Origin of the sequence: Aquimarina sp. Aq107, from assembly GCF_943733665.1 — a bacterium.
In the GTDB taxonomy this organism is placed as follows: domain Bacteria; phylum Bacteroidota; class Bacteroidia; order Flavobacteriales; family Flavobacteriaceae; genus Aquimarina.
The window spans coordinates 4,036,612-4,267,297 of sequence record NZ_OX030782.1; the positions used below are offsets into that span (position 1 = coordinate 4,036,612).

The following is a 230,686-nucleotide window of genomic DNA, read 5'->3' on the forward strand; positions in this document are numbered from 1 at the left end:
CATTTGGAGGGCATTTGGCTATTGAAATAGCGGATCAATTAAAAAATTTAAAAGCATTAGTAATATTTGGTACACCTCCACTTAAAAAACCAGTCAATTTTGGTGAAGCATTTATTCCTATTGAAGCTTTACAAACTTTTTTTAAAGAAAATCCTTCAGAGAAAGAAATAATTAAAGCTTCAAAAATTGCCGTATTCAATCCAAAACACAGTGAAAGAATAATTGTTGATTTTAAAAGATCGAATCCAGATGTTCGCAGAAGTCTAGCTTTGGATCTAGAAGAAGGTAATTGGGCTAATCAATATAAAATTTTCAAAACCTTATCTATTCCAAAATTTATTGTGAAAGGCAAACAAGACCCAACTGTCAATTCGAAATACTTGGATTCAATTTGTGCTACCGACCAAAACTGCACAATTTTCGAATTTGACCAATGTGGTCATTATCCAAGCTTAGAAAAACCAAATGAATTTATTGATACCATAAAATTTATCTCCGAAAAAGTTCTTTTATGAAAACTCTTACAGAATTAGAAACAATAAATTATAATCAACAATTTATTTACAAACTAAGAAATCTATATTTAAGAGATAAAGTACTATTTCATCAAGTTAAAGAATTTACACCCTTTACTTACAGCATAAATGAAAGAGAAACTCTGAATATGATTCATTTCGATGATGATGATTTAGGAGAGACACCAGAGATGAAAAGATTACTAAAAGAAGGTGTAAATGTTCTACCAGAAATAAGTTCTAAGGATTTGTTGGATATTGCAAAGAAAAAGGTTCTAATATTTAATAAAGTTAATGATCAAGATGATATTTGTAATTATATTCAACTAATTAATTTCAATGGAAAAGCCAAATATCTATATTCCGACAAGATCATTCTAGATAAAAATCTTTTTTTAAACACTGCCCTAACTTTTGACAAAATGGGCGCTATTGGGAGAGAACTACTATCTATTTTCCCGGAAATAGAAGTTACTAATTCTTATTGGAAGCGTTTTCAAAGATTAACAAAACAAGAAAAGAATATATTAAAACTTCTTGCTAAAGGTAACTCAATAAAGGAAATCGGAGATTTAGTTTTTATATCACCTAATACCGCTCATGTCCACAAACGTAATATTTACAATAAATTAGGAATACATAAGATTACAGAATTGGTTAAGTTTTCAATAATTTTGGAAATAATTGAACAATAGCTAATATACTTTTTCAAATTCTTCACTATTAAAAATACCATTTTTGTGGTATTTACTCATATACATTTGTACAATATCTTCGTAAGAGTCGGAATGTTAATTCAATCACAAATTAACACTCTGAATAACCTAATTTTAATTCAAACAGTTATGAGAAAAATTTTGTTTATAATTTATTTAGCACCCATATTTCTATTTTGTCAAACTCCTTTATTAAATGATGGTTGTTCAGATGTTTTAAGATTATCTTCTAGGGATGTCACTATTGAATCTACAAGAGCCACTACTGCAAAGTATATTTATGATAATTATTGTAGTGGTAAATCTGCAAAAGGAACAATAAATATAAAAGCAGTTGATGAAGATCTTTTTGAAAGTTTTAGTTTTGGTTTTGGGAGCAAAAAAGAAAAATTAGAACATATTTGTAAGACTTACCAAAGTAATTATAAAGCTTCTTATGAAAGGAATATAAATAAAAGTCATGTCGTGCGTGATGCTATATCTGCCTGGGAAAAGTGTAAAGAGTTGTCAAATCAGGGGATCAATATAAGACCATCTTTATTGAAATCTTCATTCACTGTGGATGTCAGAAGAATTGGAGATGATATTGAAATTAATGGTGTGTATTATGATACTAAAGCTTGTGAGTGTAAAGCTCAAATAAAAAATACTTTTGGGCAATTAAAAACAACTTTAGTTAATTCTGACACCAAACATAAAATCAAAGATGGAAATACCTGGAGTGTTATCTGTACACGTAAAAAGATGAAAGAAGGAGATATGCAATTTTATCCTGAATTTGATTTTAAAATGCCAACTTCAAAAGGATCCTTTAATATCACACTTCCTAAAAATGTTAAACCTACCCATAGTTGGATAACAGAAGTTATTAGTGAAATTGAAGATTTAAAAGTAAGTATTCGGAGTACTCATGACACTCTGCAAAAACAAATTTCACGTGTTGATAATAGATTTGGTAAGATTAAATGGGTTAAAAAATGTACGGATGCAAATGGTGATTGTAATGGAGCTAGAGTTAGTGGTATAACTGCTCCTAAAGGATATAACTTCGCATTTTATACACAGGACACTTATAGAGGAGGAAAATGCGGTAAGGGTTCAAAATGTAAAGTCTTCTATAAAATAGAATTATAATTTATAATTTCCACTCATTATAGTTAAATTATCAAAGTTGATTTGTTATCATTTTTAGAAATCTTATAAACTAAAGGCTTTTTATCAAAATCGGCCTTTTTTGAATATTTCTTTCCTTGGTCACTATTACGAGACGATGTATTATACAAAATAACATTACTATAATTTAAAGAATGGATCATGGACAACAAAGAAAATGTTTTTACGCTCATGGGCGCTAGTATTACCTGACAATCCTTACTTTCTAAATTATTTAATATTGAATCTAAGATCGTTACCGTTTGATTAAAATTAAAAAAATCAAATTCCATAATTTGGTTTTTCCCTAAATTGGATAAAAGAATCTTATTCTGTTGCTTGCATTCTAGATAATATTTTTTGTTATGGTTATTGATAAAAACATAAATATCTTCATAATTAAACTCAAGTTCTTCTATTATTCCTATTGCAGAAAGTCTTTCGTAACCCAAACTAATCAATAATTTTCTTTTTTTATATCGATCTAGTATTTTATCTTCTGTAAGTAGAATTTGCTTATTCGTAATTGCTGGTGAATTAATATCTATATAACTCTCAAATAAAGAATTAGTGTATGAAAAATACACATTTGAATATTGATTATCACTATTAGCTAACAACTTTAAAATTCTTGCATATAATGACTTCATCATTACCGAATAATCAACAACAATAACTCCCTTTAGATCTTTAAGAATATACTCAAGATCATCAGTTTTATAAAAATTGAATCCATAATCTTCTAATTTAAAGTATTCAGAGTTTTCATTATTTTCGACTAATGTAAAACAGTATTTTTTTCCAATTTTTATATCCTTTTCGTTCAATATAGTTGCTAAATGACTCGCTCTTTGTTCATAGCCGATCGATACAATCAAATGATCAATTAATTCTAACGATTTTATATCTTCAATAGTCTTTTGTTGAACATCAAATATCATCAAACAAAGTTTTTGTATTATTAATCAAATTCACACCATCTTGCTTTATGATATTTTCAAAAGAAGTAGGATAATATTTTCTAATAGGAATTTTATATTCTATATGTAATAAATAATTAAGTCTCAAGTCTTTTAATAAAACGGTATTAGATTCTCGAAGATCATTTTCCCCAATAATTAATAAAGCCCCATTATTAACTAGTTTCTTTAAAGAATCTTCATAGCCCATCATCATTCTTTTATTATTAGGAATTTTAATCCAATTACAAAAAGAAGATGTCTTCCAATCAGATTTTATATTTAAATCATTCTGAAAAAATTCTCCAATCAATTTTATAATATTAAATGGTAAGAGTTTTTTGTTATATCTATCATTCGCTACAGGAATAGCCTTTATTCTTTGAATATAAAGTTCCTTAATTTTCACTAATGAAGAGGCTTGTTTACTTATAGGAACTTTCTTCGGCTCTCCATTCCTATCATATTCAATTTCCTTAGAAATATATTCCATCAACTTTTTAAGATATCTTGGGTTTCCATCTATTATTTTAATTATGGTATCCTTTCCGTGATATTGAATAGGAATTTTTTGTGGTCTATATTCAATCCTATTGTTAACAAACTTTGTTACTATTATTCTGTTAAAAATCACTTCTTTAATTTTTCTTACAATCGTAGAAGATCGTGACCTGTTTCGATCTTTTAATTTTTCTATTGAAATTCCTTTTTTTTCTAAAAAAACTTTAAAATTAGGTTCCCTTTCTGTTGTTTTCAAAAAAATATAATTCAATAATTGTTCATCGGTAAATTTGTTTAGAAGAATACCTCCGAAAATATTATCTACTGACTCTGTCTTTTTTACATATTCGAAAACGTTAGTGTAAGAAAAAACACCAAGTATTTTTTTTAAATCAAGTTTTTCATTTTTTAATTCAAATAAGGTTTGTTCAGCTAATTTTTCTGAAAACTTATAATAATCCTTTTGATTGTTTTTGGTACTATCGTTTGATTCATTAGGCCATAAGTATATCTTGTTATAATCATGAATTTGGAAAGGAGGATCAATGAAAGAAGACATTCCCATATTATGAAGAGGTGCTAATGTAAGTTTTAAAATTATATTAGTTGCTCCTCCTCTTAAATTTTTCACCATCTCTTCAGTAAAACGGGAATTGTAAATTTCTAATTCATCAAAACACAATGCATATTTCTGCTCATTACTAAATTCAAACAATTCGTTTATCGCCTTAGTTAATGGATCAATATGGGTCAAAATTTCTCCTCTATAATTTTTAGCTTTGGAATATTTTGATAGTGACAATCTCTGTCTTGCCTCACGTTTTGCAGTAGACAATCCAGTTAGCAAAGTGCTTATTTTATAGCAATATTCTATCTCCAACCCAACTACTTTATTGAGTAATGTCGAAATTTCTCTAATTTTATCTTTATCAAAGTTTTTCTTATCAATAAAAAAAGAAACGAAGTCAAGGATAGATTCAACTATATTCAAATAATATATTTCATATATGATATTCTCTTTATCATTTGAAGCTAAACTAGATTCATCAAAACGTTCTTGTAATTCATCCTGTAAAATTCTCGACATTGGAATGTAAATTCCAATAAACGATACTTTACTTTTAATATCTTTTTCTTTTTTAGTGTTTGGTTCCCAATGATCTAGAGCCTGCGGTGTAAGCATTTTAAGCATAGTAGTTTTTCCACTTCCACGTGGCCCTATTACTATTGTATTATTTAAACTCACTAGTTCCTTAAAAGATGGATGAAGAACAAACTTCTCTCCTATTTCAGAATGCTTTAGGGGTCTTGCATTTAATTCATGTTCGATCATTTATTTAAGTATTAAAGATTCTAATTCCCCTCTATCTGTGTACAATACTTTTATAACATCACCTTTCTTTTGAAGGTTTTCAAATACCAAATTTCTATTTTTTTTAGATACATATTGCAGAAAAGGGAGGTCGGTTACAATATCAGACCAGTTCATATAATGTTCATCTTGTTCCTTAAGAAAATTGATAATTTTACTTTCAAGACTTTGAGAGTCAAGAGTACATCCAAAACCTTCTAACAATTTATTTGAATAGTTCCATCCGTCAGATGGGTTATATTCATATGTCTTAACAAACCCCTGGTTTTCACAAAACTCCATTTTTTTACAATCAAATTCAACTATATGAAAAGTATTCTGATCGTTCCTTGCTAATGAAGTTTTAAAACAGGAGAAACTACCCGACGCTAATAAACTTAAATTCTTGGGGTAAATCTCCCGCTGTTCAAACCTGAAATTATGTTTATGCCCATATATAATAAGATCTATACCTCTTATGTTTTGTAATAACTTTTCACTATCCTCTAGAAAATCATTATCATTTCCCCAAGCCTGATGAATTATTGGGTTATGATGAATTAATAGTATTTTTTTTTCGTTATTAGAATCGTTAATCGCTTTTTGAATTTCGTTAATCTTATCCGTTTTTATTTTACCTCTACTAGCATCAATTTCATTCCAATGATCAAAACAAGAGTTCAAAACAATAAAGAAGATATCCAAATCTGAATCTTCATAGACAAAGAAACTATTTTCTAATAATTGATTTCTAGAGGAATCATCGTTCGGGTTACTTGGATATAAAGGAAAACAGGTATCAAATTTTTTAATATAATCAAATGAATCCTTTTCAGCGTCTCTTGATGCCACATCATGGTTACCTATTGTCCCAATTAACAACTTTGATTTAACTTCGTGATGTATAAGCTTTAACTGATCCCAAGCGCTTTTTAAACCTTTATCATCAATTTGATGAGCATAATCACCAGGTGATAATAAATAATCTAATTCAAGGCTATTCTCTCGAATCAATTTTTTAAGCGCAGAAAATGGATTTTTTTCAATAGGGTCATCAGGCATCGAAGGAAAATAGTAACCTCCTTGCTGTTGTTTATTATCTTTTTCGTGACTATGTATATCACTTATAACACCTATTTTGATCATTTAGAAATTTTTAATTATTATTTCTTTTTTGATCGAATTCGTATTTACAAAAGATAAATCATTATTACGATTGAGGATAATTTGGTCTCCCAAATACTCTAATTGTTTAGCAAATAAATTATCGTTTCCCACAAACAGAATAAATTTACCCCCTAACTTTGTGATTTTTTCAATTTTTTGGATTAAATATTTTTTCTCAATTAAAGTAAACTCTTCCGAGTTGTATCGTTTGAACTTAGTATCGGATCCCAAGTACGGCGGATCAAAACAGAAGAAATCATTTTTTTGAACATTTGATGTGTCAATATTTTTAAAACAATTCACGCTTAAATCGATTCTATTTTGCAAAACTTTGGAACACCTTAATAGGTTTTCATTATCAATTAATTTTTTATAAATCCGGTTCCCGTATGGTACATTAAATTCTCCTTTTTTATTAACTCTATAAATACCACCAAAACAAGTTCTATTCAAATAAATATATTTTGAAGCGGTTTGTAATTCAGATAAACTCCTTGTAGATCTAATTTCATAAAACTCTTCTTTTGTATTTCTAAATTTAGATAGTTCAAAAATTAATTCTTCAACATTAAACTTTATTTGTTTAAAGACTGTTATAAGGTCTGCATTTATATCACTTAAATATGAAGTCCCATTTATATTGTTGTTTTGTTTTAAAAAGAAAAAAATAGAACCTGAACCTAGAAACGGTTCATAGTAATTATTAACTTTATTAGGAAGTAAATTAGAATGATCCTTTATAAACCATCTTTTTCCACCAACATATCTTAAAAAAGGTTTTACTTCGAAAGTAGATTTTTTCACTATAATTTCACTCATTCAAATGATTTACTAACTAATTATTAATTTGTAAATCGAAACTTACGAAAAAAAAAAAGAGTTTATCACAAATAGAAGTAATATTCCCCTTTTTTAATAGCATTAACTTCTTTTTCTACAACCTTTTTCAAACAATTTATATATTATAAAAATAGAAAAGAATATACGCTCGAAAGTAAAAAATAAGAAGACCATTAGACATCACTCAAAAAAAGGAAAATTAAACCAATAAATAATAAATACCTTATTAATGATTAAAAAGCTTTCTCTATAAAATCAAAAAACGATTATCCACTCTCTAAAAATACAGATAACATAATGCAAAATGTTGAAACTATGTTGAAACCAGCAGTAAAATAAACGGTTTCCAAAAAAGACAAAAAATGATCAAAAACAAAGAAACCCTTTGAAAATCAAAGGGTTTGCTTATGTACTCGGGACGGGACTTGAACCCGTACGTCCTAATGGACATTGGATTTTAAGTCCAACGTGTCTACCAATTCCACCACCCGAGCGTGGTATATTTCCTCAGAGCGAAAGACGAGATTTGAACTCGCGACCCTCACCTTGGCAAGGTGATGCTCTACCCCTGAGCTACTTTCGCAGTAATTTTATGAACTTTGCAATTCGTTATTGCGGATGCAAATTTAAAACATTTCTAGTAATACCAAAGTCTTTTCGCAAAAAAGTATAAAAAACTTTATACTTGAGAAGCTTTCTTCCTGGTTAACATACGTTTAATCTCATTTAATTTCATCAAAGCTTCTACAGGAGTAAGCGTATCTATATCAATATTTACAATTTCATCCTTAATTTCTTCTAATAAAGGATCATCTAAATTAAAAAAACTTAATTGTAACTCATCCTCTTCTTGGATCCCTTTTATCTTATCCGTGAGCTCTTCGCTACTATGCGATTTTTCTAACTTCTTAAGCATCTTATTTGCTCTATGTAGCACTTGTTGAGGCATTCCTGCCATTTTAGCAACATGGATTCCAAAACTATGCTCACTGCCTCCAGGAACTAGTTTACGAAGAAACAATACATTATCTTTTAATTCTTTTACTGCTACATTGTAATTTTTAATCCTCTTAAAGGTTTCACACATTTCATTAAGCTCATGATAATGCGTAGCAAATAAGGTTTTAGGTCTCGCTGGATGTTCGTGAAGAAATTCGCTAATCGCCCAAGCAATAGAAATTCCATCATAGGTACTTGTACCACGACCTATTTCATCAAGCAATACCAAACTTCTATCGGATATATTATTTAGAATATTTGCGGTCTCGTTCATCTCTACCATAAACGTGGATTCTCCCATAGAGATATTATCGCTTGCTCCTACTCTAGTAAAGATTTTATCAACCGCTCCTATTTTAGCTTCGTCCGCAGGAACAAAACTTCCCATCTGAGCTAATAAAACAATTAAGGCTGTTTGTCTCAATATTGCAGACTTACCACTCATATTAGGTCCCGTAATCATAATCATTTGCTGATCATCTCTATTTAGAGAAACATCATTTGCTATATACTGCTCTCCTGGCGGTAATTGTTTTTCTATTACTGGATGACGCCCATTTTTAATCTCTAACGTATAAGAATCATCTATCAATGGACGTGTATATTTGTTTTCTTCAGCTAATTGAGCATAAGAACATAAACAATCCAATTGTCCGATCAAACTAGCATTTAATTGCACCGGCTTGATATACTCATTCATCCAAATAATTAAATCACTAAACAACTGTTGTTCTAGCGTTAGAATTTTTTCTTCGGCTCCAAGAATTTTAGCTTCGTATTCTTTTAACTCTTCTGTGATATATCGTTCTGCATTAACCAGTGTTTGCTTCCGTATCCAAGTTTCAGGAACTTTATCTTTATGGGTGTTACGTACTTCGATATAATACCCAAAAACATTATTGGAAGCTATTTTTAAAGAAGTAATCCCCGTTGCTTCTGTTTCGCGTTCCAACATTTTATCTAGATAATCCTTCCCAGAAAATGCAATCGAACGCAATTCGTCTAATTCATCCAAGTATCCATCGGCTATTGAATTACCTTTAAGAATATTTACAGGAGCTTCTTCGTTTAGCGTTTCCTTTATTTTGTTACGCAACAATTCGCAATCATGCAAGGTATCTCCGATTACTTTCAAAGCATCATTATCGCTATTAATCGCCTGTGCTTTTATCGGAACAATAGCTTCTAAAGAATTCTTAAGCTGAATAACTTCTCTAGGATTCACTTTTCCTGTAGCAACTTTAGAAATTAAACGCTCTATATCTCCGATTTGCTTAATCTGATGTTGAATCTTTTGATGCAGTACTCCATTATCCAAAAAGTATTGAACTACTTCATGCCGTTTTTGAATACTAACTACATTTTTTAGAGGCAAGGCCAACCAACGTTTTAAGGTACGTCCTCCCATCGGGGAGATAGTTTTATCAATAACATCTATTAATGTTACGGCATTTACAGCATTTGGATTATACAACTCTAGATTTCGGATTGTAAAACGATCCATCCATATATACTCATCCTCTGCAATTCTTTGTATAGCAGTAATGTGCTGCAATTTATGATGCTGTGTTTCTCCCAAATAATGAAGAATCACTCCAGCTGCTATAACACCTTCTTGCAAATGATCTACACCAAAACCTTTTAGAGATGTCGTCTCGAAATGGGTATTTAGTGTTTCGTTAGCATAGTCTGTTTTAAAAACCCAATCTTCTAGAAAAAAAGTATGAAAATCATTTCCAAAATCATTCTGAAAGCTTTGTTTTTTAGGCTTAGGAATTAACACTTCACTTGGACTAAAATTACGTAATAATTTATCCATCTGTGCCGCATCTCCCTGAGCTGTTAAAAACTCTCCAGTAGAAACATCTAAAAATGCAACCCCTAATTCTTTTTTACCATAATGCAACGCACACAAAAAATTATTGGTTTTACTCTGTAATACCTCATCATTTAATGCAACTCCAGGAGTTACCAATTCAGTCACTCCTCTTTTTACAATGGTTTTGGTCTGCTTTGGATCCTCTAATTGGTCACAGATTGCTACTCGTTCTCCGGCCTTTACTAATTTAGGTAAATAAGTGTTTAAAGAATGATGTGGAAATCCAGCCAACGCAGTTTCGTGTTCACTTCCATTGCCTCGCTTGGTCTGCACAATATTAAGAATCGCTGCTGCCTTAATGGCATCTTCTCCAAAAGTCTCATAAAAATCACCTACTCTAAACAGTAATAATGCATCTGGATATTTAGCCTTAATAGCATTATATTGCTTCATTAGAGGCGTCACTTTCTTTTCTTTTTTTGCTTTTTTTGGTGCCAAGAGGATCTGATTTTCTACAGTGGCTAAAGTAGGTATTCTTCATTTTTTTCTGAAACCTAACCAACAGGAGTTATTCATTTTTATTCACAATTTATTTAAAGGCAGTTGGCAGTATTAAGTTAGCGACAAGTACCGAGTAAAATGTTTTCCTAGCGTAGGCTTGGATCCATTATATTAACCAAGCGATTTCTATATTTTGGATTCTGACCTTCGTCAGAATAACAATAAATAATACTTTTGCTGTAATGAAAGAAAATAGAAAATTAAAAAATAGCGAACTAGATCGTAAAACAATAGCTGAATTTAAGGAAGCCGAAAAAACTCCTTTGATAATTATTCTTGATAATATAAGAAGTCTTAATAATATTGGATCTGTCTTTAGAACAGCAGACGCTTTTTTGGTCAAAAAAATATATCTCTGTGGTATTACTGCTACTCCTCCTCATAAGGATATTCAGAAAACGGCCCTTGGAGCAACAGAAACTGTAGATTGGGAACACACAGAAGACACTATGGATTTAGTTGCTAAATTACAATCAGAAAACATTAAAATTCTATCCATAGAGCAAGCAGAAAATGCTACTATGCTACATAATTTTATACCTGAACCTAATCAAACCTATGCTGTAATTTTTGGAAATGAAGTAAAAGGTGTTCAACAAAAAGTAGTTTCGGCTAGTAATGCTGTTATAGAAATACCGCAGTACGGTAGTAAACACTCATTGAACATTTCGGTTAGTACTGGAGTAGTAATCTGGGATTTGTTTTGTAAGTTTAATGCTCACTAACTCAATTATTATTTTCCTAATGAAACATATCTCTATACTACTGGTCATCTGTTTAACTTTAATAAGTTGTAACCAAAAGAAAGAAGCTCCTAAAAAAGAAAAATCCATGACAGAGGATCAACTAATCGCCAAAGCAAAAGAAATCCACAGTAATGTTATTACCTTAGATACTCACTGTGATATTAATGTAAAGAATTTTACCGATTCTATTAATTATACGCAAGATTTAAACTCGCAGATTACATTACCTAAAATGAAAAAAGGTGGTTTAGATGTAGCTTGGTTTATTGTATACACAGGTCAAGATTCATTAAATGCAGAAGGTTTTAAAAAAGCCCATGAAATCGCCATGTCTAAGTTTGATGCAATACATCGATTGGTTGATACACTAGCTCCTGATCAAATAGCGTTAGCAAGAAATTCTGATGATGTACGCAATATTCATAAGTCTGGTAAAAAAGTGGCCATGATAGGTATTGAAAACGGATATCCTGTCGGAACCGATATCAGCAACGTAAAAAAGTTTTATGATCTTGGTGCTAGATATATGTCTTTATCTCATAATGGTCATAGTCAACTTTGTGATTCTAATACAGGAGAAGCGGATGATATTTGGCTACATAATGGACTTAGCGACCTTGGAAAAGAAGTCGTTGCAGAAATGAATAAATGGGGAATTATGATCGATGTTTCTCATCCATCAAAAGAATCCATGCGCCAGATGATTGAACTTTCTAAAGCTCCAATTATAGCTTCTCACTCATCAGCTAGAGCATTATGTGATCATAGTAGAAATTTAGATGACGAACAACTACAATGGCTAAAAGAAAATGGCGGTGTTGTTCAGACAGTTGCATTTACATCATATCTAAATACTGAAAAGTTCGAAAAAAGAGTAGTAAAAGAAGTAGAAATCGGAAAGCAAATTGCGGATTCTATGGGAGTCACTTGGTTAGAACGCGATGAAGTAATGAAGCTTAGTTCTGAAGAAAAAGAAACCTATTACGACTTTTTAGGAAAAATGGCTGCGATACGAAGAGCTAAAGTTAAAACCATGAATGACCTACCTCCTGCTGTTGATGTTGTAGATTTTGTAAATCACATAGACTATATGGTTGATAAAATTGGCATCGAACACGTAGGAATAAGTTCTGATTTTGATGGTGGTGGTGGAATCGAAGGTTGGAGTGATGCTTCAGAAACTTTTAATGTAACACTAGAACTGGTAAAACGTGGATATACTGAAGCGCAAATAGAAAAACTTTGGAGTGGTAATTTGCTTCGCGTTTTGGACGAAGTTCAAAGAATAGCTACTGATCTTCAGAAAGGATAAATCTAACTTAGTAATTGGTTTAGAACCCAAATGTAATCTGTTCTATTCGAAATAAAATCTCTTTCGGATATATCGATAATTTTAACATTAAGGTGTGACTGTGCTTTTATATATCGCAAATATCCTTTATTGATTTTATCAAGATATTCGGCAGGGATTTTTTGTTCATAATCACGTCCTCTTTTTTTAATATTTTCTAGCAAACGTTCTGTGTTTTGATATAAATACAAATACAATCCGGGTTTAGGCAAATCTCTATACATAATGTCGAAAACCTTTTTGTACAACTTATACTCATCTTCTTGAAGTGTTACCTGAGCAAAAATTAAGGATTTAAAAACATCGTAATCGCTTACTACGAAATCTTTAAAAAGATCAAACTGACCAATATCATCCTGTAATCGTTGATATCGATCTGCTAAAAATGACATTTCTAACGGAAAAGCATATCGTTCCATATCCTCATAGAATTTTGGCAAAAAGGGATTGTCTGCAAATCGCTCTAACACAAGTTTTGCATTAAACTCTTCTGAAATCAAATGAGCTAAACTTGTTTTTCCGGCACCGATATTTCCCTCAATCGTTAGATACTGAACTGTTGATAATGAATATTTATCTTTTGGATTTGATATAACCTCTTTGAGCTTAGTAACCTTAGATATATCTTTAGTACTATCTAACAATTGACTTACTGTTTGTTTTAATACTGGATGTAGCTGTTCTGCTGCAATTTCTTCTAAAGGTTTTAGTACAAATATTCGATCTTGCATTGATGGATGCGGAACAGTAAGCTTTTGGGTCCTAATAACACCTTCAGAAGAAAAAACAACATCTAAATCTATTGTTCTGGCTTCATAACCTTCCTTATCCGTCCTATTTCTTCCTAAAGAATTTTCAATATCTAACAGCTTATCTAAAACTTCTGTTGTAGTATAAAAAGTTTTTATTAATACACAAGCATTATAGAAATCATCGCTACTAAAACCCCAAGCAGGAGTTTGATAAACCCCAGAAATCTTTACAACATCACCGATATTAGCATAAATAGCTTCTACCGCTTTTTGGAGGTATTCCAATCGATTTTCGATATTACTACCTAACGAGATATGTATGTGATTGGGTATTTTCAATTTCGGTTTTTTATATTCTGAATAGAACTCCGTATTTTTAAGAGCAAATTAAGGAAAACAAAACCACTTCACCTTATTTTTGTGCGAAGTATTATGAACTAATTACATTTTGAATAACACACCTCTGAATCTAAAAGATAAAATAACAGCATACAGAATTTATTTAATTCTTGGGGCTTTATTTATTTCTTCATTAGTTGCCTCTAATCTAATATTTCAGAAGTTTTTTTTCTGGGATTTCTTCGGGATATATACTTTCGAAATTTCTGTTGGAATTTTACCTTATCCCATAACTTTTTTGATAACTGACATCATTAGCGAAGTATATGGAAAACGAAAAGCTAACCAAATAGTTACCGCTGGTATTTTTGCATCTTTCTTTTCGTTATTAATTATTTATGTTTCTAAAGAAGTTCCGGCGACCAGTTGGTCCCCAATAAATGATGAAACCTTTACAAAAGTTTTCGGTGCTACTGCAGTTGCTGTTTTTGCATCGATGATGGCCTATCTATTTGCTCAATATATAGATATTCAAGTGTTTCACTTTTGGAAAAAAGTAACCAAAGGAAAGCATCTTTGGATCAGAAATAATTTCTCTACATTTTCTTCACAGTTCATAGATACTTTTACTGTATTGCTTTTACTATGTACTACAGGAATTATTGACTGGGAGCGTTTTGGAGTACTTCTACTAAATGGTTTTTTATTTAAAGTACTAGTTGCAGCTCTCGACACTCCGATACTTTATTTAAGTGTGTATGTACTAAGAAAAAGGTTTAAACTAAAACAAGGAGAAGAACTATCGTTAGAAATTTAAAAAAATCTAACAAATAGTTAACTCAAAAATGGCAACATTGTACCTTTGTAAATCGTTACTTTACACAAAAAGCAATCATAATGGTTAAAAAAGCCCTCAAAATCTTCGGTATTCTTATAGTTATTCTTGTAATAGCAGTTATTTCTATTCCTTTACTTTTTGGAGGAACCATTAAAGATAAAATACGATACTTAGCAAACGAACATGTAAATGCAAAAGTCGATTTTGCAGATGTAGACATTAGCTTACTTAGAAGTTTTCCGAAGGCATCTGTAATCATTGATGAGCTTTCTATTATTAATTTTGCTCCTTTTGAAGGAGATACGCTAGCATATGCAAAAAAAATATCTCTGGACATGTCCATAAATGAACTATTTAAAGACGCAGAAGAAGCTATTGGTGTTCAAAAATTCATAATCGACGAAGCGAATATTGCCGTAAAAACTGACTCTTTAGGAAATTCGAATTTCGATATTGCAAAAGAATCAAAAGAAACAAAAACTACCGACAGCGAAGAAGGAGGTTCATTTACTTTCGAATTAGATCATTATGAAATAAATAACAGTAAGCTATTATATAAAGATGATGTAGGAAAAATTACCTTACTAATGACTAATGTAAATCACAGTGGAGATGGATCTCTATCTGGAGAAAACATTTTATTAGACACAGCATCTAGCTCTGAGGTTTCTTTTAGTTTAGACGACACGAAATACCTGAACAAAAATGTACTAAAACTTGATGCAGAATTAGAATTAGATTTAGAAAATCAACGATACGCTTTTAAAGAAAATAAAGCACTGGTAAATCAACTCCCTTTAGAATTTGAAGGATTCGTACAACTATTTGACAAGTACACCGACGTTGATCTTAGTTTTAAAACACCTACTTCCGATTTCAAGAATTTTCTTGCAGTTATACCAGAAGTTTACGCCAAAAATTTAGATGGTGTAGAAACTACTGGAGATTTCTCGGTTAATGGTGTTATTAAGGGAAAAGCAGATGATGTTTATATCCCAAAGATGAATATCCAAATTGCTTCTCACAATGCTTCTTTTAAATATCCAGATCTTCCAAAGAGTGTTCAAAACATTAATATCGATACTCAAATAAAAAATGATACTGGTTTAGCAGACGATATCTATGTTAATATCGAAAATCTTACATTTAAAATTGACCAAGACACCTTTGCTGCAAAAGGAAGTCTAAGAAATGTTACTACAAATATGATTGTAGATATGGCAGTAAACGGGACTCTAAATCTTGCTAATTTAGATAAAGCATATCCTTTAGAATTAGAACAACAACTTAATGGAATACTTAAAGCAAATGTAAATACGAAATTTGATATGCTATCTTTAGAAAAAGAACAATATCAAAACGTAAAAAGCGCTGGAACCATAAGTTTGGATAAATTCACATATGCATCCCCAGAATTACCGAATGAGATAAACATAGAAAAAGCCAATGTTAATTTTAAGCCAGAGACCATTACCCTAGATAAAATGGAAGTTACCACAGGAAAATCAGATCTTGCTGCTCAGGGAACGATAAACAACTTAATGGGGTTTCTATTTTCTAAACAAGATCTTAAGGGAACCTTTGATGTTACTTCTGAAGTTTTTGCAGTAAATGATTTTATGGTCGCTGGAGATGAAACAGCTGAAGAACAAACGGAAGAAGAAACAACAGATGACCCTCTAAAAATCCCTTCTTTTATTGATGCAACATTAAATTTTGATGCAAAAAAAGTAATTTATGATAATCTAGAGTTACGTAATACTAAGGGGAGCGTAAAAATAAATGATGAAACAGCATATTTACAGAATGTAACATCTAACCTTTTTGATGGTGGATTAGCATTTAATGGAGAAGTTTCTACTAAATCTGCAACTCCAAATTTTGGAATGAATCTAGATCTAAGTAAAATAAATATTGCAAAATCATTTTCAAGCCTAGAGCTACTACAAGGTTTAGCACCAATTGCAAAAGCCCTAACAGGAGCATTAACAACGCAGATCAATATAAATGGTAGCCTAAACAATGATCTTACTCCAGTTCTTAATTCTGTAAAAGGAAATGCACTAGCCGAAATATTAGATGCCAAAGTAAATACCGCACAAACACCATTACTATCTAATTTAGATAATAAATTAAGCTTTTTAGACCTTGACAAATTAAACCTAAAAGACATTAAGACATCTCTTAGTTTTGATGATGGAAAAATCAATGTAAAACCATTCGATTTTGATATTGAAGGCATCAAAATAACTGCAGGAGGAAGTCACGGTTTTGATATGAATATGGACTACAATGTATCATTAGATGTACCTGCAAAATACTTAGGAAGTGAAGTTGGTGGATTAATTTCTAACCTAAGTGATCAAGAATCTAAGGACATGAAAGTTGCATTACCTATTGGAATATCTGGGAATTTTTCAAATCCAAAAATCAATCTTAATACTGGATCAGCAGTTAAGCAACTTACACAACAGATTATCGACAAACAAAAAGAAAAAGCTACCGGAAAAATTGTTGATGAAGGAACAAAGGTACTTACTGATTTATTAGGTGGTTCGAAAAAAGATAAAGACTCAACGAAAACAACTACAGATAAACCAGAAGATAAATTAAAAGATGCTGCCAAAGATATTTTAGGAGGTTTTCTAGGCAAGAAAAAGAAAAAAGACACGACAGGAACTAAAAACTAAGCTTGTTTTAGCCTATTATATATAGAAGATTCTTGTCATTTTTTTAATTATAATGTACTAATACTCCATTTTGCGTAAAAATTACTATTGGAATTAACCATCATTAGTAATAAATTTTTTTTGTGTTTATTTCTTAGTACATTAGTACTGGGAAAACTACAAAAAAAGCACGGGATTTTAATTGGATATATCAATTTTTATAAACCTTTTAAAATCAAAATATTAAAACTTCGCAAACGATATCTCGTATATTAAAAAGTTATTTCATTAAAGAAATAATGGTTGTCGCACAATAAATTTATTAAAATTGGATTAACTATTTAGTAAAGTTAGATCCAATACCTCTAATTCTTATAATTATAATTTTACTCGAAAAATAAACCCCGCAAAAAATTATGAAACTAGCTATTTTCCCCCTTGCATTTCTTATATTTTTCCCTTTGTTTTTATCATCTCAAAACTCAATGAATGATAACCCCATGAGATGGACAAAAGGGTGGACCAACTTTGATCCTAATCATGAAGCGTATCCAGAACCTGATAGCGACATTCCCAATATAATTAACAAAGACACCTATTTATCAAATGATTTAGTATACCTCTTGTCTGGAAATACGTATGTAACCAACGGAGCTACTTTAACTATTCAAGAAGGTACAATTATTAGATGTGACAATGAAACCTCTACTAGTTTAGTAATTACCAAGGGATCGCAACTAATAGCAACCGGACTGAAAGGGCAACCAATCGTTTTTACATCTAACAAATCTCCTAAAGCTAGAAAAAGCGGAGATTGGGGAGGAATAGTAATTGCTGGATCTGGAACTATAAACTCTCCATCAGAATCAGGAATTATTGAAGGAGATTTTCTTCCTCATTATTCATTGTATGGAGGAAATGATGATCAAGAAATGACTGCAATTATGACCTATGTAAGAATTGAGTATGCAGGAAAAAAAATCAACCAATCAAAAGAGTTAAACGGATTATCTCTTTATGGTTTAGGAAAAAAATCTATTCTAAATAACATTATGATTAGTCATTCTGCAGATGATTCTTTTGAGTTTTTCGGAGGTACATTTAATATAAATAATCTAATTTCTTATAAAGCCAAAGATGACGATTATGACTTCACCTTAGGGTACAGAGGAGAGTTATATAATATTGTTGCTATTAGACACCCTTACATCTCTGATGTTAGCGGATCTTATGCAATTGAGATAGATGGATATGATAAAAAATTAGGGATGACCTCTAAAAAGCTTTCTTATGTAAAAATTTCTCAAGCTACTTTAATCAACCTATCTGACAACATTAATTATCAACATACTACTGCAGCAATTTCTTCAAAAAACTTAGCGCAACTAAATTTTCTAGATTCAAAAATATCAGGATTTGCTAATGTGGTAAAATTTGACAATTCTTATAGGTCTTTTACTGAATTAGCTAATTCATTTTCTTTAGAAAACAGTATCTTTAACGTACACGATGCAAATGTTTTAACCAATTTAGAACCAAAATCAGAAGCACAGAAATTATTAAAATACAACATGTTTACAACACAGTTTAGAAATGTTTCTGATCTATTTGAGAAACCTTTGGACAATAAAAACCCAGAATTTACATTAAAACAATCACGCGATAGTTACACAGTAATGCAGTAAAGTAAAATTTACGCTATAATTATTTAACAACCTAATGATGAAATCGATTACTAAAATATTTTTTTTCCTTTTTATAGTTACTACCAGTTTTGCTCAAACTAAAAATAATATTCTTTTTGACCAGAGCACAATGATTAACAAGTTTCACACCATTGATGAACTAGAAAACCTAAAAAAGGGACAACTTGTTAAATTATATATAGAAAGAGCAAATGAAATCATTACCGTACTTCCTTATATAGCATTAACTAATGAAGCTAATGTGAGTCTTTCGGATATTGGAATAAAAGAAAACTCGGATAATCAAAAACTTCTAAAAAAACATCACGAGACTACCACAGATGCTTTTGGAAGCACTAGTAACTTAATAACAGAGTTCGTACCCTATGCGGATACAGAAAAAATAATATGGTCCATTTTATATTATGAAGAAATGATAAAAAAAATTCGGATCGGAGTCAACGGAAATTTCTAAAATAATATTAAAAACAGCCTGATGGCTGTTTTTTTATATCAAAAAACTTCCAATCTATATCAATCTCAATTAAAACACCTTGTACTATAACTTAGAAAGAGTATAGTCAAGAATCCTTTCCACTTGCCAATTCTTACAAAAAAATGTTAATAAATCATTTTTTCTGTAATCTTTATTGCGTCTTATCGAACTAAATGGTGTTACTAGTTAACAAACCTTGATAGAAAAACTGATCAACTACAAAGGATCTAATGAAGGTATAACTTAAAAAAAGAAGTTATGAAGACAAGAGCAATATTAAGTTTATTTTTAATTATTACAATATCAGTTTCGGGTTTATCTCAAAATGATTTCAACCCAAATAACATGAAATGGATGAAAGATTGGACCAATTTTTCACCAAATAACACCAATTATCCGGATTACGAAGAGCAATTACCAAACATTATCACTAAAGACACTTTTTTAAGTAGTGATATTGTCTACTTTATTTCTGGTGATGTATACGTTGTAAACAATGCAATTTTAACTATAGAAGAAGGAACACTGATAAAAGCAGACACTGAAAAATCAACAAACCTGATTGTATCTAAAGGAGCTAAACTTATTGCCAATGGAACTAAGGCGTCACCCATCGTATTTACTTCCAACAAATCCAGAAACTCAAGAAAAAGTGGAGATTGGGGTGGAATAACTATTATTGGATCCGGTAAAGCCAATACTGTAGAAGGAGAAGGAAGTATCAAAGGTAAATTCAATCCTTTATACACCATATTTGGAGGAAACAAAGTGGAAGAAGAAACTACAATATTAAAGTTTGTAAGAATCGAATATGCAGGTAAATCTACAAATGGATTATCCTTGTATGCCCTGGGAAACAAGTCTGTAGTAGAAAACGTAATGATTAGTTATTCTGCTGATGATTCTTTCGAATGGCACGGAGGAGCCTCTACCTCTAGAAATCTAATCTCATATAAATCAAATGATGATGATTTTGATTTTACACAAGGATATCGAGGAGAGCTTATCAATATTTTAGCAGTTAAACACCCATATATCACAAGTAATAATGGATCATATGCAATTGAAGTAGATGGCTATAATAAAAACCTAGGTTTCGATAACTCTAAAATACTATCAAGTATTGATATTACTGGTGCCACATTAATTAGTTTAGCAGATGAACGTAATTATAGTCATACTAGAGCTGCAATTTCAATAAACAACTTAGGCGAGCTTTATCTTAATAGCTCCAACATATCTGGATTTTCTGATGTAGTAAAACTAGATAAAACATTTTCTACCCTTAGAATGATAGAAACGGCTTTTAAACTAGATAATAGCTTTTTTAATGTACACAAGGAAGGTGTAGTTACACATAACAATATCAAAGATGACACATTTAACCTTTTGAAATACAATCGATTTACTAAAACATTTCAGCAACCAGAAGAAATATTTAGTGATCCATTAGATAAATCAAACCCAGATTTTTCATTAAAAAATTCACTAAATAACTACATGGTAGTCCAATAAATAACGCAACCACAAAAAAAGAACCATGAAAAAAACAACTATACTATTACTATTAGTACTTACAATAGGTACTTTAAGTGCACAAACTAAAAAGAAGGGAGTCCTCTATAATGATGATAAACTAATTAATAGATTTCATACTATAGATGAACTACAAGATCTTAATAAAGGAGCCTTAATTGAATTATACTTGGAACGAACAAGAGAGATTTTTATAGTACTACCATACTTATCGTTATCGAATCAACCAGGAACTAGTCTAAGTGATATTGGTATTAAAGAAGACTCTGACAATATTAAAGTCGTAGAAAAAAATAATGAAATAGCGGATAGAGCTTTCGTTTATACTACAAACACTGTAAAAGAATTAGTCCCCTACTCAGATACGGATAACATTATATGGGCAATCTTATATTTTGAAGAAATGATTAAAAAGATGAGATTAGGCAAGGATGGAAATATATAAATTATTGCTCAGCCAAAAAGGGGATTAATCATCGACAAAAGGTTCAAAAATCACGTTTATAATTCACTGAATTAAACGTGATTTTACTTTTTTAATAATGAAACATTTACATAAAGGAGAAAAATTAATCAAATTTCAAAAAAATATAAAAAACATAAATACTTAAAAATCAATATTTTAAATAAAAACAGATTTTTAAAAAAAACTAAAAAACTCTTTAATATTATTATTGTTTATCTTTTTTGTTAAATTATTAAACAATATATAAAATACTGAAAATCAATACCCTAAAACCTCAATAAGTAGGAATAATACTCTTAAAGTTTTCATAATTAAATGTAAAATGACGACGAACGTACATATTTTACGGTAAACACGTAACCATGTATCCCAAAAGTATATTAACTTAGTGACCCTAAAGTAGAAGAGAGAATTTTCTTCTAAATTTTAACCCCAAAATTAAACTTTTATGAAACTAAGATGCGCCTTAATTACGTCTATTCTTTTATGCATTACTATTTTAAACTCTAACGCACAAGATTTCAATACTAATGACAGCAAATGGACTAAAGGTTGGACCAATTTCACTCCAAACAGCACAAACTATCCTGAAGCAGAAGAAAAACTTCCAAACATTATAGCAGAAGACACTTATCTAAGTAATGATACAGTGTATCTATTATCTGGTAACGTATATGTAATAGGAAATGCAATATTAACCATACAAGAAGGAACCGTAATAAGAGGAGATCATGAAAATCCTGCCAATCTAATTATTAGTAAAGGTTCTAAACTTATTGCGGTTGGTACAGAAGCCTACCCAATTGTTTTTACCTCTAACAAAGCTCCTAAATCAAGAGCAAGTGGAGATTGGGGTGGTATCATAATAGCTGGCTCTGGAAACGTAAATTCAGTTTCTGGAAATGGTATTATAAAAGGAGACTTTAACCCTCAATATGCCGTATATGGAGGAAATAATCCAGATGAACAAACTACAGTACTAAGATATGTTAGAATAGAATTCCCGGGTAGCAAAGCAAAGGGAACTGATCAATTAAACGGTTTATCTTTATTTGGAGTTGGTGCCGCTTCTATCATAGATCATATAATGGTTAGCTATTCGGGCCAGGATTCATTTAATTGGACTGGAGGTAATAACAACATAAGAAACATGATTTCTTATAAAGCAGAAGACGATGATTATCAGATTTCTGAAGGTTTTAAAGGAGATCTTGATCAACTTATGGCAGTTCGTCATCCATACATTAACAGCCCAAAGGGATCTTTTGCTATAGAGATTGACGGATATGATAAAAATCAAGGATTCTTAAAGCCAAATGCAATTACTGATGTAACTATTACTAATTCGACTTTTGTTAATTTATCAGATAATTCGAATTATATGCATACGGCGTCTGCAATTTCTGCAACAAATTCTGCTTTAGTGTATTTACACAATTCTAAAATTTCAGGATTTTCTAATGTTGTAAAATTCGATGAATCATATACTTCTCTAGCTGTACTAGAAAGAGCTTTCAAGATGGACAACAGCTTTTTCAATATTCATGGAGAAGGTGTAGAAGTAAGCTACAAACCAAATGCTGGAGTTTTAAATATTTTGAAATACAATAGATTTACTAAAGACTTTGTTAGTGTTGATAAATTGTTTGAAGACCCTACGAGTAAATCAGCACCAAAGTTTCATCTTAAAAAGGCAATGAATAATTATATGGTAATGCAATAGATGCTGACCATACCCTATTAAAAATAACATTTTTTTGTCCCAGGTTCCCCAAATCCTGTAAACGAATTTAATCCGGCAATACAAATTATGCTTAAATCAAAACTATTAGTAGGTTTCATCTTTTTCTTGTCCATCCATTATATCAATGGCCAGCAAAAAGATGAAGCCGTTTTTTTCAATCAAAGAGACCAAATAACTAAATTTCACACTATACGTGATTTAGAAGATCTAAAAAAAGGGCAATTAATTCAACTTTATCAAGATCGTATAAAAGAAATCATTACTGTTCTTCCGTTCCTATCCCTTACCAATGAGCCTGGTGTTAGACTTAGTGATTTGGGAATTAAAGAAGATTCGGGACACATAAAATCTCTTAAAAAGAGCGTAGAAACAAATAAAGAAGCAATAGATGTGACTCAGAATTCTATTGAAGAACTTGTACCTTATGCGGATACAGAAAAAATCATACTAACAATTTTATATTTCGAAGAAATCATAAAGAAAATGAGAATCGGAGTTACTAAGAATTTTTAATTGATATTTAAATAAAAAATAAAGAGAAAGACAGTATTAATACTGTCTTTTTTCTTTTGCAATAGATAAAATATCTTATATTGTTGTAAGGGTATTTTAGAATTCACTACTAAGAAAACATGATTACATTTTATCTGTTTTTAGGAATATTAACTTCAGTCGCTGGTGCGCTTCCGCTTGGAGCTGTAAATATTGCTGTAATTAATACTACTATTAAAGAAGATACAAAAAAAGCTTTTCGAATAGCCTTAGCTGCTGGTGTTGGCGAAGTGTTACTAGCTCTTTTCGCATTGCATTGTAGTATGGAATTGACAGATTTTTTTGAAAACAATCAATGGATCCAGATAGTAATTATTTCTATATTCTTGATTATCGGAGTTTATTTTTTAGCAAGAACTAACAAAACAGAAAGTGCTAAAGAAATTAAAAAAAATAAGTTTGGAAAGTCTAAATTCTTAACCGGGTTTTCCTTAGCCTTTTTAAACCCTCCTGTTATCATATATTGGATAGTAGCAATATCATTAACAAATAAACATTTATTTGAGCTTACACTTTACACACCATTAATTGCTTTATTTCTATTCTTTTCTGGTATATACTTAGGTAAAATTGGAACACTTTATTTATATAGTAAATGGGGTAATAAAATGGCAAGTAAATCTAACAACTCCAAGACTAAATTATTTAAAATTATTGGGATAGCTCTAATAGTAATTTCAGTTGTTCAGGGATTAAAATTCTTCATCGTCTAAAGACACAATTAACATATACTTTTTTAAAACTGTTTTATACCTATTTTAATATTCAAAAACAGTCTACATTTGCATTCGATTTTGATAAAAAGACGCAATGAAGGAAGACCACCTAAATCCAAAATTAATATTGTCCAAGGATGATATGACACAATATGGTTATACAATAATAGATCATATAGTAGAACATTTTGACAATCAAGACTCTAAAAAACCAGTAGCAATAGCTACTCGCGAAGAAATGGATAATCTACTAACAGAAGATATTCCTACCGATCCTACCGATGCCAATAAAGTTCTTGATTTTGTAATGAAAGAGATTATACCGCAAAGCACGATTGTATCCCATCCAAAATCATTTTCTTTCGTCCCGGGACCAAGTAATTACATAAGTGCAATGGCAGACACAATAGCCACGGGTTTCAATATTTTTTCAGGTGGTTGGGCGGCTTCTCCGGCAGCAGCAGAATTAGAAATTCTTACCATGAATTGGTTATTAGAAATTTTTGGGTTTGGTACTAAAAAAGGAGGTGGTATTTTTACTAGTGGTGGATCTATGGCTAATCTAACAGCTCTAGTAACCGCAAGAAGAATTAAATGTGGAGATGACTTTTCTAAATCAGTAATCTATTTATCTGATCAAGCACACTCTTCGAATATTAAAGCGATCAAAGTAATTGGCTTCAAAAAAAGTCAAATAAGGATTATACCGACAGATCTCGAGTTTAAAATGTCTTTAAACAAATTAAAAAATGCGATTGCCAAAGATCGTCTACAAGGATTAGAACCTTTTTGCATGATAGCCTCTGCTGGGACCACTAATACAGGAACAGTAGATCCATTAGACGAAATTGCAAAAATCTGTACTAATGAAAAACTATGGTTTCATATAGATGGAGCCTATGGAGGAGCGGCGATATTAGCTGATAACGGGAAAGAATTACTAAAAGGTATTGAAAAAGCAGATTCGTTAACAGTAGATCCTCATAAATGGTTTTTCCAGCCATATGAAATGGGATGTTTACTTGTAAAAGACCACAATTGGTTAAGTGGAACATTTAGCGAAAAACCTGAATACTTACGAGATGTTGAAGGAAATGAATCTGAAATCAATTTTTATGACCACGGGATTCAATTAACTCGCCGTTTTCGCGCATTAAAATTCTACATGTCTTTAAAAACCTTTGGTTTAAATTCTTTCAAAAAAGCGATACAATACAATATAGAATTAACAGAACAAACTGAAAATATTCTCAGAAAAAGCTCTAAATGGGAAGTAATTTCTCCGGCTACGTTAGCCGTTATTAATTTCAGATATCATCCAATTGACAAAAATTTATCTGAAAAGGAAATTGATATCATCAATCAGAAAATCTCTGAAAAAATAATGAACTCCAGAGAAGCATTATTAGTTACAACAGTCCTTCTAGGGCAAGTAGTATTAAGAATGTGTTTAATAAATCCGAGAACTACAATTACGCATATAACTGAGACTATAGAACAATGTGAATTATATGGCGATGCTTTACTTTCCTTAGAGCAGGCTAATTAAAGCATGGTTAACTGTACCACATACCCTTCATTATTTCTAACATTAAAAACGGTATCGTCTTCAAAAATTAGATATTGACCTTTGATACCTTTCAGAATTCCCGAGTATTCAGGTGTTTTCTCTAGATTTAAACTTTTTAATTTATTAGGATAATCCAATACAGGAAAATCAAGTTCAGTTTCTTTATTATTATCTATAAAATATTCCTTAGCCTCTTCGGGTATGAATTCTTTTAACTTATCGCGGTATTCTTTTAAATCCTTATCTTCAATCTCATTCTTAAGCATTTTACGCCAGTTCGTTTTATCTGCTACATGATCCTTAAGTGCTACTTCGGTAATTCCGGCTAAATATCTATTAGGAACCTCCACAATCTCTATTGCTTCGTGTGCTCCCTGATCTATCCATCTTGTCGGCACTTGAGATTTTCTTGTAACTCCTACTTTTATATTACTCGAATTAGCTAAATACACAATATGAGGTTGAAGTTGAGCTTTTTTCTCAAAATCTAAATCTCTATCTTCTATACCTAAATGTGCCGTACTCAATTCTGGGCGCATCACCCAATCTCCAACCTGAGGTTGATTATAAAAATCGTCATAACAGTATCCTTGTCTATAAATTTTTTTGTTTTTTCCACAAGCCAAACATTTATACCCTATAAATTTTATGCTTAAGGATTTATTCAACAACTGATTTACATGAATAAAGTCCGAATCAAACACTAAATAATACTGAATTGGACTCCCTATCTCTGTCTGCATTTTAGTAAGTACTCCCTGATATTGCATAAAAAGTTTAGTTATAAGTTAAATCTTATAAAAAGAATGTTATTATTTTTATTATTTTAGTTTCCGATGAAAGTCAATCACACAATCATATTAATGCTAATTTCAGCTCAAAGATACATCAAAAAATGCCAATCCCTTTAGTCAATTCTATAGCTAGCTGGTTCTTAAAAAAGCGTTTTCACCAGATGGAGCTCTTCCTTAAGTACCCCAATGAAGTACAGCTAGAATTATTACATGTTCTACTGGAAACAGCCAGAAATACTGAGTTTGGCAAAACCTATGATTTTTCTTCTATCCATAATTACGAAACCTTTAAAGAACGTGTTCCTATTAGATCTTATGAAGATTATGAAGAAATGATCGAACGGAGCAGATTAGGAGAACACAATATATATTGGCCTACCCCAATTAAATGGTTTGCTAAATCTAGTGGAACTACAAATGCAAAAAGCAAATTTATTCCTGTTAGCCAAGAATCTCTAGAAGATTGTCATTATGCCGCAGGGAAAGATCTATTATGCATGTATCTTAATAACAACGAAAATTCTAAGCTATTTACAGGAAAAAGTCTTCGGTTAGGCGGAAGCAAAGAATTATATAAAGAAAACGGCACCTCTTTTGGTGATCTGTCAGCTATAATCATTGATAATATGCCCTTTTGGGCAGAATATAGCTCAACTCCAAGCAATGAAGTTTCTTTAATGAGTGATTGGGAAACGAAGATGACGGCGATCGTTAATGAGACTATTCAAGAAAATGTTACAAGTCTAGCTGGAGTTCCATCTTGGATGCTAGTTTTATTAAATCAAGCACTAGAGACCACTGGACAAGAGCATTTATTCGAAATATGGAATAACATAGAAGTATACTTCCATGGAGGAGTTAGTTTTGAACCATATATTGATCAATACAAAAAAATATTACCAGGAGATTCCTTTAAGTATTATGAAATCTACAACGCATCAGAAGGTTTTTTTGCAATTCAAGATCAAAACGAATCTTCCGAGCTTTTATTAATGCTCGATTATGGAATCTTTTATGAATTTATACCTATGAATACCTATGGCACAAATAATGAAAAAGTAATTTCTTTAAGTGACGTAGAAATTGGCATCAATTATGCCGTTATAATTACCACTAATGCAGGTCTATGGAGATACAAAATTGGAGATACCGTACGTTTTACTTCTATAAATCCTTATAGAATTAAGGTCTCCGGAAGAACTAAACACCATATTAATGTGTTTGGAGAAGAATTGATTATAGAAAACGCAGAAGAAGCTTTAAGAAAGACTACAAAAGATACTGATTGTGAAATTGTGGATTATACAGTAGCTCCTATTTTTATGGAAGGTAAAGAAAAAGGAGCTCATGAATGGATGATTGAATTTAAAAAACAGCCTAAAGATCTTACGCTGTTTACCAAAATCTTAGATCAAAACCTTCAGAATATCAATAGTGATTATGAAGCTAAAAGATATAACAACACTACTTTAAATATATTAAGGGTTAACAAAGCAAGACCTCAATTATTTTATGATTGGCTTAAGAAAAATAACAAATTAGGAGGTCAGCATAAAATCCCAAGGCTTTCTAATTCTAGAAAATATCTTGATGAGTTATTACAATTAAACAAGGTAAATTCTTATTCGATTTAAGGATGTTATAAATTGTAATTTAGCGAAGTAAATTTCCCAGAATCTATTTTTTAAAATACGGTTTTACCACAAAAACAATACGTAATAAATTCTGTTTTTTGTTAAAAAACAAGTATTTCATCGGCAAAAAAAAACGATTTGTCTAAAAAATAAAAAATATCTTTCGTACCCTTTATTTTCATATTAAATTTGTTTTCAGTTAGTTACAAAACAAACGTCCCAAATATGAAAAAGTTTTTACTCAGTATTGTTTTTATTTCGTTCTCTATCGCTGCAAGTGCACAGGAAATCAACACAGAAAAAAACATTGAAGAGAATACCACTTCTAAAGAGTTACCTTTGATAAGTAATCATATATCTTTATCGACAATCAATACTACAGCAAAAACTACAAAACTAGATAATGTATGTTACGGAGAGACTTCTAAAGTTGCATTTTATGAAGTTTTAATATCTAAAAATGGTTTTGATATAAACCTTAAAGATAGCACTGATCTTGTTATAAAAAACACTGAGGAAATTATTTCAAAAAAAATAGAAGAGACTTTATATTCTGAAGAAGAAGAATAGTAACCAACCATATATTGTAAAGCACAATAAAAAACTCCTTAGATGTTAAATCTAAGGAGTTTTTTATTTCTATTAGTAAAGAACCTACTTTATGAAACTGCTTTCAGTTTATTGATAGTAGATTTATTCAGTTTTTTCTCTGCATAATCTTTAGTTACCCTTAATTCAGTTTCTTCACTTTCTGGCAACTCGTACATTGCATCTGTAAGAATCGCTTCGCACAATGAGCGCAATCCTCTAGCTCCTAACTTATACTCTACAGCTCTTTCTACAATATAATCTAAAGCTCCAGGTGTAATCGTAAATTCGATATTATCCATTTCGAACAGCTTTTTATACTGCTTTATGATAGCATTCTTAGGCTCTGTTAAAATTGCTCTTAATGTATGATTATCCAATGGATTCATATGAGATAATACTGGAAGACGTCCTATAATCTCAGGAATCAATCCAAAATCTTTTAAATCCTTAGGGATTATATATTGTAATAGATTATCCTTCTCTATAGTATCCTCCGACTTAGATGCACTAAAGCCCATTGCCTGCATATTCAATCGCTTCTGTATAGCATTCTCGATACCATCAAAAGCTCCACCAGCAATAAAAAGGATATTCTCTGTATTTACTTCAATAAACTTTTGATCTGGATGCTTTCGTCCTCCTTTTGGCGGAACATTAACTACAGTTCCTTCTAACAGCTTCAATAAAGCTTGCTGAACTCCTTCTCCAGAAACATCTCTTGTTATACTAGGATTGTCACTCTTACGCGCAATTTTATCGATCTCGTCAATAAAAACTATACCGCGCTGCGCTTTTTCTAAATTATAATCAGCAGCTTGCAATAAACGTGTAAGAATACTTTCTACATCTTCACCAACATATCCTGCCTCAGTAAGAACAGTAGCATCAACTATTGCTAATGGTACGTTTAGCATTTTAGCGATAGTTTTAGCTATCAAAGTTTTACCAGTACCTGTTTGACCTACCATAATGATATTACTTTTCTGAATTTCAATATCATCATCAGTATTTGGCTGTAATAAACGTTTATAATGATTATACACAGCAACAGACATCACTTTCTTAGTGAATTCTTGACCGATTACATATTCATCCAAAAACTTTTTAATAGCCATAGGCTTACGAAGCATTAATTCAGAGCTCAGTTCTCCTGTCTCTTCATCTCTAGCCTCTTCAACAACAATTCCGTGAGCTTGAACAATACAACGATCACAAATGTGAGCGTCCAAACCTGCAATCAATAAATTGGTCTCTGGCTTTTTTCTTCCACAAAACGAGCATTCTAAATCTTCTTTCGGCATAATTATCTATTTCAAAAACTTGTTTGTTATTCAAATTTATAACAAACATTACTAGGGGCGCAAAATATAAACTTTGCTTTTATTTTAATTATATATTATTCTCTTGTAAGTATTTCATCAATCATACCATACTCAAGAGCTTTATCAGCTTTCATCCAATAGTCTCTATCACTATCTTCATAAACTTTGTCATATGTCTGACCTGAATGTTTTGCTATAATTTGATATAGTTCTTCTTTTAATGTCAATATCTCTCTAGCAGTTATTTCGATATCACTCGCCTGTCCTTGGGCTCCTCCAAGCGGCTGATGAATCATTACTCTACTGTGAGGCAATCCAGAACGTTTTCCTTTTTCTCCAGCACATAATAATACAGCTCCCATAGACGCTGCCATTCCTGTACAAATAGTAGCTACATCAGGTTTAATAAATTGCATTGTATCATAAATTCCTAAACCAGCATAAACACTCCCACCAGGAGAATTTATATATATCTGTATATCTTTAGAAGAATCAACACTTTCTAAAAACAAAAGCTGTGCTTGTATAATATTCGCTACCTGATCGTTAATACCAGTACCCAAAAAGATAATACGATCCATCATTAATCGAGAGAATACATCAAAAATAGCTACATTCATTTGACGTTCTTCTATAATATTAGGAGTCATACCTACTGGATACATACTACTTATAATTTGATCATAGTAATTACTATTGATACCGTGATGTTGCGTAGCGTATTTTTCGAATTCTTTTCCGTAATTCATATGTTCTTTTTCTGAAATTTTGTTTTTATAAAAAAGGCGTTAACCAAAACTTGGTTTAACGCCCTAAATATAAGTATAAATTCCTTATTAGTATGTGTTGATTATTTGTAAACTTCTTTTACAAAATCATCAAAACTTACTTCTTTTTCTTTCAATTTAACATTCTCTTTATAGTATCCAAGTAATTTCTGGCTCATAAGTTGCTCAGAAATCCTTTTTACCTCATCCTGATTAGATAAAATTCTTGCCGCTATATCTTCTAACTCCTTATCTTCTGGAGACATTTGACCAAACTGAGCCATTTGTCCTTTTATTAAGTTTTTAGCGAATTCTTTTAACTCTTCAAAAGTAACCTGAAGATTATTATCATTGATTAGTTTTCCTTCGATTAACTGAAAGCGTAATCCTTTCTCGCTTTTCTCATACTCATCTTTCGCCTCATCCTCTGTCAAAGGTTGCTCTCCAGTAGCTTGAATCCACTTTTGTAAGAACTCAGCAGGTAAATCAAATTTAGTGTTTTCAAGTACACTTTCTGTAACATCATTCAGTAACTGCTGATCAGACTGCTGAACAAACTGTCGATCCGCATCTTCTTTGATCTTTTCCTTAAGTTCAGTAACAGTTTTTACTGTATCCTTACCATAAATTTTATCAAATAAATCTTGATCTAATTCAGCTAATTCTTGATTATTAATTTCAGAAATAGTAAAAGTTACCTCAACTTCTAATCCTTTAGCATCATCTTGACTAACTTTTAACGCATTTATCAAATCTTGATCATCAGAAAACAGGCCTTTTGTTTTTAGCGTAAGTACATCACCAACTTTAGAACCAATAAACTTATCTAAGTTTCTTTTTCCTTTGATTTTATCTAATGAAATAGTGGTTTGATTGTTAATTTCTTTCTCTTCATTAACAAAAGTACCAGCAATTAAATCATCCTTCTCTGCAGCATCCTTTGGTACTAATTTACCATATTGCTTTTGAATTGTTTTGATTTGATTATCGATCATTTCGTCACTAGCTACAATCTTATAATGTGTTATAGCCTTCTTACCATTAAGTTTTACCTCAAATTTTGGCGCCAAACCTAATTCAAACTCAAAAGAATAATCATCAGAATCCCAATCAAAGTTTTCTTGTTCTTTAGGTAAAGGATTTCCTAAAACATCCAATTTTTCCTCTGTTAGATACTTATTTAGAGCATCTTGTAACAATTTATTTACCTCATCTACTAAAACTGCTCTCCCATATTGCTTTTTTACCAATCCCATAGGAACATGGCCTTTTCTAAAACCAGGAATATTGGCATTTTTGCGATAATCTTTAAGAATGTTATCTACCTTATCGCTATAATCTGCTTTTGCAATATCTACTGTAACTACAGCATTTAAATCGTCTAATTGCTCTTTTGAAATATTCATTATCTCTACTTTTTTGTACTAAAAATCGGGTTGCAAAAGTAATACTTTTTTACAACTCAACAAAGTTTTAACTTCCTGAAAAACAGTTAGCTTTTATCTTTCTTTAAAATAGAGTACAATATAGATTGAAACACGGATAACAAAACACTAAATATTAATGCCCATAACCAACCGTTAACTCCAAAACCAGACACAAAGTGATCCGCCATAAGTATGATCGCAGCATTAATTACTAATAGGAATAGCCCTAAGGTGACGATCGTAACAGGAAGTGTCAAAATTACTAACAATGGTTTCACAACCGCATTTAAAACAGCTAAGAGCACAGCTACAATCAATGCGCTGAAATAGCTATCTACACTAACTCCAGGTAAAATCTCTGCCAACACCAATACAGCAATTGCACTGAGAATCATTTTTAATAAGAATTTCATCATATACAGGTTTAGATTGATTCTCAAATTACTAAAAACAATACAATAAAAAAACCTGCTATTAAAATAATAGCAGGCTCATATATTTTATATAATACCTTAAAGAAGGTTAGTTCACCTCATTACTAAGTGTAACAGTTCCGTAATCTCCAGGATTAACAGAAGGCAAAGTAGCTCCATAAGTTTCTTCGATTTCTTCTAACACTGCATTCGTTAAAATCGCATGTGCTCTTGGTGTAGGATGTACTCCATCTAAAGAGAATCCACCACCAGTTACAAAAGTTGAAGTTACAACTCCAGAATCAAAAGGAATACCGCTACCCGCAGCCTGACTTAAGATTGACTTTACATCTACAAAAGCTAAACCATTAGCAGCCGCTAATGCTCTTATAGTAGTATTAAAAGAATCCTGAGCACTAGTTACAGCAGCTTGTTCTGCTTCTGTCAATACATCAGCATCTCCTAAAGGAACAGAAACCCCAGTAATTAAAGTACCATCTCCCGTAAGATCAACACCTATATTACCTGCTGATGTTAATGGAATTAAATCCGAAGAAGTAGCCTGTCTTAATTGACCCAAAAGTCCCGCTGTTTGAGCATCTAAATTAAAAGGAGCTCCCTGTATTATTGTTGAGATATCTGTTAATGATTCATCTACTATAGTTACAAAGTTCTGACCAGCCACAAAATTAATTTGTCTACTTCCAGCTTCTTCTGCACTTATTAGACCAAGTCCGGCTAACCCAGGAAGTATTTGAGTATTATAAGCAGCAAATTGAGAATTTAAAAATGCGGCAGTTTGTGCATCTAAAGGTACTGCATTAGTTGGTACAGTTGTAAAAAATGGAAGTGATGTTACACTTGGCAAATTAAGAACTACACCTTTTGCTCCATTTGCAGTAAGAGCATCTAATAAATTACTATAAACAGAAGCAAAAACATTACTATTAGTAATATCACTTCCTCCATAAGTAGTAGGATCTATATTTCCAGTAACATTGTGATCTTCTCCCACACCTCCAGAAGTAGCATAACTTAAGATGTCATTATTACCTATCCATAAACTAAAGAATGTTGGGCTTTGTGCAACTGCATCTGCAATAACTGTAGCGTCTGCAGAAGAAGCAAATCTAGCAAAATAAGGGTTTGCTAAACCTGCAGCAACACCTGCAACATTTCCATATCCAGGAGCAGCTAAATGAAAACTTTTAGCTCCTGGAACTCCCATATTATTAAAAGAAGCACCTAGGTTATTTGATATTTCAGTTGTCGGCATTGCACCTGTATAAGGTGTAGGGCCTGGATTACCATCTGCATCAAAAGCTAATACCAATCTATTTCCTAAAATCTGAGTCCCTCCTAATAAGGCTCCACCAGCATTATCCGCCATTAAAGGCTGAGTAAAGTCTCCTCCACCTGCTAAAGCAAATTGTTGAGATAATATGTTTGGGTATGAATTCTCTTGCCCCGTTATATACAAAGCATTATCTGCAAAACCAGCAGTTAGCGAATTTCCTAAAGCTACATAATTAGAAAAATCAGCTTCTCCACTAGTATACACACCAGCATCATCAATTGGATTGTCAAACTCTGGCTCACAAGCTACTAAACCTAATGCCAGAATTGCTAAATATTTTATATTGTTTTTCATCTTCATTTTATAATTTATAAGTTAAACCAAGTCCTGGCGCAAATGCGCTTGATTTATATGTTCCTCCAAATGGAACATTCTGCCCATTTTCTTCATAAAAATCATAGGATGCATCAACCTCTTCAAACCTTAGATAAAAGAAAGAAGCGTCAATTGCTAACTTAGGAGTAATTGCAAAACTTACACCTCCTGAAAAACCTTGAGAATCGTTACGAGGTGTTTCTGGTGCAAAAAATCCAGATTGAACAGGAGATTCATCAATATAGTATCCTGCACGAAGTGAAATCTTAGAAGTTGCATCATATTGTAATCCAAAACGATATACCGATGAGTTCTTATAATTACGTGGATTAATAGAAGTTGCTCCATTACCAAACTGTAAATCTAAAGATTCGTATACATCCCAGAACTGTCTGTTATAATCAAAAGCAAACAACCACTTATCATGGAACTGATAAGAAAGTCCTACTGTCAATTCAGCAGGCAATGGCAATTCTGCATTAAAAGTAGTAGTTCCATTTGCAGGAACACCAGGAGCAGTAGTAACAGGGAAATTAGAGAAAGTCGCCTCTCCTCCTTCTGCTTCAAGAATAATTTCACTACGATAACTAAATCCTAATCTAAAATTTTCTGTTGGGTTAAACATGGCACTTACACTCCAACCCCAATTATTAACTCCAGAATCATCTATAGTAATATTAGCACGATTTCCATCAATATCCGTAGTCGTTCTATTAGCATTTCTATTAAAATTCACAGAACCTGTAACAAAAATAGGTCCTCCCCCAATACTAAACTGGTCAGATAATTTAATAGAAACTACAGGTTGAATATAAATTGCAGCTAATTCAATATTATTTACTAAATGGGAACCAGCCCAATCTGTTGGCCAAGTTACCTCACTACCATAAGGAGTGTACACCCCAAGTCCTAGTGCCAACCAATCATTCACCTTATAAGATCCATATAAGTTAAGTGGAGTCCCAACAGAACTATCAGTTTCTGAAGAAATCCCAAGATCTGAATTTTGATAAATAACATCGGTAAAAATACCGCTCGCACCAGCACTTATATTCAGCTTATTTTCTAAATATACAAGACCAGCTGGATTAAAGAATACTAACTCCGCACTATTTACCACGGCAACACCTGTGTGCCCCATAGCCATAGCTCTCTGTCCTTGCACACTAACTCTATATCCACCGGCATATGTGACTAAAGTCACTAAGGCGAATAGAACTAATAATAGTAGTTTTTTCATAATAAATTAAAATTGTTTTTGTTTTTATAAGAATAAAGCACCAAATTTAGTAGAAAATACCAATTATCCAACTAAATCATTAAAATATTATGCATACATAACATTTTTTGTTCAATTTTTGAGAAATTCCAACAAAGTCATTAAAAATTCCGAAGGGTTCTCGGCGTGCAACCAATGTCCAGCGTTAGAAATTTCCCCTATTTTTGACTTAGGAAACTGTTTCTTTATAAGATCTATATCTTCATCTATTATATAATTAGATTTTTGTCCTCTCAGAAAAAGAGTATCACCAGCGTACAAATATTCTTCCGATAACGCAACTCCTATTTCAGAAGAATTACGAATCAAACTATTTAAATTCATGCGCAAACCAAGTTGCCCTTTTTCTTTCCAAAACAGATTTTTCATTAAAAACATACGAACACCAGCATCTCTGACATAAGGTTCTAATGCTTTGTCGACATCTCCTCTACTTTTTAAAACTTCAAAATCCAAAGAATCCAATCCATCTAAGATATCCTGATGATGTAACGGATAATACTTCGGGCCTATATCTGCTATTATCAATTTACCAACAATATCAGGATATTTCGCAGCAAAAAGCATTGCCGTTTTACCACCCATAGAATGACCAAGCAACACTATATCTTTAAGCCCATGATCTTTACAATACTCCAACAAATCTAAAGCAAGAATTTCATAATTAAATTCATCACTATGAGGACTACGACCATGATTTCTTTGATCGATTAAATGCATTTGATAACCTTGTTCTGATATCTTCTTAGCGAGCGTCTTCCAATTATCACCCATACCAAGAAATCCGTGTAATACCAAAAACGGAGTACCTTCTCCAAAAACGTTTGCATGTAACTTCATTGTTTATTTATTTGAGTTTATGTAGATACATATTGACCACATTTTCTAATCCAAGATATAGCGATTCACTTATTAAAGCATGTCCTATAGAAACCTCAAGTAAACCTGGAACATTTTCTTTAAAAAACTTGATGTTATCCAGCGAAAGATCGTGACCTGCATTCACACCTATATCAAGATCCATTGCAATCTTAGCACACTCAGCATATGAACGAACAATACTTTCATCTCCTTTTTCATACCCTGATGCAAAATCTTCAGTATATAATTCTATTCTATCCGCTCCAGTTTCTTTTGCACCTTCAACCATATTCTTTATTGGATCCACAAAAATCGAAGTTCGAATACCATTTCTTTTAAATTCTGATATAACTTCAGACAAAAAGCTCTTGTTTTTTATAGTATCCCAGCCTGCATTACTAGTTATAGCATCTATTGAATCTGGTACTAATGTTACTTGCGTAGGCATAATATCAGTAACCAATTCTATAAATTTTGGAATTGGATTCCCTTCAATATTATACTCTGTATGTACAATTGATTTTAAATCATAAGCATCCTGATATCTAATATGTCTTTCATCGGGCCTAGGATGTATCGTAATACCTTCTGCTCCAAAATCCTGAACATCAGCAGCAACTTTGAGTAAATCTGGAGTATTACCTCCTCTAGAATTACGTAAAGTTGCAATTTTATTGATATTAACACTTAACTTTGTCATAGTTTTTGATATAACTTTAATAAATAACAAAAATACGAAGTTGAGAGTGCCTCAGTTACATATTTTTGATTAATTTGCATAAAAAGCCCCGGGAATATGAAGACAAGTTTATACATAGTAAATGAAATAGCACCACTCGCCACTTCTGCTAAAGTTGTGGATGCACAATTATTATTTAATGAGCTCACCTATACTCACTTTCCTGTTTTAAATGACAAAACGTATGTAGGTTGTATTTCTGAAGCAGATGTTAGGTGTTTCGAAACTGAAAAAAAACTAGAATCATATGTATATGCCTTAGAAGGTTTTTTTGTCAGAAATGATGCTAATTGGCTTGACATATTAGAATCATTTGCTCAAAACCATTCCAACATCATGCCTGTTCTTGATGACGCAAACAATTATCAAGGGTATTTTGAATTAAGAGATATCATGAATCTCTTTAATGAAACACCATTTCTTAGTGAACCTGGCAATATTCTGATTGTAGAAAAAGGTGTTTTGGATTATTCTTTTAGTGAGGTTTCTCAAATTGTAGAATCTAACAACGCTAAATTACTTGGGCTTTTCATTTCTAATATGGAAAATGATGTAATTCAGATTACCTTAAAAATAAATGACAGTGACATCAATAATATTGTACAAACCTTTAGAAGATATAGCTACAATATTGTTTCTAAACACCACGAAGATTCTTTTCTAAATAACCTTAAAGAAAGATCTCAATATTTAGAAAAATACCTTAATATATAAATTAAAACATTGAGTAATAACTTAAACAAACTAAATTATAATGAAGATAGGTATTTACGGCCAGTTCTATCATGAAAAATCCGGGATATATATCCAACAATTACTCGAAGCTCTGGACAAAAATAATATCGAAGTAGTAATTGAAAAGAACTTTCTTGAGTTAATCGATCTTCATGATGATATTGACAAAAGTTACTCCCATTTTAGCACATTCGAAGAATTAGATCATTCTTATGATCTTTTCTTTAGTATTGGAGGAGACGGAACAATATTAAGGACTATTACTTATGTGAGGGATTTAGGAATCCCAATTGCGGGTATTAACACGGGAAGGTTAGGTTTTTTAGCAACTATCCAAAAAGAAGAGATAAAAGACACTATCGATTTAATCCTAGACAAAAAATATTACATATCACCTAGAACGATTGTAACTATAGACACCGTTCCTCCTTCTAATAAATTCGGCGTATTAAATTTTGCTATGAATGAAATTGCGGTCAGTAGAAGAAATACAACTTCTATGATCACTGTACACACAAGTCTTAATGATGAATTTTTAAATTCATATTGGGCTGACGGTTTAATTGTATCATCGCCTACAGGTTCTACAGGATATTCGCTTAGCTGCGGTGGTCCAGTCATGATGCCAGATGCAGAAAGTATGGTACTTACACCTATAGCTCCTCATAATCTTAATGCTCGGCCGTTAGTTATTCCTGATGACAAAGAAGTTAAACTACAGGTTTCTGGAAGAGAAGACACATATCTCGTATCGTTAGACTCAAGAATACATACCTTACCAAATGAAACCACTGTTGTTATCAAAAAAGCTCCTTTTAAGATTAATATGGTAGTTTTAGAAGGTGATAGTTTCCTAAAAACATTGAGAAAAAAAATGCTTTGGGGTGAAGATAAACGTAATTAAACAATAAAATCTACTAAAAAGTGTTTTTTAATTCATACTATTTTACTCAAATTCTTGTGTAGTAAAGTTAATTGTTATATTTGCAAACTTTTGAAAATCTATGAGATACTTAGCATCCTTTGTATTAATTTTGTTTTTTGGACAAACTATCAACTCCCAAACCTATGAGGTTGGACTAATGCTTGGTGGTTCTAACTATATTGGTGATGTAGGATCTTCCTATTATATTGCACCAAACTCGCTTGCTATTGGAGCAATTGGAAAATGGAATAGAAGTAAAAGACATGCCTTTAGGGCATCCTTTTTATACGCTAATCTAAAATCAAATGACGCTAACGGTGATGATAGAAGAGTCCAAAGAGGTTTCAGTTTTAACAATTCTGTAAAAGAATTTTCTTTAGGATTGGAGTTTAATTTCTGGGATTGGTATCTATATGATTCTCAACCACAGTTTACTCCATACCTATATACAGGTTTAACTGGTTTCAATTATAGTGCAAAAGCAGTTGATCCTATCAATGGAAATCAGATTAGCTCCTACAGCGAAAGATGGAGCGCATCAATTCCTATGGTAGTTGGAATTAAAAAAACAATTGGAAGGCACTGGGTACTTGGTGCAGAAATCGGAGCAAGATATACATTCACTGACAACTTGGATGGTAGTGATCCAGACAGTGCATTTGGGACAGGATTTGGTAATTTGGATAATAATGATTGGTATGTATTTACCGGAATAACATTATCCTACACATGGGGAAGAATACCATGTTATTGTGCATTTTAAAATAATGATTAATAAAGAACAACTTAACTCTAACATTCCAGAACACGTAGCCATCATTATGGATGGTAACGGAAGATGGGCTAAAAAGAAAGGACTTTTTAGAGCAGTAGGTCACGAAAACGGAACAAAAGCGGTTAGAGAAGCAGTAGAAGGGGCTGCAGAAATTGGTATTAAATATCTTACACTATATGCGTTTTCTACTGAAAATTGGAACAGACCAAAGTTAGAAGTAGAGACTTTAATGAAGCTTTTAGTAAGTTCTTTAAAAAAAGAAATCAAAACGCTACAAAAAAATAACATCCGCTTAAATGCAATTGGAAATCTCCAAGCGCTACCACAAAAAGCAAGAAAAGAATTACTGGAAGTTATTGAAAAGACTAAGGATAACAAGCATATGACACTTTCATTAGCACTTAGTTATGGCAGTAGAGAAGAGCTAATAAAAACTATTCAAGATATAAGTATTAAAGTTAAAAATAATGTACTTTCGCCACATCTTATAAATGAAGCAGTCATTAATGAGCATTTGTATACCAAAACACTACCAGATGTAGATTTATTAATACGTACTAGTGGAGAACAACGTATTAGTAATTTCTTATTATGGCAAATTGCGTATGCAGAATTATATTTTACTGAAATATTATGGCCTGATTTTAAAAGAACAGATTTGTTTGAGGCCATTTTAAATTATCAACAAAGAGAGAGAAGATTTGGAAAAACTAGTGAGCAGCTTAGTTAAAAAGATGACAAAAAAATTACCTTTTACGTATTTAGCATTCATTGTAATCTTATTAAATACGGTATCAATTTCAGCACAAAATTTACCTGGAACTTCAGGAAAAGAGTATATCATTGGTGATATAAAAGTTACAGGTATATCTACTTACAGTGAGAACACTATTATTACCTTCACAGGTCTTAAGAATGGTGAGCGAATTGCATTACCTGGAGACAAAATCAGTGCGGTAATAAAAAAATTATGGGATCTTGAATTATTCAGTGATATTAATTTTTACATCACGAAAGTTGAAGGAGAAAAAGCATTTCTTGAGATCAATATTCAAGAGGTTCCGGAATTAAATCAAGCAAGAATTGAAGGTGTTAGAAAACGTAAAGCTGAGGATTTAGTAAAAGACAATAGTCTTAATCCAGGAGCTAAAGTAACAGAAAACCTAATTACTACCACTCGAAATTTTATTACTAATAAATATCGTAAAGATGGTTTCCTTAATACTAAGGTTATTATTAACACTACTCCCGTAAAAGACACTATGCCTACCAATAAAGTTAATATGTTGGTTCGCATAGATAAAGGCGATAGAGTAAAAGTTGATAAAATTAGAGTTGAAGGGAACGAGCAATTCTCTGATGGTAAGGTGAGAGCAGCGATGAAAAACACCAAACAGAAAAAATTCTGGAGATTCTGGAAACGCTCTAAGTATATCAAAAACGACTATCAAGATGATAAAGAAAGTATCATTAGCAAGTATAAAGAAAAAGGATATAGAGATGCACGAATTACTTCTGACTCATTAATCGTAGAGGACGACAATAGCGTTTCTTTAAACCTTGCCATAGAAGAAGGAAACAAATATTATTTTGGAAACATTAATTTCCTTGGTAATAGCGTCTATACAGATAACCAGTTAGCAAGACAATTGGTAATTAAAAAAGGTGATGTTTATAATGGCGTTTTACTAGAGAAACAAATTGCAGATAACACGAAACCAGATGCAAATGACCTTACCAATCTATACCAAAACAATGGATACTTATTTTCTAACATTGATGCGGTAGAGACAAATGTAAAAAATGATACTATAGATTTTGAAATACGAATTCGAGAAGGAAAATTAGTTCACTTTGATCATATTACGGTTACTGGAAATGACAAAACAAATGACCATGTTGTTTATAGAATTTTAAGAACAAAACCTGGTCAGATTTATAGTAAAGATTTAGTTGTTAGAACAGTTAGAGAAATTGGACAATTAGGATTTTTCGATCCAGAACAATTAGAACCTCAATTTCAAAATGCAGACCCTCAAGCAGGAACTATAGATATTAATTATCCAGTTGTTGAAAAAGGAGCTAGTCAAATTGAACTACAAGGTGGTTTTGGTGGTGGAGGTTTTGTTGGAACCCTGGGATTAGCATTCAGTAACTTCTCTATAAGAAATATTTTTAACAAAGAAGCTTACAGCCCACTTCCTATGGGAGATGGACAAACACTACGCATACGAGCACAAGCTAGTCAGTTTTTTCAAACATATAGCTTATCTTTTGTAGAACCTTGGTTAGGAGGAAAAAGACCATTTCAGCTTTCTACTTCTTTTTCTCATACGATTCAATTCTTATTTAACAATAGAACTCGTGATGTAGATAGAGATAGTAAGTTTTTGATTACTGGAGGATCCATTGGTATTGCAAAAAGATTAAACTGGCCTGATAATTATTTTACCTTATCTCAAGCAGTAAGTATACAGCATTATAATCTAAAAAACTATAACACAAGATTATTTACCTTTGGTGACGGTTCGTCTAATAATCTTGCCTACACTATAGGAATTAACAGAAATAATACTGCTGTAAACCCTATTTTTCCAACATCTGGATCAGAGTTTAATCTAATTGCAAAACTGTCATTACCATATTCCATATGGGATGGAACCGACTATAGCGAATTAGCTGATGAAAGAAGCGACTTACTTGCTGAGCAAGAAGATCTTGTAGTTAACGACCCTACAAATACTAGAATTGGCGAGATTAGTACGGAAATTGGAGAAATAGATCAAGAACGTTTTGACTGGTTAGAATACTATAAAATTAAGTTTGATGCTACTTGGTACACAACCTTAACTAAATTAGGTAAACAGCCTTTAGTATTAAGAACAAGAGCTGAATATGGTTTTCTTGGAGCATATAATAATAATCGAGGAAATATTCCTTTTGAAAGATTCTTTTTAGGTGGAGATGGTTTAGGCGCAACAGCACTTGACGGAAGAGAGGTTGTAGCCTTAAGAGGATACCCAAATCAATCACTTATTCCACTAAGTAGAGCAAATGATCCAGATTTTGTTGAAGATGGGGCAACAATTTATAATAAATATTCGTTAGAACTTCGTTATCCAATAACTCTAAAACCATCAGCATCCATATATATGCTGGCGTTTTTAGAAGGAGGAGCTTCATATGATAGCTTTAGAGGATTCAATCCATTTCAATTAAATCGTTCTGCTGGAGCAGGTTTACGTATCTTTATGCCAGCCTTTGGATTGCTGGGTATTGATTTTGGGTACGGTTTTGACCCAATTCCAGGTACGACAGGAAATAATGGATGGGAGACTCACTTTATCATTGGACAACAATTTTAATTTTGGCACGATTATTTCTATAAACAAAACAGGATCATGAAAACAAAAGTTCTTTTAGTATTAGCAGCTATCCTTTGGTTATCTTTCTCCAATACAGCTGAAGCTCAAAAAGGTATTAGAGTCGGATATATCGATATGGATTATATTTTAGAAAATGTACCTGAATATAATGAAGCCTCTGCAGATTTAGAGACAAAAGTTCAGAAATGGAAAGTAGAAATTGAAGCTGAATTAAAAGAAGTTGAAGAAATGAGAAAAGACCTCAATAATGAGCGTGTTCTTCTCACTAAAGAATTAATTGAAGAAAGAGAAGAAGATATTTTCTTTAGAGAAAAAGAGATCCTAGAATATCAACAAAAGCGATTTGGTCCTAATGGTGACTTGTTTATTCAGAAGAAACGATTAGTCCAGCCAGTGCAAGATCAAGTTTTTGTTGCGGTTCAAGAAGTAGCAAAAAATAAAAAATACGATTTTATATTTGACAAATCGGCAGACTTAGTAATGCTTTATTCTGCTGATAGACACGATATAAGTGATCAAATATTATTAAGAATCAATAGAGCTTCTAAAAGAAAGCAAGTAAATAGCAAAAAAGAGAAGAAGGCATTAGAACGAGCTGAGAAAAGAAATTCTGAACAAGAAAAAGAAGTAACAGATAGAGAAAAGACAACTTCTAAAAAGCAAGCTGAAAGAGAACAGCTATTAGCCGAAAGAAAAGCTGCAAGAGATTCTATCAGAGCAGCAAAGAAAAAAGAATTTGAAGCTAGAAGAGCAAAACTGTTAGAAGCGCAAAAAAGAAAAAAAGATTCTATAACAGCATTAAAAGAAAAATTGAAAAATGACTCTCAATCTGACGATGATGACAATAAAGATGGAGAAACTAACGATAATTAGAGAAATTAATTTTTAAATTTATAACACACTTAATATTATTAAAATGAAAAAGTTTAGAACCCTATTAGTAGCTTGTGCATTAATCCTTGGAGCATCAAGTTTCGTAAATGCACAATCCAAAGTAGCTCATATTGCATCACAAGAGCTTGTGGAAGCAATGCCTGCTTTTAAAGCTGCCAAGAGTGAAATTGAAAAACTAAACAAAACATACGAAGCTGAAATCAGAAATATGGTTTTGGAATTACAGAATACAATGAAAAAGTACCAGGCTGAAGCTCCTTCTAAGACAGAAGAAGAAAACGCTAAAAGAGCACAAGAAGTTCAGGCTACTGAAAAAAGTATCGGTGATTACAGACAAAATGCTTTACAAGATCTTCAGAAAAAAGAAATTGAATTGTTAAAGCCTATATATGAAAATGCTCGTGTATCTATTCAGAAAGTAGCAAGAGCCCAAGGATTTCAGTATGTATTAGATTCTACAACAGGAACAGGAGTTATCCTAGCTGACGGTAAAGATCTAATGGCAGATGTGAAAAAAGATTTAGGTATCTAAAAAATTACTTTTAGAATATAAAATAAAGAAAAACAGTGAGTCTAAATACTCACTGTTTTTTTTATTTTTGGGAAGCACATCATTACAAAAATGAAAAAACAAGCAATCGGTATTTTTGATTCAGGAATTGGAGGAACATCTATCTGGAAAGAAATTGCAATTGCGCTTCCGAATGAAGACACAATTTATTTAGCTGATAGTAAATTTGCTCCTTACGGAAAACGTAGTCAAGAAGAAATAATATCACTAAGTATTAAAAACACAAAAAAACTCTTAGAGTTAAATTGTAAAATAATTGTTGTAGCCTGTAACACTGCGACAACAAATGCTATAAAAACTCTTAGAAGTCAATTCGATGTCCCATTTATTGGCATAGAACCGGCAATAAAACCTGCTGCTCTTAAAACAAAAACCAAAAAAATAGGCATCTTAGCCACTAAAGGCACCTTATCTAGCGAACTCTTTGCTACTACATCAGATTTATACACTAATAACACAGAAGTAATAGAAGTAATCGGAACAGGCTTAGTAGAACTCATTGAAGCTGGCAAAATCTATGGCGAAGAAATGTTTACCCTATTATCCTCATACATCCGACCTCTTGTAGAAAAAAACATAGACTACCTTGTATTAGGCTGTAGTCATTATCCCTATCTAATTCCGGTTTTAAAAAAGATTCTTCCTAAAAACATCATAATTATCGATTCTGGTGAGGCCGTAGCAAGACAAACTAAAGTTATTTTATCAAATAATGATTTATTAAACGAAAACGCTTCAGAAGGATCACATATATTTTTTACTAATGGAAGGCTTTCGGTTCTACAGAATATCCTTAAAAAAACTAATATTACTACAGACGCTAATCAATTAGAGTTTTAAAAGTATCTTAACTAAAGATCTTCTTTTTAATAATTTTAGTTAAAAAAAGCGCATTTTGTTGATTTTTAACACTTCATATATTCATTGAGATTATTTTTTTGTTTAATTCGATAATCTATTAGTTGTTAAACACTTACAACCAACAAGATACTAATAAACCTTTTTACCCCTATAGTAATTATGAAGAAGAGCATTATAGCGCTTTTTGGATTATTATTTTGCGCAAATACCATTATTGCTCAAAATGATGTCAAAATTGATGGAAGGCTGAAACCACACTTAGATAAATTCTTTGAATATTGTAAAGAATACAACATTCAATATCATGACAAACTGTTTAAACTTAAAAATATTGATATAGTTGACACTCTTACTGTCTCATCCAAAGGGTCTACGCTAGGCATGTTAACCAGAGATAAAAGTAACAACGTAGAAAATATAATAATTAACTGGATTACAATGTTAGATCCAGAAATATTGAAAGTAGTTGCATTTCATGAATTTGCACATTATTTTCTGGAGTATCAAAAACATATTTGTGATGACTGCAATCAAATTATGGCTGTAGTAAATACTAGTTATTTCGACATAATAAAAGATTGGGATAATCAAGTAAAAACATTATTCTTAGATTCTCCTGCTTATAAAACAAGAAAAACGGTAGCGTATATTGAACCTTACAACACCCAAAATGCTCCACCAGCCAATTGAGTCAATATTATTTAAAATAATCGAGTAAAGTGCCCTTTTTAGAAGAAGATACCATAAGTTCTTTTCCTGATGATAATTGAACACTACCACCTTTACCTTTTTTATATTTTACAATAGTATTTACATTAACCAAATAACTCTTATGGATTCTAACAAAACCATGTTCCTTTAAAGAATCCTCGAAGTACTTCAATGTTTTACTGACTAACTTTTGTCCTTGATTGAGAAATATCTTTGTATAATTATCATCGGCCTGACAATATAAAATTTCGGAAACTTTTAACACCTCAAAGCCATCTTGTTGTGGTATCGTAATCTTGCCATCAACTGTAGGAGATATTTTTGGAGTTAATACTTTATCTTGTAACTCCTTCTCACGTTCTTTTATATGACCAACATGATCTACGGCCTTTATTAGGTTATCAATTGCTATAGGTTTCAATAAATAATAAGTAGCTTGTGCATTTAAAGCATCTACAGCATAATGATCATAGGCAGTTACAAAAACAGTTTCGAATGTTCTATCTGGTACTTGCTCCAATAAATCAAAAGCATTTCCATAAGGCATTTCTACATCAAGAAATAACAAATCCGGATTATTAGATTCCAAAAGTTTCAATGTTTCTTGAACACTGGCTGCCTCTCCCAAAACCGTCACAGATGGGCAATATTTATTCAAATAATTTTTAAGAATCGCTCGGCTATTTGCCTCATCATCCACTACAATTGCTGTTAAATTCACAGTTTAAATTTATTTATAAGTTATTATATTTTTTAAGATCAATTATCCTTGTTAATCAACAATTTAACTTTAGTTCCTGCTCCATCCTCCTCTTGAGCTAAATCGGATATAAAAACATCAACTTTATCTTTATACATAGTATTGAGTATCTGAATTCTTTTTTTGATATTACTCATCCCTTGTGATTTCTGCTTCTTTTGGTTTAGTGTTTTTAATGACATTGACTTTTCTCTTCCAATTCCATTGTCTGCTATTATTATTTCGATAGTATCATTATCCTTCTTTTTAAAATCTATAGACAACAACCCTTTTTCTGATTTATATCGTAATCCATGCCAAACAGCATTTTCCACATATGGCTGTAATAACATTGGAGGTATCATATATTGTTTAATATCTATTTCTGGATCAACATCTATCCTATATTCAAACTTATCCTGAAACCTAAAATGTTCTAATTGCACATATAACTCCAGTAATTCTATTTCTTTTTCCAAGGGAATAAAATCTTCCTCACTATTTTCTAAAACAGCTCTCATTAACAATGAAAAATCAGTAAGATATCTATTTGCTGCTCTTTCATCGCTGGTTGCTATAAAAGTGTTAACAGAATTTAAAGCATTAAAAATAAAATGAGGATTCATCTGAGAACGCAAAGATTTAAGCGCTAATAAATTATTAGCATACCGTTGTTGTTTTATGTTTCGGTACATTAAATAAGCAGCAAAAAACAATAAAACAGATAAACCAATCAATGAGTAGATAATTACTTTTTGTTGTTCAGCTAATTCTTGAGATTTAAATGCTAATTGATACCTACTCTCATTAAGCTCTCTATCCTTTTCTAAAGTTGCTATACGATTAGCTTTTTGAACAAGTTCACGATTAAATCTTGTCGCTTGCGATATTTCTTGTTCTTTTTGAATATATAATTTATCTATGATAACTTCATATTCTTCAAAAGCTTCAGAAGCTTTTCCTAATTCTCCCTTTTCTCTATAAACCTCACCTAATTTCCTTGTAGCATCTTTCTGAACAACAAGATCATTTTCTGAAGCAGCTTTCTTAATACTTTCTTCTAAATAAGGTATCGCTTCATCATATTCTGATTGAGCAGCAAATGCATTTGCTATTTTATAATTCTGAACCTGTGAAGTAATTGCTCTGTCCTCTGTAGCATTAGATTCGAGTGTAACACTATCTTTTTTGATTGGACTAAACGCTTCTTTCTCTTCTATATCCTGAATATCCTCTAGAGCTTCTTTACGCAACTGTATCTCTTTATCAAAGCTATTATTCTTATTATAAAAATCAGCGGCTTTTGCCCGTTGTATGGCTGAAGATTTTTTACTTCTTTTACTTGCGAGCTGCACAGAATTTCCAAGATACTCTTCAGCATCATCAAGATTTCCTTGAATCTGAAGCATTTCTGCAAGTTTAGAATTTAATTCAATAACGTTGTCTTCGGCATTGTTTTTTTGAGCAAACGACAGTGCTATATTGTAATTACTAATTGCATTTTCGTTATCTCCATTACCTTTATAACTATCTCCTAATCCTCTATAAATTTGTATCCGTTGTGTCGCGTTTAATCTTGATTTCTTTAACTGATTAAAAGTTCGCAGAGAAGCATCATAATCTTTAATCTGTAATTGAGCGTTTCCTAACTTAATTTTTACATCGGCGTTATACTTATTACTTAAACTAGTTATATAGTTAGTTTCCGCTAAATCAGGTTGTTTCCAGTATGCATAAATATCGCCTAAAGTCTCAAAAAGTTCAGCCTTTTTCTCATCTCCAAAAGTATCACCATCTTCTATGGTTTCTAAAGCTTTTGTTACATAATCAATACTAGTAGTTGCATCTTTCTTCATAGAACTTCTTGCAGCAGCAAGATGTAATCCATATTCTGCGGATAATTTCTTTTGCTTTCTATCACTTCCTCTACTTAATGATTCTGGATCTTCCTGAACTTTTACATCAATTCTTTCTCTACTTTGAATAGTATGATAAACCGTGTTAAAATTATCGTGGCTAATAATAATCTGATCTCCTATTTTAGCTTGTATTTTAAAATCTCCTAAATTATCCGTGCGGTATGTCTTACCACCTATAACTCTAATTTCTACATTTTTTAAAGGGCGTAGACTTTCATCTTCCTTTACAGTACCTCTTATTGTGACAGTATTATTACTGGCATTCTCAAGTGTTCTTGCATTATCCTGAGCGTACTCAACATTTGGCAAAAACCACATTATCAGTAAAATAAAATAAAATTTATTCATCATATAATTAAATAGTCAAGGTAAACTTAATCCAATTATATGGGATATTAAAATCCGAATTTGACGAGAATTCCTATTTTCATTCATTTCTATATAAAAAAAAGATACTTCCCTAACTCAATAGCGTTTTTCACTCATCCATAATAGTTTCTTGCTCATTAATGATTTTTATCTAAAAAAGATCATCATAGTTTTAGCCTAAATTAAAAAAAGTAACAATTATGAAAACAATATATGTATGGAGTCTATTATGCTTATTAATCGTTCCTATCTCCTGTAATGCTAAAAACAATAATGATTCTAACCTAGCATTAAAGACCGAAAAATCATATGAAATTTACACTACCAAAACAGATCCAGATACAAGAAACATTCAGGTTGCTCTGTTATTAGACACTAGCAACAGTATGGATGGTTTAATTGATCAAGCAAAAGCTCAATTATGGGAAATCGTAAATGAGTTATCCTATGCAAAATGTGGTCATTATAATATAAAACTTCAAATTGCTTTATACGAGTATGGTAACGATCGTTTACCTTCTCAAGAAGGTTATATTAGACAGGTACTACCTTTCTCGGATGATCTAGATGAAATATCTAAAGAACTTTTTTCTTTAACGACGAATGGAGGAAATGAATATTGTGGTAAAGTAATTAACACATCAATAAATCAACTCGATTGGAAAAAGAATAATGATCACCTTAAATTAATTTTTATAGCGGGTAATGAACCATTTACTCAAGGTCCAATAAATTATAAGGATGCTGCCACTGATGCAAAAGAGAAAGACATTACTATTAACACTATATTTTGTGGTAATTATAAGCAAGGCATCCAAACTAAATGGAAAGATGGGGCCAACCTTACTAATGGAGAATATAGCGCTATTGATCATAATAGAGAAACTATACATATAGCTACTCCTTATGACGATATTATCTTACAACTAAATAGAAAACTAAACAATACATATATCTACTACGGTAACGAAGGTTCTAAAAAAATCGGTTTACAAGCGGAACAAGATCGTAATGCGAGATCATATAGTGCAGCTAATGCTGTTAGTAGAACTATTAGTAAAAGTTCTGGATTCTACAAAAACAAAAGCTGGGATCTTGTGGATGCAGCCGAAGACAAAGATTTTGAATTAGAAGAAATTGAAAAGGAAGAACTACCACAAGAACTTAAAGATAAATCCAAAACAGAATTAAAACAATATGTAGCTCAAAAAAGTAATGAACGAAAAGAAATACAGAAGAAAATACAAGAGCTAAATAAGAAGCGTTTGGTGTATATCAAAAATAATAGCAAAAAAGATGATGCCAATTTAGAAGCCGCATTAATCAAAGCGATTAAAACTCAAGGAGAAAGAAAATCTTTTAGTTGGAAAAAATAAAACATATGAAAACAATAAAAAAAAGTCTAGTCATTTTACTAATCCCAATAACTATGATCTCTCAAAAAAACAATGAATTACAACACTCAAAAGTTGATTATAATTCATTTATAGAAATTACAGAAGAAGTTATGGAACATAGACAATCGAGATTAATACCATTAGATACGTTCCTTAATTTTGCCACCGAACCAAATACCATTCTATTAGACACTAGATCTGAAGCAGCTTTTAACAAAAAACATCTAAAAGGAGCAGTTCATTTAAATTTTTCAGATTTTACTAAAGAAAAGTTAGCGAAACTAATCCCTAACAAAGAAACCAGAATCTTAATCTATTGTAATAATAATATCGATGGGGATACCATAAATTTCCCTTCAAAAAGTATTCCTTTAGCGCTAAACATTCCTACTTATATTAACCTCTATGGATATGGTTATAAAAACGTTTATGAATTATCATCTTTGGTCCCAATAAAAGACAAACGACTCAAGTTTACCGGAACGACGGTTAAATAAAAAACAAAAAAGCAAGCTTAGAAAAGCTTGCTTTTTTGTTTTTTATCAATGTAAATATTCCTAATTGTTAACTGCAGGACAATGACAATTCCATCTTTCTTTTCGTTTACCAAAGTCATATCCCAATGTCAATTGATGAAAACCTCCATTACTTAAAACAACAGAATTAGCCTGATAACTATAGGTATACCCCACCATCCAATTTTTATAATTAATCCCCATAAAAGGCGTAACATATTGAAGTTTTTGACTTTCAATTTCTGCACCTGTTTGAGAAAATTCTGCTCCATCAAAACTTCTTCTATACGACAATCCTCCCCACAATGTGGCTAATTCCCCAAATCTTCTATATACTTTTAAATTTCCATCTATCGTACTTTCTTTAGTTTGATCCGTTGATTGATATAAAATTGATGGTTCTAAGCTCCAAGGACCATTTGATAATCCAAACACATATCCTACCGAAAAGATATACCTTCTCTGGTTATTCGATTCTAGGATAGTATTATTAGCATTGTCAAAGATTTCTCTGGTAGAAGGTAAAATATTCTTAACCGTAAAATGCGCATACCAATCAAGATAATGGTAGGACATTCCTACATCTAAATTAAAATATCCACTTTTTTGTTCTCTTCCAATAATTACAGGATCAGGATCTAATGGATCATCTAGCCCTCTTTCGTCTACATTAGACTGTATAAAAGCTCCACTAATCCCAAAAGACAACATATTAAGATCAGTTCGATCTCTCGAAAACAATAAATGATACGCAAAAGTCGTAAATACCCCTGTTTGTGAGAAACGTCCATTCTCATCTCTGTATACAATAGCTCCTAGACCGACTTTATCACCAGTTCTAAAATTAACGTTAGCCGATTGCGTACTAGGCGCATTATCTACATCAAACCACTGTTTTCTAGCAGTAAGTCTTATTTTATTCGCATTAGAAGCTCCTGCCATAGATGGATGAACCAAATATAGATTGTCAGAAAGATAATCTGCATAAACTGGAATTCCTTCCTGAGAAAAAATAAGTTGTGAGGTCAGTATAGCAAACAACAAATAATATTTCTTCAAATTCATTAGAGGCTTTAGGTTTAAAAAAAAGGAAAAACTAGGTTAATTATTTCAATATAAACTATTTAATCCTGCTTATATTGTGGGGCTTTAATATTTCTTTTCCCAAATTAAAATATTATTTCTTGCCAGCTTCAAATATATAAATTTTTACAAGAACATATCTTTAAAGCCCAGTATTAAAACATTCTTAATCTTATAAACCCTACTCCATATGGAATTACTTTTTAGTAAATTTGCCAAAAATTAGATTATGGAAAAGATTTTTGAAATAAAAATAGAACCAACTTCTAATGCAAGTATTATAAAGTTTGAGGCTAATTACTTTTTAACGCAACATACTAGCTATGAATTTGAAAATATAGATCACGCCAAAAATTCTCCCTTGGCGCAGCAGTTATTTTACCTTCCTTTTGTAAAAAGAGTATTTATTGCTCAAAATTTTATTGCGATAGATAAATTTGATATTGTAGAATGGGGTGATGTACAAGACGAAGTTGCAGAACAAATAAAAACATATTTAAATAGCGGGCAACCTATTATAAACGAAACTTCTGCTACTAAAAAAGTGCCTATTACTATTTATGCAGAAAGTACACCTAACCCTGCTGTACTTAAATTTGTAGCAAATAAAAAATTAGTTACAACTGGGCATGAATTTAAAAGTATTGATGATACTAAAGAAGCTCCTATTGCAGAAAAATTATTTCATTTCCCTTTCGTAAAAGAAGTATATATCGATGAGAACTATATCTCAATTAATAAGTACGATATGGCAGACTGGAATGATATTACTTTAGAGATAAGAGAATTCTTGAGAGAATATCTAGAAGAAGGTAAAGAAGTTTTATCTGAAAATGCTACTGCATCAAAAAGTCAAGTAGAGAAACAGGCCGAGGCCGATTTTGAAAAACTAGATGACACCTCTAAAGATATTGTAAATATTATAGAAGAATATATTAAACCCGCTGTTGCTAGTGATGGAGGTAACATTATGTTCGATTCTTATGATCCAGAAAGTAAAGGTGTAAAAGTAATTTTACAAGGAGCTTGTAGCGGATGTCCATCGTCTACTTTTACATTAAAAAATGGTATAGAAAATATGCTAAAAGAAATGCTAAAAGACAAAGTAGCATTTGTAGAAGCTATAAATGGGTAGTTTATCGAATAATCTTTAATGATATCGAAAAAACCATAAAAATAATAGCGGTAAATATTAAAAAAAGAACAAAGTATCTTGTATATTAGAGACTCTTTTATAAAATATTAACCAAAAAATTATTAAAATGGCAATTGTTAAAGTAATAGAAGTAATAGCATCATCAGAAAAAGGTTGGGAAGATGCAGCTAGAAATGGTGTCAAAGAAGCTAGTAAAACAGTTAAAAACATCAAATCTGCTTGGGTATCTGATCAAAAAATGATTATTGATGACAATCAAATTAAAGAGTATCGAGTAATTTTAAAGATTTCTTTCGAAATAAAATAATTAATTACTTTCTATATTATAAAAAGCATCTCATAATTTATGAGATGCTTTTTATATACCTTCTTAAAAAGTTATGAATCTATTTTATTCATTCAATTATCAAAAATTTAATTTTTTTCAAAAAAACATATTATTAATTCAATCCTATTTTTATAGTCTCCCGCAATGTTTGTTTCAATAAGTAAATCAAGCTTTTAGCTTTTTATCTGAAGTATTTTCTTACAAATTAATATCGTTTTCGTTCATTTTTTACTGTTTTACCACAGAAAAACGATGCTAATTTTTTAATAAAATTCAATATTTCTAATTGATATGAGGTTAAAAATGTTATTCTATTGAAGAATCAATAAAAATTATGTATTAAAACTTATATTTTTGCATTTAAACTCCCTTTTCATTAAATTTAATTCACCTAAATCAATATACCGTGAGAAAAATATTACAATTTTTATTTCTAATAATGTCCCCGGTTTTATTTGCACAATTACCGCAATCTTTATTAAAACCGGCGAAGAGAGTTACTACTTTTGATGAGTATGATGGTTCTATATTTAAGAGCCTTAAATACAAAGATGCAAGCGTCATAGATGAAAAGTCTGGAACATTTGACACTAAGCTCCGTTACAACGCATATAATGATGCTTTAGAACATAAAAAAGGTTCTGAATTATTTGAGCTCGTAAAAAATCCTACAGCTCATGCTAGGATAGATGGAGATTATTATTACTACTGCAACTTTAAGACACAGCGTGGTCTAAAAAGACCTGGATATTATGTTCTTGTTGAGCTAAATGAACAATACAGAATATATAAAAAGTATAATGTAAAAATCACCAAACCTGACAAAAGAGGTTCAGCTAGTGGTACAGCTACCCCAGGAAAGGTTCAGATAAAAACCAAGTACTATCTAGAAGAACGTGGTGTTATCATGGAACTTCCAATGAATAAAAAGAAGGTTTTAGCTGCTCTTGGCGATAAAGAAGAAGAGTTAAAAACCTATATGAAAAAGGAAAAGATAAAGGTTAGAAAGGAAGAAGATTTAATTCGCCTTGTTTCCAGATATAATGCACTAAAAAATATGGATGGTAATCCTTCGAGAAGCCTTCTAAGCACTAGAAGTCGAAGAAATTAAAAACACCTTAGAAAAAATAAAACTTTAATGATTTAGAGTAAATAATAAAAAGCTATCTGTTTAGATGGCTTTTTTGTTTATTATATCTTATCACAATAATTAAAGACTTTCTAACCTGCGACAAAGTCTTTTAAGTAATAAGGCTCAAAATAACTAACATCTTCAAAATCCTCTTCTAAAAACTTAGTATATCCTAAGATTCCCATCTCTACTGCAGATGGTAATTTGTCTGTTATAAACTTAGCATTCTTATGACTACAAATCTCTTCGAACTTGGCAACACCATTACCTATGAAATATACTTGTTTATTTTCTAAATACATACTAAAAGAGTCCTCCGAAAGTACTTCTGCTTCAATAGTTCGCACTTGTTTATAATCACTTGAAAAAACTGCGGAATACACTTCCATTCTCCTTGCATCCAGCATAGGAATAATAAAACATTCTGTTGATTTTACTTGTAATGCAAGCCCTTTTAATGTACTAACAGATATTAGAGGAATATTTAAGCCAAAACATAAGCCTTTAGCTGCGGAAACACCAATCCTAAGGCCAGTGTAAGAACCAGGTCCTTTACTTACTGCAATTGCATCAAGTTTATCCAAAGCTATCCCAGCTTCCTTTATGACAATTGTTATAAACTGATGTAAACGCTCCGCGTGAGAATATTTAGTGTCGTAATCTTCTTTAAAAGCAATCACTTTACCATCTTTAGACAAAGCGACAGAACAATTAGTTGTAGAAGTTTCTAAACAAAGAATATAAGACATCTTTAAAAAAATTTACGCAAAGATACCTTTAATTATATTATTCTTTAGTCGTCTCTTTCTTATCGCTTTTAGAAGATACTTTATCACCTGTTTTTAGTGTTTTAGTCACAACATTATAAGGACCTATAATTACCTCTTCTCCAACTTCTAAACCTTCTGTGATTTCTATATTACTATCGTCTTGAATTCCCGTTTTTATCACTCTTAATTTAGCAGCTCCTCCATCTTTCACAAACACACATTCGAACTTCTCATCAGATTCTTTCAACTTTTCTTTTGTGTAAGATCTCTTTACATTACTAGAAGTATCACTTTTTATAACTATAGCACTAATAGGAATACCTATAACCTTTTCTCTTTTATTAGTAATAACATCTACTGTTGCAGTCATACCTGGCCTAAAAGGAGAATAGCTCTCTGGCTTATCTTTTATTAAGTCTTTATATGATTCTTCAAGAATACGAACCTTTACTTTAAAATTAGTCACCTGATCTGCACTCAATGTGCTTTCTGCAGAGTTTGCTATTTCTGTAACTAACCCTTTAAATTGCTTTTTAAGATATGCATCAACTTCAACTATAGTAGAATCACCTAAGGATATTTTTACAATATCATTTTCATTAACATCTACTTCAACCTCCATATTATTTAAATTAGCAACTCTTACTATTTCTGTTCCTGCCATTTGTTGTGTTCCTACCACTCGCTCCCCTAATTCTACGGATAGTTTAGAAACGGTTCCGCTCATAGGAGCATAAATAGTTGTTCTACTAAGGTTATCTTTTGCTTCATTTACAGTAGCTTGAGAACTCTTTACACTATAAAAAGCTGACTGCTTTGCTGCTTCTGCCACCTCATATGCAGAAACAGAACTATCCCATTCTGCTTTAGAAATAACTCCTTTATTAAACAGCTCTTTGTTACGATCATAACTTAGCTTTGCTTCTTTAAGACTTGCTTCTGCCTGTCGTAAACCAGCTCTCGTATTTTCTAAAGCTGCCTGAGACCTATTCAATCCTGACTGTATAATATCTGGATTAATTCTTACTAACAGATCTCCTTTATTTACTTGTTGCCCTTCTTTAATTGGTAAATCAATTATTTCACCCGACACCTCAGAGGATAACTTAACCTCCACTTCAGGTTGAATTTTTCCTGTTGCAGAAACAGTTTCAATAATATCAAGTTTTTCAATTGTCGATATTTCAACTTCTTTCAAGTTTCCGTCTTTACCAAACAATCCTGCCTTTTTACCAAAGACCAGTCCTATAACCAAAACGACAACAATTATTAATATGATTAGTAAAGTTTTTCTACTCATGGCTTACTTTAAAAAATTAATTCTATTGGATGAAATTACGATCTTTTGGGTAACAGCCCAAATAGACCATTATTTATTTACAATTTAATATCTGCTATTTTTATCCCAAAATAAAGCTCTAACACTTTAATTTTGAATATATAATCAAACTTTGCCTGCACCTCATTACTTTGTGCATTTTCTAATCTAAACTTTGATTGACTAAAATCAAAGGCATTAGTTCTTCCTACATCGTATCTATCTTTAGCATATTCATATGCTCTTTCCTGAGCTTTTACTGCAACTAGAGAAGCTTCGTACGCTTCTGCGGATCCCTTGGCATCTAAATATGCCTGATACACATTGCTATCAAGATCTAATTCTGCTTGCTCTAATTGAAACGCTGTCTGTTTTACATTAACCTTACTCCTTTTTACATTTACTCTTGACGAAAATCTATTTAAAATAGGAACGCTTAATTGTAAACCATAAGAAAAACCATCATTTTCATACAATTGTTTCACAAGACTTCTATCAAAAAAATCGTTATCAGCCCATCTTGTATTATATCCAAAAAATGCACTTAAGGTTGGGTAATATGCTCCTCTTGCAATCTGTAAATCCTTTTCAGCAATTAATTTATTTTGTTCAGCTATTTGAACTTCATATCTAGCTCCTCTAGCACTAGATCTGATTTCTTCAATTGATTTATTTAGAATAGATGCTGAAGGAATTAGATATTCTTGTTCTGCGATATCAAACTTCTCATAATCCTTAATTAACAATGTTTGCGCTAGTCCAACGCGAGCAATTAATACTGCATTTTCTGCCTGTACAATACGCGTTAATTCATCTGCCGAAGTAGCTTCTATTTCTAATAGATCTCCTTGTGGCAACACACCTGCATCTACTAAATCTTTGGTACGTTTAAGTTGTTCTAAAGTAATATCATGTTGTTTCTCTATTACTTTTAAAGATTCTTTATTTAATAAAACTTGCAAATAACTATTAGCAACAAACAATGCAATATCATCTTTTGATTTACCTAAATTATACTGACTTAATAACTTATTCATGTTAGCTCTTTGTAACTGTCTAAAATTACGTAAACCATCAAACAAAGTAAGCCCTAAATTAGCACCACCTGTTAAGGATGTAAATGTATTACTCTCGAAAGTATTGGTTACTGGGTTAATATTGGCTCCTGTGTTTGAAGAAAGGCTAGCCGAGGTATTAACTGTAGGCACAAAATTTCCTATTGCCGCTAATTTATCTATCTCAGCAGTTTCGATATTAAGTGCAGATTGCTTAATTGTAATATTATTTTCTAAAGCATATTCTACGCACTCCCTTAAAGTCCACTTTTTTTCTTGTGCTTGCGTAGCGATCATCCCAAGAAGGATACAGCAAATAATTGAAATTTTAACTTTCATCCGTTTTTCTTTATTTTAAGAGGTCAGAATGGAGGCTCACCAAAAACAATAAAGTTTTTTAGTTTACTTCACAATACCTATTTGTATACTATTGATTGTTATTGTTACACTTTTTGTTAAAAAAAATTAATTCCCAAACTCTGGCTTCTTAATTTGATTCCAAACTTTGATCTTATCTTCTTTGGTAATTCCACTTTTTACTTCAACATTAATCCCGTCACTAACACCTAACTCTACATCTCTATTTTCAAATTTTTGCTCTCCTATAGCAACTTCTACAAAAGGTTTTTGGGTTTTAGGATTATATTGGATAAGTGATTCCTTTAAAGCCATCACGCTATCGACTTTTGCTAAAATTATGGATGCATTAGCACTTAATCCAGCTCTTATAAAAGTTGTGTCTTTTTTATTTAAAGTTCCTTTTATTTCAAATTGAATTGCTCCATTTTCTTCTTTCCCTTTTGGTGCAATATAATCTAAAACCGCATCAAATTTTTTATTCTCTATGGCTCCTACCGTTATTTCTAAAGGTAAATTTTCTTTTATTTTTCCTACTTCACTTTCGTCAACATTACCCTCAAAAATCATCTGACCTACATCAGCAACCGCGGCAATTGTAGTTCCATCATTAAAGTTATTAGACTCTATAACCTGATTTCCTTCTTTTACAGGAACCTCTAGAATCATACCTGTAACAGTCGAACGAATTAAGGTATTTGCCGCACTTCCCAGACCTCTGGTAGTACCAGTTCTTACAATCTGATAATTCTGTTGAGCAGCTTCATAGTTCTGTTTTGATTGTTTGTATGTAACATCTGCGCCATCAAATTCATTCGCCGATATTACTCCTTTATCAAATAGTTCCTTCTGACGATTAAAAACTTTTTCTTGATTGTCTAAGTCTATTTTTGCAGTTTGTACTGCATTTTTAGCACTCTGTAAAGAAGATACATTAGGAATCACCCTAATTTTAGCTATTAAATCTCCTGACTTAATCTGATCACCAGCCTCGATATAAATTTCTTCTATTATTCCAGAAATGTTTGGCTTTATTAAAACCTCTTCTTTAGGAACTATACTTCCGGTTGCAACGGTTTTTTTTATGATTGTTTCTGTCGTGCTCTGCTCTGTTTTATAGGTAACAGGATCTTCTTGGTTTTTTTGATATAAATAATACAAGGCCCCTCCGAATATAACTACAATGAGAAGCAAAATAATAACAGTGATTGTTTTTTTCATTTTCAGTATTTATTGATTCTTTACTATTGTAACAGTAAATTTGATTGATTTTACATTTAATCTGCTCTTAAAGCATCTATTGGTTTAGTTTTTATAGCTACTTGCGCTGGTACCAAACCTGCTAACAGCCCACTAGAAATTAAAATTAACAAAGCTACGAAAACCACTGTAAGGTCCACACTAGGATTAGCAAACATGGTTTCATCACTTGCCGGCATTCCTTCTAACAGTTTATTTACCAAAAATATAACACCTGTAGAAACAGCAATACCTGTCATTCCTGATATGATTGTTAGAAAAATAGATTCTAATAATATTTGCCCTCGCACGGACCAAGGTGACGCTCCCAAAGCTCTACGAATACCAATTTCTTTGGTCCTCTCTTTTACTACAATCAGCATAATATTACTAATTCCAATGATCCCAGACAACAACACTAAAGTTCCAACAAAATATGCTACTCCCCTAAGTGCTATAAAAAGTCCATTAATTTTGCTAAATTCTTCATACAAATCGAAATTTCCAACTGCTCTATTATCTTCTGGGTGAATTGTATGATTCGTTTTCACAACATCGATAATACTTTTTTTAAGACTTGTAATTGAGTTATCATCCTCTGCGGTAATTGCCATCCAACCGACATTATCTGCACGATTAAAAGCTTGCGAAAAAGAAGTAAAAGGAACAAATATCTCTTTCTGACCTTGTTCACGGTCTCCATTATTAGATTTTTTCATGTAAGTTCCAATTACCATAAAACTTACTCCTTGTATTTTTATATACTCTCCTATTGGTTCTTCCCCAAATTTAAATAGCTCTTTCTTCACTCCTTCTCCAATTACTGCTACTTTTCTATTATTATCTATATCACCATAGTTAATAAACCTGCCAGAAGTAATTGTTATTGGATCTTGATTAATTATTTCTGGATAATCTCCATATACATTGAATGCACCTGCATTAAGACCTCTAATAACATTGTTTGTCCCACCAAAACCTCCTAATTGGTTTCTGGGTGATATATATTTCAATCCAGGAACCTTTTCTCTAATAGAGCCAACATCTCCTATCTTAAAATTATATCTTCTCCCTTTTGGTAATCCTTTATATGGCTTAGAAGCAACTTGAGTCCACATAAACATCGTATTAGTCGCTATATCTCCAAAACCGCGCTTAACACCATTTTCCAAACCTTTACCTGCTGCTAATAAAATAACAAGTATAAAAATCCCCCAAAACACTCCAAAAGCGGTAAGTAAAGTTCTAAACCAATTCGCTGTCAGCGCCTCTATAATTTCATTCCATCGATCTCTGTTAAACATATTATTCGTCTCTAAGTGCTACAATAGGTTTAATTTTTGCTGCTCTCCACGCTGGGAAGAAACCCGCAATTGCTCCTGCAAAAATCAATATAAATACAGTCGTCAAAGCAACATTAAAATTCACGGACGGACTGGATATAAAATCTGTTTTGATCATTGGCCCTAACAACTCTAACAAGATCAATCCGAAGATCAATCCAGTAAATCCTGCAATCGCAGTCACAAATATGGCCTCGTGTAAGATCATACCTATTATTGAAGAAGGCATAGCTCCAATCGCTTTTCGAATACCAATTTCTTTAGTTCGTTCTTTAACAATGATAAGCATGATATTACTTACACCTACCACTCCTGCGATAATCGTACATACTCCTACCCACCAAAAGAAGGCTTTAATCATAAAAATCAGGCTGTAAAATCTTTTGGCTTGTTCTAAAGAATTACCTATACCGATAGCTCTTTCATCCGTAGGTGCAATTATATGTTTGTTTTTCAGATAAGTAGTTATCGTCGCAACGAACTCTTCGGACTTAGCAACCGCCGTTTCAAAATCTTTTTCAGGCTTTAAGGTATATGATAGATTATTAATATTCTGCCCTCTGTTAAATACTTGTTGAGCTGTGGTCGATGGAACAGAAACCTGTTCTTCTTCACGTTCACCACCTTTATCCGTATAAACCCCAACTACTTTAAACGGAATATCATTAAGCTTTATATATTTCCCAATAGGGTCTTCATCATTTTTAAATAAAGCTTCTTTTACTTTATTACCAATGGCTGCAATTTTGCCTTTTTCATTAATATCTTGCTGATTAATGAATCTACCAGAAACCATTGATTGGTTTTCTATAAACTGAAAACCAGGAAAAATCCCTTCTATCCTATAGTTCCCAGATTCTTTTTTATAAGAAATAACTGAACTCCATATTCTAACTCTAGAAGATTCATACTCTATAACATCCTCATTAGTTTTATGAATAAAATCAAAATCCTCATTAGTCATACTAAAAAATCTACCTGGATTTAACCCTTTATACTCAACAGAAGTTGGTCTTGTCCAAACCCAAATACTATTGGATGCATCTCCCTCAAATTCTTGTGAAATTCCGTTTTGCATACCTTGGCCTACTCCAAGAAGAATTACTAGGATAAATATTCCTGAAGCAACAGAAAGTCCAGTCAAAAAAGTACGTAGTTTATTCTTGGCAATGGTATCAAATATTTCCTGCCAACGCTCTATATTAAACATATGAATTTGCTCTTACTTGTTCTACTATTCCGTCATCTATGATAAGACCATCTTTAAGATTTACGATTCGCTTACTCATATGAGCTATATCTTCTTCATGGGTAACAATCAAAATGGTTTTTCCTTCATCATTAATTCCTTGAATCAATTCCATTACTTCATAGGAAGTTTTTGTATCAAGTGCACCAGTTGGCTCATCCGCTAATAAAACTTTTGGTTCCGAAGCTAAGGCTCTAGCGATTGCAACACGTTGTTTTTGTCCTCCTGATAATTCATTAGGAAGGTGAGTTGCCCAATCTGCTAAACCAACTTTTTCTAAATAGTGAAGTGCTTTATCTGTTCTTTCCTTTCTCTTAATACCCTGATAATACAATGGCATTGCTACATTATCTAGTGCATTTTTATAATTAATAAGATTGAATGATTGAAATATAAACCCTAAGAATTTATTCCTATACCTAGCTGCTATTTTTTCATTCAAGTCTTTAATAGGAATGTTATCCAAAAAATAACTTCCTGTATCCGCTTCATCTAACATTCCAAGAATATTAAGCAACGTAGATTTTCCAGAACCCGAGGATCCCATAATAGCTACAAGCTCACCTTCTTTAACATTAAAATTGATTCCCTTAAGGACATGAAGGGAATTGCTTCCCATTTGGTAAGATTTATGTAAGTCTTTGATTTCAATCATAATACTAGATTAAGATTTAATAGACATCAAATGATGCCAGCTTCAATTTAAAACAAGACTTACACTATACGGTGTAATACATTATAATTGATGAATTTCTAGTCTCCCCTCTAGAAATAATTTAAATTGGTTAGTGTAGTCTTATACCATAAGACTTCTCCTACACCACATTCGTTACACTTCAATATGTTATGAATATGTTAAAGATTTAAAATCAAGAAAAATTAAAATAAAATCAGTCTTTGATCGGCTTCTTTTTATTTCTGTAAATGAAGTACCCTACAACTCCAATAAGAACATAAGGAACAATCATTAAATACACGATTCCATTGTTAATTCCTTTAGCCGTGTTTTGCCCTTCTTCACTTTCTAATACCGCTCTGCACATAGCACATTGCGCATCCATTGAAACTGTAAAGAATAACAATAAAACTAATATGTAGAATATTTTTGTTCTCATTTTGAAATATTACCTAAGTGAATATGATCAATTAGACTTTTAAATTTACGTATAATATGGTGAAATCATCAAATAAACTATTACCCCAGTAATTGCTACATATAACCATATCGGAAATGTAATTTTTGCAATTTTTCGATGTCTATCAAAGTTTTTAGCCAAAGCTCTAACATATGTTATTAAAACAAATGGGATCACAACAATAGATAAAACTATATGTGTAATTAATATAAAATAGTAAACATATTTAATCAATCCTTCTCCTCCAAACTTTGTAGAATCACTTGTCATATGATATGCTACATACATTACTAAAAACAAGACTGAACATGTAATCGCAAATTTCATGAGATTTTCATGTAATTGTAACTTCTTATTTTTAATAGCCCAAAGTGCTGCTATAAGAACCACAGCAGTCAATCCATTTATACTCGCATAAATTGGTGGTAAAAAGGTAAGTGGTTCAACATCATAACCCAATTTACGAAGGTTTACACCAAATAGAGCTGCTACAGCTAACGGTATTACGATTGACAATATAATAATCCATTTATTATATTTTTTTTCTACCTCAGAAGTACTTTTACTCATTTTCTTTTAATAACTTTTTAATATCCTCCAATAGGACCGTTACCTGTTCTTCTTCTCCGTTTTCGTCCTTTTTTTCCTCAACTCCGATAGTTCCTCGATAATAAATGATAGGATTGCCCGAAGCATCATAACGCGATCTAATGTAACCTTCTTGATCTATTAGTGCAAAATATCCATTATGTTCAAATCCTCCTGGAACCTCTGGGTTTTCTGCGGCATAAATATTAAAACCAGCATTAGCCAATTCATATAAATCTTCTCGCTCTCCTGTAAGCAGATGCCAGTCTGGATTCACTATCCCATAATTCTCTGCATATTTTTTAAGAATCCGTGGTGTATCTCTTTTGGGGTTAATCGTAAAAGATGCAACTCCAAAATTTTGATAATCTTTAAGTTTATTTTGCAAATAAACCAGATTGCGACTCATTTTTGGACAGATAGTAGGACAGCTGGTAAAGAAAAAGTCTACTACATACACCTTTCCTTTATAATCATGATTAGTAATTAGTAAACTATCTTGATTTAAAAATGCAAATTCTGGAACTTTTCTAGGCTTACCATTAATCTTTATGTATGAAAGCTTTTCATTAGCCACAGGATTATCAGCACTCATTCTATCATTTTTAACAATAGAAGTATCTTTTACTCTATTTACAATTTTAGGAATAAAAATGATCCCAAAAATCAAAATTATAAATGATATACCTACATATGAATATTTTTTCATCCTTTATTTTTCTTTTCGATCTGCTTTATATTTCTTAAGAGCTAAACGGTACTCAGCTAAAATAACTTTTACATCATCAACCATTACATTATTTAAATCAGCAACAGAACTCGTATCATACCCATAAACCTCTAATTCATTTTTCTCTTGATTCTCTTCTCTACCCCTTAGATTTACATTCTTATCTATAATAAAAACAAAATTAGAAGCATTTTTTTGATTGAGTTTATAAGGCGTCTGAAGTCCTTTAAACAATCGTTGTACACTCTCAGGCGTTCCGAAAACAAATTTCCAACCGGATACATCAGTAATGTCATCTAACTCTTCTAAAAGATCTTTTACTGCATTCTCGCTACCATATGGCAATACCATTACTAATTGAAAATCCCTGAATTCGCGATTTTTATTATAAATCTTTTGATTTAAATTAAAAACATTTCCTTTTTTATCCTGAATATCTTCTCCAAAAAAACCTAATATTGTAATCTTATCTTCTAATGTAATTTGTTCTCCTGTAAGGCTTTCAAAATCGTCCAAATTTCCTATAGACTCTTTTAGCACAGGAAGTTTAGAAAAATTATCAACTGCTGAAGCAAAAAACAGATACATCACTATTGGTAGTATAAACAGTATTCCAAGAACTAAAAATTTTTTCATTAAATCGTTTACTTTACTTCGATTACAAAAATAAAAAAGACGGCTGAAAACAACCGTCTTTTACTATCTTTTATTATGCTTTTAACTTAAAAACACAAACGGATTTTAAATTAAAAGTCCCAGCTTTTGTGTCCAGCTTTAAATACTTCATAAATATAATCACCTTCTGTTAATAATATAAATATTAAATAACTGATAAGGAATACTGCTGTCCATACTACCGCTCTACGCAAACCTTTAGTTTCACCTTCCATATGCATAAAAGACCAAGTAATATAATACGCTTTATATATTGTAAGAATTATGAAAATCCAATTAAGCAATTTCATACTAATTACCGTAGTTTCTATTAAAAATGCGGGTTTAATAATTCCCAAAATTACTTCTACTATCGTAACTACAGATAATAAAATAAATACTTTCCAGATTTTAGCCGTATTCGATTCGTGATGTGCTGTATCGTGTGCCATAATATCTATTATAAATTCTTTTAATTATTAAACTAGGTAGAAGAATGTAAATACAAATACCCAAACTAAATCTACAAAGTGCCAATAAAGACCTACTTTTTCGACCATTTCATAGTTCTTCCTTCTTTCGTATGTTCCTAAAATCACATTAAAAAATATGATGATATTAATTACAACACCCGATAATACGTGAAATCCGTGAAATCCAGTAATAAAGAAAAAGAAGTTAGCAAATAATGGTGTTCCATATTCGTTATGAACTAGGTTAGCTCCTTCTACAACACCAACAGCATCCGTATTTAATCTTCGTAAAGACTCTTCTCTAGATAATATTGTTTTTTCTCCTTTTTCAGTAAGTATCTGTGTTCTTATCAGAAGGTCACTTCTTTTAGAAAAGCCAGCTCTGATCTCATCAACCGTATATGTAGGTAGTGTTCCTTCCTTATCGTACCAAACACCCAATTTACTTTCGTGTTGCAGTCTTTCCTTGTGATTATCTACGACAGCAATATCGTGCAATGCAACTCTATGTCCATCCTTATCAACAAATTGCAGTATTTGACCACCTTTTGTTTCGATAGCACCATATTCTCCTTTAATGAAGTTTTTCCACTCCCAGGCCTGTGAACCAACAAAAATAGCTCCTCCAATAATAGTAAGGAACATATATAGTATCACTTTCTTTTGTTTCATTTGATGACCTGCATCAACTGCTAGCACCATAGTTACAGAAGAAAATATCAGGATAAATGTCATCAATGCAACATAGTACATCGGTGCATCTACACCATGAAGAAACGGGAAGTGATTAAACACTTCATCCGCTATTGGCCATGAATCAATAAATTTAAATCTTGAAAAACCGTAAGCAGCAAGAAACCCAGAGAATGTAAGCGCATCAGACAGGATAAAAAACCACATCATCATCTTACCATAACTCGCCTTGAGTGGTTGATTGCCTCCGCCCCAAGTTTTACCTTCTGTACCTGTATTAGTAACAGCTGTTTCCATATAAAGAATTTGGTATTGTTAAATTTTCCACAAAAGTAATCAATTTTATTATCTCACGAAATATAAAAATAAAAAGAGATAAACCCATAAAACATCTACGAAATGCCAATACATAGCACCAAGTTCTAAACCAAGGGTTTGCCCTCTTTTATACTTTTGTTTAAAATGATTATAAATTACGACTAAAAGTACTAGTAGCCCAACAATTACGTGAACTATATGTAATACTACAATGATATACAAAAAAGTTGGAACAATATTCGCAGAGGGCCCTGTAAAATAATAACCCTGTGACATAATATCTTCAAAGCCTTGAAACTGCATAAAAACAAACAGCACTCCTAAACCAAATGTAGCTAACAATAAGAATGTTGCTAAACCTCGGTTTTCATTATCAATAGCCTTTTTGGAAAGAAAAAAGGATATACTACTAGTTATAATTACCAATACGCTTAAAATAAAAGCATTTGGAAAAACTAAGTCCGTTAACCAATCTTCCCTTGTTTTACTTACTACATAAGCACTAGTAAGGCCAGCAAATGTCATGGTCATGCTAATCATAGCAAACCACATCATGGTCTTTTTTGCTCTTTTTTGTTTTTCGCTTGTTGTTCCTTGGGTTAAATCCATGCACGAATAAATTTATCTGCTACATATATAATCTGCAACAATGTAATATAAGACACACTAGCTAACATTAATTGTTTTGCTGTTTTAGCATCTCTGACTTTATATAAACGAATTGCATATCGCAATAAAAAAGCTCCTAATATTAGTATCAAAACTCCCGAAACAGGAGTAATATATAATTTGCCAGTAACACCAAATACTGGTATTAGTGAAGTTACTACTGTCCAAACAGTATATATAACAATCTGCGTTGCTGTACTTTTATCCCTTTTACCGGTAGGCAACATAAAGAAACCTCCTTTTTTATAATCATCAAACAAGAACCAACCTATTGCCCAAAAATGAGGAAATTGCCAAAAAAATTGTATCATAAACAGGGTGCCAGGTTCTATTCCAAAATCATTAGTAGCTGCAACCCAACCTAACATAAACGGAATAGCACCAGGAATAGCGCCTACAAACACAGATAAAGGGGTTTTAGTTTTTAAAGGGGTATATAGACTTACATAAATAAATATAGAAATCGCACCAAACATTGCTGTTTGAGGATTAATAAAATACAACACAGAAATACCAGAAATAGTAAAAACCGCAGCTATAATAAACGCAGTATTAACAGACATTCTTCCAGATGGAATAGGTCTATTTTTAGTCCGATCCATTAAAACATCTAAATCTCTCTCTATAATTTGATTAAAGGCATTAGAAGCTCCAACCATAAAATACCCTCCTATTGATAAAAGTACCAGTGTACTCCAAGAAATAGTATCTACTCCTAAAAGATAACCAGCTACAGAGGAGAACACTACACTTAATGCCAAACGCATTTTAGTGATCTCTTTAAAATCCTGAATAACAGAAACTTTGGCAGTATCGACTTGGGTTATACTCAAATTTTGCACGTTAACTAAATGTCTTTTTAAAAAAGTTGTGCAAAGATATGCCTTAAATGGATTATAGACAACTTATAACTATTTATAATTCACCTTTTAACAACTGTTTTATCTTAACATAGTCATTTAACCTTAATTAAAAGACTAATTATGAAGCAAGATTAACTTTTAGAAAAAATACACTTTTAAAGAAAACCCATCTATCCAAGACAAATGGGTTTTTAAAACTTAATTTTGAATTTTAAATGTAATTGGTAAAATATATTTAACCTTAACAGGCTCTTTTCCTATCTTCCCAGGTCTCATATTCGAGAATTTTTTCACTACTCTTCTTGCTTCTTTTTCTAAAGCCGGGTGTGGCGCTCTAACCATAACCTCATTTATAACACCATTTTTATCCACTTGAAACTGAACGTGAATCCTTTGCAAACCCTTAAGACCATAAATTGCTCCTAAATCAGCATTAAATTTTTTTGAAACGATTCGTTTAATTTTACCAGAAAGACAAGATATTCTTTCATCATTAGTACTTAAACCTTCACATCCTGGGTAAATAGGCGCTATTGCAACTTTATCAATGTCATAAATAATTTTCTCTTTATCAACTACATCAGAAATAGAATCAACCGGAACTTCTTTAGAGTTTGAATCACCTCCTTCTTCGATTAGTGCTTTTTTAAACTTTTGCAAAACAATATCATCATCGACCTTTTTTAGCTTTGTCCAATCCGGCTCTTTTATCGTTTTTGTTTTAACTACAATCTTTTTCTTAGTCTTTTCTTCGACCTTAAAAACATCCATTGTAAAACTTACATCTTCCTTTTCGTTAGAGGCAATATCAGGAGGATCTACAACAGAAATAGAAGTATATGTCTGGAACATTACATAAGTGAATAATAGGCTTGCTATAAGCCCAATTTGAAAGTTTACCAATGTACTTTTTCGTACATTCGCATCATGCTTGTTACTCATACTATTTAGTTTTAACGTTACAATTAAAATCTGGATCAACAAGCATACCAAAAAAGAATCCCGTTTACGCTTATCGTAACGGGATTCTCATATTATATATCAACTATATTTAATCCTGAATCTTAAATACTATAGGCAATTGATATTTTACCGTCACTGGTGTTTGACGTTGTTTTCCAGGAGTCATTGTTGGAAATAAACGAATTACTCTCTCTGCCTCTTTTTTAAGTTTTGGATGTGGCGCTCTTACTTGTATATTCTGAATCGTACCATCTGCTGCCACATCAAATAAAGCATATATTCTCTGCACTCCACTAAGTCCATAATCACTCCCTATACCCGTATTAAATTTTCTAGAAATGATTTTACTAATCTTCTCAGAAAAACAGGCTGCTTTTTCTTTATTCGTTTTTAAGCGTTCACAACCAGGAAAAATAGGCACATCCTCTACTACTGAAAAAGGTACATTCTCAGGAATTTCCTCCTCTTCCTTATCCTCTATTGCATCCGGATTAAATGAAGTTGTCTCCTCAGGTTCTTCATTCTTAAACTCTTCTGTTACATCGTCTAAAGTCACATCATCTTCTACAACTTCAAAATCCGTCGGATCTGGAATAGGTACAGGCTTCTTTTGCGCAACCACTTTTTGCTCAGGCTCTTGATAGACCTCGAATGCTCCATCCCAAACAAATGATTCATCTTCTAAAACTACTTCTTTATCTGAAGCTTTATTGATAGGCTGCGAGGTGTACACCTCAAACATCACATAAGTGAATAATAGACTTGCTACAAGTCCAATCTGAAAGTTTACCAATGTACCCTTTCGCACATTAGCATCATGCTTGTTACTCATATTATTTAGTTTTAACGTTACAGTTAATTCTAAACACAACAAGCATACCAAAAAAAATCTAATTCAGTCCAAAATCATACTTTTATATGCTGTCCTTCCACTATTTAACAGAAAATACAATAGGCAAAGAATAAAATACATTTACATTATCTCCATCCAATTTTGCAGGCCTCATCTTTGGTAGCATTTTCACCACCCTAATTGCCTCCTTTTCTAATGTGGGGTGAGGTCCTCTGGATTCCACATTAATAATATTTCCACATTTACTAATAATAAAACGAACATATATTCTATTAACACCTTGTAAACCTAGATTTTTGGCAATCTTTACATCAAAATTTCTATTAATAAACTTTTTAACCTTTTCATTTAGACATTGTTTATCTTTTTTTTCATTTCCTGTTTCTCCACATTCAGGATGTATTACCTGATTATCAAACACCAATTCTTCAAAATCCTTCTCATAGTCTTTTCCCAAGTCTCTTTGTATGTTAAAATTTCTATTACTTTTCTTATTATTTGATGTTTTCGCTATTATTTTTAATTCATAGAACACTGCAACGGGTTTTCCTTGATGGATTCCAGGACGTATTCTCGAAGTTTTTGATAATTTAGCAATCGCAATTCCAGCATATTTATTCATTACTTCATCATCTCCGGATATATTAAATTTATTTACAGCCCCAGTAGTATCAATAACAAATTGAATTGTAGTTCGTAATGGATCAGAAACATACTTTTTTTCTTTATCGAAACCTCTTTCTATGTGTTTTCTCACCAATTTCAAGACGGAACGACCAAAGCAATTACGCCGTTCACAAACCTCTTCCCATTTACCACAACCAGCAAACACCGGAGCCATATTCACATCATCAAATGAAATGTAATTTGCAGCTTCAATTTTGATTGTATCATTTTTTACCTGATATCTTTTAGCATACAAAAAATCAACATTAAAAATGATTAACATCATTAATAAACAGTACACATATTTTGATGCGTATTTTAACTCCTTCTTATTCATATATTCAATACAATAATTATTTGGTTATACCTTATTAGATATAAGTATTAGGAATGGCAAAAATATTATCCTGTAAAATGCTTTTATTTAAAAATTTGGCACAAAAAAAACTTTCATTAAACTATAATGAAAGTTTTATATAAAATATATTATTTACTTAATCCTGAACCTGGAAAACAATCGGTAAAGAATACAGTACACCTACTGCTTTACCTCTTTGCTTACCTGGTGTCATTTTAGGTAACATTTTTATAACTCTTTGAGCTTCTTTTTCTAATCTTGGGTGCGGTCCTCTCGCTTGAACACCAACAATCTTACCGGTTCTATCAATTTTAAAACGAACATAAATTCTGTTCACTCCAGAAAGACCTAGTTCACTTCCTAATTCTGTATTAAATTTACGGTTAACAAATTTCTTAACCTTATCACTCATACATTTCTTCTTTGCAGTATTACCAGCTTCTTTTTCACAACCTGGAAAAACTGGTACGTTTTCAATTACAGCAAAAGGAACGTCCGCAATTTCTTCTTCCTCTTCAACATCTTCTACTTCTTCTACCTCAACAATCTCTTCTTCCTGATTAGTTTCCGTAGATTCTATAATAGTTTCCTCTACCTCTTCTTCATCTTCAACAACATCAATAATTTCTGGTGCTGGTGGTGGTGGAGGTGGTGGTGGTGGAGTATTTAAATTTTGAGTAATAGGAACTTCCTCTTCCTCTAATTCATCAAGGTTAACTTGACCTATGTCGATATTACTTCTATCATAGGTTTTCCACTCTATACTTTGCCAAGTGACAAACAAAACTAAAATTAGTCCCAATTGTAAAAACAAGGCACTTTTTTTGGTCAAATCTGCTTTCGGATTTTTCTTCGGTTCCATACTACAATGTTATTATATGATTGCTAAAATAGCTAATTTCTTTTGTAATTTCCAATTAAACGTAAAAATGTAAACCTAAAAATCCATTTTTTAACTTTTAAACACACATCTTATCTACTTCGTAAGACTTGTAAAACGCCATAAAATCAATATTTACGACACTTTCATCCTAAAGCTAACTAATTTATTTTTAAGCACTACCATTACTATTACTGCCAAAATAATGCCAGAAGTATTTGCTAAAACATCATTCCAATCAGAATTTCTGTAGCTTGTTAGTACAGCTTGAAAAAATTCCATTAACAATCCAAACAGGAATCCAAAAACAGCTGATAACCATAAACTCTTTGAAAAACTCATTGGTTGCTTTCTTGAAAAAAAGAAAGGTAAAAACCAAACAATTGCAAATACAAAATATGCTAAAAAGTGTCCGATTTTATCGCCTCCTTCAACCTTAATATCAATTGGAATAAAAACTTTTGCTAAAGATAACCAAGTTATCACACAGGTATACAATACCGCTAGCACAAGCAAATATCTACGCACCGATAAGCTCTTTGTACCCATCAGCAGATAAAAGATCATCTATTTGAGATGCGTCTGCGATTTTAATTTTTACCATCCAACCATCACCATATGGATCATTATTAACCAATTCAGGATCGCTCTCTAAAGTCTCATTGAATTCTGTGATTTCTCCTGTTAATGGTAGAAATAAGTCTGAAACTGTTTTAACAGCTTCTACTGTTCCAAAAACTTCTTCTTGTTCCAGCTCTTCACCAACTGTCTCAACTTCTACATAAACGATATCACCTAATTCACCTTGCGCAAAATCAGTAATTCCTACTGTAGCTATATCTCCATCAATCTTGATCCATTCGTGATCTTTTGTATATTTTAATTCTGAAGGAATATTCATCCGAAATAGTATTTATATGTTGTTATTATTTTGAAGACGAAAATAAATTTATTTTATCAAATTTTAGAAAAACAGCTTTAAAATTTATAAAAATTTAATTATTCACTGATTGAATAGAAAAAAAGCAATAACTCTTTTCTTGTATTCTACAATATATTCCTAATTAGTTCCCAAAATTATACCTTAACGTAAAGCCTCCTCTAATCGTAGTTTGCGGGAAAGCTGTAGAAATTGAATACTTAGAAAAAGTATGATCGTAAAACAATAACGCTGTTAAGTTTTTACTTAATGCGTAATCTGTAGTAAACTTAATACCATATATATCTTGCCCCGCAGTAACTTGCGTATTATCTATATCTAAATATCTAATTATCGTCTCATTCTGACGTAATGATAAATCAGCTCTAAAATTAAGATCACTTTTTAAAGTAGTCTTTTTACCAGCAATCTTAGTAACAAAAGTAAGATCCTGCACCCTATATCCAAGACCTATGATATACTCATTACCCTGAATCTCGGTAAGTAAATTATTATCAAAACTTAACGACAGAGCTCGATCTTTTTTCCATTCGGCAAGAATTTTTATAGAATTTTTCATTTCCATATCTAGCCTAATCAATGGACTAAACTGCTCCGTAAGATTGACATTAGCATATAATTCAGGGTTCTTAAAATTATCTCCTTGATCTAATTCATCTGGATTATTAGGATTGAACTCTAGATTTGTCTGAAATTGATTAATCGTATAATTCGCGCGATATCCGTGCGCCATTGAAAACCTCTTGAAACGTTTTTTAAACCATTTTAAGTTCATCAAACCAGTATATTTAATATCCCAATTAGGCAAAGGAACATCTCGGAATGCCCCTTTCTGAACATTTTGAGGATCTGCTCCTGTATACGCTGCTAGAAATGCAGGCAAAAGAACCGCTTGATTCGTAGGACCTAGACCAACCGGAAAATTATTTCCAGTTCCTGGATCTATTCCTCTTTCCAGCGCTAAACGCCTTGCTATAATGAGCCTATTTTCTCGAAACTTATCGAAAGTTTCTGAGTTAAACTCGTCACTTTTCTTAAACGCAGTCCCAATTAATAGCGTGGAAACAGTATAGTTACCAAAAGTATTACCCGTTAAAGACGAATATGGATTATCTAAATTTATATTCCCATCAAAATTATCCTCTACATCTAAATTAACTCTATAATTCTCCGTATATGTTTCGGAATAATTTCTATTGGCACTAATATCAATCTTAAGATCCTTAAGCAAGTCTACTGAAGCCTGTATATTTAGCTGCCTACCTTCTACTTCACGATATTGTTGGTTAAAATCCTGATACAAAGTCAACCAACCATTTCTTGCAGCTAAATCCCTTATCTCTGCTTGACTACCAAATGTAAAACCAACCGTAGGTTTTAAAGTCCCAACAAATCCTGGTTCCCGAATGTAACCTGGTAAGAAAATCCCGTTATCCTGTTGATAGTTTACATTAACTTTCTTAACCGCAGTCACCAGACCTATTGCAGTATTAAGCACTTTATCTCCTATAGTAAGTTTACTAGATTTCTTTTTAGTTCTTTTCTTGGAATCAGCTAAAGCCGGTTTAGCAGCATCTTTACCATCAGCCTCTTTTGATTGCTTCTTTTTCTTTGCTCTCTTCCTTCCAGGTTTCTTCTTGGTCAACCCTACATATTTATACAATGTCCCCATATCTAAAGAACCATTTACAGTATGAATATTTGCATTCTGTATTGTATTTCCTAAATCGGGTATCCCATCTAAGTTCTTCAAAGCTTCACTTCCTTTAGTCCACTGAAAATCTGCAGAATAAGAATATGTTGTCCTCAAAAATTTTAATAACGGAATTTTGTTAAACGGAATCTCATAATTAACCTGTAACTGTTGACTATGGAAGTTGGGATCACCAACATCAAATAATCCACTCCAAACACCAATGGAATCATCTACAACACCATCATCATCAATAAAATTCTTTACAATTCTATTATTAGCCGAATTAAAACTAAAATTAAGCGATTTTGTCAAATTATAATTAATCCCATATTGCCAATCGAACAAGAAATTACGTTGAGTAAGTGCGGGCAGCCTTAAATCATTTGGACCTAATGTTATGTCCCTAAACACTTGTTCATTAAACTGTCTTGTAATATTAGAGTTAACTGAAATACTAGTCGGCAAAAGATTAAAGTTAAAATCCTTAATTAAATCAAAATACTTACTCCTACCTAAAAACTTTATCTTTTTAAAGGGTTCAACTTCTTTAGGCTGAAAACTAAAATCATACGTTCCACCTAAACGAACACTCTGATCCAAAGAATTTTCTATTTCAAAATCGTGATGATCTGTTTGATTGTATGTTCCCGAAAAAGCTAAATTCTCTACATCATAAGGCATTGGTTTACTATCACCCGTCCTATCCTTTCTAAGCCCAATAACATTAAAGCTTTGTCTTTTTGTATAATTTACAGATTGCCTTCTTATACGTTCTTTTTCTTCAGGATTCGTTTCATTATCTAACCTATCCTGTAACTCTAAATCCAAAAATTCCGGATCATATTGTGGCGTAATAAGCTCTTCTCCCCTACTATAGTTAAAAGGCACTTGTAACCCCCATTTCTTTGGCAAAAGTTGTCCTAAATTCACATTCGTAGTAAGATCATATTGCTTAACATCTTCGATACTACGCTCATTTGGCCCTTGTTCTATACCTCCAAAACCTATTGTACTAATCCTACCAGAAGCACTCACAGTTGCAAAATCAGCAATATTAGCATCCATACTACCAACAGCTGCCCAACCACCGCGATTCTTAAGATCACTTAGACGCATTTCATTAAACCAAACTGAACCAGATTCATTTGTATTACTAGCATTTTTAACACCAACCATCATCACCTGAATGTCTCCAAAATTCGGGTTTCCTTTTATCCCAACTCTTAGATTATTTGGTCCATCGAAAAAGTTAAGATTTGTACTATTTAAAGAACCGTCTCCTATAACTGTTGCTTTTACTTCTTGTAAAAACTCTAAAGGAAGGTTTAGTCTATTAGCCTCCGGCCATACCTCATCAGGAACTCTACTGGATAAATCAGAGACTTGAAGCGGTAATTCTATCTGATAAAAGTTATTTGTAAAATCATTACCCATCCTTACGAAGGCAACTAATTCGTCATTTGTCAATGAAGATTGCCCAGGAAGGTTTTCTGCATGTAAGAATAACTCAAGGTTTTCATATTGACGCATGTCTACATTAAAATTCTTGTAGACACCTCTAGAATCATTGGTTTGTAGATCATTTACTGTTAAAGCTAATGATCTTTCATCTTCTCTTATTGTGGTATTATTGTTTATCAACTCTTCCCTTCTTACTCCAGGAGGAGTTACATAATTAGGAGTTTCTTCTTCACTAACTGAGGTCACTAACACTTCATTATCTCCAAAAATATTTAATCCACTTGTTGGATCATTCGTAACATTTCCAAGCTGAACATATCTTCTATAATCTCCTCGCACAAGATCCAATGTCGCGAATCTTAATATTACCGGTTCATCAAAACCAGTAACGACCATCCTCATAAATCTAATTGATCTAAAATCACTTATATTTCTTGCATTTGTTGGCTCATAAATAGGGACTTTAAAACGAAGCCATCTATACCCATGATTCTGACCATTTAGAATAGTTCTATTTCCTTCTCTAATATCAGTAACATAACCAGTTCCTCCATCAGTACCAACATCCATACCTGGAAAGATTGGTATTTCGTACTCAAAATAACTATCTATGGTATTCATAGTATTATCGCGATTCACATCCTCTGCAGTTGGAAATGTAGTATTACCACGATCTTCATTAGAGACACTAGTTGGCGAGTTTCCTTGTGTACCGTTATAATCATTATAACGCTGCACTATACCTCCTTCTGCTTGCAAAAAATACCTATAATTATCATTTGCCGGATCATTAGGATCGAAACTTGGAAATGAAGCTACTTCTTCAGTATCACTTAACCCATCATATCCCGCATCTTGATTTACTCTCGCTTGCCCTTCTGAATCAAACGCATAAATCAACGATTGATTAATCGGAACTTTACCGAAATCCGTAGGAGAAGTATCAGTATCCGTGCCATCCGCAGGAAGTCCATTTTCATACTGCTTCCTACCATCTTTTAAAACATCCTCACTAATATTACCTAAATTAAAAACAATCGTACCACCAGTTGCATTTGTCAATGGAGCACCTCCACCTCCTGGATCAAAAAATGGATCCATTAACCAAAATTCGATAAACTCAACATTAGATTGTTCAAAATTCGTAGATGTCAATTGACGAGTAATTCCCGCAAAATTATCTTCTGGATTTGGTAACACATTATCCGCAGCAGCAAGATCATTATAATTGTAAGGACCACGTTCTGATGGTCTATAATGAAGATCCAAAGGAAATAAAGATAAGGTTTGTCCCGGTGGCCTATCTGTATCGGGGAAAATTTCATCTAAAAAGACCCTTCTTGCTGGGTTAAATTCCTCATCCTCATCAGAAATACCACTAGGTTTGTCATTAGTATAAAAAATAGGGTCAACCGTATACCAAGACAAATCTGCTCTTCTAAACCCTGATTCAATTCCATCTAGAACTGCATCACTACTTCTAGAATCAAACCCAATTGGTACACTAGAAAGTTCCCAAGACAGAGCAGAGCTCACATCAATTTGTGTCTGCGCTCCTTCAAAATCATCTATATATGTGGTTACTTTTCCACCAAAATCCGCACCTTTTGGAGCCCCTGCTATCAAATACGCACCTTCTGCTCTAACAGAAACATTGGAAGGAACATCTGTATCAATATTAGGTAATTTATTAACCATTCTAGTCAGAAATGGAACTTCAGTAGAATAATTAAGATTAAAACCTAATAAGGTATTATTTATAGGTTCAAAATCGTAACTAGATTTCTGAGTAATAGGTCTTTCATTAAGATTCAAATAAGTTCCACCTATAATAAAGTTATCACTGAACTTATGCTCTATATTAACTCCTGTAAAACGCTTAGTTTGTTGTCCAAACACTGCATTATTCTCTGTAGAAACCTGAATTGGAGTATTAGAAGCCAATAAGGCCTCGTCTAATATATTAACCCTACCTAATTGGTAGTTTACAGTATAATCAACTCCTTCTTGCAACGTTCTTCCTCCAGCAGTAACTGTTACAGATCCCTGTGGAACATTAAATGCTCCTAAAGGTATTCCATCTTGTCCAGAGGATTTATATCTACCTTTTAATTGAAAATATTTATTTTCTGCAGCTTGCTGATCTGCTATTACTTTTGTCTCGGTATACAGTTCCCGAAATACATATTTACTCTGATTTTCATTATAATTCAATGGATTAGTATAATCAGCAGGATTAGTAATTCCATCGTTGTCTAACTTATTAAAAAGATGTTGTCCAAAAGGTTCTACAGTAGTAAAAATTACTCTTCCGTTTTCCGGATCAATCGTTAGTCCGGGAACATAATCAAAAAAACCATCTCCCGATCCATCAGCTCCTTGTACAGGGTCATTATTAGGATTTAACCTATCCATATTAAAAACACTCAATAGCCTGGTATCTGCAACATCATCTGGAAGTACTGTTGTCGATCCTTCTGCCTGTGTAATATAATTAACTGGAGACGGATTAGTGTACACTATATTTAACCTAAAATCTTCCGCATTCAATCTAAACGCTCCCGTGCTATAGATGTTTTTCATCATCAGATCCCAAATAGGAAGATCTACATTGGTAATAGGACTTTTTAGCATTTTTACTACCAAACTATTACTAGAACCTGCTTCGATACCTGTACCTGAATCATCTCCAATAGTAGCATCCACTCCATCATTGGCGAATTCTCCTACTTGAAATACTTCTCCTCCAACAGTATATTGAAATGCAACCGCCAGAACTTCGTCATTATTTAATTTTTGATTTAAGGATATATACCCCAACTGCGTATTTAACGTATACTCACTTTGATTTAATTGCCTAGCATTCTCCAAAACCGCATAATCAAACCCTTCATTAAATCCTGTGATCGCACCTGTAAACCCTTGCTGTACAGTTGGTATTTGACGAATCGCATCCGTAATTGGTCCTCCAGGGCCTATTGCAGAAGGATCTAAATCATTATTTCCATTATCAGGAAAAGATCCTGCTGGCTGATTAAACAAAGAAACTGGTATTGTAAAATTACCTGCATCTGGAGATTCTCCTAAGTCCTGAATTGCAACAATATTTCTTGCATCGGTTAGCGTTTGTGCACTAGTAGCCCTATTCGTTAACCAAACTTCTATCCTAGTAATCTGAATATTATTATTTATAAAAGGATAGTTAGTTAAAGCTTCATCATAAGTATCTCTAAAATAATGAGATAAAAAGTAATGCCTATTATCATCATATTCTAAAGCAAAAATTTCAAAATCTTCCACAGTTCCTCCACCTTGAACATTTACAGATCTTGTTTCTGATCTTTGTTCGGAATATACAGCAGTAACACTAGTTCTACCAAACTGCAATCCAAGTTTTGCTCCAAAAAGACTCTGAGACCCTTGAATTAATGAGTTATTAATTGGCATTGTAACATTACCAATTTCGATACTTCTTATAATATCATCTTCCGTAGGAGTATATTCTAGCTTTATTTGATTTTGGAAATCAAAGGTTGATTCTGTATCGTAATTTGCAGTAATCTGCAATCTTTTCCCAACCTTACCTAACAAACTAAGACTGATTCTTTGATCAAAATCAAAGGTGAAATTACTTCTGTTTCTTGGAGAAAATGCCGGATTATCCTGTTTTGTATATAAAATACCCAAATCCATTTCCACAGATCCTTGAGGTATTATTTCAATTTCATTTCCACCAAAAATCGACTCAAAAAAGTTTGAGTTTACATAAAAAATTGGGAGAAGGTTTTTACGTTTCTCTTCGCTTCCGTCTGTTTTTCCACTAAAAGCGCTTATTTTTTCTTTAAAATAATCTCTTCTTTGTTCTTGTTCAACTAGAGCTTCAAATTCTTCTGGAGTAAGAAATAAAGGATACCTAACATTAAACGACCCTAACATTTCACGATATATATAGCGATTTGTTATTGGATCATACTCATACTTGGCAACTATACTATTAGGATCTGGTAAAGAAATTTCTCCTAAAGAAAATGTAGTACTTGTGGAGTCTCGTACCGTTTCATTCTCTTGACCAAAAAGTACTCCCCCATATAGTACGATTAAACAAACTAGTCTTTTCAAAAATTTAAAATATAAGGAATGTAATGAACTCAATGTTTTTATAAATTTTTTAGTGCTTGTTTAATAATATTTTCAACTGTTTCGTCGGGGCTAACCTTAAGAATTTTATCAACAACTTTTTCTGATTGTTTTCTATTAAATCCAAGGGTTTCTAATGCAGATAACGCTTCATCTTTATTAGTATTGTTTTGGGATACAGAAAGTTCATCAATATTATAAACTTTAAGAATTTTATCTTTTAGATCAATAATTACACGTTGGGCTGTTTTCGCTCCAATTCCTTTTATAGATTGTATAGTCGCTACATCATTAGATGCTATAGCATCTTTTATCTGATCCGGATGTAAAGAAGAAAGCATAGTTCTTGCGGTACTTGCCCCAATTCCGGAAACAGAAATCAAAAGTCTAAAAATCTCACGTTCTGATTTTTCTGCAAAACCAAACAATGTATGGGAATCCTCTTTTACCTGTAAATGTGTATATAATTGTAAAACTTCCTGATCTGGAATTAATGAGAATGTATGTAACGAAACATGTAAAAGATATCCGACACCATTACAATCTATTACTACGTCTGTTGGATTTTTTTCTACAAGTCGCCCCTTGATTTGTGTAATCATTAGTCAAATGAGTGTTAAGCATCCAAAAGTAAGAAAATTATCCTACAATATGGTTTAAAAAAATAAGCTCCAAAAACTTATATTTTTTGAAGCTTATTTTACTATTAAAATTTTGTAAGTATCACTTAACAACTACACATCACTCGACGTAAGTGAAAACATCTCTTTTTCCCTTTTTTCTTTTTCTTGTGCATCTATAACTGCCACCGCAGCTACGTTAACCATCTCTTCTACACTAGCACCTAACTGAAGTATATGAACTGGTTTTTTCATCCCCATCATTATCGGTCCTATAGATTCTGAGTTATTTAATTCTTTCAGCATTTTATATGTACTGTTAGCAGAATCTAAATTAGGAAATACTAAAGTATTCACTTTACGACCATTAAGCTTCGAGAAAGGAAATTTATCTTTTCGCATATCTCGATTTAAAGCAAAATCCATTTGTAATTCTCCATCCACAACTAGGTTAGGATAATAACGATGTAAGTATGAAACTGCGTCTTTTACTTTAGAAGCATTAGGATGTTTTGAGGATCCAAAATTAGCATAGGATATCATTGCAATAACTGGATCAACACCGAACATCTCTACTGTTCTTGCAGTCATTTGAGCTATCTTTGCTAACTCTTTAGAAGTAGGGTCAATATTAATAGAAGTATCGCTAATAAATAATGGCCCCTTATTGGTCATCATTACATTCATGGTAGCGATCCTAGTAGCCCCTTTTGCCAAACCGATAAGTTCTAATATTGGTTTTAGTACTGTTGGATAACTTCGAGAATAACCTGATAATAAAGCATCTGCATCGCCTTCATTAACCATCATCGCAGCAAAATAATTACGCTCTCTCATTAATCTTTGAGCTCCATAAAGAGTTATTCCTTTTCGGCTATTATCTTGCCAATATTTCTGAGCATACCTGTTTTTTCTATCAATTTCTTCATCCGCCTTAGGATCGATAATGGTAACTCCTGCAGGATCGAAATCAAGCTCCTTCATTAACTCTGCAATAATATCTTTACGACCTAATAATATTGGAAAAGCAATTCCTTCTTCCTTTACTGTTTGTGCTGCCTTTAAAACATCTAAATGATCTCCTTCTGCAAAAACCACTCTTTTGGGACTCAGCTTAGCACGATCCATTAACAATCTCACCAATTTATTATCATTCCCCATTCGCTCCAAGAGCTCACTTTCGTACTTATCCCAATCCTCAATCGGTTCTGTAGCTATGCCGCTTTCTATTGCAGCTTTAGCAACTGCCGGAGGAACTTTGGCTATCAACCTAGGATCAAAAGGTTTTGGGATAATATAATCTCTACCAAAATTAAGTCTAGTTTCTCCGTATGCTATATTTACTTGCTCAGGTACTGGCTCTTTAGCCAAATCTGCCAACGCTTTTACAGCTGCCATTTTCATTTCTTCATTGATACCAGTTGCCCTTACATCTAATGCTCCTCTAAATATAAATGGAAAACCAAGAACATTATTTACCTGATTAGGATGGTCACTTCTTCCAGTAGCCATAATAATATCCTTACGGGTTTGCACAGCTAAATCATATCTTATTTCTGGATCAGGGTTTGCCATGGCAAATACAATAGGATCATTAGTCATTGATAACAACATTTCTGGATCCACCAAATTAGCCATTGATAGACCTATAAACACATCAGCATCTTTCATTGCATCTGCAAGAGTGTCAAGATTTCTATCTGTTGCAAATTCTGCTTTTTCAGGAGTTAAGTTATCTCGATCTTTACGAATTACACCTTTACTATCGGTCATTACTATATTTTCAGCTTTTGCTCCAAAAGCTTTATATAGTCTTGTACAAGAAACTGCTGCAGCTCCAGCTCCACTAACTACTATTTTAACTTTACCAATATCCTTTCCAGCAATTTCTAGTGCATTTAACAAGGCTGCCGCAGAAATAATAGCTGTACCATGTTGGTCATCGTGCATTACCGGAATATCTAGTTCTTCTTTAAGACGCCTCTCTATTTCAAAAGCTTCTGGAGCTTTAATATCTTCTAGATTAATTCCTCCAAAAGTAGGTGCTATATTTTTTACTGTTTCAATAAATGCATCTACATCTTTTGTATCAACTTCAATATCAAACACATCAATATCTGCAAAAATTTTAAACAACAACCCCTTTCCTTCCATAACAGGCTTAGAAGCTTCTGGACCAATATCACCTAGTCCTAAAACAGCAGTACCATTAGATATTACCGCTACTAGATTTCCTTTTGCAGTATACTTATATACATTTGCTGTATCTTTTTCAATTTCTAAGCAAGGTTCCGCTACACCAGGAGAATATGCCAAAGACAAATCTCTTTGAGTTGCATATTTTTTTGTAGGTACTACTTTAATTTTACCAGGAGTAGGTTTCGCATGATAAATTAGTGCTTCTCTTCGTTTACTTTCGATACTCATATTATATCAATAAAATTGTGTGCTATACAAAGGTACAAGTCTATGCGAGATGCAAAAGACAAAACTAGGTAATCTTTAAAAAAATTAAGGTTTCAGAAAACTTAATAGTTTTTTATGAATTATATTGTAGATTATATAATTATTTACCTCTTTTACTAAATATATCATCAGGATCTACCAACTGATTTAATTGAGATTTTAGTTTTTCATCTAAAATATTTAACCCTAACTGATAAGATGCGTTCATCCATCCAAATCCACTTGGAGTTATATAATCAAATTCTGTCCCAACATTACCATATTCTGCATATACTTTATGGGTGCATTTTACTACATCATACTTTTCTGGGATAGTTCCATTATAATTAACTGCGTTTTTTGTTATCATCCATAACCAGCGATAAACCAGTTCTTGAGCTTCTTTTTCGTAACCGTAATTAATAAGACCTCTCCATATCATCATCTGATGCGGTGCCCAACCATTAGGATAATCCCATTGACGCTGTGGTGCGTTAGGATCTTCTTTATTCGTGATATCTGTAGTTGCCGCAACACCGCCTTTCTGAACTAAATTATTAAACAAATTTTCTACCAAAGAAGCAGCCTGATCTTTACTACTTAATCCCGCCCAAAGGGGATAATAATTAGTTGCTGATTCTATTTTTTGAGGTGTTTTAGAAACAAAATTATAATCATAATACGTCTTCTTTTTTTCATCCCACAACAGATCATCCATTATCTTTTTTCTTTTCTCTGCTTTTTCTAACCAAAAGTCCGATGAAAATTCTTTAGAATCAATAATAAACTTATCCTGAAATGCTTCTCTTATCAAATATGCTATATCCTGTTCGTATTTATACAAAAGACTATTAATTCCTACAGTATTTAAATGCACACACACATCATCTAATCTATTGGAAGTATCATGTCCGCTTTCTCTCATTGATCTATCATGGGTAAAATACAAATCAAGTTCTTCATCTATAATTTCTCCTGAACCATATTTCTCTACAAACTCATCTAAATTAAGCTTATGTTTTGCTGCATACTTATTTAATATAAAATCAAAATGTCCTTTTTCTGTTTCTGGAGGAACTCCAATTCCCTCTCCATAGAAACGACTTAACCCAGTACTTGTTAAACGAACATCTTTTTCTGACCAAACAGTTTCATATTCTTTAATCACCATTTTTAGATTATCTGACAACCAGTTTCTTGATACGTTTGGATTCTTCTGATATATTTCTCTTACTAAAGAACTAAAAAATGGAGGTTGTGTTCTGGTAAGGTAATAACTTCTATTAGCGTTAAGGATTTTACCATAATGTTCAATCTGATACCCAAAATTATCCGCCATAGACATGGCTAAATCTTCTCGACCATCAATTAATAATCCAACAGACTCAAAATAGCTATCCCAGCCATACATTTCATTAAATCTTCCTCCAGGAACTACGAAAGGTTTTGCTTTATAATTTCCGCTTTCATCTATCTTATGCGCTAGATTTAATATTCCAGAAACTTTATTTAATGTTTTTACATATGACGGAGTAATATTCTCTGGTAGCGTTATAACTTTTAATTTTGGAATATCTGATTTTATAGTTTCGAAATAAGTAATTGCTTCTTGATCATTAAATGGTACATACAGCCTAAAAGTATCAGTCTCTGATTTAGTATCTTCTAAAACTTTTGCTAATCCTTTTTTATCAACTGATCTTGTTAGATTATCCCAGTATCTAGTCTTAATTAATCTTGAAATTCGATTACTTGGAGATTCTATAATTCGATCCAAAGAAATAGTATCGTTCTGATCTGCAATAGCCAACTCCTGAAGCAAATTAGACAAATGATAAGTCCCCTTTATCAAATTTACTTCTCCATATGAATCAATAAATTCGAATTGTTTAGGCCCTTTATCATCAATTGTTATTTTCTTATCACCATCTGTATCTTCTTGCAGAATCAACTTTTCAAGTGTTTGTTGATGACCTAAATATTCAATTTTCTTATCATTATTACAATTAAAAAGGAATACCGAAAGTAAACACGTTGTTAGAACTCTAAACCTAAAATTTCGCATATTTAATTATTTAATTTACCAGAAAAAACCAACTACAAGAGCTGTTATTACCAAAAGTATTACAGATAAAATTCTATAATTTTTATACCAAGATAAGCCTATTAGTTCTTTAGATTCTTCTTTGAACATTTCCTTTTTATAAGTATACTCCTTTATTTGCTCTTCTGATTGTGGATTTGTCATCAAACTTACAATCATATGAAGAATAATACATATGACAAATAACCAAGTAGCTTTTGCTAAGAAATGTAATTCATTAATAACAGGTATCCAATCAAAAGTTTGCGATAAAATCATAAACACAGCTAAAGAAAAACCTGTTAATAAACTTACGATTGAACCGTTTCCATTAGCCCGTTTCCAGAAAAGACCTAAAACAAAAGTAGAAACTGCTGGAGGACACGTATAAGCAATCACTAACTGCAAATACGTCCACAAAGAATCGCTTACACTTTCGATAAATGGAACCCAAGAAATAGCCAAGACTACTAAAATAACTGTCGTAATTTGTCCTACTCTCACTAATTGTTTACTGGTAAGTTCAGGTTTTAGCTGCTTAACAAAATCCATAGTAACCAAAGTTGACGCAGAATTAAATGTCGCAGAAACAGATGACATCATTGCTGCCATTAGTCCTGCTACTACCAAACCTAACACTCCCACTGGTAATAATTGAAATAATAAAACAGGATAGGTAAGATTTGGACAATCAGAAAGATTGTTACAAATAGTTCCATCGGTTAATGTATAGTTTAAACTAGTAATATCTAAATTACTAAATAGTAGTAATGCTAATACACCCGGAACTACCATGATAAAAATCACTGGTAATTTTAGAAATCCTGCAAACAATGCTCCCCAACGACCATGATTAAGATCTTTTGCTCCTAAAACACGTTGCACCATAAATTGATTATTTGCCCAAAAATAAAACCCCAATAAAGGGACTCCTGTTAACAATCCCCACCAAGGCATAAACTCATCATTACTAGGTCTAACTAAACTAAATACTTCATCAGAATTGACCGGTATATATTTTCCTTCTTCTAAGCGAGTTCCAAAATTAACATCTCCTGCAGCTAACATAGTATCTAATTTTGCCATCATTCCTGACCATCCTCCTCCTAATTGATCAAAAGCAAAATATGTTAACAGACAAGATCCAATTATAAGTAATATTGCCTGAATAACCTCTGTCTGAATAACTGAATTCAATCCGCCTGGAATAGTATAAGCTGCAGCCGCCACTGCCAAAATAACCAGGATTAATGTAGAATCCATGGATGGAAACAATAGTGTTAATACGATTTTACCCACATAAAGCCCCGCTGCAGTATCCACTAAAATATTACCGACTACAGTAATAAATGAAAAATAGTAACGAGATCTCTTATCATATCTTCGTTCTAAAAATTCAGGCATGGTATACACTCCAGATCTCAAATAGAAAGGAAGAAAAAATATTGCGAAAAAAATCAGAACAACAACTGCATACCATTCGTAATTATAAACATTAATATTTGTCTGGTATGCATCAGACGCAAGTCCAACTAAGGTAGAACTAGAAATATTTGCAGAAAACAATGCAATACCTACAATGGGCCAAGTCATTGTTCTTCCACCTAAAAAATAATCTTCTGAACTTCCCCTTTTTGATTTTGATATTCCATAAATAATAATTCCGATGAGATACACTACAATTACTGTAATGTCGATATAAGATAATTCATTCATGTGTGAAATGTTTAGTACTTGATACTATATTAGAATCTTAACTTAAACAATAAAATAAGTTAAAATTAGTCAATATTTTAGCTAAAAATCTAATGAATATACAAGTTTCTCTAAAAATTATTAACGTTTTAATACCAAAAACAGACAAAACAATATATACAACCGTTTGTATTATCAAATCGTCAAACAATCAACGTATTTATTTCAAAAATTGGATGTTCCTATTTAGGCCAGAAAATTTAGTTCGTTTCACTGCGGATTTTTGAAAAACTTTAGAAAAAACTTCTTGGGTAACTTCTTCCCAATCTTTCTTTGTCATCTCTAACAATTCTGGTTTAGGATTAAAAAGAGGTTCACTATGTGATTTAGAAAAACGATTCCAAGGACATACATCTTGGCATATATCACAACCAAACATCCAGTTATCAAATTTTCCCTTATAGTCGGAAGGAATCTCTTCTTTCAATTCAATTGTAAAATAAGAAATACATTTACTACCATCTACCACATATGGATCTACGATAGCCTGAGTAGGACATGCATCTATACAAGCAGTACATGTTCCACAATGATCTGTAACGGGTGTGTCATATACCAACTCCAAATCAATAATCAATTCCGCTATAAAATAAAATGACCCAACTTTTTGAGTAAGCAGGTTACTATTTTTACCAATCCATCCTAATCCACTTTTTGCTGCCCAAGCTTTATCCAATACTGGAGCCGAATCAACAAAAGCTCTTCCGTAGACATCGCCTATCTCTTCCGAAATAAATTCTTGGAGTTGTTTCAGTTTTGATTTAATCACATGATGATAATCTTGACCATAAGCATATTTGGAAATCTTAGGAGCATCTGAATCTTTTTGCGTCTCGGAAGGAAAGTAATTAAGAAGTAATGATATTACACTTTTAGAATCCGGAACTAACTTTGTCGGATCGAGCCGTTTGTCGAAATGATTCTCCATATATGACATTTGCCCGTTCATATTTTTATGCAACCATTTTTCTAACCTAGGTGCTTCTTCTTCTAAAAACTCTGCTTTACTTATACCACAAGATAAAAAACCAAGGCGTTTAGCTTCGGCTTTTATCAAAGATGCATATGTTTCAGATTTATTAATCATAAGCAGTATATGAAAACGTTTTTGAAAGCTTTAAATATATGGCAAGTTGTGTAGAAAATAAACGATTACTTCCGGTTTAGCTACAAGCCAAATCACTTTATTTTATTTTTTTATTCTTCTTTTATTAATACTAAATCATAAAGATTTGGATACTTTGCAAATAACCCCTAATATTTTGGTTGAAAACTAACCTCTCTATCAGGGAACTATAGTGTAGCTTGTAAGCTTATTTATTTTTACAAAGAAGTATTACTTCTTTGTCATACTTATCATCCGAGTTACACCATTCGAGTTTTTTACTCACTTCTTGAGGAACAACATCTTTTTTATGTTTCTTAAATCCAAATTTGGAATAAAAACCTAGTAGATTTTCAAATGGTAAGCACCAAACTACAGACTCTTTGTAAGGATTTTTGTCACATAGATTGCTCACAATATTTTCAGCAACCTTTAAACCTCGGAAATCAGGAAATGTATAAATCCCTCCAAGTTCAATATTTTTTTCATCAATCTTTACTAACCTTCCAAGTCCAGCGTTATTATTCCCGACCTTAGCAATAACAATAAATTCACTATCGTAATTAGATTTTACAAAACCAATTTCAGCATACTTCGAATTAATCCACTCGATTTCATTTTTGTCAGCTTTAACTACTGTGACTGTTTTCATATTTACTTGACTTACATACAACACAAAGATAAAACAACTCTATATTCATTTGGCAAATTGTATCTTTAGACATCAATTATTCAAGTACATGCGACAACTCTTTTTATATACTTTCTTTTTTATTATACATTTTGGTTATTGTCAACAAGAATTTCCAGCTTCTGAACAAGATAACTATTTTGAATTCTTAAACCGTATTGCTAGCAAAGATTCAACAATTAATAATACATACAAGAGATATAAGTGCTCCGAAAATTTCTTCGGAACCATCGATTACTATCGAGAAAATGAAAAACTTCGTTTTATTATTCATGCCTATAAGCCCCACGCTTATGAGGATACAATTCTTGAATATTATTATATAGAGAATGACTCACTAAAAACAAATGCTGTATTCAACTATATTATTAAATACAACACAAAAAGTTTTGAAAGTAAAAATGTTCAAAAATTTGGAGCTGAGAAAATTACAGAGATTCAAGAAGACCTAAGTATTTTTAGCCCCAAAATGAATTCATTAAATTGTTTTACAAGAATGCTCCCAAGTGACGGAGAGTCTTGGATTAAAGATGCTTATTTAAAGAAACTTACACTTTACAAAAAAGCACCATGTAAGGAGACTGCAGACGAAATTCTTGACAAATACAAACAATTACGAAAGGCTGAAAAGAAACTAATCACTTACCATAGAACACTTGGATGTTTGTTCCATCTATGGTAATTCATTTTAAAGATACTACTGATTTATTATTTATTTCTTGGAGTAAACTTCAGAATTGCATTTACCGGTTTCAAAGTAATCAATGGCTTAATCTCAATTTCTGATATGGATGTAGAAATTTTATATTTTCTGATTAATTCACTAACTGCATAAATCATTTCATACATCGCAAAATTACTACCTACACACATCCTTGGTCCTGCACCAAAAGGAAAATACCAATCAGAATATTTCTTTTTATTATCAGGATGAAAACGGTCTGGATCAAAAACAGTAGGATTTTCCCAGAAATCTTTATGTCTATGTATTTCGAAAAACGAGATAAGAACCGTAGTGCCTTTTGACAATTCTATATCATTAAATTCATCTTTCTCAATATTTACTCTATCTGAAAAATATGCTGGTGGATACAAACGCATAGATTCTTCAATACATTGAGCAACATATTTACTCTTCTCGAATTGCTCCATTAAGGACAATTCTTGTTCACCATATTTCGCAATTTCTGTATATGCTGATTCTTGAATTTCTGGATGTAGTGCCAATAAGCTTAAACAAAAAGATAATGCATTAGAAGTAGTTTCGTGTCCTGCTACGAATAAAATTAATATCTCATCTATTAATCTTTCGTTATCCATCGAACTACCATCTTCATATTTAGAACTCAATAACGTGTCTAAAAGGTCATCATATGTATCTTCGGATCTTCGCCTTTCTTCAATAATGGTATTCAATATATCCCTAGCTTCTTGGGTTAAGGTAAGTGTACTTTTTATTTGACCACTAAGATAAAACCACCACCTTTTATACGGTTGTCTAATTTCTCTAATTAAAGATTTTTGCGCAGCTTCGGTTATGTGTTGCAATCTAGCCATAGTATTACCTGTATCAGTATAGCTGAACAATGATTTTGCTACTACCCTAAAAGCCAAATCATTCATTAACGGATAAATATCCAAGGAAACATTAGGCTCTATTCTAGACAGTTCTTCGCATATGGTTTCTCTAATGGTTTTTGCAATTACATCTATTTTCTTTTTATAAAATGCTGGCTGTATTAGCCTCCGCTGTCTTAACCAATGATCTCCATTGGAAGTTAACAAACCATTACCTATATACTTCCCTAAATCTTTAGTTTGCAGTGGAGATTTATAATATTTTCTATGTTGATTTTGCAACATATGTTTTGCAAAACCTGCATCTCTGGTAAAAATAACAGAATTACCAAATCCTAGATTAACTTCGAAAACATCTCCATGTTTTTCAAAATTCTTATTATGAAATGGTAATGGATTGCTCAGAATGTTTTTAGCATTCTTAAGAACTTGAAAAAAAGAGACTTTTGGGACTGGCATATTTTTAATACTTTTTATTCTAAGACTAAAACAATCCTCCTTGGATTCCTCCTTTTACACGACCTAAATGTTTATATGCTGCTTCTGTAACCTCTCTACCTCTTGGTGTACGCATAATAAACCCTTGTTGAATCAAAAAAGGTTCATAAACTTCTTCAATAGTTTCAGCACTTTCACTTACCGCAGTAGCTAGCGTAGTGATCCCAACCGGCCCACCTTTAAACTTATCTATTAACGTAGTAAGAATCTTATTATCCATTTCGTCGAGACCATGAGCGTCCACATTGAGCGCTTTAAGAGCAAATTTAGAAATCTCTATATCAATCTTACCATTACCTTTAATTTGCGCAAAATCCCGTACTCTACGTAATAATGCATTTGCAATCCTAGGAGTTCCTCTACTACGACCTGCTATTTCTATAGCCGCCTCTAATGAAATAGGCACATTTAATATATGAGCACTTCTTTCGACAATCGTGGCAAGTAATTCTGTGGTATAATATTGTAATCGTGATTGAATTCCAAAACGAGCTCTCATAGGAGCAGTTAAAAGACCCGATCTTGTTGTTGCGCCAACTAACGTAAAAGGATTTAGGTTAATCTGTACTGTTCTTGCATTAGGACCACTCTCTATCATAATATCGATCTTATAATCCTCCATAGCTGAATATAAATACTCCTCTACAATTGGACTTAATCGATGAATCTCATCAATAAATAACACATCCCTATCATCTAGATTTGTTAGCAAACCAGCTAAATCGCCAGGCTTATCCAAAACCGGCCCCGATGTCACCTTTATCCCTACACCCAATTCATTAGCTAATATATGCGCTAATGTAGTTTTACCTAAACCTGGAGGACCATGAAAGAGTGTATGATCCAAAGCTTCATCTCTTAAATTAGCAGCTTGAACAAAAATCTTTAAATTTTCCAGAACTTGATCCTGTCCAGAAAAATCCTCAAATGCAAGAGGCCTTAAAGCTCTTTCTATATCAAGATCTTCATTAGAGAAATTTTCACTTGAAGGATTTAAATTTTCATTCATTACTAAAAGTATATTTTTTGAAGTGAATTCTGAATTACATTAACAGTATAAACAAATATACTAGAAAAAGAAAGAGCGGCTTCAATATAATAATGCTTAACGTACTTAATTATTCGATTGAACATATAACAAATGAAATAGATGGGAATTACACTTTATATACATCTACGTATACAATTTTTATTAAATAAAATTAGATCCACTTATTTCTTCTTTTGACTCAGTACCTATTAAAAATTTCAAATAAAACAGCATAGCAATTATATCTACAGAATATATAATAGATTCAAAAATAACATTATTGTGATATAATTCTTGGATAGGAACCAAAGCATTAACTAAAACACAAGCACTTGCTGCAATTAATAAATAGTAAGAATATTTATACCGATTTCTCAAATAAATAATAAAACAACATCCCAAGAAGTAGAATAAAGAAATAACTATTATTACACCATAACCAATAGCATCCTGAAAGCCAGGCATGGTCATATTAAAAATAGAAAGAGCAAGGTAAACAACTAATAATACACCTATTACTACAGAAGGAGAAAGCATTTCTTTATACTTAATGTTTTTTAAAGAAATAAACGGCAGTAACAAGTACGAGCATAAAAAGTAATACAACAGTAATAATATGCTTATATATTCAAAATAAAGATCAAAATCCTTTAAAACAAGAACATCATTTATAATAATGATACCGATAATTAATGGATACAGCATACTTACCTTCTTCCTATTCTCAAAATAAATCCAAATCAGTGTTAAAGAAGAGATTGGTTTTATAAAAATCAATACTGAGTTCCCATAAAACAACCCACAAAAAAATACTACTACAATACTTATATAACAAAAAATGTATGCCGGCGATATGTGGTTCAATTTTTAATTTTGAATTTATACTCTAAAATAACACTAAAATTCAACTTAACAAATTACTTAAGTATGCTTCTATATACTATAAATAAAGTAAAATTTAATATCCCAAAAAAGCAAAACCCTTTCGAGACTAGCTCAAAAGGGTTGATTTATTTTTTATAAGGGATCAGTTAATGATGCATCTCCTCTTCTCCATCCTGCAATGGAGTGATTTGGGAAACATAATCCTGTCCAGGAATTACATACTCACCGTCTTCTCTAGTTTTACTATAATCATATGGCCATCTATATACGTGTGGAATTGCTCCAGGCCAGTTTCCGTGCATATGCTCTACAGGTGTCGTCCATTCCATAGTATTAGATTTCCATGGGTTTTGAACCGCTTTCTTTCCGTAGAAAATAGAATGTATAAAGTTATAAAGGAACACTAATTGTGCTGCTGCTGTAATCAAAGCAAATACAGTAATTAAAACATTGGTATCCGCTAAATCATCAAAATATGGAAAATTACTGTTTGTATAATAACGACGTGGCAATCCAGCCATCCCAATAAAGTGCATTGGGAAGAAAACTCCATATGCCCCTATTGCTGTTACCCAAAAATGAACATATCCAAGATTTTTATTCATCATCTTACCGTACATTTTAGGGAACCAATGATATACTCCGGCAAATAAACCATACAATGCCGAGATACCCATCACCAAGTGAAAGTGCGCTACTACAAAATATGTATCATGTACATTAATATCTAACGTACTATCTCCAAGAATAATTCCTGTAAGTCCACCAGTAATAAATGTAGATACTAGACCTATAGAAAATAACATTGCAGGATTGAGCTGCAGATTACCTTTCCATAATGTGGTAATATAATTAAACGCTTTTACCGCTGATGGTATTGCAATTAATAAAGTTGTAAACGTAAATACTGATCCCAAGAACGGATTCATCCCTGAAATAAACATATGGTGACCCCATACGATAGTAGATAAAAATGCAATTGCCAAAATTGAAGCAACCATGGCTCTATATCCAAATATAGGCTTACGCGCATTCGTAGCAATAATCTCTGATGTTATACCTAAAGCAGGTAATAATACAATATATACCTCTGGGTGACCTAAGAACCAAAATAAGTGTTCAAAAAGTACAGGTGATCCACCTTGGTTATGCAATACTTCTCCGGCAATATAAATATCACTTAAGTAGAATGAAGTTCCAAAACCTCTATCCATTATTAATAATAATGCCGCAGACAGTAAAACAGGGAAAGATACCACACCAATAATCGCAGTTACGAAAAATGCCCATATTGTTAATGGCATACGCGTCATTGACATCCCTTTTGTTCTTAAATTAATTACGGTCACCACATAATTTAATGAACCTAATAATGAAGAAGCAATAAAGATTGCCATAGATACTAACCATAAAGTCATACCAGTACCAGAACCTCCGATAGCTTGCGGCAAAGCACTTAATGGTGGATAAATTGTCCATCCAGCTGATGCAGGTCCAGCCTCTGCAAACAGAGATAAAACCATTATTACACTACTTAAGAAAAACAACCAATACGAAACCATATTTAAAAAGCCAGAAGCCATATCTCTAGCACCTATCTGCAATGGAATTAGAAGGTTACTAAAAGTACCACTTAAACCTGCCGTCAATACGAAGAATACCATAATAGTACCATGTATAGTAACCAAAGCAAGATACATACTAGGATCCATTACACCATCTTCTCCAAACTTACCTAATAAGACCTCAAAAACAGTAAACTTATGATCAGGCCATGCTAGTTGCATTCTAAATAATAAAGACATTGCAATACCAATGATTCCCATAATCAATCCAGTAATTAAATACTGTTTGGAAATCATCTTGTGATCCTGACTAAAAATATATTTAGTTATAAATGTCTCTTTATGATGATGTCCGTGATCGTGATCTTCTGCGTGACCATCTACGTGTGCTATTGCTGACATACAGTTATTCTTTTAATAAAAATATAATAATTTCTCTTTTTCTCTTTCTTAGTTACTTGCTTGAGCAGATAATTGCTCTTTAAACGTCTGTTGCGTTTTTAACCAAGCATTATAATCTTCTTCTGATTCTACTACAATCTTCATTTGCATATTGTAATGAGAAGCACCACAAATCTTGTTACATAATAAATAGTAATCAAACTCGTAATTCTCTAAAGCCTCATCTCCTGCCGCAACCAATTGTTTGCTCTTTTCTCTTCTAATCTTATTAATAGTGGCTACTTTTTCTACCATAAACTCACTATTACGCATTTCATCAGAAGTTAATATCGGCGTGTATGAAAACTCTGTAATCATACCAGGAACTACATTCATCTGAGCTCTAAAAAATGGCATATAGGCAGAATGCAATACATCCTGAGAACGCATTTTAAAGATCACTTTTCTATTAACAGGAAGATGTAGCTCATTCACTATTTTATCATCCATTCCATAAGAATCAGATGCATCTAGCCCTAAAGTATTAACACCTTCGATAAAACGAACATTCGCTTTTCCTAAAACATTATCTTCTCCAGAGTATCTTGCTCTCCAATCAAATTGATATGCATATAACTCTATTATTAACGGATCACCTTCTTCCTCGTCAATATTCATAATATCAGTCCAAGTAAATAATCCATATATAATCAATCCTGCCAAAACAATAACGGGAATAATAGTCCAAATAAACTCTAACTTATCATTATCAGCAAAAAACAATGCTTTGTTATTTTTATTTCCTCTGTACTTATATGAAAAGAAATGTAACAATCCTTGAGTAATGATCTGAACAAACATGATCAATACCATAGATATTAACATTAATCTATCATATTCAATACCGTGTTCAGAAGCTGATTCTGGAAGGAAAAAACTATTATATTGAACAAAGCAAAATATTGTTAGGATATATATGAATACAACAAAAGCAAGCATTAACTTACCTTGTAAGTTATTATCCTTGTCGTTAGCTACTTGAGAGTTATCAGCTCCATTAACTTGAGACAACTTCAATATTTTAGACATCTGCCATAAGGAGATTCCTATAAGTGCTATAACTACTATGGTTAAGAATACAGTCATTTTTTATCTATCTTCTTTTTTACGATCTAATTTTTAATAATGAAAGTGTTTACTTTCTTCAATATAAGGGTTCCCTTTAGCTAACAATGGTGCCTTAGTTAATGCTTTAAATACTACATATAAGAATAATCCTAAGAACATTAATACAGCACTAATTTCTGTAATACCAATGAACCAAGATTCACCTACAGTAGCCGGCATTACCATATTAAATACATCCACATAATGTCCGCATAAAATAATAATACCTGCCATTACTACAAACCAGTTAATACGTTTGTAATCACTATTCATAAGCACTAATAAAGGGAATATAAAGTTCATAACTAACATTCCAAAGAATGGTAATTTATAATCTTCAATACGAGTTATAAAATATGTTACCTCTTCTGGTATGTTAGAATACCAAATCAACATGAACTGAGAGAACCAAAGATACGTCCAGAATATACTAACACCGAACATAAATTTTGCTAAATCATGAATGTGACTATTATTTACAAATTCCATATAACCTTTGGACTTAAGATAAATAGTAATCAATGCAATCGTAGTTATTCCTGAAACAAATAAACTTGCAAAAACATACCATCCAAACAAGGTACTAAACCAATGTGGATCAAAACTCATAATCCAATCCCAAGAAGCCATAGATTCTGTATAAATAAAGAACACTAAGAATCCTGCTGATATTTTAAAACTTTTCTTGTACCATTTGTTTCCTGTAGCATCTTCATCTTGTTTTCTAGAATACTTTACCGCAAAATGGCGATACAACATCCATCCTCCTAAGAAAATAGCTGCTCTGAATATAAAACCAGTACCATTTAACCAACCAGATTTACCTTGAATTAATTTATCATGGGCTACCACTTCAGGATCTGCCCAAACAAATAAATGATTTATATGGAAACCTGATAAAGCTAAGATTACAAATAGTATGATTCCTCCAGGTACCAAATACGCTGTAATCGCTTCCATAACTCTAAAAAGCACAGGTGACCAGCCAGCTTGTGATGCAAATTGAATCGCATAAAACGCCAGCACACCTAACGCAATCATAAAAAAGAAAAACGCAGCTACATATAATGCAGCCCAAGGCTTATTTTGCAGTTGATGTAGCGTATGTTCATAATGTGAATCTCCACCATGCGCATCTTCTTTACCGTGTGTTTCGGTTCCATGTCCTTCTGACGCATGTGAATCAGTTGTTGCCTGCGTATCACCATGACCACCTCCGTGGGCATCGTGTGCTGCCATCATTTCTTTTACCTCTTCGATAGTATTTGGAGCAGAAAGGAAACCATAAGTCAACCCTATTGCACCTATAACTACAAGAATGATAGAAAATAATCTTAATTTACTTGATAGCGTATACATATTTATATAATATCGTTATTCTTAACTTTTAACAAATGCACTAATGTGCGTTATCGTGGTTCTCTTCTGTTGTGTTATGAGTAGTATCTTCTAATGTCCGAGAAACTACTTCCGTATCAATACGGGCAGTTTTTCCTTCAAGATCAGCCTTTAGCTTTTGTACATATTGTACAATCTGCCAACGTTCATTCTCATTCGTTTGAGAAGCATATGACCCCATAGAATTAATACCATAATACATTACGTGATAGATACTACCTTCAGTAATTGCCCTACCTACATCATCGTAACTAGGAACACCAAGAATTTTTTCTCTTTTAACTAAGGTACCTTTTCCATCTCCCTTTTCTCCATGGCAAATCGCACAATAAATATCATACAATGCTTTTCCACTCTCCTCATTCTCCTTAGTATATCGAATAGGATTTCTTAAAGAATCTTTAGCTAACTGATACCCTTCTGGCGCATTCTTATAATCATAAGGCATCCAACCTCTTGGAATAGAACCTTCCGCAGGCAACATAGCTTCTTGACCTCCTGGAAAAACTCCATATTGGCCATAAGTTTCGTAACCTACAGGTTCATACATATTAGGCATATATTGATAATTAGGCTTTGAATCTTTTTTACAAGAAACAATTGTAATCATCATTATTGCAACTACTATTATATTTAAACTATTCTTCATTATTACTAATGGTTATCTTCTTGCTTATCTATTACTTTAATCTCTACAGCTCCTGTATTGCTTAAGAAACTTGTCATCGTATCTACATCGTGATGACTAGCATCTATCTCCATTAAGAAATGATCATCTGTTGTCCTTACATCTGGATTTTCAGCTTCCTTAAATGGCCATAGTTTACTTCTCATATAAAAAGTTATAACCATCAAATGCGCCGCAAAAAATACTGTAAGTTCGAACATGATAGGAACAAACGCAGGCATATTTTCGATATAACTAAAACTTGGCTTACCACCAATATTTTGAGGCCAATCTTCTATCATAATGAAATTCATCATAGTAATCGCCACTGTAAGTCCAACACATCCATACATAAAAGATGTTATTGCTAACCTAGTAGGAGCCAATCCCATTGCTTTATCAAGACCGTGAACAGGAAAAGGTGTGTATATCTCTTCAATATGATAATGTTCTCCTCGAACCTGCTTCACAGCGTCCATTAGGACATCATCATCTGTATATAATGCATGTATAACTTTAGATGCCATACTTCTAGTTGTTTTTTAATTTTTCAGCTTGCCCAGCCCAATCATCACGTTGTGCTCGCCCTGGGAAAGACCCTGTAATACTATCTAATAAATTGTACTCTGTTTCGGTCATCTTACTTACCTGATCGAAAGTATAGATTCCAATTTCATTCAATTTTTTCTCCATTACTGGACCAATACCGTTCACTTTCTTAAGATCATCAGCTGTCTGCGTAGACGCATCAAAAGTTCCTAAGTTTCCTAATAAGTTATTGATATCATCTTGACTAGCATCCTCAACACTTTTAACTTCATCAGACACTGTTCCAGTTGTATTTTCCTCGGATGTAATCTTAGTAGCTACTTTAGGCAACTCATCTCTATGATCAATACCAGCTTCTCTTAACTTTTTGTATTTCTCTCCAGAAGATTTCAATATTGTTTTAACTTCTGCCTGTGCTATTACCGGGAATGTACGTGCATACAATAAAAATAACACAAAGAAGAATCCAATCGTACCTATGAATATTCCAATATCTACAAATGTAGGAGAGAACATTGTCCAAGATGATGGTAAATAATCTCTATGAAGCGAAGTAACAATAATCACAAAACGCTCGAACCACATTCCAATATTTACTACAATAGATATAATGAATGAGAACATTATACTTCTTCTCAATTTTGGAAACCACATAAACTGAGGAGAGAATACATTACAAGACATCATCGCCCAATAAGCCCACCAGTAAGGACCAGTTGCTCTATTTAAGAAAGCATACTGTTCATACTCTACTCCAGAATACCAAGCAACAAACAGTTCGGTTATATACGCAACACCAACTATTGAACCTGTAATCATTATTACAATGTTCATTAATTCTATATGTTGTATTGTAATATAGTTTTCCAGATTCGACACCTTTCTCATTATAATAAGTAATGTGTTTACCATTGCAAATCCAGAGAAAATTGCACCTGCCACAAAATAAGGAGGAAATATAGTCGTATGCCATCCAGGAATAACAGATGTTGCAAAGTCAAAAGATACAATTGTATGTACAGAAAGTACTAATGGTGTTGCTAAACCTGCAAGTACTAAGGAAACTTCCTCAAAACGTTGCCAATCCTTTGCTCTACCACTCCATCCAAAAGAAAGTATACCATATATTTTCTTATTGAACGGTGTTATAGCCCGGTCTCTTATCATCGCAAAATCAGGCAACAATCCAGTCCACCAGAATACCAAAGAAACTGAAAGATATGTAGAGATCGCAAATACATCCCAAAGTAATGGTGAATTAAAGTTTACCCATAGAGATCCAAATTGATTTGGAATAGGTAATACCCAATAGGCCAACCAAGGACGTCCCATGTGAATTATTGGAAATAAACCTGCCTGAATAACCGAAAATATGGTCATCGCTTCTGCAGATCTGTTGATCGCCATTCTCCACTTCTGACGGAATAACAATAATACAGCAGAAATTAATGTTCCCGCGTGACCGATACCTACCCACCATACGAAGTTGGTAATATCCCACGCCCATCCTACTGTTTTATTAAGTCCCCAGGTACCAATACCTGTGGAAATTGTATAAATTATACAACCTATTCCCCAAAGGAAAGCAATAAGCGCGATAGAAAACACAATCCACCAAGATTTATTTGCTTTTCCTTCAACTGGTGCAGCTACATCCACTGTTACATCGTGGTAAGTTTTATCACCAGTTACTAAAGGTTTTCTTATAGGTGCTTCGTAATGAGACATAATCCTTTATAATTGAATTGATTCTTTATTTAGTTAATTAGGCTTCTGTAGTATTTCTTACTTTCGTCTGGTACATCACATTTGGTTTTGTACCTACATGCTCTAGTAAGTGATACATACGTTTATCCTCTGTTAATTTAGCTACTTTGCTATCCTTATCATTTATATCTCCAAATGTCATTGCTCCAGAAGAACAAGCAGCCGAACAAGCAGTTTGGAATTCTCCATCCTTAATTGCTCTTCCCTCTCTTTTAGCATCCAAAATTGTTTTCTGAGTCATTTGGATACACATAGAACATTTTTCCATAACCCCTCTTGAACGAACAGTTACATCTGGATTTAATACCATACGACCTAGATCATTGTTCATATGATAATCAAACTCATCGTTTTCATTATACAAGAACCAGTTAAATCTACGTACTTTATAAGGACAGTTATTTGCGCAATATCTTGTTCCTACGCAACGGTTATAAGCCATATGATTCTGACCTTGTCTTCCGTGTGATGTTGCCGCTACTGGACAAACAGTTTCACAAGGTGCGTGATTACAATGTTGACACATTACAGGTTGAAACGCTACCTCTGGGCTATCAGAAGGAACTTCCATTTCACCAAATTCAGATAAAGAACTACCTAAACCAGAAATAGCATCTTTCTTCTTATTATCTCCATCAAAACTTTCTTCTGAAGAATAATAACGGTCGATACGCAACCAGTGCATATCACGAGATCTTCTAATCTCGGACTTACCAACAACAGGGACATTATTTTCTGCGTGACATGCAATAACGCAAGCTCCACATCCTGTACAAGCATTTAAGTCTATAGAAAGATTAAAATGGTGACCTACTGAACGATCAAACTCATCCCAAAGATCAACTTCTGGTGAAGTAACATCAAACTCTATATGATCCTTACTTACCTGAGGCATTTTGTTCCACTCTTTCGGATTGCCAGTATTAAATATTTCAAGAGTCGTTTCTTTGATAATATCTCCACGCCCCATTAAAGTATTGTGTAACTGTACACAAGCAAATTCATGTGTACCCTCAGCCACTGAAACAGAAACAGATTGTACCGCATTTTGATTCTGGTATAATGCAAATGCATTAACACCTACTTGCATTTCTTCTTTTACACCGACTTTTTTACCGTATCCTAAAGCTAAACCAATAGTTCCTTGTGCTTGACCTGGTTGTATAATAACAGGTGCAGTCACATTAACTCCATTCACTGTAACAGTTGCATAACTACCATTTAAAGCTCCATTCGCAACATTTTCATTCATCAAGCCATTAGCCTCTGCATCTGCTCTTGAAACTGTAAGATAATTATCCCAAGAAGCTCTGGTTATAGGATCAGGCATCTCTTGCAACCAAGGGTTATTAGCCTGTTGTCCATCACCTAATGCAGTCTTCGTATATAAAGTAAGCTCTAGTCCATTTGATTTTGCTGTAGCCAATCTTCTTGCCGCAGCTCCAATATTAGGACCAACAGGTACTTCAACCTCTACAGCGTCTCCTTCTGGAGCAGCAATAGCAGTCTCTAATGACTCCTTAGCAAGCACTGGCTTAACCAATACTCCATCATGTAATGCCTGATTCCAAGAAGTACCTCCTAGTACACCTGTCCAAGCATCTTTAATATAATCGTTATAAGCGGCAGTATTACCTGTCCACTTCAATAATGTTTCTTGAAATTGTCTAGTATCAAATAGAGGGCGAATAGTAGGTTGCATCAAACTGTAGCTACCTTTCTTTAATTCTACATCTCCCCAAGACTCTAAATAATGAGGTGTAGTCGCAACATAAGTACACTCAGATGCTGTGGCATCATTATGCATACTAAAAGCAACAGAAACGTCAACTTTTTTAAGACCTTCTTTAAACTCATTTGCATTCGGAAGAGAATATGCTGGATTAACACCTGCTATTAAAAGTGCACCAACACGTCCTGCATTCATATCCTTCACCAACTGAGCTACCGCCTTAGCATTACCTTGACGAATTTTTCTTGGTGTAGCTTCATTAAATGCTTTACTACTAATATGCTTATTAATAGCCAAAACTAACAATTGAGCATCCACATCTTGAATACCAGAAACTACAACTGCGTTGCTTCCTGCTTTCTGTATATGCTTAGCCGCTTTAACAACTTCGGCATCCAAACCAGCATCCAATGCTCCTTTGGATCCGGCACCAGTAACATATTTATATAAAGCTGCTAACACCTGTTTTTGTTGAGTAGGCGTTGCTTTTACTCTTTTATCTGCATTTGCTCCAGATAATGACATATTTGCTTCAAAATGGATATGTTTAGACATTTTCCCATTTTCAGGAACACGTCCTTGTGCATATCCACTGTCATATCCTCCTCCTTGCCAATCTCCTAAGAAATCAGCAGCTATACTTACAATAGTATTTACTTTAGAAAAATCATAATCAGCTAATGCTCTTTCTCCATACATCATTTCGTAAGCGTCTAATGCTTCACTGTAAGATATAGCATCATATACCACTTGAGAAACATTAGCATATTTTGCTTTAAACTCTGATATCAATTTAGATGTAGAAGGACTAGCAAATGTCTGAGTTAACAATACAATTTGTTTTCCTCCTAAACTATTTAGCTTAGATCCAACCTCTTTATCAAGAACATCCCAACTAATATCTTCATCTCCTTTTTTGGGACCTTGCAAACGAGTACTATCATACAATGATAATACTGAAGCATGAACTCTAGCATTTGCCTCTCCATTAGAAGTAGCAAGGTTATTATTTTCTACCTTGATTGGACGACCTTCTCTTGTTTTTATTAAAACACTTGCAAAATCATAACCATCTGCAATAGTAGTCGCATAATAATTAGCAACACCAGGAACTATTCTTTCTGGCTGTACTACATATGGTATTGATTTAATTACTGGTCCTTCACAAGCTGCTAAAGATGCAGCCGCTGTACTAAAACCTACATATTTAAGAAAGTCACGACGTGAAGTCGAAGAACTTTCTAGAGATGACTTATCTCCTAAAAACTCATCCGTAGGAATCTCCTGAACGAACTCATTTTGTTGTAGCGTCTCAACAATAGAGCTATTTTCGTTTAGCTCTTCAACACTTTTCCAGTATTTCTTGTTTGATGACATATATAATTGATATTAGCTTCTTACTTATTTTTTCGCTTAAACGACGAATAAATCATTTTATTAATAGTGGCACTTACCACATTCCAGACCACCCATCTGAGCAGCTGTTAACTTATCCACTCCATACTTTTTAGACAATTCTTTGTGTATTTTATCATAATACTCATTGCCTTCCATTTTCACATTAGTCTCTCTGTGACAGTTAATACACCATCCCATTGTCAATGGAGCATGTTGATACATAATTTCCATTTCCTCTACAGGTCCGTGACACTTCTGACACTCTATACCCGCTACGCTTACGTGCTGAGAGTGATTAAAGTATGCAAAGTCTGGTAAATTATGGATACGCACCCATTTTACAGGCTCAGTTTCCCCAGTGTAAGACTGAGAGCTCTCATCCCAACCAACAGCTTTATATAACTTCTTAATTTCACCGTCATAAAACTCCTTCGAATAATCAGCTGTTGCAGTACCTTCAGCAACCTCACTAATTGATTTGTGACAGTTCATACAAACATTAAGAGATGGAATCCCTGAATGTTTAGAAACTCTAGCCGAAGAGTGACAGTACTTACATTCTATTTTATTGTCTCCTGCATGTATTTTATGAGAATAATGTATTGGTTGAATTGGCATATATCCCTGATCAACTCCAACTTGCATAAAATAACCATAAACAAAGTATCCACTAGCAAGCAATACAAATATTGCAGAAACCAACACTAAAAATTGATTTTGCACAAATGCTTTCCATATTGGAGTTCTAGCTACTTCTTCAGGTAATTGTACACCATTTGCTTCTGCAAAATTCCTAAGTGTTTTATTAACTAAAAACAACACTACTACCAACATTAGGAACACTAATGCCAAAGCTGCTAAAACTAAATTAGAAGACACTCCAGAACCATCAGATTGACCGTCAACAGCCTGTAATTCTGTAACTTTCGGCGGGGCTTTAGGCACCATTACATACGCCAAAATATTATCAATATCCGTGTTTGTTAATTGAGGAAAGGCATTCATCGGAGTCTTCTTGTACTCTTCAAAAATTGCAACTGCGTCTGCATCTCCAGAAGCAATCATTGCTGCACTATTCTTAATCCAAGAATACAACCATTCTGTATCTCTTCTCTCTGTAACTCCAAACAATGCTGGACCTGTCATTTTCTTATAACGCTTGTGACAAGCAGCACATAGCGATTTAAATAACGCTTCTCCTTTTGCAACATCACCACCAGCAGCTGATTCCACAGCAGCGGCTTCAGTTGACACAGCTTCTTCCTGAGCAAAAACTGGATTCAATAAAGAGAACAAAAAAACAGTTCCTAAGAGTAGGAGTTTTGAGGCTGAATTTCGGTATTTCACCTGTTTCATATTATTAAGTAGAATTATCGTCTAAATTTTGGTATGGTTTTTTCATTATTTGTAAAAAATGACACAAAAACCACGTCCATTTAATTCGACAGCAAAAGTACTATAATAAGTCGATTTTAGAAATGTTAGCGAAGTGTTAAGTGGTAATTTATAATAATTCTAAATAATATTTTTAAAGGATTTTGAGTTATTAAACTTTACCTTTGTATCAAATCTATTTGTAATGAGAATTTTAAACAAAAAAAACAACCTTTTATTATTAGGTTTTTGTTTTACAGGAATCACCTATATAAGCGCACAAGATTCCACAAATTTGGATAATCCAACGGTTTTTACCACTATTGAGATGACTCCACCAGCCGAACCAACCATTACTATCAACCAAGATCCACGAATCAACCAGCTGTTAAACATTAAAACCAAAATGGACAAAGATGGTGTTCTTAGCGAGAACTACAGGATTCAATTATACACAGGTGATCTAAAAAACGCAAACACAATTAGAAACAATGCAGAGAAGTCTTTCCCTCAATGGAGAGCAGACATAGTTTATGAAACTCCCAATCATAAAGTATGGATAGGTAATTATCGAAGCAAATTAGAGACGGATCGAGCATTAAAAGAGATAAGAGAAGAATTTCCTAATGCGTTTCCTTTTAAACCAGAAAAAAAATAAACATCAAAATCTATATAACAAACAAAAAAAGCCCGATCAAAATTGATCGGGCTTTTTTATTATAATTCTATGTCGGTTTTATAATTTTTTCTTCACAGCAACTTCCTGGAAAGATTCTATTACATCGCCTATCTTAATATCATTATAATTTTTAACCTGCAATCCACAATCATATCCTTTAGAAACCTCTTTAGCATCATCCTTAAACCTCTTTAAAGAAGCAAGCTCCCCAGTATATACAACTACACCTTCACGTATTAAACGAATTCCAGCGTTACGTATAATTTTACCTGTTTGAACCATACAACCTGCAATTGTTCCAACTTTAGATATCTTGAATGTTTCTCTAATCTCAGCGGTACCAGTAATTTCTTCCTTCATCACAGGAGAAAGCATACCTTCCATTGCATCTTTTAGATCATTAATCGCATCGTATATAATCGAATATGTTCTGATATCGATTTCTTCTTTATCAGCAACCTGACGGGCATTACCTGCAGGTCTCACATTAAATCCTATTATAATAGCATCAGAAGCAGATGCTAATAACACATCACTTTCTGTAATTGCTCCTACTGCTTTATGGATTATATTTACATGAATCTCTTCTGTCGATAACTTCTGGAATGAATCCGTTAACGCTTCTACCGAACCATCAACATCACCCTTAAGAATAATATTTAATTCCTTAAAGTCTCCAAGTGCAATTCGACGTCCAATTTCATCAAGTGTAATATGTCTCTGTGTACGTACTGATTGCTCTCTATGCAACTGTGCTCTTTTAGAAGCTATATCTTTTGCTTCTCTTTCATCTTCTAAAACACTAAACTTATCACCTGCCTGAGGAGCACCATCTAGACCCAAAATAGATACTGGTGTTGAAGGACCTGCTTTCTTAACGTTCTTACCACGTTCATCCTGCATTGCCTTAACCTTACCACTATTCTTTCCGGCCAATACATAATCTCCAACTTGTAGTGTACCTGTTTGTACTAAAATTGTTGACACATATCCTCTACCTTTATCTAAAAATGCTTCTACCACAGTACCAGATGCCAATCTATCCGGATTCGCTTTAAGTTCTAATATTTCTGCTTCCAGAAGCACTTTTTCTAAAAGCTCTTTAACACCTTGTCCTGTTTTAGCAGAAATATCATGGGATTGAATTTTTCCTCCCCAATCTTCTACCAGTAAATTCATAGAAGCTAGTTTTTCCTTAATCTTATCAGGATTAGCTTCTGGTCTATCTACTTTATTTATTGCAAAAACAATCGGAACACCCGCAGCCTGCGCGTGACTAATTGCTTCTTTTGTTTGTGGCATCACATCATCATCTGCCGCTATCACAATAATTGCTAGATCCGTTACCTGAGCACCACGAGCACGCATCGCTGTAAACGCTTCGTGACCTGGTGTATCTAGGAATGCAATCTTTTGACCATTTTCTAGTTGAACACCATACGCTCCAATATGCTGCGTAATTCCACCACTTTCTCCTGCTATTACATTTTCTTCACGAATATAATCTAACAAAGAAGTTTTACCGTGATCAACGTGTCCCATAACAGTAACAATAGGCGCTCTAAGTACAAGATCTTCTGGAGCATCTACTATTTCTTCTATTGACTCTTCAATATCAGATGTTACAAAGTCAACTTCATATCCAAATTCATCTGCAACAATAGAAAGGGTTTCTGCATCCAAACGCTGGTTCATAGTAACCATAATACCTAATGACATACAAGCTGATATTACTTGAGTCGTAGGAACATCCATCATGGTTGCTACCTCAGAAACTGTAACAAACTCAGTTACCTTAAGAACTTTACTTTCTTGTTCTTGTTGAGCCACATCATCTTCTGCCTTTTGGCGATGCTGATCACGCTTATCTCTACGATACTTAGCCGCTTTGGATTTATTTGATTTCCCTTGAAGTTTTTCAAGAGTTTCTCTTACTTGTTTTTGTACTTCTTCTTCACTAGGCTCCTCCTTAACTACAGCAGGTCTTTTACCTTTTCCTGGACCTCGATTTGGACCTCGATTTCCTGGACCTCGTCCTCGATTTCCACCTTGTCTATTTCCTGGTCCTCCTCCAGGTTTAGCACCACCTTCTTTACTAATTCTTCTGCGACGCTTTTTTGGATCGCTATCAGAAGATTTAGATTTATCCTCTTTCTTTTTAGGAGGTTTCTGAAACTTCGTTAAATCAATCTTTTGGCCTGTAAAATTAGGACCATCCAATTTTTTATATTGAGTTTCAACCTTTACAGGTTCTCCTTGGGGTTCCGCCTCTTTAGATGGAGAAGGTTCCTTTTTAGCCGGTTGCTCTGCAGGTTTAGAAGCTTTCTTTTGTTCCAGATCTATTGCTGCAACTTTAGCAATTTTTATACCTTTTTTAGCAGGCCTATTAGAAACCACTTCAGGAGTCTTTTCTTTTACTTCTTCTTTCTCCTTTTCAACTTCTTTTACCTCTTCTTTCTTAGGAGCTTCTTCGGTTGTTGCTTTTTCTTCGGGCTTCTCAACAACTTCTTCTTTCTTATCCAATTCTATTTTACCTACTTGTTTAGGTCCAGTCAATTGGGCTTTGGCTTTCACAACTTCACGAGCTTCGGCACGCTTACGTCTCTCCTCTTGTTCCGTTTCAATCTGCACTCTCAGCGCTTCTTTCTCTTTCCTTTTTTCCTCACCAACCTCTTTTGAAGCTACCTTCTTACTCTTGTCTGTCTGGAACTCATCAAACAACAGCTGATAGATCTCCGAAGAAATCTTTGTGGTAGGACGCGAGTCTATCTCATGACCTTTTGAATTCAAAAAGTCAACAGCCCGATCTAGCGAGATATTGAATTCGCGTAATACCTTATTTAATCTCATTGTTTTTGCTTCAGCCATAAATGCCTTATTATTTTATGCTCAAATATAAATTAATTGAAGTTATTAATCTTCAAATTCTGATTTTAATATTCTAATAACTTCACTAACAGTCTCTTCTTCAAGATCTGTTCTTTTTACTAAGTCCTTAATATCTTGTTCTAAAATACTCTTAGCTGTATCTAATCCTATTTTAGCAAATTCTTCTATAATCCAAGAGTCTATTTCATCAGAGAATTCTGATAATTCAACATCCTCTTCAACTCCTTCTCTAAACACATCAATCTCATAACCTGTTAACTGACCTGCCAATCTAATATTATGTCCTCCCCGTCCAATTGCTTTAGAAACTTCTTCTGGCTTCAACATAACCTCTGCCCGGCTACCCTCTTCATTAAGTTTTATAGATGTTACTCTAGCAGGACTTAAAGCCCTAGTAATAAACAACTGAAGGTTATTTGTATAATTTATAACGTCGATATTTTCATTCCCAAGTTCTCTTACGATACCGTGAATACGAGATCCTTTCATACCTACACAAGCTCCAACAGGATCAATTCTATCATCATAAGAATCTACAGCTACTTTTGCTTTTTCTCCCGGTATTCTAACAACTTTCTTAACAGTAATCAAACCATCAAAAACCTCTGGAATTTCCGACTCAAACAACTTCTCTAAGAACAATGGAGATGTTCTAGACATTATAATCGCAGGTTTATTACCTTTTAATTCCACAGATTCAATTACACCTCTAACATTTTCTCCTTTTCTGAAAAAATCAGAAGGTATCTGCCTATCCTTTGGTAAAATAATCTCATTACCTTCATCATCCAACAAAATAATCGCTCTATGACGAATATGATGTACTTCTGCGGTATATATCTCTCCTTCTAATTCTTTAAATTGTTTATAGATATTAGTATTATCGTGTTCGTGAATTTTAGAAATTAAATTCTGACGTAAAGCCAAAATTGAACGTCTACCTAAATCTATTAATTTCACTTCCTGAGAAACATCTTCTCCAATTTCAAAATCTGGTTCTATTTTTTGTGCTTCAGAAATTGATATTTCCTGATTTCCATCCTCAACCTCACCATCAGCAACAACCACACGGTTTCTCCAAATTTCTAAATCCCCTTTATCAGGATTTATAATGATATCGAAATTATCATCACTACCAAATTTCTTTTTTAATGCATTTCTAAACACATCTTCTAAGATCGCCATTAGCGTAACACGATCGATTAACTTATCATCCTTAAATTCTGAAAATGACTCTATTAATGCGATATTTTCCATATCAATTTATAATTAAAATGTTATCATAACTTTAGCTTCCTGTATTTCATCATAAGAAACAGAAGCTTCCTTTGTTACCGTTATTTTTCCTTTTCCTACTGGTTTTGGTTCTCTTGCTTTCCAAACCAAATCTATACTATTATCAGACACAGAAACTAACTCTCCTTCAATAGTATTACCACCTTCAGTTTTTACCTTTAATTTTCTACCTATATTCTTTTTGTACTGACGTCGATGAACTAAGCCTTCAGAAACTCCAGCAGACATCACCTGTAAAGAAAAATCTTCTTCTTCTCTATCTAAATTATGCTCGATAGCCCTACTTAGAGCTATACAATCCTCTACAGTTATACCACCATCACCATCAACAATAATCTCTATGATGTTACCAGGATGTATTTTTTGACTGATCAAGAAAAGAGAAGGCCTTTCTTCTAAGGCTTCTGCTAACAAACTTTGAACTTTATCTTTTAATGACATAGGCAGATAAAAAGAGGGGACTTTTCGTCCCCTCAATCTGGTTTTTTAATTTCAACGGTGCAAAGATAGTAATAATATCTTAGATTCAAAATCTACTTAAGAATGAATTTATTCGTAAATTTAAATGACTGTTAGCATATTACAACCTATCGATTTTAAGAATCATAAGAAAAATACAATTTAATCTACAGTTCACATACATAAAAAACAACTAACCTAAACCAAGTGCTACTTGGATATTGATAATTTTCTCTTAAACACACTTAACCATGATTAAAAGAATTCTAGTACCCACTGATTTTTCCACTCAAGCAGAAAGCGCCTTAAAAGTAGCAGCACAAATTGCTAAAAAGAACGATTGTCAGATCTATCTTTTACATATCTTAGAAATGCCAGTTCATCTGGTTGACTTAATGTCTTCTGGAGCTTCCTCTTCTGCGCCGGAAGCCATATTTTTTATGAAACAAACACATAAGAAGTTTGAAGAAGTTTTAGCCAGCGACTACCTAAAGGATCTAGAAGTGATTGAAACTGTTAGTTTTGAAGATGTTCTTCGTGGAATTATGGATTCGTGTGACAAGAATAATATAGACATGATTATAATGGGTTCTCATGGGTCCTCTGGGTTTGAAGAATTATTTATTGGCTCTAATGCTGAAAAAGTAGTTCGAACCTCAGAAAAACCTGTACTTGTAATTAAAGAAGATTGTGATATATATAATGTTAACGACCTTGTTTATGCTACTAATTTTGATGATGAAGATAAGCCTTCGTTAATATCAGCACATGAATTTTCTAAACAACTAGAAGCAAAATTACACTTAGTATGGATAAACACAGCAAATAGTTTTAAAACAACTAAGGAAACGGAAGAAAAAATGAATCTAATGATTGCTGATCTACCTATTGACAATTATACATTAAATATTTACAACGACATTAACGTAGAGAAAGGAATTTTAAATTTTGCAAATTCTGTAGATGCGGGTCTTATAGGGATTAGCACACATGGAAGAAAAGGGCTATCGCATTTTATTAATGGCAGTCTTGGAGAAGACGTGGTAAATCATGCTAAAAGACCGGTTCTAACCTTCAAAATATAATTCAATCATTAGATCTAAATAAAAAAAAGAGCTACATATAAAATGTAGCTCTTTTATGTTGGTCTACTAGGGCTCGAACCTAGACTCTTCTGGACCAAAACCAGACGTGTTGCCAGTTACACCATAGACCAATGCGTCATTGCGGGTGCAAATTTAATATATTCTTTTTGGTCTGCAAACATTTTTTTAAAAAAATATTCATTCTTTAGTTTTTATTAGATTTATCGAGGCAGTTTTATTTATTACTTATCCAAAATATAAACTTCTGTTAAGCGTTTGCTAAAAAAACTAATAGAGAAGTATTTTTATTACTAAATTCGCCACACGTTATAACAGTTATATCTTATGAGCACATTCAACTTTAAAAAGTGGAATAAAATATTAGGATGGGTAGTTTTTGGAATCGCCCTTTGTGTATACTCCTTAACCGTAGAGCCAACAGCTAGTTTTTGGGATGCAGGTGAGTATATAGCTACATCATCTAAGTTACAAGTTGGACATCCGCCAGGAGCACCTCTATTTCAAATGATAGGTGCATTTGCTTCCATATTTGCATCAGACCCCACCCAAATAGCGCTCGTTGTCAATATGACCTCAGCTTTCGCTAGTGCTTTTGCCATTCTCTTTATGTTTTGGTCAATCACTATCCTTGTCAAAAAATTAATTATAACAGACGAAAGTTTCACTGATGGTAAAGCTTTGGCAACCTTAGGGAGTGGATTAGTTGGGTCTTTGGCATTCGCCTTTACCGATAGTTTTTGGTTTAATGCAGTAGAAGCAGAAGTATATGCAATGGCTACTTGTATTTTATCCGTATTGTTTTATTTAGGATTACTCTGGGAAAGAGATATGCACAACCCGAGAGGTAACCGATGGTTAATTTTAATTGCTTTTATTGCTGGACTTTCTTTTGGAGTTCACTTTATGGGATTACTTTCAATACCTGCTATAGGACTGTTATACTATTTCAAAAACTATAAGGTTACAATAAAGAATTTTATTATTGCTAATATCGTAGTAGTCGCAATACTCCTATTTATATTTAAGTTACTACTTCCCTCCACTTTAAAATTGTTTGGATGGTTTGAGGTTACTTTTGTAAATAGTTTTGGAATGCCATTTAATTCAGGAACTATATTTTTAGGCCTCATTATAGCATCGGCATTTTATTTCATTCTTAAATACACACGTAAAAAGAAATTCCCTTTAATTAACTCAGCTGTATTATGTGTATTATTTATATTCATCGGTTTCTCTTGTTGGATTATGCTTCCTATAAGAGCAAATGCCGGAACAGTTATAAACGAAAACAATCCAAACAATGCTCGTGAATTATTAGCATATTATAATCTAGAACAATACCCAGAAACTCATCTTTTTTATGGCCCGCAGTTTACCGAAATATATGCCGGACTCGATGAAGATGAACCTTATGAAGATGATAAACCTAAATATGAGAAAAATTTAAAAACTGGAAAATACGATATTGTAAACGACTGGAAAAATGCGAGACAAAATATAGACGATGATCATAAAGCGTTTTTGCCAAGAATGTGGAGTACCGAGCATATTTCTAATTATATGGATTTTACCGGACCGATTAGGTTCACTATAAAACCAGAGTATCAAGACGAATCCGAATTACTTGAAGCTGTTACGCAATTTAGAAGAGAATATGCGGTTGGCAAATTAGACAATGACGACTACAATAAATTTTTACGCTCCTTTGGTGATTATTTAAATGTAGAAAAACCATCTTTTGCATCTAACGTTTTATATCTCCTTGAATATCAAATAGGATATATGTATTGGAGATATTTTATGTGGAATTTTGTGGGTAGACAAGATGATAATCAGGGGAAATATAGCAATCTAGAAGGTAATTGGCTTAGCGGAATTAAATTTATTGATGAAATACACTTAGGGTCACAAGACAATTTACCTGGGGATGTACTAAAGAATAAAGCTCGTAACACCTATTACTTTTTACCATTATTGCTTGGTCTCATTGGTTTTGTGTTCCAAGTACAAAAGGATAAGAAAAATTTCTGGGTGCTATTAGCTTTTTTCTTATTTACAGGATTGGCCCTAAAAATATATCTTAACGAAAGACCTTTTGAACCAAGAGAAAGGGATTATGCCTTAGTTGGTTCATTTTATGTATTCGCTATATGGATAGGTTTTGGAGTATATGCATTATTCGACATTCTTAAAAACTCATTAAAACCAAAATTACTAGCTCCTCTAGTAACTACAATATGTTTACTCGCCGTACCCGTTTTACTGGCTGCTCAGAATTGGGATGACCACGACCGTTCGAATCGATATACAGCACAAGCTATGGCAAAAATGTACCTTCAATCATGCCAAAAAGACGCTATACTTTTTACAATAGGTGATAATGATACATTTGCATTATGGTATGCTCAAGATATAGAAGAATACAGAACTGATGTAAGAACAGTAAATACTAGCTTATTTGCAACAGATTGGTACATCGATCAGATGAAAAAAGCCGCCTATGATGGTAAACCAATCCCATCTCAGTTAACACACGAGTTCTATAGGTTTGGTAACAATGATGCTATTTATTACAAACCAGTTACTAATGATACCATGCTTATCAAAAACTGGATGCGATGGATTGAGACTGATGATCCTAGAACCAAAGGTGACTTACAAAATGGAAAACAAGTAAACACTTTTCCAACGAAACACATAAGAATTCCTGTTGATAAAGAAGCCGTTCTTAGAAATGGAATCGTATCACAAAAAGATGCTCATCTTATAGTTCCTTATATAGATATACATTTAAAAGGTGATCTACTATTTAAAAATCGATTGCTAATGTTAGACATGATTGCTAACAATAACTGGGAAAGACCTGTATATTTTACTGGTGGAAGTTTTGGTGATGATGATTATTTATGGATGAAAGATTATTTACAATTAGATGGTGTTACCTATAAACTAGTTCCTATTAGAACTCCAATAGACAAACGAAACCCTTATGACATGGGACGTATTGATACAGACCTTATGTATAACAATGTTACTAGCTGGGATTGGGGAAATAGCGAAAACCCCAACATTTATCATGATCCTGAAACTCGAAAAAACGCTATTACTTATCGTAGTAATCTAGCTAGATTAGTAGAAGCATTGATTAATGAAGGCAAAAAAGATAAGGCTAAAACAATTCTAGACCTTGGGATGGAAAAAATGCCAATAGAATTCTATGAGTATTACACTCTATTGGAACCATATGTAAGTGGATACTACGAAGTAGGAGAAAAAGAAAAAGCACGTGATTTATGGAATAAAATCGCAAAAAAATATCAAGAACAATTGACGTACTTCGGAAGTCTTACTTTAGAACATCAATATGAATATGCTAGTGAGATCGTCAGTAATGTAGAAAGATATAGAAGTGTTGTAGATCTTCTAATAATCAATCAAGACAAAGAAATGATTGAAGAAAAGGCTGAAGAATTTAATAGGTATCTAAGGCTATTTACAAGACTTTATTCTGAAGATGAAGAGTACGACAATCAGGATGTTTTGGAAGATCAAGAGCAAGATTTACAAAAAGAACTTCTAGATAGTCAAAAACCATTAGACACTTTAGAAGAACTACCAAAATCATAACACAACTGAGCCTTTTAACTAAGGCTCTTTTTTTTTATCAATTTGGATTTAATACCTAATAAAACGCCTAATAGTATCAAGTTATTATTTCCCAACTATACTTGGGATTTTTACACTTGCGAAGAAAAGAAGATTTATCTAACCTTTGATGATGGCCCTATTCCCGAAGTAACCGATTTCGTATTAGATCAACTAAAACTGTATAACGCAAAAGGCACTTTTTTTTGTATTGGTGAAAATATTAGGAAAAATCCAATAGTTTTTAAAAGAATAATTTCAGATGGCCATAGTATTGGAAATCACACTATGAATCACTTAAAAGCAAGAAAAAACAGCCTTTCTATATACGTTGAAAATGTTTTAAATTGTGAAAATGAAATTTTAGAACACACTAAAATTAACCACAAACTGTTTAGACCTCCTTATGGACAATTAAGTAAGCGTAAATTATCAGAGCTAAGGAAACTAAACTATGAAATTATATTATGGGATGTGTTATCCAAAGATTGGGACAAAAACACCTCACCAGAACAATGCACTATTAATGTAGTTGCAAACGCAAAAAAAGGTAGTATTGTTGTTTTTCATGATAGTATTAAAGCATTTAAAAACCTTAGGGTAGCATTGCCTAAAGTACTTAAGCATTTTTCTGAAAAAGGATTTATTTTTGAAAAGATTTAATCTTAATCAATCTAAGAAAGTTCTTTTTTAAACATACTCTTTCATAAGACCTATAAGCGTGTTCGCATCTTGCTCTCCACTTTGTCTCCAAACCATTTCTCCTTCTTTATAAATCATTAATGTAGGAAGACCCTTAATACGAAGTGCTGTCGCCAACTCTTCATTTTTATCCACATCTATCTTTATCACTTTAGCTTTATCGCCAAGAGCAGCAGCCACATCCTTTAATACAGGATGCATGGATACAGAAGGTTCATTCCATTCAGTATAAAAATCCAGCAAAACCGGAACCTCAATACCTATTAACTCTCCAAACTTTGACATGTTCTAAAAATTTTATTATCAAACTATGCTATACTAACGAACAAAGCAGATATATAATTGTAAATATAACACTTTCTACGAATTATGCGGGTTTAGGACCTTTTCTCAATTCAATAACAGTAATTTCTGGCCAAATCCCTACTCTTCCGGGAAAGGCATGAAAACCAAACCCTCTATTTACATTAAGATAACGTCCCATATCATTATACATACCAGCCCATTGTTTATAAACATACTGCACAGGACTCCACTTTAAAAACCCAGGGATTTCTATTCCAAACTGAAATCCATGAGTATGCCCACTAAGCGTTAAATGATAATGATTATCATGCTTTTTTACCTCATACTCCCAATGAGATGGATCATGACTTAATAAAATTTTAAAATCTTCTTTGGCAACACCATTCGATGCTTTTGCCAAATCTCCTGCTTTTTTAAAGTTATGCCCCCAATTCTCTACACCGACTATAGCTATTCGTTCATCATCTTTTTCTATAAAGGAATTATCATTTAACAACAATTGAAAATCAATTTTAGAATGCACTTCTTTAATAGCTTCAAAATTAGCTTCTTTTTCTTCTTCTGAATCCCAAGTTACATATTCACCATAATCATGATTTCCCAAAATAGAATATTTCCCAAAAGAAGGTGTTTTTAAACCTTTAAAAATATCAATCCAATCATCCATTTCACTAGCCATAGTATTTACAATATCCCCAGTAAAAACTAATAAGTCAGTTTGCTGCTGATTTATTAGATCTACAGCATATTCAATCTTTTCAACCTCATCAAAACTACCAGAATGAATATCAGATATCTGAGTTAACCGAAAACCATCAAATGCATTTGGTAAATCATCAAAATATAGAACATGATTAATAACTTTAAAATTATACTTACCTCTAAATATACCATGTACTAATCCAGCAAAAGGTATTGCAGCTACTCCCAAGGCCATTTGACTTATAAATTTTCTTCGGCTTGGTAAATATTGAGTCGCATTTCCATCAAAAAATGTATTTGTAAGATAAGTATACCCTGCTACGCAAAGCCTTATAATGTCTTCTCCAAACATAAACAACACTAAAATCAACTTAGGAACTAAGGTAACTAATAACAAACCACTTGCTCTTAATGAATATTTTGTAGGGCCTACACTTCTATCGTAGTTAGCAAAAACATATATAACATACCCTATAATGAGTAATGAGATAATCAAATATACTATTTGGATCCATTGATTTTTTGATAAAGTGCGAATAACTTGATAAGCATATAATTCTATTAAAACATAAAGCACTAAAGGAATAATCCAACGCATATTAATTCTAAGTTTTATTTACTAAACAAAACTATCTCACCTTTTGTCAATCATAAGTATATTTAAGTAAAAATTAACTGTTTATCATTTAATCATAATAAAATACTATCATTACTAAGATACACATATATCAAACACCATAAATCTTAGAATTTTCTTTCATATGTATAATTTTTATTCGTACCTTCGTTCAACTATTTAACTATAGGGATGTACAAAAAAAATCTACTTTATTCATAAAATATTACTATCGTATTTATAGCAATTGATAACATTGTTATCAATTTTATTTTGGGGCGAAATGCCGTCATTCATTGACGGCATTTCTTATTTAGTATAATTTTGAAACGATTTTCAGCAATCTTCTTTTTATATTGCATTTCTAAAAACTGAACATACACTATGTCACAAAAACGTCTTTTTCTTCTGGATGCATTCGCACTTATTTTTCGCGGATATTATGCTTTAATTAAAAATCCAAGAATCAATTCTAAAGGGCAAGATACCTCAGCAATTATGGGGTTTGTAAATTCACTTTTTGATGTTATCAAAAGAGAAAACCCAGATCACTTAGCGGTTGCATTTGACAAACAAGGAAGTAAGGATCGTTTAGAGATATTCCCAGAATATAAAGCCAATAGAGATGAAACTCCAGAAGCTATAAAAATAGCTGTTCCTATTATACAGGAAATCCTAAAGGCAATGCATATCCCTATTATTGAAAGAGCTGGAGTAGAAGCAGATGATTTAATCGGAACGATTGCTAAACAAGCTGAAAAAGAAGGATACCAAACATTTATGGTTACACCTGATAAAGATTATGCACAATTAGTATCGGAAAATATTTTTATGTATCGCCCGGCTCGTATGGGAAATGGTATTGAAATCTGGGGAATACCCGAAGTACAAAAAAGATTTGAAGTAGAGCGTCCAGAACAGGTAATTGACTACTTAGGAATGATGGGAGATGCTGTAGATAATATTCCTGGCTTACCAGGAGTTGGTGATAAAACTGCCAAGAAATTCATTGCTGCTTATGGATCTATGGAAGGTCTTTTTGAGAATATAGATCAGCTAAAAGGCAAGATGAAAGAAAAAGTAGAAGCTAATCAAGAATTAGGACTTCTTTCTAAAAAATTAGCAACGATTATCCTCGATTGTGATGTTACTTTTGATGCAAAGGATTATGAAATTTCTGAACCGGACGCAAAAAAAGTACAGGAAATTTTTGAAGAGCTCGAATTTAGAAGATTGACTGATCAATTCACTAAAACCTTCTTTCCATCTGAATCTTCTACCCCAACAAAAACTGCTTCTTCAAATAAGCAATCGGAACAAGCTGGTGCGGGCCAATTTTCATTGTTTGGTGGTAATCAAGACACCAATAATGCTACAGATTCATTTTCTAGTAGAAAAACAATTGCAAATACAGAACATTTTTATCAGAGTGTAGCTCCTGGAATGGCAATGAAATTATTTATTCAAAATCTACTTAAACAGAAAAATGTTTGTTTTGACACGGAGACAACTGGACTCGACCCTCTTACTGCAGAATTGGTAGGAATCTCATTTTCTTGGGAAGCAGGAAAAGGATTTTATATCCCTTTTCCGGAAAATCAAAATGAAGCTCAAGAATTAATCGAACTACTAAGACCTTTTTTCGAAGACGAAAATATTACCAAAATTGGCCAAAATTTAAAATACGACATCAAAGTATTAGCCAAATATAATCTAGAAGTAAAAGGAAAATTGTTTGACACCATGCTAGCTCATTACCTGATCAATCCAGATATGAGACACAACATGGATGTCCTTTCAGAAACCTACCTTAATTATACACCAGTTTCAATAACTGAACTGATAGGGAAAAAAGGAAAAAACCAATTATCTTTCAGACAAGTTCCTCAAGAAAAACAGACAGAATACGCAGTGGAAGATGCCGATATTACATTTCAACTTAAGGAGCACTTTACTCCAGAACTTAACGAAGCTAATATATTATCTCTTTTTGAAGACATCGAAGTTCCTTTACTAAGAGTCCTAGCGGCTATGGAGATAGAAGGAATTAATCTAGATAATGAATTTTTGCAGTCATTATCAGAGGAATTAAACAATGATATCAAAACATTAGAGACTGACATATACAAAGAAGCTGGAGAAGAGTTTAACATTGCTTCACCAAAACAATTAGGAATTATCCTTTTTGAAAAAATGAAATTGGTAGACAAACCTAAGAAAACAAAAACTGGTCAATATTCTACCGCAGAAGACGTCTTATCCTACCTAGCCAAAGATCACAAAATTATTCAAAACATACTAGACTATCGTGGATTATCTAAACTAAAAAGCACCTATGTAGATGCATTACCGAACCAAATTAATGAATCTACAGGTCGCGTGCATACAGATTATATGCAAACTGTAGCTGCAACTGGGCGACTAAGTTCTAATAATCCTAATTTACAAAATATACCGATTAGAACAGAACGAGGAAGACAGGTAAGAAAAGCATTTGTTCCAAGAGATCAAGAACACACACTGTTAGCTGCCGATTATTCTCAAATAGAATTAAGAATCATTGCCGCATTAAGTGAAGAAGAAACAATGATCAACGCTTTTAAAAGCGGAGAAGATATTCATGCGTCTACTGCAGCAAAAGTTTTCAATGTGCCTATCAAGGAAGTTACCCGAGAACAACGTAGTAACGCTAAGACTGTGAACTTTGGAATTATCTATGGTGTTTCCGCATTTGGACTGAGTAATCAAACCGATCTGTCTCGAAGTGAAGCCAAAGAACTTATAGATACTTACTACAAAACCTATCCTAAATTACGTAATTACATGAGCGAACAAGTAGATTTTGCTAGGGAAAATGGTTATGTCCAAACGGTATTAGGAAGACGTCGTTATCTTAAGGATATTAACTCCGCTAACGCCGTTGTTAGAGGAGCAGCAGAACGAAATGCAGTAAACGCACCAATACAAGGTAGTGCTGCGGATATTATCAAAATTGCAATGATCAATATTCATCAAAAATTAAAAGAGGGTAATTATAAGACAAAAATGCTACTGCAAGTACATGATGAATTGGTTTTTGATGTATACAAACCTGAATTAGAAAAAATACAATCTCTTATAAAATCAGAAATGGAAAATGCATATACACTTGCAGTTCCTTTAGATGTAGATATGGGGTTAGGAGAAAATTGGCTAGAAGCCCACTAACTTATAACTGCACTTAGTACTATTTTATTCATATTTAATAACATAACCAATCAACACTTATTTTATGGAACAACTTTTTACCCTTGAAAGTCTTATAACCTTATTAATGCTTGTACTACTTCAGGCAGTTTTAGGCTTTGATAATCTCCTTTACATTTCTTTAGAATCAAAAAAAGCACCTCCAGAAAAACAAAGTTTCGTAAGAAAAATGGGAGTTGGGTTAGCAATTATACTTCGTATAGTTTTGCTTTTTGTACTTATGTCTGTAATACAATTTTTCCAAGAACCTTTCTTTAGTCTTCATGACAATAACATTCTTGAGTTCGAATTTAATGTCCATAGCTTAATTGTTCTTGCAGGAGGTGTATTTATTATATATACAGCAATCAAAGAAATTTGGCACATGATGTTACTTAATGAGCACGAAGAAATAGAAAAAGATGAGAAAAAAGGCTCAATAAACAAAGTCATCTTATGGATCGTAATTATGAACCTGGTTTTTTCTTTTGACTCTATTTTAAGTGCGATGGCGTTAACCAGCGATATGGAATATGTACCGCAACTTGTTTTGATGTCTATAGCTATTATATTAGGAGGTGTTTTAATGATCGTTTTAGCTGACAAAGTAGCTAACTTCCTCCAGAAAAACAGAATGTATGAAGTATTAGGGCTTTTTATATTATTCATCGTAGGTATTATGTTATTATCAGAAGGAGGTCATTTAGCACATCTTCATATTTTTAATAACGAAGTTACACAAATGAGTAAAACTACATTCTATTTTGTAATTGTTGTACTTGTAATTGTAGATATTGTGCAAGGTCGTTATCAGAAAAAACTTTTAGCAGAAAAGCAACACCAAGAATCACTAGCAAAAAAAGATAAGTAACTCTTTTTTTTAGTAAAAAGAAATAAAAAGCGCTTCCCTTTTTGGGGAAGCGCTTTTTATTTTAACCACAATAACAAATAACTTATTGACGCGTAAAAACTAAATCTACAGCTCCTAAGTCTTCAACTTCATCTGTAAAAGAAAGTGTTGTCTCTGTAAGTGCAATCATCACTGTTCTTGCATCCATTCCAGTTGGAGTAAATGTTAATTGACCACTTGCTAGACTCCATTCGCCAGTTACCTCAAGTATAAGACCTGTACAATCAGCAGTAACTACCGGAGGTAAATCTGGAGTTACATTAACATCAATCTGTGTGACATTTTGATTATATGTGTTATCATCACTTACCACAATTGTATCTTCAAAGCAAGGCAGTTCTTCTAATAAATTAGTAGAAGCATTTCCATCCATATCTAAATCAACTGGCAACGCTCCAGAAGCAGAAGTAAGTTCCCAAGTTCCAACTAATGAAACCATATCCGGGACCACATCCCCTCCATTGTCGTCATCGGAACTACAAGAGGTAAAAAATAATGCAATAGAAATAGCAAAAAGAAAAAAATTAGTTTTCATGATTTTTGAGTTTTAAATATTAATAACGATTTATTGTTCATTCTTAGTATTTGCAAAATACACCTTATTTACCTGAAAAACCATTCATTACCCACTACCCTCCCATTGTTGCAGTAAAAAAATCATAGTAATTCAAAAATGTTGGTATTACTGGACCATTAAAAGTGTTAGGCCCATTAAACAATACGCAAACGCCTATCTTATTTTCTGGATCTATCATTAATTGCGTTTTATACTGATTTACATTTCCTCCATGATAGACAACCTTTCTATCTCTGTAATCCAAAACCCTCCATCCTTTTGCATAATAAGAGTCAGAAACACCATCCCACAAATTCACGTACGTATCTTTATCACTTGTGCAGATCATCGGATTAAATATTTCTATTAAGCTTTCTTTAGAAATAATATCAGGACGATTTCCAAGTAGCACTTTTAAATATTCTGCCATATCAGAAATAGAAGCATTAATCCCTCCAGCGGCAGCAACATTATAATAGTTTTCATGAAGATTTGTTAAATAATATTTCTTAGAATAATGATTCCATTTATGTGGTAACGCAACATTAGGGTTTTTCTTAATATCTGAATAACTACTGGATGCATTTTTCATTCCTGCAGGCACAAACAATCGTTCTCTTAACAATGCTTCAAATGACTTTCCCGTATTATTCTCCATCACCTTCTCTACTACAGAAAAAACAGCATTCTGATATTCATATTCAGTGCCTTCTTTAGCTACAACACCATTCCTTTTAAAGTTTGCAATAATGTTCTGCAAAGACATCCCTTTATGAATCAATTTAGAATTGGTATACTTATATAATCCCGATGTATGAGATAACAAATGATTAACTGTAAGTCTTTCTGCTTGCGCTTTATCTCTTAAGTTAAATACACCTACTGATTTCTTAACGTTTTGTTTCCAATTAAGTTCATTATTATCAGCCAAATTTCCAGCAAGCACTGATGTAACCCCTTTAGACAGACTTGCAATTCTAAATACTGTATTTACATCTACAGAATCAGTTGTATGGATCTCTTTTACTCCAAAACCTTTTTTATACACAACAGTAGAATCTTTAACAATCACTATAGCAGCTCCAGGACATTCCGAAATATTAAAATTAGTTGCAAAAAACTTCTCATAATGGTCTAGAAAAAGTGACAATGAATCTTTTTTCGTTAGCACAGGCTCCGGATCAGTAATAACAATCTTTTTTTGTTCGGTTTTAGAAGTAGTACACCCAATAATACATATAAAAACAAAAAGTCCTAAAAATTTTTTCATATCATAATCTTCTTAAGTATTGCAAAATACACGTAAAAAATCTTGATGAAAAACTTTCTTAAAACCTTTTTAAAAATTTTATAACACGAACCTATACGTAGCTTTAATCAAAAATGTGTTTTCTGGTTGTTGACCAAAAATCTGATTATCTAAACTCCTAAAAAGATGATCTCCTGGATCACCCAATCCATTAACGCCTTGTGACCATACAAGAAAAATCTCTGATCCTGGTATATACTCCCAACGTAAAACTAAATTAGATCGAAATTGCACAAAAGCAAAATCAGGATTATCTATAGTATAATCTATTGCACCATCTAAGTTTTCATCTACAGAATACAAATCATCAGCAAAAGAAATTTGATTATCATTATACAACGTAACCCTCTCATTTAAATCAGAAGCAATGGGGTTATTCACATAATTAAAATCTGTATAGGTTCCTCTAGAAATAAAAGGTTGTCCATAATATTGAATAGTAAGATTAGGGTTGATATTATAATTAAGACGGATACTTGCGCTTAATGTCTGCTGATCAATTCTAGCAGTTATATATCTTGGCGTACCTGCAAAGTCTACTTCAGTTACGTACTGAGTTTTATTAGGATTTCTTTCGAATTCTGGATTTAAGGAAATACTCAATGCGTTAAAAGGCTGATACCTCATTCTTAACACATATCTATGAAAGGTGAAATTATTTTGTTTTGCCCCAGAATTAACATATCCCATAGTAAAATTAAACTTTTTTCTACTGTCTGAACCAAAAAACAGAAAAGCGAAATTCTCCTCAGAAAACCTCCATCTCGGCCCACCTCTTAATACAGTATTTGTATAAATTCTTGGTTTATGAGCTGCTCCTACTTCTGTCCACCAGTTATTTTTATAGTTAATAAAACCATTAAACTCATATTGAATTCTATTAAAATTCCCTTCAAAATCAAACGCTGAAGTTTGCTCAAAATTTAGATTTGCTCTTCTATAAAACTTAGTAGGTTTTAAAAATAAGTATCTAACATTAGCAAATTGCCTGATATCATCAGCTTGTCTTAAAAACCCAACATCATTTAATTCTAATTCTGGTGACCTCCAAAAAACTCCTGCGGTGTACCTCCAATTTCCACCACCCGATTTACCACCTATAAACTTACCTCCAGTACCTGTAAGCGAAGTTCTGTTAGGATCAACTTCTACGTGATCTGCATCTACTCTTTGAAAAAGATGTGTTAATTCATTTTGGGTCGCCTCTATAGCTTCTTTAGACCCTTCTACGTGGCTTGTTACTAAATTTCCTTCGACAAAATACTTTCTATCTTTCCAATTATGTCTAAAGTCTAATCCTGCGGTATATGCTGATTTTCTTAAAAAATTTAGATTATTCTCCCTTAATCCTACCAATTCTGAAGTCTCATCGGTATTAGGATCTTCATAATCAATATTCAGAATATCGCCAAGATTTCTATTCGTAGCAGTAAAAATACCTCCAACATACGTATTACGATCATTAAAATCTTTTTGAACTCTACCCACAAAATAATTTGTCAAAGGTTCTACAATAGTTTCACGCCTGTTACCATCTGCGTCTTCTACTTTGGCTATTTCTCGCTGTGTTACACTCTCTAAGACTCCAATTGACCAACCATTCTTTGTCTTTCCACTAAACTTAGCAGCACCTAATATTGTTGTATTAGTTGGCCTATCAACAAACTCTGTATTAATAGGACTAGATCCTATAGAACCTTGTGGACTTCTTCCAATCCTTCTGGAATAAAAGACATTATCTTGACCATTCGCAAAACGATAATCAAAAATATTTTTATTCTCTACAAAAAATGGTCTTTGCTCTCTAAAAAAAATCTGAAAACCATCTAAAGCTATAGCCGCAGGATCTGCTTCTACTTGTCCAAAATCAGGATTCACCGTTAAATCCATTGTAAGATCATTAGTAATCCCAATTTTAGCATCTAATCCTCCATTCAATTTAAAATCATCTCCATCTCTAAACGGGTTTCCATCTTCTTCGGGGAAAGTGTCATATTGGGTAACAACAAATGGCTGAATCTCTAATTGCTTTTGTGGTTCTATATCAATTAATCCATGTAACTCTCCGAACTCACTAACCCAGCCAGGAGCATCCTGAGGTACTCTCTGCCATACAGATCGTTCTTCTTTTCTAAAAAATCTTCTGTTTACCTGCAAACCCCATATCTGCTCTTTACTCTTACCAAATTTTAATTGACTTAAAGGAATCTTCACCTCTGCTGTCCATCCTTGATCATCTATATTAGTTGCTGTATACCAGATAGGGTTCCAACTACCATCCCAATTATTACCATTATTGGATATAAATTCATCTCCCTTTACACCTGCAGCAGTAATTGTAAAAGAGAAACCTGTTCGTTTATCATGATAACTATCTAAGTTTATTTCTACCCAATCTCCAGCAAAACCATCCCTTCTAGATAGTCTCTTTTCTATCTTTTCAGGTTCGGTATCATAGCATCTATAAGCTATGTATAAGTATTTTTGATCATACAAAATTTTAAATTTTGTCTGTTGACTTGGAGGGGTATTCTCGTCTGGCTCATTTTCAATAAAATCTCCTGACCATTCTACCAGATCCCAACTAGATTCTTCAATTAATCCATTAATTGTTGGCGCTTCTGATCCATTTAGAGGTTTGGTAGTATAGATTCTTTTTTTTACCACTGTAGAATCTTGAGCATTCGAAAATAGTGTAAAAAGAAGTAATCCTAACACTTGGATCGCGTACTTCATGTTGATTAGTTTTGTTGATTGATGTTTAATAATGGACATAAATTATGAATCTTTGTCACAGTTACTGCCTTTATTTAGTAAAAAATTAACAAGAAAAAGATATTTTAAGTTTAAAACACGCAAAAATTCATCAGATAATTGATCTATCTGAAAACCAAGGCATCATAGACATAAAATAATATCAATTACCTGTTTGCTATATAAATATATAATTGTACATTTGCACCCCTATTTTATATAGGAAAGGAATGTTTAATTAGTAAAATTAGTTAGTGTGGACACATTAAGTTACAAGACAGTATCTGCCAATAAGGCAACCGTTTCTAAGGAATGGTTACATATAGATGCTGAAGGACAGACTTTAGGACGTCTATCTTCTGTAGTAGCAATACTATTAAGAGGAAAGCATAAGCCTAACTTTACCCCACATGTTGATTGCGGTGATAATGTAATTATTACAAATGCCGAAAAAATCAACTTAACAGGAAAAAAGTGGACTGATAAATCGTATATCCGTCATACTGGTTACCCTGGAGGGCAAAGAAGTCTTACTGCTCAGGAGTTATTTGACAAAAACCCAGAGCGTTTAATCGAAAAAGCGGTAAAAGGAATGTTACCTAAAAACAAATTAGGAGCAGCTTTATTCCGTAATTTAAAGGTACATGCTGGAGCAACTCACAATCAAGAAGCTCAGCAACCGAAAACTATTAACTTAAAAGAATTTAAGTAATGGAAGTTATTCACAAAATTGGCCGTAGAAAAACGGCTGTAGCTCGAGTTTACCTTAAAGAAGGTTCTGGAAAAGTTACGATCAACAAAAAAGATCTTAACGATTACTTCCCTACTGCTACATTACAATACAAAGTGAACCAACCTTTTGCCTTAACAGACAATGAGGAAAAGTTCGATGTAAACGTAAATGTATACGGAGGTGGTATTACAGGACAAGCTGAAGCAATTCGTCTTGCGATATCCAGAGCAATGTGCGAGTTAGATCAAGAGAACAGAACAGTCCTTAAACCAGAAGGTTTATTGACAAGAGACCCAAGAATGGTAGAGCGTAAGAAATTCGGACAGAAGAAAGCTCGTAAGAAATTCCAGTTCTCTAAACGTTAATTTATTAAAACAGTATTTGTTGTTATCCCCTATTATTAGGGAGTTAGTTTAGCATCTAAATACTCAAGGCCGTATCAAAATGATAGCCACTTGAGTATTGCTAATTCAACAGAACGTAAACTATTACAAAAATGGCAAACAATATCGAAGTAAAAGACTTACTTGATGCAGGTGTACATTTTGGTCACCTGACAAGAAGATGGGATCCTAACATGGCACCGTACATTTATATGGAGCGTAATGGAATTCACATCATTAACCTATATAAAACTGCTGCAAAAATTGATGAAGCTAGTGAAGCTTTAAAGAAAATCGCAGCTTCTGGTAGAAAAATCCTTTTTGTTGCTACCAAGAAACAAGCAAAAGAAATCGTTGCTGAAAAAGCAGCTAAAGCTAATCAACCATACATCACAGAAAGATGGCCTGGTGGAATGCTTACTAATTTCGTTACTATCCGTAAAGCCGTAAAGAAAATGGCTGCTATTGATAGAATGAAAAAAGATGGTACTTTCAACACTTTATCTAAGAAAGAGCGTTTACAAGTAGATCGTTTAAGAGCTAAATTAGAAAAGAACTTAGGTTCTATCTCTGATATGACTCGTCTACCTGGTGCGTTATTTGTTGTAGATATTACTCGTGAGCACATCGCAGTAAAAGAAGCTCAGAAATTAAACATTCCTATTTTCGCAATGGTAGATACAAACTCTGACCCACGTCAGGTTCAGTATGTAATCCCTGCAAATGATGATGCTTCTAAATCAATCGACAAAGTAATGACTTATGTAAGTGATGCGATTATCGAAGGATTAAGTGAAAGAAAAGCTTCTAAAGAAGCTCCTAAAGCAGATGCTCCAGCTAAAGCTGAAAAAAAGGCACCTGCTAAAGCTGAAACTCCAGCAGCACCAGCTGTAGAGGCTCCAGCTAAAGTTGAGGAAGCTCCAGCAGTAGCTGAAGCAGCCAAGCAAGAAGAAGAATAAACATTCATTGATTGCTTTCAATCATTAAGAATCATATTATTAAAGAATAAGTTACAAAACTTAACTTTAATATAAATTAATGAGTCGTTTAGTTCTTTACTTTCACAGTAGTAAAAACTAAGCGACTTGTTTTTTACACAAACACATTAAATATTTAAAAGATATGGCAAAAATTACAGCCGCAGAAGTAAGTAAATTACGTAAAGCTACAGGTGCCGGAATGATGGATTGTAAAAAAGCACTTGTTGAAGCTGATGGAGATTTTGACAAAGCAATAAAAATCCTTAGAGAAAAAGGACAAAAAATAGCGGATAAAAGAGCTGACAGAGAATCTTCTGAAGGAGCAGTTATCGCAAAAGTTAATGAAGCTAAAAACAAAGGTGTAATTGTTTCTCTTAACTGTGAAACTGATTTCGTTGGTAAAAACGACTCTTTTGTTTCTTTAGCAAAAGAATTAGCAGAATTAGCTCTTAACAGTTCTTCTAAAGAAGAATTATTAGCTGCTGATTTTAACGGAATGAGTGTTCAGGACAAACTTATCGAACAGACAGGTGTAATCGGTGAAAAAATCGAAATTGGAGACTTTAAAGTTTTAGAAGCTCCTTTTGTGGGGTCTTATATCCACGGTAATAAAATTGGTGCTCTTACAGGATTATCTTCCAGCATTGATTCCGCAGAAGCTCTAGCTAAAGATATTTCTATGCAGGTTGCTTCTATGGGTGCAACTACATTATCTTATAAAGATTTTGATCCAGAATTTGTAGCATCAGAAACTCAAGCAAGAATCGCTGCTATAGAGAAAGAAAATATAGAACTTGGTAGACTTGGTAAAACATTGAAAAATGTTCCTCAGTTCATTTCAAGATCTCAATTATCTGATCAAGTAATAGCTGAAGCTGAAGAAAAACTTAAAGCTGAACTTAAAGCAGAAGGAAAACCAGAGCAAATTTGGGATAGAATTCTTCCAGGTAAATTAGAAAGATTTATTTCTGACAACACTACTCTTGATCAAGAGCAATGTCTTCTTGATCAAAATTTCATTAAAGATGAAAAGAAAACTGTTGGAGACTACGTAAAAACATTAGGTGATGTTTCTGTAGTAGGTTTTGAAAGAATCTCTTTATAACAAATATCATAAAAGCAAGAATTAAATTTCCTGTTTTAAAAATCAAAAACCGCTTCAATCGAAGCGGTTTTTTCGTCATTTTTCGAAATACTTTCTAGTAGTTTCCGAAACATTTTCTTTAACATTTTGGACCCCTCCAAAATGCTACCCCAAAAAAGACTAACTCCCCAATCAGTCTAGAATACAAATTACACTTTCGTGAATTTGTAAGTTCAAAAAACGCTTCTTCACTATTTCAAAAATATTCCTCATCTCCCTCTGTTATGTTTTCCTTTGGCAAACCTATGACATTCTTAAAGACCAATCAATAGGGGCGTCAGGGGAAAAGAACCCTTTTTTATTAGTCATTCGATATTTATAATATTTTAAAGCTTTTGTTTTTAGATTTACCTTTACTTGGTAAAGTATTTTCTAAATTAAGAATATCATTATATTTGCATCACAGTTCAAGCAAATGATGAAATACAACAGAATATTACTAAAATTATCAGGAGAAGCCCTGATGGGAGAACGTCAATACGGAATCGATCCGAAAAGACTGGCAGAGTATGCTAACGAAATCAAAAAAATAACAGACAGAGGTGTAGAAGTTGCCATTGTTATAGGAGGCGGTAATATTTTTAGAGGTGTTGCGGGGGCTAGCAAAGGTATGGACAGAGTACAGGCTGATCATATGGGAATGCTTGCAACTGTAATTAATGGATTAGCATTACAAAGCGCTTTAGAAGATGCCGAAATTCCAACCAGACTACAATCTGCAATAAAAATTAATGAAGTAGCCGAGCCGTTCATCAAAAGAAGAGCGATTAGACATTTGGAAAAAGGAAGAGTTGTAATATTTGGCGGAGGAACTGGTAACCCATATTTTACCACAGATTCTGCAGCAGTATTAAGAGCTATAGAAATTAATGCCGATGTTATTCTTAAAGGAACAAGAGTAGATGGAATCTACACTGCTGATCCTGAAAAAGATTCTCAAGCCACTAAATTTGATTTTATTACATTTGATGATGTTTTAAGCAAAGGACTTAAAGTTATGGATACAACCGCTTTTACGTTAAGCCAGGAAAATGAATTACCTATCATAGTTTTTGACATGAACAAAACAGGAAATTTATTAAAAGTTATTTCTGGAGAATCTATCGGAACAAAGGTAAACCTATAACAAAATAAAAGGTGGCTCGTTTTTTGATCAACTAAAAAAAGAAAAGAATTATATTACGATGAACGAAGAAGTAGATTTTATTCTGGATTCAACTAAGGAATCTATGCAGGGTGCTATAGCCCATTTAGAAAAACAACTAATTGTCATAAGAGCAGGAAAAGCATCACCAGCAATGCTTAGCGGTGTTATGGTTGAGTATTATGGAAATCCTACGCCATTAAACCAGGTAGGAAATGTAAATACTCCTGATGCAAGAACAATTACGATCCAACCATTCGAAAAATCTTTAATTCAAGAAATCGAAAAAGCAATTTTGATGGCTAATCTTGGTTTTAATCCTATGAATAATGGAGAAAGCGTGATTATTAGTGTACCACCTCTAACCGAAGAACGTCGTAGAGATTTAGTAAAACAAGCAAAAGCAGAAGCAGAAGATTCTAAAGTTGGTGTGCGTAATGATCGTAAAAACGCCAACAATGATATTAAAAAATTAGAAAAAGATGGTTTATCTGAAGATATGGCTAAAAACGCCGAATCAGATATTCAACAATTAACTGACAGTTATATCAAAAAGATTGATGAAATGTTATCAGTTAAGGAAAAGGAAATTATGACGGTATAATACTTTTTCAAAAAACAATAGTATACAAAAGTGTTTTAAGAATAAAACACTTTTGTATACCTTCAATTACCATGAATCAAATCGGATAATGCAAAACAAACTCTTCTGTTTATTATTTTTTACTCATTTTGTTGTACTATCTCAAATTAGCATTACCGGAAAAGTAATTGATCAAAGCACCAACCAAGCCTTACCGTTTGCTACGGTAAAAACGGATCATAATTCATATGCACTAACTTCATCAACTGGAGAATTCGTAATACGATGCGAAAGCTACCCAATAAACCTAACCGTTAGTTACATAGGGTATGCAACTAAGAACTTCTCCATTAAATCCGAGGATATCGTTAAGGTCGAAATACAGCTTTCACCTAAATCAGAAAATCTAGCAGCAGTAAAACTTGATATTCCTGGAAGTGTTGCTTCTAATATTATCAAACAAGCTATATCAAACAAAGCAAAAAACAACCCTAACAAAGCATTAAAAAGTTATAGTTACAAAACTTATAATAAATTTAAAATCACTGAAGATAATCAGGCTACATTTGAAACTCCAGACACTACAAAAGTAGATATGGAACGAATCTTTAATGACGCGCATTCTTTTCTTTCAGAAAAAGTAAGTTTACACGAATTTAATAAGGGGCGTGATGAAAAAGAAACCGTTCTTGCTTCGAGAATGACAGGTTTTAACAAACCTGTTTATAATGTTCTAGGAATTAAAATTCAGTCCAATTCGCTGTATAAAGAAAATTATGTGATCTTTAATAATAGATATGCCGGACCTTTATCTAATAGAGCTCTTAAAAACTATTATTATAAAGTTTTAGATACTACCCAAGGAAAAAGGCCTGCATATGTAATTCTCTTTCAACCAAGAAGATCTAAAAGAATCGCCAGTTTAGAGGGTGTTTTATACTTGGACATGGAAACACTTGCTATCCAGAAAGCAGTAGCAGAACTAAGAGGAGAACTTAATGTTTTAGTTAATCATGATTTTAAATATGATTCAAAAGAAAAATTATGGTTTCCACTAGACCAAGAAGTTACCATAAGACCTGGGATCGGAAAACAGAAAGTAACTTTATTTGGTGGACAAATATCTGTTGGTAGATTAGGGAATGACAAGAAAAGTTTTACAGGCAATAATGATTTTTTAATTTCGAAAACAGATTTCTTTGATTATAACACAAGAAAAGATGTCAAAATCAAACTACAACAATCTGCTATAGAAATAGATCCTGAAGCTACTACCAGAAATGACGATTATTGGAATCAATATCGAACAAGTGCTATTACAGCAAAAGATCTAAATTCTTTTTCTATAGTAGACAGCATTGTTCAAGCTCAAAATATTGAAAGAAGAATAGATGTTATTCAAAGTTTTAATATTGGGTATTATCCTGTTGGTTTTTTTGACTTTGACTTAACCTATCCTATAAAATACAATAACTTTGAAGGTTTACGTTTAGGAATCGGAGGTTTAACCAATGAAAAGTTTTCTAAACGATTCCGCACCGAAGGATACTTAGTTTATGGATTTCGAGATGGAAGGTTTAAATTCGGTCTTGGTGGAGGCGCTCTACTCAACAAGGATTCAGGATCTTGGTTGAACGTAAATTACACAGACGACCTTAAAGAAGTTGGAAGCTTCTTTTATCTGACCGACAGACGTGTTTATTCTTTATTTGAACCACGCTTAGTAAATATTGATTTTTATTATAAACACAGAACCTGGAGCACAAGTTTACAACATAGAATTTTACCTAAATTATTATCCGAAACTCAATTTTCTGTAAGTAACATAGATCAAACGGGAGGTTATACATATCTTAATAATGGTAATTCCTTCTCCAGCTATAAAACTGCAGAATCCACAATTGCACTTAGATGGAGTCCATTTAGTAAATTCTTAAAAACGCCAAATGGATTTAAAGAAATACAAGATGGTTATCCAAAAATAACAGCTCAATATACCCAAGGGTACAAAGGCGTATTTGATAGTGATTTTAACTATAGTAAAATCGGAGTTAAAGCGGAGTACGTTATTAACCGTCTTAATCAATCGAGCACAAGCTTACTTCTTGAAGCTGACATTGCTAGCGGGGATATCCCGTTAACACATTTATATCACGCATATCCCAATGCCCCAACAAAAGAAACTGTTTTTCAGAGATTTTCTGTTGCAGGACGAAGAAGTTTTGAAACCATGTATTTTAGTGAGTTTTTTAGCGATAGATTAGCTACACTACAGGTCAGACATCGATTAAGACCTTTTAAAATAGCTAGTTGGCTAAAACCAGAAATGGTTTTGATAACTCGATACGCTATTGGAGATGTGAGTAACCAAGATAAACACCAAGGAGTTAATTTTAATTCCCTACAACAAGGGTATCAAGAATCTGGATTCGAACTAAATAAACTTTTTGCCGGCTTTGGATTAAGTTTTGCCTATAGATACGGGGCATATCATCTACCAAAACTAGAAGACAATATCGCTTTTAAATTTACTTTTTACTTAAAGCTTTAACTCATTATTATTTATTCATTTTCTTTTGAATATTTTTTAAGTATTAAAACCTCAAATTCTTACATTTGCACAAGGAAAATAGAGAATGGCAAAGTTATTAACTTTCGGGTTTTGGAATACATTGGCTGGAATTATACTCCGTAATAGAGCAGCTATATTTATAATTATTATTGGAATTACAGTTTTTCTAGGTTTTCAATGGAAAAACATGCGATTTTCTTTTACAGAAGCAAATCTTCTTCCAGATGATCATGAGGTAAACATAAAGTATCAAGAATTTCTAGAGAAATTTGGTGACGAAGGTAATCTTATTGTTATGGCCGTAAATGACAGTTCTTTATTTACACCAACAAAATTAAAGGCCTGGAATGATTTTAATAATTCATTCAAACAATATAGCGAGATTGACCTAGTAATTTCTGTAAGCGACCTAAAAACCCTTAAAAAGAAAGATAATCCAGCTAGGTTCGAGCTAGTATCTTTTATAAAAGATAGCATTTATACAGATGAAAAAGTCTCTGCTTATCAGCACGAACTCTTTAACAAATTACCTTTTTATGAAGGCTTAATCTACAGCAACAAATCAAACACCATACAGAGTGCTATTTATTTAAATAAAGATATTGTTAATACAATTGTTCGAAAAAAGTTTATTGAAAACACTTTAAATCCAAAAATCAAAGAATTTGAAGAAAAATTCAATATGGATGTAAAAGTCTCTGGAATGCCATACATAAGAACTATGAATTCTCAAAACATCATGGATGAGATTCAAATATTCATTTTAGCGGCGTTATTAGTTACCTCCTTAATCTTCTTTTTCTTTTTTAGATCATTTAGAGCCACTTTTATTTCGATGACAGCAGTTATCATAGGTGTTATGTGGGCGTTTGGTCTATTAGGCTTATTAGAGTATGAGATAACCGTTCTTACTGCCATTATTCCTCCTCTTGTGATCGTTATTGGAATTCCTAATTGTATTTTTTTAATAAATAAGTATCAACAAGAAATAAAAAAACACGGAAACAAGGCTAAATCATTACAACGTGTTATTACTAAAGTCGGGAATGCTACTCTAATGACCAACGTTACTACAGCTGCTGGTTTTGCTACCTTTGCTCTAACAGAGAGCAAACTACTAAAGGAGTTTGGTATTGTCGCAGCGTTAAACATTGTTGCACTATTCATATTATGTTTATTAGTAATAACAATTATTTACAGTTATATGCCTCAACCAAAAGAAAGGCATTTAAAGCATCTTGGTAAACGATGGGTAGAACGACTGGTAAACTGGATGGAACACGCTGTTAAAAATCGAAGAATCACTATATACACAACCTCTTTAATTATCCTTATAGCCAGTATAATAGGTATTTACACAATTAAAGTTTCTGGAAGTTTACTAGAAGACATGCCTAAATCGGCCGGGTTTTTCCAAGATATCCAATTTTTCGAAGATGAATTTGATGGTATTATGCCATTAGAAATATTAATCAATACAAAACGTAAGCAAGGGGTTCTAAAATTACCAACCTTACGTAGAATGGAGCAACTGAGTGAATTGATTGAAGAAACACCAGAATTATCCAAACCTATATCAATAGTCAATTTAGTAAAATACGCTAAGCAGACTTATTATAATGGAAATCCAAAATACTATCAATTACCAACAAGTCAAGAACGAAATTTTATTCTGCCTTACGCCAAAAGCTTTGAATCCGAAGCTGGAGCTATGAACAGCTATGTAGATTCAACAGGACAATACGCTAGAATCACCACATTCATGAAAGACGTTGGAACCGAAGAAATGGAAAGAATAGAGGCTAACTTAGCACCAAAACTAGAAAAACTATTCCCAAAAGATAGATATGAAGTTACATTTACTGGTAAAGCCCTAATATTTCAAAAAGGAACCACCTATTTAGTTTGGAATCTTATCTTTTCATTAGGATTAGCAATTGTTTTGATTGCACTCTTTATGGCATGGATGTTTAGATCATTTAAAATGATCATTATCTCCCTGATCCCAAACCTTCTACCATTACTTATGACAGCTGGTTTAATGGGGTTTTTAGGAGTACCAATAAAACCATCTACAATATTAGTTTTTAGTATCGCTTTTGGTATCTCTGTAGATGATACAATTCATTTCTTAGCTAAATACAGACAAGAATTAAAATCTAACCATTGGAGAATTCGTAAATCTGTTTTCGCAGCTTTAAAAGAAACAGGTGTTAGCATGTTTTATACATCTACAGTTTTATTCTTTGGGTTTTCGGTATTTATGATCTCAAGTTTCGGTGGAACTAAAGCACTTGGAGGATTGGTATCTGCTACATTACTTTTTGCAATGTTGGCCAATCTTTTACTACTCCCTTCTTTATTACTTTCTTTAGAGCGAAGTATAGCAAATAAGAAAACCTTAAAAGAGCCTGCTTTAAAAATTATCGCAAGTGATGAAGAACTTCTTGAAGAAGAAGAACAATAATATAGCTATAATTTAATCTAAAAAAAGAAGTCTCACTAGTAAACTAGCGAGACTCCGTGTAAGATAGATTACCCCAAAACCTATCGAACTAAACTTAACGTAAACACAATCGTCATAATTGCATATGCAATATACATCCCCTTTTTGTATTTTGAAACCCATTCATGGGGGGGAATTCCCCCTTTCGATAAAATAAACAAAGGTTTAACTTTTTTTTTGTAATCCAAAATTGGATTAAAAAACCATAATTACCTTGTAACTAAATACTTAAAAAAAATTATTTTGTAAGAATTTTTCACCTTCTTTTTAAAAAAAGCAACAAAAAAAACTATTTTTTCCCCAAAAAACTATGCTTTTACGGTTTTTACATAGAATTCATCTAGAAAAAACCGTCGGATTATATAATCGCTTAAAATCACTCTATTTTTGTTATCACAAAAAAATGAAATTCAAGATCTATAGAATTTAAGTATTTTTTGAAGAGTAAGACTATGCATCAATTCGATTAAAAATTTATCTTTGCTACCTTGAATTTTTCAAAGGACAATCTGGAATAAATTCAAGTTTAGGTAGTTCCCTAAAAATTTATAGAAATAAAAAGTAACGCAACAGTATTATTAAATAAATAATATTGATTTCGTATTACATCCGGTAGATGTAAAACATACAAAAAATAAGATTGATGAAACATACTAAAGTAATAGACGTACTACAAAGTGATAAGCTATTGCAGCCTGTCTGTGTAAAAGGATGGGTTCGTTCTTTTCGTAATGATCGTTTTATAGCGATAAATGACGGATCAACAATTAAAAATATTCAATGTGTAATTGAAGATAATACGATAGATGCTTCGATTATAGAAAAAATAAATATCGGTGCTGCTCTTTCAATTACTGGTACGTTAACCGAAAGTGAAGGTAAGGGGCAACGTGTAGAAATAAAAGCTACAAGTATTGAAATTGAAGGTGAAGCTGATTCTGAAGAATTAAAGCTAACTATTCTTTCTCCTAAACGTCATAGTTTAGAAAAATTAAGAGAACAAGCTCATCTTAGGGTTCGTACCAATACATTTGGAGCAATTATGCGTTTGCGATCGAAACTATCGTTCGCTATACACGAGTATTTTCAAAAAAATGACTTCTATTATGTACATACTCCTGTAATTACTAAAAGTGATGCAGAAGGCGCAGGAGAAGCTTTTAAAGTAACGAACCTTGATCTTAACAACATCCCAAAAGATGAAAATGGTGAAGTAGATTACAAACAAGATTTCTTTGGAGGAGAGACAAACCTTACGGTATCTGGTCAATTAGAAGCTGAAACTTATGCAATGGGATTAGGACAGGTGTACACCTTTGGACCTACATTTAGAGCAGAAAATTCTAACACTTCTCGTCATCTTGCAGAATTTTGGATGGTAGAACCAGAGGTTGCTTTTTGTGACCTAGATGGTAATATGGATCTAGCAGAAGATTTTATAAAATATGTTATTCAATTTGTATTAGATAACTGTCAGGATGATCTTGAATTTTTAGAAGACAGACTTGCTAAGGAAGATAAACAAAAACCTCAAGCAGAAAGAGCAGAAATGCTACTTAGAGATAAGTTAAAATTTGTTTTGGAGAATAATTTTAAGCGAGTTAGTTATACTGAAGCTATTGAAATATTAAAAAATTCTAAACCTAATAAGAAAAAGAAATTTAAATTTCCAATTAACGAATGGGGTGCAGATTTACAAAGTGAACATGAACGTTTTTTAGTTGAAAAACATTTTAAATGTCCAGTAATATTATTTGATTACCCGGCTGATATTAAATCTTTTTATATGAGACTTAACGAAGACGGTAAGACAGTAAGAGCAATGGATATTTTATTCCCAGGAATTGGAGAGATCGTAGGAGGTTCTCAGCGTGAAGAAAGACTTGATGTGCTTAAACAAAAAATGGCCGCTCTCAATATCCCTGAAGAAGAATTATGGTGGTATTTAGACACACGTCGTTTTGGAACTTGTAAACACAGTGGTTTCGGACTAGGTTTCGAAAGACTTGTATTATTTGTTACTGGAATGGGTAATATTCGTGATGTAATCCCTTATCCTAGGACTCCATTAAATGCAGAATTCTAAAAACATAGTTTAATTTCTATGTTTCTTTAATAAAATCTCAGAAATTAGATCATATATCACTTTTTGATTTGCATCTAGTTCCTGAGGTTTATTTTTTGCTTTTTGAATTTTCTCGTAATGTGGAACCTTTCCAGTTTCTGCCAATAACCTCATAGCATCTTCAAAAAAATCATCCAAAATAGGCATTACGTACTCACTTCCTGTATTAGTATTCCTAAGTCGAATAAACTTCTTTGCATATGCCAAAAACATCTGAGGATACTTAGCAAAAGTAATAATTGCTTCCGTAAAATTTTTCTTGACCTCCTCAGAGGTAACCGAATTTCTAAATTTCAATTTTGTGTTATCAATATGCTTTAGAGTATACAGAAGTGCACTTTCTTTTATAAAATTACCATAATCATTTACAGAATAATAATAAATCTCCATACCAACATTTGTATTTATTATTAACACCTCATCTCCAATACTATCTTTAAGAAACGACTGAAAAGTAGAAACAGTGAGTGAAGACATTAATAAACGTCTTTTTATATCGGTAGAACGAATATTTACGGATTTTATATTATGTACACTTGGATTAATAAGCACTAAATTACATTAGACAATTCTGAAAAATCAATCCCTTGATTTTCAGCGTGCATCGCTGCAGTATACCCATTATTATCTTTAATACTTATATCTGCTCCATTTTTAATCAGCAATTTTATAATTTCTTTCTGACCAAAAGTTGCTGCAAATATTAAAGCAGTGGCATCATTGTAACTTTTAATATTAACATCAGCACCTGAAGAAATTAATAGTTCTGCAATCTCATAATGTCCTTTAAAACAAACACCCATTAAAGCAGTATTTCCGGAAGCATCTTGTTCATTTATATTTGGGCTATAACTAATAATAAGTTTAACAATATCTAGAAAACCGTAATATGTAGACAACAAGAGAGGAGTAGATCCTCTTTGATCTTTTGTATTAACCAAACTGCCATCATTGGCAAGAAAGCTTCGAACACTTTCTAAATTCTGTGATCTGATCGCATCAAAAATTGTATCCATTGAAATAAAGTTGCAATAATTTTAACAAATAAGCTTAATACGCTTAATAACGATTGAAGATATCAAAAAAAAAATCAGCAACATTCTAATTAGGAGAAATTTATAATTTACAAGGCAAAACTTAGGCTAAAATCTATTTTTTTATATTATTGTTCGATCCATTTTCTAAACTCGGAAGTAGTCGAAGAACTCGTCATCACACGTTCTTTAACGCCTTTTAGCTGTATCAATAATCTATTTTTAAAATGATTCTCTATTGTTTCTATATATTCTATATGCACTATTTGACTTCTATTAATCCTAAAAAACTTTTTAGGGTTTATCTGATCAGTTAAAACTCCTATTTTTTCTAAAATCGGGTGAGTTTTACCTGATGAATCAGTGGCTACACAAAAATCTCCAGAAGCTGCTATCAAACTTATATCGACAACATTTAACAACTGAATACCTTTAGTACGTTTTATAACGAACCTCTTTTTATATTCATTTTGTCCAAACTGAATCGCTGATCTCAATACATTAATCGTAGTATCATCTAAAACATTATACCCACCTTGCTTAAATAAGGACTGGTATTTTTCTAGTGCTTTTTTAAAATCAAACTGCGAATATGGTTTTAGGATATAAGCTATCCCGTTAGTATTAAATGCCTGAAACAAGTATTCATCATGTGCTGAACAAAAAATTATTGGACTTTCTATTTTTGTTTTATTAAATAAATCAAATGATATCCCATCTAACAATTGAATATCTGATAATATAAAATCATAGATATTCTCTTCCAAAAACTTTTCTCCTTCAGAAACAGAACGAGACCAATCATGTGAAATAGATTCTCCAAAAAAAGCTTCCAAATGTGATATCAATTTTTGATATGCAGGAATTTCATCTTCTAGAATTAAAATATGCATAGTTTTAAGATTCATTACTTAATTGTACAATAGGAATTGACACTTTGAATTTAGAATCAGTATTAATTATCTGAACCTCTAGATCCGACAATAATTTATAACGTGACTTTAGATTCTTTAATCCAGTACCAAACGACTCTTCAAAAGATTTAATTTTTGATTTAGTATTAATAACAGTCAACCATTGTTTTTCTATAGCTACAACTACATCAATCGGACCGTTATGATCAGCTTTATTATGTTTGACTACATTTTCTAATAATGTCTGTATAGATCCTGTAGGGAGAAACTTATCACTAAGTAATGTTTCTCTTTTTATCTTAAAATTGTAATCATTACCAAATCTAGTTTCTATTAAAAAAATATAGTTTTCCGCAAAAGCTATCTCTTCTGAAAGTTCCATTACCTCGGCGTCCTTAGTCTGGATTAGATATCTATAAATTAGCGATAAACGATTGATATATTCTTTCGCTTTTATCGTATCACTATCAATTAATGCATCTAGTGTGTTTAAGTTATTAAATAAGAAATGAGGATCTATTTGAGACCTCAATAGCTTTAATTCATTATCTTTTTGTTGTTTTTGCACATTAAAAAACTGTGCTTGGCCTTCATAGAATTTTTTAGCTAACAAAATCCCAAAAACAAAACCAGCGTCATCAGAAAGCCTAAAAAAACTTTGAAGTAAAAAATCATACCATTTAGGAAATTTACTCCAATCTCCATTACCGGTCCAATATCCCGAAACAAAATCAATAGCGCCAAAAAAACATAAGATAATCAACCCAAAAAACACAAAATGAACGTATTTTTTTTTCTTTACAACATAACTTGGAATCAGCCAATACATAAAAATTAAAATGATAGCAAAAGAGAATATTGCTGCCAAAGGAATATCGATGAGATATTCTATAAGAGCATTTTCTGACCGATAATAATCAAAACAATTGAAAATGATCGTAACAGCATATACAATGATAATTACTAAGTAGTCCGATTTGTTTAATCTGGTATTCATAGTTTATCTAACATATTTTTTACGTTTTCTTACACGTTTTACCACCCATTTCGCAAAAAACACCACAACAAGAATAAGCAAAATAGAGATAACACTTATAATAACATATAGCTTAGTTCCTCCCGGATCAGCAACCATATAAAAAAAAACCTCTTGACCTAACTGTTCCCCGTACTCAGAATTAGTAAATAATATGTAACCCCAATCTTTTTCTGTATCTAAAGTAAACCAACTTGTAAATCCAATATTATTACCTCCATGACAATAAATATCAGTAAAAGGTAATAGTATATTTGTAAACCCAAGTGTATATCTAACATCAAAATCATCATAAGGAACTTTAGAATGAGGTTTTAGAAGCTCTTTATAACTTTCTTTAGACAATACCTCTTTATTCATTACAGCGATCATCCATTTAGAAAAATCAATCGATTCAGAATGAATAGAAGCAGGAGCAGAAAAAATACCATCTTCCTTCTTTACCCAATAATTATTTTTCCAATCAACTGGGGTATTATTTTCATCATAGGGTTCTGCCTTATGAGTTCTTGTATACTCATTCTGAATATAAACTGTATGCTTTAAACCAATTGGATCCCCTACTCTTTTTTGAAATTCTTTTTCCAATCCATCATCATCTGTATCTAATATATGTTTTAATACTTGAGTAATGTACTGATACCCTTCTCCTGAGTAAAAATAATCAGTTCCCGGTTCGAATTGAATTTTTAATGTATTATCCTTATCATCCTCTCTCCAATTCTGAAAACCTGTTTGATGACTCAATGCCATTCTCGCTGTAATCTTTTTATAACGCTCATCATAAGCAATATCTGGATACTCTAGATATTGATACAAAGGCTTATCCAGATCAAGTAACCCTTCTTCTACAAATGTCATTACAAAAAATCCAAACATTGGTTTCGATATCGAAGCTCCTTCAAAAATCGTTTGCTTAGTTACTGGCAACTTTTTTTCGACATTCGCATATCCTTCAACTTTATGATATACTACTTCTCCATTATTAATGACAGCAAAGGAAATTCCATTAATATTATGCGCATCCATTTTTGCTTTTATAAAAGCATCCAAAGAATCTTTAGGAATATCAAACCCTAAATAACTATCTATAGTATTTTTCTTATTAGAGACACAACCTGTTATTAAGCTTATTATAAATCCAACAACAAATATTCGTTTTAGTAAACTTCTCATAATATACCTTAATTTTTATCTTCTATTCTATCTCGTTCATCTTCAGAAATATTATTCCTGTTTTTCTTTTTGTTAAACTTTGATCCAAAATTGTAATTAAGTTGAAGAAATATATTTTGCCTTGGCCAATCATTTACTATGCTAGCATTTACATTATCATAATTAATAGTACCTAAGAATTTTCTATTCAAGATTTCTTCAAATTCTAAGCTAACCTTTAATCGATCATTCATAAATTTCTTGCTTATCGCCACATCAATTCCTGCAATCCATTTATATTCGATTTGCCCTTCTAATCCTCCTGTAGAATAATATCCGGAGACTTCAGAATTGATGCCCCATGGTAATTGATATTCTGCACTTGTATACCATGTTAAACTCCATTGTGATAAGTCTAGAGATGGAATCAATCCTTCTGATCTATACTCGTTATAATTAACGATTATTCCAGTATACCCATCTAAACCTTTAACGAAATCTAATGGTCCAAATAGACTCGCTGTAAAATTATTATTCTCTGCCAAATTAATTACAGAACGTGAAGTTTCTGCTGAAGCATCATTTTGGGTTATTATCTCAAACAAAGCATCTGTCGTCTGTCCATAACTCACACTAAAAAATGGTTGGTCATCATAGGTAAGATTAAAACGAAAATTATTCGTAAACGAAGGTTTCAGGTTTGGGTTACCCTCTTCAAACGTAAAAGGATCATAATAATATACAAATGAGTTTAGAGAACTGTAAGATGGTCTTTGTATTCTATAACTATAAGATGCATTGACTCCAAATGTTTCAGTAATTTCTCTACCTAAACTAACACTAGGGAATAACTTAGAAATTTTTCTTGATCTTGTTTCGTTTTGTGTAATGGAAGTTCCTTTGGTATCACTTTCTTCCCAGCGGACACCACCAGAAAATGACCACTTATTATACTTTGCATTAAATTTTGAATATACCGCTAGAATACTTTCATCAATCAGAAATTGATTGGTTTGATCTTCGTTATTCTCAAACTCTCCCTCATCATTTTGGGTAAAAGATTGTAAATCACTATCAGAGTTTACCTGTGAATACTTTGCTCCTACTCCCCAGCTAAAATTATCGTTTTGCGTTCGTTTATAATCTCCTTGATAAGTAAGAATTTCATAATCTGCATTTTGAAAATATCGTTGATCATCATACGCCACGGGACTTTCTTCAACTTTGAACAAATTATTCTCGTTCTCAAAATTGTAATCGATATAATTAAAGTCTAAAGCTACCTTATTCTTTGTATCATCATATTCATAATATGGATTTAGAGTATATGTGACCCTATCTCTTTCATAACTATTATCTGTTAACAGTATTATAGATGAAACTCCGTCAGTGATTGTAGTGTTGTTTTTGGTGATTCGATCAGATAAAGATTGGATTCTATTTGTATTTACCCCAATTGTATTTTTCTCATTTAGATAGTAATCAAAACCTCCACTAATCCTAAAAGTCTCTGGGTCATATGGAGAAATTGATGTTTGGTTATAAGTTTCATCCAAAACTTGTCTCGATATGATTAAATCCTCTCTCCATGATGATCTATTATAACCAGCACTTGCTTGCCAATTTAGTTTGTTTTTATAACTAGCTATAGACGCACTAGTTCCGTAAGTAAGATCATCTACATAACCAATCGTACTTTTTATATTCCCGTGTGTACCTAACTTAACATTCTTCTTTAAAATAATATTAATAATAGGTCCTGATCCTTCGGCATCATATTCTGCACCTGGTTGTTGAATAAGTTCTACTCTCGCTATATTATCTGCTGGCATCTCTCTTAAAAGAGAAGAAACATCCATATAATCTGTTGTTTTTCCATTGATCAATATTCTAACATTTCCTTGACCTCCATAATTAATATTCCCATTAGTAACGATAATTCCAGGAACCTTTTTCATTACATCTTGTAAATTAGTATTAATCATTTCAGATTTTTCGATATCTACAATTAGTTTTTCCGCAGTCTGCTTAATTATTGGTTTTTTATAAGTGATCAATACCTCATCCAACTGTTCTGATTGTAATATAAAGTTCATTGTTACATCTTTCCATTCGTTATTAAGACTAAAAGTTTCAGAAACTTTAGTATCATAACCAAGCATGGATACTTCGATTCGATAGTTACCTTCTTTTATGTTTTCGAAAATATACTTCCCTTGATCACTGGTTGCCATTGCAGAAATTGCTGTGTCTGCTTTATCTTGATAAAGAATAACATTTGCAAAAACCAAAGATTCTTGATTTTGATCTGTAACACTTCCTGATATTATGTTCTGCGCACTCATCTGTTTTATCATAATGAGCATAATAATTATTAGTGTTTTTTTTAATTCCACAACTATTCGTTTTTTGATTGATGATGAGACAAATGTAGATTCACACCACTTTATTATAAAGTAGAATCTGTCCAATCGGGTCAAAAACCAGTCGAATAAGTCTATTTTTACAATTAGATTCTAAAACAAAAAAGAGGAGCGGCTGCTCCTCTTTTTATATAATATTGATATAATAATTATCCTAGCTTTTCTTTCATTCTAAATAATTCTTGTTCTATCATTTGCAACTTACCTTCCATACCATCCGCAAACTCCGGAATACGTTTACAAAATACATAACGTACTCTCCACATTTCTTTTATTTCAGTAATTGGATACTCATCATCTTCAATATTTTTATGATCCGCTCGTAACACTACGCTATTTTTAGTAATATATAATCTTCTAAAAATTAATTTCGTATCCGTTAAAGCTACTACCAGAGTTCCGTTATTCAATTTCTTAATAACATCTGAGGGTACTTTTTCTCCAATTACTATATCTTTTGGATAAAACCCTTGATCGTGATTGGTCATTTCTAAATTCAATACGGTATACCCTCTAAAAACCTTAGCCGGATTTACTGGTAATTGAATAGTAGGAAGCTCTTTTATAAAATTGTCTTTATTATATAAGGATATATACTCTCCAGATGTACCTTCAGTGATACAAGGAATTAACGCAAACTGTTCACGTTTTACATCTTCTGCATATGTAGTAAGATCTCCCTTGAATTTTAAAAGTTCATTTACGGTCAGTTCGCTAGTTAACAACTTATCTATTTCGATGCTAAAATAATTAGCTATCTTAATAATCGTATCTATCTTTGGTTCACTCCTACCTTCTTCATAAGCCCCTAAAGTCCCTCTTTTCAGGTCAAATAGCTCCGCAAAAGCTTGTTGACTTAAACTTTTTACACTTCTAATTTTTTTAATATTTTTTCCAAAAAATGACATTTTTGCTAATTTTATTTGCAATTATAAAAATTTATTGTACTTTTACACTAACAATATTAGCTAATATATTTAATAAATGCTAATTTTAGTAGAAATACTTTTAATAAGTGTATTGATTTTGGGCAAAATCAAAAAACATACTAAAAATTTTAGCAAATAACTAATTCATTAATCATAAAAAATAACATACCCATGATATCCGCAGTGCAATACATTGTCAATTTAGCCGTCGATATAGTAGAAAAGTTATCGTACTTTTTGTAATATTGATATAAGGTCAGAAACAAGAAATAAATTACTAATAATCAATCAAAACAACCATCACATGCAAGATCACTTCCAATTGGTGAAAGATTACTTATTGAAACTTAATTTTAACATCATTCATGAAAACAGTGGAGATGGAATTATTATGATCAGTAAAGAAAATGAAGGAATTAAAAATCTAATTATTGGCGTAGCATTACCAATTTTGATTATTGAACAACATATTTTCAATATAAAAAACAAAAACGAATTGGTGTATCGTAGCTTACTTCAAAAAAACAGGGACATCGTTCACGGAGCTTTTGTTCTGGATGAAACTGGAGAAAAAGTAATCTTTAGAGATACATTACAATTAGAAAATTTAGATTTAAATGAGTTAGAGGGAACCCTAAATTCTTTAAGTCTACTATTAAGTGAATACTCGCAACAAATTATAAATTTTTCAAAATATTAATATTATGAACTTTTTCAAAAGACTATTTAAAATAGGTGAAGCAGAAGCACATTCTGCTATAGATAAGATGGAAGATCCAATCAAAATGACCGAACAAGGAATACGGGATATGAAGGTTGATCTCGAAAAAAGTCTAGAAGCTTTAGCACAAGTAAAAGCTTTAGCTATTCGATCTAAAAATGATACCGAAGAGTTTACCGCAAAAGCCGAAGATTATCAGCAAAAAGCGATGCTTATTCTTAAAAAAGCGCAAAGTGGAGATCTAGACAGTGCGGAAGCAGACCGATTAGCAAAAGAAGCATTGATTAAAAAAGAAGAATCCTTACAGCACGCAACACGTGGTAAAGGGGAAACAGAAAAATTCGAAGGCTCAGTGTCTCAATTAGAAAAAAATGTAGATGAGATAAAACAAAACATAAGCAAATGGGAAAATGAGTTAAAAACTCTAAAGGCAAGAGTAAAAGTATCTGCAGCTACTAAAAACGTAAATAAGCAAATGGCGGAAATAGATAGTTCTAGTACTGTTTCTATGTTAGAAAGAATGAAAGATAAAGTAAATCAAGAAGAAGCACTCGCTGAAGCTTATGGAGATATTGCTAATGCGTCAAAATCCATTGATGAAGAACTTGACAAAGCGGTTGATATCACAAAAACAAATGCAGAAGATGATTTAGCTAAGCTAAAAGAGCAATTAGGTCTGAATGACAAAAAGAAATAGAAGTAATTAATAATCAGCCACTTTTAGTCCAATCGACAAAGTATTAACAAAAAAACTAATAAATCATGGTAACATCTACGACAGAAAAGATACCTAATAAAGAAGTAATTCAAATTTTAGGAATAGCAAGAGGAAGTACAGTGAGAGCAAGAAATATTGGTAGAGATGTTTTTGCAGGGCTAAAAAACATAGTTGGTGGTGAAATTGAAGAGTACACCAAATTGCAAGCACAATCTAGAGAACAAGCATTACAGCGAATGAATCAAGATGCGCAACGATTAGGAGCGGACGCAGTTATTAATGTGAGGCTAACTACTTCCATGGTGATGCAAGGCGCATCAGAAATCTTAGCATATGGGACAGCAGTAAAACTTAAATGATTGAGTTATGGAAGCACTATTTGTAATACTGTTTTGGGCATTCATCTTAGTAATCCTGGTATGTTTAGCGATTAGAAGAATTAAGATATATCAAACGGAAGATTTTGAAAAGAGGGATAACTAAAGAACTATTAATTAACTAAACAACTAAAACATTGAAAGAATTAGTAGAAATAGCATTTTCGCCAGTTAACGCATTTTTTTCAATAATGTGTTTAGCATTACTGCTATATTGGATTTTAACAATACTTACAGGATTAGACCTGGACTTTTTTGATGTAGATTTTGATGCATCAACAGACATAGATCTAGACGCGGATATGGATGCAGATCTAGATAATTATAATCCAGATGTTGATTTACCTCAAAAAAATATCAATGCAGAGGCTCAGGCAGAAAGCGTTGGTATACAATTCTTAAGGTATTTCAATTTTGATGAGCTGCCTTTGATGTTTATGTTAACTACTTTATTCTTTTCAATGTGGTTCATCTCAATAAATATAACACATACGTTTGGCTGGCAGTCTAATTTGGTTGGCTTTATAATGCTAGTTCCAAATTTAATTGTAAGTCTTTTTATCACTAAACTTCTAACTAAACCTATCGCCAAATTGTATCGTATGATTGATCATAAGGGTGAAGAAGAAATAGATTTTCTAGGACGCAGATGCATTGTAAAATCTCCCGTATCAGGAGAAAAACTAGGACAGATTGAAGTAATAGTAAAAGGAGATCCGATAAGAGTTCAAGCAAAAGGATTCAAAGGAGTATCTATCTCTTCTGGAGAAGAAGCTTTAATTGTCAACGAATCTAAGGACAAAAAATATTATTTAATAGAAAAATTTCAATCATAATAACCGACAAAAATTTAAATTAATATGTTAGAGAAATCATCATTGATAGTTTTAGTAGCTATAGTAATAGTTACTTTTGGATTGATCGTCTGGATCATTTCCATGTATAAAAAAATAATCCAGGGGAAAGTACTTGTAAGAACCGGAGCTGGTGGAACAAAAGTATATTTTAATGCCGGTTTAGTAGTTCCTGTGCTTCACAAAATGGAAATAATGGATATTTCTGTGAAGAAGCTAGAAATAGAAAGAACTGGTATAAACGGGCTTATTTGTAAAGACAATATTAGGGCTGATATTAAAGTAGCATTCTTCGTAAGGGTTAATAAATCAAAAGCAGATATAATTAATGTTGCTCAAACCATAGGATGTGCCAGAGCTTCGGAAATTGATGTACTAAGAAATCTATTCGATGCTAAATTCTCTGAGGCATTAAAAACTGTTGGTAAGAAATTCGAATTTGTAGAATTATATGAAGCGAGACGTGAATTTAGAGATGAAATTGTAAATATTATAGGTACAGATCTAAATGGATATATTCTTGATGACTGTGCGATTGATGATTTAGAACAAACATCACTTAGCGTAATGAAAGCTGATAATATTTTGGATGCAGAAGGTATTAAAAAGATTACAGAATTAACCGCTGCCCAGAATGTAAAATCTAACCTCATCAAACGTGATGAAGAAAAAGTAATTCGTAAACAAGATGTAGAAGCTCGCGAAGCAATTTTAGAATTAGATAAACAATTAGCTGAGAAAGAAGAACAACAACGAAGAGAAATAGCAAATATCAAAGCACGCGAAGAAGCAGAAATATTAAAGGTTTCTGAAGAAGAACGTTTAAAATCTGAAACTGCTCGTATTGCTACAGAAGAAAAAGTAAAAGTTGCCGAAGAAAATATGCAGCGCCAGATAATAGTTGCAGAGAAAAATAAGCAACGTACGGATGCGGTAGAAACGGAAAGAGTAGAAAAAGACAGAATGTTAGAGGCTACAGAACGTGAGCGTATTGTAACCTTAGCTCAGATCGAAAAAGAAAAAGTTGTAGAAGTTGAGAAGAAAAACATACAAGATGTAATCCGTGATCGCGTAACCTTAGAAAAAGGTGTGGTAGAAGAGCAAGAAAACATGAAAGATATAGAGGCTTTTAAAACTGCTGATCGTGAGAAACAAGTAAAAATTACTATTGCAGAAGCGAATGCAGAAGAAGCATTGATTACTACAATCAAAGCTGCTGAAGCGCAAAAAGAAGCAGCTAAGCAAAAAGCAGAAGAAATTAATATCGAGGCACAAGCACAAAAAGAAGCTAGTGAAAAAGAAGCTGAAGCTCGTAAAACACTTGCTGAAGCAACTGCCAAAGAAGAAGCGACTATTGGTATGTCTGAAGCACAAGTAATGCATGCAAAAGCAGATGCTAACGAACGTCAAGGATTAGTAGAAGCAAATATTATAGAGAAAAAAGCGAAGGCTGAAGCGGCTGGTATATTAGCTAAAGCTGAAGCAATCAAGGAAGAAGGATTAGCAGAAGCTGAAGTAATTAAAGAAAAAGCAATTGCAGATGCTGCCGGAATCGAAGAGAAAGCAGAAGCTATGAAAAAACTTGATGGTGTTGGTAAAGAACACGAAGAGTTTAAATTGCGATTAGACAAAGAATTACAAGTAGACTTGGCTGAAATAAACATCCAAAAAGAAATTGCAGATGCGCAGGCAGAAGTAATCGGAGAAGCACTTAAAGCTGCCAACATCGATATTGTAGGTGGAGAAACTATGTTCTTTGATCAAATAGTTGGTCAAATAACTAAGGCCAAAGGATTTGACAGACTGGTAAAACACTCTGATAATATTCAGGATGTAAAAGATGCTATTTTAGGAAGTGATGATGTAAAAGGAAACCTTTTAGAAAAAGTAAAAGAATTTGCTACTAAATACGGAGTATCATCAGAAGATATCAAAAACCTTACAATCGCTAACATTTTGATGGATCTAAAACAGAAATCTAACAATGAAGAAGAAAACACTTTATTCAGTAACCTGTTTAATCTAGCAAAAGGACTAGGGTTATCAGACCAGAAATTGAAATAACATTCATAAAAATTCTCCTCCTTTATTTGGAGGAGAATTAAATCCGCTTAAATGTGGAAATAAAACAGTAGGAATCTGCAATACTTTATGAATACCATCATACATACATTTTTAGACCCATAAAAGTCAATCCCAGAAAGTCTCGAACTCTCTTTGGGGTAGCGAGTGATTGACTAGATGGGATTTGTTTAACTTTTAAATACGGTTTAATTATGAGCATAGCAGCCATGGTTGCTTCGATTAAATTTAATGATCGAAGAAATAGAAGAGAAGCATTTAGTAATATAAGCGGCACTATAGACACCAAAAGTCAAGGCATTAAAATAGAGCCCGTTTCTGAAGAAACTTTGAAAGAAATCAGAGATAAGCTAAAAAAACAAAGATTAACAGTTTTTAAAAAGCAATTAATAGTTTCTGTGTTTTTGGTAGTTCTTATTACATCCTTCATAATATACATAGTTTAGTTATGGGAGGATATGGCCATAATCTAAGTAATCTTCTTAAAAACAGTAGAAGAAAAGAACGAAAAGCCTATGACGGATGGACAGAAAGTGACGAAGAAAGTAAAGGGATCAAAGTAGAACCTATTTCTGAAGAACAATTGTAAGAAATTAGAGATAAATTAAACCATCAAAAAAGAAGATTATTTAAAAGAAGATTGATTGGTTTTGGATTAGTGATAGGTTTAATTATAACATTGATAATATATAGAACATTTTAAATTTCAATTATAAGTTCTTTTCCTAAAGAAAAAGAGACCTTGATATAGCTTTTCATTTATATGTAACAAAAAAAAGAAATATGAATAAAAAATTTTTAGGATTAATCGCAGTGTTATTTATCGCAGTAGGAGTATTAGCATTCAACACCTATTATAAAAAAGAAGGGTTGATAAAAAATGGTACTAGCACAATCGCGGTAATAGAAAAAATTTCGACAAACAAAATTGACAATGAATTCTCACCTACTGTAGAGAATATTCATATCAAATACAAATACACAGTTAAGAATAAAGATTACTCGAAAACACAGGAGATTTCAAGACACGAGCACGATGCGTATTTCTCTAAAACTGGCAAAGTAGGAGATTCTGTTATGATAATTTATGATTCTGAAAAACCTACAAATTCTAGAATTGAGAAAATTAAACTCAAGAAATAGTTTTGTAAACTCAGCGTGACATCGGAACTAAAGATTAAATAAAAATCTTTACAAAAACAAGAGATATGACAACTGACATTCATTATACAGAGAAGCAAAAGTTTAGCCAATCTTGGTTATGGGTGTCAATACTTGTTTCTGGAATCGTAGCTTTACTCTATCTATTTAACAACAAAGATGTAGGAACTACTACCCTTTTAATCACTGCTTCCTCTTTTGTATTAGTAATTTTGATTTTTGCTTTGATGAAGTTAGAAACGCAAATCAAAGATGACGGAATTTATATCCGTTTTTTTCCATTTCATATTAAATTTAAACAGTATGATTGGGATAGTATTAAACAATTATATATTAGAAAATATGACCCAATATATGAATATGGTGGATGGGGAATAAGAATGAATATTAGAGGAAAAGGGAAAGCATTTAATATTTCTGGAAATATAGGATTAGAATTCCAAAACAACAAGAAATTATTAATAGGTACCAATAAACCTGAAAAACTTTCTGAAGCTTTGAAAAAAATTGGCAAACTTTAATCAACGCTAACAAAACGTAGAGTAACAACTATGGAAGAAACCAAAACGAATAACATACAACTAGACGGCGGAACCTACGAGATCATCCAAAACCGTTTGCAAAAACAAAAAGGAGAACTCCAAAACCGTTTAACACAATTAAATGATGCAAGAAAAGAGGTTTTTGGTAGTGTCGAAACAAAGCTTATTGCTAATAATCGTATCAATACAGAAAACAACTGTATTGCAAGAGATATTGTAACTATAGGTAAATTTTGCCTTTTTGGATACAATGTACATTTTGGATTACGAACGGAAATAAAATTAGATGATGTATTTAGCATATACACTTACGCTGATGATCATTTTATAAATAAAAAATTAGATCTTATCAATGATGCCATTTTCATTGATGATTTCACCAATTTATATAAATACTACAGAAACACCATCTTCTCCAAATTCGCTATAGTTGGTAATTACCTGCATATGGTCTTTCAACTAAGCGAAAGTGTTTCTGACATAAAGACCTTTAAATGGTTAATAAACGAAGACACACTTACCTATGTAGATAATCGTAGTGAACATGAATTTAAATTTCCAAAACAATATGAATTTGAATGGGTCGAAGTCACACGTGATATGCATCGGTATGGAACACACCCACATATTTCAATTTTAGATAAAGTATTTGTAGAAACTGTAGGTGGAGATCTTACCATTAAAATAGAAGATAATACGGATGATGGAAAAGGAATATATGACGAGGCAGTAGAACATGTAGATCAGACACTTGATGATGGCCAGTACCGATATGCCAATCTTGGTAATTTAATTGCGTTAGAGATTAAACCATTCCAAGAAGCTCCTAGATATTTTGTATACAATCATAAAGTACAAGAGGTTAAAAAAATTGAATGTATTAAGGATGCCTGTGTATTATTACCAGATGATCAAGGAATTATATATCCAAATGGATACTATTTACAATCTGGAGAAGTAAAACTATTCACCAATGAAGTTTCTGATGTTCAATTTCAACAAAAAATCAGTTCGCCAAATGGAGAGGACTTCTTATATGTATTCTATGAAAGTGAAAAAGGCTTATATACCTTAATGTCTTACAATGTAATAGAACAAGAAGTAAAAACTCCTATTATCTGTAATGGTTTCACAATTTTAGAAGGTGGAGAGTTATGCTATTTCAAAACAGAAGATGAGCAAACTAAACACCATGTTATTCAGATATGGCAAACGCCCTTCTTAAAAGGAAATGAAATCCCTTCAGAACATACCGACACTTTACTATATAAAATTGGTAATAAAGATATTGTAAAGGCAATGGCAGAATGTCACGCCCTCATTACATTATTAAACAAAGAGGATAACTATGATGGATTGTATGATGATTTGGCCAAGTCCTCTAGTGATATAATAGATAGTTATTATTGGATTAGAGAAGATGACACATGTCGACTAGATGTTCCTTTAGGAGAAATTAGCAATGCAGCAAATGCGGCTATAGATGAGTTCGAAAAAGTAATACAACTTAGAAGAACTGCAGCCAATGTAACTAAAGAAACAAAAACAGCGGCAGAAGGTATTTTTGGTAAGATAAAAAGCAGTTCATTTCGCTCTATTGATGATTTTGTACAGGTATTATCTCAACTGCGAACTTTACGTGGAGAAGTTATTGGTTTAAATGATATACGGTACATTGACAAACAATTTATTACAGATCTTGAAACTGAAATTGCAGAACAAACCGATAAAATCTCTAAGCGTTGTGTACAATTTCTACTTGATGATAAAGCATTATTACCATATCATGCTCGAGTAGAAGAAAAGCAACAAGAGCTGGAAACCATCAAAAAAGTAATAGATGCTAAAAAACTAGAAGATGAAGTAAATCAAATTGCTAAAGATCTGGAAATGTTGATTGATATTGTGTCAAATCTACAAATCGAAGACACTTCGCATTCTACCAAAATTATTGATAATATCTCTTTAATTTTTGCAACTATTAATCAGCTCAAAGCTGGTATCAAGAATAAAATAAAATCATTGGGAAGTAAAGAGGCTAATGCCGAATTTGCCGCTCAGTTAAAACTTGTAGATCAGAGCATTATTAACTATCTCGATATAGCAAACACTCCCGAAAAGACAGACGAGTTATTAAATAAAGTATCTGTACAATTAGAAGATTTAGAAGGAAGGTTTGCGGATTTCGAAGAGTTTATCACTCAGATCATTGAAAAACGCGAAGAAGTATACAATGCCTTTGAAGCTAGAAAAAATAGCTTGATCGAAGCTAGAAACAAAAAAGCTGTTGCTCTTGAAAATGCAGCAAACCGAATATTAAAAGGTGTAACCAAAAAAGCTTTAAGTTTTGACTCTACAGCTGATATTAATGGATATTTTGCATCTGACCTAATGATCAACAAACTCCGAGATATCATTACTAATCTAATGGAGTTAGATGATGCGGGTAAAGCAGAGACTATTGAAACTGCTTTAAAAGTTGCTAAAGAAGATGCAACAAGAAAACTTAAAGACAAACAAGATCTTTATGAAGATGGTGAAAATATTATAAAACTTGGAAAACATAAGTTTGGTGTAAACAAACAACCACTAGATCTAACAATTGTATATAAAGATAGTACGTTACAATACCATCTAACAGGGACTGATTTTTATCAAGAAATTAAAAATGAGACATTATTAAAGTCTAAAAAATATTGGGATCAAGAACTAATTTCGGAAAACCAAGAGATATATCGTTCTGCGTATTTAGCGTACAAATTGTTCACTACTAAAAAAGATGAGCTAACCAATTTAGGTGAAAATGAATTGTTGGAACTTATAAAATCCGAAAGTAGTAAAAACTATGCAGAGGGATACGTAAAAGGAGTTCATGACGAAGATGCAGCAATGATTCTAAAAGTTTTAGTAAGTAAAAATCATGATCTCGGTTTATTACGATACGACTCACTATCTCGATCGTATGCGCAATATTTTTGGAATAGTTTAGAAACTGAAAAGAAATCATATTGGAATGATACCATCAAAGCCTCTGGAGAAGTTTTAAAAATCTTCTCCGATAGTACAGAATATCAAACTGTGCTTAAAGACTTAGAAAACGAAATTATGATTTTTGTTGAAGAGGTCAAGTTATTTGATAAAAAATATAGTAATATTATTAGCAATTATCTTTTTGATGAATTACAAAAGGATGACATCTTTTGCATTAGTCAAACTGCAAATGAATTACACGATTCTTTCCTAACCGAATTAAAGAAGAAAAAGGTACTTATCAAATTTAAGAAGTCATTAGAATTGACGAATGAAAAAAATCAGAAAGATTTAATACGTTTAGCATTACAATGGGTAACTGCCTATCTAAAAACACATCATCCTAAGAAAATTGAATATGCACAAGAAATTGTATGTATTCTATTATACAAAAAGGAGTCGGTTTCAGAAGTAGTACATGTAAATCCTTCACAAATAATAGAAAGTTTAAAAGGGAGTCACCCTACTATTGATGATGGTAACTTTGACTTTAATTACCATCAATTTATTACTCAATTATCAGATTTCACTACTATAGAAGTTCCGGCATTCGAAAGATATCGTGAAGCAAAACACGCAGTAACCGAAAACTTAAAATCAGATCTTAAACTTGAGGAATTTAAACCTAGAGTACTATCATCTTTTGTGCGTAACAAATTAATTGATCAAGTTTATTTACCATTATTTGGTGATAATCTTGCAAAACAATTGGGAAGCGTTGGCGACAATAAGCGAACGGATAGAATGGGAATGCTATTATTAATTTCGCCTCCTGGTTATGGTAAAACGACATTGATGGAATATATGGCTAATCGATTAGGATTAGTATTTATGAAAATTAATGGGCCTGCTATCGGTCATGAAGTTACTTCTGTAGATCCTATGGCGGCTACTAATTCTGCAGCAAGAGAAGAGCTGAAAAAATTGAATTTAGCCTTCGAAATGGGTAATAATGTAATGTTATATTTAGATGATATTCAGCATTGTAATCCCGAGTTTTTACAGAAATTTATTTCACTAGCGGATGGTACCCGTAAAATTGAAGGAGTCTACAACGGAAATCCTAAAACTTATGATTTACGTAGTAAGAAATTCTGTGTGATTATGGCAGGAAACCCATATACTGAAAGCGGAGACAAATTCCAGATTCCTGATATGTTAGCCAATAGAGCTGACATCTATAATCTAGGAGATATTATTGGTGATACAGCAGATTTATTTAAGTTAAGTCTGATCGAAAATACATTAACTTCTAATTCAGTTTTGCATCAGTTGAGCAGTAAGTATTTCGAAGATATTTATGGCTTAATTGAAATGGTTGAATCTGGAACGCAAGAAGGCATAGAATTACAAGGAAATCATACCAAACAGGAAGTACAGGATTATCTAGCGGTATTAGAAAAAGTAGTGACAATTCGAAATACAGTAATGCAAGTAAACGCCACTTATATTAAATCCGCAGCGATGGAAGATTCTTATCGAACTGAACCTTCGTTTAAATTACAAGGATCCTATCGTGATATGAGTAAACTAGTTGCCAAAGTAGTTCCTATTATGAATGAGAAAGAATTGCAAACCTTACTCCTATCTCATTATGAAAATGAATCTCAGACATTGACCAGCGCTGCTGAAGCAAACCTTCTTAAATACAAAGAATTAACCAACACTATTGCTGATGAAGAAACTGTACGTTGGAAAACAATCAAGGAAACTTTTGTAAAAAATAATAAACTAAAAGGGTTTGGCGATAAAAACGAGATGGCACAGGTATTAGCACAGATGATGCAGTTTAGCGAACATTTATCCGGAATTCAAGAAGTATTAAAAAAGGGATTAGAGAAATAACAATATGATAAGGTTTAAAACAATAGTCGGTTTCTTAATTTTATTTGTTTGCATTTTTTCTCTTAACGGTTGCTCAAGAAATAATAACACACAATTAGTTAAGGATTTTTACAATCAACTGAACCATAGTAACTATTCTGAGTTATCAGAATTTATTGGAGATAGTATCACTATTACCGAAGGTGATTATAATATGAACTATTCCAAAAACGATTACTATCAATTCTTTCAATGGGACTCCGTATTCAATCCGAAATATGAAATATTAGCCATTAAAGAAATGGATAACAACGTAGAAATAAGTATCTCCAAAACGTGTACTAGAATTAAATTTCTGAACCAAAAACCTCTAGTCTCTACGGAAGTAATAGAAATCAAAAATCAAAAAATTTCTAAAATCAAAAATATAGAAATGGACTCTGATTTTAAGCTCTGGAATACTAAGAGAAGCCAAATGGTAAATTGGGTCAAAAAAAATCATCCAGAATTAGACGGTTTCATATATGATCAAACCAAAATAGGCGCACAAAATTATTTAAAAGCAATCGATTTTTATCAGCAATCTAACAAGTAGTTATAAAATGTGGTAAAAAGTTCCAGATTACATTCAACTATTTAGTATTGAAAAAAAAGTTAAACGTATTAAATCCAGGCAAAAACCTCACCTTCATCAAAAATATTTTTCAATATAACAATTAACTAAAAAAACAGTTATTGAGTAAAATAGTTTATATTATTTAAGCAAATAACATAAATCATATTTATTCCAAATATAAACCCATGAAGAATTTATCAAATTCTATACTTGCCATAGTTTTTATTTTCATTTTATCTTGTAGCAATGAAAGCTTAAACTCCACAAATGAAATTTCAGAATATGGAGCTGATCAAGAAGACTTAGATGCTAATGGATTGCCAATAATGACATTTGATGCTGAACTACCAACTACAACTAATAATTCAGAATATATTATTAATGTAAATCAGTGGGATATTCCAAATAATCGTACGGATCCTATAAAAACTACAACCAATTTACAAGCAGCTATTGATTGGGCACATCAGGAAGGATATAATAGAGTGATATTACCCGAAGGAACATACTTAATCGGTGAAGAAGTCAATGATATATATCAGGGAGGTATCGAAATACATGGAAATACCGAATTTATTTTTAGAGAAGGAGCTATCTTAGAAATGGCTACCAACAATAAATGGAATTATTGTGTAATTAGTCTCAATGGGGACAATATAACTATTCGTGATGGTATAATCAAAGGAGATCGAGACACACATGTTTTTACTCCTCGCGATTCTGATGGAAAAATAGCACACGATGAAGGTCATGGAATATGTGTTTGGAATACAAATAACAGAGTTCTTGTTGAAAACATGCAAATTCAAGATTTAACAGGTGATGGGTCTTTAGTACTAGACTCTAATGATGTAACGTTTCTAAAAAACAATATTTATAACAATAGACGTCAAGGCATTTCTATTGTAGGTGGTAAGCGAATAGAAATAAGAGATAACGAAATACATCATATTAATGGAACTGCTCCACAGTTTGGAGTTGATATTGAAGGACCTGGACGTATTGATGAAGATATATTAATACAAAACAATTATTTTCATCATAACTCAGGTGGTGATATTGTTAATACTAGTGGAGAAAATGTATATATTTTAGAAAATGTAATGGAGCAAGGAGATAATAATACATATGTGGATGGACCAATAGTAAGTTGGCATAAAACACATAATATTATTGCCAGAAACACTATCACCATGCTTTCAGGTTCTGTTAATGGAAGATTAGGATATATTCAATATTCTAGTGGAGGTGATAAAGGTCATAACAGAGCTACTTTTGTGCATGATAATGTTTGTAATAGTTGTGGAATGTATATGTACAAAAGTTCCGATGCAGATGTTCGAAGAAACAAATTTTTAGGTTACTTTTTAGCTTTTAGCGATTTTGAAAATGCAATATTGAAAGACAATTTAGTAACCTATTCTAATGCACATCCAAATCTTAGATTTTGTTGGTCATATCGTTTTCAAAACGTAACAGGAACAGCAGAAGGGAATTATTTAGAGGATACTTTAGAAGAAATTCCTTTATCAGAAACCGAACCATACTCTTTACAGTGCGTAATTGATGGCTGGTAGAAGGAATCAATCCTTACTACAAAACTCTCATAATCCACATAATAATTCATTTTTCAAAAATAAACTATGTTTTTTCAAACTAAAAAAATAGTTTGAACTAAAAATATAGTTATATTTGTTTTCATTTAAATACTAACGATGAAACATCTAAGCTTATTACTATGTATTTTCATAACAACTGTTATGTGTTCGCAAACGACTATAGAACACAAAAATCCTTCTAAACAACAATTAGATTCACTAAAAAATACATTGGAAACTATATTTATGAAAGACCAAACTTTCCGACGTATCTATCTAGAAGCAGAAGAAAAACTGGGAAAAGACTCTGAGGCGTATGAATATTTCTGGGAGGTTGTAGAAACTCAAGATAAGATTCTCGAAAAACAAGTAACCGATATAATAGATAAATTTGGTTGGTTAGGAATTTCTCAAGTAGGTAGGTTGGCAAATGTAACTCAATGGAGTGTTTTGCAACATGGCTCCGTCTCTTCTAAAGAAAAATATGCTCCATTATTAAAGGCATCTGTATTGAAAAAAGAATCTCGAGGAACACATTATGCTCGACTTATAGATCGGATGCTTGTAAATTCAGATAAGCCTCAAATTTACGGCACTCAAATAGATTATAATTCTGGTAAAAAACCAATGTTTTTCCCAATTGAAAAACCAGAATATATTAACCATAGAAGAAAAGAAATCGGAATGACAGAAATTCAAAATTTTGCAAAAGAAAAAGAAATCGAATGGAACATTCTTCAAAAAGAAAAATAACTTTTATATATCAAGTGCGTGCTTAGTTAGCAATTTAACCAGAAATACTAACTAAACACGCACAATATTATAATTTGAATTCGCTATAAAGAATTTACTTTTTTACAAACTTTAATGTATTCTGGTTTTTTCCATCTCTAAGTACCATAAAATAAACCCCAGAAGGAATTCTAGATATATCAATGGTGCTGTTTTGTGATTCTGAAATATCTATGGAGGATATCACCTTTCTTCCTGTAATATCGTAAATAGCCGCTTTTCCTTTAGTCAGTCCTTGTATATTAATAATATCCTGAGCCGGATTAGGATATAAACTAGACTCCTGAAGATCAAAATCTTCTACAGATAATGCACAGTCAACCAAAACCTCATCCGGTCCTGTTCCCGTAGGTTTGGTATAAGTTTGTGATAATACAAACTTATCCATCTCTACTCCATCTTCTCTCATAGAAAAAGAAATAGTATGTATTCCAGCAGAAGGAACATCTATATATATTAGTTCGGCTTCTCCACAATGGTTAGCATTCGTTCTTTGTTTACTTTCCCAAGTCCATTGATTCTTTCCAGCACACCACTGCATTCGTTGTCCTGATGCTGGCCAAGTACCATTAATCCCAACATGAATTCCATTATCTTCGGATCCAGTAGAATATAATCGTACCCATACAAAATACCTTCCAGGAGTAGTAAACTTCACTTTGTAATCCAAAATACCAACCACACCAGGCGTATTAGAAAAACTTTCTCCATTAACTAGTGGATCATCATGCGTAACTCTTGTATCTGGTAAAATTTCTAAGTAACCATCTCCACTAGCAGAAGCATGGTGACTAGGGTCTGGATCTGGTGTTGGCGTAGAAATAGTTCCATCTTGAAAATACCATTTTCGCTTATCAGTTTTTGACTGGCCTTCAAAATGCTCTGCCTCCACAGCAACGATTCCGTTCTCTTCTAGAGCCACACAACTATTGCTTCCATCTCCATCTCCACCACCTCCGTCGTCATTACAATCTAACTCTAAAACAAGTTTTGGAGCATTCGAACCTTCTTTAGATGAAAAAGAAACATCATTCCCTCCTGTTTGTTTAATTACCAAAGAAACTGTTTCTCCTGCACTAATTCCAGATAAATTCCATTCATACGATTGACCTTCACTATATGTTGTATTCAAAGAGCCTAAAAGAGCTCCTTCTTCAGGTTTATTGGTATTAGACAATGTACTTTCTGTCCAGTTATTTGATGTTCCTTTATACACCTCAATAAGTCCATTACCACCATCTGTACTTACAGAAAGTTGAAGTTTTACTCCAGTGATAGTTTCTGATGGGGTTGGTACCACAAACTGTAAATAAGACACCCTGTTACCACTTTCTACTCTCAAATCTGAAGTATTGAACAAAGTAGTTCCTTGCAAATATGCATCTTGAGAAGCCGAAACATTTTGTAAATTATTACAATCTGTTCCATCAGATTCTCCCTTAATTAAAGCTACCCAGTCATTATTGTCTGGTGCAGAAATAGAACTAGACACAGTAGTTGCACTACTTAAATCACCACCTGATCTTGGGTTATACCATTGTACTTCCCATGTTCCTGAAGGCAAATCAATATTAGTAGATCCTCCATCAGGGAGATATACGGCATAGACTTCACCAGCTTTAGCAAAAACATAATCATTACCATTAGAAGTAATTTCATCTGCACTTATCATTTCTGTCATATAAGGCTGTAAATAATTATTGAAGAAATCAAGAGCATATCCTCCTTCTTTATACTTATTACCTCGTTTCCTGTGATCATTTCCATTAATATCTCCATCATCATCTGTGTAACCGCTATAATACTCTACTCCTGTTCCTCCAGCCATTAACGTAGCCCATAAAACATCTTCTCTTACTTCTTTGTCAGAAACTCGAATACCTTCTCCGGCGCTACCTTGTTCATCATTAGCAACTATCCATTTTTTACCAGCATTTCTTGATTTTTCAAGCCATCTTCTTACATCACTATGCACATTACTTTTATTAGTCTGTATGGATGCTCCTGTAAGCTCAGAACTAGATCCTAGTAACGGATCATATCGTTGATCTTGTTGATTCGGATATGTATGTATTACTATATTGTGATCGTAAGGATCCACGTCTTTAATGTAACTAGCTGTACTTTTTGCAACATTATCAGTAAGTGTTGTTTCTTCAGTAAGGTTCCAATTAAGTGCTAAATGATGTCCAAAACGAGCAATCAGTTCCCGGTAATATAATTTTCTTTCTCTTCCAAAATCATTCCCATCCATTAAATTATCATTTTCGGTTTCCATCGTTTTAAAGTGTAGATAAATACCCTTTTTATCAGCATATTCCATCACTCTCTCCCATTGTGCCATTTTTGAAACATCATAACGATCTTTGTTCACTTTACTCCACTGTTGATTTCGGGCGGTATTACCATATTCTTCTAAAGAAACTTTTAATGTATGCGGAAAAACAGCTCCACCATCTCCGCTAGAGTTCCAAGTCAAAAAAGACATAACATTAGCTCCTTGCCCCGATAGATAATTAAGCATTCCTAAAATCTCTGTCCCCTTATTGTTCCCCCAAGTATAAGAACTTGCATCCGTAGCAACATAATCTTGTTGATGCGGTTGCCAGGTTTTGCTACCTATTTTATTTAAATTATTATTATAACTAGGCGTAGCATCAAAATCTACATAATTCAATGCATTTTCTGGAGAATCAGCTCCTGCCTTTATAAACCAAGGACCATTAGGATTATCTCGATTAGTTCCTATATGCTTTAAATAATGTTCTCCCACATATTTTAACCTTCCTAGGTCTTTACTTCTAAAATCCCTTCCTGATTTATCAGATTCTATTACGTTAAAAGATCCCGTTACTCCATCCATAAATCCGGCACTAGATCCACCGGCATTAATAGCCACATCAGACCCTGTAACAAATTCGGCAGACCAATTCCAAGTTCCTATTTGACTAGGACTAAAATGTACTTGCCAAATATTGCCAGCATCACAACTGGAATCCGCAGCATCAGAACATCCTGCATAAAAACCTGGAACTACATAACTCAAACTTCCATTAGTAAATGTTACATCCAATCTATAATCCGAAAATGGATTTGTAGTTGCGGATTCTGAAGTGCTAGGTCCTTCAAAAGATAATGTTATTTTATGCCAACGTTTTAGTTCTCCTTGGGGATCTTGGGCGCTGACAGCAAGTGCGCTAAATACGCATAATGCAATAAGTTTTAATTGAGTTGAAATAATCATTGTGTGGTTAATTTTAATTTTGAGTTCTTTTTAGTTGACTCTGAAAAATTTATGAATTTAAAAACTCTAATCTTCAGTTATAAGCTCAGTTATATTCAAAAAAAGTGTAATTAAACTATAACGTAATTAAGTACACTATAGTGTACTAAACCCACCCCTAAATAGTATTCGTAAACAAAAAATAAATATTCGTAAACATTTGATTATTATTCGAATAGAACTTATAACAATCTATTTCTTAAGAAAAACCTAACTAAAAAACTTGTTCATCTTTAGGTTTAAAACCTTTCTTATTTTTAGTAATCCAAAAAAAATGTTTATTTTTACATAAGCACTTATATAAATACTTATGAAAGATTCTTTACAGGAATTTGGAGAATTAGGCCTAGGTTCTAGATTAAATAGATTAAGTGAATACTTAATGAAGGAAACTCAAATTATATACAATAGATTACAGATAGATTTTGACCCTTATTTATTTCCAATTTTTAAAATTATCGTGGATCAAAAAAACACTACAACTTCAGAGATACAAGAACAATTACAATACACACAACCAGCGATTACACAAGCCATAAAAAAGCTTCTAACAAAGGGTTTAATTAAATTTGAAGTAGATAAAAAAGATAAAAGAAAAAAACTTTTTCAACTATCTTCCAAAGGTAAAAAAACACACGTACAGCTCATCCCTGTTTGGGATGCTATAGACAAACAAGTAAAATGGCTTACCGAAGGGTCTTCTATTAGTTTAACTCGTCATTTAACGTATATGGAAAATCAGTTCAAAGAAAAACCTTTAAGTAAACGCATATTAGAAAACATAAAATAACTACTATGGACTCCAAAGGACAAATAGAAATTATCCCATTTGACTCAAAATACTCAAAAGACTTTGCAGATCTCAATGTTGCCTGGTTAGAAAAGTATTTTGTAGTAGAACCTCACGACGTTGATCTTTTAGAGCGATGTGAAGAAACCATTATCCAAAATGGAGGATATATTTTCTTTGCTAAGTCTAATACTATAATTGCAGGAACATTTGCGCTCATTAAAAAACAAAATGGAGTCTATGAATTAGGTAAAATGGCCGTTTCACCAGAATTTCAGGGGCAACAAATAGGGCAAAAATTAATGTCATTTTGCATAGATTTTGCAAAAAAACAACACTGGACAAAGATACTTTTGTACTCTAACACTGTCCTAAAAAATGCAATTCACATATATAAAAAATTCGGTTTTGTAGAGATTGATTTAGAAAACGATTCTCCTTACCAACGAAGCAATATTAAGATGGAATTAAAATTTTAAATGAAATAAAGCCCGCCTTACAAACACACATGCTAGGCGGACTTTTTCATTAAATAAACGTCTCCGTCTCTACTTAATTACTAGAATTTATGGCTATTGTATAATTTTCTCCATAATTATTATCCCAATATTCGTTCCCATTCACTCTATAAACTACTGCATATTCTAGTTGATTTTGTGAAGCATCCAATCCTACATATCCTTGCCACCTTTCTATTCCAAAATTATTAGGACTCTGTATTGTATAAAATGGCCCATTTGACCAAAACGGTCGGTATATCAATGGTAAATACTTTTGGGTTTGCCATCCATCAGAAGAATAAACCACTCCAACTTCTTTATTAGGAGCTATATTTCTAACGTCTACCGTAATACTAAACCTATTTTGATCTTCATAAGGAGAATACGACAAGCTTACAAAATCAGCATCTACGCTAACATTAAGAGCTGCATCCGCAAAAAAAGCACCTTCTGTTCGCGACATAGAATAATTAGACCCATAATTATTATCCCAATAAGTAGCTCCATTAACATCATATCTTATAACAAATTCTTTATCGTATACCTGATCAATACTATATCCACCTAAGTTATACGTACCAGACCAAATCTCATTTTGACCATTATCTATACTCCTATCATATTCTAACGGTATTTCATCCCAACTTCCATCTAATTTTTGATGATATACATTTACACTCTTATCATACGCCAAATTTGATATTTGGACCGTGAATTTTCTAGTATAAGACTCATAACCTCTATAGAAACTATAGGTGGTCCATGCTTTTATAAGTTCTACAGGATTTGTGTTTTTAAGAAAGACATCATTTGTAGTTATGGTGTCTTTTTGGTTTTCAGTAAAATCATCTTCTATGCTACAAGATAAAACGACTAAACTGATAAATAAATAAAAATACTTTTTCATTGTAAATGATTTGTGATTATATAGTTGTTTAATAATTTACTTTATTTAAGGTGTAATTATTTCCATAATTATTATCCCAATATTCTTCTCCATCCACTTTATAAACAACAGCAAATTCAATAGATTGCACATTATCTGAAACTCTAATAGATGTATTATAAATGTCAACATCAAATTGATTTGGACTCATAATATAATGCGCATATCCAACCCTAAAATATCTTTGATACGTTAGTGGAACGGTACTTTTTGTTACCCAACCATCAGTAGTGTAAACAACCTCTGCTGTAGCCACTGCACCATAATCACGTTTAGCATTTACATTAATAACAAAAGAAGTTCCCACGGATCTCGTAAAACTTTGATTTATCTCAACTTCTGTTTCCGATGATAAATAACCTCCTGTATTTACCAACATACTGTAATTCTTACCTTGATTATTATCCCAATATGTTTCTCCATTCACTGTATATTTCACTACAAAATCTGTACTATAGATTTCATTGTCGGGAGTAACCTCTCCAACCCAAATCTCCTCATCATTTCCAATTGATTGTTCATATGTAAGAGGAATATCCGTCCAATTACCATCATTCATTAGATGATGAATGGCAACTTCCTTTTGATACGCTAAATTTTTGACCTTTACTTTAAACTTCCTTTGATAATTTATATGTACAGGACTGCTTCTATTAGCTGTCCAAGCACTCAATAGTTTTACATTCTCAGAACTGTTTTTTGAAGATAGTTCGATCGATTTTGATTCAAGGTTCATAGTATCTATATCCGAAGCACAAGAATATAGAGCTAGAATCACACTAAGTACTACATAAATTTTTCTCATAATTTTGGTTTTAAGTTTTTGTTGTTAAGACGATAATTGCAAAAAAATACTTTTCGAAAAGTTTAGTTCTTAGCTTTTGCAGCTACTATGAAGTAAGCGAAGAAAAATTCCCTTAACAATTTCAGAAGATATTTTTAACATTTTTTTTAACGAAAAACGTTTTCGGAAAAATCAAACTTTAACTTTTTTTTGTGCTTTGTTTTTTTGGAATTATCGGGTTCGATAATTTTTGCTTTTTAAATGAGAAAATCATTGTTGACATCGAAAATATTTCGTTTTAATTTCGAAAAAATTTAGTAACCATATCTTGTAAAAGCTGGCAAAACGCAAACAAAATCTACTTTATAGTAAGGATATAAATGATTCATAATACACACCTCTAAATCTCCTTTATTCTTAGGTGTGTTCAGCAACATAGCGAGACTTTTTTAACTTCTATTCTTAGAAGAAACTACCAGAGAAAAATGTAATAAATCAACAGTTAATCCACTTTTTATCAAAGGGGTCTTTCCCCCTTTCTTTCAAAAAGACAAAACAAAACGCCATCCATTTTAAAGCAACAAAGCCACTGTAAATCAAGACTTTCTTTAGCTCAATTTACAATTGTAGCCGTTCTAAATTTTTTAAAACTATTTAAAATGGTATTTTTAAATTCATAAAGCTTAACAAAAATTAAGTTTTAGCTAACTAATATTTTGGTTTTAACCAAAATCACACAAATACTTATTAAACCTATCAAAAAATGAAACTACAAACCAACCCTATCAAACAGTACTTGATGATTGCGTTTGCATTCGTGCTTGTACTATCATGTAAAGACAACGTGCAAACCACTAATTCTGCCGAATTAGAAGCTTGTAAAAAGAAAATTGAAGCATATGAGAAGGAGATCAAAGAACTAAAAGCAAAAATAGCAGATGCCGACGAGGACAAAGGAAGAACGCCTAACAACATTATCCAATCAGATTTTGCTAAAAAGATTTATCATCTATATAATGACAGAGAAGATCTAATCAACGAAGTTGTAGGAAAAGATGGTGCGGGAGATCCTTTTAAGGCAACTAGATCATTATTTTATGACATCAATGATTTAGAGGAATATATTCGATATGTAAAAATAAAATCGCGTAAAGCAAGAGAACGACCATCTGGATTTAGATTCTATTTTGCATTATATCCAGAAGATTATATTAGAAATAAAGAAGACAAACGATATGCAAATAGACAAACTTTTTTCATTGCACCTACGAAAGCAGTAAAGGATGCTGCAGGAAACATAGAACACTTGGGATACACGCTAGACAACAATTTTACCGTAGAATTGTTAACTGAAAAAATTGGACTGGATAGTAGAATGGACAAAGATGGAAATTTGCAGAAAGCAAGCTTTTTTAACTTTAGCACAATGTTAGAGGATGAAGAAAATAGTTTGATTGCTAATGAATTAACCGGATCACCTCCAAAGGGAAAACAATAGTAAAACAAAAATGAGTTTAAGTAATGAGTTTTTAAATATCTTAATGAAAATCGGTATTGGAGTAGAAACAACAACCGCTATTTTTGCTACAATCTATTATTATAAATATAAAAACACCGTTTTATTAAAATATTTTATTTATTTACTATGGTACGTGGTATTTAATGAATTACTAGGGTATTACATAAGATCATTGGATCTTAAAAATGCAATTATTCATAATATTTACAACTTAGTAAATTTCACTTACTTGTTATTATTATACAGACATCATTTTAAAAACAAAAAAAACAAAAAAGCAGCAGTACTTTTTATTATTTTGTACATTTTAACTTTTGTTGTTAATGGTTTTTTTGAAAATTATTTAATAGAACATCAAAGGTTTCCGTACATAATTGCTGCGATATTTTTAGTAATTACTATTTTACTGTACTTTTTTGAAATCTTAAATTCAGAGCAGGTTCTACATGCCAAAAAGAATCTGCTCATTTGGATAAGTTTTGGACTATTGATCTACTTTGTAGGGAATCTCCCTTTTAGAATTTTAAGAAATTATTATTTAGAATTGACCGATGCTACGATACATTTTTTAGTAATATTCACTTTAACAGTTATAATGCATTTTTGTTTTATTATTGGGTTTATATGGAGCAACAGGAAACAGCAATATTAATAGCCACTGCAGTACTTGTAGTATTGGTAATACTAATTCTAACACTTTTTTGGGTATTCCAAAGAAGAAAGAACAGTTTATTATTACAACAAAAGGAGGCAGAGAAAAAGTTTGAAAGAGCTATTGCTGAAACCCAAATAGAAATACGAGAAGAAACTTTGCGTAATATCAGTTGGGAACTACACGATAATATTGGTCAACTACTTACCTTAGCAAAAATACAAGTAGATGTGGCTAAAGAAGATCCCAAAAGGCTTCCCGAAGTAACGGAAACGATCACTAAGAGTCTTACAGAGTTAAGAGCTTTGTCTAAATTGATCAACCCTGATGCTATTAAAAGCTTAAGCCTTACAGAAGCAATCGCTCTTGAGGTAGAACGTTTTAATAGATTACAATTTATTGAAGCTACCTTAAGCAGTAATACCGAGGTAAGAGCGTTAGATGATAAGGCGGAGATAATTATTTTTAGAATATTACAAGAGTTTTTTAGTAATACCATCAAACACTCTAAAGCCTCTAAACTTAATGTAAACGTTCGGTATGATCAGGAAAAACTGGTCATTGATGCAAAAGACGATGGCGTAGGATTTGACATGAAAGATCTTAAATCAAAGAAAAAAACTGGTATAGGATTATGTAATATGCAAAATAGAGGTAAATTAATAAATGCAGAAGTTAGCCTAAAATCTGCTAAAGGTAAAGGAACAGCTATTAACTTGATGTACTATTATAAAAAAATAGAAACAGAAGAGGAAGACAACTTATAATAAAGCCTAAACAACAGGTTTTTCACACAAAACATATACCCATGAAATACTCAGTAGTTATTGTAGAAGATCATATCTTATTATCCCAGGCATTAGCAGGGTTAGTAAATGGATTTTCTAAATTCAAAATATTGTACCTGTGTAAAAACGGACGCGAACTACTCACGAGACTAAAAGATCCAAAAAATATCCCAGATATTGTGCTTATGGATATCAACATGCCTATCATGAATGGAATCGAAACCACAATTGCGTTAAAAGAGGAATATCCAGATGTTAATGTACTCGCTCTTTCTGTAGAAGAGGATGAAAAAACAATTCTTAAAATGCTTAGAGCTGGTGCCAAAGGATATTTACTAAAAGACACTGAAAAAAGTATTTTAGAAAATGCATTAGTCGAAGTACAAGAAACAGGCTTCTATCACACCAAAGATGTCACTAATTTATTACTAGGTTCTCTAAATCCTAAAAAAGAAAACAAAGTTGTACTAAAAGAGCGTGAAATGGAATTTATTAAACACGCCTGCACGGAAAAGACTTATAAAGAAATAGCTAGTGATATGTGTCTAAGTCCCAAAACCATAGAAGGCTATCGGGATTCTATTTTTGAAAAACTACATTTAAAAAACAGAACTGGTTTGGTAATTTATGCAATAAAGAATAAAATTTTTATTCCGTAATTTCTGTAATCTATCATTATAACGATTGTAAAAAATCTTCTTGATTAAGGTAATAAATCGATTTTGGCGCGTTTATTGATCAGTTGCATAAAATAGTTTTATGTAACACATATAAAACTATCATCTTTTTAAGAAAACTAACCATCGATTACCTACAGAAATACGCCGTATTTTGTTTATTTTTGTGAGTATAAGAACATTGACATTTTTATGCTAAAGCAACAACTAAATTTTAAACTTTCTCAAAAACTTTCTCCTCAACAAATACAGTTGATGAAGCTAATTCAGCTTCCAACTCAAGCTTTTGAACAGCGTTTAAAGCAAGAAATGGAAGAGAATCCTGCGCTAGATAGCGGTAAGGAAAAAGCTGATGAATACGAGGATGCCTTTAGCAACGAAAATACGGGTGAAGACGATTATGGTAACGAAAAAATAGAAACCGACATCAATGTAGATGAATATCTTAGTGATGATGAAATCCCTAGTTATAGATTAAGCTCCAACAACTATAGTGCTGATGACGAAGAAAAAAATGTTCCATATGCATCAGGAACATCATTTCATCAACATTTGGTGAATCAATTAAATACCTATCGATTTGACACAGAAGAGCGAGAAATTGCAGAGTTTTTAGTAGGAAGTATTGACGAAAGTGGTTATATCAGAAGATCTGTAGCTGATATTTTAGATGATCTTGCTTTTACTCAAAACGTATATACTACCGAAGAAAAAATTGAAAGTATTTTCAAAACGGTACATCAATTAGATCCGGCGGGTGTTGGCGCAAGAAATCTTCAAGAATGTTTGTTGATCCAACTTAATAGAAAAGAAACTACCATACCGATCAAATTGGCAACAATGATCTTAGAAAAATCTTTTGATCACTTTAGTAAAAAGCATTATGAAAAGCTTTTAACCAAATTTGACATCACCGAAGATTTATTAAAAGAAGCAATTGAAGAAATCGAACACCTTAATCCTAAACCAGGTGGAGCTTACGCAGGAAACAATAAGCTCATTGAACATGTAGTTCCAGATTTTACTATTAGAATTGCAGAAGGTGAACTAGAACTTACACTAAATGGTCGTAATGCTCCGGAATTACACGTATCTAGGGAATATAACAATATGCTTCAAGGCTATAAAGCCAGTAAACAAAAATCAAAATCTCAGAAAGATGCGGTTATGTTTATAAAGCAAAAATTAGATGCTGCCAAATGGTTCATTGAAGCGGTTAAACAGAGACAGCAAACACTTTTTTTAACAATGAGTGCAATAATGCACTACCAACAAAGTTATTTCTTAAGTGGAGACGAGCGTAATCTTAAACCTATGATCCTAAAAGACATTGCGGATGAGATTGATATGGATGTAAGTACAGTTTCGAGAGTAGCTAATAGTAAATATGTAGACACACCATACGGAACTAAATTAATTAAAGAATTTTTCTCTGAATCTATGACCAATGATCAAGGAGAAGAAGTTTCTACTAGAGAAATTAAAAAAATACTGGAAATTACAATAGGAGAAGAAGACAAGAAAAAACCGCTAACTGATGAGAAGCTAGCAAAAATCCTAAAAGAAAAAGGATATCCTATTGCCAGAAGAACTGTAGCTAAGTACAGAGAACAATTGGATATTCCTGTTGCCAGGCTACGAAAAAAGATTTAATGAACTTTTTACTAAAAAGTATTTCTTATATTTTTCACCCTCTATTGATGCCTATAGCAGGCTCAATAATTTATTTTATTACTGCTCCAAGGTTTATTCCAGAAAATATTATTCAAGCTAAAATTTTCGGACTAGTCGTGGTCACAATACTTATCCCAATTGTGCTTTATTTCTTTCTTCGTACAATTGGTGTTGTAACCTCTATCCATCTAGAAGATGTAAAGCAACGCAAGATTCCTTTACTATTACAATCATTCATACTTCTTTTAGTAATTAAAATGATTATTGATGCTTATAATTATCCTGAATTATACTTTTTCTTTCTCGGTGCATTATTATCATCTTTAACAGCAATTTTTATTGTGTTTTTTGACATAAAGGCTAGTTTACATATGATTGGTTCTGGTGCAGTAACCATGTTTACTATTGCGCTAAGCATTCATTTTGAAACAAACCTTATACTTCTTATTGCAGCAATGATTTTTGCCAATGGTTTAGTAGCTACATCAAGATTACATTATAGAGCACATACGAACCTTGAACTCACATTAGGTTTTCTGATTGGTGTAATTCCCCAATTGACTTTAATTAATTTTTGGTTATAAAATATAGAACATCAGACCTATCTTAGCAGTAATTAACCCAACTTCTTCGTTACCAATCCTCGCATCGTCATTAAATAGAGGGTTTAGACTATAATAAAAATGAAAATTAAATGTATTCCAACCAAAAGTAAAGGTTGCACCTACCCTCCAACGATTTAATTCATCTATTTTGGTTTGTCTAACTCGATTTCCCGGTTGTTCAAATTTGGCATCAAAATAATAAAGGTAACCAATCCTTAGCCCAGTATAAATTCTCCAAAACTTATGAGTTTCCGGCACAGATGTTCTCCACCTAAACTCTAATGGTGATTCTACGATATGAGTAACGAATTTATTTTTATCAAAATCAACATCATCTAGACTACTAAAAATACTTTGTCCAGAATCTAAGTCTTCACCTATAAAAAGATTTTGACCATATGTATTTACAGAATATCCTAACCCTAACCCTATAGCTACATTTCTTTTCTTATTTATTGGCATATCCCTAGTATACCCTAAATGCAAGCCTCCAGAAAATCCTGATTGACTTATATCAGAAGGAGTATTCCAAAGCAAATTAAAAGTAAAACCTGCATAAAATTGATCTTCTCTATACAAAGAATCTAACACTTCTTCTTTTTGTAAACCAACCGTATTGACCTTTTGCGCATATCCAGAATTAGCAACAACAAAAGCACACACAACTACCAATAATTGCTCTACTTTATTAACATATTTATACCTCAAACTCATATAGTTCACTAAAATAAATCTATTTCTTTAGAAATAATGACACTTTTTAAAAAAGAATAAGAATTCCACGAGTACTCATGGAATTCTTATAAAATATTTCTTACTACATCATTCTAAATTTTTAATCGCATCACCAGTTTGTGTGGTATAATTTATCTTAAGCATTTGAACGGATCTTAACTCATTTTTGATATCACCTACAAGTCCCATTTTAGTACTCTTATCAACTTTTAAAGCGGTCGTTAAATATGGTCTCAATTCTTTTGGTTTTGACTTCATCTCCTCCAAAACAAAAGGCTGGATTTCTCGAATATCAGCAAATTTATCATTAAGCTGAACTCTAGCTTCGGTACCGATATTTTTATATCTAGAGCTAGGTTTTCCTGCATAAATATGTATTACCATATTCTTTTTATCCAACTTCTCTACCTGATCCGCATGTGGCAATTCATTTTTAACAATCAACGTATCCTTACGCATAACAGTCGCAACCATAAAGAAAAACAGTAACATAAAAACAATATCTGGTAAAGATGCTGTAGAAATTACTGGTAAGCTTGCTTTTTGTTTATTTTTAAATATAGACATAATCAATGGTTTTTAAATTATTATAATGAAGCGGTAACTGGTTCAGCTTCTGAAAGCTTTTCTGGATACATTAACCTAATTTGTTTTATTTGATCCTTAAGAAGTGTTTTATCACCGGAATAATTAGCATCCTTAAGATATGCTTTCATTAACTTAAAAGACATCCCATAGACCCTAAGAGCCTCCCTATTCCTTAATTCCTCATATGCACTTATAAGTTCATTCTGAACTGCTATATAAGTCTCATAGTTCGTCTCTCTACTATTTACAAGAGATATAACTGCTTTATCAGGATTGTCTGAAGACTTAGGATCTCTTGCTCCTCTGCAATAGCTACAATATTCTGCTTCTACCCCACCACCGTTATCTAAAAATGCAATTGCTGTCGTTTTCAGATCTTTTAAAGCCAAAGGTTTCTTCTCTACAAATAATTCATTTAATTGATTTAGCTCTACTCGAAACAAATTTTTTTCTTTAATAAGCATATTACTCTGTATATCCTCTGGTGGCGGAGGCAACCTTCTACTAATACCATAATCAGTCTCAATAGTAGTACTTACTAAAAAAAAGATCAATAATAAAAAGGCGATATCCGCCATGGACCCTGCGTTTACTTCTGGTGCTAATCTTCTAGCCATAATAATTTATATTTAGTTAATAATTACTTACTAAATCACAGGTGATATTATTAAAGACAAGTATTTGGAAATCCAATAATGCTACTCTACAAAATCACATAAGAGCAATTCATGTAAAACATCAATTAGATTGTAACCGTATATTTCTATCAATTCAATATCACAATTTGGAAGGTTAGATATTGATCATATGAGCAGATCACAGTTACATTATAAGCAACAATTGTTATGCCACTATAGCGTATTAGCAGAGAAGAATATCAAAATAATTATAAACTCCTAAATATAAATAGCAAGTAAAACCATAGAAGATCGTATTGGTTTTGAAGAATATAATGGCTAATTTATGAGGTATTAAACAAAAAAAACCTGCTACTAGAGCAGGTTTTTTTTTAATATATTAAAGTAAATCTTTAACCGTTACTGTATATTACCGGTAGCTTCACCTTGTCTTGTGGTATAGTTAATTTTCAGCGCTTGAACTTCTCTCAATTCTTTTTTAATATCGCCAACAAGACCCATATTTGTTTCTGTATCCACTTTTAGAGCAGTAATCAGAAAAGGAACTTCCTCTTCCCTTTTGGCAGCTCTTTCAGCTAAAATAAAAGGTTTGATATCACTTACCTCAGCAAACTTATCATTAAGCTGAATTCTTGCTTGAGTACCAGCACTAGCTGCGTATCTCGAACTTGGTTTTCCAGCATAAATATACATTACTAAGTTTTTCTTATCTAACTTTTCTGTCTGATCAGCTTGAGGTAATCTATTTTCAATTTTAAGATTATTCTCCCTCATTACTGTTGCAACCATAAAGAAAAACAGTAACATAAATACGATATCTGGTAAAGACGCTGTTGAAATAGCGGGTAATTCACCACCTTTTTTCTTTTTAAACTTAGACATAATTACGTTTTTATGTTTTACTTATTTCTTTGGTTCTGCTTCAGAAAGCTTTTCAGGAAACATCAACTGTATCTGTTTAATCTGATCCTTAAGTCTGTCTTTACTACCTGAGTAATTCACATCCTTAAGTTCTGATTCCATCTGAGTAAATGACTTTCCGTAAAGTCTCTCTGCTTCTCTATTTCTTAGTTCTGTATATGCTGCAACCAATTCATTTTGCACAGCTATATAAGTACCATAACTAGTTTCTCTGTTATTACGTAGAGAGATTACAGCTTTCTCTGGATTATCCGAAGAACTCGGACTTTTTTCTCCTTTACAGTAGCTACAAGCTTCATCACCGCTTCCTCCACCATTATCCAAAAAGGCAACAGCAGCAGCACGTAAATCCTCCAACTTCATTGGAGCTTCCTCTACTAAAAGGTCATTATTTTTGTTCAATTCTACTACAAAAATATTTTTTTGCTTAAGAATTGGAGGCTCAACGGTTTCGTCTAAGGGCGGTGGTAACTTACGACTAATACCTCTATCCGTATCAATGGTTGTAGTAACCAGAAAGAATATAAGAAGTAAAAATGCAATGTCCGCCATAGATCCTGCGTTAACCTCAGGTGCTGATCTTCTTGCCATAATTATTTACCTATTAATTTTTTAACTCCAGATAATGCCATCATACCGACAGCTATTGCTGCTAAAAAGTAGAAAGCATATATACCCGTTCCTACTAATTTAGATCCACTCGCTGAAAGCACTTCTCCGTCTTTCATCGGTGTTTCAACTCCTTCAGCCATAACGTATCCTATACCAATCACTACTAAGAAAGCAACGATTCCTATACCAGCTTTCTTAAGACCTGCAGGGTTTTTAGCTAATGCTGAAAATACCGCAACTAAAGTTGCTATTACAATAATAACAAAAATTACTAAAGTAAGATTATACATAGGGCTAACCAATGAAGTAGCTTCTGCAAAAGCTGATGAAGAAGTATCTTTCACCAAATCCTTCGCCTCTGTAATACCATAGTTGTCCATAAGTGTTGTGAAATTACCATTCATTAAGAACAATAATACAGCACCTATTGCACCTACTGCGAGAACAACGTATGATAATATTTTTGAAATTTTCATGTGACTAATTTTTTACTGGGCCGTTATTATTCATAACAACCATATAATTAAATAATAAATGTTTTTATACTCTATCGATTTTATTAATCTAAAATAAAATCTAGAAAGGCATTTACTATTTTTTGTTTTTGTAAGCTACTAACATATCGATTAAAGTAATCGATGCATCTTCCATATCATTTACTATACTATCGATCTTAGCAATAATGTAGTTATAAAAAACCTGAAGGATAATTGCAACGATAAGTCCAAATACCGTAGTAAGAAGTGCTACTTTAATACCACCCGCTACAAGTGATGGCTGCATATCTCCAGCTGCTTCAATTTTATCAAATGCATCAATCATACCGATTACTGTACCCATAAACCCAAGCATTGGTGCAAGAGCAATAAATAAAGATACCCAAGATACATTCTTCTCTAATTGTCCCATTTGAACACCTCCGTAAGCTACTACTGCTTTTTCTGCAGCATCAATGCTTTCGTCAGCTCTATCAAGACCTTGATAATATATAGATGCAACAGGTCCTTTTGTATTTCTACAAACTTCCTTTGCTGCTTCTACTCCACCACTGTTTAAAGCATCTTCTACATTTTGTTGAAGTTTCTTACTATTCGTAGTAGATAAATTTAAAAAGATAATTCTTTCAATTGCTATCGCAAGACCAAGAATCAAACATAAAAGAACGATTCCCATAAAACTAGGACCTCCTTCTATAAAACGTTTTTTCAGGTTTTGGTGAAAGGATTCCTCCGCTGCTGCAGGCTCATCTGCATCCTGAATAGTTGTTGTTACTGGAGCAATTAATAATTGCACGTTTGCCGTTAACTGGGCTGGAGCAGTAGCTGCTTGTATATTTCCAAAAGCCATTACTGTTGCGATTGCCAGAATAGAAAATAGTCTTTTCATTGCGCTGATTCTTAATTTTAATTAGTTAAAGGGTTAAAGATAAAAAAATATTACAAAATCTATTAAAAATTTAATAATAATGCAGAGAGGAAGGGATTCGAACCCTCGATACGCTTTTGACGTATACACACTTTCCAGGCGTGCGCCTTCGACCACTCGGCCACCTCTCTATTAATTTTGCCTAAAATGGTTGAGCAAATAACAAAAAAAATGTTAACTACTAAAATTTGGGGCGTTAATTTTCTGACATTTCACCTCGCAATGAGGTTTCATAAATGGTTTTGAGGACTTTAAGAGGTAATTTTTCTCCTAGTAAATACATAAGTTTAGCGATTGCAGCCTCTGTAGTTATGTCTTTTCCTGATATAACTCCTACCTTTTTTAACGCAACACTAGTATCATACTTGCCCATTTCAACACTTCCTCCTACACATTGAGTCACATTTATTACTGGTTTTCCTTGTTTTATCTGTTCAGAAATAATGTCCAAAAACCAAGATTTAGTAGTTGTATTTCCTGATCCATAAGTCTCAATAATCGCTCCTTTTATCGATTCTGAAGAAAAAATACCTCGTAAAATGGCTTCATTTATTCCTGGAAACATCTTAATCACAACAATATTATTATCAAAATGTGTATGATATACCATTTTCTTTCTACGATTAGTTACCAGTAAAAAAGAAGTGTTTACTTTTAAATGTACTCCAGATTCTACCAATGTAGGATAATTAAGAGATTGGAATGCCTTAAAATGCTCAGCATTTATTTTTGTCGTTCTATTAGCTCTAAGTAATTTATACTCAAAATACAGTCCTACTTCTGTTACTACGGGCTTTCCTTTTTTTTGTAAAGCAGCTATCTGCACTGCAGTAATTAAATTCTCTTTAGCATCTGTACGAAGATCACCAATTGGTAGTTGCGACCCTGTGAAAATAATTGGCTTCCCCAGATTTTCAAACATAAAACTTATGGCAGAAGCCGTGTAAGACATCGTATCACTCCCATGTAATACGACAAACCCATCATATGTTTCATAATTATTGTTTATAATACCACCTAATTCTTTCCATCGCTCTACATCCATGTCAGAAGAATCTATTGGTTCCTTGAAACTTTTAGTTTCAATATTACAATCTAGCTGTTTTAATTCAGGTATTTTTAGCAGTAGTTCATCAAAATCAAAAGCAACTAAAGCTCCTGTTTCGAAATTTTTAACCATCCCTATAGTACCTCCGGTATAAATCAATAAAATATTTGGTGAATTCTTCATCGCAAAACCTCCATTTGTTGGTCTGACAAATGAACAAAAATAAAATTAAAACACATTCACTATATACCGAATATATCCTTGGAGTTTTTGGTTGTTATGCTTGCTATTTCCTCTGGTGATTTTTTATAAACATCGCACAATTTTTCTACAACTTGAACTAAATAAGAACTCTCATTTCGTTTACCTCGATATGGAACTGGTGCTAAATAAGGAGCATCTGTTTCTAAAACAATATGTTCTAAAGAAAATTCATTTAAAAATTTATCAATTTTTCCGTTTTTAAATGTCACAACACCTCCAATACCTAATTTCATGTTATATCCTATTGCACGTTTAGCATCATCAATTGTGCCCGTAAAACAATGAAAAATCCCAAACAAATCTTCTCCTTTCTCTGATTCTAAGACCTCAAAAACTTCTTCAAAAGCCTCTCTACAATGAATAACTATTGGCAGTTTATATTTTTTAGCTAATTGAATTTGAGATCTGAATGATTCTTGTTGTTGTTTAATAAAAGTTTTATCCCAATATAAATCTATACCTATTTCTCCTACAGCATAAAACTTTAGATCACCCTCATTATCTAAGCGTTTTTTTATCTCTTCTTCTACATGTAGGAGTTCTTCTTTGTAATTTTCTTTTACATGAGTTGGGTGCAACCCCATCATTAAGAATACATTATCAGGATATTTTTTTTCAATATCATACATGGATTGGGTGTATCCTGAATCAATAGCTGGCACAAAAAAACGTTCTACTCCTGCAGAAATCGCTCTTTGCATCATTTGATCTTGATCTTTTTCAAAAGACTCACTATAAATATGGGTATGCGTATCGGTAAGTATCATGCCGCAAAAATAACCAAAATTTACACATATAATTTTTCGTAATTACAATTAAAATATGGGACGATTTAAAAATGCATATAGAGTAAATTAAATTATATTTCTTTTAGTAATTCTTGGGCTTTCTGATAATCTTCGGCTTCATTAGGTAATTGTTTCAACAGCGACTTACATTGATCTTTTTTCCCTTGTTTCAATTGGTTCAAAGCTTCAAACCAAATCGCTTTATATTTATATATAGATGTCCCTTTTTGTAATTTACCAAAAACCTCGGAGGCTTTTTTATATTTATCTTGTTCTACTAAGGTAATCCCTAAATAAAAATTATACTCAGAATTATCTCTATCATTTTTCAACAACTCTGAAAGATATACCTCTGCTTCTGAATACTCTGCAGAATTAAATGCATCTTCAGTTTTTTTAACCAACTCATTATCAATACTTCTCTCTGTGATTGATAGTTCCGGAATTGATACAAAATCATTATATGTGGAACCCGTTTTGACAAAAGTATACACCCCTAAAAGAATTGCTAAACTTGCCGCCACAGCATATCCCCAAGAAGGAATTTTTAATACTTTGGTTTCTTTTTGAGTTTGTTTCTTTTCAAAAAATGATTCTCCTATACTTTTTAGGTTATTTTCTAAATCAGCTCTTTCTTCATCAGCATTAACGTTAGCTTCTAAATAAGAGTTCCATCGCTTATAAAGTCTAAATTCTTCAGCTACAGACTTATCTTCCTCTAAGATTTTAGAAAACATTTCTTGCTCTTCTACAGAAAGCTCATCGTTAATTTCACCTTCAAAAAGCTCGTATTTTTTTTCTGGGGTCATAACAAGTTTTTTATTTTATTATACTTAGGAGAGCTTTGCATCATTTTTGTTAATTGACCTATACATAAAGATTTTTTCTTTCTGACATACCCATAAGATTGTCCTAATTTTTCAGCAACTTTTTCCATCGATTTAATAGTAAACGTTGCTTTTAACAATTCTTTACAAGCATTCCCCAATTCATTAAATATCTCCGTAAAAAGTGCATTCTTAGCTTCAAAAATTAATGTTTCTTCTACATACTGTAGGCTCTCATCATTTATAGATACAACCTCTTCATTAATTGTTACCTTATTTAAAGAATTCTTTTTTAGCTCATTAAGCCATTTTCTTTTACAGAGTAAAAAAAAATACGCATCAAAGGGACAGGTAAGAATTAACTTCTTTTCTCTAGCCTGATTATATATTGTAATCAACGTTTCCTGAATAATATCTTGAGCATTGGATTCATCTCCACTATTCTTCTTTATATAGTTAACGACTTTTGGTGCAAATTTTTGATACATCTCTTTAAGCACCATACTATCATTATCCAAGAGCGCTTGTATATATTTTTGATCCGAATGTGCTTGGTTTTTTTCCATAAACAATTTGTCTGGACAACTAAATTAAAAAAGTTTTTAAGAAAAAGGGTAACAAAAAATCAATGGTGTTGATATGAAGATGTAAACAATAAAAATAAGAAAGTCTGAAACGGACATTAAAAACAAAAAACATGAAAACAAATAGCACAACAATTACTTTACTGAAAAATAGTAAGAAAGTAAAACAAACAATGATCCATTTTTTATTCTTAGGATTCTCTATTTTACTACTGACTAGTTGTAGCAAAAATGATGATAATGACATTATCGTTGCGCAACCAATTTTAGGAGGATTAGAATTACAAACTGAAATAATAGAAAATAGAGAAGAAGCTTTACAAAGTTTCACATTAAACTCTGGAGGTGCTGGAGAAGTATATGGAGAAGACGGTACCATTCTATATTTCCCTGCTAACAGTTTTTTAGACCAAAATGGAGATCAAGTAACAGGAGTAGTAGACATAGAGTTAATTGAAATCTATAACAAAGCAAAAATGTTGCTTACAAAAATGCCAACTAATGGAAAACGTCCTAATGGAGATGTAGAAACACTAGTATCAGGTGGAGAATTTTATATAAACGCGACTCAAAATGGAGAACAATTAGAACTTGCTAATGACTTCATGCTTTTTGCTCCAGCGGATGAATTTGATGAAGATATGAGAATATTTAATGGTCAAGGTAATGACTGTAATGATGAAAATTTAGAATGTGATATCGTTTGGGAAGAAGATGAGCAAGCGGGCTTAGAACCAATGCAAAGAGAAGGGCCTAATGGGCAGGGAGTAAGTGGATACGGAGGTTTTCTTAGTAATTTTGGATGGACAAATATTGATCGTTGGTACAATGACTCAAGACCAAAAACGATGTTACAAGTTGATGTACCAGAAGGTTTTGACAACACCAATAGTAACGTATATGTCTCTTATGATGGGGAACCAACAGCGCTAGCCTTATTAGATATTTACGATCCAGAAACAGGTCTTTTTTCTGAGCATTACGGACTGATTCCTATAGGCTTAGAAGTTCACATTATTTTTGTATCTGTTCAAGATGACCAGTATGTTTATGCAATCCAAGGAGTTACTATAGAGGAAAATCACTTAGAAATAATTGGAACTACAAATACTGGAACAGAAGCAACATTAGTTGCATTAATAAACGATCTCCCGTAAAAATCTCACACTGGAATATGCATATTAGGTAATGGGGGTTACAGCAAATTTCAGCGAAAATTCCGGAAGGGTTTACTTTCCGGAATTTTAATTCACTAAAGATATAAACTTAAGTGATTTAACTTTTTGTTTATCTTTATTAACACTAACAAAAAATCATGAACAAATCTGCGGCTTTATTATTCATTATACTTTTTCATTTTTTCTGTAATGGACAAACAACAATTAATGACACTATAGCCAGAATAGCCCCAATATCTCACGAAATACTAGGCAATCAAGTAACTTATGGAGCAAAAATGCCCGCTCTTAATCAAATCGCTGGTGCACCAAAAGCCTTTTATACCTATTATTGGGAATTCGGTGATGGCACGTATAGTTTTAAAGAAAAACCAACACACTCTTACAAAAAAAATGAAACCTACACAGTTAAATTATGGGCCACTAATAATTATGACAATGGAAAACCGCCCATTAGTAGACCAAAATCTGTAACAATTACAGACACAAAAGATGAAGCTTCCATTGAAAACACATCTCCGTTTAAAGAAGATCAAGATTTAATATTAAAACGAAATCGCGAACCAATTCCTAATCAAGAAATGGTGTTTATTACTAGCTATAAAAACAATAACAATTATGCTTCTAGCGGAAAGCTTTACTTATTTTATAATGATCATCAATTTAAAAATGACAATTTCATATTAGAAGATACTCGGTTACATCATGGAGAACGAATTACACCATTAGATCTTATTTCATCTAATCTTCAGGAAAATGACAACCATACTTTTTTAGCTTCTAACAACACTTCTTTCTTATATAACAAAACTCTTGTTGTACAAGACACTACTAAACGAAAAAACCTACCACTTACATTAGAAGAATCGAAAGCTTTATACAGAAACTATCAAATAATAGAGTTTGACGATATGAAACCTGGAGAGGAACGAAATATCTTCCGCACATTACAAACTACTCCAGAAATGATTAAAGACACTAGTGCAATTGTTACATTGAGAAGCGTATATGTCCCAGATAATAATTTTGACAACCATACTGTAAAAGATACTGAAATGGAAATTGTGACTTCACATGATCCTAATAAAATGTCTTCTAATGGTTGGTTAATGAATTATCGATTGGTACGATTTAAAAGGTTAAAGTTTAAAGTACGATTTCAGAATAACGGAGAAGGCCCTGCTAATACTATTAAATTAGAAGTTGACACTCCGGAAATGTTTGACAAGTCTACTTTAAAAATAGATAGCATGTATCCCGAATGTCCAATTTGTCCAAAAGAACGGGAGGTGGACTACAGCTGCTTAGATACGATTCTAAAAAAGGATAAAATTATTTTTCAATTTAATAAAATCTACCTTCCTGGAAGTGAGCAAAAAAAACGTAGAGGAGATTGACTCCACCAAAGGTTTTGTAAAGTACTCTATGAAGTTTGGCAAGAATTTTCATAAAAAAAAGACCCGAAGCAGAACAGCAATATATTTCGATAAAAATGAACCTATTATTACCAATTATGCTACCACTAGATTCTCTCCAGGAATTTCTATCGGAGCAAAAGCTGGTTACATCTTAGTTCCTGAATTAAATAGACAGAGAGAATACTTCGTTGGTGCAACGTTATCGCCATTTAAATCCTACCGAATGTACTATCAAGCAGAATTATTATTTTCTTCTGCTTCTTATGATGACATCCAAAATTTTGAAACTAATACCATAAATCCAGATGGATCCAGAAACTTAGTAAGATTTTCGCAATTAAATCAATTTAACAATATATCTATATACGCCATACCAGGATCGATTAGATACAATTTTAATAATTATCTAGCAATGGGTGCTGGTTTACAATTAAAATTAGATATGACCAGCAGCAATGACCAAGAAACCACAGGAGAAGCTTTTATTATCGGCAACAACGGAGATCTCAACCCTAATCCAGATCTAAACTCTTTTGTAGAAAACACTATAGATGATAGTTTCACAAATCTACAAACAGGAGTATTCCTAGGTATGAATATCGGAGCTGTTCGTATCGGCCCCAGTATTGGAATTCGATATGTTTATAATTTTGATACTCCAAACTCTCAAATTCAATTCTATGGAATTTGGAAGTTTTAGAAGCATCATTTTGCTGTTTATTTTACTATACTTTGGAGATTCTGCAGCTTATTCACAGCAAAAAAACAAAACTTCGGATTTTTTATACCATCAATTAGACCAATTCCTTTCGGATCCTAACACTTCTAATTTAAATAGATTAACTAAAATAATTAGTACCAAAGAAAATCAACTACAGACTACCGAAGATAAATTAGCCTGGATTATAATCAATACAAATATCGGTTACTATAACACACATTTTAATAATCTATCAGTTGCAATAGCTTATTATGAAAAAGCCTGGAAAGTTTTTCAAGACAACAACATTAAAAACTACGATATTGTTGAAAACTGCCTGCAGCCTTTAGGAAACTTATATCTTAAAATCGGTGATTTACAAAAAGCAAAAAACACAATAACAAGCTATTTATATTTAGCAGAACAGCAACAAAATTTACCTCAGGTAATTTCAGCAATTACAAACTTATCTATCGCATACAATAATCAGAGTAATTACCAACAAGCTATAACCATACTTCAAAAAGGAGAAAAAATTGCTTCTAAAAACGTAAACATTTTAATCAATTTAGCGACGAATTACCTAGATATTAACGAACCAGAGAAAGCCCAAAGCTATGCCCTAAAAGTAATAGCTATTGATCCTTCGCAAACTAATGCTTATCAACTATTAGCAGCAATCGCGTTGGAAAATAATGATATACAAAATGCTCAGCATTATATAAACAGAGCAAAAGTTCAACTATTAGAACAATCAAATACTACAACTAGAGATCTTGCAAAATTACAATTAGCTTTTGTAGATATTTTGCTTTCTAAATCCTCATTTACTGAAGCATTAGAAATTATAAAAGAAATTTACAGTATTCTTTTACCTGCATATTCTAAAAAAAACGATATCCCAAAAAAAAATCATCTTATTGCAGACAGAATTCTCCTTAAAACTCTTGATGTACAAGCATATATTTACGAACGATTAAACAAACCTATTTTTGCAATTGAGTCTTATGAAGCTGCTTTTATAGTAAATTCTAAATTAAACACAGTATATCCATTACAGGACACAAAAATAATTCAACACAGCCAAAATCGAAATCGAACAGAGCAGTATATAGCTATTTTATATTCTTTGTATAGAAAAACCAAAAACATTAAACATATACATAAAGCATTTGAAGCAGCTGATAATTCTAAAGCACCTTTTGTAAACAAAGCACAACTATCAAAACAATTACTATCCGCATATAAAAATGATTCTTTAGTAAAGAAAAACAAACAACTAACATATCAACTTGCATCCTACGAAACCAGCATCTTACAAGAAAAACAACAAGCTGATAACGCTGATATTGAAAAAATTCAAAAATGGACCAATCTACATAACAATAAATCTATTGAGCTTAAGGAGTTAAATACCATATTAAAAGAAAAATACCCCGAACTATTACCCCCTCATAACACCATATCTATTCAAAAACTCCAAGAAAAGCTAAAACAAGATGATATTACTTTAATCGAATATTTTTTCGGAAAAGAAACAACATATCAGTTTAGAATTGATACTCACTCTATCAGTTTACAAAAGATAGGTAAGAGTGAAAAAATTAGAAAAGTTATTAAAAATTATATTTCTTATTTTAATACCCCTTCAGCTATTAACGATGATGTGATTTCATTTTCAGAAAGCAGTTTTAATGTGTATAAAATTTTAAAAATCCCAAGTTCTAAAAGAATACTAGTTGTTCCTGATGGATTGTTAAATTTCATTCCTTTTGAAACATTACTTACTAAAAAAACAAGTTCTTTTAGTTTTCAAAACATGCCTTTTTTATTAAAATCTAGTGTTTTGGTTTATGAAAACTCCGCCAGTAAATACGTGAGGTCTATTAAAAACACAAACAACGATAGAAGCGTATTAGGGATATTTCCTGTTTTTGAAAAAACCAATCTAGAACTTCCCTTCTCCATAAAAGAGCAACAATATATTGAACAAAAATTTAATGGTACTTTTCTCAAAAAAGAGAATGCGACCTATACAAATTTTCTCAATAAATCAAAAAGTCATACTATTTTACACCTATCAACCCATGCTGAAGCTGGAAATTTTTCTAGACCTGCTTCTATACAATTTAGAAATCAAAACATCCCAGTAAATCAATTATATGGACTAGCATTAGAAACAGACTTAGTTGTTCTTAGTGCTTGCGAAACTGGCATAGGTACTCTAATTTCGGGAGAAGGACCTTTGAGTATCGGTAGAGGGTTTCAGTATGCAGGAGTTCCTAACGTGTTATTTTCGCTGTGGAAGGTTAATGACAAAACTACTTCTGAACTCATGAACTATTTTTACCAAAAACTATACGCTACTAATTCGAACGCAGAAGGATTACATAACGCAAAATTAGACTATCTCAATTCTAAAAAAATCTCTAATATTCAAAAATCACCGTATTACTGGGCTGCATTCATTTATTATGGTGCATACCAGACTCCAACCTCAACCAATTATAACTGGATTTGGATAACAGGTGTTTTCTTATTAATTATACTATTTTTGTTTGCGATCCGACAAAAAATAAAATGACTACACTACGCCAATTCCTAATTAACAAAGAATATCAACGTATCAGACTTGTATACACCAAAACAAATCATTTTGAGGTAAAAGCAAAGCTTAATGGTATAGAAGGAAATTTTATTTTAGATACGGGAGCGTCTAATTCATGTGTAGGTTTTGATGCTGTGGAAAAATTTAATCTTTTTGCTCAAGATAGCGATGTAAAAGCGGCTGGTGCTGGAGCGACCGATATGGTTACTCAACTTTCTAAAAAAAACACATTACAATTAGGCAAATGGTCAAAAAACAATGTTTCCCTTGTTTTATTTGACCTAACACATGTAAATACTGCTTTAACCGCTCATCAAGCCGAACCTGTTGATGGAATAATTGGCGCTGATATTTTAAAAATAGGAAAAGCAGTAATTGATTACGAACGAAAGTGCGTATACTTAAAATAACCTACCATTCCACTCATTAGATCTTTTTTCGCTACTACATATTTGTCTGGTTGACTTAACCAATCTTCCTAAACTTTCTTAAAACAAGAATATACTCATAAGTATTTTTCACCACAAAGAATTGCTTAATAGTATTTTTCAAAATTCGGGTGGTTTTACGTATAGCTAATCCCCTTCTATCCATATAAATTTGATTACAAGCTCAATAAGAGATATTTATTAATCATAAAAAATCAAAAATATGGATCCATTTTTAGGACAAATTCAGCCATTCGGATTTAATTTCGCACCAAGAGGTTGGGGAAAATGTGATGGACAATTACTAGCCATAAGCTCAAACTCTGCTCTTTTCTCTTTATTAGGAACAACCTTTGGAGGTGATGGCAGAACCACTTTTGCTTTACCTGATTTAAGAGGAAGAAGTATTGTTCACATCGGGCACGGACCAGGTTTATCAACAATTTCTTGGGGCGAAAAAGGTGGTGTAGAACAAATATACCTCAATCAACTGAACATGCCTAATCACTCTCACTCGTTAACTGATGGCGTTGCTAATGTTATTGTTCACACTACTACCAATGAAGATGCTACTAATGAAACAGACAATGGTGTTAATGGTCTAGGGACTGGAGGAAATACTCCTGACATCTATAGGGAAAACCCAACCGCGGCAGATAAAATAGCCGGAGTATCCATTACTGGTATGACCAATCCTTCAGGAGGAAGTCAACCTTTCCAGAACAGAAATCCATTTCTGGGCATTAACGTATGTATTGCAATGCAAGGAATATTTCCCTCTAGAAGTTAATAACAAATCAATCTATTTAATTAGAGGGATTTTAATTCCCTCTAATTACTTTATTAATTATGACAATAAAATCACAAAACAAAATAGGAGTATTATTACCTCAATCCAATACATATCCCATTATAGGCAAATCATTCTTAAATGGTTTACGACTAGCAATAAATGGCCTAAATCTAAACATAATAATAGAAAGTATTGGTTATGGATCAGACCAAAAACAAATAATTAATAGTTTTCAAAAATTGTGTTACCAAGAAAATGTAATACTTACTACTGGTATTTTAGGACATAATGGTTTTAAAGAACTTACTGAGTTTGCATCTCAAAATGAAGAAATAATATTAGCCGCTAATTTTGGTTCCAAACGGCCTATAAAATTATCTAACCGAATTTTTCAGAACTCTTTAGGATTATATGATTCATTACAACTACTAGTGAATTTTCTTTTAAAAACCCAAAAAAACAACATAGCAACTTCCACCTGTTATTATGAAGCTGGATACGGTTTTATTGAAGCTCTTGATGATATTATTTCTCAAAACAAAAAAGCTTCATTTTCAGGACACTATATAACACCATTACATCCTAGGAAAAACGAAAGTGAGTTAATGGATTCTTACTTTTCACAAATAAAACCTGATGCTATCGTAGCTTTTCATAATGGAGTATTTGCAAAAGAACATATCAACTATCTAAATAAAAACAAATTACATAAAAAATATCCCATTTACACTCTACCTTTTTCTTCTGAAGATCATTTATTGATAGATTTTCCTGACATTATGAATGAGTTAAAAACCATATCTAGCTGGTATCCTGAGTTAAACAATTATGAAAATAATCTCTTCACAAACAACTACATCAAACAATATAGCAAAAAACCTGACTTTTTCTCCCTACTTGGTTATGAAAACGGTTTAGTTATTAAATCTGCCTTCCTTAAAGGGTTACATAGTCTAAATCAATCAATAAATTCTACGGCAATTAAAGGTCCAAGAGGGGAAATTTCCTTCAATAATGATTTTAATAAAACCAATTTTAATCATTATATTTGGGAGAACACCCAACCCGATGACTCAAAACACATTAGATATATTTCTAACAGATTAGATAAAAATACTTCTAATTATTTGAAGACTGTGGAAAACAATCAAGGGTGGCTAAACACCTATCTATGCCATTAATTTAAAACACCAAATTTAACTTATGAAAAAAACTACATTACTTTGCTATGCAATGATTTTTTCTAGCATTATTTCTATTGCTCAAACATTGGGAGCTGGCGACATCGCTTTTATTGGGTTTAACACCGATAATCCTGATGGTTTTTCATTTATCACTTTAAAAGAAATACCTAGTGGAGAGGTAATATATTTTACAGATGAAGGGTGGAACGACATAACCAACACTTGGGTTGGAAATAGTGAAGATCATCTTACATTTACCGCTACAGGAACAATATCTTGTGGAACAATCATATCTATAGTTGAAACCTCTGCAGACACCTTTACTGTAACGGGGCCAGGATCGATTAGTATTACAGGATATTCTGGCTGGTCCCTTTTAGGAGGGGATCAAGTACTTGCATATTATAGTGCAAGTGGACCTGAACCGGGAACTGTACCTACTTTTATTGCCGGCATACATGGTGATGATGGTACAGGAGCAAGACCAATAAATCCATCAACTGGATGGAATGACTATACTGGAAATTCAGGTGATACTGGAACACAATTCTCAGCGGTTCCAGCAGGTCTTACAAATGGTACAAACTGTATATCTTTATCTCCAAGCTCCGCAGAACAAGACAATGCTAGATACAATGGAACACTTACAGGGAATTCAGCTTCGTTATTAACATTAATAAATGATAGAACTGAATGGGTTTTCGACGACTCTACCGGGTATGATATTACCCCTACAGGATACGCTACTCCTTCTGTTACTTGTCCTTTAGCAAATTCAGCCCCAACCGCAACTGCACCATCGGCACCAACAGTATTAGAAGATGCTACAAATGTAGCCCTAGCGGATAACGTACAAGTAGCAGATACAGATGGAGATGATCAAACAGTAACGTTTGCAGTTACTGGAGGTACAGTAACATTAGGTACTGCTGGTATTTCTTTTGGCGGTAGTGGTAATGGATCTGCTAGTTTTACCGCTGCAGGAACCTTAGCAAATATTAATGCTGCGCTAGATGCCGCAACCTTTACACCGACTCCAAATCTTAACGGCACTAATGCTGGAACAATTTCGTTTACTACTAATGATGGTACGGATACATCTAGTCCCGCAAGTGTAACTTTTGATATTACAGCAGTAAATGACGAACCAAGTTTTACTGCAGGTGCTAATGAAACTATTAACGAAGATGCAGGTGCACAAATCGTAAATGGATGGGCAACTGCCATTGATGATGGGGATGCAGATGTTACACAAACACTTACCTTTACAGTAACAAATGACAACAATGCTTTATTTAGTGTACAACCAGCTATTAATGCAATGGGTAATCTAACTTATACTCCTGCCACAAATGCTAATGGTTCTGCAACCGTAGATGTTGTACTCTCCGACAACGGAGGAACTGCTAATGGTGGTGATGATACGTTTGCAACACAGCAATTTACAATAACAGTAAACGCAGTTAACGATGAACCAAGTTTTACTGCAGGTGCTAATGAAACTATTAACGAAGATGCAGGCGCACAAACCGTAAACGGATGGGCAACTGCCATTGATGATGGGGATGCAGATGCTACACAAACACTTACCTTTACAGTAACAAATGACAACAATGCTTTATTTAGTGTACAACCAGCTATTAATGCAATGGGTAATCTAACTTATACTCCTGCCACAAATGCTAATGGTTCTGCAACCGTAGATGTTGTACTCTCCGACAACGGAGGAACTGCTAATGGCGGTGATGATACGTTTGCAACACAACAATTTACAATAACAGTAAACGCAGTTAACGATGAACCAAGTTTTACTGCAGGTGCTAATGAAACTATTAACGAAGATGCAGGCGCACAAACCGTAAACGGATGGGCAACTGCCATTGATGATGGAGATGCCGACGCAACACAAACACTTACCTTTACAGTAACTAATGATAGCAATGCTCTTTTCAGCACACAACCAGCTGTTGATGCAATGGGTAATCTAACTTATACTCCTGCCACAAATGCTAATGGTTCCGCAACCGTAGATGCTGTACTCTCCGACAACGGAGGAACTGCTAATGGTGGTGATGATACGTTTGCAACACAACAATTTACAATAACCATAAATGCCGTTAACGACGAACCTAGTTTTACTGCTGGAGCAAATGAAAGTATAAATGAAGATGCAGGTGCACAAACTGTAAATGGATGGGCAACTGCTATCGACGATGGAGATGCTGAAGCTACACAAACACTTACCTTTACAGTAACAAATGATAATAATGCATTGTTTAGCGCTCAACCGGCTATTGATGCAACTGGAAATCTAACTTATACACCTGCTGCAAATGCTAATGGATCTGCGACAGTAAGCGTTGTACTATCAGATGATGGTGGAACTGCGAATGGTGGTGATGATACGTTTGCAACACAACAATTTACTATTACTGTAAACGCCATAAACGATGAACCAAGTTTTACTGCGGGCGCTAATGAAACAATTAATGAAGATGCAGGTGCACAAACTGTAAACGGATGGGCAACCGCCATTGATGATGGAGACTCAGATGCCGCACAGACTTTAACATTTACAGTAACAAATGATAACAATGCACTGTTTAGCGCTCAACCGGCTATTGATGCAACTGGAAATCTAACTTATACACCTGCTGCAAATGCTAATGGATCTGCGACAGTAAGCGTTGTACTATCGGATAATGGAGGAACTGCTAATGGTGGTGATGATACGTTTGCAACGCAGCAATTTACAATAACCATAAATGCCGTTAACGATGAACCAAGTTTTACTGCGGGCGCTAATGAAACAATTAATGAAGATGCAGGTGCACAAACCGTAAACGGATGGGCAATCGCCATTGATGATGGAGACTCAGATGCCGCACAGACTTTAACATTTACAGTAACAAATGATAACAATGCACTGTTTAGCGCTCAACCGGCTATTGATGCAACTGGAAATCTAACTTATACTCCTGCCACGAATGCTAATGGTTCTGCAACAGTAGATGTTGTACTATCGGATGATGGTGGAACTGCGAATGGTGGTGATGATACGTTTGCAACACAGCAATTTACTATTACTGTAAACGCAGTAAACGATGAACCAAGTTTTACTGCGGGTGCTAATGAAACAATTAATGAAGATGCAGGTGCACAAACTGTAAATGGATGGGCAACTGCTATCGATGATGGAGATGCCGACGCTACACAAACATTAACATTTACAGTAACAAATGATAACAATGCATTGTTTAGCGCTCAACCGGCTATTGATGCAACTGGAAATCTAACTTATACACCTGCTGCGGATGCTAATGGAACAGCAACAGTAGACGTTGTACTATCAGATGATGGTGGAACTGCGAATGGTGGCGATGATACCTTTGCAACACAACAATTCACTATTACTATAAATGCCGTAAACGATGAACCAAGTTTTACTCCTGGAGCAAATGAAACTGTTAACGAAGATGCGGGTGCACAAACTGTAAACGGATGGGCAACCGCCATTGATGATGGAGATTCTGAAGCCATGCAGACGCTTACTTTTACAGTAACCAATGATAATAATGCACTATTCAGCATTCAACCGGCTATTGATGTATCTGGTAACTTAACATATACACCTGCTGCTAGCGCAACTGGAGCAGCAATAGTAGATGTAATACTATCTGACAATGGAGGAACTGCAAATGGTGGTGATGATACTTTTGCAACACAACAATTTACAATTACAGTTTCAGATATTACACCTCCTATGGTAAGCATTACTTCTTCAGAACCTAATCCTACAAACAACTCCTCATTTGAAATTACTATAAATTTTAATGAAGATATCACAGGTTTTGATATTAGCGATATCATTGTTGGAAATGGTACAGCTGCTAATCTTTCTGGAGGAGGATTATCCTATACAGCTACAATAACAGCAACTACACCAGGAACGATAACCGTAGATATTAACGCAAACAGTGTAAATGATCTTTCAGGAAATGGAAATATCGCTGCGACTCAATTCAGTATCATATATGATAATTTACTAGATGTTAACGACGAAACTCTAGCAAATGGTCTTACTGTATATCCTACTCCTTCCAATAATATTATAAATATCACAGGAGCAATTGATTTAGACATAGAGCGTACTGAAATTTTTGATATTCGTGGAAAATTAATTCTTTCGCAAAAGTTAGATCCTAGTAGTATTATAAACACTATAGACATCTCTTCAATACCTTCTGGCTTGTATTTAATGAGAATATATTCAAAAACAAGTTCCACAATGAAAAGGGTAGTGAAAAAATAAAACTATTTCACTTTAATAAAAAAAAGCCGAAGTCTTACTTCGGCTTTTTTGTTTTATATTTTTTTGAAAATTTAGATGAAATTTATTGATTAATACAAACAAGTATTTCTACCTATTTCATAACCTCCTTATTCATAGTACTTTTACCCTATGATAACAGTTATAATGGCCCCAAACAAAAAAAGAAATATTATTATGAAACTAATTCCTGTTGCCGTTTTGGTAATTATATTAATCGCCCTAGGGATGAATATTTACCTGTTGCTTCGATTCGTATAGTATAAGAACATAATCACCTTCTACATTCCAGTTCTAATTGCTTCTACTGGATCTAATCTAGCAGCCATCCAAGCAGGAAAAATACCTGCAACAAGACCTATTAAAGTCGACCAAAACATTCCCCAAAACATATTAGAGGTAGAAAGTATAAATTCGAAATCACCCGTCATGCTAGAGGCACCTTTAGAAATCAACCACACTAATATCAAACCAATTAATCCTCCAAATACAGCCAAAATAACTGCCTCGAATAAAAACTGAAGTAATATAAATTTTCTTTTAGCTCCCAGAGCTTTCTGAATTCCTATAAGATTAGTTCGTTCTTTTACACTAACAAACATAATATTAGCAATACCAAAACCTCCTACTAACAGAGAAAACATACCTATAAAACCACCTATTTGAGACATCGTCCCTGTTATATTATCTATAAAATCGGTAAAACCTTGTAATTGATTTACGAAAAAATCATCTATTTCATCTGGCTTTAAACCTCGGTAAGAACGAACCTTTTGAGTCAAAGAAGCTACAAACTCCGGCACGTCACTACCAGATTCTGGCTTGATTATAATCATTGGAAATGTAAACTTATTATTATCTCCATAAAGTCTTCTAACGATATTAACAGGTAATATGGCCGCAGTATCTTTAGAACCTCCAAAAAGGCCACTACCCTCTTTTTTCAAAACACCAATTACCGTAAATTTTCTACCATAAACACGAATCTTTTTACCAATTGGATCACTTGATCCAAAAAGACTATTAGCTATTTCATCACCAATTACAATCACTGGTGCGCCACCCACAGACTCTTGTTCATTATAAAATCTTCCTTTAACCACTTGTAACTCCTCGATATCATAATAATCATTAGTAACTGGAACCATATCCACATTACTAATACTCTTATCATTATATTTTAGAGTTTCTTGTCCAACATTTAATAAAAAACTTGCTGCTTTTAAATCAGGCATAGTTCTTTTCACATGCTGATACTCTTCAAAAGTTACATCCGGAAACTGTTCTCTTTTCCAATCAGGAACTTGAGTAGGACCAAAAGAAATCCTAGTAAGATATATAGTACTATTATCTAAAGAGCTTATACTTCCTTTTATTTCTTTCTCTAAAGAATCTACAGCGGCAAGAACCCCAATAATGGAGAATATACCAATAGTAACTCCTAACAAAGAAAGAAAGGTTCTTAATTTATTGTTTCTAAGAGCGTTAACCGCAAAATTAAAACTCTCTTTTAGTACTCTAAGATATATAAGCATGTGCTATTTTTTGAACAATATAAAGATAGGACGTTTTCCTTGCAATTTTGTTACAAAATATCTAAAACAATTACGCGCAATGGGTTGTCTAATTGATAACTAAATTGCTACTTTTGCGTTTTACTAACTAAAAATTGTCATGAGCAACACAAAAACCGCTAAATCTGCCTTAATTTCTGTATTCAGTAAAGACGGGTTAGCACCTATCGTTAAAAAATTAGATGAACTTGGTATTACTATTTATTCTACTGGTGGTACTGAAAAATTTATAAAAGATCAGGGAGTGGATGTTATTCCAGTAGAAGATGTTACTTCTTACCCTTCTATTCTTGGCGGAAGAGTTAAAACATTACACCCAAAAGTATTTGGTGGAATCCTAAATCGCCAAAATAACGATAGCGATGTTGCAGAACTTGAACAATATGAAATTCCACAAATTGACATCGTGATTGTTGATTTATATCCATTTGAAAAAACAGTTGCATCAGGTGCACCTGAACAAGATATTATTGAAAAAATTGATATCGGAGGAATTTCGTTAATTAGAGCTGCTGCTAAGAATTTTGCAGATGTAACTTGTGTAGCATCTGTAGAAGATTATGCTGAATTTTTGGAAATTATTTCAGAAGGCAATGGTAAGATATCTTTAAAAGATCGTAAGCGTTTTGCTGCAAAAGCTTTTAATGTTTCTTCTCACTACGATAGTGCAATTTTTAATTATTTCAATACTGATCAAGAGATTGCGTCACTTAAGATTAGTGAAACTAAAGGAAAAGTATTACGCTATGGTGAAAATCCCCACCAAAAAGGGTTTTTCTTTGGAGATTTTGATGCTATGTTTGATAAATTACACGGTAAAGAGTTATCATACAACAATCTTCTTGATGTAGATGCTGCGGTAAATTTAATGAGTGAATTTAAAAAAGAAGCTCCTACTTTTGCTATTCTTAAACATAATAATGCGTGTGGATTAGCACAACGTTCTACGGTTCATCAAGCATATGTAGACGCATTAGCTGGTGATCCTGTTTCTGCTTTTGGAGGCATATTAATCAGCAACTCTGAAATAGATGCTGCTACTGCAGAAGAAATTCATAAATTATTCTGCGAGGTAGTAATTGCTCCTTCATATAGCGATGAGGCTTTAGAAATATTAAAAGGGAAGAAAAACAGAATTATTTTAATTCAAAAGAATATAGAATTACCAAAGACACAAGTTCGTTCTTGTCTTAATGGTTCTTTAGTGCAGGATAAGGATTTAAAAACTGATGCCTCGTCTGATTTGAATGTTGCAACCAAAGTTGGTCCAACAAAAGAACAGATTGAAGATTTACTATTTGCTTCAAAAATCTGTAAACACACAAAATCTAATACTATTGTTTTTACCAAAGGAAAACAATTATTAGCTAGTGGAACTGGACAAACATCTAGAGTAGATGCTCTAAAACAATCTATAGAAAAAGCAAAGTCATTTAATTTTGATCTTAATGGAGCCGTTATGGCGAGTGATGCATTCTTCCCATTCCCTGATTGTGTGGAACTTGCAGACAACGCGGGTATCAAAGCAGTTATACAACCTGGAGGTTCTATAAAAGATCAATTAAGTATCGATTACTGTGATGCAAACGGAATTGCTATGGTAATGACCGGAACACGTCATTTTAAACATTAATTTTAGTACATTTACTCAATTCTAACCCTTTTTATCGTTTTATATGGGATTTTTCGACTTCTTTACTGAAGAAATTGCTATAGATTTAGGTACGGCAAATACCTTAGTTATTCATAATGACAAAGTGGTGGTAGACAGTCCATCCATTGTTGCCAGAGATATTATGTCTGGAAAAATAATTGCAGCTGGTAAAGAAGCTGCTATGATGCAAGGAAAAACACATGAAAATATAAAAACCATTAGGCCATTAAAGGATGGAGTAATTGCAGATTTTGATGCTAGTGAAAAAATGATAAGCATGTTTATCAAAGATATTCCTGCTTTAAAGAAAAAAATATTTACTCCAGCGTTACGTATGGTTATTTGTATTCCTTCTGGAATCACAGAGGTAGAAATGCGTGCGGTAAAAGAAAGTGCAGAACGCGTTAACGGAAAAGAAGTATATCTTATTCACGAACCAATGGCTGCAGCTATTGGTATTGGAGTAGATATTATGCAACCTAAAGGAAATATGATAGTAGATATCGGTGGAGGTACCACAGAAATTGCTGTAATTGCCTTAGGGGGAATTGTATGCGACAAATCTGTAAAGATTGCAGGTGATGTTTTTACTAACGATATTATATATTATATGCGTACGCAGCATAACTTATATGTTGGTGAACGAACTGCAGAAAAAATAAAAATCCAGATTGGAGCAGCCACAGAAGATTTAGAGTTACCACCAGAAGAAATGAATGTACAAGGCCGTGATCTTCTTACAGGAAAACCTAAACAGGTTCAGATATCATTCCGAGAAATTGCAAAAGCTTTAGACAAGTCTATTCTTAGAATTGAGGATGCCGTAATGGAAACATTATCTCAAACACCGCCAGAACTAGCAGCGGATATTTACAATACAGGTATTTACCTTGCTGGTGGAGGTTCAATGCTAAGAGGTCTTGATAAAAGACTTTCTCAAAAAACCGATTTACCAGTTTACATAGCAGAAGATCCTTTAAGAGCTGTTGTAAGAGGAACAGGAATTACTCTTAAAAATATTAATAGATATAAAAGTGTATTGATTAAATAATTGTTTTTCAGAAAAATTATAGGCAGAGTATACCTAAAATTAATTTTTAACGTTATTGTGCTTTAATTGTTTTTAATCAAGTGAAAAACACACTATAAAAACATAATATTATTAGTAGAATTTAGTACCCCCATAAGACATGCAGCAGATTATTAATTTTTTAATACGGAACAAAAACTTCCTATTATTTTTGCTGCTTTTATTTTTCTCATTAATCCTTACCATTCAATCTCATAGCTATCACAAAAGTAAATTTATAAGTTCTACTAACTTTCTTTCCGGAGGTGTATACGGATGGAGATATTCCATAACTAATTATTTTGGCCTAAAAAACAAAAATGAACGTTTACTTGAAGAAAATGAATTACTTAGAAATCAACTTAGCTTATTAACTAAGGATACGATAGCAACAACATTTACCGACACTACTTCCTTTAGCAAACCCTATACCTTTATAAAAGGAAATGTTTACAAAAATGATTATAGCAAAGCTGATAATTATATTTTGATTAATAAAGGAGAGAAAGATGGTATTAAAGCTGATATGGGTATTATTACAGACAAGGGAATTATTGGTATTGTAGAAAACACCTCTAAAAATTATAGCAGAGTGATTTCTATACTAAATAGTAATTCTAGAATTAATGCTGGATTAAAAAAATCTAACCAATATGGATCCTTAGTTTGGAATGGAAAAGACCCGAATATAGTACAACTTGAAACAGTTCCGAGGCAAGCCATCTTAAAAAAAGGAGACACTATTATCACTAATGGACGTTCTACTATATTTCCGCGTGGAATAGGAATTGGAACTATCCTAAATTATGAATTAGATCAAAATCAAAGTTATTTTTTAATTGACGTACAATTATTTAATGATATGACTGATATAGGCTTTGTTTATGCAATAAAAAGTAATGACGCCACAGAAATTAAGTTATTAGAAAACCCTAAAATAGATGAATAACAATGTTCTTTTATACATAGGTAGATTCTTAAGTCTGATTTTGGTTCAGGTCTTTATTCTTAATCACATAAATTTTTTAGGATACCTAAACCCCTATATATACATTATTTTCATTCTACTTGCTCCCATAAATATAAATAAAAGCTTATTTCTTTTTTTAAGTTTTGTTTTAGGGTTAACCCTAGATTTATTTGGTGATTCTGGTGGCATTCACGCTACAGCATGTATATGTATTGCATATTTACGTCCTGTAATTTTAAGATCTGTTTTTGGGCTGAGTTATGAGTTCCAAACAGTAAAATTAAGTAAAGTAGGTTTTGGGCAACGTTTAGCATATGTAACTTTAATAGTTTTCATACATCATATTATACTTTTTTCATTAGAAATATTTAACTTTTCTCATACACTATTAATTGCTAAAAAAACGTTATTTTCTAGTCTATTTTCAATTGTAGTAATTATGGTTGTTTTAGTATTGTTTAGAAGAAAGGATTCATGAGAAAATTATTACTATATCTTATTATCATAAGCACTGGTGTTGTATTTACAGCAAGACTCTTTTATCTACAAATTTACAATACATCCTTTGCCGCATTATCAGAAGATAATGCCATTAAAGTATTGTATGATTACCCACAACGAGGGGCGATCTACGACCGAAATGGTAAACTTTTGGTTACTAACCAACCCTCTTATGATGTTATGGTAATACCAAGAGAACTAAGGCCATTTGATACTTTAGAGTTTTGTTCGATACTTAAAATAACGAAAGAAAAACTCGTAAAGCAATTAAAAAAAGCGAGAGTGTATTCTCCGCGTGTCCCTTCTGTAGTCATACCACAATTAACTAAAGATGAATATGCATACCTACAGGAAAAAATGCGGAAATTTGATGGATTTTACATACAAAAACGTTCTCTAAGAGATTATCATACGGTAAACGCATCGAATGTACTTGGATATATTGCCGAAGTAAATGACGGATTAATAAGGAAAGATCCATACTACCTTTCTGGTGATTTAATCGGAATGCAAGGAGTAGAAAAACAGTATGAAAATCAACTTCGCGGAATAAAAGGAATAAAAAGAATCCAGAAAGATAGGTTTAATCGTGATATTGGTCCGTATAAAAATGGTAAATATGATACACTTCCTGTTAATGGTAAAGATCTTACGATAACTATTGACGAAGAATTACAGGCATACGGTCAAAAGTTAATGGAAAATAAACGAGGAGGTATCGTGGCATTAGACCCAGCTACAGGAGAAATTCTAACTTTAATAACCGCCCCAAGTTATAAGCCAGAATTATTAGTCGGAAGAAAAAGATCTCCTAATTACACTAGATTACATTATGATTCTATTTCTAGACCCTTATTTGATCGTGGTGTAAAAGGTGAATATCCTCCTGGATCTCCTTTTAAAGCAATAACTGCATTGATTGGATTGCAAGAAGGAGTTGTTGACACAAAAGAAAGTTTTTCTTGTAATCATGGATTTCGATATGGCAAAAAGGCTAAACTTGGTTGTCACTCCCATCGAAGTCCCTTGAGTATGATTCCTGGAATTGCTCAATCTTGTAACGCATATTTTGCAAACGTATACCTAAGAAGTATTAATAAGTATGATACTCCCCAAGAAGGTATCGACAATTGGGAAAAACACGTAGAAAGTTTTGGACTAGGAAACTATCTAGGTAATGATTTATCAAGTGGAAGTAGAGGTTTAATTCCAAATTCCAAATTCTATAACAGACAATATAATTACCCTAAATATAAATGGTATCCAACCGCAACGATATCTAATGCTATTGGACAAGGAGAAGTGTTAGCTACGCCCATACAATTAGCTAATATGACTGCCGCTATAGCTAATAGAGGTTATTTCTATACACCTCATATTATCAAAGCTATTGACGGACAACCTATAGAGATTGAAAACTTTACCAAACCAAAATACACTACAATTGATAAGGAACATTTTGAGCCGGTAATCGAAGGAATGCACCAGGTATATGTACAAGGTACTGCAGCATCATTACAAGTAAAAGATATAGAAATTTGCGGTAAAACAGGTACTGCAGAAAACTACACTGTAATTGATGGAGAACGCATGCAATTAACTGACCATTCAGTTTTTGTCGCATTCGCTCCAAAGGATAATCCGAAAATCGCGCTAACCGTATTCATCGAAAACGGCTATTGGGGAGCTAGATATGCTGGTAAAATTGCTAGTTTAATGATAGAAAAATATATTAAACAATCTATCTCTAGAACCGATCTTGAAGATTGGGTGTTAACACATAGTCTTGAAGAAGAATACGCAAAACCATATAGTGGAGAACCTTTTAAAATCAACCAATAATGGCTAGATCGGCGGTAGGAGCAATAGATTGGCTAACTGTACTTTTATTTCTATTATTGATAGGTTTTGGTTGGGTTAATATATATTCTGCATCTTATGGTGATGAAGTTTTCTCAATAACTGATTTTACCCAACCCTATATCAAACAATTGTATTGGATTGTACTAAGCATTGTTATCATAGTTATAACACAAGCAATAGAAACTAAATTTTATGAACGATTTGCTGGCTTGATCTATGTAATATCGTTAGTATCTTTATTAGGACTGTTTTTATTTGGAAAAAACGTAAATGGTGCCACTTCTTGGTATGCATTTGGTCCTGTAGGACTACAGCCATCAGAATTTGCTAAAGCCGCAACTGCGTTAGCTCTTGCTAAGTTCTTAAGTGATATGCAAACCAATATTAATTTAGTCAATCATCAACTAAGAGCATTTTTAATTATAACATTACCTGCTTTAATCATAATACCTCAACCTGATCCTGGGAGCGCATTAGTTTATGCGGCTTTTTTCTTTCCATTATACAGAGAAGGTTTAGCTGCAACTTACTTAATCATTGGAGCTTCTGCCGCTGCCTTATTCATTCTTACTTTATTATTCACTCCATTATGGGTTGTTCTTGGTATCGCAACAATAATGTTATTAATTCTTATCAGAAATAGAAAACATAAACCGAAATATGCTAGATATCTATTAACAATCATTGTAATTACAGGGTTTTGTTTTTCTGTAAACTATATTTTCAATAACGTTTTTGAACAAAGACATCGTGACCGTTTTAATATTGTTTTAGGTAAAGAAGTAGATGCTAAAGGTATTGGATATAACACTAATCAAAGTCAAATAGCTATAGGTAGTGGAGGTTGGACAGGAAAAGGCTGGAAAGAAGGAACTCAAACCAAAGGTGGTTTCGTACCAGAACAACACACGGATTATATATTTACAACCGTTGGAGAAGAATGGGGTTTTCTTGGTGCTACTACAGTAATCATACTTTTTATTGGACTCCTTATAAGACTTTTGTACCTAGCAGAAAGACAGAAATCACAATTTAGTAGAGTTTATGGATATAGTGTTGCAGGAATTCTATTCATCCATTTTGTTGTTAATGTAGGAATGGTAACAGGTTTACTTCCTACCGTTGGAATCCCATTACCTTTCTTTAGTTATGGTGGATCAGGATTGTGGGGCTTTACTTTGTTACTTTTTATTTTCATTAAACTTGACTCTAACAGAGTCAATGAATGGTAAAAACCAGAATAAACCAATAGCTCTAATTACACCAATTAAAACCTCCAACCATTTGTAACAGAAGATGCCTCTAGCTTATTCTCTATATCATCAGATAATTTTGGAAAAAAATCAATTCCCGACAATTTCTCAATACTATCTGTGGTAACAACAAAACTAGATAATTGCTTATTCGTATCTTTATTAGGAATTAAAAATGCAATCATTTTTGGTTTTTTAGAACTGTAATCCAAAATTACCTTGTAAAAATATTTCGGAACAGAAACTGCTTCATATCCAATTGTCTTAAGATCATCAGTCAAAATCCCTCCTGTTATTACATAAACCCCATTATACATTTTTGCCCAATACCTAGTTTTTTGTTCTAATTGGTTCCAAATCCCGGCATTAAATTCATGATTTTGAGGTGAAATATTTGATGTAAGAAATGTTTCTTCAAATGCATCATAGGTAAATCTTCTATCGGCTGCAGGACACAAATGACCTTTATCATATCCTGTATTTTTATAATTTCTCCAATCTGCAGACGAAGATCTAACCTTATCATCAACTTCAAAAAAAGGTCGCTTAAATTCATTCTTAGAAAGATGCTCCTTTTTTAGTTCATAAGCTACCCACTCGGATTGTTCATGTTTTTCGGAATAAGATAATGTATAATTATCATGAGAAATTATTGCATTGGTTGTAGATGTTGGAAGATAGAAAAAATCCAATTCTTTATCTTCTATTTTTCTATTAGTGTAGTTAATCTTTGTCTTGTCTATATGCTTTTCAACATAATAAAAACCAACCGTAACAATCAAAACCATCAACGGATATATATACTTTCTTTTCAAATTTATCTTTTTTAATTATTTACAGATTGATTGCAAAAGTATCAAAATGGAATTACTATAAAATATCGTATGACACAAAGAATATAAATTGAGGGAAAAAACAGATTATTCATCACTTTAAATTATTATAAAATGTGACAAATTAAACTTTAACACAAATTAAAAAACATCTATTTTGAATGTTTTACAAAAAATCAAATAACTGATAAACAGTGATTTAACTTAATAAATTAACATAAATAAATTATAAAATTACGGTTATTCCGCTTCTATTTTATGTAATACCCTCGCCTGAAAAATGTTTTAAAATATCTAATTTAGGAAGCTTTTAATTCTGAAAAGAAATTTCAAAACTCTTAAATGTTAATTAAAATTATTGATGTAAGTGGATAAGGGGAAATCAACTTATATTATCTTTATCGGAAGAACGCACTCAAAACAAACATCTTAAAGGATTCATGAAAAATAGCATTGAAAAAATAGTTGAAACAGTTCTAATCCAAAATAGGATTAGTAATTATGATAAAAAAGATTTAGAACTACAATTACAAATACACCCCAACTATCCTAGTTTTCAATCAATTACTGACACCTTAGATTATTTTGATATAGATAACATAGCAGTAGAAGTTCCAATTGACGCTTTAGATCAATTACCAAAAAGCTTTGTTTCTCTAATAAAAAAAGAAAATTCTGAAGAAATTGTTTCGATAATTAATAAGAATGGAAATATTGAGCTTAAACACACAGATCTTGATACTAAGAAGTTTACGCATGAAGAATTTAAAAAAATATGGGTTCCAAAAGTTATAGCTGTCGAACATAATACTGGAAATAGTGCTCTTTTTTCAAAAGAAACACTTTTACAGAACATTCTTTTTGGAGGACTTTTAATAGGTGCATTAACAACTCTTATTTTTAGACCCTTTGACCTTTATCAAATCTTGTTTTTATTATTATCTATTTCTGGTATAATTTTCAGCCTATTTGCAGTTAGAGAAAGTCTTGGTATTCAATCCAACACAATGCACCAATTTTGCACTACTGTTGGAAATTCCAACTGTGGTGATGTAATAAATAACAACACTGGTAAATTATTTAAAGATTTCTCCTTAGCAGATGCTAGTATTGCTTTTTTTGGGATCCTTATAATATATCAACTATTTTACGGATATAATAGCACGCTATTGCTACCGACACTTATAGGAATTCCTTTTATTATTTACTCTATCTATTCGCAAGCTTTTGTAATCAAAAAATGGTGTGCTATTTGTATTGCTATAAGCGCTATATCCTCTGGTTTAATAGCTGTAGCCTTATACAGTTTGCCTTTTAGTTTTTCCCTAGTATCCATTGCCTCTTTTATTATGATTTCTGCTCTAGGAACACTTGCTTATATGCACGTAAAACAAAGCATGGTAGAAAATAAAGATTATAAAAACGAAAACATAAAACTCAATCAATTTAAAAGAGATCGACAAATATTTGAACATTTATTAAGCTTATCAGAAAAAGTAACTGACAATAGTACTATTACCAATGAAATTATATTAGGTAATCCGAATTCAAAATTTAAAATTATTAGCTTAACCAATCCTATGTGCGGTTATTGCAAAGGTGCTTTTGAAGCGTATGCAAGAGTATTAAGAACAATGAGTGATCAACTTCAGATAATTATACGATTAAAAGTTTCTTTAGATGATCTTAATAATCAAGCTACACAGATTAGTTTGCGCTTAATGGAAATATACCATACCGACGGATCGAGTAAGTTTATAGAAGCTTATAGCGAATGGTTTAATGATAGAACATACAGTAATTGGGTAAAAAAATATGGTGCACCGAAAAACAATATGCAACATGTAGAAACCTTAAAAACACAATCTAAATGGGCGGAAAGCAATAATTTATTTTATACTCCTGCCTCCTTAATGAACACATCTATTTACCCTAAAAAGTATAGCTATGATGAGTTCTTCCATTTCACTAGTATGATGATTGAAAACCAGCAAGAACCTGATTATAGCATGGAACAAAAACCAGTTGGGGTTTAATCGTATATAGATTCTTTTAAAATAGAACCAACACAACCTTTTCTAAATAGAAAAGTTATTTAATAGTAAAAAGACGTATTAAAAACTCTTTTTCTTCACACACTCACTCAGACATACCCCCGAATGTCTATAAACTTTCGGGGAATATTATTTTAATCTTAAAACCTAAAAATTATGAAACAAATTAAAAAATTAGAAGGAGCAAAAACTCTTTCTAAAAAACAACAACAGGATGTTAATGGAGGTATTTATGTATTATCTAATCAAAGTAACAGAAGAAGACGCTGTGATCCAGCATTAAGCTGTTGTTATCACAATGGATATACTTGGGTACAAGGCCCTCCATGTTTCTAAAAACATAGAACATTTTTAAACTTTGATAAAAGGATTAAATCAATGATTTGGTCCTTTTTTATTGGCAATTAAATAAAGTACATCCTAAATATATACAAAAAAAACAGATTTAGAATACTACTCTATCCTTTCACATCCAATGCATCCCGCAATGCATTACCAATCAACATAAATGCCATTACAAGGCTCATTATTCCCAAACCAGGAATAATAGCCAAATATGCTTTGCCTAAAATAATATATGAATAATGATCTTTAATCATAGCTCCCCAACTAGCCATTGGTGGCTGTGCTCCTATTCCTAAAAAGCTTAACCCACTTTCTATTAAAATTGCTGCAGCAAAATTAGCCGCAGAAATCACTATTACGGGCGCTAAACTATTTGGTAAAACATGTTTTGTAATTATTCTAAAATCATTAAAACCTAAGGCCTTTGCCGCAGTAACATATTGCATTTGTTTTATACTTAAAACTTGCCCCCTAACGACTCTTGCTACCTCTACCCACATCGTAAGACCAACAGCAATAAAAACCTGCCAAAAACCTTTCCCTAAGGCTAATGTGATAGCAATAACAAGAAGTAAAGTTGGTATCGACCAGGTTACATTAATCAACCACATAATGAGCACATCAACTTTCCCACCAAAATAGCCGGCAATAGCTCCTAAAGATATTCCTAATATTAAAGATATGAGCACAGCAACAAAACCTATTGAAAAAGAAATACGAATACCAATTAGCATCCTACTAAGCATATCTCTACCATATTTATCAGTACCTAAAATAAAAGTGCGATCACTAATAAAATTTTGCTCTATTTCTTTATTGTTATATTCCTCAGGAAAGCTTTTAAGTTCAATGCTTTTAGAAATGCCGATAAGTTCTCCTTCTGTGTAAGGAATAACTTTAATAATATCTTTATCAAAACTAAAAGATTCTATAGGAATCTCTGTATCCATATTTTTTGTACCAAAAAACATCTCACTAAAATAAGATTGGTCAGATACACCGCCCGACGGTATGGTTAACATTTTTACAGAAAACCCTGGACCTTTTGAATGAATAGATAAATGCATTTGATTTGCATTCTTAGAACTATCAGGCGCTAGCACATATGCTAAAATTGCGATAAGTGCACAAATCAAAATAAACCAAAAACTCAAAACGCCCCAAAAATTTTTCTTAAATCTTTGGAGCGCTAACTTTGTCAGTGAATTTGATGTAGTCTGTTGCATTAAAGCAAATTAGTTCTTCAACGTAAGTGGGTTTTTAGATCTACGAATATTATTAATTTTCATATCCTCTAAAACACTCAACGCTTCTTCTACATATACATCTTTACTTAAGCTTTTGTGCCATCTATTTCTTTTTTCTTCAAGAATTGAATCTTTCTTCATTAAATCCTTTTCGTATGGTAAAGATTCGAAAGTCAAGTTCGTCTTATAGTCATTAAGACGCTCAAAACGTTCAGCTTGTTTTTCGTTTAATTCTATATTCGCTTTGTACTTACTGTAATTTAAAGAGTACTCGTTTACATCTCTTTTCTCACGTACCCATTTTGCATTTTCTTCTATCAATTTTAATTGATCATTAGTTGCCATACGAGCTTTACTCTTATTGATAGTTTGATCAAAATCTATATATCCATCCCATAAAGTATAATCGGCTGCTGGAATTTTATCCCAAGGCAGTGGATTTTCTTGATCTTTTTCTCCTATGTCAATATAACTATAACGATCCGGAACAACAACATCACTTTTCACACCTTCTAATTGAGTAGACCCACCATTTACTCTGTAGAATTTTTGTGTAGTTAGTTTTAACGCACCTAAATCTCCAAAGTCATTACTTCGCATCCATCGATTTAGATCCATCACATTCTGTACAGTTCCTTTTCCATATGTTTGCTTACTTCCGATAATAATTGCTCTCTTATAATCCTGCATAGCAGCTGCTAAAATCTCGGACGCAGAAGCAGAAAGTTCGTTTACTAAAATAACCAATGGACCATCCCATAAAACATTTCTGTCTTTATCACTTAAAACTTCAGGAGATTCCCCTTTAGTTCTTACTTGAACAATTGGTCCTTTATCAATAAATAATCCAGCAATATCAACCACAGTTTGTAAAGATCCTCCTCCATTATCTCTTAAATCAATTACAAGACCTTCCATCTCTTCTTGTTTAAGACGTATAATTTCTTGTTTTACATCTTTAGCAGCATTGCGTTGATTATAGTCCTGCATATTAAAGTAGAATTTCGGTAAATTTATTATTCCAAAATTCTTTCCATTTTTCTTAACAACAGAAGATTTAGCATAGGTTTCTTCTAATTCTACAACATCTCTAACGATTTCAACATTTTCTATAGTCCCATCTACTTTCTTTACGGTAAGAACTACCTTAGTTCCTTTAGGTCCTTTAATAAGACTTACTGCATCATCTAACCTCATTCCTACGATACTAACAGGTTCAACTTCGTCTTCTTGTTTTACCTTCATAATGAAATCTCCAACTTCTACTTTATTTCCTCTCCAAGCTGGACCTCCAGAAATAATCTCAATGATTTTTACATTATCATTTTTCTTTTGTAGTCTTGCTCCTATTCCTTCTAACTTACCAGACATAGCAATATCAAAACGATCTTTATCTTGAGGAGCAAAATAGTATGTATGAGGATCAAATTCTTCTACAATTGAGTTTATATAAATAGAAAACCAATCTTTTCTTTCTAAGTCATCAGCAAATTCGAAATATTCTTTTAATGATGTTGTAGTTATATCACGAGATTCCTCTTCTAAAACAACCGCAGACTTTCTCTTAAACTCTTTGTTTTTTGTAATGGAATCTATTTGCTCATCTACTTTATCATAGTAACTAGATAAAGCATTAAACTTAAGCTGTAGCCTCCAACGATCTCTCATTTCATCTTTATCACGAGCATAAGAAAGTTTTTCATAATCCGTATTAATCGACTCTTCTTTTTCAAAGTTAAAAGGATGCTCTAAGATTTCTTTATACAAAGATCTTGCTTCAGTCATTCTATGCTGCAATCTTTCGTAAGTTAAATTGAAAAAATCAATCTCCTTATCTCTGATCTGATCGTCTATTAAGGTTTCAAATTTTCTAAATTCTTCAATATCGCTCTCATAAAAATATCGCTTTAATGGATCTAAAGCATCAATATAATCAACAAAAACATTCTTTGAGAAATCATCATTAATATCCTTTGCATCGTAATGTCCCTTACTTAGCACATAACTAATAAGATCGATTAGTATTCGATCCTTATCAGGGTCATTATCAATTTTTGTTGTAAAGCTACAAGACGCAGCTGATACAATTACGGTAAGCATCAATACCAAAAAACTCTTTTTCATACGCTCATTTTTAATTTAGGGGTGTTCAGGCAAAATACATTAAAAATCGTGCCAATAATAGGTAATATTACTAAATTTTTCTTAAAAGAACTAATAATGTACACTACTGATTACTAATAATATATTTAGAATAAAAAAAATGTATTTTTACCAGTGAAAAAAATAATCCTATGCCACAAAGAAAACCCTTGATTTTAGTAACCAATGATGATGGCATAACAGCTCCTGGAATTCGGACTTTAATTAGCATAATGAATGAAATTGGCGATGTGTTTGTTGTTGCTCCTGATAGCCCTCAGAGTGCTATGGGTCACGCTATTACAATAAACAACACCTTGTACTGTGATCCTATTACTATTGATAAAGATGGACCGCAAAAGGAATATAGTTGTTCTGGAACACCTGTGGACTGTGTCAAAATGGCAACAAGACAAATTCTAGATAGAAAACCGGACTTATGTGTAAGTGGAATTAATCACGGTTCTAACTCTGCTATTAATGTTATCTATTCTGGTACAATGAGTGCTGCCGTAGAAGCTGGAATTGAAGGAATTCCTGCTATTGGATTTTCATTACTTGATTATAGTATGAATGCTAATTTCGAACCTTCTAAAAAATTTATAAAAAATATTGTAAATAATGTGCTTAAGAATGGATTGCCAAAAGGTATTGTCCTCAACGTTAATATCCCAAAATTAGAAGAAGCAAACATTAAAGGCATTAAAATATGTCGACAAGCTAATGCGCATTGGGTAGAAGAGTTTGACAAAAGAACAAATCCTATGGGTAGGGATTATTATTGGCTTTCTGGAAAATTTATTAATGAAGATAAAGGTGAAGATACTGATGAGTGGGCTTTGCACAATGGATATATCTCGATTGTGCCTACAAAATTTGATCTTACTGCACATCATTTTATACAAGAATTAAACAACTGGTCGTTACATGATTAAAAAAGAAATTCTATTAGGTTTTTTTACTGGAATACTTGCCAATACAATTGGAATTATTTTATACATTTTGCTGTTTTCTGAATTAAGTATTAAAGAAACTTTAAAAGCAGCTCAGCAAAATAATTTTTTAGGAAGTTTAATTGCCTTAGGAGCCATTCTAAATCTTATTATTTTCTTCCTATTTTTAAAACAAAACAAACCATATAGAGCGCGTGGCGTGCTTCTTGCTACTTTAATTGCTGCGGTAAGTATTGCGATTAGTAAGTTTAGTTAACACAGGAAGAAAGTATATAGAGATGAAATATTATCTTATTGTAGGAGAAGCATCTGGTGATTTACACGGTGCCAACCTTATGAAATCTATTCTTAAAGAAGATCCCGAAGCAGAATTTAGGTTTTGGGGAGGAGATTTAATGCAATCAGTGGGAGGCACCATGGTTCTGCACTATAAGGAAAGAGCCTTTATGGGGTTTTTCGAAGTTATTCTAAATCTATTTAAGATTTTAGGTTTTATAAAACAATGTAAAAAAGACATTGAACAATATAATCCAGATGCATTAATTCTAATTGACAATTCAGGTTTTAACCTTCGTATTGCCGAATGGGCAAAACCAAAAGGTTATGTAACACATTATTACATAAGCCCTCAAGTATGGGCATCAAGAGCTGGAAGAGTCAAGACCATTAAAGCCAATGTTGATCATATGTATGTGATATTACCTTTTGTATCAGATTTTTATAAAAAATATGACTACGAGGTTAATTTTGTTGGACATCCACTTATTGATGCTATTGCGGATCATACACAAGTAATGCCTGATAATTTCAAAAAACAATATCATTTAGATGAGCGCCCGATAATTGCAATATTACCAGGAAGTAGAAAGCAAGAAATCAGAAAAATGCTTGAAGTAATGCTCAGTGTGGTGGATGATTTTCCTTCTTACCAATTTGTTATTGCTGGAGCTCCGAGTCAAGACGCAAAATTTTATGAACCATTTATAAAAAAGGAAGGGGTGCATTTAATTATGAATCGCACCTATGATATTTTAAGTTTGAGCAATGCGGCTTTAGTAACTTCTGGAACAGCAACATTAGAAACAGCTTTATTTAAAGTTCCACAGGTGGTATGCTATAAAGGAAATACAATATCATACCATATTGCCAAAAGAATTATCAATCTGGAATATATTTCTTTGGTAAACTTAATAATGGACAAACCTGTGGTTAAAGAGTTAATTCAAGGTGATTTTAATAAAAAACAATTAAAAGAAGAGCTTACGAAAATATTAGATGATTATAAGAGAGCCGTAATGTTCTTAGAATACTATGATTTAGAAAAGAAACTTGGTGGTAAAGGAGCTAGTGATAAAACTGCCAATTTAATTGTAGAAACTATAAAATAAAAAGTCCCAAAATGAATAAGTTATTTTATTTTTTACTTGTAGCATCTATTACGCTCACCTCTTGTGGAGGTGCTAAAAAGAGAAGTACTCTTTCAAGAAAAACCGAAAACACATCTAAAACTAAAAGAGTAACACCTAAAAACAAAAAGATCAATAGTATTATTGATTATGCTAAGACATTTGAGGGTACTCGATATAAATATGGTGGCACTACCAAAAAAGGAATGGATTGCTCTGGGTTAATTTACACATCTTTTAAAAAGGAAGAGGTTGTCTTACCGAGAACCTCTAGAGCTATGTCTGTTCAAGGAAAAAAAATATCTCTAAAAAATGTTACTGTTGGAGATCTTTTGTTTTTTAGAACGAACAAAAATAAAAACGCTATAAATCATGTTGGCCTAGTAGTAAAAACTGGAAAACGAATAGAGTTTATTCATGCCTCTACATCTAAGGGAGTTACTATATCAAGTTTAGATGAAAGATATTGGAACAATTGTTTTGCTGGAATTAGGAGAATCTTATAAAATTATTTTCTGTTTTCTTACTTTTTTACTTTATTGACCTTAAATTCCCCATAATTATTTTAAATTAGTGTATTAAAAATCATTCATTTATCATGGAATACTCTTTAGATCCCTTAGAAGTAAAAAAAGTTATTGATGCTAAAGTAAATGGGCAAGAATTTGATGAGAATCAGTTCATTTATTATCATCTTAATAGAAATCTTTTTAATGTAAAAAAAGAGGTTACTACATTAACTCATTATATGGGTAATAAGTTTCGAGATAATAAAGGGTACATATGGGAAGAAGCACCGAGGTTTAAGAACTGGTATCACACACCTAAATCTAGTTATTTTGGAAGCTTAATGGGAATGAAACCATATAGCAGAAAATTTTTGCGCCCTGATAAAGAGACGGGTATTGGAGGTGAATTTGAAATGATTATTCGTCATGATGGAAAACGAATAGACGCACTAACACACGAAGGATATCAAGAAACATATAATTTTGGACCTACCAATAATTCAAAATTACATATTCTCCTTGATGTAGATCCACATGGACCGCATCCTGATTATACTGTAAAAATAGATACTGGCAAAGTAACTATTAAAGACAAACAGAGACAGCTTTCTGGAGCTATTAGAAGAAGAAATCGAATAAGAAAATAAAAATCCACAGGTAACATATTTAGTTTATACGACACGATTAGTTATAGGTCCTAAAAAAACCTATTAACTAATGATCAATAGGTGTATAAACTACTTAACGTCCCTTTTCTTGTTTTAACTCTTTCCTTAATTACAGGAATTATTATAGGTCACTATACCAATATAGCACTGAAATTGGTTCTTATATATCAAATAATTGCTATAATCGGTCTACTAACTTCCTGGTGGTATGCAAAAAAAATATTCAGAAGTGCCATTAGTTTCAGTTTTTCGGTAGTTATTGCTTTTACAATTTTTGGAATTACCATTGTAAAAATTAATAATCCAAAAAATAACTCTCAGCATTACACCCATTTAATTAAAAAAGATAACAATCCGACTGCACTAAGTTTTTACATCAAAGAAAGACTAAAACCTAGCACTTACTATGAAAAATATATTGTAAACCTTTCTTCAATAAATAAAGCAAAAGTTAAAGGAGAATTTCTATTACAAATAGTAAAAGATAGTGTAAATAGTAAATTAATAACAGGAGATTCTTATATTACATTTGACACTTTGAAACCAATACCCACCGTTTTAAATCCTAATCAATTTGATTATGCGAGCTATTTAAAACAACAACATATTTTTCATAAAATAAGTTTAGAACGCAAAGAATTAATACCTACAAACTCTCCTGCATTTTCAATTTACCGAATTGCACATATCATTAGAACGGATATATATCAAAAACTCGCATTGTATAATTTTAGTAATAAACAATTATCAATTATTAACGCACTCCTTTTAGGTCAAAGACAAGATGTCGATTCTAAAACGTTTAAAGATTACCGCGATGCCGGAGCAGTTCACATATTAGCCATTTCTGGATTACATATCGGGATCCTATTAATTATCTTAAGTTCGATACTAAAACCTCTGGATTACTTCACTAAAAATAGTAAAGTGGTTAAAACCATATTCATTATTTTGTTCTTATGGTGTTTTGCTATCATCGCAGGTTTATCTCCCTCAGTACTTAGAGCAGTAACCATGTTCTCTTTTGTAGCTATAGGAATGCATATTCGATCCAAAACAAGCATTTACAATTCTTTAATTGTTTCCATATTCATTCTATTATGCTTGCGTCCGTTATTATTATTTTCTGTTGGATTTCAATTAAGTTATTTAGCAGTATTTTCAATCGTTTGGATACAACCATCTTTGGTTAAATTATATACTCCTCGATTTTTTATTGATAAAAAACTATGGGAAACTCTTACAGTCACAATAGCAGCACAACTTGGCTTATTACCGTTATTACTATTTTATTTTCATCAATTTCCTTTATTATTTTTTATTTCTAACCTTATAATCATCCCTTTTTTAGGAATCATTCTCGGAGTAGGAATAATAGTAATATTCTTGGCAGAAATGCAATTGTTAACAGATTGGATAGTCCTTCTATTTGGGAATTTTATAAACGTAATGAATTTTATTGTGCACAAAGTTTCTGAACAAGAAAAGTTTATAATCACAAACATTCATTTTTCATACAGAATGCTGATTACAGCATATGGTTTTATCATTTCTTTAATATTCTTATTTAAGAAAAGATGTATCCGAAGAGTTTCGGTTGTATTAATAAGCAGTCTTCTTTTTTTATCCACTGTAATTTATGAAAGACATCTAAATCTAGGTAAAGAAGAACTCATTATCTTCCATAATTATCGGAACTCTACATTAGGTGTTTTACAAAATCAACATCTAAGATTATTCACTAAAGATTCTATTTCTAGAAGCACTAAAAATTACTTATTAAAAAACTATCTAATTGAAAATGATTCCAAACTTCTCAGTACCGAAAAACTAAATAACATCTATTATTATAAGACTAAAATAATATTAGTAATTGATAACTCTGGAATCTATAAACTCGAAAAATTACATCCTGATATAATTGTTTTAACTAATTCTCCAAAGCTTCATATTGAGAGAATGATTCAAACCTTACGACCAACAATAATTGTTGCAGATGGTAGTAATTATAAAAGTTATCTCGATCAGTGGGAAAAGAGTTGTTTAAAACAAAACATCCCTTTTCATCGCACAGACAAAAAGGGAGCTTTTATATTGAACTAAAACTTTTATAAACTATTCTAGAAATCAGATGCCTCTGCAAGTAATTCTTCTACTGGCATATCCATTACTTCTTTTACAATTTTATGGATATCCGGGACAACAGTCCTTGCTAATTTCGTTGGACTATTAAAAAGAATAGTTATTCCGAGATCTTCTTGTGGAAAAATAGCTATTTCACTTCTAAAACTATTTACATGACCACCATGATGAATCATTCTACTTGATTCCCCTGTTTTTCTATTTTTAAAATCATGAATACGCCATCCATGTGCATATTGAGATTCTTTATGATCTGCCCATTTCTGGTAATATTTACTTTTTCCTGGCAGGTTAATTATTGGATTAAAAACTTTATTTAATCCATCAGAATTCATTACACTAGGATTATGTCCTAATAAAAATCTCATCCATTTGGCCATATCAGTTACACTAGCATTTACACCTCCAGCCGGAATTGCGTTGTAGTATTTTTGATTAAGTTTTAGAGATTTCCAGCGTCTACCATATTTTCTGTGCGGCATTGCTACATTAGAAGCGGTTTTTAAAGAATTATGATCTGTAGATGCATTATACATCTTTAGCGGTTCAAAAATCTTTTCTGCAATTGCTTCTCCGTAAGATTTTCCACTCACCTGCTCTATCATTGCTCCACTCAATGCAAATACTGCATTTTGATAACTATAAATATTTCCTGGTTTAGCTATTGTTCTGATACTTTTAAACTGACCTGCTATTGTATTTAAATCAATTCCATCTTCTACTAAATTTGTAAAGCTATGATATGGTAAGCCAGAAGAATGAGATAAAATATGTGATAAGGTTACACTGTCTGTCCATTTCTTATTAGCCAACTCAAAATTAGAAACATAATCATGTACCTTATCCTCCCAATTAAGCAAACCTTCTTCTACATATATTCCAGATAGTACTCCAGCAAAACCTTTAGAAACAGAGCCTATTCTAAAAATGGTTTCTTCGTCTATCGTTTCTTTTCGTGAAGCATTTCTTTTTCCAAAACCACCTAAATAAATAACAGAATCACATTTTACAATACTAACTCCTGCTCCTACAATTTTGTGTTGTTTTAATGCTTTATCAAAATATTTCTCTACGGCTTCAACTAACAGCTCTTTCTGTCTATCAGATATTGGATTTTTAAAAAAATCTACCGAAGCTTGTACTTTTACTTGTTTTAATTCTTTAGTCGTTTTAGTCTTCTCTATTTTATTAGCAGAGATAAGAGGGAAAAGCAATGCAATTAACAGCAACATTGAAGGGGCAATGATGAAACGTTTTTTCATATCAGGTTAAGCTCTAGTAAAATATTAAAGTCAAAAAAATGGGGAGACTCTTAATACTTTTATGTAACGATTTGGTTTATTAATTATTTCAATTTTGACCAAATATAACGATTATATGCAAATATCATCGTTGAAATGCATTTTTTTATAAATTTTAACATTTTTTAACCGCTATGTGGATTTATAAGGGTTTCATATGAAGGAAAAAACTTTCAAAAAAAGAATTATAATATTACGACAACTTAATATCTTCTTTAAAAAGCATATGTATATACTCTGCATGGATATCTGCATTGTGCTTACTCTCTAAACAATGAAATAATAAATGAATCAAACCGTAATCGCCTAGACAATCTCTATACTCATCTTGCTCTTTATTCTTCACCCAAAGAATAAAACTACACAAATGCCCTATCTCACCTAGCTTATCAGGTCTTTTTAGACATTTTTTAAACTCTTTTAACTCCATCATAGCGTACTCATTATACTTTTGCTTACAAAAGTTATAATCAAATGTGTGCTTATATGATCTAAGCTTCCTGTTCTGTATTTCATACTTAATACCACTCATAAGGTAAATTTCTTCAATTAGGTATTGGTGTTACGCATATAGTATATTTTGTTATACAATAACAAAACACACTCCAAGATTGCTTTTTTAAGATTCTTTTAATGAAGTTTAACGAATCTATAAATAGGAATTATTCCAAAACAAAGATACAAAATTAGGAATTATTCCTAGTTTATTTAACGTATTATTTTCAGTATATAACTAAAAAAAATCCCTCTCATCAATAAGACAAAAGAGAATTTAAAATTAATAACCGGTAAGATACTATCTGTTATATTGTTTTGATTATGGAAACAGAAATTTCAACCCCAGAAGTATTTAATGTTCGTAAATGAGAAGGTAACGCGTCTATGGTATTCGGTCCAAATGATTTTGCTTCTAACTCTAATTGCCTATATCTAATACCTGGCTCTAGAAAAATCACATCTGACAATTTCAATCTTAGTTTGGCATCTATATGAAAACCTAAATTCGTCTCATATTCAATCGGATCTGCAGAAAAATCATTTTCAGTAATTCTTAATTTTCCAGGAATACTATAATTACCCCCAACACCAATTACAATCCCGTGTAACGTATTTTCTGAAAACTTAAAAAACTTATTTACACCTAAAGTAAAAAACACTCTGCCAAAAGTAACAGAACTTTTATTAGATCCGTTTGTACCACTCTGTAATTGAAGAGCTAAATTATACTGATATCCTAGTGTTCCATAACCAGATAACCCTTTAAAAAAACTATATTCTGCACCAATCTCAAGCCCCATTCCACCTCCTGGACTATAAGCTAAACTTCCTCCACTATAATCAATCGATTCATAATTAAATCCGATACTTCCATTTAACCTACTAATTAAATTTAATTCCTGTGCTGTTCCACTAGTAAACAATGTACAACAGACCGCAAGACTCCATATAATTTTCTTCATTTTATGATGTTTAGTTTTATTTGTCCTTATAAGTGTATAAAAACAGTAAAATGTTACCTCTATTATCACATAAACTTCAAACCAATTCATATCATCCACAAAACCAAATAACTACAATCAAAAAAAACCCTCTTATCTATTAGATAAGAGGGTCTTCTATAATTAAAATATCTTCTTTAATTACTAAATGTACTTACAAATGATTGTTCATACTGCTGCCAAGCCTCTGCACTTGTTAATTTCTTATAATCATTAGTATGAATCATCTTTAAGTAAATTTCCAATTGCTGTGGTGTTTTGTATCCTACTACTGGAGCAATCAAATTGCCTGATTCATCAAAAAAAACAATACTAGGGTATCCACTTATTTTTAAGGCATTAGCAAAAAAATGTTGACTATTTCTACCTTTTCTGTCAGGATTGTGATTAGGATTGGTATAGGTAAAATCGTTATACTTTATCTCTTCAGTACCTTCTCCATTAAATTTTACAGCGTAATAATTAGAATTAACGTATTCTACTACATCTTTATTATGAAAAGTTTTTTTGTCTAGTAATTTACACGGCCCACACCAATCGGTATATACATCCATAAAAATCTTCTTTGGTGTTTTCTTTTGCGCCTCCAATGCTTCATTCATCGACATCCAATTGATCTCTTGCGCCTGGGATTGCAAAACAAGTAGAAATCCAAATAGTAAAAGTAGGTTTTTCATCTGTTCAAAATTTGTATTTACATATTAGTCGAAACAAAAACTGTTCCTTATTAAAAACTTTACCCGTTTTGGGTAACGGGTAAAGTAGTGTTTTAGTATTAACGAATTCCGTGCATTAATTTCTTAAGCAATGGATTTAAAATCATTATTAAAGCTCCAGCAGCAATAGGAACTATCGTAAATATGAGAAAAAAAGTTGATAAATTATAGTTAGCCGTAACCTCATCAATCATTCCTCCCAAAGTTCCTGCAGCCTTTTGGCCTATTGCAATTGCCAAATACCAAATTCCGAACATAAAAGCAATCATTCTACCAGGAACTAACTTACTTAAATATGATAAACCAACTGGAGACAAGCATAACTCTCCTAGTGTATGGAAAAGATATGCCAGAATCAACCAAATCATACTAACTGAGGCCGTCTTAGCTCCTTGAGGAATTCCTGAGGATCCATAAGCAAGTAATGCAAAACCAAAACCTAATAATCCAAGCCCAAAACCATATTTAAAAGCTGCACTAGGATTGTATTTACTTTCCCACCATTTCGAAAATAATGGTGCTAGTGCAATAATAAAGAATGAGTTTAAAATCCCGAACCAGGTAGCACCAACTTCTGTGGTGTCTTTGCTGAATTCATTATTTAATTTCCAAATTACGATACCCCAGATAATAATAAAAGATATCGATAATACAACATTAGATATACCTATCTTAGAAAATGTTTTCTTAAATAACAAATATAGAACCCAAGAAATTATAGCTAACGGAACAACTGTTAAAACCGCATCTATAACTTTAAATATCAACGCAGTAGAACCAGATAGGTCTCTTGCTGTGTAATCCCGAGCAAAAATATTCAATGATCCTGCTGCTTGTTCAAATGCGGCCCAAAAGAACACTGTGAAAAATGCAAAAATCGCAACGGCTATCATTCTATCTCTTACGGTGGAACTATATCTAATAATTCTCGAAATAATCAAAAACACAAACAATAAAACCCCAATAATGATTACTATAGTTGGACCTTCATAATCCCCTAAAGTAAAATCAAATAAGTTAATGTTTCCAATTTTAGACATAGGATCATTAATAAGCCAAGTAAACCCTATAGTTGCACTAATTGCAATTAAAATTTTATCTAGAACAGTAAAAGGGTTAAGCTTATCTCCTTCACTTAAAACAACTTCTTTTTTAACTTCTTTATTTGGCTTTGCTCCTATTTTTCCAAATAATGGACTTGCTAACCAGAATTGAATCATTCCCAGAAACATAAAAATTCCAGCTAATCCAAAACCCCATGCCCAACTAAAATTTTCTCCTAAATATCCACAAAGCATAATACCAAAAAACGCCCCTGCATTAACACCCATATAAAATATAGTATAAGCTCCATCCTTCTTTGCATCATTCCCTTTATACATTTCAGAAATAATAGAAGTAATATTTGGTTTAAATAATCCTGTTCCTATAACTAGTAATCCCAACCCAATATATAAAGTAGTTTCAGTTTCAAACGCCATGGAAATATGCCCAAATGTCATAATTAAACAACCAATAGTAACTGCCCATTTATATCCTGTAATCTTATCCGCTATATATCCTCCTAAAATTGGAGTTAAATATAATAGAGATGCATAAGTACCAAATAATGCTAAAGCGTGTTCTCGAGGCCAATTGGCCCAACCTGGATTTTCTCCAAACAATGGTTGAGTAAGAAATATAACTAAAAGAATTCTCATCCCATAAAATGAAAAACGCTCCCACATTTCCGTAAAGAAAAGAACAAAAAGTCCAGCTGGATGACCTAAAACCTTATCTCTAAATAAATTTTCTATATCTGTATTCATACGTAGATAGGATTTTTAATTATCAGCTAACTCATAACCTTCAGCTTCTTCATGAATAGTTCCTTCTTTATCTTCAACACCATGAGTCAATACCTCTAATTTTTTTCTAAATAGCATTACTAAAAGACCAAATACTACACAAAAAACTGCAATACCAGTGAATATCTTAAATTCTCCTAAACTTTCTGCGGACTCACCTAATAAACCTGCTAATTTGTTACCGAAACCAGTCATCGCAAAATAAACACCCATCATCAATGCTCCATATTTAACTGGTGCTAATTTTGTAATAAATGACAATGCTACCGGAGAAATACAAAGCTCTCCAATTGTATGAAACAAATATGCCAATACTAACCAATACATAGCAGAAGATCCATTTGACTCAAACTCCATAGAAGCTGCTGTCATAAAGAAAAAACCGGTTCCCATAATAATTAGTCCAACGATCATTTTAAATAAAGAACTAGACACTTTGCCTTTTAGCTTTCTATTTGCCCAATACCACGCAACCAAAGTACCTAAAAAGATAATAAACATTGCATTTAAAGACTGGAACCAAGATGCAGGAACTTCATATCCCATAAACATTCTATCAGTTTTTCCACTTGCATAAAGATTCATTAAACCACCTGCTTGTTCAAAAGCTCCCCAAAAAACTATAACCAATAAAAAAGAAATAAGAAGTACAATAATCCTATCCTTTTCAATACTAGTAAGTGGTTTTTTCATTGTTTCTTTATCCTTTGCATTTTCAGAAGAACCTAAGAAATTACCAACATTTTTAAGATATTTTTGACCTAAAAGATATTGTAATAACCCTAAAGCCATTCCAATTCCTGCTAGCCCAAATCCATAATGCCACCCATGTACTTCCCCAACATATCCTACAATAATACTAGACAAAAATGCTCCCAAGTTAATCCCAATATAAAAAATTGTAAAACCTTTATCTCTTCTTATATCTCCTTGTTTATAAAGCCCTCCAACCATAGTAGAAATATTTGGTTTTAACATTCCGACTCCAGCTACAATTAAACTTAACCCAGAATACCAAGCCCACATCTCTTCTATTGCCAAAATACTATGTCCAGCAACTAACAAAATTCCACCGATTAAAACAGATTTTTTTTGACCTAAAAACTTATCTGCAATCCATCCTCCTGGAATGGAAGCTACATATACTGCCATTGTATACCATCCATATAACGCTAATGCTTCTCCAGATGACCAACCTAAACCTGCATTTTCATCAATTGTTTTAGCTGTAAGATATAATACGAAGATTGCTCTCATTCCATAATAAGAGAAACGTTCCCACATTTCTGTGAAAAATAAAATGTATAATCCTACTGGATGCCCAAAAAGCTCTTTCTGATGAGCTGCTTTTACTGTATTTGTCATTATGTTAGTTTAATTAAATGAGTTGTTTAATGATTATAAGTTCGCTTTAATAAAATTAGTCATCTTATTATACAGATGTAATCGTGTATTACCTCCATAAATTCCATGATTCTTATCTGGATAAATTGCCCAATCAAAATCTTTATTTTTCTGCACCAATGCTTCGATCAAGCGCATTGTGTTTTGTACATGTACATTATCATCTGCACTACCATGCACTAGTAAAAATTTTCCTTTTAATCCATCAACAAAATTGATTGGAGAATTATCGTCATACCCTTTCGCATTCTCCTGTGGAGTCATCAAATATCGTTCCGTATAGATCGTATCATAAAACCTCCAACTCGTTACTGGAGCTACTGCAATACCCATCTTAAAAGTATCAGGCGCTTTAAACAAACAATTACTAGACATGAAACCACCATAACTCCATCCCCAAATACCAATTCTGGATGCATCAATATAATCTAAAGCTCCTAGTTGTTTTGCTGCTGCGATCTGATCCTGAACTTCTAGATTACCTAAATCATTTTGTGTAACTTTCTTAAATTTCGCTCCTTTAAACCCTGTTCCTCTTCCATCTACACAAACAACAATATATCCTTGTTGCGCTAACATCATATACCAATAATCATTACTCCTATTCCAAGAATTACTAACTGATTGAGATCCTGGTCCAGAGTATTGATACATAAACAGTGGATACTTCTTAGCAGGATCAAAATTCTTTGGCTTGATTGTCCACATATTTAATGTTTCGCCGTTAATATCTATCGTAGAAAATTCTTTTGGTCTTACATCATATTGTGCAAGTTTATCTTTTAATCCTTGATTGTTTTTAATCTCACGAATTACTACTCCATCCGCAGCATTATTTAAAGTAAACTCAAAAGGAGTAGAAGCATTTGAGAAATAATTGATGTATTGACTGAAATCTGCGCTAAAATCTGCATCATTGGTCCCTTCTTTAGTACTTAATCTCTTCTTATTTTTTCCATCTAAACCAATTGAATAGATATCTCTATTAATATTCTTATTTTCTACACTTTGATAAAAAATACTTTTATTTTTTGCATCGTATCCATAATAATCTGTTACTTCCCAAGAACCACTAGTAACTTGATTAATCAATTCCCCTGATTCTTTATAATGGTAAATATGATTATACCCATCCTTTTCGCTAGTCCAAATAAAACTATTGTCTTCTAAAAAGGTAAGATTATCGGTAACATCAATATACGCTTCATCCTTCTCGTTAAGCACAATTTTTGGAGTTTTCGTTTTCGCATCTACAAAAATTAAATCCAGATTATTTTGATGTCTGTTTAATACTTGTACACTCAAAATATCTGGATTTGTAGACCATTTAATTCTTGGTATATAAAAATCTTTATACTCTCCTAATTTCACCTTATCTAGAGACATACTTCCTAAATCGGCTATGTGTAATGAAACTTTAGCATTTTTCTCTCCAGCTTTAGGGTATTTAAATACATCTTGTTTTTGATATAATTCTGCACCGTATACATCCATTGAAAATTCTGGAACCTCTTTTTCGTCAAATCTTATAAATGCTACCTTATTACTATCAGAACTCCAATCAAATGCTCTTACAAATGCAAATTCCTCTTCATATACCCAATCGGTAATACCATTGATAATTTCATTCTTTTTTCCATCATCTGTTAACTGAATCTCTTCTCCTGTAACAAAATTTAGGACATATATATTATTGTTCAATACATATGCTATCTTATTTCCATCAGGCGATAACGCAGGTGATTGTATTTTACTGTCACTAATCTTAAAACTACTATTGGAAGCCACATCAAACAAATGATAAATTCCTCTTGACGAACGACGATAGATTTGTTCTAACTCACTTGCAAGTAAAACTCTCTTCTCATCTTTACTAAATTCATACCCTTGAAAAAACTTCAAGTCATCTATAAAAGAGGATTTAATTAATGTCTTTGCTTTTTCTCCAGTGGCATAGTCATAAACTTCAATAGAAGTTTCACCAGAAGTATTATCTCTTTCTAAAACCGAATATTGCGTACCATTATTCATGGAATGCAAGGATTGTAAACTTTCAGTTCTAAATGCTCCTCCCCATATTTCTTCTAATGTAAATGCCTTGTCTTGAGCTATAGTAACAAAACTTATAAAAAATGCTATTCCAAAAAACAATCGGGTAATCTTCATATCTTAATTTGAATAAAAAAATGTTAGCGCCAAGAATACTAAAAAATCCGTGAAAAATACAACAATTGACGTTAAATACCATAAAATGGAATACGAGAAACGAATATTTATTAGCATATCATTAATAAAACCGTACGAATTGATAGAATAATATACTTCTAAAATTACAGGATATTGTATTTATGAATTCATAAAAATCGTTTGAAACAAAACAGAATAGTATCTTTGAGCCCTGATAGTAAAAAAACAATATGGCTCCAGTAGTTTCTGGCTTCTCTAAGCTTTCTAAAGACGAAAAAATAAATTGGTTGGTTAAACATCATTTTAATAATGACACAAACACCATCGATATTATTAAAACTTATTGGAATTCTGATGAAAAACTTCAGCAATTACACGATGAATTTACGGAGAATACCATATCCAATTATTATCTACCTTTTTCTGTAGCTCCGAATTTTTTAATTAATAATGAACGTTTTACTATTCCAATGGCTATAGAAGAAAGTTCTGTAGTTGCTGCAGCAAGCAAAGCGGCTAAATTTTGGCAAAGCAGAGGTGGGTTTAATGCCGAAGTATTATCTACTACAAAAGTTGGACAGGTACATTTTACATTTTCTGGAGACAATAAAAAGTTAAACACATTCTTTAAAAATATCAAGTCCGATCTTATTTCCTCAGCTTCTCATATTACTAAAAATATGGAAAAACGAGGTGGTGGGATTATAGACATTGAGCTTAGAGACAAATCATCAGAAATAGAAAACTACTACCAACTTCACTGTACTTTTAGTACTGTTGATGCTATGGGAGCCAATTTCATAAACTCTTGTTTAGAGCAATTTGCTGATTTCCTAACCAATGAAGCTAGTACCTATAACGAATTTTCTGAAGTTGAAAAAAAGATAGAGATTATCATGAGTATCCTTTCTAACTATGTTCCAGAATGCATAGTTAAAGCTTCTGTTTCTTGCTCTATTGATGATTTACCAAGTATAGACAACTTAACCTCTTTACAGTATGCTGAGAAATTTGTAAGAGCTGTACAAATTGCAAAAATAGAACCTTACAGAGCTGTTACTCACAATAAAGGAATCATGAATGGTATTGATGCGGTCGTATTAGCAACAGGAAATGATTTTAGAGCTATTGAAGCGGGAGCCCACGCATATGCTTCTAAAGATGGTAAATATTCTAGTCTAACAGAGGCTAAAATTGAAAATAATGTATTTCATTTTTCAATACAAATCCCTTTAGCTCTTGGTACAGTTGGAGGTTTAACTACATTGCATCCACTAGTAAAACTCGCCTTAAGTTTACTTGGAAGTCCCAATGCAAAAAAACTTATGGAAATTACCGCAGTAGCAGGACTTGCTCAAAATTTTGCTGCTATCAATTCCCTTATTACTACCGGGATCCAACAAGGTCATATGAAAATGCATTTAATGAATATCCTTAATCAGTTTCAAGCCACTAATGATGAAAAAGAAAAATTAGTTGAGCATTTTAAAACCAATACCGTAACACATAGTGAGGTAGTACTACAAATCGAAAAACTACGAAATTAAACCTACTTCTACTTTTCTTATTTTAGAATAGTTTGTCATACTAAGGTAATTATACCGTTTATTATTAAAACTCGTATTTAGGTTTTGATTTGGTCAACAACTAAAGTCATCAATCTAAATTGCGTTTCTGATTTTAACTATGCAGACAAAACTATATCTACTTTTCTCATTCTATAAAAAGTATTTTTACGTGCTCACCTTTGTTACACTTTTACTTTTATTTAGAGAAAAAAACACAACGCTCGCTTTTATAATTTTAATAAAGTTTGTTTATTTCTTAGGACTAAAAATTTGGCATAAGTTAGTCTCTTATACCAATATGGAGGTTTCGTTTACTGATCGTTTCTTCTTTTATGAAAACCTAGGACTACATAATTTACATCTTTTTTTGTTTGGATTTTTATTTGATAGTATAGTTTCTGTTATGACTTTTTACTCATTTCAATACTTTGTAAGATGATCCTAGAAATTGACAACGTAGAATTATCATATAGCAATAAATTCATTCTAAATGGAGTATATGTTAAAGCTGAAAAAGGAAGAGTTACAGGAATACTTGGAAGAAATGGCTCAGGAAAGAGTAGCTTGCTAAAGATAATATTTGGGCACCTAAAACCCCAAAATAAATTGATCCGTATTAACAAAAAGAACAAAGCCAGACCTCTCTATCTTTCTGGAAAAGTAAAGTATTTATCCCAAAAAGATACAATTCCAAAAAACATTTCTCTCGAAAAAGTTTTTAGTTTATTTAACCTCAGCTGGGAATCTTTTACCACCATATTTGATACATTTCGAAAGTATCAGAATCCAAAAATATATGATCTTTCGGGAGGTGAAAAAAGAGTTATAGAGACTTACCTTATGTTAATGAGTCCAGGAGAAATAGCGTTATTAGATGAACCTTTTTCAAATATTGCGCCTCTATATATAGAGATTTTTATAAGACTTATTAAGAAAGAAAAGAAAAATAAAATTATCATCCTAACAGATCATATGTATCGTCATATTCTTGACATATCAGATGATATATATCTATTAACCAATAGCACTTCTACACTTATTAAAAATCCTACCGAACTGGTTGGCTATGGTTACTTAAGTAGTTTTTAGGTTTTCTCTTCAATTACGAAAAACTGTATTCAACATAAGTTAATAACTAATATATTTAGAGTATTCTTATTTATTAAATGCAGTAATAAAGTAAATTTGTTTCTGGTTAAGACAAAATTATATGTTGAAAAAATCATTTTATAGTCACGGCAAACTTCTCCTAACTTCAGAATATCTTGTTCTTGATGGCATCAAAGCACTAGCATTACCTACAAAACTTGGACAATGGTTAAAAGTTGAAGAAAATGATTCTGATCATATTTCTTGGAAAAGCTTTGATAAAGATGGTGATTGCTGGTTCGAAACCATTATTAAACTCCCTTTAGCAATTTCAGAAGCTAATTCATCTAACACACGTTTCTTAACAGATGAAGAAGGTTTAGGAATTTCCGAAACACTTTTAGAAATACTGAAAGTAGCTCAGGAACTAAATCCTGATTTTCTTTCTGGCGAAAAAGGATGTTACGTAGAAACTCACTTAGAGTTTAATCGAAAATGGGGATTAGGCTCTTCTTCAACACTTATAAATAATATTGCTCAATGGGCAGATGTCAATGCTTTTACATTGCTAAAAAAAAGTTTTGGAGGAAGCGGTTATGATATTGCTAGTGCACAACACACTACACCAATTTTTTATATACGAAAAGAAGATACTCCTGTAATCAGTATTGCCGAATTTGATCCTATTTTTAAAGATCATTTGTTTTTTGTCTATCTTAATCAAAAACAAGATAGTAAACAATCCATCAAGCACTATCAATCTTTACCTCTTAAGGATTTTGATATTGCTTCGGAAAAGATTAGAGAAATTACCAATTCACTAGTAGAATGTTCTTCATTAGAAGAGTTTTGTAAACTTATTGATCTACACGAACAAACAATATCTAAAATTATCAAAACGCCTACCATAAAATCTACCTTATTTTCGGATTATTCAGGAAGCATAAAAAGCCTTGGTGGATGGGGAGGAGATTTTGTCCTAGCCACTGGAACTATTTCTGACATGAATTATTTTTCTAATAAAGGTTATGAAACTATTATACCTTATTCTGAAATGGTTCTGTAATATTTTTTTTTTGAAAAATGGATAGTTTGCATTTTTTTACTAGTAAATAACATTCATTCCTCTATATAAAATATCTATAATACAGGTTTTTTACACCTTTAATATTTTTCAAAAAATTACCTATAAACTAGGTATTTAGAAGAGTTTTTACATCTTAATCATCATTCAAAACATCATGTTCATAAAATGTAAAGATTGCGATATAAATACAATACTACTATTCTGCGTTATCTTTAATAATTGACTCGAGAATAATGATGAATTAAATAATTAAATGAAGCTTTAATTAGGTTGGTAACACATATCACAAACTTTATAGAAAGAAAAAAGTTACTTAAAATTAAGCATAAAGTTTTCGTGACTTTTTAAATTTTATCTTTTAAACAATTCCACAATAACTTAACTTCTTTTAAATACAATATCTCATTAATTTTTAAAGTTAAAACGTAAAAACAACCCTTGAAATTCAAAAAAAAATTGTCCCAATGAAACAAAGAATTCTGTTTACTATCGCCCTTTCATTCTTAATTGCTTTTGTAGGCAACAGTCAAATTATCTACAGTGATAATTTTGACGAAAACATATCAAGTGTAGAACCTACTTCTGCTTATGCCGTGTCATTATCTAATGATAATTTATTAATCAATGCTAATGGTACTGCAGGAGCTTTTAGCCCATTTAAATATACACTACACAACAATGGTTCTGATGTCTCAATAAATATATCAAACCAAACCAAACTATATATTAAAGTAAAGGGTAGCTCCAACCCGGATTTAAGAATTGACATCCAAGATGAAGATGGTTTTGTATCTAATCTAAGCCCGTTGTCTATTAGAATAGACAATGAGTTTACTATTTATGAACTAGATTATTCTTCTAATTTACAAGATGGAGGTTATGGAGGTTCTGATTGTACACAAGCTACAGCTCCTTGCCCTGTAGATCCTTCTAAAATAGCTTTTGTTCAATTTTTTGTAAATGCTGCAGAAGGAGGATACTCGGGAACTATTGAAATCGATTGGATTTCCTTTGGAGAACCTTTAGAAACACCTCCTCCACCATCCGCATATGAGGTTCGCTACAATCAAGTATCATATTTAACAGGTAGAAATAAAACCATTAGTGTTGTAGCTCAAAGTAGTTTTAGCAATCAAGCATACACCATACTAGATAACTCTAACAATACAGTATTATCTGGAACTACAGGAGTATCTTCTTTATGGAGTGATTCTGGAGAACATATTGCGAATGTAGATATTTCTGAAGTGGACACCGAAGGAACATATCGTTTTCTAATAGATACTGAAGAAATCACCTTTAACGTAAGTACAGATGGGTATGCAGAACTTAGAGAAGAAGCTTTTAAGTACTATTATTACAACCGTTCTTCTACGGCATTAGAGTCAACCCATGCAGGTATTTATGCAAGACCAGCGGGAACTCCAGATGATGTAGTTCGTGTGCATTCATCAGCAGCGACATCTGCACGACCAGAGGGAACAGTAATATCTGCACCAAAAGGATGGTATGACGCGGGAGATTACAACAAATACGTTGTAAACAGTGGAATTAGCACATATACCTTATTAGCTGCTTATGAACATTATAAAACGGAATGGCAAAGCTTACAATATAATATTCCTGAACAAGGTGGAGATTTACCTGATATCTTAGATGAAGTTTTATGGAATTTAGATTGGATGTTAGACATGCAAGACCCTAATGACGGTGGAGTATACCATAAATTAACTGCTAAAAACTTTTCTGGAAGAGTAATGCCTGCCGCATATAATTTAGAAAGATTTGTTGTACAAAAATCAACCGCAGCAGCTTTAAATTTTGCTGCTGTAACAGCAGTGGCATCAAGAATATTTTCTGATTACGAAAGCGTAAGACCTGGATTTAGTGCACAATTAGAACAAGCAGCAAAAGACGCCTATTCTTGGGCAAAAGCTAATCCTGCTATTTATTATAGCCAAGGGAATGGAACACCTGTTTCTGATATTTCTACTGGAGAATACGGAGATACGAATGTTACCGACGAATTTCAATGGGCAGCAGTAGAACTATTTATTACAACTAGAGAAAATACATATCGAGATGACATTGATGTAAGTTCTATTGGAGGAGGAACGCCAAGCTGGCCATATAGTGACCCTCTTGCACTAATTTCAATAGCTCAATACACTACCAGTTTAGCAAGCTCAATTAACGTTACCGCTGCCAATAGTACTTTAATAAGCACAGCTGATCAATTAAAGAATCAGGTTAATACTTCTCCAATGAAAACTACAATGTCTACTAACGACTATTCTTGGGGAAGTAACGGAGCAGTAGGAAATCAACTAATCTTACTGATCAGAGCATATGAACTGACTCAAGATGAGTCTTATTTAGACGCTGCTTATACAGCGATGGACTATATTTTTGGTAGAAACGGAACTGGTTACTCATATGTAACTGGATTCGGAGATACACAAGTATTCGAACCTCACCATAGAATATCTGATGCTGATGGTATTTCTGCTCCTATTCCAGGTATGATTGTAGGAGGACCGCAAAATGAAAACAATCCGGATACAGGTGATTGTACAGGCTCTGGAATTAGTTTCCCTTCCAATCTGCCAGCTTCAAAATATGTAGACCACTGGTGTTCTTATTCTACAAATGAAATTACTATTAATTGGAATGCCCCTTTAGTCTATGCAATGCATGCTTTAGATTTCTATCAAAAAGAATCAGCTACGCTATCAGTGAACGATCTTGAAGAAACTTCAGAAGCTTTTAAAGTATATCCTAATCCTACAAATAAAATATTAAATATAAAGACTCCTTTCTCTAACGGATCTTCAAGTATCGAACTATATTCAATACAAGGAAAAAAGGTTTTTTCTAAAGAATTAAATAGTGAACAATCCAATCTAGACATTAGTAATTTATCAGCAGGATTATACTTGATAAAAATCAATAACAATACTAATAGCTATACAACAAAAATTATAAAACAGTAAAAAACTGAATTTAAATATAAAAGGTTCAAAAACTAATTAGTTTTTGAACCTTTTATATTTAAAATAATCGAGTTTTATAATCTATTTAGCAAGTTTCCGCAAAGTAACCCATTGCTTAAGCATTTCTCTTGAATCACAAGCAGGATATCCCAAAACAGTTTTCCCTGCCGGAACATCATTCATAACACCCGAACCTGCAGCCACTGTAGCTCCGGAATGAATTGTTACATGATCTTTAATAGAAGCGCTACCTCCAATAACAA

Annotated in this window: 192 protein-coding genes and 4 tRNA genes (2 of these 196 running past the window's edge); 94 read left to right on the forward strand and 102 right to left on the reverse strand. The window is 32.5% G+C overall.

Annotation, left to right across the window (positions count from 1 at the left end):
- From NMK29_RS17555 to NMK29_RS17565, 3 genes are all read left to right on the forward strand, one after another.
- A protein-coding gene (locus NMK29_RS17555; RefSeq protein WP_108802172.1) for an alpha/beta fold hydrolase crosses the window boundary here: on the forward strand, positions 1-515 show its 3' portion. It extends 253 nt beyond the left edge of the window; only the last 515 of its 768 coding nucleotides appear in the window; its start codon lies off the left edge, out of view; it ends in the stop codon at positions 513-515.
- A complete protein-coding gene (locus NMK29_RS17560; protein WP_108802173.1) occupies positions 512-1,210 on the forward strand; it encodes a helix-turn-helix transcriptional regulator in 699 nt (232 codons plus the stop codon). Before NMK29_RS17555 ends, NMK29_RS17560 begins: the two co-directional genes overlap by 4 nt.
- Before the next feature lie 150 nt (positions 1,211-1,360).
- The gene (locus tag NMK29_RS17565) at positions 1,361-2,365 is read left to right on the forward strand and encodes a hypothetical protein (protein ID WP_159092117.1); all 1,005 of its coding nucleotides are present in this window, start codon (positions 1,361-1,363) and stop codon (positions 2,363-2,365) included.
- 23 nt (positions 2,366-2,388) lie between these two features.
- On the opposite strand, the gene NMK29_RS17570 is transcribed toward NMK29_RS17565, so the two are convergent.
- The 7 genes from NMK29_RS17570 to mutS form a co-directional block, all read right to left on the reverse strand.
- A complete protein-coding gene (locus NMK29_RS17570; protein ID WP_108802175.1) occupies positions 2,389-3,324 on the reverse strand; it encodes a hypothetical protein in 936 nt (311 codons plus the stop codon).
- Complete coding sequence (locus tag NMK29_RS17575) at positions 3,314-5,176, reverse strand: hypothetical protein (protein ID WP_108802176.1); 1,863 nt, start codon at positions 5,174-5,176, stop codon at positions 3,314-3,316. Before NMK29_RS17575 ends, NMK29_RS17570 begins: the two co-directional genes overlap by 11 nt.
- Complete coding sequence (locus tag NMK29_RS17580) at positions 5,177-6,340, reverse strand: metallophosphoesterase (RefSeq protein ID WP_108802177.1); 1,164 nt, start codon at positions 6,338-6,340, stop codon at positions 5,177-5,179.
- Positions 6,341-7,180 carry a Dam family site-specific DNA-(adenine-N6)-methyltransferase gene (locus tag NMK29_RS17585; protein WP_108802178.1) on the reverse strand — a complete coding sequence of 280 codons (840 nt, stop codon included), beginning with the start codon at positions 7,178-7,180 and terminating at the stop codon, positions 6,341-6,343.
- A 431-nt stretch (positions 7,181-7,611) separates the two neighbouring features.
- Positions 7,612-7,695 (reverse strand) — tRNA-Leu (locus NMK29_RS17590).
- A 17-nt stretch (positions 7,696-7,712) separates the two neighbouring features.
- Positions 7,713-7,784 (reverse strand) — tRNA-Gly (locus NMK29_RS17595).
- Between the two features lie 96 nt (positions 7,785-7,880).
- Entirely contained in the window at positions 7,881-10,472 is a 2,592-nt protein-coding gene (gene mutS, locus NMK29_RS17600; protein WP_108802321.1) for a DNA mismatch repair protein MutS, read from the reverse strand.
- A 290-nt stretch (positions 10,473-10,762) separates the two neighbouring features.
- Between mutS and NMK29_RS17605 the strand changes: the two genes are divergently transcribed.
- Together NMK29_RS17605 and NMK29_RS17610 are read left to right on the forward strand one after the other, a co-directional pair.
- Positions 10,763-11,305, forward strand: a complete 543-nt coding sequence (locus tag NMK29_RS17605; RefSeq protein WP_108802179.1) for an RNA methyltransferase — start codon at positions 10,763-10,765, stop codon at positions 11,303-11,305.
- Between the two features lie 19 nt (positions 11,306-11,324).
- Entirely contained in the window at positions 11,325-12,638 is a 1,314-nt protein-coding gene (locus tag NMK29_RS17610) for a dipeptidase (RefSeq protein WP_108802180.1), read from the forward strand.
- A 2-nt stretch (positions 12,639-12,640) separates the two neighbouring features.
- Here NMK29_RS17610 and folK read toward each other — a convergent pair whose 3' ends face one another.
- Positions 12,641-13,768, reverse strand: a complete 1,128-nt coding sequence (folK, locus tag NMK29_RS17615; RefSeq protein ID WP_108802181.1) for a 2-amino-4-hydroxy-6-hydroxymethyldihydropteridine diphosphokinase — start codon at positions 13,766-13,768, stop codon at positions 12,641-12,643.
- Positions 13,769-13,877: 109 nt separating this feature from the next.
- Between folK and NMK29_RS17620 the strand changes: the two genes are divergently transcribed.
- The 10 genes from NMK29_RS17620 to NMK29_RS17665 all read left to right on the forward strand — a co-directional run bounded on the left by NMK29_RS17620 (position 13,878) and on the right by NMK29_RS17665 (position 26,019).
- Entirely contained in the window at positions 13,878-14,585 is a 708-nt protein-coding gene (locus NMK29_RS17620; RefSeq protein ID WP_369862811.1) for a queuosine precursor transporter, read from the forward strand.
- 80 nt (positions 14,586-14,665) lie between these two features.
- Entirely contained in the window at positions 14,666-17,296 is a 2,631-nt protein-coding gene (locus tag NMK29_RS17625) for an AsmA family protein (RefSeq protein WP_108802182.1), read from the forward strand.
- A 464-nt stretch (positions 17,297-17,760) separates the two neighbouring features.
- Positions 17,761-18,960, forward strand: a complete 1,200-nt coding sequence (locus tag NMK29_RS17630) for a hypothetical protein (protein ID WP_108802183.1) — start codon at positions 17,761-17,763, stop codon at positions 18,958-18,960.
- A 130-nt stretch (positions 18,961-19,090) separates the two neighbouring features.
- Positions 19,091-19,435, forward strand: a complete 345-nt coding sequence (locus NMK29_RS17635) for a hypothetical protein (RefSeq protein WP_147404113.1) — start codon at positions 19,091-19,093, stop codon at positions 19,433-19,435.
- Positions 19,436-19,714: 279 nt separating this feature from the next.
- A complete protein-coding gene (locus NMK29_RS17640) occupies positions 19,715-20,971 on the forward strand; it encodes a hypothetical protein (protein ID WP_108802185.1) in 1,257 nt (418 codons plus the stop codon).
- 25 nt (positions 20,972-20,996) lie between these two features.
- Entirely contained in the window at positions 20,997-21,437 is a 441-nt protein-coding gene (locus tag NMK29_RS17645; protein WP_108802186.1) for a hypothetical protein, read from the forward strand.
- Between the two features lie 469 nt (positions 21,438-21,906).
- Positions 21,907-23,181: a hypothetical protein gene (locus tag NMK29_RS17650; protein ID WP_108802187.1), complete on the forward strand. Its 1,275-nt coding sequence runs from the start codon at positions 21,907-21,909 to the stop codon at positions 23,179-23,181.
- 87 nt (positions 23,182-23,268) lie between these two features.
- A complete protein-coding gene (locus NMK29_RS17655; protein WP_108802188.1) occupies positions 23,269-23,715 on the forward strand; it encodes a hypothetical protein in 447 nt (148 codons plus the stop codon).
- A gap of 119 nt (positions 23,716-23,834) precedes the next feature.
- Entirely contained in the window at positions 23,835-24,467 is a 633-nt protein-coding gene (locus NMK29_RS17660) for a LysE family transporter (RefSeq protein ID WP_108802189.1), read from the forward strand.
- 97 nt (positions 24,468-24,564) lie between these two features.
- Entirely contained in the window at positions 24,565-26,019 is a 1,455-nt protein-coding gene (locus tag NMK29_RS17665; protein WP_108802190.1) for an aminotransferase class V-fold PLP-dependent enzyme, read from the forward strand.
- Here NMK29_RS17665 and NMK29_RS17670 read toward each other — a convergent pair.
- A complete protein-coding gene (locus NMK29_RS17670; protein WP_108802191.1) occupies positions 26,016-26,810 on the reverse strand; it encodes a DUF2797 domain-containing protein in 795 nt (264 codons plus the stop codon). The genes NMK29_RS17665 and NMK29_RS17670 overlap by 4 nt on opposite strands.
- 125 nt (positions 26,811-26,935) lie before the next feature.
- Between NMK29_RS17670 and NMK29_RS17675 the strand changes: the two genes are divergently transcribed.
- Positions 26,936-28,468 carry a GH3 auxin-responsive promoter family protein gene (locus NMK29_RS17675; RefSeq protein WP_108802192.1) on the forward strand — a complete coding sequence of 511 codons (1,533 nt, stop codon included), beginning with the start codon at positions 26,936-26,938 and terminating at the stop codon, positions 28,466-28,468.
- 225 nt (positions 28,469-28,693) lie between these two features.
- Positions 28,694-29,038: a hypothetical protein gene (locus tag NMK29_RS17680; RefSeq protein ID WP_027393493.1), complete on the forward strand. Its 345-nt coding sequence runs from the start codon at positions 28,694-28,696 to the stop codon at positions 29,036-29,038.
- An 89-nt stretch (positions 29,039-29,127) separates the two neighbouring features.
- Here NMK29_RS17680 and clpX read toward each other — a convergent pair whose 3' ends face one another.
- The 8 genes from clpX to NMK29_RS17720 all read right to left on the reverse strand — a co-directional run bounded on the left by clpX (position 29,128) and on the right by NMK29_RS17720 (position 37,500).
- Positions 29,128-30,360, reverse strand: a complete 1,233-nt coding sequence (gene clpX, locus NMK29_RS17685; RefSeq protein WP_108802193.1) for an ATP-dependent Clp protease ATP-binding subunit ClpX — start codon at positions 30,358-30,360, stop codon at positions 29,128-29,130.
- A 95-nt stretch (positions 30,361-30,455) separates the two neighbouring features.
- On the reverse strand, positions 30,456-31,130 hold the full coding sequence (clpP, locus tag NMK29_RS17690; protein WP_108802194.1) for an ATP-dependent Clp endopeptidase proteolytic subunit ClpP: 675 nt from the start codon (positions 31,128-31,130) through the stop codon (positions 30,456-30,458).
- 101 nt (positions 31,131-31,231) lie between these two features.
- A complete protein-coding gene (tig, locus tag NMK29_RS17695; protein ID WP_108802195.1) occupies positions 31,232-32,554 on the reverse strand; it encodes a trigger factor in 1,323 nt (440 codons plus the stop codon).
- 86 nt (positions 32,555-32,640) lie between these two features.
- Entirely contained in the window at positions 32,641-32,988 is a 348-nt protein-coding gene (locus tag NMK29_RS17700; protein WP_108802323.1) for a phage holin family protein, read from the reverse strand.
- 109 nt (positions 32,989-33,097) lie between these two features.
- Positions 33,098-34,639 carry a G-D-S-L family lipolytic protein gene (locus NMK29_RS17705; RefSeq protein WP_108802324.1) on the reverse strand — a complete coding sequence of 514 codons (1,542 nt, stop codon included), beginning with the start codon at positions 34,637-34,639 and terminating at the stop codon, positions 33,098-33,100.
- Positions 34,640-34,646: 7 nt separating this feature from the next.
- Positions 34,647-35,900 (reverse strand): OmpP1/FadL family transporter, encoded by a 1,254-nt coding sequence (locus tag NMK29_RS17710; RefSeq protein WP_027393487.1) that lies wholly within the window; start codon positions 35,898-35,900, stop codon positions 34,647-34,649.
- 111 nt (positions 35,901-36,011) lie between these two features.
- Complete coding sequence (locus NMK29_RS17715; RefSeq protein ID WP_108802196.1) at positions 36,012-36,779, reverse strand: alpha/beta fold hydrolase; 768 nt, start codon at positions 36,777-36,779, stop codon at positions 36,012-36,014.
- Positions 36,780-36,786: 7 nt separating this feature from the next.
- Positions 36,787-37,500: a pyridoxine 5'-phosphate synthase gene (locus NMK29_RS17720; RefSeq protein ID WP_108802197.1), complete on the reverse strand. Its 714-nt coding sequence runs from the start codon at positions 37,498-37,500 to the stop codon at positions 36,787-36,789.
- Positions 37,501-37,596: 96 nt separating this feature from the next.
- On the opposite strand from NMK29_RS17720, the gene NMK29_RS17725 reads away from it, so the two are divergent.
- The 9 genes from NMK29_RS17725 (at position 37,597) to NMK29_RS17765 (ending at position 46,376) form a co-directional block, all read left to right on the forward strand.
- Entirely contained in the window at positions 37,597-38,253 is a 657-nt protein-coding gene (locus NMK29_RS17725) for a CBS domain-containing protein (RefSeq protein WP_108802198.1), read from the forward strand.
- Positions 38,254-38,293: 40 nt separating this feature from the next.
- Entirely contained in the window at positions 38,294-39,178 is an 885-nt protein-coding gene (locus NMK29_RS17730; RefSeq protein WP_027393483.1) for an NAD kinase, read from the forward strand.
- A gap of 100 nt (positions 39,179-39,278) precedes the next feature.
- On the forward strand, positions 39,279-39,962 hold the full coding sequence (locus tag NMK29_RS17735; protein ID WP_108802199.1) for a DUF6089 family protein: 684 nt from the start codon (positions 39,279-39,281) through the stop codon (positions 39,960-39,962).
- Positions 39,963-39,966: 4 nt separating this feature from the next.
- Entirely contained in the window at positions 39,967-40,704 is a 738-nt protein-coding gene (locus tag NMK29_RS17740) for an isoprenyl transferase (protein WP_108802200.1), read from the forward strand.
- 4 nt (positions 40,705-40,708) lie between these two features.
- Positions 40,709-43,339, forward strand: coding sequence for an outer membrane protein assembly factor BamA (gene bamA / locus NMK29_RS17745; RefSeq protein WP_108802201.1), 2,631 nt, complete (start codon positions 40,709-40,711; stop codon positions 43,337-43,339).
- A gap of 36 nt (positions 43,340-43,375) precedes the next feature.
- Positions 43,376-44,233: an OmpH family outer membrane protein gene (locus NMK29_RS17750; protein WP_108802202.1), complete on the forward strand. Its 858-nt coding sequence runs from the start codon at positions 43,376-43,378 to the stop codon at positions 44,231-44,233.
- A gap of 43 nt (positions 44,234-44,276) precedes the next feature.
- The gene (locus tag NMK29_RS17755; RefSeq protein ID WP_027393478.1) at positions 44,277-44,786 is read left to right on the forward strand and encodes an OmpH family outer membrane protein; all 510 of its coding nucleotides are present in this window, start codon (positions 44,277-44,279) and stop codon (positions 44,784-44,786) included.
- A gap of 90 nt (positions 44,787-44,876) precedes the next feature.
- Positions 44,877-45,665, forward strand: a complete 789-nt coding sequence (murI, locus tag NMK29_RS17760; protein WP_108802203.1) for a glutamate racemase — start codon at positions 44,877-44,879, stop codon at positions 45,663-45,665.
- A 180-nt stretch (positions 45,666-45,845) separates the two neighbouring features.
- The gene (locus tag NMK29_RS17765) at positions 45,846-46,376 is read left to right on the forward strand and encodes a hypothetical protein (RefSeq protein ID WP_108802204.1); all 531 of its coding nucleotides are present in this window, start codon (positions 45,846-45,848) and stop codon (positions 46,374-46,376) included.
- A gap of 7 nt (positions 46,377-46,383) precedes the next feature.
- On the opposite strand, the gene NMK29_RS17770 is transcribed toward NMK29_RS17765, so the two are convergent.
- Together NMK29_RS17770 and NMK29_RS17775 are read right to left on the reverse strand one after the other, a co-directional pair.
- Positions 46,384-47,118 (reverse strand): LytTR family DNA-binding domain-containing protein, encoded by a 735-nt coding sequence (locus NMK29_RS17770; RefSeq protein WP_027393475.1) that lies wholly within the window; start codon positions 47,116-47,118, stop codon positions 46,384-46,386.
- 38 nt (positions 47,119-47,156) lie between these two features.
- Entirely contained in the window at positions 47,157-49,373 is a 2,217-nt protein-coding gene (locus NMK29_RS17775) for a histidine kinase (protein WP_254097238.1), read from the reverse strand.
- A gap of 251 nt (positions 49,374-49,624) precedes the next feature.
- On the opposite strand from NMK29_RS17775, the gene NMK29_RS17780 reads away from it, so the two are divergent.
- Both NMK29_RS17780 and NMK29_RS17785 read left to right on the forward strand, forming a co-directional pair.
- Positions 49,625-50,800, forward strand: coding sequence for a VWA domain-containing protein (locus tag NMK29_RS17780; RefSeq protein ID WP_108802205.1), 1,176 nt, complete (start codon positions 49,625-49,627; stop codon positions 50,798-50,800).
- A 5-nt stretch (positions 50,801-50,805) separates the two neighbouring features.
- Positions 50,806-51,318 carry a rhodanese-like domain-containing protein gene (locus NMK29_RS17785; protein ID WP_108802326.1) on the forward strand — a complete coding sequence of 171 codons (513 nt, stop codon included), beginning with the start codon at positions 50,806-50,808 and terminating at the stop codon, positions 51,316-51,318.
- 60 nt (positions 51,319-51,378) lie between these two features.
- On the opposite strand, the gene NMK29_RS17790 is transcribed toward NMK29_RS17785, so the two are convergent.
- A complete protein-coding gene (locus tag NMK29_RS17790; protein ID WP_108802206.1) occupies positions 51,379-52,401 on the reverse strand; it encodes a type IX secretion system membrane protein PorP/SprF in 1,023 nt (340 codons plus the stop codon).
- A 247-nt stretch (positions 52,402-52,648) separates the two neighbouring features.
- Between NMK29_RS17790 and NMK29_RS17795 the strand changes: the two genes are divergently transcribed.
- The 3 genes from NMK29_RS17795 to NMK29_RS17805 all read left to right on the forward strand — a co-directional run bounded on the left by NMK29_RS17795 (position 52,649) and on the right by NMK29_RS17805 (position 55,014).
- A complete protein-coding gene (locus tag NMK29_RS17795) occupies positions 52,649-53,554 on the forward strand; it encodes a NifU family protein (protein ID WP_108802207.1) in 906 nt (301 codons plus the stop codon).
- Positions 53,555-53,681: 127 nt separating this feature from the next.
- Entirely contained in the window at positions 53,682-53,882 is a 201-nt protein-coding gene (locus tag NMK29_RS17800; RefSeq protein ID WP_027393469.1) for a dodecin family protein, read from the forward strand.
- Between the two features lie 427 nt (positions 53,883-54,309).
- Positions 54,310-55,014 carry a hypothetical protein gene (locus tag NMK29_RS17805; RefSeq protein ID WP_159092118.1) on the forward strand — a complete coding sequence of 235 codons (705 nt, stop codon included), beginning with the start codon at positions 54,310-54,312 and terminating at the stop codon, positions 55,012-55,014.
- 110 nt (positions 55,015-55,124) lie between these two features.
- On the opposite strand, the gene tsaB is transcribed toward NMK29_RS17805, so the two are convergent.
- The 28 genes from tsaB to NMK29_RS17945 all read right to left on the reverse strand — a co-directional run bounded on the left by tsaB (position 55,125) and on the right by NMK29_RS17945 (position 89,104).
- Positions 55,125-55,784 (reverse strand): tRNA (adenosine(37)-N6)-threonylcarbamoyltransferase complex dimerization subunit type 1 TsaB, encoded by a 660-nt coding sequence (gene tsaB, locus NMK29_RS17810; protein ID WP_108802209.1) that lies wholly within the window; start codon positions 55,782-55,784, stop codon positions 55,125-55,127.
- A 37-nt stretch (positions 55,785-55,821) separates the two neighbouring features.
- Positions 55,822-57,105 (reverse strand): efflux RND transporter periplasmic adaptor subunit, encoded by a 1,284-nt coding sequence (locus NMK29_RS17815; protein ID WP_108802210.1) that lies wholly within the window; start codon positions 57,103-57,105, stop codon positions 55,822-55,824.
- Between the two features lie 77 nt (positions 57,106-57,182).
- On the reverse strand, positions 57,183-58,517 hold the full coding sequence (locus NMK29_RS17820; protein WP_108802211.1) for a TolC family protein: 1,335 nt from the start codon (positions 58,515-58,517) through the stop codon (positions 57,183-57,185).
- 126 nt (positions 58,518-58,643) lie between these two features.
- Positions 58,644-59,756, reverse strand: coding sequence for an efflux RND transporter periplasmic adaptor subunit (locus NMK29_RS17825; protein WP_108802212.1), 1,113 nt, complete (start codon positions 59,754-59,756; stop codon positions 58,644-58,646).
- Between the two features lie 56 nt (positions 59,757-59,812).
- Positions 59,813-61,078, reverse strand: a complete 1,266-nt coding sequence (locus NMK29_RS17830) for an ABC transporter permease (RefSeq protein WP_108802213.1) — start codon at positions 61,076-61,078, stop codon at positions 59,813-59,815.
- 1 nt (position 61,079) lies between these two features.
- The gene (locus NMK29_RS17835) at positions 61,080-62,327 is read right to left on the reverse strand and encodes an ABC transporter permease (RefSeq protein WP_108802214.1); all 1,248 of its coding nucleotides are present in this window, start codon (positions 62,325-62,327) and stop codon (positions 61,080-61,082) included.
- Positions 62,320-63,021, reverse strand: a complete 702-nt coding sequence (locus NMK29_RS17840) for an ABC transporter ATP-binding protein (protein WP_027393461.1) — start codon at positions 63,019-63,021, stop codon at positions 62,320-62,322. Before NMK29_RS17840 ends, NMK29_RS17835 begins: the two co-directional genes overlap by 8 nt.
- 235 nt (positions 63,022-63,256) lie before the next feature.
- Complete coding sequence (locus tag NMK29_RS17845) at positions 63,257-63,481, reverse strand: hypothetical protein (RefSeq protein WP_108802215.1); 225 nt, start codon at positions 63,479-63,481, stop codon at positions 63,257-63,259.
- 45 nt (positions 63,482-63,526) lie between these two features.
- Positions 63,527-64,072 carry a DUF420 domain-containing protein gene (locus NMK29_RS17850; RefSeq protein ID WP_108802216.1) on the reverse strand — a complete coding sequence of 182 codons (546 nt, stop codon included), beginning with the start codon at positions 64,070-64,072 and terminating at the stop codon, positions 63,527-63,529.
- Positions 64,065-64,799 carry an SCO family protein gene (locus tag NMK29_RS17855; protein WP_108802217.1) on the reverse strand — a complete coding sequence of 245 codons (735 nt, stop codon included), beginning with the start codon at positions 64,797-64,799 and terminating at the stop codon, positions 64,065-64,067. The genes NMK29_RS17850 and NMK29_RS17855 overlap by 8 nt, the downstream gene beginning before the upstream one ends.
- A 3-nt stretch (positions 64,800-64,802) precedes the next feature.
- Positions 64,803-65,456 carry a hypothetical protein gene (locus NMK29_RS17860; protein WP_108802218.1) on the reverse strand — a complete coding sequence of 218 codons (654 nt, stop codon included), beginning with the start codon at positions 65,454-65,456 and terminating at the stop codon, positions 64,803-64,805.
- Between the two features lie 110 nt (positions 65,457-65,566).
- Positions 65,567-65,926, reverse strand: coding sequence for a cytochrome C oxidase subunit IV family protein (locus NMK29_RS17865; RefSeq protein ID WP_027393456.1), 360 nt, complete (start codon positions 65,924-65,926; stop codon positions 65,567-65,569).
- A gap of 27 nt (positions 65,927-65,953) precedes the next feature.
- On the reverse strand, positions 65,954-66,937 hold the full coding sequence (locus NMK29_RS17870) for a cytochrome c oxidase subunit 3 (protein ID WP_108802219.1): 984 nt from the start codon (positions 66,935-66,937) through the stop codon (positions 65,954-65,956).
- A 48-nt stretch (positions 66,938-66,985) separates the two neighbouring features.
- Entirely contained in the window at positions 66,986-67,567 is a 582-nt protein-coding gene (locus tag NMK29_RS17875; protein WP_108802220.1) for a cytochrome c oxidase subunit 3, read from the reverse strand.
- Positions 67,558-68,460 (reverse strand): heme o synthase, encoded by a 903-nt coding sequence (gene cyoE, locus NMK29_RS17880; protein WP_108802327.1) that lies wholly within the window; start codon positions 68,458-68,460, stop codon positions 67,558-67,560. Before cyoE ends, NMK29_RS17875 begins: the two co-directional genes overlap by 10 nt.
- Positions 68,461-68,688: 228 nt before the next feature.
- The gene (locus NMK29_RS17885; protein WP_108802221.1) at positions 68,689-69,432 is read right to left on the reverse strand and encodes an energy transducer TonB; all 744 of its coding nucleotides are present in this window, start codon (positions 69,430-69,432) and stop codon (positions 68,689-68,691) included.
- A 109-nt stretch (positions 69,433-69,541) separates the two neighbouring features.
- On the reverse strand, positions 69,542-70,285 hold the full coding sequence (locus tag NMK29_RS17890; protein ID WP_108802222.1) for an energy transducer TonB: 744 nt from the start codon (positions 70,283-70,285) through the stop codon (positions 69,542-69,544).
- Positions 70,286-70,385: 100 nt separating this feature from the next.
- A complete protein-coding gene (locus NMK29_RS17895) occupies positions 70,386-71,309 on the reverse strand; it encodes an energy transducer TonB (RefSeq protein ID WP_108802223.1) in 924 nt (307 codons plus the stop codon).
- 157 nt (positions 71,310-71,466) lie between these two features.
- Entirely contained in the window at positions 71,467-72,192 is a 726-nt protein-coding gene (locus NMK29_RS17900; RefSeq protein WP_027393450.1) for an energy transducer TonB, read from the reverse strand.
- 153 nt (positions 72,193-72,345) lie between these two features.
- The gene (locus NMK29_RS17905; RefSeq protein ID WP_159092119.1) at positions 72,346-72,738 is read right to left on the reverse strand and encodes a VanZ family protein; all 393 of its coding nucleotides are present in this window, start codon (positions 72,736-72,738) and stop codon (positions 72,346-72,348) included.
- Positions 72,731-73,111, reverse strand: coding sequence for a glycine cleavage system protein GcvH (gcvH, locus tag NMK29_RS17910; RefSeq protein ID WP_027393449.1), 381 nt, complete (start codon positions 73,109-73,111; stop codon positions 72,731-72,733). Before gcvH ends, NMK29_RS17905 begins: the two co-directional genes overlap by 8 nt.
- A 163-nt stretch (positions 73,112-73,274) precedes the next feature.
- The gene (sprA, locus tag NMK29_RS17915; RefSeq protein ID WP_234424217.1) at positions 73,275-80,426 is read right to left on the reverse strand and encodes a cell surface protein SprA; all 7,152 of its coding nucleotides are present in this window, start codon (positions 80,424-80,426) and stop codon (positions 73,275-73,277) included.
- Between the two features lie 38 nt (positions 80,427-80,464).
- Positions 80,465-81,046, reverse strand: a complete 582-nt coding sequence (gene ruvA / locus NMK29_RS17920; protein WP_091407910.1) for a Holliday junction branch migration protein RuvA — start codon at positions 81,044-81,046, stop codon at positions 80,465-80,467.
- 132 nt (positions 81,047-81,178) lie between these two features.
- Entirely contained in the window at positions 81,179-83,491 is a 2,313-nt protein-coding gene (locus NMK29_RS17925; protein ID WP_108802226.1) for an NADP-dependent malic enzyme, read from the reverse strand.
- 139 nt (positions 83,492-83,630) lie between these two features.
- Positions 83,631-85,574 (reverse strand): trehalase family glycosidase, encoded by a 1,944-nt coding sequence (locus tag NMK29_RS17930; protein ID WP_108802227.1) that lies wholly within the window; start codon positions 85,572-85,574, stop codon positions 83,631-83,633.
- Positions 85,575-85,589: 15 nt separating this feature from the next.
- Positions 85,590-87,308, reverse strand: coding sequence for a sodium:solute symporter (locus NMK29_RS17935; protein ID WP_108802228.1), 1,719 nt, complete (start codon positions 87,306-87,308; stop codon positions 85,590-85,592).
- A 199-nt stretch (positions 87,309-87,507) separates the two neighbouring features.
- The gene (gene queG, locus NMK29_RS17940; protein ID WP_108802229.1) at positions 87,508-88,434 is read right to left on the reverse strand and encodes a tRNA epoxyqueuosine(34) reductase QueG; all 927 of its coding nucleotides are present in this window, start codon (positions 88,432-88,434) and stop codon (positions 87,508-87,510) included.
- A 226-nt stretch (positions 88,435-88,660) separates the two neighbouring features.
- The gene (locus NMK29_RS17945; RefSeq protein WP_108802230.1) at positions 88,661-89,104 is read right to left on the reverse strand and encodes a GNAT family N-acetyltransferase; all 444 of its coding nucleotides are present in this window, start codon (positions 89,102-89,104) and stop codon (positions 88,661-88,663) included.
- Between the two features lie 88 nt (positions 89,105-89,192).
- Here NMK29_RS17945 and NMK29_RS17950 point away from each other — a divergent pair, with 88 nt between their 5' ends.
- Positions 89,193-89,825, forward strand: coding sequence for a hypothetical protein (locus NMK29_RS17950; protein ID WP_108802231.1), 633 nt, complete (start codon positions 89,193-89,195; stop codon positions 89,823-89,825).
- Between the two features lie 26 nt (positions 89,826-89,851).
- Here NMK29_RS17950 and NMK29_RS17955 read toward each other — a convergent pair whose 3' ends face one another.
- From NMK29_RS17955 to NMK29_RS18005, 11 genes are all read right to left on the reverse strand, one after another.
- A complete protein-coding gene (locus NMK29_RS17955) occupies positions 89,852-91,180 on the reverse strand; it encodes a cytochrome P450 (protein ID WP_108802232.1) in 1,329 nt (442 codons plus the stop codon).
- A gap of 25 nt (positions 91,181-91,205) precedes the next feature.
- Complete coding sequence (gene ruvB, locus NMK29_RS17960) at positions 91,206-92,228, reverse strand: Holliday junction branch migration DNA helicase RuvB (RefSeq protein WP_108802233.1); 1,023 nt, start codon at positions 92,226-92,228, stop codon at positions 91,206-91,208.
- Positions 92,229-92,411: 183 nt separating this feature from the next.
- A complete protein-coding gene (locus tag NMK29_RS17965) occupies positions 92,412-92,954 on the reverse strand; it encodes a hypothetical protein (protein WP_159092120.1) in 543 nt (180 codons plus the stop codon).
- Positions 92,955-93,280: 326 nt separating this feature from the next.
- On the reverse strand, positions 93,281-95,101 hold the full coding sequence (locus tag NMK29_RS17970) for a cbb3-type cytochrome c oxidase subunit I (RefSeq protein ID WP_108802235.1): 1,821 nt from the start codon (positions 95,099-95,101) through the stop codon (positions 93,281-93,283).
- A gap of 48 nt (positions 95,102-95,149) precedes the next feature.
- Positions 95,150-96,226 (reverse strand): cytochrome c oxidase subunit II, encoded by a 1,077-nt coding sequence (locus NMK29_RS17975; protein WP_108802236.1) that lies wholly within the window; start codon positions 96,224-96,226, stop codon positions 95,150-95,152.
- Between the two features lie 33 nt (positions 96,227-96,259).
- Positions 96,260-97,606 (reverse strand): quinol:cytochrome C oxidoreductase, encoded by a 1,347-nt coding sequence (locus tag NMK29_RS17980; RefSeq protein ID WP_108802237.1) that lies wholly within the window; start codon positions 97,604-97,606, stop codon positions 96,260-96,262.
- A gap of 40 nt (positions 97,607-97,646) precedes the next feature.
- Entirely contained in the window at positions 97,647-98,294 is a 648-nt protein-coding gene (locus tag NMK29_RS17985; RefSeq protein WP_108802238.1) for a cytochrome c, read from the reverse strand.
- A 5-nt stretch (positions 98,295-98,299) separates the two neighbouring features.
- Complete coding sequence (locus NMK29_RS17990) at positions 98,300-98,839, reverse strand: DUF3341 domain-containing protein (RefSeq protein WP_108802239.1); 540 nt, start codon at positions 98,837-98,839, stop codon at positions 98,300-98,302.
- 4 nt (positions 98,840-98,843) lie between these two features.
- Complete coding sequence (nrfD, locus tag NMK29_RS17995; protein WP_108802240.1) at positions 98,844-100,592, reverse strand: NrfD/PsrC family molybdoenzyme membrane anchor subunit; 1,749 nt, start codon at positions 100,590-100,592, stop codon at positions 98,844-98,846.
- 34 nt (positions 100,593-100,626) lie between these two features.
- Positions 100,627-103,737, reverse strand: a complete 3,111-nt coding sequence (locus NMK29_RS18000) for a TAT-variant-translocated molybdopterin oxidoreductase (RefSeq protein WP_108802241.1) — start codon at positions 103,735-103,737, stop codon at positions 100,627-100,629.
- Positions 103,738-103,797: 60 nt separating this feature from the next.
- A complete protein-coding gene (locus NMK29_RS18005) occupies positions 103,798-105,114 on the reverse strand; it encodes a c-type cytochrome (protein WP_108802242.1) in 1,317 nt (438 codons plus the stop codon).
- Between the two features lie 223 nt (positions 105,115-105,337).
- Here NMK29_RS18005 and NMK29_RS18010 point away from each other — a divergent pair, with 223 nt between their 5' ends.
- Entirely contained in the window at positions 105,338-105,790 is a 453-nt protein-coding gene (locus NMK29_RS18010; RefSeq protein ID WP_108802243.1) for an SPOR domain-containing protein, read from the forward strand.
- Between the two features lie 78 nt (positions 105,791-105,868).
- Here the strand turns inward: NMK29_RS18010 and infB are convergent, their stop codons facing one another.
- Genes infB through rimP form a run of 3 tightly spaced genes read right to left on the reverse strand, consistent with a single transcriptional unit; the run spans position 105,869 to position 110,437 of the window.
- On the reverse strand, positions 105,869-108,679 hold the full coding sequence (gene infB / locus NMK29_RS18015) for a translation initiation factor IF-2 (RefSeq protein ID WP_108802244.1): 2,811 nt from the start codon (positions 108,677-108,679) through the stop codon (positions 105,869-105,871).
- A gap of 45 nt (positions 108,680-108,724) precedes the next feature.
- Entirely contained in the window at positions 108,725-109,957 is a 1,233-nt protein-coding gene (gene nusA, locus NMK29_RS18020) for a transcription termination factor NusA (protein WP_027393429.1), read from the reverse strand.
- A gap of 12 nt (positions 109,958-109,969) precedes the next feature.
- Positions 109,970-110,437, reverse strand: coding sequence for a ribosome assembly cofactor RimP (rimP, locus tag NMK29_RS18025; protein ID WP_108802245.1), 468 nt, complete (start codon positions 110,435-110,437; stop codon positions 109,970-109,972).
- A gap of 269 nt (positions 110,438-110,706) precedes the next feature.
- Here rimP and NMK29_RS18030 point away from each other — a divergent pair, with 269 nt between their 5' ends.
- Complete coding sequence (locus NMK29_RS18030) at positions 110,707-111,540, forward strand: universal stress protein (RefSeq protein ID WP_369862822.1); 834 nt, start codon at positions 110,707-110,709, stop codon at positions 111,538-111,540.
- Positions 111,541-111,598: 58 nt separating this feature from the next.
- On the opposite strand, the gene NMK29_RS18035 is transcribed toward NMK29_RS18030, so the two are convergent.
- Positions 111,599-111,671, reverse strand: a tRNA-Gln gene (locus NMK29_RS18035).
- Between the two features lie 214 nt (positions 111,672-111,885).
- Between NMK29_RS18035 and NMK29_RS18040 the strand changes: the two genes are divergently transcribed.
- Together NMK29_RS18040 and NMK29_RS18045 are read left to right on the forward strand one after the other, a co-directional pair.
- Positions 111,886-115,188 (forward strand): DUF2723 domain-containing protein, encoded by a 3,303-nt coding sequence (locus NMK29_RS18040; protein ID WP_108802246.1) that lies wholly within the window; start codon positions 111,886-111,888, stop codon positions 115,186-115,188.
- Between the two features lie 42 nt (positions 115,189-115,230).
- Positions 115,231-115,869 (forward strand): polysaccharide deacetylase family protein, encoded by a 639-nt coding sequence (locus NMK29_RS18045; RefSeq protein WP_108802247.1) that lies wholly within the window; start codon positions 115,231-115,233, stop codon positions 115,867-115,869.
- Positions 115,870-115,896: 27 nt separating this feature from the next.
- Here NMK29_RS18045 and NMK29_RS18050 read toward each other — a convergent pair whose 3' ends face one another.
- Positions 115,897-116,193: a co-chaperone YbbN gene (locus NMK29_RS18050; RefSeq protein ID WP_027393424.1), complete on the reverse strand. Its 297-nt coding sequence runs from the start codon at positions 116,191-116,193 to the stop codon at positions 115,897-115,899.
- A gap of 82 nt (positions 116,194-116,275) precedes the next feature.
- A complete protein-coding gene (locus tag NMK29_RS18055) occupies positions 116,276-117,514 on the reverse strand; it encodes a metallophosphoesterase (protein ID WP_108802248.1) in 1,239 nt (412 codons plus the stop codon).
- Positions 117,515-117,916: 402 nt separating this feature from the next.
- Here NMK29_RS18055 and polA point away from each other — a divergent pair, with 402 nt between their 5' ends.
- Positions 117,917-120,739, forward strand: a complete 2,823-nt coding sequence (gene polA, locus NMK29_RS18060) for a DNA polymerase I (protein ID WP_108802249.1) — start codon at positions 117,917-117,919, stop codon at positions 120,737-120,739.
- A gap of 64 nt (positions 120,740-120,803) precedes the next feature.
- Positions 120,804-121,628, forward strand: a complete 825-nt coding sequence (locus tag NMK29_RS18065; RefSeq protein ID WP_108802250.1) for a TerC family protein — start codon at positions 120,804-120,806, stop codon at positions 121,626-121,628.
- Between the two features lie 82 nt (positions 121,629-121,710).
- Here the strand turns inward: NMK29_RS18065 and NMK29_RS18070 are convergent, their stop codons facing one another.
- The 3 genes from NMK29_RS18070 to NMK29_RS18080 all read right to left on the reverse strand — a co-directional run bounded on the left by NMK29_RS18070 (position 121,711) and on the right by NMK29_RS18080 (position 126,268).
- On the reverse strand, positions 121,711-122,202 hold the full coding sequence (locus NMK29_RS18070; RefSeq protein WP_108802251.1) for a lipocalin family protein: 492 nt from the start codon (positions 122,200-122,202) through the stop codon (positions 121,711-121,713).
- Between the two features lie 94 nt (positions 122,203-122,296).
- Complete coding sequence (locus NMK29_RS18075) at positions 122,297-123,493, reverse strand: serine hydrolase (RefSeq protein WP_108802252.1); 1,197 nt, start codon at positions 123,491-123,493, stop codon at positions 122,297-122,299.
- Between the two features lie 78 nt (positions 123,494-123,571).
- Complete coding sequence (locus tag NMK29_RS18080; RefSeq protein ID WP_108802253.1) at positions 123,572-126,268, reverse strand: DUF5916 domain-containing protein; 2,697 nt, start codon at positions 126,266-126,268, stop codon at positions 123,572-123,574.
- Positions 126,269-126,542: 274 nt separating this feature from the next.
- On the opposite strand from NMK29_RS18080, the gene rplM reads away from it, so the two are divergent.
- From rplM to asnS, 9 genes are all read left to right on the forward strand, one after another.
- Entirely contained in the window at positions 126,543-126,998 is a 456-nt protein-coding gene (gene rplM, locus NMK29_RS18085) for a 50S ribosomal protein L13 (protein ID WP_108802254.1), read from the forward strand.
- The gene (gene rpsI, locus NMK29_RS18090; RefSeq protein ID WP_108802255.1) at positions 126,998-127,384 is read left to right on the forward strand and encodes a 30S ribosomal protein S9; all 387 of its coding nucleotides are present in this window, start codon (positions 126,998-127,000) and stop codon (positions 127,382-127,384) included. Before rplM ends, rpsI begins: the two co-directional genes overlap by 1 nt.
- Before the next feature lie 131 nt (positions 127,385-127,515).
- Positions 127,516-128,361: a 30S ribosomal protein S2 gene (gene rpsB, locus NMK29_RS18095; protein ID WP_108802256.1), complete on the forward strand. Its 846-nt coding sequence runs from the start codon at positions 127,516-127,518 to the stop codon at positions 128,359-128,361.
- A 163-nt stretch (positions 128,362-128,524) separates the two neighbouring features.
- A complete protein-coding gene (tsf, locus tag NMK29_RS18100) occupies positions 128,525-129,487 on the forward strand; it encodes a translation elongation factor Ts (RefSeq protein ID WP_108802257.1) in 963 nt (320 codons plus the stop codon).
- Between the two features lie 457 nt (positions 129,488-129,944).
- Positions 129,945-130,652 carry a UMP kinase gene (pyrH, locus tag NMK29_RS18105; protein WP_108802258.1) on the forward strand — a complete coding sequence of 236 codons (708 nt, stop codon included), beginning with the start codon at positions 129,945-129,947 and terminating at the stop codon, positions 130,650-130,652.
- 58 nt (positions 130,653-130,710) lie between these two features.
- Complete coding sequence (frr, locus tag NMK29_RS18110) at positions 130,711-131,274, forward strand: ribosome recycling factor (RefSeq protein ID WP_108802259.1); 564 nt, start codon at positions 130,711-130,713, stop codon at positions 131,272-131,274.
- Positions 131,275-131,362: 88 nt separating this feature from the next.
- A complete protein-coding gene (locus NMK29_RS18115) occupies positions 131,363-133,804 on the forward strand; it encodes a DUF5686 family protein (RefSeq protein WP_108802260.1) in 2,442 nt (813 codons plus the stop codon).
- 85 nt (positions 133,805-133,889) lie between these two features.
- Positions 133,890-136,292, forward strand: a complete 2,403-nt coding sequence (locus NMK29_RS18120) for an RND family transporter (protein ID WP_108802261.1) — start codon at positions 133,890-133,892, stop codon at positions 136,290-136,292.
- Between the two features lie 682 nt (positions 136,293-136,974).
- Positions 136,975-138,417 (forward strand): asparagine--tRNA ligase, encoded by a 1,443-nt coding sequence (gene asnS / locus NMK29_RS18125; protein WP_108802262.1) that lies wholly within the window; start codon positions 136,975-136,977, stop codon positions 138,415-138,417.
- A 9-nt stretch (positions 138,418-138,426) separates the two neighbouring features.
- Here the strand turns inward: asnS and NMK29_RS18130 are convergent, their stop codons facing one another.
- The 7 genes from NMK29_RS18130 to NMK29_RS18160 form a co-directional block, all read right to left on the reverse strand.
- The gene (locus NMK29_RS18130) at positions 138,427-138,933 is read right to left on the reverse strand and encodes a hypothetical protein (protein WP_159092121.1); all 507 of its coding nucleotides are present in this window, start codon (positions 138,931-138,933) and stop codon (positions 138,427-138,429) included.
- Positions 138,934-139,007: 74 nt separating this feature from the next.
- Positions 139,008-139,472 (reverse strand): ankyrin repeat domain-containing protein, encoded by a 465-nt coding sequence (locus tag NMK29_RS18135; RefSeq protein ID WP_108802264.1) that lies wholly within the window; start codon positions 139,470-139,472, stop codon positions 139,008-139,010.
- A gap of 146 nt (positions 139,473-139,618) precedes the next feature.
- Complete coding sequence (locus NMK29_RS18140; protein WP_159092122.1) at positions 139,619-140,383, reverse strand: LytTR family DNA-binding domain-containing protein; 765 nt, start codon at positions 140,381-140,383, stop codon at positions 139,619-139,621.
- Between the two features lie 4 nt (positions 140,384-140,387).
- Positions 140,388-141,401, reverse strand: a complete 1,014-nt coding sequence (locus tag NMK29_RS18145; RefSeq protein ID WP_108802266.1) for a sensor histidine kinase — start codon at positions 141,399-141,401, stop codon at positions 140,388-140,390.
- Positions 141,402-141,404: 3 nt separating this feature from the next.
- A complete protein-coding gene (locus NMK29_RS18150; RefSeq protein ID WP_108802267.1) occupies positions 141,405-142,616 on the reverse strand; it encodes a serine hydrolase in 1,212 nt (403 codons plus the stop codon).
- Positions 142,617-142,624: 8 nt separating this feature from the next.
- Positions 142,625-144,991: an outer membrane beta-barrel protein gene (locus tag NMK29_RS18155; protein ID WP_234424218.1), complete on the reverse strand. Its 2,367-nt coding sequence runs from the start codon at positions 144,989-144,991 to the stop codon at positions 142,625-142,627.
- A gap of 176 nt (positions 144,992-145,167) precedes the next feature.
- The gene (locus NMK29_RS18160) at positions 145,168-145,926 is read right to left on the reverse strand and encodes a helix-turn-helix domain-containing protein (protein ID WP_108802268.1); all 759 of its coding nucleotides are present in this window, start codon (positions 145,924-145,926) and stop codon (positions 145,168-145,170) included.
- A 325-nt stretch (positions 145,927-146,251) separates the two neighbouring features.
- Between NMK29_RS18160 and NMK29_RS18165 the strand changes: the two genes are divergently transcribed.
- From NMK29_RS18165 to NMK29_RS18225, 13 genes are all read left to right on the forward strand, one after another.
- On the forward strand, positions 146,252-146,647 hold the full coding sequence (locus NMK29_RS18165) for a molecular chaperone Tir (RefSeq protein ID WP_027393404.1): 396 nt from the start codon (positions 146,252-146,254) through the stop codon (positions 146,645-146,647).
- A 4-nt stretch (positions 146,648-146,651) separates the two neighbouring features.
- Positions 146,652-147,365, forward strand: coding sequence for a PspA/IM30 family protein (locus tag NMK29_RS18170; protein ID WP_108802269.1), 714 nt, complete (start codon positions 146,652-146,654; stop codon positions 147,363-147,365).
- A gap of 65 nt (positions 147,366-147,430) precedes the next feature.
- The gene (locus NMK29_RS18175) at positions 147,431-147,745 is read left to right on the forward strand and encodes a YbjQ family protein (RefSeq protein WP_027393402.1); all 315 of its coding nucleotides are present in this window, start codon (positions 147,431-147,433) and stop codon (positions 147,743-147,745) included.
- Positions 147,746-147,900: 155 nt separating this feature from the next.
- Positions 147,901-148,599 carry an OB-fold-containig protein gene (locus tag NMK29_RS18180; RefSeq protein WP_159092123.1) on the forward strand — a complete coding sequence of 233 codons (699 nt, stop codon included), beginning with the start codon at positions 147,901-147,903 and terminating at the stop codon, positions 148,597-148,599.
- A 24-nt stretch (positions 148,600-148,623) separates the two neighbouring features.
- The gene (locus NMK29_RS18185) at positions 148,624-150,681 is read left to right on the forward strand and encodes a flotillin (protein WP_108802271.1); all 2,058 of its coding nucleotides are present in this window, start codon (positions 148,624-148,626) and stop codon (positions 150,679-150,681) included.
- 212 nt (positions 150,682-150,893) lie between these two features.
- A complete protein-coding gene (locus NMK29_RS18190) occupies positions 150,894-151,145 on the forward strand; it encodes a hypothetical protein (RefSeq protein WP_155839690.1) in 252 nt (83 codons plus the stop codon).
- A 2-nt stretch (positions 151,146-151,147) separates the two neighbouring features.
- The gene (locus NMK29_RS18195) at positions 151,148-151,288 is read left to right on the forward strand and encodes a hypothetical protein (protein ID WP_159092124.1); all 141 of its coding nucleotides are present in this window, start codon (positions 151,148-151,150) and stop codon (positions 151,286-151,288) included.
- A 194-nt stretch (positions 151,289-151,482) separates the two neighbouring features.
- Entirely contained in the window at positions 151,483-151,842 is a 360-nt protein-coding gene (locus NMK29_RS18200) for a DUF3592 domain-containing protein (protein WP_108802272.1), read from the forward strand.
- A gap of 65 nt (positions 151,843-151,907) precedes the next feature.
- Complete coding sequence (locus NMK29_RS18205) at positions 151,908-152,381, forward strand: hypothetical protein (RefSeq protein ID WP_108802273.1); 474 nt, start codon at positions 151,908-151,910, stop codon at positions 152,379-152,381.
- Positions 152,382-152,411: 30 nt separating this feature from the next.
- The gene (locus NMK29_RS18210; RefSeq protein ID WP_108802274.1) at positions 152,412-157,277 is read left to right on the forward strand and encodes a DNA repair ATPase; all 4,866 of its coding nucleotides are present in this window, start codon (positions 152,412-152,414) and stop codon (positions 157,275-157,277) included.
- Between the two features lie 4 nt (positions 157,278-157,281).
- Entirely contained in the window at positions 157,282-157,851 is a 570-nt protein-coding gene (locus NMK29_RS18215; RefSeq protein ID WP_108802275.1) for a hypothetical protein, read from the forward strand.
- 206 nt (positions 157,852-158,057) lie between these two features.
- The gene (locus NMK29_RS18220; RefSeq protein WP_108802276.1) at positions 158,058-159,449 is read left to right on the forward strand and encodes a right-handed parallel beta-helix repeat-containing protein; all 1,392 of its coding nucleotides are present in this window, start codon (positions 158,058-158,060) and stop codon (positions 159,447-159,449) included.
- Between the two features lie 138 nt (positions 159,450-159,587).
- Positions 159,588-160,223: a DUF6624 domain-containing protein gene (locus NMK29_RS18225; RefSeq protein ID WP_159092125.1), complete on the forward strand. Its 636-nt coding sequence runs from the start codon at positions 159,588-159,590 to the stop codon at positions 160,221-160,223.
- Between the two features lie 94 nt (positions 160,224-160,317).
- On the opposite strand, the gene NMK29_RS18230 is transcribed toward NMK29_RS18225, so the two are convergent.
- Positions 160,318-163,506 (reverse strand): DUF5060 domain-containing protein, encoded by a 3,189-nt coding sequence (locus NMK29_RS18230; protein ID WP_108802278.1) that lies wholly within the window; start codon positions 163,504-163,506, stop codon positions 160,318-160,320.
- 349 nt (positions 163,507-163,855) lie between these two features.
- Between NMK29_RS18230 and NMK29_RS18235 the strand changes: the two genes are divergently transcribed.
- Positions 163,856-164,335, forward strand: a complete 480-nt coding sequence (locus tag NMK29_RS18235) for a MarR family winged helix-turn-helix transcriptional regulator (RefSeq protein ID WP_108802279.1) — start codon at positions 163,856-163,858, stop codon at positions 164,333-164,335.
- A gap of 5 nt (positions 164,336-164,340) precedes the next feature.
- Positions 164,341-164,814, forward strand: coding sequence for a GNAT family N-acetyltransferase (locus NMK29_RS18240; protein ID WP_108802280.1), 474 nt, complete (start codon positions 164,341-164,343; stop codon positions 164,812-164,814).
- A 73-nt stretch (positions 164,815-164,887) separates the two neighbouring features.
- Here NMK29_RS18240 and NMK29_RS18245 read toward each other — a convergent pair whose 3' ends face one another.
- Both NMK29_RS18245 and NMK29_RS18250 read right to left on the reverse strand, forming a co-directional pair.
- Positions 164,888-165,742 (reverse strand): carbohydrate-binding protein, encoded by an 855-nt coding sequence (locus NMK29_RS18245; protein ID WP_108802281.1) that lies wholly within the window; start codon positions 165,740-165,742, stop codon positions 164,888-164,890.
- A gap of 28 nt (positions 165,743-165,770) precedes the next feature.
- Positions 165,771-166,586, reverse strand: coding sequence for a carbohydrate-binding protein (locus tag NMK29_RS18250; RefSeq protein WP_108802282.1), 816 nt, complete (start codon positions 166,584-166,586; stop codon positions 165,771-165,773).
- Between the two features lie 742 nt (positions 166,587-167,328).
- Here NMK29_RS18250 and NMK29_RS18255 point away from each other — a divergent pair.
- From NMK29_RS18255 to NMK29_RS18280, 6 genes are all read left to right on the forward strand, one after another.
- Positions 167,329-168,063, forward strand: coding sequence for a hypothetical protein (locus NMK29_RS18255; RefSeq protein ID WP_108802283.1), 735 nt, complete (start codon positions 167,329-167,331; stop codon positions 168,061-168,063).
- Between the two features lie 10 nt (positions 168,064-168,073).
- A complete protein-coding gene (locus NMK29_RS18260; RefSeq protein WP_159092126.1) occupies positions 168,074-168,736 on the forward strand; it encodes a hypothetical protein in 663 nt (220 codons plus the stop codon).
- A complete protein-coding gene (locus NMK29_RS18265) occupies positions 168,709-169,503 on the forward strand; it encodes a sensor histidine kinase (RefSeq protein ID WP_108802285.1) in 795 nt (264 codons plus the stop codon). The genes NMK29_RS18260 and NMK29_RS18265 overlap by 28 nt, the downstream gene beginning before the upstream one ends.
- A 41-nt stretch (positions 169,504-169,544) precedes the next feature.
- Complete coding sequence (locus NMK29_RS18270; RefSeq protein ID WP_027393385.1) at positions 169,545-170,183, forward strand: response regulator transcription factor; 639 nt, start codon at positions 169,545-169,547, stop codon at positions 170,181-170,183.
- 210 nt (positions 170,184-170,393) lie between these two features.
- Positions 170,394-171,854 (forward strand): RNA polymerase factor sigma-54, encoded by a 1,461-nt coding sequence (gene rpoN, locus NMK29_RS18275; RefSeq protein WP_108802286.1) that lies wholly within the window; start codon positions 170,394-170,396, stop codon positions 171,852-171,854.
- Positions 171,854-172,459, forward strand: coding sequence for a hypothetical protein (locus NMK29_RS18280; RefSeq protein ID WP_108802287.1), 606 nt, complete (start codon positions 171,854-171,856; stop codon positions 172,457-172,459). The genes rpoN and NMK29_RS18280 overlap by 1 nt, the downstream gene beginning before the upstream one ends.
- Here the strand turns inward: NMK29_RS18280 and NMK29_RS18285 are convergent.
- The 12 genes from NMK29_RS18285 to NMK29_RS18340 all read right to left on the reverse strand — a co-directional run bounded on the left by NMK29_RS18285 (position 172,454) and on the right by NMK29_RS18340 (position 180,892).
- Positions 172,454-173,188 (reverse strand): porin family protein, encoded by a 735-nt coding sequence (locus tag NMK29_RS18285; protein WP_234424219.1) that lies wholly within the window; start codon positions 173,186-173,188, stop codon positions 172,454-172,456. The genes NMK29_RS18280 and NMK29_RS18285 overlap by 6 nt on opposite strands.
- 114 nt (positions 173,189-173,302) lie before the next feature.
- Positions 173,303-173,782, reverse strand: coding sequence for a biopolymer transporter ExbD (locus NMK29_RS18290; RefSeq protein WP_108802289.1), 480 nt, complete (start codon positions 173,780-173,782; stop codon positions 173,303-173,305).
- A gap of 20 nt (positions 173,783-173,802) precedes the next feature.
- Entirely contained in the window at positions 173,803-174,420 is a 618-nt protein-coding gene (locus NMK29_RS18295; RefSeq protein WP_108802290.1) for a biopolymer transporter ExbD, read from the reverse strand.
- A 420-nt stretch (positions 174,421-174,840) separates the two neighbouring features.
- A complete protein-coding gene (locus tag NMK29_RS18300) occupies positions 174,841-175,323 on the reverse strand; it encodes a biopolymer transporter ExbD (RefSeq protein ID WP_108802291.1) in 483 nt (160 codons plus the stop codon).
- Positions 175,324-175,344: 21 nt separating this feature from the next.
- On the reverse strand, positions 175,345-175,953 hold the full coding sequence (locus NMK29_RS18305; RefSeq protein ID WP_108802292.1) for a biopolymer transporter ExbD: 609 nt from the start codon (positions 175,951-175,953) through the stop codon (positions 175,345-175,347).
- A gap of 2 nt (positions 175,954-175,955) precedes the next feature.
- Positions 175,956-176,450, reverse strand: a complete 495-nt coding sequence (locus NMK29_RS18310) for a phosphoethanolamine transferase domain-containing protein (protein ID WP_108802293.1) — start codon at positions 176,448-176,450, stop codon at positions 175,956-175,958.
- Positions 176,451-176,565: 115 nt separating this feature from the next.
- Entirely contained in the window at positions 176,566-177,360 is a 795-nt protein-coding gene (locus tag NMK29_RS18315; protein WP_027393376.1) for a MotA/TolQ/ExbB proton channel family protein, read from the reverse strand.
- Positions 177,361-177,442: 82 nt separating this feature from the next.
- Positions 177,443-177,530, reverse strand: a tRNA-Ser gene (locus NMK29_RS18320).
- A 65-nt stretch (positions 177,531-177,595) separates the two neighbouring features.
- Positions 177,596-178,630 (reverse strand): asparaginase, encoded by a 1,035-nt coding sequence (locus NMK29_RS18325; RefSeq protein WP_108802294.1) that lies wholly within the window; start codon positions 178,628-178,630, stop codon positions 177,596-177,598.
- Between the two features lie 59 nt (positions 178,631-178,689).
- Positions 178,690-179,478, reverse strand: coding sequence for a TatD family hydrolase (locus tag NMK29_RS18330; RefSeq protein ID WP_108802295.1), 789 nt, complete (start codon positions 179,476-179,478; stop codon positions 178,690-178,692).
- 92 nt (positions 179,479-179,570) lie between these two features.
- On the reverse strand, positions 179,571-180,308 hold the full coding sequence (locus NMK29_RS18335; protein ID WP_108802296.1) for a tol-pal system YbgF family protein: 738 nt from the start codon (positions 180,306-180,308) through the stop codon (positions 179,571-179,573).
- Complete coding sequence (locus NMK29_RS18340) at positions 180,305-180,892, reverse strand: RNA polymerase sigma factor (RefSeq protein ID WP_108802297.1); 588 nt, start codon at positions 180,890-180,892, stop codon at positions 180,305-180,307. The genes NMK29_RS18335 and NMK29_RS18340 overlap by 4 nt, the downstream gene beginning before the upstream one ends.
- Positions 180,893-181,023: 131 nt before the next feature.
- Between NMK29_RS18340 and NMK29_RS18345 the strand changes: the two genes are divergently transcribed.
- The 8 genes from NMK29_RS18345 (at position 181,024) to NMK29_RS18380 (ending at position 193,531) form a co-directional block, all read left to right on the forward strand.
- Entirely contained in the window at positions 181,024-182,067 is a 1,044-nt protein-coding gene (locus NMK29_RS18345; RefSeq protein ID WP_108802298.1) for a hypothetical protein, read from the forward strand.
- A gap of 158 nt (positions 182,068-182,225) precedes the next feature.
- Positions 182,226-183,485: a PKD domain-containing protein gene (locus NMK29_RS18350; protein WP_254097241.1), complete on the forward strand. Its 1,260-nt coding sequence runs from the start codon at positions 182,226-182,228 to the stop codon at positions 183,483-183,485.
- Positions 183,457-184,206, forward strand: coding sequence for a hypothetical protein (locus NMK29_RS18355; protein ID WP_254097243.1), 750 nt, complete (start codon positions 183,457-183,459; stop codon positions 184,204-184,206). The genes NMK29_RS18350 and NMK29_RS18355 overlap by 29 nt, the downstream gene beginning before the upstream one ends.
- On the forward strand, positions 184,187-186,790 hold the full coding sequence (locus NMK29_RS18360; RefSeq protein ID WP_159092127.1) for a CHAT domain-containing protein: 2,604 nt from the start codon (positions 184,187-184,189) through the stop codon (positions 186,788-186,790). The genes NMK29_RS18355 and NMK29_RS18360 overlap by 20 nt, the downstream gene beginning before the upstream one ends.
- Positions 186,787-187,224 carry a retropepsin-like aspartic protease gene (locus NMK29_RS18365; RefSeq protein ID WP_108802301.1) on the forward strand — a complete coding sequence of 146 codons (438 nt, stop codon included), beginning with the start codon at positions 186,787-186,789 and terminating at the stop codon, positions 187,222-187,224. The genes NMK29_RS18360 and NMK29_RS18365 overlap by 4 nt, the downstream gene beginning before the upstream one ends.
- Positions 187,225-187,465: 241 nt before the next feature.
- Positions 187,466-188,032 carry a phage tail protein gene (locus tag NMK29_RS18370; protein ID WP_108802302.1) on the forward strand — a complete coding sequence of 189 codons (567 nt, stop codon included), beginning with the start codon at positions 187,466-187,468 and terminating at the stop codon, positions 188,030-188,032.
- Positions 188,033-188,091: 59 nt separating this feature from the next.
- The gene (locus tag NMK29_RS18375) at positions 188,092-189,216 is read left to right on the forward strand and encodes an ABC transporter substrate-binding protein (protein WP_108802303.1); all 1,125 of its coding nucleotides are present in this window, start codon (positions 188,092-188,094) and stop codon (positions 189,214-189,216) included.
- Positions 189,217-189,238: 22 nt separating this feature from the next.
- Positions 189,239-193,531, forward strand: coding sequence for an Ig-like domain-containing protein (locus NMK29_RS18380; protein WP_254097245.1), 4,293 nt, complete (start codon positions 189,239-189,241; stop codon positions 193,529-193,531).
- 299 nt (positions 193,532-193,830) lie between these two features.
- Here the strand turns inward: NMK29_RS18380 and NMK29_RS18385 are convergent, their stop codons facing one another.
- Positions 193,831-195,084 (reverse strand): ABC transporter permease, encoded by a 1,254-nt coding sequence (locus tag NMK29_RS18385; RefSeq protein ID WP_108803498.1) that lies wholly within the window; start codon positions 195,082-195,084, stop codon positions 193,831-193,833.
- A gap of 139 nt (positions 195,085-195,223) precedes the next feature.
- Between NMK29_RS18385 and purH the strand changes: the two genes are divergently transcribed.
- From purH to rodA, 6 genes are all read left to right on the forward strand, one after another.
- Positions 195,224-196,756, forward strand: coding sequence for a bifunctional phosphoribosylaminoimidazolecarboxamide formyltransferase/IMP cyclohydrolase (gene purH / locus NMK29_RS18390; RefSeq protein ID WP_108803497.1), 1,533 nt, complete (start codon positions 195,224-195,226; stop codon positions 196,754-196,756).
- Positions 196,757-196,799: 43 nt separating this feature from the next.
- A complete protein-coding gene (locus tag NMK29_RS18395) occupies positions 196,800-197,828 on the forward strand; it encodes a rod shape-determining protein (protein ID WP_027393894.1) in 1,029 nt (342 codons plus the stop codon).
- A gap of 139 nt (positions 197,829-197,967) precedes the next feature.
- Positions 197,968-198,795, forward strand: a complete 828-nt coding sequence (gene mreC / locus NMK29_RS18400; protein ID WP_108803496.1) for a rod shape-determining protein MreC — start codon at positions 197,968-197,970, stop codon at positions 198,793-198,795.
- Positions 198,788-199,294, forward strand: coding sequence for a rod shape-determining protein MreD (locus tag NMK29_RS18405; protein WP_108803495.1), 507 nt, complete (start codon positions 198,788-198,790; stop codon positions 199,292-199,294). The genes mreC and NMK29_RS18405 overlap by 8 nt, the downstream gene beginning before the upstream one ends.
- On the forward strand, positions 199,291-201,159 hold the full coding sequence (gene mrdA / locus NMK29_RS18410; RefSeq protein WP_108803494.1) for a penicillin-binding protein 2: 1,869 nt from the start codon (positions 199,291-199,293) through the stop codon (positions 201,157-201,159). The genes NMK29_RS18405 and mrdA overlap by 4 nt, the downstream gene beginning before the upstream one ends.
- The gene (gene rodA / locus NMK29_RS18415; RefSeq protein ID WP_108803493.1) at positions 201,159-202,412 is read left to right on the forward strand and encodes a rod shape-determining protein RodA; all 1,254 of its coding nucleotides are present in this window, start codon (positions 201,159-201,161) and stop codon (positions 202,410-202,412) included. Before mrdA ends, rodA begins: the two co-directional genes overlap by 1 nt.
- Before the next feature lie 35 nt (positions 202,413-202,447).
- Here the strand turns inward: rodA and NMK29_RS18420 are convergent, their stop codons facing one another.
- Positions 202,448-203,248, reverse strand: a complete 801-nt coding sequence (locus tag NMK29_RS18420; protein ID WP_199915044.1) for a DNA/RNA non-specific endonuclease — start codon at positions 203,246-203,248, stop codon at positions 202,448-202,450.
- Positions 203,249-203,706: 458 nt separating this feature from the next.
- Between NMK29_RS18420 and NMK29_RS18425 the strand changes: the two genes are divergently transcribed.
- Both NMK29_RS18425 and NMK29_RS18430 read left to right on the forward strand, forming a co-directional pair.
- Entirely contained in the window at positions 203,707-205,302 is a 1,596-nt protein-coding gene (locus NMK29_RS18425; RefSeq protein ID WP_108803491.1) for a vitamin K epoxide reductase family protein, read from the forward strand.
- Between the two features lie 174 nt (positions 205,303-205,476).
- A complete protein-coding gene (locus NMK29_RS18430; protein ID WP_108803490.1) occupies positions 205,477-205,656 on the forward strand; it encodes a hypothetical protein in 180 nt (59 codons plus the stop codon).
- A 122-nt stretch (positions 205,657-205,778) separates the two neighbouring features.
- Here NMK29_RS18430 and NMK29_RS18435 read toward each other — a convergent pair whose 3' ends face one another.
- Together NMK29_RS18435 and NMK29_RS18440 are read right to left on the reverse strand one after the other, a co-directional pair.
- Complete coding sequence (locus tag NMK29_RS18435) at positions 205,779-206,891, reverse strand: ABC transporter permease (protein WP_108803489.1); 1,113 nt, start codon at positions 206,889-206,891, stop codon at positions 205,779-205,781.
- Positions 206,892-206,900: 9 nt separating this feature from the next.
- Positions 206,901-209,036: a carboxy terminal-processing peptidase gene (locus tag NMK29_RS18440; RefSeq protein WP_108803488.1), complete on the reverse strand. Its 2,136-nt coding sequence runs from the start codon at positions 209,034-209,036 to the stop codon at positions 206,901-206,903.
- Positions 209,037-209,206: 170 nt separating this feature from the next.
- Here NMK29_RS18440 and surE point away from each other — a divergent pair, with 170 nt between their 5' ends.
- From surE to NMK29_RS18470, 6 genes are all read left to right on the forward strand, one after another.
- Positions 209,207-209,989, forward strand: coding sequence for a 5'/3'-nucleotidase SurE (gene surE / locus NMK29_RS18445; RefSeq protein WP_108803487.1), 783 nt, complete (start codon positions 209,207-209,209; stop codon positions 209,987-209,989).
- On the forward strand, positions 209,982-210,263 hold the full coding sequence (locus NMK29_RS18450) for a hypothetical protein (RefSeq protein WP_108803486.1): 282 nt from the start codon (positions 209,982-209,984) through the stop codon (positions 210,261-210,263). The genes surE and NMK29_RS18450 overlap by 8 nt, the downstream gene beginning before the upstream one ends.
- A 22-nt stretch (positions 210,264-210,285) precedes the next feature.
- Positions 210,286-211,395, forward strand: a complete 1,110-nt coding sequence (gene lpxB, locus NMK29_RS18455) for a lipid-A-disaccharide synthase (protein ID WP_108803501.1) — start codon at positions 210,286-210,288, stop codon at positions 211,393-211,395.
- Between the two features lie 11 nt (positions 211,396-211,406).
- Complete coding sequence (locus tag NMK29_RS18460; protein ID WP_108803485.1) at positions 211,407-211,919, forward strand: C40 family peptidase; 513 nt, start codon at positions 211,407-211,409, stop codon at positions 211,917-211,919.
- Between the two features lie 92 nt (positions 211,920-212,011).
- The gene (locus NMK29_RS18465) at positions 212,012-212,569 is read left to right on the forward strand and encodes a hypothetical protein (protein WP_108803484.1); all 558 of its coding nucleotides are present in this window, start codon (positions 212,012-212,014) and stop codon (positions 212,567-212,569) included.
- An 81-nt stretch (positions 212,570-212,650) separates the two neighbouring features.
- Positions 212,651-214,693 (forward strand): ComEC/Rec2 family competence protein, encoded by a 2,043-nt coding sequence (locus NMK29_RS18470; RefSeq protein ID WP_108803483.1) that lies wholly within the window; start codon positions 212,651-212,653, stop codon positions 214,691-214,693.
- Positions 214,694-214,710: 17 nt separating this feature from the next.
- On the opposite strand, the gene NMK29_RS18475 is transcribed toward NMK29_RS18470, so the two are convergent.
- The 7 genes from NMK29_RS18475 to NMK29_RS18505 all read right to left on the reverse strand — a co-directional run bounded on the left by NMK29_RS18475 (position 214,711) and on the right by NMK29_RS18505 (position 223,665).
- Entirely contained in the window at positions 214,711-215,994 is a 1,284-nt protein-coding gene (locus NMK29_RS18475) for a serine hydrolase (RefSeq protein ID WP_108803482.1), read from the reverse strand.
- A 232-nt stretch (positions 215,995-216,226) separates the two neighbouring features.
- Positions 216,227-216,565, reverse strand: coding sequence for a hypothetical protein (locus NMK29_RS18480; RefSeq protein ID WP_027393912.1), 339 nt, complete (start codon positions 216,563-216,565; stop codon positions 216,227-216,229).
- A 271-nt stretch (positions 216,566-216,836) separates the two neighbouring features.
- A complete protein-coding gene (locus NMK29_RS18485; RefSeq protein WP_159092220.1) occupies positions 216,837-217,493 on the reverse strand; it encodes a hypothetical protein in 657 nt (218 codons plus the stop codon).
- A 176-nt stretch (positions 217,494-217,669) separates the two neighbouring features.
- A complete protein-coding gene (locus tag NMK29_RS18490; protein WP_108803480.1) occupies positions 217,670-218,209 on the reverse strand; it encodes a thioredoxin family protein in 540 nt (179 codons plus the stop codon).
- 98 nt (positions 218,210-218,307) lie between these two features.
- Positions 218,308-220,056, reverse strand: coding sequence for a peptide MFS transporter (locus NMK29_RS18495; RefSeq protein ID WP_108803479.1), 1,749 nt, complete (start codon positions 220,054-220,056; stop codon positions 218,308-218,310).
- Positions 220,057-220,071: 15 nt separating this feature from the next.
- The gene (locus tag NMK29_RS18500) at positions 220,072-221,460 is read right to left on the reverse strand and encodes a peptide MFS transporter (RefSeq protein ID WP_108803478.1); all 1,389 of its coding nucleotides are present in this window, start codon (positions 221,458-221,460) and stop codon (positions 220,072-220,074) included.
- Between the two features lie 33 nt (positions 221,461-221,493).
- On the reverse strand, positions 221,494-223,665 hold the full coding sequence (locus NMK29_RS18505) for a S9 family peptidase (protein WP_108803477.1): 2,172 nt from the start codon (positions 223,663-223,665) through the stop codon (positions 221,494-221,496).
- Positions 223,666-223,916: 251 nt separating this feature from the next.
- On the opposite strand from NMK29_RS18505, the gene NMK29_RS18510 reads away from it, so the two are divergent.
- The 4 genes from NMK29_RS18510 to NMK29_RS18525 all read left to right on the forward strand — a co-directional run bounded on the left by NMK29_RS18510 (position 223,917) and on the right by NMK29_RS18525 (position 230,423).
- The gene (locus NMK29_RS18510) at positions 223,917-225,233 is read left to right on the forward strand and encodes a hydroxymethylglutaryl-CoA reductase, degradative (protein ID WP_108803476.1); all 1,317 of its coding nucleotides are present in this window, start codon (positions 223,917-223,919) and stop codon (positions 225,231-225,233) included.
- Between the two features lie 456 nt (positions 225,234-225,689).
- The gene (locus tag NMK29_RS18515; protein ID WP_108803475.1) at positions 225,690-226,343 is read left to right on the forward strand and encodes an ATP-binding cassette domain-containing protein; all 654 of its coding nucleotides are present in this window, start codon (positions 225,690-225,692) and stop codon (positions 226,341-226,343) included.
- 121 nt (positions 226,344-226,464) lie between these two features.
- Complete coding sequence (locus NMK29_RS18520; RefSeq protein WP_108803474.1) at positions 226,465-227,409, forward strand: GYDIA family GHMP kinase; 945 nt, start codon at positions 226,465-226,467, stop codon at positions 227,407-227,409.
- Positions 227,410-227,894: 485 nt separating this feature from the next.
- Positions 227,895-230,423, forward strand: coding sequence for a glycoside hydrolase family 9 protein (locus tag NMK29_RS18525; protein WP_108803473.1), 2,529 nt, complete (start codon positions 227,895-227,897; stop codon positions 230,421-230,423).
- Between the two features lie 81 nt (positions 230,424-230,504).
- Here the strand turns inward: NMK29_RS18525 and lpxD are convergent, their stop codons facing one another.
- Positions 230,505-230,686 carry the end of a UDP-3-O-(3-hydroxymyristoyl)glucosamine N-acyltransferase gene (lpxD, locus tag NMK29_RS18530; protein ID WP_108803472.1) on the reverse strand. 808 nt of this gene lie beyond the right edge of the window, so 182 of the gene's 990 nt are visible here — the last part of the coding sequence; its start codon lies beyond the right edge, outside the window — the gene reads right to left on this strand; its stop codon occupies positions 230,505-230,507.

Coding starts and splice junctions, on each gene's coding strand:
- NMK29_RS17560 (WP_108802173.1), top strand. CDS start 512: ATGAAAACTCTTACAGAATTAGAAACAATAAATTATAATCAACAATTT.
- NMK29_RS17565 (WP_159092117.1), top strand. CDS start 1,361: ATGAGAAAAATTTTGTTTATAATTTATTTAGCACCCATATTTCTATTT.
- NMK29_RS17570 (WP_108802175.1), bottom strand. CDS start 3,324: ATGATATTTGATGTTCAACAAAAGACTATTGAAGATATAAAATCGTTA.
- NMK29_RS17575 (WP_108802176.1), bottom strand. CDS start 5,176: ATGATCGAACATGAATTAAATGCAAGACCCCTAAAGCATTCTGAAATA.
- NMK29_RS17580 (WP_108802177.1), bottom strand. CDS start 6,340: ATGATCAAAATAGGTGTTATAAGTGATATACATAGTCACGAAAAAGAT.
- NMK29_RS17585 (WP_108802178.1), bottom strand. CDS start 7,180: ATGAGTGAAATTATAGTGAAAAAATCTACTTTCGAAGTAAAACCTTTT.
- mutS (WP_108802321.1), bottom strand. CDS start 10,472: ATGAAGCAATATAATGCTATTAAGGCTAAATATCCAGATGCATTATTA.
- NMK29_RS17605 (WP_108802179.1), top strand. CDS start 10,763: ATGAAAGAAAATAGAAAATTAAAAAATAGCGAACTAGATCGTAAAACA.
- NMK29_RS17610 (WP_108802180.1), top strand. CDS start 11,325: ATGAAACATATCTCTATACTACTGGTCATCTGTTTAACTTTAATAAGT.
- NMK29_RS17625 (WP_108802182.1), top strand. CDS start 14,666: ATGGTTAAAAAAGCCCTCAAAATCTTCGGTATTCTTATAGTTATTCTT.
- NMK29_RS17630 (WP_108802183.1), top strand. CDS start 17,761: ATGAATGATAACCCCATGAGATGGACAAAAGGGTGGACCAACTTTGAT.
- NMK29_RS17635 (WP_147404113.1), top strand. CDS start 19,091: ATGATTAACAAGTTTCACACCATTGATGAACTAGAAAACCTAAAAAAG.
- NMK29_RS17640 (WP_108802185.1), top strand. CDS start 19,715: ATGAAGACAAGAGCAATATTAAGTTTATTTTTAATTATTACAATATCA.
- NMK29_RS17645 (WP_108802186.1), top strand. CDS start 20,997: ATGAAAAAAACAACTATACTATTACTATTAGTACTTACAATAGGTACT.
- NMK29_RS17650 (WP_108802187.1), top strand. CDS start 21,907: ATGAAACTAAGATGCGCCTTAATTACGTCTATTCTTTTATGCATTACT.
- NMK29_RS17655 (WP_108802188.1), top strand. CDS start 23,269: ATGCTTAAATCAAAACTATTAGTAGGTTTCATCTTTTTCTTGTCCATC.
- NMK29_RS17660 (WP_108802189.1), top strand. CDS start 23,835: ATGATTACATTTTATCTGTTTTTAGGAATATTAACTTCAGTCGCTGGT.
- NMK29_RS17665 (WP_108802190.1), top strand. CDS start 24,565: ATGAAGGAAGACCACCTAAATCCAAAATTAATATTGTCCAAGGATGAT.
- NMK29_RS17670 (WP_108802191.1), bottom strand. CDS start 26,810: ATGCAATATCAGGGAGTACTTACTAAAATGCAGACAGAGATAGGGAGT.
- NMK29_RS17675 (WP_108802192.1), top strand. CDS start 26,936: ATGCCAATCCCTTTAGTCAATTCTATAGCTAGCTGGTTCTTAAAAAAG.
- NMK29_RS17680 (WP_027393493.1), top strand. CDS start 28,694: ATGAAAAAGTTTTTACTCAGTATTGTTTTTATTTCGTTCTCTATCGCT.
- clpX (WP_108802193.1), bottom strand. CDS start 30,360: ATGCCGAAAGAAGATTTAGAATGCTCGTTTTGTGGAAGAAAAAAGCCA.
- clpP (WP_108802194.1), bottom strand. CDS start 31,130: ATGAATTACGGAAAAGAATTCGAAAAATACGCTACGCAACATCACGGT.
- tig (WP_108802195.1), bottom strand. CDS start 32,554: ATGAATATTTCAAAAGAGCAATTAGACGATTTAAATGCTGTAGTTACA.
- NMK29_RS17700 (WP_108802323.1), bottom strand. CDS start 32,988: ATGAAATTCTTATTAAAAATGATTCTCAGTGCAATTGCTGTATTGGTG.
- NMK29_RS17705 (WP_108802324.1), bottom strand. CDS start 34,639: ATGAAAAACAATATAAAATATTTAGCAATTCTGGCATTAGGTTTAGTA.
- NMK29_RS17710 (WP_027393487.1), bottom strand. CDS start 35,900: ATGAAAAAACTACTATTATTAGTTCTATTCGCCTTAGTGACTTTAGTC.
- NMK29_RS17715 (WP_108802196.1), bottom strand. CDS start 36,779: ATGAAGTTACATGCAAACGTTTTTGGAGAAGGTACTCCGTTTTTGGTA.
- NMK29_RS17720 (WP_108802197.1), bottom strand. CDS start 37,500: ATGACAAAGTTAAGTGTTAATATCAATAAAATTGCAACTTTACGTAAT.
- NMK29_RS17725 (WP_108802198.1), top strand. CDS start 37,597: ATGAAGACAAGTTTATACATAGTAAATGAAATAGCACCACTCGCCACT.
- NMK29_RS17730 (WP_027393483.1), top strand. CDS start 38,294: ATGAAGATAGGTATTTACGGCCAGTTCTATCATGAAAAATCCGGGATA.
- NMK29_RS17735 (WP_108802199.1), top strand. CDS start 39,279: ATGAGATACTTAGCATCCTTTGTATTAATTTTGTTTTTTGGACAAACT.
- NMK29_RS17740 (WP_108802200.1), top strand. CDS start 39,967: ATGATTAATAAAGAACAACTTAACTCTAACATTCCAGAACACGTAGCC.
- bamA (WP_108802201.1), top strand. CDS start 40,709: ATGACAAAAAAATTACCTTTTACGTATTTAGCATTCATTGTAATCTTA.
- NMK29_RS17750 (WP_108802202.1), top strand. CDS start 43,376: ATGAAAACAAAAGTTCTTTTAGTATTAGCAGCTATCCTTTGGTTATCT.
- NMK29_RS17755 (WP_027393478.1), top strand. CDS start 44,277: ATGAAAAAGTTTAGAACCCTATTAGTAGCTTGTGCATTAATCCTTGGA.
- murI (WP_108802203.1), top strand. CDS start 44,877: ATGAAAAAACAAGCAATCGGTATTTTTGATTCAGGAATTGGAGGAACA.
- NMK29_RS17765 (WP_108802204.1), top strand. CDS start 45,846: ATGAAGAAGAGCATTATAGCGCTTTTTGGATTATTATTTTGCGCAAAT.
- NMK29_RS17775 (WP_254097238.1), bottom strand. CDS start 49,373: ATGTGGTTTTTGCCAAATGTTGAGTACGCTCAGGATAATGCAAGAACA.
- NMK29_RS17780 (WP_108802205.1), top strand. CDS start 49,625: ATGAAAACAATATATGTATGGAGTCTATTATGCTTATTAATCGTTCCT.
- NMK29_RS17785 (WP_108802326.1), top strand. CDS start 50,806: ATGAAAACAATAAAAAAAAGTCTAGTCATTTTACTAATCCCAATAACT.
- NMK29_RS17790 (WP_108802206.1), bottom strand. CDS start 52,401: ATGAATTTGAAGAAATATTATTTGTTGTTTGCTATACTGACCTCACAA.
- NMK29_RS17795 (WP_108802207.1), top strand. CDS start 52,649: ATGGAAAAGATTTTTGAAATAAAAATAGAACCAACTTCTAATGCAAGT.
- NMK29_RS17800 (WP_027393469.1), top strand. CDS start 53,682: ATGGCAATTGTTAAAGTAATAGAAGTAATAGCATCATCAGAAAAAGGT.
- tsaB (WP_108802209.1), bottom strand. CDS start 55,784: ATGTCTTATATTCTTTGTTTAGAAACTTCTACAACTAATTGTTCTGTC.
- NMK29_RS17815 (WP_108802210.1), bottom strand. CDS start 57,105: ATGAGTAGAAAAACTTTACTAATCATATTAATAATTGTTGTCGTTTTG.
- NMK29_RS17820 (WP_108802211.1), bottom strand. CDS start 58,517: ATGAAAGTTAAAATTTCAATTATTTGCTGTATCCTTCTTGGGATGATC.
- NMK29_RS17825 (WP_108802212.1), bottom strand. CDS start 59,756: ATGAAAAAAACAATCACTGTTATTATTTTGCTTCTCATTGTAGTTATA.
- NMK29_RS17830 (WP_108802213.1), bottom strand. CDS start 61,078: ATGTTTAACAGAGATCGATGGAATGAAATTATAGAGGCGCTGACAGCG.
- NMK29_RS17835 (WP_108802214.1), bottom strand. CDS start 62,327: ATGTTTAATATAGAGCGTTGGCAGGAAATATTTGATACCATTGCCAAG.
- NMK29_RS17840 (WP_027393461.1), bottom strand. CDS start 63,021: ATGATTGAAATCAAAGACTTACATAAATCTTACCAAATGGGAAGCAAT.
- NMK29_RS17845 (WP_108802215.1), bottom strand. CDS start 63,481: ATGAGAACAAAAATATTCTACATATTAGTTTTATTGTTATTCTTTACA.
- NMK29_RS17850 (WP_108802216.1), bottom strand. CDS start 64,072: ATGAGTAAAAGTACTTCTGAGGTAGAAAAAAAATATAATAAATGGATT.
- NMK29_RS17855 (WP_108802217.1), bottom strand. CDS start 64,799: ATGAAAAAATATTCATATGTAGGTATATCATTTATAATTTTGATTTTT.
- NMK29_RS17860 (WP_108802218.1), bottom strand. CDS start 65,456: ATGAAAAAATTTTTAGTTCTTGGAATACTGTTTATACTACCAATAGTG.
- NMK29_RS17865 (WP_027393456.1), bottom strand. CDS start 65,926: ATGGCACACGATACAGCACATCACGAATCGAATACGGCTAAAATCTGG.
- NMK29_RS17870 (WP_108802219.1), bottom strand. CDS start 66,937: ATGGAAACAGCTGTTACTAATACAGGTACAGAAGGTAAAACTTGGGGC.
- NMK29_RS17875 (WP_108802220.1), bottom strand. CDS start 67,567: ATGGATTTAACCCAAGGAACAACAAGCGAAAAACAAAAAAGAGCAAAA.
- NMK29_RS17885 (WP_108802221.1), bottom strand. CDS start 69,432: ATGAGTAACAAGCATGATGCGAATGTACGAAAAAGTACATTGGTAAAC.
- NMK29_RS17890 (WP_108802222.1), bottom strand. CDS start 70,285: ATGAGTAACAAGCATGATGCTAATGTGCGAAAGGGTACATTGGTAAAC.
- NMK29_RS17895 (WP_108802223.1), bottom strand. CDS start 71,309: ATGAATAAGAAGGAGTTAAAATACGCATCAAAATATGTGTACTGTTTA.
- NMK29_RS17900 (WP_027393450.1), bottom strand. CDS start 72,192: ATGGAACCGAAGAAAAATCCGAAAGCAGATTTGACCAAAAAAAGTGCC.
- gcvH (WP_027393449.1), bottom strand. CDS start 73,111: ATGAATATTCCTTCAGAATTAAAATATACAAAAGATCACGAATGGATC.
- ruvA (WP_091407910.1), bottom strand. CDS start 81,046: ATGATTACACAAATCAAGGGGCGACTTGTAGAAAAAAATCCAACAGAC.
- NMK29_RS17925 (WP_108802226.1), bottom strand. CDS start 83,491: ATGAGTATCGAAAGTAAACGAAGAGAAGCACTAATTTATCATGCGAAA.
- NMK29_RS17930 (WP_108802227.1), bottom strand. CDS start 85,574: ATGCGAAATTTTAGGTTTAGAGTTCTAACAACGTGTTTACTTTCGGTA.
- NMK29_RS17935 (WP_108802228.1), bottom strand. CDS start 87,308: ATGAATGAATTATCTTATATCGACATTACAGTAATTGTAGTGTATCTC.
- queG (WP_108802229.1), bottom strand. CDS start 88,434: ATGATTAATAAATCTGAAACATATGCATCTTTGATAAAAGCCGAAGCT.
- NMK29_RS17945 (WP_108802230.1), bottom strand. CDS start 89,104: ATGAAAACAGTCACAGTAGTTAAAGCTGACAAAAATGAAATCGAGTGG.
- NMK29_RS17950 (WP_108802231.1), top strand. CDS start 89,193: ATGCGACAACTCTTTTTATATACTTTCTTTTTTATTATACATTTTGGT.
- NMK29_RS17955 (WP_108802232.1), bottom strand. CDS start 91,180: ATGCCAGTCCCAAAAGTCTCTTTTTTTCAAGTTCTTAAGAATGCTAAA.
- ruvB (WP_108802233.1), bottom strand. CDS start 92,228: ATGAATGAAAATTTAAATCCTTCAAGTGAAAATTTCTCTAATGAAGAT.
- NMK29_RS17965 (WP_159092120.1), bottom strand. CDS start 92,954: ATGCTGTATCCATTAATTATCGGTATCATTATTATAAATGATGTTCTT.
- NMK29_RS17970 (WP_108802235.1), bottom strand. CDS start 95,101: ATGTCAGCAATAGCACACGTAGATGGTCACGCAGAAGATCACGATCAC.
- NMK29_RS17975 (WP_108802236.1), bottom strand. CDS start 96,226: ATGACTGTATTCTTAACCATAGTAGTTATAGCACTTATAGGAATCTCC.
- NMK29_RS17980 (WP_108802237.1), bottom strand. CDS start 97,606: ATGTATACGCTATCAAGTAAATTAAGATTATTTTCTATCATTCTTGTA.
- NMK29_RS17985 (WP_108802238.1), bottom strand. CDS start 98,294: ATGAAGAATAGTTTAAATATAATAGTAGTTGCAATAATGATGATTACA.
- NMK29_RS17990 (WP_108802239.1), bottom strand. CDS start 98,839: ATGGCATCTAAAGTTATACATGCATTATATACAGATGATGATGTCCTA.
- NMK29_RS18000 (WP_108802241.1), bottom strand. CDS start 103,737: ATGTCATCAAACAAGAAATACTGGAAAAGTGTTGAAGAGCTAAACGAA.
- NMK29_RS18005 (WP_108802242.1), bottom strand. CDS start 105,114: ATGAAACAGGTGAAATACCGAAATTCAGCCTCAAAACTCCTACTCTTA.
- NMK29_RS18010 (WP_108802243.1), top strand. CDS start 105,338: ATGAGAATTTTAAACAAAAAAAACAACCTTTTATTATTAGGTTTTTGT.
- infB (WP_108802244.1), bottom strand. CDS start 108,679: ATGGCTGAAGCAAAAACAATGAGATTAAATAAGGTATTACGCGAATTC.
- nusA (WP_027393429.1), bottom strand. CDS start 109,957: ATGGAAAATATCGCATTAATAGAGTCATTTTCAGAATTTAAGGATGAT.
- rimP (WP_108802245.1), bottom strand. CDS start 110,437: ATGTCATTAAAAGATAAAGTTCAAAGTTTGTTAGCAGAAGCCTTAGAA.
- NMK29_RS18030 (WP_369862822.1), top strand. CDS start 110,707: ATGATTAAAAGAATTCTAGTACCCACTGATTTTTCCACTCAAGCAGAA.
- NMK29_RS18040 (WP_108802246.1), top strand. CDS start 111,886: ATGAGCACATTCAACTTTAAAAAGTGGAATAAAATATTAGGATGGGTA.
- NMK29_RS18050 (WP_027393424.1), bottom strand. CDS start 116,193: ATGTCAAAGTTTGGAGAGTTAATAGGTATTGAGGTTCCGGTTTTGCTG.
- NMK29_RS18055 (WP_108802248.1), bottom strand. CDS start 117,514: ATGCGTTGGATTATTCCTTTAGTGCTTTATGTTTTAATAGAATTATAT.
- polA (WP_108802249.1), top strand. CDS start 117,917: ATGTCACAAAAACGTCTTTTTCTTCTGGATGCATTCGCACTTATTTTT.
- NMK29_RS18065 (WP_108802250.1), top strand. CDS start 120,804: ATGGAACAACTTTTTACCCTTGAAAGTCTTATAACCTTATTAATGCTT.
- NMK29_RS18070 (WP_108802251.1), bottom strand. CDS start 122,202: ATGAAAACTAATTTTTTTCTTTTTGCTATTTCTATTGCATTATTTTTT.
- NMK29_RS18075 (WP_108802252.1), bottom strand. CDS start 123,493: ATGAAAAAATTTTTAGGACTTTTTGTTTTTATATGTATTATTGGGTGT.
- NMK29_RS18080 (WP_108802253.1), bottom strand. CDS start 126,268: ATGAAGTACGCGATCCAAGTGTTAGGATTACTTCTTTTTACACTATTT.
- rpsI (WP_108802255.1), top strand. CDS start 126,998: ATGGAAGTTATTCACAAAATTGGCCGTAGAAAAACGGCTGTAGCTCGA.
- rpsB (WP_108802256.1), top strand. CDS start 127,516: ATGGCAAACAATATCGAAGTAAAAGACTTACTTGATGCAGGTGTACAT.
- tsf (WP_108802257.1), top strand. CDS start 128,525: ATGGCAAAAATTACAGCCGCAGAAGTAAGTAAATTACGTAAAGCTACA.
- pyrH (WP_108802258.1), top strand. CDS start 129,945: ATGAAATACAACAGAATATTACTAAAATTATCAGGAGAAGCCCTGATG.
- frr (WP_108802259.1), top strand. CDS start 130,711: ATGAACGAAGAAGTAGATTTTATTCTGGATTCAACTAAGGAATCTATG.
- NMK29_RS18115 (WP_108802260.1), top strand. CDS start 131,363: ATGCAAAACAAACTCTTCTGTTTATTATTTTTTACTCATTTTGTTGTA.
- NMK29_RS18120 (WP_108802261.1), top strand. CDS start 133,890: ATGGCAAAGTTATTAACTTTCGGGTTTTGGAATACATTGGCTGGAATT.
- asnS (WP_108802262.1), top strand. CDS start 136,975: ATGAAACATACTAAAGTAATAGACGTACTACAAAGTGATAAGCTATTG.
- NMK29_RS18130 (WP_159092121.1), bottom strand. CDS start 138,933: ATGTCTTCACTCACTGTTTCTACTTTTCAGTCGTTTCTTAAAGATAGT.
- NMK29_RS18135 (WP_108802264.1), bottom strand. CDS start 139,472: ATGGATACAATTTTTGATGCGATCAGATCACAGAATTTAGAAAGTGTT.
- NMK29_RS18140 (WP_159092122.1), bottom strand. CDS start 140,383: ATGCATATTTTAATTCTAGAAGATGAAATTCCTGCATATCAAAAATTG.
- NMK29_RS18145 (WP_108802266.1), bottom strand. CDS start 141,401: ATGAATACCAGATTAAACAAATCGGACTACTTAGTAATTATCATTGTA.
- NMK29_RS18150 (WP_108802267.1), bottom strand. CDS start 142,616: ATGAGAAGTTTACTAAAACGAATATTTGTTGTTGGATTTATAATAAGC.
- NMK29_RS18160 (WP_108802268.1), bottom strand. CDS start 145,926: ATGTCATTTTTTGGAAAAAATATTAAAAAAATTAGAAGTGTAAAAAGT.
- NMK29_RS18165 (WP_027393404.1), top strand. CDS start 146,252: ATGCAAGATCACTTCCAATTGGTGAAAGATTACTTATTGAAACTTAAT.
- NMK29_RS18170 (WP_108802269.1), top strand. CDS start 146,652: ATGAACTTTTTCAAAAGACTATTTAAAATAGGTGAAGCAGAAGCACAT.
- NMK29_RS18175 (WP_027393402.1), top strand. CDS start 147,431: ATGGTAACATCTACGACAGAAAAGATACCTAATAAAGAAGTAATTCAA.
- NMK29_RS18185 (WP_108802271.1), top strand. CDS start 148,624: ATGTTAGAGAAATCATCATTGATAGTTTTAGTAGCTATAGTAATAGTT.
- NMK29_RS18190 (WP_155839690.1), top strand. CDS start 150,894: ATGAGCATAGCAGCCATGGTTGCTTCGATTAAATTTAATGATCGAAGA.
- NMK29_RS18195 (WP_159092124.1), top strand. CDS start 151,148: ATGGGAGGATATGGCCATAATCTAAGTAATCTTCTTAAAAACAGTAGA.
- NMK29_RS18200 (WP_108802272.1), top strand. CDS start 151,483: ATGAATAAAAAATTTTTAGGATTAATCGCAGTGTTATTTATCGCAGTA.
- NMK29_RS18205 (WP_108802273.1), top strand. CDS start 151,908: ATGACAACTGACATTCATTATACAGAGAAGCAAAAGTTTAGCCAATCT.
- NMK29_RS18210 (WP_108802274.1), top strand. CDS start 152,412: ATGGAAGAAACCAAAACGAATAACATACAACTAGACGGCGGAACCTAC.
- NMK29_RS18215 (WP_108802275.1), top strand. CDS start 157,282: ATGATAAGGTTTAAAACAATAGTCGGTTTCTTAATTTTATTTGTTTGC.
- NMK29_RS18220 (WP_108802276.1), top strand. CDS start 158,058: ATGAAGAATTTATCAAATTCTATACTTGCCATAGTTTTTATTTTCATT.
- NMK29_RS18225 (WP_159092125.1), top strand. CDS start 159,588: ATGAAACATCTAAGCTTATTACTATGTATTTTCATAACAACTGTTATG.
- NMK29_RS18230 (WP_108802278.1), bottom strand. CDS start 163,506: ATGATTATTTCAACTCAATTAAAACTTATTGCATTATGCGTATTTAGC.
- NMK29_RS18235 (WP_108802279.1), top strand. CDS start 163,856: ATGAAAGATTCTTTACAGGAATTTGGAGAATTAGGCCTAGGTTCTAGA.
- NMK29_RS18240 (WP_108802280.1), top strand. CDS start 164,341: ATGGACTCCAAAGGACAAATAGAAATTATCCCATTTGACTCAAAATAC.
- NMK29_RS18245 (WP_108802281.1), bottom strand. CDS start 165,742: ATGAAAAAGTATTTTTATTTATTTATCAGTTTAGTCGTTTTATCTTGT.
- NMK29_RS18250 (WP_108802282.1), bottom strand. CDS start 166,586: ATGAGAAAAATTTATGTAGTACTTAGTGTGATTCTAGCTCTATATTCT.
- NMK29_RS18255 (WP_108802283.1), top strand. CDS start 167,329: ATGAAACTACAAACCAACCCTATCAAACAGTACTTGATGATTGCGTTT.
- NMK29_RS18260 (WP_159092126.1), top strand. CDS start 168,074: ATGAGTTTAAGTAATGAGTTTTTAAATATCTTAATGAAAATCGGTATT.
- NMK29_RS18265 (WP_108802285.1), top strand. CDS start 168,709: ATGGAGCAACAGGAAACAGCAATATTAATAGCCACTGCAGTACTTGTA.
- NMK29_RS18270 (WP_027393385.1), top strand. CDS start 169,545: ATGAAATACTCAGTAGTTATTGTAGAAGATCATATCTTATTATCCCAG.
- rpoN (WP_108802286.1), top strand. CDS start 170,394: ATGCTAAAGCAACAACTAAATTTTAAACTTTCTCAAAAACTTTCTCCT.
- NMK29_RS18280 (WP_108802287.1), top strand. CDS start 171,854: ATGAACTTTTTACTAAAAAGTATTTCTTATATTTTTCACCCTCTATTG.
- NMK29_RS18290 (WP_108802289.1), bottom strand. CDS start 173,782: ATGTCTATATTTAAAAATAAACAAAAAGCAAGCTTACCAGTAATTTCT.
- NMK29_RS18295 (WP_108802290.1), bottom strand. CDS start 174,420: ATGGCTAGAAGATTAGCACCAGAAGTAAACGCAGGGTCCATGGCGGAT.
- NMK29_RS18300 (WP_108802291.1), bottom strand. CDS start 175,323: ATGTCTAAGTTTAAAAAGAAAAAAGGTGGTGAATTACCCGCTATTTCA.
- NMK29_RS18305 (WP_108802292.1), bottom strand. CDS start 175,953: ATGGCAAGAAGATCAGCACCTGAGGTTAACGCAGGATCTATGGCGGAC.
- NMK29_RS18310 (WP_108802293.1), bottom strand. CDS start 176,450: ATGAAAATTTCAAAAATATTATCATACGTTGTTCTCGCAGTAGGTGCA.
- NMK29_RS18315 (WP_027393376.1), bottom strand. CDS start 177,360: ATGAAAAGACTATTTTCTATTCTGGCAATCGCAACAGTAATGGCTTTT.
- NMK29_RS18325 (WP_108802294.1), bottom strand. CDS start 178,630: ATGAAGAATTCACCAAATATTTTATTGATTTATACCGGAGGTACTATA.
- NMK29_RS18330 (WP_108802295.1), bottom strand. CDS start 179,478: ATGATACTTACCGATACGCATACCCATATTTATAGTGAGTCTTTTGAA.
- NMK29_RS18335 (WP_108802296.1), bottom strand. CDS start 180,308: ATGACCCCAGAAAAAAAATACGAGCTTTTTGAAGGTGAAATTAACGAT.
- NMK29_RS18340 (WP_108802297.1), bottom strand. CDS start 180,892: ATGGAAAAAAACCAAGCACATTCGGATCAAAAATATATACAAGCGCTC.
- NMK29_RS18345 (WP_108802298.1), top strand. CDS start 181,024: ATGAAAACAAATAGCACAACAATTACTTTACTGAAAAATAGTAAGAAA.
- NMK29_RS18350 (WP_254097241.1), top strand. CDS start 182,226: ATGAACAAATCTGCGGCTTTATTATTCATTATACTTTTTCATTTTTTC.
- NMK29_RS18360 (WP_159092127.1), top strand. CDS start 184,187: ATGGAATTTGGAAGTTTTAGAAGCATCATTTTGCTGTTTATTTTACTA.
- NMK29_RS18365 (WP_108802301.1), top strand. CDS start 186,787: ATGACTACACTACGCCAATTCCTAATTAACAAAGAATATCAACGTATC.
- NMK29_RS18370 (WP_108802302.1), top strand. CDS start 187,466: ATGGATCCATTTTTAGGACAAATTCAGCCATTCGGATTTAATTTCGCA.
- NMK29_RS18375 (WP_108802303.1), top strand. CDS start 188,092: ATGACAATAAAATCACAAAACAAAATAGGAGTATTATTACCTCAATCC.
- NMK29_RS18380 (WP_254097245.1), top strand. CDS start 189,239: ATGAAAAAAACTACATTACTTTGCTATGCAATGATTTTTTCTAGCATT.
- NMK29_RS18385 (WP_108803498.1), bottom strand. CDS start 195,084: ATGCTTATATATCTTAGAGTACTAAAAGAGAGTTTTAATTTTGCGGTT.
- purH (WP_108803497.1), top strand. CDS start 195,224: ATGAGCAACACAAAAACCGCTAAATCTGCCTTAATTTCTGTATTCAGT.
- NMK29_RS18395 (WP_027393894.1), top strand. CDS start 196,800: ATGGGATTTTTCGACTTCTTTACTGAAGAAATTGCTATAGATTTAGGT.
- mreC (WP_108803496.1), top strand. CDS start 197,968: ATGCAGCAGATTATTAATTTTTTAATACGGAACAAAAACTTCCTATTA.
- NMK29_RS18405 (WP_108803495.1), top strand. CDS start 198,788: ATGAATAACAATGTTCTTTTATACATAGGTAGATTCTTAAGTCTGATT.
- mrdA (WP_108803494.1), top strand. CDS start 199,291: ATGAGAAAATTATTACTATATCTTATTATCATAAGCACTGGTGTTGTA.
- rodA (WP_108803493.1), top strand. CDS start 201,159: ATGGCTAGATCGGCGGTAGGAGCAATAGATTGGCTAACTGTACTTTTA.
- NMK29_RS18425 (WP_108803491.1), top strand. CDS start 203,707: ATGAAAAATAGCATTGAAAAAATAGTTGAAACAGTTCTAATCCAAAAT.
- NMK29_RS18430 (WP_108803490.1), top strand. CDS start 205,477: ATGAAACAAATTAAAAAATTAGAAGGAGCAAAAACTCTTTCTAAAAAA.
- NMK29_RS18435 (WP_108803489.1), bottom strand. CDS start 206,891: ATGCAACAGACTACATCAAATTCACTGACAAAGTTAGCGCTCCAAAGA.
- NMK29_RS18440 (WP_108803488.1), bottom strand. CDS start 209,036: ATGAAAAAGAGTTTTTTGGTATTGATGCTTACCGTAATTGTATCAGCT.
- surE (WP_108803487.1), top strand. CDS start 209,207: ATGCCACAAAGAAAACCCTTGATTTTAGTAACCAATGATGATGGCATA.
- NMK29_RS18450 (WP_108803486.1), top strand. CDS start 209,982: ATGATTAAAAAAGAAATTCTATTAGGTTTTTTTACTGGAATACTTGCC.
- lpxB (WP_108803501.1), top strand. CDS start 210,286: ATGAAATATTATCTTATTGTAGGAGAAGCATCTGGTGATTTACACGGT.
- NMK29_RS18460 (WP_108803485.1), top strand. CDS start 211,407: ATGAATAAGTTATTTTATTTTTTACTTGTAGCATCTATTACGCTCACC.
- NMK29_RS18465 (WP_108803484.1), top strand. CDS start 212,012: ATGGAATACTCTTTAGATCCCTTAGAAGTAAAAAAAGTTATTGATGCT.
- NMK29_RS18475 (WP_108803482.1), bottom strand. CDS start 215,994: ATGAAAAAACGTTTCATCATTGCCCCTTCAATGTTGCTGTTAATTGCA.
- NMK29_RS18480 (WP_027393912.1), bottom strand. CDS start 216,565: ATGAGTGGTATTAAGTATGAAATACAGAACAGGAAGCTTAGATCATAT.
- NMK29_RS18485 (WP_159092220.1), bottom strand. CDS start 217,493: ATGAAGAAAATTATATGGAGTCTTGCGGTCTGTTGTACATTGTTTACT.
- NMK29_RS18490 (WP_108803480.1), bottom strand. CDS start 218,209: ATGAAAAACCTACTTTTACTATTTGGATTTCTACTTGTTTTGCAATCC.
- NMK29_RS18495 (WP_108803479.1), bottom strand. CDS start 220,056: ATGAATACAGATATAGAAAATTTATTTAGAGATAAGGTTTTAGGTCAT.
- NMK29_RS18500 (WP_108803478.1), bottom strand. CDS start 221,460: ATGACAAATACAGTAAAAGCAGCTCATCAGAAAGAGCTTTTTGGGCAT.
- NMK29_RS18505 (WP_108803477.1), bottom strand. CDS start 223,665: ATGAAGATTACCCGATTGTTTTTTGGAATAGCATTTTTTATAAGTTTT.
- NMK29_RS18510 (WP_108803476.1), top strand. CDS start 223,917: ATGGCTCCAGTAGTTTCTGGCTTCTCTAAGCTTTCTAAAGACGAAAAA.
- NMK29_RS18515 (WP_108803475.1), top strand. CDS start 225,690: ATGATCCTAGAAATTGACAACGTAGAATTATCATATAGCAATAAATTC.
- NMK29_RS18520 (WP_108803474.1), top strand. CDS start 226,465: ATGTTGAAAAAATCATTTTATAGTCACGGCAAACTTCTCCTAACTTCA.
- NMK29_RS18525 (WP_108803473.1), top strand. CDS start 227,895: ATGAAACAAAGAATTCTGTTTACTATCGCCCTTTCATTCTTAATTGCT.